We start from the raw sequence: 214,077 nt of genomic DNA on the forward strand, positions 1-214,077 counted from the left end.
GGACAATTGCCGATGCGATCGCACATTACACCCAAAAAGAACCCCAAGGTGAATATACCCTGTTAGTTGCCGGCACACCACCAAGTCAACCCCAACTCACAGAAACAGAACTTAAAGCCGAATTATTACAGATTATGAAACAAGGCGTATCGCGATCGCAAGCCAGCCGACAATTAGCTAAAGATACAGCAGTATCCCGTCGTCAACTATATCAACTAGCCTTGGCAATAGACATCACTTCTGAATCGGAAACAACCATTTAATAAGGGACTTCCAAATAAAAAAATGTACAAAAATTTCTTGTGGTGCGGTCATCCTCGGACTGAGCTTGTCGAAGTCTTGCCCGCTAATCAATAAAGGACGGGTAGGACTTGTACTAAGCTTGTCGATAGCGTAGCGTGGCGTTAGCCATAGTATGCCCATCCCACAAGATTGGATAATTTATTTTCTGGTGTTTCCTAAAGATAAAACCAGAGAAAAGGACATATACAAATTAGTCTTCTTTGGACTAAATGGCTTTGCTAAGTTTGAGGCTAATATTACAATGTAAATTATTGATAAATTGAGGATAGACTGAGAATGACCCAGGTGGTTTTAGGAGAAAACGAAGGAATAGATTCAGCCCTCCGTCGGTTTAAACGCCAAGTCTCCAAAGCTGGTATATTAGCCGACGTAAAGTATCATAAGCACTTTGAAACTCCCCAAGAAAAACGCAAACGTAAGGCAGTCTCAGCTAGGCGTAAACGTCGTTTTTAAATAATTATTCAGGCTTGGTACTGGTGTGATATTAGGTAACAACAGAATGTTGACCAATTACCCATTACCAGCCTAAATCTAGATAACTACCCACCTGGATTAATATCAAAAGTCCGGCTATTACAACGATTCATAGCCTTTTCTACACCTTGTTTAAAGCTGAGTTCTACACACTCAACCACAAACTCCAGCACCAGAGACATCAATTTATTTTCCGCAGCCGAAAACCGCCCCAACACATGAGAGACAGTCTCAGAATTATCATCATCAGCTGCACCCTTGGGTTTACCAATACCAATTCGTAACCGGGGAAAATTTTGGCTACTTAAATGTGAAATAGTACTTTTCATCCCGTTGTGTCCACCAGCAGAACCAGACAAACGCAGACGAGTTTTTCCCAAAGGTAAATCCATATCATCATAAATTATTAGAACCGACTCAGGCGGTAATTTATACCAACTTGTTACCGCTTGAATAGACTGTCCTGAGCGATTCATATAAGTTAGAGGTTTCAGCAGACGAACTTTACCACCACCAGGTGCAATACCTTCGCCAAAATTTCCCTGAAACTTGCGATTTTCCGCCAGTGGAATTTGCCAAGCACGCGCTAAAGCATCCACAGCCGCAAAGCCAATATTATGGCGAGTTTGGTCATATTTAGGCTCTGGATTCCCCAAACCAACAATTAGCTGGGGAATTACCAAAGCAGGTTGCTTCTCAACTTCTGTCATTTTTGCTATGCAGTATTTTCCTAGCTGCTGGGAGAGGAACCAGCATTTTCTGGCTGTGGTGCAGCAGCTTCAATGTGTTTAGTTTCCAATTCAGCAGTTGTTTTCACAACTTGTTCCAACTGTTCAGCTTCCCGTTTGAACTCGTTTTGAAATTCATTAGAAGCTTCTTGGAAACTACGAATAGTTTTACCCACACTCCGACCGATTTCTGGTAGCTTCTTGGGGCCAAAGATTAACAGCGCCACTACCATAATTAGAGCCATTTCTGGTAGACCAATACCAAATATATTCATTTCAACCTGCCACAAAACCTGACATTACATCTGTAGTTTAATCAATAGTTAGGATTAATTGAGCAGTCATCCAAATTTTGGATTTTGGATTTTAGATTTTGGATTGATTCCACGGATTTATACGGGGGCTTGTACCATCAAGGAATTATTGGTCATATTTAAACAAATAACCAGCGAAGAAATATAAGACACCCGGACAAGCCGGGTGGACGCTAACTTGTTATCCAAGTCTGAGGGCTGTATAGCAGTTAACCGCCTAAACTCCGCCAATCAACAAGTACATCCTGAATCAACAGTGACTTATTGTAAACTTGCAGGATAATTAGCAGAAATACGAAAAATAAACCCATAAAAACAGCCATTAAAGGTGTCGTACCCCAACCTGGAGCCACCTTACCATACTCAGCATTTAAGGGTCTGAGGATATCTCCCAACCTAGTCCGTTGTGCCATAGTTCACCTAAGATCAGTTGCCAAAGCTTTATTAATTTTCTTATTGCTGCCCATTGTAGAGTGCTGCAATATTACAGCAGAATTTTCACCTTACAACTGGGGCTATTCTGACTATGACGATAATACCACTATGAGGGTAGGGTAGTTTGTCTGAGTTGGGTGAATACTTTAATGGTATTTGCGTTAATTTTTGTAATATTCTATAACATAGTTCTCATAATATATGCCTAACCTTATGGACTTAGAACCTGGTTTAGTTATTGGTATTTCTGTCGGTGTAGCACTACTCGTAATTACTGGTATGGCAATTTACACCTCATTTGGGCCTCCTAGCACTCAGTTAGATGATCCTTTTGATGACCACGAAGATTAGAAAAGTGATTGATTTGACTTTATGGTGGGCAATGCCCACCCTCATGGTTAAAATTTTACTTGTCTGATAGCGTAGCGTGGCGCAAGCCATATCAGGATTTACAGGATTTAAGGATTTACAGGATGTTGGTTGAAAATATGATTTTTTGAATCCTGATTCAGACAGTAACTCACACTATGTTTTTGGTTTAATTGCAAAAGTAGCAATTTTCCACGGTGCAATTTTATCAACTTCTTGATTTATCGGGTTTTCTAATAAATCAACAGCTTCATCTAATATGAAAAGATCACTTTCTAGAGATAAATTCCCTGTTTTCCCGTGACATTCATAAAAGCGCATGATGAATTTGTGCGGATTATCTTCACTGGGTTTCAAAGCTATTAAAATTAAATTCTCATCTGATAAATTCAGAAAACTTTGGTTTTGAGAAAAGTTAAATGCAGATTCTTGATTTTCAGGATTGACTAAAACTTGTAATGGGATATTCAACTCATAACCACGTTTGACAGTATCTGCTTCTTCCCAACTTTCAAGATGAGGGTATAAAGTGTAAGTAAATTCATGTGTTCCTCTATCAGCTTGAGAGTCTGGCCAGTTAGAACTTCTCAGAAGTGTGAGACGGAGTTGATTGCCTTTAGCATCGTATCCATATTTACAATCATTCAATAAACTTACACCGTATTTATCTGTAGATGAATTTGTGGTTAAATCTGCCCAACGTAAAGCGGGGACTTCCCATTTTGCTTGTTCTGCGGGGGTTTGGGGATTTGTAGAACGACGAATTGCACCGCAGGGGATTTCATAAGTAGCAAAATCGGCTTCGAGGTTGAGAGGAAAAGCTGTTTTAACTAATACGTGATTTTCTTGCCAATTTACAGTATTAGAAATTTTCAGCAGTGGTGAAGCGACTTGAAGAATGTAATCTTGACAAAATTCCGATTTTCCGAGTTGACGAACTACACGCAGACGTTGTTGTATTTCTCCATTTTCTAACCATTGAATTGAATTGAGTTGGGTTGGGGGTAAAGGATGTTCGCTATAATTGGGGTCAATGTTCCAAGCGTCCCAATATTGGCCACCGTCTTGAAAGCCTTGGAGTTGATTTCCCGCACCGCTGAGAAATTCACGGTTTTGGATTTTGTTAAATACACTTGCTAAATCTCCTGTTTCCGGGTTTACCTCAACGCGCAGATATTGATTTTCTAATATCCATTCGGGGTTATGGAGAGTTGGAGAGGTGGGAGGATGAGAAATTGGAGAAAGCCAATAGATGTTATAACCTACAGATGGGACAGTAGCGAGAAATAATAAAGAGTTTTCACTTTGTTGGGACGGAAGTTGGTTTCCAGCAACATCATATATTTGCCATGTTTGGTCAGTTGCTGTGGTAGGTAAAGTTATGGTGACGACTTCGGAACGCTGCCAGTTGAGAGAGTTAAAAATTATGATGGGTATGCTATTGGGTTGTGGTGGTTGTGATAAATTGATGTGAGATGCGATCGCTCTCAAAGATTGCTCTAATATCTTTTTTCCCACCTGTTCCACCTGTTTCCATTCCGGTAAAGCATCCTCATAAACCTGAGTAATGGAAGAACCGGGTAAAATATCGTGAAACTGATTAAATAAAACTTGCTTCCAAGCAGTTTCTATTTCTGCTTGCGGATATGTCACCCCACAGGCAACATTTGCTAAAGTTGCAAATAACTCAGCTTCATATAAAAGATTTTCAGATTTACGATTCCAGCGCTTTTGGTCTGCGTGGGTAGTATAACATCCGCGATGAAATTCCAAATAAAGCTCATCTTCCCAAATCGGTAAATTTTGACTTTGGGATTTTATTAATTGCAGATAATTTTCCGCAGTTGTAAATTCTAATTTCGGAAAAACAGGAGAATCTTGCCAACGTCTGGCTATTTCCAACATATCACGAGTTGGACCACCACCATGATCACCGACACCAGGAAGCCAAAGAGAATCATGTAAACCCGTTTGAGTTTCCCATTCACAGACGTAGTTAGCCATCTTAACAGGGTCAACAGTTTCGCCTATCGGTGCAGACATAAAACTAAATATTTGACTACCATCAAGCGATCGCCACCAGAAAGCGCCATAATCAAACTTAGTAGTATCATTCCAGCGTAACTTCTGAGTCACAAAAAACTCAATTCCCGCATTTGCGAAAAACTGAGGTAAAGTTGCACAGAAACCAAAAGTATCAGGAACCCAAACCACAGGAGAAACCTTCCCGAACTTTTCCTGAAAATAACGCTGTCCATATAACAACTGACGGACAATAGACTCACCAGAAATCAAATTCAATTCCGATTCCACCCAAAAACCACCCAAAACTTCCCATTTTCCCGCTTTAACCTGAATTTGAATCTTCGCAAACAAATCAGGACGATGTTCCTCAACCCAAGCATACAAAGCCGGAGTCGAATGACAAAAAACCAACTCAGGAAAATCAGCTTGTAAACTTAACACCGACTCAAAAGTACTTACCGCAGCATTCCAAGTTTCCGAAACAGGCCATAACCATGCTAGATCCAAATGAGCATGACCCAACAGATAAATTTTAGATTTTAGATTTTGGATTTTGGATTGAATTATCTTTTGACGAAGATTAAAAACAACATCTTCCTTCTTCCCTTCTTTCTCTTCCTTCGCGCCCTTCGCGCCTTCGCGGTTCAATACCTCTTCAACCGTTTCAACCAAAACAGATAACCTTTCCGGTGCGTACCTTTCCAAAAACAGATGAACAACAGCCAACTCATCAGCCACAAAACCCGGATCTAGCCTATCATAATCAATAGACTCGTAAACGAAGAGCGATCGCACCAAAGCCCCATCACAATGTCCCGGACTCACCAACCGCACAGCAATAAAAAACTCATCCTCAGCTTTTACCCCTTGACTTAAAAGCACTCTAGGTGAACAATCAAACAAATCACCCGCCAATACCAACTTACCATTAACATAAATCTCCGCCGCATCAGCCCACCAAACCAAAGCCAACCGCAAAGACAAACCCGCTAAATCATAACCCTGTAAATCTTGGGGAACAACCAACTTTTGCGCCAACCACAGCACCTGCTTCCCCCCTGTCCAAGCAACATGGGCTTTATCATTTAGTTGTACAGGTTCCCAAACAGACAAATCTGAATTCATAACCTCGTCAATTCCCCAGTCAACCTGCTGATAAAACCAACAGGACTGGATATTAACTTGACAGCAAGCGCGTAACTTCTCAATCGCTTCTGATATAGATTTAGTATCGAATGGATAAACAGGAAGAGTCATATTTCGCTAAGATGATGGCACTGACTGACGATAACTAACAGTTTTGTGGGAGTCTCAAAACTTAATCACACTCACACTAACAAATCTCTACCATGTCCTCTGGTTCCTCAGGTCGTTATCAAAGTAAACTATTTAACTTTTTCAACCAGCAATCTCAGCGGTTGACACAGCAGTGGGAAAACTCCTTCCGACATTTGCAAGTTGCTACCAAATGGAGTGTCGAAGCCCTACTTTACCCACTTTATCAACTGTTTCAGCCAGATGAACTAGCAGGAAAAAGGCTACAACCACAAACTCCTCCACCTGTTGATGCACCCATTCAGCACGTACTAGAGTTAGTTCAAAATCTACCATCTGCCGCAGCTTCTGATACACAAAATTTACAAAAAGTCAACCCATTGAAGTTATTGGGTGATAGCCTGCGGGAAGCAGCCACCCGTTTAGGATGGTGGAAAACTGTTAAAAATCCGTCTGAATCTAATATTACTAAATCTCTATCACCAGAAAACACACTCCAGAAGCATATACCGAAAGTGCTAGGAATTGCGGTACATTTGGAAAATCGTAATTTGGTACTAGTTACCAACGATAATAAAATTCTCGATGTTTTGACAATTCAACAACAGACAAAAATAGCAGATAAAATTAATAGCGAAATTGCCGAATATAATTATTCTTTAATATTAGCTGACGTTAAAAAAGAACAGGAACTATTACCAGAAATTGACCGCTTATTAACAAAGTTAACTGGTCAAAATAACTCAGATACAAGGAATTTTCCTGAAAACAATATTGTAGTAAATCTTCCATACTATCCTGGTAAAATTCTAGCATTACTAGATAACGTTATTGCTAACTTGGAGATTTCATCTTTATTACCAGTAAAACAACGTAGTCAGGAAATTATTCAAGGTGCTAAAAATCAACTTGACATATTTATCTATGGTAGAGAACAGCTAGAAGCCAGAGAAAAAAATTCATTTAACGCTAATAATTTAGAAAATCAAACTCCAAATATTCCAGCCTTAATTGAAGCTGCAATAAATTACTTTTTTGGTGGTAGAAATATTCACCAACTTGAGAATCAATCAAATTCAGAAAAACCACCAATTAAACCTTCAAAACAGATTAACCAAAATCAACAATTGCCGAAATCTGATTTAATCACAGATACTTGGTTGAGTTATGGTGATTTGTTTGGTGATGTAGAAATAAAAGCTGATGATGTAAATTCTGATTTAACTGCTAGTTCATTTACAGAAGATACTCAGCTAGACCTTTCACAAAAATCAAAAAAAGGTGTATTTAGAAATAAAAAATCATCAAAAGTAGGTGCTAATCCCCAAGTTGAGACTGAGAAAAAAAATCAACGTCAAATTCAACCAGATTGGATAGAAACCACCGCCACATTTTTAGGATATGAAATCCATCCCTTAGAACAAATTTTAGCATGGTTAGATCATGTCATGCTTTGGCTAGAAATGATATTTATGAATATGATTTATTTCTTTAAAGGGTTGTTACAGGTGAGATGAAAATGTCTGAAATGGCTAACGCCACGCTACGCGAACAGGATTCACAGGATTTAAGGATTTACAGCGGATTTCATTTAAAGGAGATACAAACTTGAATAATGAAACTCTTGTGGTGCGGGCATCTTGCCCGCTAGGTATGTACGGATTTCGCTGTAAGATGATAATTCTTATTTGATATTTTGATTTTTTGTCTGAATCAGGATTTACAGGATTTAAGGATTAACAGGATTAAAGATGAGGATTCTTATTTGATGTTTTGATTTTTGAAAAACGGTTAATATCTCGACCTTATGAGGATAACAAAATTCAAAGCGAAAACTTCAATAAAAACTCTGCGTCACTTTGCGTTTACCTCAGCGAACCTCTGCGTTTAAAAGTAAAGTTTCCAACAGTTTTTAGTATATATCCTCTTACCTTCTTCTCAAGCGACACAAATTCCATATTGGGGTAGCAAATCGTGAATAATATAGAACTGATGTGCTTGTAAAGCGTCGTGGAATAATTTCCAATTGCTGACTAGGAAACTAGGATGATAAGGAAAAATCTCATTATCTTTGTCAACGGGGCTTTCAGTTCCCAAAGCGAGGTATTTCCAGGAACTTTTACCCTTGGGGATATAGTTGATATTAGCTGCACCAAAACTAAATTTACCTTGTGCGATCGCATCTAACCATTTTTGATGGCGAACATGACCTTTAATATCCTGAATATTCTCAAACATGAAAGCAATTAAACTTTTATCAGCTTCTGGTAAACCTGGGACAATCGCATCAGGATCACCTTTTAAATAACGCTGCATAGCCTTACACATATGATCAGCCGCTTCCAGAAAATCTTCAGGATTGTTACGCCTAATTTTTTCACCCCTACCGTTGATATAACCCCAACGTAAAAACGGCTTATCAGGATGACTCAAAACCGCACCATGTCCTAAAGGTAAAGCCTCACTGACGAAATAATTCTTTAACCTATCCATCAAATTACGGTCTGGTTGGTCATTTTCATCAAGTAATTTTTTCGCTTCATTGACTCGATGATTAACACCAGCAAAACCTTGATGCGCCCAGGTATCAACATAAACGTGCATAGTAATACCTAGACGATGTAAACCATAAGCTGTATCACGGCGTTGGATACATTCCCGCACCATTTGTTGCGCGACATCACTATTAGGACGACAAATCAACTTTTCAATAAACTTCCCTTCAGGATCTTCACCTGCTGGTTTCCCGCCATTTCCTGGTAAAAAATGAAAAGGAATCCAAACATGATGAATTGCTAACGCCTTAAAATTGCGATAATCTAGCATTTTGTGGGCAGAACTGATGCGGGTAAACATCGCACCATTATCGAATCGAATTAAACCGCTATTGATAGCATCATCTACATATTGGGCGCAGTAAGCGACAATACCAGCATCTTCGTGGTCAAAACCCGCTAGTCGCGCTACTACGTAGGTGACACCATGATGAAAGTCTATTTGCATCTTGAGTCAGTTACGAGGGAATTTACGTATAGACTATAACAATTTGGACGCTGTTGCGTAATTTTTTACCTGATAGCGGTTCTCAAACTGCGACATCTGTTTGCTAAACTCTAGTAATCACAGTTCAGTAATTGTTCATGACTGAGGCAGAACTACTACAAGCGATCGAAAAAGCGGCAAGAGATGGTGTAACAGAACTTGACCTCAGTGGTTATTTCCTCAGCAATCTGCCAGGAGAAATAGGACAACTCACTAACCTGCAACACCTCAACCTTGGTGACAATCAACTCAGCAGTTTGCCACAGGAAATAGGACAACTCACCAATCTTCAATCCCTCGACTTTTTCAAAAATCAACTCGGCAGTTTGCCACAGGAAATAGGACAACTCACCAATCTCCAAACTCTCAACCTTTGGAACAATCAACTCACCAGTTTGCCACAGGAAATAGGACAACTCACCAATCTCCAAACTCTCGACCTTTGGAACAATCAACTCACCAGTCTGCCACCGAAAATAGGACAACTCACTAATCTCCAAACTCTCGACCTTAGAAGCAATCAACTCAACAGTCTGCCATCGGAAATAGGACAATTCACCAATCTCCAATCCTTCGATCTTAGTTTCAATCAACTCAGCAGTCTGCCATCGGAAATAGGACAACTCACCAACCTCCAAACTCTCTACCTTAGTGACAATAAACTCAGCAGTCTGCCACCGGAAATAGGACAACTTACTAAATTGAAGCAGCTTGAACTTCAAGGCAACAAAATAATCACACTTCCACTAGAAATAACAAAACAAGGATTACAAGCAATTCTTAACTTTTATCAGCAACAGCTCAAACAAACAGTTGATCTTTTCTATGAAGCAAAATTCTTGATTGTCGGTGAAGGAGGTGCAGGCAAAACCTCTTTAGCAAAGAAAATTGAAGATGAAAACTACAAACTTCAATCAAATGAAAAATCAACTGAAGGTATTGATGTAATTCAGTGGAAATTCAAACTAGATAATGGTAAAGAATTTCGCGTTAATATCTGGGACTTTGGTGGACAAGAAATATACCACCAAACCCACCAATTTTTTCTGACATCACGTTCTCTCTATGCCTTAGTTGCAGATGATCGCAAAGAAAATACAGATTTTTATTATTGGCTGAAAGTTGTCGAACTATTGAGTGAAAGTAGCCCAGTTATCATTATTAAAAACGAAAAACAAGAACGTCAATGTGAAGTCAATGAACGCCAATTGCGAGGAGAATTCCTAAATCTTAAAGAAGTTTTACCAACCAACTTAGCCACTAATCGCGGTTTAACAGAAATTAAAACTGCTATTCAGCAATATATAAATAAACTTCCTCATGTTGGTACACCTCTACCAAAAATCTGGGTGAAGATCCGTTCTGATCTAGAAAACGACTCCCGCAACTATATTAATTTTGTAGAATATTCCAACTTTTGCGAATACAATGGTTTAACTAAACGTGAGGATATGCTGCTGCTAAGTAGCTACTTGCACGACCTTGGTGTTGGCTTGCATTTCCAAGATGATCCTATACTTAAACACTATGTCATCCTCAAACCAGAATGGGGAACTACAGCAGTTTACAAAGTGCTAGATAATAAAAACGTTATTAAAAATTTAGGATGTTTTACCCAAGAGAACCTTGCAGAAATTTGGAAAGATGTCGAATATACCGACATGAGAGATGAACTGCTACAATTAATGATGCGGTTTAAACTTTGTTACCCAATTCCTAATTGTGTTGGTCAATATATTGCACCTCAATTACTCGATATTAACCAACCTGAATACGACTGGGATAAATCCCATAATTTAATTTTACGATACAAATACGAATTCATGCCCAAAGGTATTATCAGTCGCTTCATTGTGGAAACACACCCTTGGATTGAAGAACAAAAAATTGTTTGGAGAAGTGGCGTTATTCTCAACCAATATCAAACTCGTGCTGAAGTGATTGAAAATTACAATCAAAAAGAAATTAAAATCCGTGTAGCCGGAAATCGTAAGAAAGAACTGCTAACTGTTATCACACATGAACTCGATAAAATTCATCGTTCTTTTAAGCGTTTGAAATATGATACTCTTGTTCCTTGTAATTGTGAAAAATGTATAGAAAGTGAGAATCCTTATACTTATCCTCTCAACGAATTGCATGAATTTTTAACAACTTGTGATTATGATATCCAATGCAGAATAAGTCGTAAAATGGTTGATGTTCGTAGGTTAATTGATGATGTGAATCTGCCACCCCAAGAATTATATCAGGAACGGCAAACCCCAGTTACACCATTACAAAATGAACTTGACAACCAGAAAAAAGAATCATTTAATGTAATTAATATTCATAATCACGTAACAACAAAGAGTAATTCCATGTCAGAATCTTCTAAATATAATCTAACAGGTGCAAACGTAGGTGCTATTAACGATGGACAAAGTGGTGGTAGTAGCAACGTTTATCAAACCAACTACACACCTGAACAAAAACAGAATTTAGCAGAAGCAGCAGCAGAAATCCAACAACTGTTTCACCAATTATCTAAAAACAATCAAACATCGACAAATGAAGGAATTACCAACGCCATTTATCAAGAAATTAAGCGCAACCCAACACTAAAATCCAGATTAATCTCTGCACTTAAAGCTGGTGGATTAGAAGCATTAAAAGCGATATTTAATCATCCTGTTTTTAGTATTCCAGCAGAAACCATCAAAGGATTTTTAGAAGCAGAATAAATTACTTTACTTATTTCTAAAACAAACTTTCAAATACTTTTTTATAGCAATTCTTCGTTGGGTGAATTACATTTCGGAACCTCTCCCCCAACCCCCTCTCTGTTTACGGAGAGGGGGCTACTGTTTTCCCCTCCTCGCTTGCGGGGAGGGGTTAGGGGTGGGGTTTTATGTAATGTATGCAGTATCATGAGTGAAGCGATCGCTCCGCCCGCCGTAGGCATCGCAATACTTCCTTTTACCACAACATCCGATTTAGAAAATGCCGTAACAACTTTATCCCCGTTGGTTCTTGATAATTTGTAGGTAACAAAGCCCGTATCGCCTTTTCCAAAGCTTCTGAAGCAGAATCTATTTCCTGACGCTTCGGCCTTTTAGTTGGGGGAAAATATAAAGGTTCACCCACACGAATCGTTAACTCTTTTCTCAAAAACAAATCATGAGTACCAATTAATGCAATTGGAATGATTGGTAATCCAGCCCGCAAAGCATAAATTACCGTCCCGCGTTTGAAAGGATGCAAATGACCCTCAGCAGTTCCCAATCTCCCTTCAGGAAAGAGAATCAACCCATCTCCACGATTAAAAATTGCCGCAACAATCCGATCTATGCGGCGTAACGTCTGGATATCTCCACCGGGGTTGACATTTTCTTTAATGGCTGTAGCTAATTCCTTCACCTCCTCCTGTCCAGCTTTGGCAGCAGCCATGACAGCGAGTTCTTCACCCCAAATTCGCTCTAAGGGAATTACACCACCTGCAAAACCTAAAATAAAGCGTTTCCAGCATTTGTTGTAGAGAGTGCGGGCATCACCGAGAATGTAATAGTGGGGTTGGGTGGGAATTTCTGCGAGTAATACTAAAGGGTCAATGTGGTGAAGATGGTTAGCAGCTAAGATGGCTGGTGTGCGGGGGATATTTTCGATGTTTTCGACGCGGATAGAAAATAGAGCATGAATGAGCGATCGCACTACCCAACGTCTGATATTAGCATTAACTCGTGGTTCCGTATATTCCTGACTAATAGCAGATAACTGATTGAGAGTAGTTTCTATAGTATGACGAATAGTGCGATCGCTCGCCGCAGCCACACCTTCCCTTACCCGCTTGATAGTTGCATCAGTCAAAGGCGGTAGGGTTTCTGATTCTGGCAGATGATTTGATATCAATTCCCCATCAGCTTGGACTTCAGGAGAAGATTCGCTCGAAGAACTATTCATGAACCAATCATAATGCTTGATGTCTGCTCTAAAACACTCCCCTGTGAGAAGTCTACATATTATATTTCTCTTTTGTCGTAAGCATTCAACTATCAACGTTCAGTAGTCAGCTTTTTAACAGTTACAAAAAAGATCACTATTTGCCCATCTACCGATTTATCAAACATCCCAACTCCCGACTCCTAAATTTTTACCTTTTGTCATATCCAAGACATAACAATATTTAAGCCAATCTGTCACAAAAAACCAAAAATTCTGTAATTCCTCCCACAGTTAGAAGCTATTTTCCCTACAATGTACGTTGATAGGCTAATAGCTTGCTGGGAAAGAACGTAAAAAATTAACCCTATGATTTACCACAGCGTAGGCACATTTAAAGGTGTTGGGGGACTTGACCTGTATTACCAAAGCTGGAATCCAGGGGATAAGGTACGGGCAATATTAGTACTGGTACATGGACTCGGAGGACACAGCGGACTTTACAAAAATGTAATTGAGCATTTGCTACCCCAGCAATATGCCATCTATGGCTTAGATTTACGTGGACATGGGCGCTCACCAGGTCAAAGAGGTTACATAAATACTTGGGCTGAGTTTCGTGATGACGTGCGAGCCTTCTTACAAATGATTCAGCAGCAGCAGCCAGGATGCCCAATTTTCCTATTTGGTCACAGCATGGGCGGAATGATAGTTTTAGACTACACTCTGCACTATCCCCAAGATACATCTGCATTGCAAGGCGTGATTGCCTTTGCACCAAGCATTGGAGAAGTCGGAGTATCACCTATTCGCATACTGTTAGGAAAAATGCTCTCCCAGGTGTGGCCGCGTTTTTCATTAAATACGGGACTGGACACAACTGCTGGTTCACGAAATGAGAAAATTATAACTAACTACAATCAAGATCATTTGCGGCATACCCGCGCCACAGCCCGTTTCTCTACAGAATTCTTTGCTACAATTGCCTGGATTCATGCCCATGCTGCCGAATGGCAAGTACCTCTATTAATTTTGCATGGTGGTGCTGACAGAGTTGCTTTACCTGGAGGCAGTGAACTTTTCTACCAGCGAGTCACTTACCCAGATAAACTACGCATAGAGTATCCAGAAGCCTATCACGATTTACATTGTGACATTAATTATCGTCAAGTCTTAACTGATTTAAGTAATTGGATGGAACAGCATTTACCCTCTGAAATAGGGCGATTAGAGCCGGTAATGAGTAATGATTGAAAATACGTAGACTAAGTTGAAACGGGAACAACGCGATTTTGTGAGAAATCCGGGGTAAAACAGGGGGAACGGGAGTCAGAAAAACCTTTACCCTCTTTACCCAAACCAACTGACAACATTGAGAGTCTTAACCGGGCAGTATGGAAACCAGTATAATCTCGGTTAGATTCAAGACTTACTATTCTTACTTAGATAAATTATCTTCAGACAGTTTTAGGTGAATTTCACCACAAAATGCTTAATCTTCACATAATATGCCTACATCTTTGTATAAATTTCACGAAAAGCTCTAGTAATTGGAACTTCAGTAATATTACTATTAGTTAGTTGTTGAATGCTAACTTATTATTCATTTAAAAGATACAAATTAATAAATAAGTTAGCGTTAAAAACTTTGTTTACGACAAATCATAAATCATGAAAGAAGAGGTTTCTAGGCAACTTTACTTGTCATGGCATAGTTTGTCTTTTTGCATTTTTCTACTTAGGTTTTGAATTACTTCACACATATACAGGGCTAAAGTTATGGCAGATGGAAATCTCTCAATCTTCAACTCAACATTACCAATCACATCTACTGAAATAGTCACTAATTACGATACACCAACAGCTGGAACAGTATCTCTTTTACCCAGTTACATCAATGTCACCATTACCAATGGCGGCTTACTCAATGGAGTTTATGACGCTTGGTGTGTTAACAGTAGCTTCAACATTGCCAAAGGTACTTATAACAATGCTAGTGTATATTCCAGTTACGGAAACATTCCTACAGGCATACTTTATACAGGTTCACAGACAATCACTTCATTGCCTGATCCTTACCTGGATAAACTTCAGCAAATCAATTGGCTTTTAAATAACGTTACTGAAGCAGCCAACATTGTTAACAATAAATACCAATACGATGGTTTTAATTACACACAATATGATGTACAGTTAGCCATCTGGATACTTCTCGGTGAGACTAACATATTAAATAGCGGTGACTATAATACATTACAAGACTATAGTCAGGAAAACGCAAATAGGCTAGTGGATATGGCTATTGCTAATGGCACTAGCTTTGTACCAGTAGCAGGACAAGATGTGGGTGTCATCATTAAAGCATCTGGACAGCAGCCCATCTTGATGGAAGTCAAAACTGCCGGTATTGGAGATTTTGTTTGGCATGACTTAAATGCTAATGGAATTCAAGAAGCCAACGAAGAAGGAATAGATGGTGTAACAGTAACATTACTCGATACAAACGGTAATGTTCTCGGCACAACTATTACCGGAGACAACCTCTACACGGCAGAGATAGAAACAGGATACTATCAGTTTGGTCCCTTGCTGCCTAGTAGCTATCAGGTGAAATTTAGCTTACCTGCTGATTTTCATGCTGTTAGTCCCTATCTTCAAACCGGCGATACAGCCCTTGATTCCAATGCTAACCCCAACAACAACCTCACCTCTAATCTTGTCACCTTAGTTGGTGGAGAAATTAATACCACAATTGATGCAGGGTTCTACAACTTGGCATCATTAGGAGACTACGTTTTTGCTGATAATAACAACAACGGCATTCAAGATGCAGGAGACACAGCCTTAAATGGTGTCATAGTAGAACTCATCCAAAATGGTCAAGTAATTAACACAACCACAACTAATGCAGATGGTTCATACCTATTTGCTGGTTTAACACCAGGAGAATATCAAGTTAAATTCACCTCTCCTGATGGCTATATCTTCACAACGGCAAATGTGGGAGATGATGGAACTGATAGCGATGCAGATACCACAGGATTAACCCAAACCGTCATCTTAACAAGTGGAGAATTCAACGGTACATTAGATGCAGGGTTAGTTCTCCTCGCCAGCTTAGGAGATTTTGTCTGGCACGACTTCAATGCAGATGGAATCCAAGATGCCAACGAACCCGGAATTGCAGAAGCTACGGTTAAGCTGATTAATCCCAACACAGGTGCAGTGATTGCCACCACCACCACAGATATTGATGGCAAATATAGCTTTGCAGGATTAACTCCAGGGGATTACAAAGTAATGTTTGTCACCCCTGATGGGTTTAGCCAAATTAGTCCCACCAATGTGGGTGGGGATGATAGCGTTGATTCTGATGGCTTAATTTCAGATGTCACCAACCTGTCACCAGGGGAAAATGACCCCACAATTGATGCAGGGTTCTACAACTTGGCATCATTAGGAGACTACGTTTTTGCTGATAATAACAACAACGGCATTCAAGATGCAGGAGACACAGCCTTAAATGGTGTCACAGTAGAACTCATCCAAAATGATCAAGTAATTAACACAACCACAACTAATGCAGATGGTTCATACCTATTTGATGGTTTAACACCAGGAGAATATCAAGTTAAATTCACCTCTCCTGATGGCTATATCTTCACAACGGCAAATGTGGGAGATGATGGAACTGATAGCGATGCAGATGCCACAGGATTAACCCAAACCGTCATCTTAACAAGTGGAGAATTCAACGGTACATTAGATGCAGGGTTAGTTCTCCTCGCCAGCTTAGGAGATTTTGTCTGGCACGACTTCAATGCAGATGGAATCCAAGATGCCAACGAACCCGGAATTGCAGAAGCTACGGTTAAGCTGATTAATCCCAACACAGGTGCAGTGATTGCCACCACCACCACAGATATTGATGGCAAATATAGCTTTGCAGGATTAACTCCAGGGGATTACAAAGTAATGTTTGTCACCCCTGATGGGTTTAGCCAAATTAGTCCCACCAATGTGGGTGGGGATGATAGCGTTGATTCTGATGGCTTAATTTCAGATGTCATCAACCTGTCACCAGGGGAAAATGACCCCACAATTGATGCAGGGTTCTATAACTTGGCATCATTAGGAGACTACGTTTTTGCTGATAATAACAACAACGGCATTCAAGATGCAGGAGACACAGCCTTAGGTGGTGTAACCGTTACCCTGATTGGTGGGGGCGCAGATGGCATTATCAATGGTATTGGCGATACTACCGTCACCACTACTACAAATGCTAATGGCAATTACAACTTCTCTGGACTGACACCAGGGGAACAATATCAAGTTGAATTCTCTGGTTTACCTGCGGGATATCAGTTTACTCAAGCTGATGTAGGTACTGATGATGCTATAGACTCCGATGCTAATCCCAGCACTGGCAAAACTCAGATTGTCACTCTTGCTTCTGGTGAAAACAACCTCACTTTAGATGCAGGTGTTTATCAAAATGTCGGTGATCTGTCAATTACCAAAACCGACGGTTTGACAACTGTTACTCCTGGACAGCAAATAACCTATACCATTGTCGTCAATAACAATGGTCTGATAACTGCTACCAACGCCCTGGTGAGCGATATCATGCCCAGTGATCTGACCAACGTCACCTGGACAAGCGTGGCAACCGGAGGAGCTACGGATAATGAAACCAGTGGCACAGGCAATATCAATGATTATGTGACTCTGATAGGTGGTAGTAGTATCACCTATACGGTGAACGGTACAGTGGCTGCCAGTGCTGGGTCATCCGGTGCCAACACCAACGCGACAACCAGCAAATTTGACTTCAGTGGCAATAGTTGGACAGATGGAACAGATGGCAATATTCGGACTTTCACTAAGGACGGTATTTCCGTCAAAACGAGTGCGTTTGCTCGTAGCAGTGGTGGAAATTGGAGTAATGCCTTTCTGGGTAGCTATACTGGTGGCTTAGGTGTTACCGACAACATTGAAGGCGATGGTTCTGGCGGACTGCATCGTGTGGATAATGTAGGGCAGAATAACTATGTTCTGTTTGAATTCTCTGACTCAATAGTTGTTGATCGTGCCTTCCTCGATTACGTCATGAATGACAGTGATATGTCAGTTTGGATTGGTAACTTTAATAATCCATTCAATAATCACCTCACCTTAAGTGATTCTGTTCTCAACAGCTTTGGCTTCACCGAAGTCAACTTCGGTGGTAGTAGCGATCGCTGGGCAGATATCAATGCAGGTAACAATGTTGGTAATACTCTAGTGATTGCGGCTTGGACAGAGGACACGTCACCAAACGACAGATTCAAGATCCAGTATTTAGATGTTCAGAAATATGTTCCACCAACAACGGTTTCTCTGATTAACACCGCTACAGTCAATGTTCCCACTGGTTTCAACGATACCAACCCTAACAACAACAGTGCTACCGATACTAACACTGTGGTTGCAGTCTCCAACGTGAAAATTGGCGATCGCGTTTGGTACGACGCTGATGGAGATGGTGTCCAAGATACAGGCGAATCTGGCGTTGCAGGTGTAGCTATTAAGCTCTTTAACCAAGGGGGTACTCAAGTCGGGACAACGACCACCGATGCCAACGGTCTCTACCAATTCACTGTTAACGCCAATAGCACCTACAGCATTCAATTCGTTGAACCCACCGGCTTCGATGGATTCACCACTGCCAATGTCGGTAACGATGCGGCTGATAGTGATGTTGTCAATACGAACGGCACAACGGCTCAATTCTCAGTGGGAACGACCGATGACTTGACGATTGACGCAGGACTAATCAAAAATATCGGCGACTTATCAATTACCAAAACCGACGGTTTGACAACTGTTACTCCTGGACAGCAAATAATCTATACCATTGTCGTCAATAACAATGGTCTGATGACCGCTACCAACGCCCTGGTGAGCGATATCATGCCCAGTGATCTGACCAACGTCACCTGGACAAGCGTGGCAACCGGAGGAGCTACGGATAATGAAACCAGTGGCACAGGCAATATCAATGATTATGTGACTCTGATAGGTGGTAGTAGCATCACCTATACGGTTAACGGTACAGTGGCTGCCAGCGCTGGGTCATCCGGTGCCAACACCAACGCGACAACCAGCAAATTTGACTTCAGTGGCAATAGTTCGACAGATGGAACAGATGGCAATATTCGGACTTTCACTAAGGACGGTATCTCAGTCAAAACGAGTGCGTTTAGTCGAGATAGTTCTGGAAGTTGGAAAACTGCCTATCTCGGTAGCTACACTGGTGGCTTAGGTGTTACCGACAGCAGTGAAGGTAGTGGTTCTGGCGGACTGCATCGTGTGGATAATGTGGGACGGAATAACTACGTCTTGTTTGAATTCTCTGACTCAGTGGTTGTTGATCGTGCCTTCCTTGATTATGTAATTGATGACAGTGATATCTCCGTTTGGATTGGTAACTTTAATAATCCATTCAATAATCACCTCACCTTAAGTGATTCTGTTCTCAACAGCTTTGGCTTCACTGAATTCAACTTCGGTGGTAGTAGCGATCGCTGGGCAGATATCAATGCAGCTAATAATGTTGGGAATACTCTAGTTATTGCTGGTAAGACAGGAGATGCAAACGATCAATTCAAGATTGAGTATTTAGATGTTCAGAAATATGTTGCTCCCACAACTACTCTGACTAACACTGCCACAGTAACTGCACCCAGTGGTTTCACCGACACCAATCTTGCTAACAACAACGCTACTGATGCAAATACAGTGACCGCTGGCTCAACCCTTCCATCTGCTCCTGGTGTGCGTACTCCTGGATTCTGGCAAAATACAAGTTGGCAAAAGTTCTGGGATGGTGTCCAAGGCAACGAACCATCACAAAAAGAAGAAGCCAATTTCCCCAACGGCGATCTTCTGTTTGCACCTTATACCAACTCTGACCAACCAGGGAAAGTTCTTGATCCAGTAAAAGGACAGTATGATATAGGGCTACTCATCGGTGACTACAACCGCAATGGCAAGACAGACGCAGGAGAAAATACCATCTTCTATACCCGCGCTCAAGCACTCCAAATTGTTGATTCTTCAGAGCATCCCAATGGAGATAAACGGTATGATCTGGGTCGCTCTTTGGTTGCTAGTTGGTTGAATTATCTTGCAGGCAACCCCATTGACACAGCCAATCCAAACGATAAAGATGCTCGATACTATATCAACGAAGGCATCAATTGGTTGCAAGCCATAACTCCAGATGAAAATGGCGACAAGAAAGGTGATGGTGCGTTGCACCAACTTACTGGCAGCAGTGTCAGTAGCCCACGGGTTGATACTTACTGGAGTTATGGTATTTCCAGCGCCTCCAGTTTACCAAGTCCTTACAAGTCCAACACCAATGTTCTCTATCCCTTAGATGCTGGTGGTATCATTAATACCGCATTGGATAATTACAACAACGGTCTAGGTCTTGCAGATAATGTTTTCCACGGATGAAATGCATAAATCGCTATAACTACTAATTTTAGCGATAGCGTAAGGGCTGCTGCAAGCAGTTCGCTCTTCCTGCTTAATCTAATTCCTCCGTTAAACTCAGAGTTTGGCGGGGGAATCATATCGTTGAATACTTATCATTAAGGGAGCAGGGGGAAAAAGAATTTTTGGATTTCTGCACAAACAATTTATATCGCCAGTGATTAGGTGGACATGAAATCAAATACTTTGGAGAATGTAGGATATCAGACAATTTTGGATTATAGTCGGCTTTCTGAGATTTTTAAAACTAACTTTCGCATATTAAACATACTCAAAACGGTTAGGAATTTTACTTTTTATTGATGAAAAAACTGGCTCTCCCTATTCACAGAGAGGAGTTCCATATTTGGTTAAACTATGAACCGTTTGCAGCATACTAAAGAACCCAAAAAATTAGATTAATTATGAAAAATCAAAATATAGAAAATACTCCTTTAAAGTCCTATTCCAATCCTGAAAGATTCTGGCAGAGTTTTTTGCGAGATTTCACAGATCCTCTTACATTAGCTGCGATCACTCCTTTTTCTTCATCCCGTCAAACCCAGGAAATTTGCATTTCCAAGGCTCAAACTTCAGATTTGACAACCTTTATGCAAACCCATACAATAAGCCTTAATACCTTAATTTATGGGGCATTATCTCTACTTTTAAGTCATTACACCAGAGAAACAGATATTCTGTTTGGAGCAATCACCAAAAAACTTGATTTCTACATTCTACCTGTGCGAGTTTTCGTTGATGCCAATACTTCATTATTATCATGGTTGCAAGAACTAGAAGCACAATGGTCTACCTTGATCAACCCTGAATCTACTCCCCTACAACAAATTCGAGAATGGAGTGAAATTCCTCCCGAATTACCATTATTTGAAATCCTAGTGATATTTGGAAATTATGAAAAATCAGAATATCTTCAACTGGCTGATTATCCTCTAATTTTATCCATTGATACAGAGTCGGATTTATTAATAAAAATTCATTATCAGCAAAATCAATTTGCAGACAATGCCATAGTGAGAATGTTAGGACATATAGAAACTATATTAACAAATATAATTAATCTTCCCGCACAAACTCTTGCTTATATACCTTTACTTACAGAAAAGGAAAAACATCAATTATTAGTTGAATGGAATCAGACTCAGACAGATTATCGCCCAGAAAAGTGCATCCATCAACTATTTCAAGAACATGCAGAAAGAACACCTGATGCCATAGCGGTAGTGTTTGAGAATGAACAACTAACTTATCAAGAACTCAATCAACGTGCGAACCAATTAGCCAATTATCTACAAACATTAGGAGTGCAACCAGAGGTTTTAGTTGGTATTTGCACAGAGCGATCTCTAGAAATGATTGTTGGTATATTAGGTATTTTGAAAGCAGGTGGAGCTTATGTACCTTTAGATATTACCTATCCCAGAGAGCGGTTAGCTTTCATGTTATCAGATTCCCAGGTGTCAATACTATTAACACAACAGCATTTAGTTGAAAAAATACCAGAACATCAAGCGAGAATAGTTTGTTTAGATCACGATTGGGAACATATCACCAAAACACCTTCACACAAGATAGAAACAACTGTTAAACCCAATAACATAGCCTATATTATTTATACATCTGGGTCAACAGGTAAACCAAAAGGTGTTCTCATTCCCCACTCTAACGTCGTGCGTTTATTTGCAGCTACTCAATCTTGGTTTCAATTTAACCACAATGATGTTTGGAGTCTTTTTCATTCCTATGCTTTCGACTTTTCTGTTTGGGAAATTTGGGGTGCGCTTTTATATGGTGGTCGTTTGGTAATTATCCCTTATTATGTCAGTCGCTCACCAGAATTATTTTATCAATTATTAGCTCACGAAAAAATTACAGTTTTAAATCAAACACCTTCAGCTTTTCAGCAACTGATGCAAATAGAAGCATCTTTAAAAAATGAGAATAACTTGAACTTACGCTTGGTGATTTTTGGTGGAGAAGCACTGAATATTCAAAGCTTAAAACCTTGGTTTGACAGACATGGAGACAAGTCTACCCAATTAGTGAATATGTATGGGATTACGGAAACCACCGTTCATGTTACCTATCGTCCCATCAATATAGCTGATCTCAGTTCTTCATCAAAAGTAATTGGTTGTGCAATTCCCGACTTACAACTTTATATATTAAATTCTCAACTGCAACCTGTACCTATCGGTGTTGCTGGGGAAATCTATGTGGGAGGAGCAGGTTTAGCGCGTGGTTATTTAAAGCGACCAGAATTAACAACGGAAAGGTTTATTTCTCACCCATTTAATCATCAACCAGATGCTCGTCTTTATAAAACAGGGGATTTAGCACGTTATTTACCTAATGGTGATATTGAGTATCTAGGACGCATTGATAATCAAGTAAAAATTCGCGGTTTCAGAATTGAATTAGGAGAAATCGAAGCAGTATTAAATCAATATCCAAATCTGAAAGCAACTAAAGTGATTACAAGAGAGGATATTCCTGGAGATAAAAGATTAGTTGCTTATATTATTCCTAATAACAGTGAAAATTCTACAGCGGAAATATCTGATCAAATTCGTGAATATCTCAAACAAAAATTACCTAATTATATGATTCCTGCTGCTTTTGTGGTGTTAGAAACTTTTCCTTTAACTCCCAACGGCAAAATTGACCATCGCGCTTTTCCTGTTCCTGATTTTTCGGCTTCTACAAATAATTATCTTGCTCCCCGTAACCCCACAGAAGAAATTTTCGTGCAAATTTGGAGTCAGGTTCTGAAAGTAGACAATATTGGCATTAATGATAACTTCTTTGAATTAGGAGGACATTCTCTATTAGCTACGCAAGTAACATCCAGAATTAGACAAATATTAAACCAAGAAATACCCATACGTTTATTATTTGAATTTCCGACTATTTCTCAACTGTCTGCACAAATTGGTATTACCAAACCGACTGATGATAATTTATCAATACCAGCAATTGAAACTAGACAACACCAATCAAATCTGCCACTATCTTTTGCTCAACAACGTCTTTGGTTTTTAGATCAATTACAACCCAATAGCACAGCTTATAATCTATCCTACACTTTTCAGATTCAGGGTTTACTCAATATCAGTGCCTTAGAACAAAGTATTGATAAAATTATCCAGCGTCATCAAATTCTCCGTACTAATTTTGTAGTTGTAGATGGAGAACCAACTCAGGTTATTAATAATATTGACTTCCATCTACCCATCATTGATTTGCAGCGGGAAGCAGAAGTTGAGAAAGTCGTTAACCAAGAAGCAGAAAAATCTGTTGATTTAGCTCAAGATTTTCTATTTCGCATCACCTTATTACGACTGAATGCAGACAAACATCTGCTGTTAATGAATATTCACCACATTATTTTTGATGGTTGGTCTTTTGGAATCTTCTTTGATGAATTAAAAACACTTTATACAGCTTATTGTGAAGGTTTAAATTCTTCTTTATCACAACTACCTATTCAATATCCAGACTTTACATTGTGGCAGCAACAGTGGCTGAGTGGTGCTATTTTAGAATCGCAATTAAATTACTGGCAACAGCAATTAAGTGGAAATTTACCTCTATTAGAATTACCTACAGACCGTCTGCGTCCCAGACTGCAAACCTACGCAGGAGCAACACAATCTTTTATTTTATCACCTGAATTAACTACAAGTATTACATCTCTTGCTCAAAAAGAAGGTGTAACTTTGTTCATGACTTTACTAACGGTATTTAAAGTATTACTTTGCTGTTATAGCAGTCAAGAAGATGTAATTGTGGGAACTCCCATTGCAGGACGTAACCGCAGCGAAATTGAAGGTTTGATGGGATTTTTTGTGAATACTTTAGCATTGCGGACTGATTTAGGTAATAATCCCAGTTTTATAGAATTACTAAGTCGAGTCCGACGGGTATGTTTAGAAGCATATACTCATCAGGATGTCCCATTTGAACAGTTAGTTGAGGTATTGCAACCAGAACGTCATTTAAGTCATACTCCTATATTTCAGGTGATGTTTGCTTTGCAAAATGCACCAATGGGAGAATTACAATTACCAAATTTGACGGTGACAGCTTTAAAATCAGCAGTACAAACTGCAAAATTTGACCTCACTCTGTCAATGGAAGAACGGAATGGACAGCTGATAGGTGAGTGGGAATATAATACGGATTTGTTTGATGATTTGACAATGGAGCGAATGATTAGAAATTTTCAGATTTTATTATCTGGGATCTTGGCTAATCCTGAGCAAAATATTTGGCAATTGCCTTTACTTACAGCACAGGAAAAACATCAATTATTAATTGCATGGAATCAGACTGAGGTAAATTATTTTCAGGATCAGTTGATTCATCAGTTGTTTGAAGAACAAGTAGAGAAAACACCTGATGCAGTTGCAGTGGTGTTTGAGAATGAACAACTAACTTATCAAGAACTGAATCAGCGTGCAAATCAATTAGCAAATTATTTGCGAAAATTAGGAGTTGGAGCCAATAAATTAGTAGGATTGTGTTTAGAACCGTCTTTGGCAAGAATTGTCGGGTTGTTAGGAATCCTCAAAGCCGGAGGTGTTTATTTACCCTTAGATCCGGTTTATCCTCAAGAACGTCTGAGATTTATGATGGAGGATTCACAAGTTTCTATTCTTTTGACTCAGGAATTTTTAGTTGCTAATTTATCAGTAAATTCGCTGCAAGTTGTAAATTTGGATGCAGATTGGGAGAAGATTTCCACAGAATCGACAAATAATCTTCAGAGTTGCGTCACTGGGGAAAATCTGGCTTATGTTATTTATACTTCTGGTTCGACGGGTATTCCCAAAGGGGTTTTGATATCCCATCAAGCGATCGCACTTCACTCTCAGAATATCATAGAGCATTATGAGTTAAACGCAAGCGATGACCGCATTTTACAATTTGCATCCCTGAGTTTCGATGTATCCTTAGAGCAAATTTTACCAACTTTGGCAGTTGGAGCAACCCTCATCCTAGTTAATGCAAAGTTATTAACTCCCTGGGAATTTCACCAAAAATTGATTGATTACGGTTTAACGGTTGTGAATATTCCTCCCATTTACCTGAATCAATGGTTGCAATTTTTGGCAGAAACTGCTGATGCTACTCCCATAAATCAACTCAGATTAGTCATTTGCGGTGGTGAAGCACTTCCACCAGAAACCCTAAAAATCTGGTACAACAGTCCAATAGCAGGAGTACGCTTAATTAATGCTTACGGACCAACTGAAACAACCATAACAGCAATCACTTTTACAGTACCTCCAGAAATTACACCAGTAGAATCTTACAGCAGTATCCCCATTGGTCGTCCATTACCAAACCGTAAAATATATCTTCTGGATCACCACAAAAATCTCGTTCCCATTGGTGTTGCTGGAGAGTTATATATTGGTGGAGAAGGTTTAGCACTAGGTTATTTAAATCGACCAGAATTAACAGAGCAGAAATTCATTACCAATCCTTTTGAAGATTCAAAATTATATAAAACTGGGGATTTAGCTCGTTACCTACCAGATGGTAATATTCAATTCTTAGGTCGCACCGACAACCAAGTAAAAATTCGTGGTTTTCGGATTGAATTAGGAGAAATAGAAGCTCTATTAAATAAACATCGAACTATTCAGGATGCTAAAGTTATCACGAGAGAAGATATTCCTGGTGATAAAAAATTAGTTGCCTATATTATTCCTAAATCTGTAAACAAGGAAATGAGCAATGCAGATTTCATCCCCTTACAATCAGAAATCTCTGAGCAAATCCGTGAATATCTCAAACAGCAGCTACCTGATTACATGATTCCTTCTGCATTTGTGGTCTTAGAATCTTTCCCTTTGACTCCCAACGGCAAAATTGACTATCATGCTTTGCCTATTCCTGATTTTTCTACTCCTCAAAATAATTATGTCGCTCCTATAACTCCTACACAAAAAATTCTTGCTAATATCTGGAGTCAGTTACTTAAAGTAGAAACCATTGGCATTGATGATAACTTTTTCAACTTAGGTGGACATTCATTACTGGCCACAATGCTCATCTCCCGGATTAGAAAAACCTTTAACATAGAAATACCGCTACGCTTACTATTTGAATTTCCTAGCATCTCCCAACTTTCTGAACATATCTGCATTACCGAACAAATCCATGATGATTTATTATTACCAGCAATTGCACCCAGAAAGCAAAAGGAAAATATACCACTTTCATTTGCTCAACAGCGGCTTTGGTTTTTAGCACAATTAGAACCCAACAACATTGCTTATAATATGCCGTTGATATTACGACTCCAGGGTTTACTGAATATCACAGCATTAGAACAAACCATTAATGAAATCATACAACGTCATGAAATTCTCCGCACGAATTTTATTTCATTGGATGGACAACCAATTCAAGTAGTTACTGATCATATTACCTTTAATTTACCTATCATTGATTTACAACTTTTATCAGATGAAAATCGAGAAATAGAAGTTAAAAAAATAATAAGTCAAGAAGCAGAAAAACCTGTTAATTTAGTTAAAGATTCACTGTTCCGTGTTAAATTATTGCGATTGAGTCCAGAGGAATATCTGCTGCTATTTAATATTCACCATATTATTTTTGATGGCTGGTCTGATGATGTATTGCGAAGGGAAATGGCAGAAATTTACCAAGCATTCTCTAGAGGGAATTCCTCACCATTATCACCACTTACCATCCAATATAATGACTTTTCTCTGTGGCAGCGTGACTGGGTTACAGGTGAAGTTTTAGAGTCTCAACTTGTTTACTGGAAACAACAATTAGGTGGAAATTTACCTATATTAGAATTGCCTACAGACCATCCCCGTCCGCAAGTACAAACTTATCAAGGAGCAACTCATTCCCTGATTTTATCTTCAGAATTAACTGCAAGTATTAAATTACTTTCACAAACAGAGAATGTGACTTTGTTCATGACTTTACTGGCAGCGTTCAAGATATTACTTTGTCGCTATACTGGACAAAAAGATGTAATTGTGGGAACCCCTATTGCGGGACGCAACCGCAGAGAAATTGAGGACTTAATTGGGTTTTTTGTCAATACTTTGGCTTTGCGGACTGACTTGAGTGGCAATCCTAGTTTTCGAGAATTACTAAATCGTGTGCGGCAAGTTACCTTAGATGCTTATGCTCACCAAGATTTACCTTTTGAAAAGTTAGTCGAAGAACTCCAACCTCAAAGACATTTAAGCCATACTCCGATATTTCAAGTTTGGTTTAACATGATCAATTTGAATACAGATGCTCTCGAACTCAATGATTTAAAAATCGAGCCTATAACGATTATTGAGACTACTTCTAAGTTTGATTTGAATCTCTATATAGAAGAAAAAAATCATGAAATTCATCTGCAATTTGTTTATAACAATATTCTCTTCAATGCAGATACAATTGAATGGATGGGAACACATTTTCAGCGATTGTTGACAGTAATTTCTGCTTATCCAGAAAGACCTATTTCGACTTTCTCTCTTATAACTGAAAGAGAACGTTACGAATTATCTCATCTCCGTAATTCTCATCGTCCCATTAATTCATTTATTGAATTTTCAAAACCAGAAATTGAACAATCTATACCGGCACGGTTTGAAGAGCAAGTTAAAAAATATCCCGACAATATTGCTATCAAAACCAAAAATCATCAATGGACTTATCAAGAATTAAATCTCCAAGCCAATAGAATTGCTAAAATTCTTCTAGAAGAAAGTTTAAATACACAGGCTAATATTGCTCTATTATTTGACCATGATGCACCAATGATAGCGGCAATTTTGGGAGTCCTGAAAGCAGGTAAAACTTATGTTCCTCTCGACCCCAAATATCCTCAAGATAGGGTTGTCTATATTTTAGAAGATTCTCTGGCTCAAGTGGTTTTAACTAATCACAAAAATTTGCTTATTGCTCAAGAATTAATTCAAGAAAAACTACCAATTATTAATGTTGATGAAATTAATATTAGTGATTCTGCTGTAGAAATTAATCAACCAATATCACCAGATACTCTTACTTATATTCTTTATACTTCTGGTTCGACAGGAAAGCCGAAAGGAGTCATCCAAAATCACCGAAATGTTCTACATTTCATCAGAAACTATACCAATAATCTCCATATTTGCGAAAATGATAAATTAAGTTTATTTGCATCTTATAGTTTTGATGCAGCGGTGATAGATATATTTTCTGCTATCTTGAATGGTGCTACTCTCTACCCCTTTGATATCAAAGCAGAAGGTTTAGCTCATTTATCTGCATGGTTAGAGGTAGAAAAAATTACTATTTATCATTCTACTCCTACTGTTTATAGAAGCTTTATGCAGATTTTATCTGAAAAACAATCAAGAGCAAAAACACAACTTTCTCAAGTGCGTTTAGTAGTCTTGGGAGGAGAACAGGTTGTTAAAAGTGATGTGGAGTTGTATCAAAAATATTTTGATGATGAATGTATTTTTGTTAATGGTCTTGGTTCTACAGAATCTTCTTTTAATCTTCAATATTTAATTGATAAAAACACCAGAATTACTCAGCAGTATGTTCCTGTCGGTTATGCTTTTGAAGATACTGAAATTCTTTTGCTTGATGATGAGGGTAAGCAAACTGATATTTATGGAGAAATTGCGATTAGAAGTCCTCACGTTGCACTAGGTTATTGGCAGAAACCAGAATTAACAAAAGCTGTGTTTTTAGATGATCTGCATGGAAATAAGAGAATTTATCGCACGGGAGATTTAGGCAGATTAACAGCTAATGGTGCGATAGAATGTTTGGGTAGGAAGGATTTTCAAGTAAAAATTCGTGGTTTTCGGATTGAATTAGGGGAAATTGAAGCTGTCTTAAAACAACATTCCTATGTGAAGGAAACTGTTGTGGTTGCGAGAGAAGATATACCTGGGGAAAAGCGATTAGTTGCTTACATTATTCCTAGCACAAATATTGACGCATTTATTTCTCATCAATCTTCCATTATCAATGAAATAAAACATTATCTGCAAGAGCAGTTACCTGATTATATGGTTCCTGCGGCTTTTGTCATGCTTGATGTTATGCCTTTAACTCCTAATGGAAAAATTAATCGTCTTGCACTCCCTGCTCCTGATTTGACAAGGTTAGAAGCAGAAAAATATGTAACTCCATCTGATAATTTGGAACTGCAACTCACAAAGATTTGGGAGAATGTTTTAGGTGTCCGTCCTATTGGTTTAAATGATAATTTTTTCGATGTGGGGGGACATTCACTACTAGCTGTAAAACTATTTGCTCAAATTGAAAAGATATTTGGTAAAAATATTGCGCTGACTACTCTTTTTCAAACTCCGACAATTAAACAATTAGCTAATGTGCTGCGAGATGAAGGATATTCAAGTTCTTGGTCTTCGTTAGTTCCGATTCAACCTCATGGTTCTAAACGACCCTTTTTCTATATTCATACTATTTATGGAGGTTTGATATACAGCTTGAATTTGTTATCTAAGCTGGATGCAGATCAACCAGTTTATGGTTTACAAGCACAGGGTTTAGATGGTAGAAAGTCTCCTCATACTTGTATTGAGGATATGGCATCTCATTACATTAAAGAAATACAAACCGTTCAACCGCATGGGCCTTATATATTAGGTGGGTGGTGTGCTGGGGGGATGATAGCTTATGAGATAGCACAACAGCTTTATGCACAAGGAGAGACTGTTGAATTATTAACTATTTTTGATGCTTATCCTCCCAAAATGATACAGCCATCTGATCAAGTTGTGAATTCTTTATCTATAAGAAAAACAAACTCTCGTATTTATGAATCTATATTATATTTAATGGATATGATCAAGCGTAATCGCGGCTATTTTGCTAATTTGACAATTCAACAGCAAATAATTGCGATTTGGGGAAATATTAATCGACGGATTGAGGATAAAATTAAGGAAATTGTCTATCAATTTTATGTGCATAGGAATCTACCTTTACCGCATGGACTCCGCCATTTAGTAGTTAGAGATGCGATCGCACAAGCTTACAGAAATTATTGTCCCACAGTTTATCCAGGTCAAGTGATCTTTTTTAGAGCGGTTGACCAATCTCAAGAATATGCTCGTTATCTCAAAAGGTGGGAAGAATTAGCTGCTGGTGGCTTAGAAATTCATGATATCCCCGGTAATCATGATAGTATTATGGCTGAACCTCATGTTTCGGTTTTGGCTGAAAAGTTAAGAGACTATTTAAGCAGATAAGCAGTGAACTGGTAGAGTGGAAATATAAGAAAATATAAAGTCGCCAGATTTCACCGCAAAACATGGGCAGTATTTGGGAACTCGATTTTTACTCCCGTCCGATTTTGGACGAAAATCAAAAAAAAGTTTGGGAAGTCTTAGTTTGCGAAAGTCCCTCGGATGTCCGCACGAAAACAGATTCTTTATTTCGCTATGCTCAATATTGCCCTAGTACCCAGGTAAATTCGGGTTGGTTGCGGACTGCGTTACAGGAAGCTATTGAGAAAGCGGGGGAAGCACCAATCAAAATTCGCTTTTTCCGCCGCCAAATGAATAATATGATTACTAAAGCTTGTGAAGGTGTGGGTATTCCCGCTATATCTAGCCGCCGCACTTTGGTTCTTAATCAATGGCTACAGCAGCGCATGGAGGAAGTTTATCCCCAGGAACCAGGGTACCAAGGGGTCGCAAATCCGTCAGTACGTTTAGATAAACCTTTACCCCAACGTTTACCTGACGCTTTGGAAGGAAAACAGTGGACATTTGTGACTTTAGAGGCTGGGGATTTTGCAGAAATGCCAGAGTGGGAAATTGGTTTTGGTGAATCTTTCCCCCTAGAATTAGCGGAATTGTCACCAGAAGCTCGGATTCCAGGGATTTTGATTTTTTCACCGAGAGCTTTACCATTAGCTGGTTGGATGTCTGGTTTGGAAATGGCTTACTTGCACTTTGATACCAAGCAAGGAGATAGATTGATTTTAGAAACCGGTGCAACTGAAAGCTGGATTGTCGCAAATATTAAAACTCCTCAACTTCTAGCTGAGGCTCAAGGTTTTGCACAAGCGAAGGCAAAAGCCAATGGAGTTCATTTCATTGGTGTGCAGACAGATCCCCAAGCTCAATCTTTTGCTGGGTTTTGGCTGTTACAAGAGGTGAATTTGCCTTAAATGGGGACTAGGAAGCAGGGGGAGAATTATCTATAACCTCTTACCAATCACCAATCACCAATCACCTATGAAAATTACAACGGTTGCGACACGCTGATGGGATAATAAACTGCGTCTATCTGGAGTTTACAATCCAAAGTCCACAATTAATCAAGGGAAATGGCTTCTGCAAATTTGTCACAAGATACACTAGCGGAACAGCTGCTAGAACTTGCCTTAAAATCTGGCGCAGAGGCTGCGGAGGTGTATCAGTCGCGATCGCTTTCTCGTCCTGTGTTTTTTGAGGCTAACCGCCTAAAACAACTAGAAACCAGTCAGTCGGAAGGTACAGCACTGCGGCTGTGGCTCAATGGTCGTCCCGGACTAACGGTGGCTTACGGTTCTGTAGATCCACAAGTGATGGTAGAGCGATCGCTGGCTCTAAGCCAACTCAATCAACCGGAACTATTAGAATTAGTCGGTAATTCTCCTACATCCTACTCTGATGTTGGGGAAGCGGTACCCGTAGAAAAGCTGATTAAATGGGGCAAAGAAGCGATCGCCCTGATTCGTGATGTTTATCCAGATGTTCTCTGTCACAGTGACTGGGAATGTGATATCGAAAACACCAGATTAATCAATAGTAAAGGTTTAGATTGTCACTATACTGACACCACCCTTAGCTGTTATATCTCAGCAGAATGGGTGAGAGGTGATGATTTTTTGAGTGTTGCAGATGGACAAACCCAGCGGGGTGAACTCAACCCAGATAAAGTCGCTCACCAAATTTTACAGCGATTAGCTTGGTCAGAAGATGATAATGTTGCTACCCCTAGCGGTCGGGTTCCGGTTTTGTTCACTTCCAAAGCTGCGGATATGTTATGGGGAACTGTTCAAGCTGCTTTGAATGGAAAACGCATTCTAGAAAAGTCTTCCCCTTGGGGAGAAAAACTAGGTAAACCCATTGTTTCACCGAGTTTAACCCTTTATCAAGACCCAGAAGCAGGGCCTTACAGTTGTCCTTTTGATGATGAAGGTCAGCCAACACAGTCTTTGATATTTATCGAAAACGGTATTTTACAAAATTTTTATAGCGATCGCACAACTGGACGACAATTAAATATTGGTAGTACCGGCAATGGTTTTCGTCCTGGTTTGGGTAGCTATCCCACCCCCGGTTTATTTAACTTCCTCATTCAACCAGGTACAGCATCCCTACAACAATTGATTCAAGACATGGATGAGGGTTTAATAGTTGACCAAATACTGGGAGGAGGAGACGGCATTTCTGGTGATTTTTCTATCAATATTGATTTGGGATATTGGGTGAAAAAAGGCCAGGTAATTGGCCGCGTTAAAGATACGATGGTCGCTGGTAATGTCTACACAGCCCTCAAACAACTAGTTAAACTCGGTGGAGATGCTGATTGGAATGGTGCTTGCTATACGCCTTCGTTAATAGTAGAAGGACTTTCAATCACTGGGAGAAATAGTTAAAATAAGTCGGAATCCAGAATTGTGTTCACTATTTCAAGCGATCGCAAAAAGTCAGAAGTCAGAAGGAACAAGGAACAAGGAACAAGAATATTTTTCTCTTCTGTTCCCTGCTATATCAAACATTCTGTATCCTGAATCCTTATCAAGGGACTTCCAAATAAAAATAATCCCCAATTTGTAGGGTGGTTTAGCGCAGCGTAACCCACCATTATCCTCATCTTAATCCTGAAAATTCTTAAATCCTGAAAATCCTAATTCTGACAATTAATCATGTTAAAATTTTGATAAATATAAGTGCAAATATGGTTTAGCAATCCTCAACCTCTACCAACTAAATGATATCTGACCACTGCTGTAAATTAAATTGAAGAGTTACCACCATGACCTCAATTGAAACTACTACAAATCAACTACCCACAAACTCACTGTACGAACAAGATTTTAATATCTGGATAGAAACTACTATCAAAATTTTACGCGATCGCCAATTTAATCAATTAGATATTGATAACTTGATTGAAGAAATAGCAACGATGGGTAGGAGTGAAAAACGGGAATTAATCAATCGTCTCAGAGTATTGATAGAACATCTATTAAAACTAATATATTGGGAACAAGTAAGAGCAGAAAATCAACGCGGTTGGTTAGATACAATTGTAGAACAACGGCGACAAATTCAGGAATTATTAAAAGATAGTCCGAGCTTAAAACCTTTATTATCAGAAATATTCACAGAATGTTATACAAATGCCAGGAAGGATGTTTTGATAAAAACAAATTTTCCTAGTAATAAAATTCCTACTGACTTATCATTTACCCTTGAGCAAACCTTAGACATTAATTATCTACCTTAGAGGATAATATTAGAGGCAGAGCCTCTATAATGGCATTCCCCGTCGGAGACTGGGAACGAGATCATGATCCTGCAAATCCTGATTCAGTCAAATCGGTGGAAGTTTAACTTATAGCGATCGCACCTATGTTGTGCGTGAAGCCGATGAACAACTATTTTAACTTTTAAATATAGGTGAACATTGTTTTATTTTAAATTCCCGTCAAATGGGTAAATTGATAGCATTATTATAGCGGTATGCATTTGAATGAAATACATCATAGCCCCCTCATCGCTTGCGGGGAGGGGGTTGGGGGTGGGGTTCTTGTATCTCACTCAACCGAGAACCGCTATAAAATACTTGCAAATATCATTTAGGATTGCTATATCAATTCAATATTAAAAATTAAAATTTATGATTTTGCTTCAGATGCTGACTCAACGCTTTCGCCTTTTGTGGCAGCCGAGAAGAGGTTTAGCGATCGCAGAAGCTTGTATTATTGGTATTGTCGCTGCTTTATCTGCTGTATTACTCAAACAGGGTTCAGGATGGTTAGGAACATGGCGAGTCCATAGTACTCAGGTGTTACCAGCTTGGCTGACCTTACCAATCATAGGTATGGTTTTCGGGTTTTTGGCTGGTTGGTTAGTGCAAAGGTTAGCACCAGAAGCAGCTGGTAGTGGTATTCCTCAAGTCAAGGCTACTCTGGCAAATATACCCATGAAGCTATCCTGGCGGGTAGCATTGATTAAATTACTCAGCACAATCATTTCCTTGGGTTCGGGTATCACTTTAGGAAGACAAGGCCCCACTGTTCAAATTGGTGCGGGTTTAGCTGCGGGAATGAGTCGTTGGGTTCCCACCTCCCCAGAACATCGGCGACAAATGATTGCAGCAGGGGCGGGGGCTGGGTTAGCGGCGGCTTTTAACGCACCCATTGCCGGGGTATTATTTATTATTGAAGAGTTACTACAAGATTTATCAGGACTAACTTTAGGAACTGCGATTATCGCCTCTTTTATCGGTGGGGTAATTTCCCGATTATTAGGCGGTGGAAGTCTGCAACTTAACCTGCAATTGATGGAGTATTCTAGCAGTTTCTCTTTGCTAGAAATTCCGGTTTTCTTAATTTTGGGTGTTTTGGCAGGGTTGCTAGGGGCGTTATTTAATCAGGGATTAGTTTTTAGTGTTAAAGTCTACCGAAGATTACATATAAGTTTACCGCTACGAGTAGCTTTGGCTGGCTTTGTTTCTGGTTTAATCGTGGCTTTACTACCTGAGTCTTACCGAGATAATACTGGGTTAAGGGAGTATATGATTACGAGTGAAGCTAATCTTCCCTTTGCTGCGATCGCATTTATTGCTCAATTTATTTTAACCTTAATTGCTTTTGGTTCCGGCGCACCAGGGGGTTTATTTGCGCCCAGTCTCATTTTAGGTTCTTGTTTAGGACATTTAGTTGGGGTATGTGAGTTTCATCTTTGGGGGTTAGGTTCTCTGACTACCTATGCTTTAGCAGGTATGGGGGGATTTTTTAGTGCTGTTTCCAAAGTCCCCATGACAGCAATTGTAATTGTGTTTGAGATGACGACGGATTTTAATTTGGTTTTACCGTTAATGATTGTCTCGGTCACATCTTATTTAGTAGCAGATAAAGTAGTACCTGGTTCGCTATATGACAAACTTTTACTATTAAATGGCATCACTATTCAAAAAGATGCGCCCATAGAAGGAATATTAACTCAATTAACAGCCAAAAACGTGATGCAACAACGAGTGGAAACTCTAGAGACAGATATGGCTGTAGAAGAAGTTATCCAGGCGTTTTCCCGTTCTCATCATCGGGGTTTTCCGGTAGTAGAAAATTCTAAATTAGTAGGAATTGTTACTCAATCAGACTTGCAGAATCGCTATTTATCTAACGGTATTTCTTTAAGAGAAATCATGACACCCCAACCGGTCACAGTCACACCCACGCAAACACTGGGTGATGTACTTTATTTACTAGACCGCTATCAAATCAGTCGTTTACCAGTCGTAGAACGACAAAAACTGATTGGGATTATTACCCGTGCAGATATTATTCGGGCGGAAGCAGACCATATTAATTGCGAAAATGGAGTTAGTGGACCCCAACCAGAACCTTCTTATGTAGTATACCAAACGCGATCGCCTAGCATTGGTAGAGGGAGATTATTAGTAACCCTGGCTAACCCAGACACAGCAGAGACTCTATTACAAATGGCAGCAACTATTGCCCGCGATCGCCATTATGAATTAGAGTGTTTACAAATCATCCTCGTCTCCCGTCACAGTTCCCCGTCTGAAACACAAGTCAGCACCACAAAAAGTCGTCGCTTACTCAGACAAGCAGAAGCTTTAGCCAAAAAATGGCACATTCCCATACATACTCAAATTCGAGTCGCCCATGATGTCGCCCAAGCCGTTTTAGAGACAATTAAGGAACGACATATCGACCTGATTTTTATGGGTTGGAAAGGTAATACTTCTACTCCCGGTCGTATTTTTGGTACTGTTGTTGATACTGTAATTCGCCAAGCTACCTGTGATGTTGTCTTGGTAAAATTAGGCAACATTTCTGATTCTTCTCATTTCAATCGTTGGCTAGTTCCAATGGCTGGAGGCCCAAATGCACGGGCTGCAATTAAATTATTACCTGCTTTAGTAACATTAGGAAATGATGCTGAAATTCGCCTTACTCAAGTATTTAAACCATCAGAATTAAAGCCAGATATGATAGTTTTAGAAGAATCAACTCGCCAGCTAATGCGTCACCGCAATTTACACAGTACTGTTATTGCTTCACCAATACAAGCAGATTCCGTGGCCGAAGGGGTAATTGATTTAGTGAAAACGGAAGGTTACGATGTTGTAGTTTTGGGCGCTTCTCGTGAGGGATTATTACAACAAGCAATTCAAGGAAATATTCCTGAAACTATTGCTTCTGGTGTAGAAAGCACAGTGATTTTGGTGAGAGGGGCAAATAATTCGTAATTCGTAATACCGCTACGCGGAAGCAAGCTACGTAATTCGTAATTATTATCCAGTTCCCAATTCCCAGTGACGTATTGCAATACGCCCTTACTGTGTATTGGGGTTGTGATTAATAAATTTTCTGTAAAAGTTTTTTACTACCGAAAAGGACAATCATTAACAAACCAAACTGAATTTGCCAAGGTGCTAGAATAAGACTCAAAATCAAACTCACAGCTGTAAATACACCGGCTATGTAAGCAATTTCATCGTTTTGGTTTAAAAAATAGCCAGTTACTAAACCAGTAAAGATTGGAATTAGAAAAAACAAAGGCATTTTACTAAAATCCTGAAATGACAACAGACAGAATGGTTGATCTTCATAGATTCAACCTAGTACTTGGGAATAATTTCTGATTATACACTTAAGTATGCTTTATTTACAATAGTTTACAAAAACTGGGAATCTGAATTTTGATCAAATTATATAATCATCCAGTAGATTATTAACAGTTTTTCCTATTTTCTGTTCCCCGTACCCTGTTCCCTCTTTAAAAGTAATATTTTCCACTTAAACACCCAAATGTTGAACATTCCGCAACTACTAGCAACTGAACTAGAACTTAACCCCAATCAGGTGCAAAATGCACTGGAACTTTTAGCCGAGGGTGCGACAATTCCTTTTATTGCGCGTTACCGCAAAGAACGCACGAATGAGATGAATGAAGTGCAATTGCGGGATTTATCTGATAGGTATACATACTTAATAGAATTGGAAGAAAGGAAAAAAGTAATTTTAAATGCGATCGCAGAACAAGGTAAACTCAGCGATGAACTCAAAGCCAAAATCACTTCCTGTTTACAAAAAACAGAGCTTGAGGATTTATACTTACCATATAAACCAAAACGCCGCACTCGTGCCACTATCGCTAGAGAAAAAGGACTCGAAACCCTTGCCGCATTTATAAAATCCCTAAATGTAAAAAATTGTGTAGCAGCCCCATTAGAAGAAGAAGCTGCGAAATATATTTCTGAAACCCTGGGAGTGAAAACCGCAGGAGAAGCATTGAAAGGTGCTGCTGATATTCTCGCCGAAGAAGTTGCCGAAAAAGCCGAATTACGGTCATATGTGCGTGATTTTCTCTTAGAAACTGGGGTGTTTATCTCTCGGATTAAAGACGATCATCCCGAAGGTACAACTAAATTTGAAATGTACCGTAACTATCAAATCAAAGTCAAAAATATTGCCCCCCATAATATGTTGGCCTTGTGTCGGGGAGAAGCAGAGAAAATATTAAACTTTGAAATTGCTTTTGACGAAGATTTCGTACTTTCTTATTTAGAATCACAAGAAATTAAAGCCAAAGTTCGTGCAATCAGAGACTTTTATCAAACAATGTTAAAAGATGCATTTAACCGATTGATGAAAACCTCTCTGATTGGCGAAGTAATTTCTGAAAAGAAAACCTACTCTGATATTGAATCCATCAAAACCTTTGAATCAAATTTACGGGAATTGCTACTATCTGCACCAGCAGGGATGAAACCAACCTTAGCAATAGATCCTGGTTTTAGAACAGGATGTAAAGTTGCAGTACTCGAACAAACCGGCAAATTCTTAGAATATCAAGCAGTGTTTCCTCACCAAGCGGCCGAACAACGTAAAAAAGCCGCACAAACCATCAAAACCTTAATTGAAAAATATAAAATCGAATTAATCGCCATTGGAAACGGAACAGCTTCCCGTGAAACCGATGAATTTGTTTCCGAAGTTTTAGAAATCTGCGAACGCAAACCAGTTAAAGTCATGGTAAACGAATCTGGTGCATCTATATATTCTGCCAGCAAAGTCGCACTAGAAGAATTCCCTGATTTAGATATTACCGTGCGTGGTGCAATTAGTATAGGACGGAGATTACAAGATCCCTTAGCCGAATTAGTCAAAATCGATCCCAAATCAATTGGTGTCGGACAATATCAACACGACGTTGACCAAAAATTGCTGAAAAAGAAATTAGATGAAACCGTAGAAAGCTGCGTTAACTATGTTGGAGTTGACTTAAATACCGCTTCCAAAGAACTTCTCACCTTTGTTTCTGGAATTACACCAGCAGTAGCTAACAATATTATCGCCTATCGCAACCAAAATGGAGCCTTTAAAAATCGTCGTCAACTATTAAAAGTAGCCAAACTAGGGCCAAAAGCCTATGAACAAGCAGCCGGTTTTTTAAGAATTCGTAGTGGCGAAAACCCCTTAGATAGCACCGCAGTACATCCAGAAAGTTACTCACTTATAGAATCCATAGCTAAAGATTTAGGCGTATCATTAAATCAAGTCACAGAAATAGCTGAAAAACTCAAAAAAACCAACATCAAAAAATACGTCACCGAAACCATTGGTGAACCAACACTGCGCGACATCCTCAGCGAATTAGAAAAACCAGGAAGAGATCCTCGTGCAGAATTCAAATATGCCACATTCAAAGCCGGAATTAAAGAAATTAGAGATTTACAAGTAGGAATGGAACTAGAAGGAATAATTACCAACGTTGCTAACTTCGGTGCTTTTGTAGATATCGGTGTACATCAAGATGGATTAGTGCATATTTCCCAACTTGCTGATAGATTTGTAGATGATCCTCAAAAAATAGTCAAAGTCGGACAAGTTGTCAAAGTCCAAATCTTAGAAGTCAACGAAAAACTAAAACGCATTGGCTTATCAATGAAAGCAGTCAAACAATAAAACCTCACGCAAAGGCGCAAAGACGCAAAGAAAGTTTTTCTTTATTCTCTCTGCGTCTCTGCGTCTCTGCGTGCAAAAAAAATCATATCTTCACCTAACAACACCAAAATTGATATGACTACTTATCAAGTGAGATTAATCAACGAAAAACTAGGATTAGATTGCACAATTCAAGTACCCGAAGATCAATATATAATTGATATAGCAGAAGAAAAAGGTATTCGTATACCATCTGGCTGTAAACAAGGAGAATGTTCAGCTTGTGTAGCTAAACTCATTAGCGGTGAAATTGATCAAAGTGAGCAAAAATTTCTCCGTCCCCAGGAAATCCAAGCTGGTTATGTCATTACCTGTGTAACATATCCCTTATCTGATTGCGTATTAGAAACACACCAAGAACAAACCTTATATAAATCCTCCCTCTACTACAAACCAGAATAATTGAAAAACTCTCCGCGTACCTCCGCGTTAAAAAAATCCTCCTTTCGGTATAGCCTAATTCTATCTAAAACCAGATGTAAAAACTTGAATTTTACGCCAAAATAGGATTAAATGACCATAAAAGAGGTGAAAATAATGTGGGGAATATTCATAACCACACTCGCTACAGCGTTAAGTTTGTTAATTGTCGATATCATTTTCCCCGGAGTGGATATTGCTAATTTTCCCGCAGCTTTAATTGCAGGTTTAGTGATTGGTTTGATTAATAGTTCAGTGAAACCAATTATCACAACACTATCTTTACCATTGACATTCTTAACTTTAGGTGGATTTTCCTTAGTCGTAAACGGAATCTGCTTTTGGTTAGCATCAGTTTTAGTTCCTGGGTTTAGAGTTCAAGGACTAATCGCTTTTATTCTCGCGCCAGTAGTCCTATCTTTGGCTAATACATTTCTCAGTAAATATTTTGCGGAAAGGAATGTGGAATTACAAAGCAAAACTACTGAATCTTAATCTAGAAATAAGCTGGAGATAAATCTCTCGATAGAGTTTATTGTTAGATTTTGTCTCCTCAATAAATGTAAGTAAAGTTAAAAAATAGCAGAAATCCCATGAAATTAACTCGTTTGCTTCTTGGTTTATTCTTACCTCCAGTAGGTGTCTTCATGACAGTTGGTGTTGGTCCAACTTTGATAATTAACATTTTACTAACTCTTCTCGGTTGGCTTCCTGGTAGTATTCATGCACTTTGGGTAATCACCAAGCATGATGAAAGACTTAATAGAGAGGAAAGAACTTTATGACTAGACTTCTCCAGAAGTTAAATATGCATTTTCTATAACTTTTGTAGAGACATTCCATGGAACGTCTCTACTTTTCAGCAAACCCTACCCTAAAATTACGTACAGCCTGATGGTATCCGTAGGAAATATTACGAATTATTCAAGCCTATTTTTTCAAATACCATGAAATGCTGCTGAGGTAATAAATTTTTGGTTTCCTTCCAAACTAAACCCACAGTTTGCATTTCTTTTTTGACTTGTTTTTGAGTCATTTTGTGTAGACGTTTAATCATAATCAAGGGATTTTCACCCCGGTATTCTACTAAAACTACTCTACCACTTGGTTTTAATGCTTGTACAATTCCTTGCATCACTTCTTGAGGATATGCTAATTCATGATATGCATCTACCATGATTGCTAAATTTATGCTTTCAGGAGGTAAATTAGGATTAGTTAAAGTTGCTAAAATTGGTTCAATATTATTAATTTTTTTCTGTTGTTTAAAATCATCAATAATCTCTAACATTTCTGGTTGAATATCTACCGCTAAAACTTTACCTTGTGGTAATAACGGGGCTATTAAAAAACTTAAATAACCTGTACCAGCACCAATATCTGCAACTACATCATCAGGTTTTAAATTGAGAAGATTGACAATTTTACTCGGCTGTTCTTCTACTTCCCGGTTAGGTCTTTCTAACCAACCTGCACCTGTATATCCCATAACTTGAGCAATTTCTCGCCCCATGTAGTATTTACCGATACCATCATGGCTGTGATTATGGCGTTGTTCGTAAACTGTAGATGCTGCTGTCGGGAGGTTGGAGAAAGTGAGTAAGATTCCCCAACTCAGAAAAATGATGATGATTAAATTATAAAAGGTTCTAAAGAGCGATCGCACCATTCTCCCTCAATCCGTTCCGTCACTAGTGGTGTAACAACAAACTTAGCAGGAAACCCTGCCTTTACATCCACCCGCACGCAGGAATAAGGTTTTCTCCTCTCGGAACCGTGACCACTCCTTCCCACATAAAGCAACGAATCTGCAACTTTACGAGTCGAAACACCAGCAGCATCACTAAAAGTTTCCATCAATTCATTCCCCTCCTGACGTTGACGACGGGGACGACGGCCACTCCCACCACAAACAATATAGTTAATGTGAGAATCAGCATATCCTGTATTCCCAGTCCGCAGATGTTCCAAACAGTGCGCGTGACCGTTGAAAATCGCATCTACAACAGGTCTACCTTGAGTTATATTACCCAAAGTTGCCGCTACTTGTTCAAACACTCCGCGCAAACGATGACGTACAGCTAAAGTTTGTCCTTGATGCCACTTAGTTGCTTCTGTAACATAAGGTGGATGATGAAAAAATATTACCCGTCCCCGCACATCTGAACTATGCCAAGATTCAATCAACCGACTTCGCAACCAATCAAGTTGTTCAAAATCCACATCAGCACTCGTGTGAGGTTCTAATTGCTTCTCAATATCAATTTTGACCTCGTTAAGTTGGTCTACCTTCGCAACCAAATCAGCCAGTTGTTCAGCTTCTACAGCATTTTCAGAATTAAGTTTGTCGCACTCAGCCAAAATTTGCAACTCTTCTCGTTCTAATTCTTGACGACGTTGTAGCAACTCCCGACGGAAAACATCTCCCGCTTCATTTCCCGGTAAAGGTGCTGGTGTATTAAAAGTATTAGAATCGAGAGCAAAAAAATCAATTCCGCCATAACGAAACGTATAATACCGATTAGGTAAACGGGTAAAATTTCCCGGTTGGTAACGCAAACAACGTCCTGTATCAGTTTTTGCCGTATAATATTCATCCAAATGACGTTTTAAATCAGTTGGAGAAATTCCTGCCAAATAATCAATAAATGCTCTTGTATAAGCATCACCTTGATTTGAACCATGCCAACCAACCTCAATATCTTTGTAACGCAACATCCTACGCAGAGGTAAGGTAGAACCAGTTACTAATCTATATAACAAAGGCACGTCATAGTAATCATGATTACCCAAAACTGGCAAAATGGGTAATTTAAATACCATTTGGTCATAAGCAATACTTTTTGGATTTTCACCACCTACAATAAATTCGCGGTAAGGTTCAATAAAATTGGCCGGATAATATTCACGAGAACCTACCAAATAAACTACATCCCCAGTATGTAAAACAAAACGACAATCATCGTGATGACTCAGCAGCATTTCCATAACTTGGCGTTGTGGATGTTGTCCATAATCGGATTTCGTGCCACTATCACCAATTACCATAAACGAAAAATCTGGACTTTCCTCCCTGCCATCATCTAGAATCATGGAGGTTTGGTCAATTCCCCGTTCTTTAATACTAGGATGCATCCATCGCACCCTTTGCTTCATCTTTTGAATTTTGACAGGAACCGATGGCTCAAAAATCAATTTCATAGCTGAAATTAGCTAACATCTAAGCTGATTCTAACGAGTTAATCAATTTTTGATAATCACACATCCTATGTGATGTCGCTTAGTAGCGTAACACAAACTAGGATCTAATACTAATTCTACCTATGTCTTAGGGATGATATTCAAGTATTTAAATACTTTTCTTAATAAATATATCCAGTTTCCTGTCATCCGTTTGGTACAATCCCCACATATATAGAAACTACGAAAAAGTTTTTCAGCTTTATCTACTGGGAATAAGTAAGTATTCTCGAAATCTTGTAGCCGTAACTCCTGTAACAAAAAGTTATGGGCAATACTATTTAGTATCATTTGAGATGACATTACCCAAAAACAACTTTGGCAAATTTTGCATAGTTGTCAAATATTGACATAACTACCTAAATTATTGTCCCTTCCTAATTACAAAACATGAACGAATTCATTATTAATCTATTTCTATCTCCTCAAAGTCAGAAAATTTATGAACAAATTATTATACCTTACCAAAAATGGATAGTACTTGTTTCTTTACTAATGGTAATGGATATATTATTCCTAATTGGTTTCCAAGAAAGTTGGTTGAAATATTTAGAAATTCCCTTAGGTTTATCAATATCAATTATATTCGGTGTATTAGCATCTCGGCTATTTGATCAAATATTTAATTTTTATTTGCTAGAATTAGCTACCAAGCAAAAACTAAATGGTGAATTATTAGTAGTAATTAATATTATAGCCAAGGGATTAATCTGTATTATCATATTCTGCGTTTTTGCTCAAACTCATCAAATCAACCTTTTAGGTTTATTAACTAGTTTAGGAATCGGTGGATTAGCCTTTGCTTTTGCAGCCAAACAAGCTTTACAGCAATTATTAGGTGGAGTGGTTATTTATATTGACAGACCTTTTGTAGTTGATGATTATATCGGCTTACCCGATGGTACATTTGGTAAAGTAGAATCAATCGGTTTACGTTCTACTAAAATTCGCAATTCCGGCAAAGGAACTTTAACCATAGTTCCCAATGATTCCCTCATCCAATTAAGTATTGAAAACTTCACAGGAGGAAGAAAAGTTGTTTCCTTAATTTATTTGAAATTCACTCAAAAAATCAACGAAAATGAAAAAGCTTTGATCCGTCAAGTTATCTTAGAAAGTACCAAAGATTTATTTGGTATTGATTCTCGTAATACCGAAGTAAATTTTAAAGATATCTTAAAAGAGGGTAAATCTTATACTACTCAGGCACAAATTAGCTTTTTCATTCTCGGTGCTGGTGAAATAGGTATGGATATGCGTCATCAATTACTAGATATCGCTAAACAAAATATTACCATGCAACTTCAAGGATTTGGTATTGATTTTGAAGTTGCACATGAACCCGTTAATATTGATGCACCAATCACAATTTAAACAAGTAAAATGCAGATTGTATGATCACATCACATTTAATATCTCTTGTAGGGTGCGTCAGAAGTTATATATCTGTTAATAATAACCAGTTTATAGGTCTGACGCACCTTACTAAACTAATATGCCAGTTGAGTAAGTCCTGTGATGCATCAATTACAATATAAATTAGAAAAATGCAGATTTTAGTTGATATCCAAAATTGGTTTCCATTTGACGCAGAAGTAAGAAAATCACTTATGTCATTGGTTATCAGTTTGGGAGTTTTTTGTTTCTTTTTTCTCCTATCTTTGCTGATTGGTAAATATACTCCTAAGCTTTTAACAATAATTATTCATAAATTTTCACCCCTATCAATCTCCAAGATTTATGAAAGCTTAATTGATCCTCTAGAAAATCTCATAAAAATCACAGGAACCTTAATTCTTGTTTCTGTATCTTTGAATTTACTGCAACAATATACAGGATTTTATCAATTCCTAAAATTTTTCCTAGATTTATCACTAATTAGCAGTTTTGCAGCTTTATCATCTCGATTATTTCGTCAGCTATTGCGCGTTTACGGAATTGATTTAATTCGCAAAGTAGGTTTGGAAGTTGATGAATTACTCCTCGTTGTAGAAACAATTATCAATGTCATAATTGGATTTATAGCAGCTTTAGCATTTGCTCAAAGTCAGAATGTTAATTTAATTGGTCTAATTGCTGGTTTAGGTATTGGGGGTATAGCAGTTGCATTTGCGGCTCAAAGTACCCTAGAACAGATTTTCGGTACAATGGTTTTATATCTAGATCGTCCTTTTGTACCTGGGGAATATATTCGCGTCAATTTAAGTTCTCAAGGCACATTATTTGCTCGTGTAGAATCTATTGGTTTGCGTTCAACCAAACTCAGAACTGCTGCTAAAAGTACCTTGGTAATTGTTCCTAATTCAGTAATGGCAAAAGTTGATATTGAGAATATCACTAGAGGTAAAAAGTTAATGGTTTTGCTTTATCTTGATTTTCCGCGCATACTAGAAAAACCTGAAGAAGCATTATTAGAAAAAGTGATTAAAGAAAGTACAAATACTCTATTTGGAATTGACCCCAACAGTACCAAAATTAATTTATTTCCCCAAGATAATCAACCAGGAGTGCGTGCAAGAGTCAGTTTCTTTATTTTAGGTTCACATGAAAATTCCATCGACTTCCGCAAGCGGTTACTAGAATTAGCAAATGAAGCTATCTCTAAAAAACTGCTTACTTACGGTATAGAATTTACCATGCAAGAACCGACGCTGTATGTCGAGTCTCCTATGACAATTTAACGGGAGCATCCCAAATGTGTAAGTTTAGTGTCATGCTGAACAGAGCGCAGCGTAGTGTTCGCGGAGCGTGCCGGAGGCTCTAGCATCTCGCGAGATTCTGTGCTTCACTCCGTTTCGCATGGCTAACGCCACGCTGCGCTATCAAAATGACAATTTTCGATGTTTTTGTAAAATTGGGATGCTCCCCAATTTAACTTTATAAATACCTTAGTTTACCAACTGAATTACACCCCATTGTCCATTTGTTAACCAATTAGGGTCAACTATAGCTAATTCTTCCATAACGTCTGATTTCAGACCTGCTGCTACTTCTGACTTGAGAGTACGTAAAGCTACCATTGGTGCAGGTAAATAAGAAACTATATCGGCAAAATTTGTAGTAAAATCCCAATTTAAATCTCCCAACAAGCGTCGATAATTAGCATCACCTTTGACAATCATTAAATTCGACTTCCCTAACTCATCTTTGAGTGATTTTGGTATTTCCCAAAAAGCTAACGGTGAAGTCCAAAAATAATCTTCAGTTAAAACCAATCTACCTGAAGCCAGATTTTCTGTTAATCTCTGTCCCAAAGATTGAACTTGAATATTGCTACTTTGTATCAAAAAATTTTTAGTATAATGCACATCCTTAATCATTGCATCAGATACAAAAGTTGGATGCGGTTTTAAATGCAGATAAACCTGACTTGCAAAACCACTACCTAATAAAAAATCAACCAAACATAAATCACAAATCAACTCAAATCCAGCATTATCAACAACCAAATCAATGCAGTTATCTTCCGATTTTGTTAATAACTTAGTAATAGCAAATGTATCATCTACTAAGATATTACTTAATTGAGTCTGAATATTGAAACGACTCCTATCATCTTCAAAAGCTGACCATAAACTTAAGTCAACACGATTTCCCCACAATGCAAAATACAACAAAGCAATGAGAGAAGATTTACTAGGTTTATCTTCTTTCTGTGATGCATTCAACCATTCTTGCGTTTGAGTACACAAAGAAATAATAGAATCAATTGATGTTTCTAAACCTTGAATTTTTTGTAACCCAAATGGGTCAACACTTTGCCATTCTCCTGGTTGAAAGTAATTAGTTATATTGAGAATAAGACGATAAAAATAAGTTTCTGCAACAAACCAAGGTATATCTACCCAACGCAGACCTTTATATGGTTCTATATATTTATTCCAATCGTTAAAATCTACACTAGAATCATCTATTAAAGGTTGTAAATAGCCGCTTGGTAGTTCTGCTGCTAGTTTTTCCAAGCCTTGATTGATTTCCGTGGGGAATTGATTTTCTATAATCACACGACGAGCAATATCCGGCATCCGTTGAGTAACTGTATACTCAGTAAAAGATCCAGCATCTGCACCTACGAGTGACGCTGGTAGTGGTAAATTAGGTATTTGAGGTTTATTCACTAAAAACTACTATCTCGCATTAATTTTTAGTTATTCTAACCTGATTTTATTACTTATGTAAGTTGCTAGTTAGAGAAATTGTCTGATAGCGTAGCGTGGCGTTAGCCATATCATGATTTCCAGGATTAAGATCAGGATTTTATCACCTATTACCAGTCTAAACTACATAACTAACAACGTGGAATCATCATTCCTCAATGCTTTGGTTAAAATTAACTTGTTCATACAAATCACTAAAATCAATTTGAAAATCTATTGTTTGCAATTTTAAAATATCCGATTCAGATTCATATTCATATTCTGTGAATATCCATTTACAATCATCTGTTTTTACATACTGCATAACATGATGTTGATATTGATTGATTAAAATATATTCTTGAAATTCAGGAATTGACCGATAATAAAGAAACTTATCACTTTGGTCATAATTACTAGTTGATTTCGATGAAACTTCCGCAATTAATAACGGATTCATCACTGTAGTTGTATTTGCTCCCGTGTAAATAGGTTCTCCTTGAATTACCATCACATCCGGGTAAGTATATTGACGATAACGCGGTATCCACAACCGCACATCACCAATATAAACATCATAATTTTTCTTTTTTAAGCCGTATTTTAAAGCAGCCGCGAAATTAAGAGCAATTTTATTATGATTTGTTGTTCCTCCAGTCATGGGTACAATTTCTCCGTCGCGGTATTCACTTTTATATTCTGCTTTCTCTTCTAGTTCTAGATATTCTTCTGGGGTGTAGTACCGGGTTTGTGTTTGCATAATATCAACAGGGAGTTAATTATTGTGATATTGGTGATATTCTATCATATTAAAATGTTATGATTATGTAAATTCATTTTTGTTAGTGCTTTGAATTTGTATAGCTAGAGGTTATAAATATGATAGGATTTTAAAAATGTCGAAAAAACGTAAGTTATTAGAAAAAATCATTTCTGGTTCTAAGAATATTCAATTTAATGAATTGGTGGCTTTAGTTGAAGCATTTGGATTTTCTTTATCACGGGTTAACGGCAGCCACCACATTTTTAATCATCCAAATCTTACTGAACTTGTGAACCTACAGAATCGGAATGGCAAAGCTGTTCCCTATCAAGTTCGTCAATTTTTGAGTTTGATTGAAGAATATGGACTATCTTTGGAGGATTAAGTAAGTATGAAACATTATCATATCAACATCTTCTATAGTCAAGAAGATGATGGTTACATAGCTGATATTCCTGATTTAAAATACTGTTCTGCATTTGGTTTAACAGAAGAAGAAGCATTAAGTGAAGTTTTAAAAGCAAAAACAGCATGGTTAGAAACTGCAACATTAGAAGGTAAACCAATTCCTGAAGCTAAATATCGACCTGCAATTTACCAAATAGCTTAAATATCTGTATAAATATAACTATGAAGCGAAAGAAAAAATTACTTGTAAACCGATACGAAATAGCTACAAATGAAGAATTGAAAAAAGTGGCTTCCAAATATGAGGCCGAGGTATATCCAAAAATTAGGATAGCTGATGTTGTAGAAATTGAGAATAGTGGGATAAGTAATGAAGAGTACAAATACGCACTGCAAGCTCATTTTGATTTTGTTATTACCACTGTAAAAGATTTTGATCCAAAGTTTGTAATAGAATTTGATGAAGAAGCACATGAACAAGATAGAGAGTATATCAGAAGAGATAAACTCAAAAATTCAATATGTAAGAAGTTTGAAATTCCGCTATTTAGAATAAATGCTGATTTTCTTAAAGAAATTGGTAATTTTCCAAAAATTAATAGACGTTCAATTTTTGCAGGAAATTTTGACTCTTTAGCTGGCTGGCTTGTTGAAACCTGGTTTTTAGAAAAAGCCTTTTATGAAGGCCAAGAAAAAGGTTTAATTCCAGATGATGAACCGTTCTGTTGGTTTTCATTCATCGGTCAAGACCCTTTTGCACAATCGGCACTTTACATACATAAAATCTATAAAGAAAAGCTTTGTACAACCTACCTTCCAATCAAAATTAAAGGACATAGCATTGATGAAGTCGCTTGGGCAACATTAGCCATATTACCACTTAATAATGGACGATATATTGTTGGGTTTGCTGAATGTAAGTCAGTTAATTTTTCTGCTATTTCTGCATATGAGTTATGTGAAGAATTAGCACTCTTAAATATTGCTAATGAACTTTTTAAATATCAGAGTGGTAAACTTATAGGTTTAACAAAGCAAGAAATAGAAAAAAATATGAGATTCCGAAGTTTCTTCAATAAAGAAATAAAAAATAGAAATTTCAGGACTTACTCAAAATTTCTCTGCAACCCCCTTTCCTTCGTATCTTCGTGGTTCATTTTTCTGATACACTGCGTAAGTCCTAATTTCAGCAAACCTATCTCTTAAATCTACCTCTTCAAAAACTTCAGCCGCATCTTCACCACAAAACTATTCACTTCCGGTATTCTCAACCAAGCAGCAACAACCGCAAACACCCCAATTCCTACCAAACCAGAAATAGACAACTCAACCAATAAAATAACTAAACCCTTATTTCCCAAAACCTGCTGACAAGCAACCAAAGTCCCATAACTTGCAACCCCAGCGACAAAGCCCCCCGCAGTTAAACCCAGAATTGGTAAACTCCATTCCCGCAAAGGTAAACCGTTTAATTTACGATTTAGCAACCACAACAACATTAATATTGAACTACAATTTACCCCAACTGTAGCTAATACCAAACCAGGAGCGCCAAAAGGCTTAACCAAAACAAAATCTAAACCAGCATTGAGTAAAATATTAAAAATGCTAATTTTAAAAGGTGTTTGTCCATCACCTAAAGCATAAAATACTCTGACTAAAACATCACGCGCTAAATAGACAAACATCCCAATTCCATAGGCAACTAATAGAGAAGATACTAACTGTGTAGCTTCTTGTTTAAATGCTCCTCGTTGATAAATTACCTGCACAATTGGCTCAGATAAAGCTATCATTAAAGCACCCAAAGGTAGCATCGTCACAGCAGTTAATAAAAGTCCTTGACGAATGCGTAATTTTAAATCTGGCCAGTTTTCTGGTTCTGCTAATTTTGCAAATATGGGTAATAATGGCAGTAAAATAATATTAGAAATAATACCCAAGGGAGTTTGTACTAATAAATTGGCATAGTTAAAACCTGCTGCTGCACCTTTAATGGGACTGGCAAAATATAAATCTGTGGCAACATTAATCGGCATCATTCCTGAAGAAATTGTTGCCGGAGTCATGATTTTAATTACTTCTTGAACTGCGGGAGATTTAAAATCAAATCTCAGTTTTAATGTTCCTAAACCTAACCGCCACTGCACAATTAATTGTACTACCCATTGGAGAATCGCACCTGCTAAGGTTCCCCAAGCTAAGACCATGCCACCGATTAAAGCGAATTCTGGCTTGATGATATCTTTGCCATATTGCAAAGTTAAAATACCAATGCCTGCAATTACGGTAATACTAGACAATAAAGGACTTATGGAAAGTAACCAATATTGATTTGCGGCGTTGAGAGTACCAAACCCAATCCCTATTAAACCAGAAAATAAGGCCATGGGAGCCATTATTTGCAGTTGACGAATTGCGATCGCTCTCGTGGTAGGCTCTAACCCATACCCAACTATATCAATGATTGGTTCTGCCAAGAAAATCTGAGCAACTGTCACCACCAACAGCAACCCACCAACTATGGTTGTGACTGTTTCTACTAAAGGTGCGGCTTCTTCTCGTTTGCGCTTGGCTAAAACGCTAACAATGGCACTATGAAGGGGACCATTGACACCACCTAGTAAAATTAACAGAAAGCCGGGGATAATGTAGGCATAACTGTAAGCAGTCGCAGCAGCACCAACACCAAAAGCAGCCGCTATGGCTTGTTGTCTTACTAAACCAAAGATTTTACTAATTAACGTCGCTGCGGCAACAATACCAGCAATGCCAGCGAAAGAACGAGATGGTTTTTGTTCTGATTGTGTCACTAATAATACCCGAAAACTCTTGCAGAGCGAATATCTGAGAATATTTAACCTAAAATCCTAACATCTGTCAGGTAACTTTTGAAAAATTGTGCTTTGATGAAATCAGAGTTACAAAAGATAAATTTGATTATTGTTTTCCGAGAGTGACAGAACAGGGTTAACTTGCCTATTGCTTTTATGCTAAAGTATACATCTACATAAGTTTGTGATTCACTCTTCTTAAAATCTAGGAGATTGCCAGACTGTGTACTGCACTAAATTAAATAGTTTATGAGCATAACCTATACAACTCCAGAGTTAAGAAAAATTGCCCAGTATCACAAGTTACTTTTATGGTCTATCCTAGTTGCCATACTTGCCAACTTAATTAGATTGACTATTAACAATACTTCCATAGTTTTGCCTATATACTTTGCAGCAGTAGGTTTCCAGATATTTGCATTGTACAATTTGGGAAAATCTCTCAAGTTGTCAATTGTCTTAATGATTTTCCTTTTTGTTTGCTTATTTATACCGCTTTTATCTTTGATAATATTACTTTTCATACATAGTCAAGCTGTCACAGCTTTGAAAGCTGCTGGAATTAAAGTAGGATTTATGGGTGCTGACCCTGAATCTATCTAATTAGTTAGATGCCTAAAACAAGAAGTTACCTTCTAAACCTTTCCCTAAAAGCAAGAGATTTTAAGCATATCTTAAATTATAAAAAAAAGTTTGTTGCCACACATAGTTGTATAACACCACTACCTACACCCCAAACTATCGCGTGTCGAAACACCTGTTACAGGATTAACACCATCTGCCCGTTCACACAACAATGACACTTGATAACGGTCAATCAAAGCATCTGTAAAATCAGCACCAGTAATATCTGCATCATAAAAACGGCTACGGGTTAAAGTTGCTTCTGTGAAGATGGCGTTTTTTAGATTAGCACCATCTAAGGTCACTCTATCAACTAAAGCACCTGTTAAATTTGCATCTGCTAAATTTGCTTTTAACAAAACACCTTTAGTTAAAATTGCGTTGCTTAAATTTGCCCCTTGAAAATTTGCCCCTCGCATTTCTGCTGCTACAAAAGTCCCACCTACTAAATCAGTGTAAGAAAAGTCACGATTTTCTAAAGAGGCATTGTTATAGTTAATTGTGTTGACTTGAGCAAAAGCTGGTTTAGGATTGATAATTACCCAGAAAAAAGCCAACATTAAAATCAATATTAAAGTTAAAAATCTCAACAAAATCTTTTTCATAAACTTAATTAATTATCAATTTTTATTAATCAATGGTCAATAGTCAGTTGTTTTTTTCACTAATGACCAATGACCAATGACTAATTACTATTTCCAATCTTTCCCAATCCGAATGGTGAGATCAGATTCTAAATCTCCATTTGCAGAAACCTCGATTTGACCCAAGCCTAAAACTTCTTGTAGGTCAACTCCTGGTTGTGGATTTCCTTTCTGGACAATTATCTGTGTTTGGCGTTGGGTATCAGGCCAATCAGGAACTGTGTAAATATTTGTAAAACCTTTTGATTTGAGATAGGTAATAACTTTTTCAGTTAATTGAGGTTGATTGGAAGCATTTTGAATAGCAATTTTGAGGCGAGAAACTGGACGAGAATCAGTTTTTAGACCAGGTACATTCACCCCAACATAATCATTCAATAAGCTTTGTTGTCCAGTCATATTCAACCAATAACTATTGGGGTCTTTGCTGAATTTGCTGAACGTACCAGGTAACATAGCCATTTGGAAATTATCCCGTTCTACATTCACGGAAAAATTCGCCAATGCCATCATTTCTTCCATTTTTAGGTTGGTGTCAAAATACTTCCGCATTATGCGAGTTAGTTGGGGCAATCTGGGTAAAACTGTGGGACTATTGAGGCGTTGCAGCAAAGCTGTGATCAGTGCTTGTTGCCGCTGTACTCTTGGTATATCCCCGACATTTGAGTCACGGAAACGAGCAAACTGTTCTGCTTGTTCACCATTGAGACTTTGCCAACCACTGCCTAAATTCACTGATAAACCACCAGATTTATCTTGATAATTCATCGGTTGGGGTACAAATACATCTACCCCACCCAGCTGTTCAACTAATTGCCGCAAGCCACTGGTAGAGATGCGAATATAGCGATCTATGGGGGCATTGCTTAAAGTCCGACTTACTACCCTTGCGGCTAGTACTGGCCCACCTTTGGCATTAGCTTCTGATACTTTAGTTAATCCCTGTTCTGGGATTGAGATCATCGTTCCTCTCGGAATCGAAAGTACCCGAATAGATTTATCGCTGGGATTGAGTCGAATCAGCAACATGGTATCGCTGCTACCAGCAAAACTTTCTGGTGAACCATCAACAGTACCCTTAACTGGTTCAATTCCCATCACTAAAATATTCATGGGTTTTGATAGTTGGTACTGGGAAAGTTTTCTCCATAAATCCCCAGGTACTTTTACCTGATCTTTATTCGTAGTAGATCCAAAATCATCATCTTTGGCTTGATCTAAATTACTCCACAGAGGAGTCCACAGTGCCAGAGTTGATACTAGTAACCCAGATAAAATGATGCCAACAACAAAAGTGAGTATCCACAATAGCCAGCGTGGCATTGTCAACCCTAAGCGATCATAGAGTTCATGGGGGATAGCGCCCACTGAATCGACGACGTTAAGGGGATTAACTGGCTGTTTTGGTCTGACTTCTTGCCCTGCGCTGCCGGGTATTGGGTCAGGTATCTGAGGTTCAGTTCTTTGAAATTGTTGCGGTCTTACCTCTTGACCTGAAGCTGGTACTTGCTGAGGTATGACTTGATTGTCTGACCATTGAACTTGTTTAATCACAATTCTCTCCCCACTCAACCACTCCCTAAAGGTATGTTAATGCAAGTTGCAAATCTTGCCAGAGTAGAAGCTCACTGTACACTTGTATTGTTCTGCAATAGGTGTATATGACCCTATGAATAATTCACTGATTCCTGTAATTCTTGCTGGCGGTAAAGGTGAGCGTTTTTGGCCTCTCAGTCGCCAAGACAGACCCAAGCAATTTTTAAGTCTCGATGGTAGTTCTAGAAGCCTACTGCAAGCAACTGCTGATAGATTGCTAACACTCGCAGGTGGTTGGAATAACCTGTGGGTGATAACTTCTAGTCAAATAGCTGAAGGAGTACGACAACAATTACCCGATCTGCCTAAGCAAAATTTGCTGATCGAATTAGAAGGAAGAGACACCGCCGCCGCAGTTGCTTGGACAAGTTTGGAAATTAAAAAGCGTTACGGTGAAGACGCTGTAATTGGCTTTTTCCCGGCAGACCACTGGATTGCTGATCAAGAGGTGTTTGCACACACCTTAAATGCTGCGACCCAACTGGCGACTAGCACAGCAGCGATTGTCACTTTGGGGATCAAGCCTACTTTCCCGTCAACTGGTTACGGCTACATTGAACAAGGTGAAAAGATTGATAGCTTTAATGATTTGCCAGCTTATCACGTCAACCGCTTTACTGAAAAGCCCAACCGGGAAACGGCGGAGACTTTTTTATCTACGGGACGGTTTAGCTGGAATAGCGGTATGTTCGTGTTTCGGGCTGGTGTGGTTCTAGAAGAACTGCGTACCCATGCTCCAGAAATTCTCGAACCCTTAGAACAAAAAGGGCCTGATATTTATCCCCTGTTGCCTAAAAAAAGTATAGATTATGCGCTGATGGAAAAAACAAGTCTAGCATATGTTTTACCGGTGGACTTTGGTTGGGATGATTTAGGGGACTGGAATGCGATCGCTCGCTTACATCAAAAAGCAGATAATCCTAATGTGGAATTAGCTACCCATATTGGGCTAGATACCCAAGGGGCTGTTGTTTATGCCTCCAATCCAGATGATGTAGTTGTGACTATTGGGCTAGAGGATGTGGTGATTGTGCGCGATCGCAATGTTACCCTGATAGTTAAGAAGGAACGCACTCAAGATATCAAGCAGATTCTCAAAACCCTACAAAGCGATCCCCGATTTACTGACTTACTATGATGTAAAAGTTAAAACCCTTGGTAGAGGCTCAAAAGTTTTGTTTTCAATTATAACTAGACTGTCCATTGTATTCTGTGGCATTTAAGTTAATCAATGATTTTGAGCCTTTATTCAAGGGGATCATCATTAAATTTATGTTTTGTTTAACAAAAAAATATATATACAGCAGAATTCAGGAGTCAGCCCTATGGCTAAACGCCACGCTACGCTATCGACTTGTCTTCGACACACTACGTGAACGCTCAGGGCAAGGAGTCAGGAGTCAGAATTCAGTAATATCAATACTCTCTCTCCCTCATCATCACCAATCACCAATCACCAATCCCTAGAAAATGTTTTTAACCCAAACTGTACCCCGACAACGAGAAATTATTGAAGTAGTCCTCCGCAACGGCTGGGACTATATGCGAAGTTTGCTGACTGGTGGCAAAACCGATGAACCCCAACTACCTACACCTGCGGTATTAAAAAATATTTTGGTGGATTTGGGGCCAGTTTATGTCAAACTCGGTCAGCTGCTTTCCACCCGTCCAGATTTACTCAGCGCTGCCTACATTGAAGAACTGTCAACTCTACAAGATGAAGTACCTCCAGTTCCTTGGTCTGAAGTAGAACTAGTAATCCGTAAACAGCTAAAACGTCCACTAGAAGAGACTTTCCGCACAGTTAATCATGTCCCTGTAGCTGCGGGATCAATTGCCCAAACCCATCGCGCTACTTTAGCAGATGGTAAAGAAGTAGCTCTGAAAGTGCAAAGACCGGGGATCGATATCACCATTGCCCAAGATATTGCCTTAATTCAAGGTATCGCGGATTTGGTAGCTCGGACTGATTTTGGGCAAAATTACGATATCAAATCTATTGCGGAAGAATTTACTAAAGCCCTAGAAGCCGAGTTAGATTTTAAACGAGAAGCAGGTTTTACAGATCAACTGCGGCGTAATTTATCTGCAAGTCGTTGGTATGATCCCACACAAATAGTAGTTGCAGAAATTAACTGGCATTTAACTACAGAAAAGTTACTGGTGATGGAATGGCTAGATGGAGTTCCCATACTATCGGCTGATTTAAGTATCATTCACAACCCTCAAAACCTAATTCCCGCACGGAAAGCGATCACTACTTTACTGTTTCGGGTATTTTTTCAACAAATATATATTGATGGTTTCTTTCATGCTGATCCCCATCCAGGCAACTTGTTTTATCTCATAGATGGGCGTGTTGCACTCTTAGACTGTGGCATGGTGGGCAGACTTGATCCCCGCACTCAGCAAATTTTAACAGAAATGTTGTTAGCGATCGTCGATTTAGATGCTCAGAGGTGCGCTCAGTTAACTTTGCAACTATCAGATTCTGCTCAACCAGTAATTTTAGCGAAGTTAGAAAATGACTATGACCGAATGTTGCGGAAGTATTACAATGCCAGCTTGACTGATATAAATTTCAGTCGGGTAATTTATGAAATTTTACAAATTGCCCGCAATAATAAAATTCGCTTACCCAGCAATATGGGTTTGTATGCCAAAACCTTAGCTAATTTAGAAGGGGTAGCGCGAACCTTCAACCCAGAGGTGAACTTATTTGATGAAATCAAGCCATTAATTACAGACTTGTTTAGTCGTCAGTTATTAGGAGAGAGTCCAGTGCGATCGCTCTTACGCACCGCTTTAGACATCAAAAGTCTCTCCCTGCAATCTCCCAGACAAATTGAACTCTTATTAGATCGTGTCACATCAGAAACCCTACAGTGGAACTTATCACTACAAGGGCTAGACGGTGTACGTCGGACAATGGACGACGCAGCTAACCGTCTTTCTTTTAGCATTTTAGTCGGTTCCCTGATTATGGGTGCAGCCATGATCTCCAGCCGAGCTACAACATCTCAGCTATCTTACGTCAGTAGCGTCCTATTTGCTGCTGCCAGTCTATTAGGATTGTGGTTAATTATCAGTATTTTACGCTCAGGGCGTTTAAGGTAACTAAATTCACTCAGCTAAGGTGGGCAGTACCCGATGGCAAATGTTAACTTATATATATAATTTTCACAACGAGCTTATATAAGCTCAGATTACTTAGATAATTATACTTAAATCATTACTTTAGACTTTATGTATAAAATACTACATTAATCTTGTTGAGAAATAAATATTCATGTTAAATCAAAAAGGTATGTTCTAGATGGAGGAAAATATCCTTTTACCTGGTGATCCCCTACCATTCAATTCCCGATTTTATATTGAACGTCCTCCAATTGAAAAAGATGCTTATACAGAGTTGACCAAACCAGGAGGATTACTACGCATTAGAGCATCTTACAACATGGGCAAAAGTTCCTTGATGTTACGGTTAATTCACCAAGCCATGAATCAAGGATACATAATAGTGAATATAGATTTTCAACAGGCAGATAGCCTGATTTTTACTAGTCTTAACAAATTTTTACGCTGGTTTTGCATGAATGTTGCTCGTCAGTTGTCCCTAACACCAAATCTAAACGATTATTGGGATGAGGACATCGGCAGTAAAGTTAGTGCTTCAATTTATTTTGAGAGCTATTTATTAAAACAAATTCAGAGTCCATTAGTTTTAGTTCTGAATGAAGTCAATTATATTTTTGAACATCTGCACATTGCTAAGGATTTTTTGCCTTTGTTAAGAAGTTGGCATGAAAAAGCTAAACAAACTAAAATTTGGCAAAAATTGCGTCTGGTAGTAATTCACACTACAGAAGTTTATATTCCTTTAAATGTCAACCAATCTCCATTTAATGTGGGGTTATGCTTAAAAATACCAGAATTTAATGCAGAGCAAGTAACAGAATTCGCTAGACGACATGACCTGAATTGGTTTGATACTAGTGCTGTAAAACAATTAATGGATCTTATTGGTGGACATCCTTATTTAATTCATCTAGCTTTATATCATATCCAGCAACAAAAAATTTCTTTTCCAGAACTACTAGCAACAGCTATCAGCTACAACGGCATTTATAGCAATCATTTAAGATATTTATTGACTATATTACAAAGTAATCAAGAACTATCCGTAGCTTTTGATAAAATCATAAATTCCCAAAAACCTACCCATATATCTGCAAATTTAATTTATAGATTAGATAGTTTGGGACTTATTAAAAAATTAGGAAGTGATAATTTTCAACCTGCTTGTGAAATGTATCGTTTATTTTTCCAAAAAGAAAACTTAATAGCAGAAAATAATACTTCTATTCGTTTAGAACAACTAGAAGAAGAAAATGAAAAACTAAAATTTTTATTGAATATTGATACACTGACTCAAATTGCTAACCGGAGGTATTTTGATAATCGCTTCCAATTAGAATGGGAAAGGATGAAACATACCCAAGAACCCATAGCCTTGATATTAGCAGATATAGATAAATTTAAACTTTTTAATGATACTTATGGACATCAAGCTGGAGATGATTGTTTAAGTCAAGTTGCTCAAGCAATTAATTCAGTAATCAAACGACCAGATGATTTAGTTGCTCGTTATGGTGGTGAAGAATTTGTTGTAATTTTACCACAAACTGACTCTAAAGGAGCGATAATAATTGCAGAAGAAATTAGAGAAAAAGTCAAATTATGGGAAATTAAAATTCCTAACTTCACTCAATGTAGTCAAGAAATAAATATAGCAAAAGTAACAATTAGTTTAGGAATTGCCTGTATTATCCCGCAAGCCTCTCTTGGTTTAAAGGAATTATTTGAAGCAGCTGATCAAGCACTATATCAAGCCAAGCAAGTGGGGCGCGATCGCACTATTTTGAGTTCACAATTTTGTTATTGCGACTTAGGTTATAAATGATACTTCTATATTAATTTTAATAATTAGGTGAGGAATTATTTACAGTATAATCAAGAATTAGTAAAAAACGATTCCCCTAGAGCGAAACTTACTGAACACCATCTGTGCAATCCTTAGTAGGAGGCAGAAACTAAAAAGTAGAAGGCACAAGGTAAAAGGAAATAATTTTTTATGTCAATTATCATAGCAGAAAATCTAAGTAAATACTACCCAGTAGCTATTAAAGAGCCTGGTATTCGCGGAACCCTTACCCACTTTTTTCAGCGGACTTATCGTTCAATTAAAGCCGTTCAAGATGTTTCTTTTGAAATCGCTCCCGGTGAAGTAGTTGGTTTTTTAGGCCCCAACGGTGCGGGTAAAACTACCACCTTGAAAATGCTCACAGGCTTAATTCATCCTTCTAGCGGTACAGTCAGAGTTGCCGGACATATACCTTTTCGTCGCCAAGAAGCATTTCTGCAAAAAATCACCCTAGTAATGGGGCAAAAACAACAATTAATTTGGGACTTACCAGCATTAGATTCCTTAAGAATTAACGCCGCAGTTTATAACATTTCTGATAGAGAATTTCAGCATCGAGTTGGTGAATTAACAGAAATGCTTTCTTTAGAAGGTAAGCTGAACCAACCAGTCCGCAAGCTATCACTCGGTGAACGCATGAAAGCCGAACTGTTAGCAGCACTTTTACACCGTCCCCAAGTTTTATTTTTAGATGAACCAACTTTAGGACTAGATGTAAATGCTCAAGTGAGTGTCCGCGACTTTTTAAGAAATTACAATCAGCTGTATCAAGCAACAGTATTATTGACAAGTCATTACATGGCAGATATCACAGCTTTATGTCAACGGGTGCTATTAATTCACCAAGGAAAGCTGATGTATGATGGCAGCTTAGATGAACTTTTAGAAAACTTTGCACCTTACCGAGAAATTTATGTTGAATTAGCCCAACCTCTACCAGCCGAAAAACTTATGTCTTATGGAGATATCCAACTTTTAGAAGGAAGAGCAGTGCGTTTTATAGTCCAGAGAGCCGCACTTACCAGCACCGTATCACAAATTTTAGCTGATTTGGAAGTCATTGATTTAACAGTAACAGAACCACCTGTAGAAGAAGTAATTGGACGAGTTTTTCAGAATGGTTTCGTTTGAAAACAGAACTTATACACAAGTTATGGAAAAACTCATAAGAGGATGTTTGAAAAGTGGTTGCTGATGTATTAAAAACTTTAGATCCTCCTAAATCCTCCTTAGCGGGACTTGTTAAGGGGGGTTAGGGAGGATCATTGAGTGTCTAAAATCACCACCCAAAACTTTTCAAACACCCTCCAAGAGAGAATACAGAGAGATAAAGTTTTTCATCACCAGCCTGTAGGTCTCCCCGCCCTTGATCGTATTGCATCCAACCGAGAACCGCTATAAAAGTTTGAGAGTTTTTTTGCGTAAGTCCTCAAAAAATTAAACATTAGGGAAATTGAATTTTTGTAATGAATATAAAACGAATGATTAGAAAAGCTCTGACTTTGCTTTCAGTCTACTATGCTTATATGCTTGAGTATCGCTCAGAGCTAGTATTGTGGATTTTGTCTGGTTCTTTACCAATTATTCTCATGGGTGTATGGATAAAAGCGGCTCAAGGAGGGCAGTTTAATCTCACATCTATAGATTTTGCACGTTACTTTTTCGCCGTTTTTCTAGTCAGACAAATGACCGTTGTTTGGGTAATTTTTGATTTTGAAAAAGAGGTGGTAGAAGGTAAACTTTCTCCACGATTATTACAACCAATAGATCCAGGCTTTCATCATCTTGCGGGTCATGTTGCTGAAAGATTTGCCAGAATGCCTTTTGTATTTCTCTTAATAGGATTATTTTTTTTATTATATCCTCAGGCTTTTTGGTTGCCGACTTTACCTAATTTATTACTGTTTACTTTAGCTGCGGTACTGGCTTTTGCTTTAAGATTTCTCATTCAGTACACTTTTGCTATGTTCTCTTTTTGGACAGAAAGAGCCACAGCTTTAGAAAGTTTTTGGTTTTTGTTTTTTCTATTTTTGTCAGGTATGATTGCACCTTTAGAAGTTTTTCCTGAAGCTGTGCGAAACGTAGTGATGTTTACACCTTTTCCCTATTTAATTCATTTTCCTGCAAGTATTCTCGTAGGTTTACCTGTTGACTTAACAAGAGGATTTTTGTCAATTTTGGGTTGGTTGCTAGTATTTATGGGTGCAAATCGCTTATTATGGCGTGCAGGATTAAAGAGATATTCAGGAATGGGAGCATAAATAATTCATAATTAAGAGTTTTCAGATTAAATCATTTCATTTAGTGATGTCTGAATACTTTGAACTATTTCTTGTAATTCCTCTAGACTATTTATAGTGAGAACCCCTTTCTGAATAGTCCTTAATAGTTCTAAATTAGAAATTTGTGATATTTCTGGCATTAGTTCTAAACCTTCAGCACCGAATTTAACATCTAAAGCCAACTCAATCCCTGACAGCCTTTCTTTGAGCCGTCCTTCTTCTATACCTTTGTGCAGAATTTCCTGATAGAAGAATGATTTTTCTAACACCGTTATCCTCCACCTCAATAATTTATCTAAATCTCACCTGGATAAGTTTTATTTTTTCCAATAAGAAAGAAAATATTTACAGTTAGTATACCTCTTTAAATGGTATAAATTTTCCTACAAAATTCCCTACTCCTTGAAAAAGTTGGGAATTCCACCATTTCGATTTTCACAAATCAAATAGGATACATACAGCGGTTTAATTTATCCGCATAAATTCCCGCAATTCATCGAGAGTATTTATAGTCATAATGCCTCTTTGAATAGTTTTTAATTGTTCTAAATCGGCAACTTGGGAGATTATAGGCATTAGTTGTAAACCTTTAGTACCAAATTTTACTTCTAAACTTAGTTCAATTGCTGACAATATACCCCGTTTTTCACCTCTTTGTTCACCCAGTTTTTCACCTTCTTTCAAAATCTGCTGATACCAAGGAGACTCTCGTAATATTGCCATATCCCACCTCATTATTTGCTGTACTAAGGCGCTATCTAATACGAAGGTAGCAAAAAAAGCCATGACTGTTTCTAATTGGCTCAAATGCTCATCTGCGCGGAGCATTTGTAATGCTTGTCTGACTGTCGATTCTTCTCCACCACCTTTGAGAATTGGTACAAAGGGAAGTAGTGAAGGAATGGGTAATGGGTTGACTCAAAGCCACTTCAACATCAACTTCCCAAAGATTTATTACCCGGTAGTCTTGACACGCTTGAAAACCAGCAAATTCTGATTCGTAGCGGGTAGGAATTTCTATTTCGCTTTCTTTGAGAATGTTAATTATACTAAACACGGGTTAAACGTGTCATTCTGATAGCGCAGCGTGGCGTTAGCCATACGAAGTGAAGAATCTCCGAGATACTTCTCTACGAGACGCTTCGCGAACACTTCACTACGTTACGCTCAGTATGACATAAGTCCAGATTTCACCCGTTTGCAGTATAATACCGGGTAAGTGGGAAGATTATATTTTTCCTCTGTTAGTGCCGCATAAGCCCGCATTCGCTTAGGCATTTATGACTTATATCGTAATTGTAACTTGTTGAGTACGAGAAATTCACCGTATTGGGGACTGGTGGCTTTAACTAAGACATCGCTTTCCCGGCTTATCCATTGGAATTCTGAATTGAGGATTTCTCCTGTGGTAATATCGGCGATTTGTGTCACCCATTTTACCCAATTTTTGGGTGCGAGGCTGATTAGTTTTTTGGTGCTGATATCTGCTTTTTTGACCATAAGGGGGATAAGATTTATTTCATGCAGAGGAGGACACTTGTGTGGGCGGGTTTCCCGACTTGTGCAAAGTGTCCGTCACGCAGAGAACGCGGAGGAGGAGAGATATTATAAGTTACTTGGTATTGTTTGAAATTTCTCAACTGAACCTAATGAGTAATCTTCTAATTTAAAATCAGCAAATGGTTTTTTCTCTAATCTGTTTCTTAAGGCTTCATCTAAAATTACTCCTTCGGCTTGTTTTTTAACGCCAATGATGATAATACTACGTTGGTAAGCTGTTGAATCTTGATTTGCTTGACAATCTTTTCTTTGAAATTGTCCCAAGTTTAATAAGCGATAACCTTTAACGCTAGGTGTGTTACTAAATAACTTTTTTCCTAACAGTTGGATTTGTTTAGCACGTTCTAAAGCCCGACTTTGTTCAACTGTGACATCACCTTCACAGGAAGCTGTCCCTACGGAAATAATTTCACTAGGATTTTCCATTATTTTTTGTATGCCTTCTTGTTCTAAATTCATTTTTAGAAGTTCAAGGCTAATAACTTGATCATTATATTTAATTTGAAAATTGCTGCCTAATAGCCATTTATATTCAACCGATAGAACTGCAATATTAAATTCAGCGATTCTGCCTTGACTATCTTTTCCTTCTTCGTAGGGAAAATAATCTACTTTGCCTTTTTTTTCTGGGGCTTGTCCATAATTAGCTGTTAGAACCAATTTGGATGAACGTGTTGCTAAAGCTACTATGCCAAGTAAGCCTAATGATAATAGCATGGCTAATAATAGTGCTAACAAAGGCAATTTTTCTGGCTGATTTGGTTGGGAAATTACATTTTTATGAGGAGTAGTTTTGGGTAGTTGGGCGGTTTTTAGACCACCTACGACATTAACCGTTGCAATATTACTTCCTGTGAGTTGATTTTCGTGTTCTACTAAACGCTGCAAAATTTCTTGAGCATTTCTAGGACGTTTATCTACTTCTGGGGACATTAACCAATCAATAAAATTTAATAATAGAGGTGAAATGTGAGTGGCATGATTTCGCCATTGCAAATTATTCAGGTGAGGATCATAAAAATCTAAAGGGTGAGATCCAGTCAGTAAAAATACAAATGTGCGTCCTAATGCAAAAAAATCTGATTGTGGTATGGCTTGACCATTCATTTGTTCTGGAGGGCTATAACCAGATGATGTAATTGCTGTGATTCCCCCACCATTTGTCAAATAGGTTTTGGTAAGTTCCCTGGCTGTACCAAAGTCAATTAATACTAATTGTCCATCAGGACGAATCATGATATTGGCTGGTTTAATATCTCGATGTAGATATTGTTTGTTATGTACTAAATCTAAGATTTCAGCTAATTGTTTTAACCAGGCTATTGCTTGTGCTTCAGAAATGGGGCGATTTTGTTGTTGCTTTAGCCATTGTTCTAAGTTAAGGTTATCAATTTTTTCCATAACCAGACAATGCAATATTAAACCTAATCTGGTTTGATATTGAAAGTATCCTTCTGCTTGAGGTATTCCCGGATGATTTAATTGTTCTAATACGGTTACTTCTTGTTGAAATAGTGATATTGCTTTGGGATCATTAGCTAATTCTTCTTTGAGGATTTTGAGGATTTTTGGTGTGTCTTGCTGGTATGCTTCATAGACTTTGCTAAACCCAGTTTTATCACTTATTAAGCGCATGACTCGATACCGTCCTAATATTTCTAATTGGGAACCACAGGTTTGACAAAAGCGGTTTTCGTCATTGTCAGGGTGGTTGGGTTGAGGACAAACTGGGTTGATACAAAGGCTCATAATTTGCTGAGGTTGGCTTTAAGAGGGGGAGGTTTAAAACGCAGAGGTTAACGCGGAGTTTTAGTTTTGTTGGGCTAAAAAGGTGGCTATGGTTTGGTTAAATTCTTTTGGGTTGGTTAAAAATGGCCAATGATTGCCAGGAACTTTTTTTAGGGTGAGGTTTTTGAGGTTGCTTTGATAAGGTTGAATTTGCCAATTTTGGCGGTTTACACCTTTTTCTGGTTGTATAAAGAGGGCAGGAGTATCTACTGGGTTGATAAAACCTGGTACTTCCATGACTGCTGCAAAAATTCCGTCACGGGCAGCGATTGTAAATTTGCTACCCCAAGTTCCATCAGGTTTTTGTTCTATTCCAGCTTGGAAGATTTGCTGTTGTATGGAATTCCAGTTTTGATATTGACTGAGTTGTTTGATTTTTTGTTCGGCTTCTTCATAACTGGCGAAGGGTCCCATGCTTTTCAGGAATGGTAAAACGCTGTACAAGAGAGGAAAAGTTAATTTGAGGAAACTGGGCATTTTCCAAATGAAAATTGGATCTATGAGGGTGATACTCCGTAGGCGTTCTGGGTTTTGTCTAGCCCAAATAGCGGCTAATTTACCTGTCCAGGAGTGACTGACGATATGAGCAGCAGACCATCCCAGTTTATCCATTAATGTTTCCAAATCAGCGATCGCACTTTCAAAACTATAATCCTTCTCTGGCTTGCTACTCTCACCATGACCACGCATATCTGGTGCAATTATATGGTAATCAGCCGCTAAATAATCTCCTAAGCTAGACCACACCAAGGCATTATCAGCCATACCATGTAATAACAGTAATGGTTTTTCACCTTGGTTCCATTCCAGGTAAGACAGTTGAATATCGGTCTTTGACAAAGTTTGACGTACAGGTATCATTTGATAATTCGTAATTGGTCATTGGGTTATTAACCTCCCCATCTCTCCAGTCCCTCAATCTTCAAAAGATTGTACTCATTAACACGAAATAATGAGGCTGATGAATGTCAAGATCAAGAAACAGAACTCCCCTCTAGGGTATTAAAATTACTATGCCAGAAATACACCAATCAATTGCCCAGCATTACCACGAGCGAACTAAATACGACCCGGAGACGCTTGCTTCTAAAGGTCAGACCTTAGACTGGTCTAAGCAGCCAGTACCGTTTAAAGAATACAAAATTGGCTCAGATTTTGACCTTAAACCCTATTTGCAAGAAGAACCAGAGACTTTTGCCCATAACCCAGATGCTAAATGGTGGCGGCGACTTTCGCAACTGCTATTTCACAGCTACGGACTAACGGCAAAAATGCCTTCTATGGGTAGTGCGGTATATTTGCGCTCTGCTCCTAGTGCTGGGGGATTATATCCAGCAGAAGTATATTTGGTGTCTCGTGGTACACCTTTGCTACCACCTGGACTATACAACTATCAATGCCGGACTCATTCTTTGATGCAATATTGGGAAAATGATGTTTGGCAATCATTACAAACAGCTTGTTTATGGCATCCCACTTTAGAACATACTCAACTAGCTATTATCACGACTGCGGTTTTTTATCGTTCAGCTTGGCGTTATGAAGATAGGGCTTATCGTCGGATTTTTCTGGATACAGGACATCTTTTAAGCAATATTGAATTGGCTTGTGGAATTACTGATTATCGTCCTCATTTAATCGGCGGTTTTGTAGATGAAGCTGTTAATGATCTACTTTATATTGATCCTCAACAAGAAGGTGCAACTGCTGTCATTGCGTTGGCAGATTTGTTAGATGTCCAACAAAATTTACCTTTGGGAAAAACGGCTTTACCTTCAAGTACCGAAATCAATTATCCGGCAATTCCTGATGGTGAACTGTTGAAATATTTTCATCTCAGTACCCAAATTCAATCTAGTACAACTGGCAAGATGAATTTACCAACGGTACAAGCTGAAAGATCATTAGAGGACAAATATAATTTTCCTTTTTGTGAGAAAGTTTCTACTGTCACCACACCAATTAACTGGGGGGAAAATCTTTCGGAATTAGAAAATACTATCTATAAGCGGCGTTCTACTCGTGCTTATAGTGGAGATAATTTAAATTTTGATGAACTCAAAGCTTTACTCGATTTTACCTACCAGGCGCAAAATTATCTTGATCAAGGTTTAGATACTTCTCCTGATTACTTTGATTTAAATTTAATTGAAACATTTATTGCGGTTTCAGGAGTAACAGGATTAGATTCTGGCTGTTATTATTATGCACCCAAAGCACAGGAATTAAGACAAATTCGCTTTAAAAATTTTCGGCGTGAGTTACATTTTCTTTGTTTAGGGCAGGAATTAGGACGAGATGCGGCTGCGGTGTTATTTCATACTGCGGATTTGAAATCAGCGATCGCTCAATATGGCGATCGTGTTTACCGTTATTTACATATGGATGCCGGGCATTTGGGACAAAAGCTCAATTTAGCGGCAATTCGCCTCAATCTAGGTGTCAGCGGTATTGGTGGCTTTTTTGATGAACAAGTCAATGATGTTTTAGGTATTCCTAGTGATGAAGCTGTTTTATATATCACGACTCTGGGAAAACCAAGATAAAAAACCCCTCCAGGTGCGGATACTTTCTGCGCTTGGAGTACAAGTGAATATTTTTTATTCTTTAACCTCTGGAGGTAAATCTAAACTATAAATTTTTTGACCTTCCAAATTATGCAAACTAACAGTTAAAACTTCAGTTTTACCATCAATTTTCACAGTTCCAAAAAATTGCAAACCTGCACTTGGTGCTTGATTGAGTTTAATATCTGGAGATGCTGTTTGAAACTTCACTTCTGGACCAAAGGTGTTATCTAATTGGTTTGGGCCAAAGTTCCCTGCATTGAGAGGTCCAGCCACAAATTCCCAGAAGGGTTTAAAGTCAGTAAATTGAGCTTTATTCGGATCATAATAGTGGGCTGCGGCATAATGCACATCAGCAGTTAACCAAATAATATTTTGGATATTGTTGTTTTTTATGAAACTTAATAAATCGGCTAATTCTAACTCTCTTCCTAATGCTTTTCCATTTCCATTTGCAGCATTTTCAAAGTCAGTTTTACCATCACGAATTATCAACCCAATAGGCATATCACTGGCAATTACTTTCCAAGTTGCTTTTGAGTTCTTTAATTGATTCTTTAACCAGCGTATTTGAGGACTACCCAAAAATGCTGTTTCTGTACTTGCTACTGTTTGGTTATTAGGAGAATTTTTACCTCTATAACTACGTTTATCTAGCATGAAAATATCTAGTAATTGCCCATAATTAAAAGAGCGATAAATGCGTTTTGGATCTTGAGGATTAAATCGGATAGGAGTATATTCTAAAAATGCTTGTTTTGCCCTTGATGCTAATAAAGAAACATCCTTAACTTTGTATCTCTCATCATCTAATATTTGCCCAGGATACCAGTTATTTCTCACTTCGTGATCGTCCCATTGCACAAGTTGCGGAACTTGAGCATTAAAGCGACGCACATTTTCATCTAAGAGATTATAAATATAGTTACCGCGAAATTCCTTTAATGTTTCGGCAACTTTTGATTTTTCTTCAGTAGTGATATTTTTCCAAATGCTACCGTCATCCAAGCTTACTTCCGATTTAATCGGATTATCAGCGTAAATATAATCACCTGAATGGATAAAAAAGTCAGGGTTGAGTTTCCGAATAGATTCGTAAATTTTCATTCCACCCCACTCGGAATTAATTCCCCAGCCTTGACCTGCTGTATCTCCAGACCAAGCAAAAAATATATCTTTTCCTCTTCCTTGGGGAGCAGTTTTCAAATGTCCAATTACTGGGGCGCTGTAAATATTAGTATCTTTTAAATCTTGAAAAGTAACGCGGTAAAATATATCTTGTCCTGGTGGCAGATTCCCCAAATAAGTCCGGGTGGTAAAGTCAGTATTAGCCGCAGCTACTTGTCCCAATATCCGACGACTATTGCGAAAGTTCTCATCGGTAGCATATTCTATAATCATTCGTGCAGGGCAATCGCTTCTACTCCAAATGACAGCACTATTGCCGTTAATATCCCCACTAGCAATACCATAAGGTATGGTTGGACGGTTTTTATCTAATGTGATGAATGCAGGTGTCTGTGCTAAACCTGATTTTGACCCCAGGTTTGTAGCGACAATGCTACCGCTAGTCATTGCGGCTTGTAATAAAAATTGCCGACGTTTCAGTTTTTGCGACATATTTAAGTTCATAGATTTACTGGCTATACCAAATTGATATGAAGCTGCATAGAAAAGAGCTTCTAGATAGCTATATTCTCATAAGTAATATAGTATGTTCTCGCAGTTTCCCTTAAGAATTTTTTTCACTCTGTCCTCAATTCCGTACTTTCCCTACCGCCTTGTTTTCCCCCAAGAAAATTTTGGGGTGGTGTAGTGTAAGCGATTCCTACGGCGTACCCCTTCGGGGAAGCTACGTACGTGAAGCGTCTCGTTTACGTAGTGTCTCCGACAGAAGAAGAAAGCGCAGCGTTCGCTTACATGAGAATCAGTTTCATACATAATAGTTTATGCGTTCCTAAAATTTAATCGAAATGGCAGACTCCCATCACCTAAATCTGTAAGAGGTTGTCTCAGTAGCTCTTGAAAATCTAGATTTAAACCCAAAGAAAAATTTCCATCGCCATGATACTGGAGTTGAAAATAATTATTTTCATTCTCAAAATTATCCCGTCGAATGACTGTGATTACTCTTGCTGCTGTAGACAGAAATACCCAATACCGATATTGATCTGAATTGACATGATTAATAATAAAAGAACCCCATGATTCTAGCCATTCTTGGTAATTGGGCATCGAAATTGAATGTGCGAAAATACGACTCTCGTTAGTATATGAAGAGTTTACAACAAGTGCATTATCACGAACAAACGCTGATATATAGTTAATATTCTCAAAAGAAGGGTCGTATAAAATAAAATTGGTATCTTCCTGCCAAGTTATTTCTCCTTTACAAATGCGAAGCCCAAAAATAGTTCCCCCAACATACTGGTCAATAAGGTTATTATGGATACCGTATGACTGTACAACAGCAATGAGTATTGGCAGCATTCTGTCTGGGTCCAAATTACCCCTAGCTAGGAGAAATTGTATTTCCTGTGTTAAAGCGGCATGATATGAAGTGAGGCTTCCAATTTGTAAGTAATTAGACTGGTGATTACTTAGCCCATTCTTTGAATTCCAGTAAATAATTTGTGGCTCAGTATTTGAAGGAGCATAAGCTAATAACAATTCAACAGGTCGTCTAGAATCAAATGGGCCAAGGCTTGCATTTACTCTATTGAATAAATTTGTAATTGTTTCTGTATCACAAAAATTTTCTTTCAAAAATTCAACAATTTCTTGTGCGAACTGGACATCACCTGCAAAAGCTATAGCTGCGTTAGATGTTATAGGTATTATCTTTAATAAAGATTCTTCGACGTAATTACCTTTAACTTTGTCGTGCAGTTGACCAAAGCTTGATGTATTAGTAGTTGGTTCCACTAATTTTGTACACGCTGTGTCCCCTAATAGGTAAATAGATTCGCCGTATTTCCAGCCAATACAGTATGTCATGCTCAACTTTTAAAACACTTTATTTGTTTATTATACAAAAATATAAATGTTATATTTTTTACCCTTTAATACTGTCTTTTTGCTAACCGCCCTATCTGGTTACCCAACTTCCCTGTTTTGGTGAAAGTGAAGCTAACCGGGAGCATCCCAATTTTGCAAAGAGAGGGGGAGAAGGCAAGATTATTCGCGTCTACAAGTAAAACAAAGTTACTATTATAAGCAGAGATTATGAAAAAGCCCAAAAGCCTGATTCTGTCGTGGGGTGAATGATAAGTTGAAGAAAAATGTCTTCCTTTCTTGTGTCCGCCAGTACGATACGCAAGCTTTCTGTCTGTGTAGACAACAACCACCACGTCCACAACATAGAAAGAACAGAGACAAACTAAATTTTTGGGTCTGTTATCTGAGGGGTCACGATTCCAGTGGTGAACCTGTAAATTATATGCACTGGGTTTAATAGTGTCAGTAGGTTTTTCACCAGGACGTAAGAAGAAAGAAATATTCTTTATCCTGACTCCTGACTCCTGAATTCTTAGAAAATTTCTACTCCACTCTTTGCAATTTTGCTACTCTGGGGTCAATAATTTTCTGTCCTAAACTAGCAAATTTAATCGCTACAGTCACTTTATTTCCTTCCCCAAAAATGTGGGTTATTTCCCCAAGTCCAAAGGATTTGTGTAACACTTTTTCTCCTACCTGCCAGCTTTCGATGGTTTCTTGCTGACCAGTTTTTGCAGGTGCAGTTTTAGTAAAAGAGCGACTAACTTTGTTTCTAGTAGTTAATAATTCTTCTGGTAATTCATCTAGAAATTGCGATCGCATTGCGCGTTCTCTATAAGCATACAAACGGCGTTCTCTAGCGTGGGATAAAAACAAACGTTCTTGAGCGCGAGTAATCCCCACGTAACACAAACGGCGTTCTTCTTCTAAGGCTGAAGGATCATCTAATGAACGATTTCCAGGAAATAATCCCTGTTCTAACCCTACTAAAAATACTATCGGAAATTCTAACCCTTTAGAAGCGTGTAATGTCATTAAAGAAACTGCTGTTTGTCCTTCTTTTGAGTTATCTACATCTGGATTTGGACTCAGTGCAGCATTTTGCAAAAATGCTTGTAAGGAAATATCCTCACCTTCATTTTCCTCTTGAAATTGCAAAATGGCGTTATACAACTCATTAACGTTGCTAATTCTATTATCAGCTTCATCTGTACCTTGATTTTGCAAATCTTCAATATAACCAGAGTCTTCTAAAATTCCTTGCAAAATTTCTGAACCAGGAACTTTTGTAATTTGTTCTTGACCTTTTTTAATCATCGCTGCAAAATTATTCACAGCTTTTGCCGAACGTCCAGCTAAGGTATGAACTGATGTTTCATCACTTAATATTTCCCACAAAGTTGTACTTAATTGCTGGGAAGCATTCACTAAAGCGTCAATAGTAGCTTTACCAATTCCACGACGAGGTGTGTTAATAACTCTTAATAAACTGACTGTATCGGCTGGGTTACTAATTGCTCTTAAATAAGCGAGAGCATCTTTAATTTCTTTACGGTCATAAAACTTCATTCCTCCTACAACTGTATAAGGAATTTGATATTTAAATAACAATTCTTCAAAAGGTCGAGATTGAGCATTAGTCCGATAAAGAATGGCAAAATCACCCCAGTTTAATTCCGGGTTTTGATGTTCTAAGGTGCGAATTTGATTGATCACAAAAGCAGCTTCTGCTATTTCATCATCAGCTTGATGACAATAAATTTTTTCACCTGGATCTCGTGTAGCTTTGAGAATTTTATCAATGCGTTGGGTGTTATTTTCAATCAGTTCATTAGCAGCTTGGAGAATATTTTCACAAGAGCGATAGTTTTCTTCTAATTTCACCATTGAGCGAGTATCATCATCAGGTAAACCATCACCAAAGTTTTCCTGAAATTCTAACAAAATGGTGAAATCTGCCATTCTAAAGCTGTAAATTGACTGGTCAGCATCACCGACTACAAAGACAGAGCGATTTTCCCAGTTCCATTCATGTTTACGCTCTTCACCATTTGTCACCAAAAGCTGAATTAAATCATACTGGGTGCGGTTTGTATCTTGATATTCATCAACGAGAACATGACAAAATTTGCGATGCCAATAAGCTAATACTTGCTCATTTTGCTGAAATAATCTAGTGGGAACGAGGATTAAATCATCAAAATCAAGGGCGTTATTTTGTGATAATCTATCTTGATAGCGATTGTAAACATCAGCTATTACACGTCCGCGATAATTAGGTTGTTCACGCTCAAATTCTTGGGGTGAAAATCCTTGATTTTTGGCGTTGCTAATAGCGTAACGGACTGATTTAGGTTCAAACTTTTTGTTATCTAGATTTAAATCTTTAGTAACTATTTCTTTGATTAAACTCTGCACGTCAGATTCATCAAAAATGGAAAAGTTTTTATTCCAAGTTCGTCTTTTTTCATCTTGATATTTTTCAATATCCCAGCGGAGAATCCGAGAAAATAAACTGTGAAAAGTGCCACACCACATATCTTTGATGATGGTGCGGTAAACTTTTGATTTTAACTGGGTTTGTTCATATTCTGGTAATAAATCAAACTTTTTACCGTGCTGATTAATTGCCAAATTTTCGGCAAATATCCTTTGAATTCTATCCTTCATCTCCCGTGCAGCTTTATTAGTGAATGTCACTGCAAGGATATTTTCAGGATTGACACGGTGTTTAAGAATCAAGTTTGCAATCCGGTAGGTAAGCGCACGGGTTTTACCGGAACCAGCACCAGCAACGACTAGCAACGGGCCGCAGTAATGTTCTACGGCTTGACGTTGGCTAGGGTTAAGGTGGCTAAGGAAATCAATGTTTGTCGTCATGGATATGGAAGGAAGATGCGGTAACATCTATAAATTGTAGCTATTGGTCAGGGTACAATATCCTGAGGAAAGGTGGGTAAAGAAATATCATCTGTTTACTGCTAAACCCCTACACTCATGCTACAAACTACCTCTGGTTTAGATACCGCAAGAGTGTCAATGTTGCACTGTCAATGGTAAACTTACCTTAAAAGTAGAGCCAATACCAAGCTGACTACTGACAATAATCTCTCCTCCCATCATCTGGCAAAAATGACGGCTAATGGCTAATCCCAAGCCAGTACCACCATATTTCTTGGTAGTTGAAGCATCACCTTGTGTAAAGGGTTTAAATAACTGCTGTTGCTGACTGGGTGACATTCCAATACCTGTATCAATCACAGTAAAAGTAATCACACCTAAAGGAGCTTCTTTTAATACGTTTGTATTCTCATTCTTGACAACTAGCGTTACTTTACCGTTTGTGGTAAATTTAGCTGCATTGCTGAGTATATTTAATAATACCTGTCGCATTCTAGTTTGGTCTGCATACATTGTTCCCAATGGAACATCACAATCTAAAACTAATATATTGCCATTTTTTTCAATTGCTGGTTTAACAGTGAGAACTACATTATTAATCAAATTTATAATTTCAAATGTCTCTGGGTAGAGAGTCATTTTCCCAGCTTCAATTTTTGACAAATCGAGAATGTCGTTAATCAGTTCTAGTAAATGTCTACCAGCAGAATTGATAGTTTCTAAATCAGCAATAAAATCTGGGGAGACACCGACATCGATCGCATCATCTTGTAATAGTTGACTTAAACCAATTACTGCATTTAACGGTGTGCGTAACTCGTGGCTAACATTTGCCAAAAATTGGCTTTTAGCTTTACTGGCTGCCTCCGCTAATTCTTTAGCTTGTTGTAGCTGTTTCGTTCGCTCAGATACTCGCTCAATTAAGCGATTTAAAGATTTAGCAAGTAAGCCGATTTCATCATCGGTGGTGACAGGAGCGCGTAAATCAAAATTAGATTTTCTGGCTACCTGTTCAGCTACTTGAGTTACAGTAATGACTGGTTCTGCGATCGCTCGACTAGTACGCCATGCCATAATAGCAGCGATCGCTACAGATAGGAGCATACTGGCTATGACAATAAATCTCTCGACAAATCTAGCTTGCTCTACATCTCCCCGTCTTTCCCGCTCTTGTGATTGAGCAGTTTGTAAAATCTTCGTTAATTGATCCGATAAACTATTCAAATTATTGACTGTTTGACTATCCATAACAGCCAGCAACTTCTCTCGCGCTATGTCTAATTGTTGTGGCTGTACGCTTTGAAGATCAAGTTGCTGTAAAATATCCTCTATTTGCCGAATATAGTCTTCTAAGTTAGTTGAATAATTTAATAATAAAGTCTGTAAAGTAGTTCTGTTTGCAGCTAATATCTGAGGATTACTATCTATATATAGAGAGATGTTTTTTTCTATCTTCTGTGCTTGAGCAACAGACTCAATAAATTCACCTTTTTTATTGTTGAGCTTTCGTGCATCTCCCAACACAGCCACTAAGTTAGAACTATGTAATTGTGCCTCAATTACTGCATCTTTATAATTGTTTAATAATTGTTCTTGTTGATAAGCCTGGTTAAATTGCCTGACCTCTCTTCCCCGGTAATAGTTAGCCAGCACCAATCCAGTCAGGGAACCAAAAAAGCCAATTGCAATAGCCAAAAAGTAACCATAACCAATTTTCTGATGGATGCGCCAAGAACTGGCCTTAAGCTTCCCACGGGAGGGAAATTCTATAGTTGGGAGTTCTTCTATTTTTGGCTCTTCAGTTGACACTTTTTTGATTTGTAAATTTTTGCCAACAAGGGTTGGTTTTTCATCTGGCATCCCTACAATTTTTTTACCCTCTCACCAATATTACCAACCCAGTCTAGCTTTTATAATCAGTGGGAATATGATTAACATTAACATTATCCTCTTTGATAATAGGAATAAATCATTTTTCACAAAATAATAGTTTAGACTTATACCAAGACTGAATTATTCATGCTTATTCTCTCATCAGGATGAATGCATATCATAAAATGTCTTTAATGTCTAGTCTATCTGAACAGACAAAACAATTGTTACATATTAATATCAATCTGAATAAGTTAATTGACGAATGCGGCTGAAGATAGCTTTAATATCAGATAAAATCAGCGTTTAAACTTGTATGCATCAGAGGTAGACTAATTTTTGCATGATTTGTACTTCGATGAGTACGATGATGAGTAACTGACATGGCATGGGATCATCACAACCTGAGAATTACAGTTAATTTACAAGACAGAACTCAGAAAGTTGATTTTAATATATCCTGTCACCTTTTGACTTCTATCTCCCTACTGACTTTCTACCTTGTAGTTGATGCAGTATCTGTAACAGGAAAATTATGGTTATAGGACACTAAAAATCCTTTGTAACCTAAAACCAATCTTGCTGATCCAGGAGTCCATTGCCTACTCAGCATCCTTGTGGTTGAAATTGTGCGGATTAAGAAAACTCGACTATCAAAATTATAGGAGTGAAAATGCAAGAACCAGAATATACAACAGAAACCAAGTCAAAAGAGACAACAATCCCAGATATCAACAACCAAACAGGAAGCATTACCAAACTCCAGCCTCCTGTACAGTCTCAAGAGCAATGGATGAAATATGGGCAACAAATTTCTGGCTTTTTAGGCACATTGCCTGACTATCTAGGCAACTTCTTTAATCAATACAAGCAGCCTATAGTTAGCCTAGGGTTAGTGATTACAACAATTGTTGCAGTTAAGGTACTATTGGCTGTACTAGATTCTCTCAATGATATTCCTTTGGTAGCACCTACCTTTGAGTTAATTGGGATTGGTTACTCTGCCTGGTTTGTTTATCGTTATTTGCTCAAAGCCTCTACTCGGCAAGAGTTAACTGGTGAAATTACCACCCTCAAGTCGCAAGTTATTGGCAAAGACACTTCAGAATCTTAAGGAGTCAGGAGTCAGGAGTCAGGAGTCAGGAGTCAGCCCTTCGGCTTGTCTTCGACACACTACGTGAACGCTCAGGGCAAGGAGTTCAGGAGTAGGGGCGTGCAATATGCCCTTACTTACGCCACGCTATCAGGAGAAAGAGTTAATTTTTCTCCCCCTGCACCCTGCACCCCGCCCCCTGCTTTCTGCTACTCTTCTCCTCAAAGCACTCGTAAGATACTAGGAATACTGTCTATTGCTTCTAGGGTTTGAATTTCGGCTAAAGCTTGTCTAAAGTCTCCTTCTCGGACATCGTGGGTGACAACCACAATCTCTGCGAGTTTTTCCTGAAAGCCTGTTTGTACTACTGACTCTAAGCTCACGCCATATTTACCAAAGCAAGTACCCAATTTACCAATTACACCTGGTTGGTCTTTTGTCAAGAAACGCGCATAAAATCGGGTTACTAGTTCGGAAATTGGGGAAATTTGACAGTAATCTTGATGTCTACAAGCTAATAAGGGATTGGGTTTGGGCGTATTAGTTTTGAGAGTGGCGACAAGATTCAAGATATCAGAACAGACAGCACTAGCGGTAGCACCCGCACCCGCACCAGGCCCAAAAAACATGACCTGGCCAATGGGTTCTCCTTCGACAAGAATGGCGTTATAAACACCGTTAATATTAGCTAAAGGATGAGTTTGCGGAACTAGGGTAGGGTGAACTCTGACTGATAGTTGAGAGTTATCACTAGTTTGAACTTTGGCTATAGCTAATAATTTAATCACAAATCCTAATTTGGCAGCGTAGGCAATATCTGTCTTTGTAACTTGACGAATGCCTTCACAATAGACATCTGGTAAGTTGATTCTGCCACCAAAGCCTAATGAAGCCAAGATCGCAATTTTATCTGCTGCATCTAAGCCATCGACATCAGCAGTTGGGTCAGCTTCAGCATAGCCTAGTTGTTGGGCATCAGCTAAGACATCATTGAAATCGCTACCTTCTGTTTGCATCCTTGTCAGGATGTAGTTAGTTGTACCGTTCACAATGCCAGTGACGGCATGAATTCGGTTGACACTTAAAGACTGTTTGAGGGGTTGAATGACAGGGATACCACCGCCAACAGTGGCTTCTAACATCACATATACCCCTGATTCGTTGGCAGCATTGAATATTTCTGCTCCAAATCGGGAGATTGCGGCTTTATTTGCGGTGACTACGTGTTTACCATTTTTAATAGCGGTAAGGATGAGTGTTCTGGCTGGTTCTAATCCTCCCATCACTTCAACAATTATATCTATCTCTGGATCATTGACGATCGCTTCTAAATCGGTTGTCACTAACCCTGTAGATAATTCTACTTGACGGGGTTTGGAGAGCGATCGCACTCCCACCCGATATATTTCTAGCTCTTTTAACAGTGGATGACGGCCAACGCTATCTTGTAACAGTTGTACAGTACCTGTTCCCACTGTACCTAATCCAAGTATTCCTAGTTTCACACCCACAGATTTTGCACCCAATTCATTTTTAAGTGCCTCGGCTTAGAGTGCAGAGTGCTGAGTAGTAACAAGTATGGAATACTTTACCTCCCAGAACTGAGAACTCTTTCCTCAGCTATTTATATAAAACAATTGTAGGCAGAGCTTATGCCCTACCTACTGATTATCCTTTGTCTAATGACCAATGATCAATGACCAATGACCAAATTAGTATGTTTCTACGTGCCAGCGATGTGCTTTTTTGAGATCCTTCTGGTAACTACTCCAAGTCACACCTTCCTTAGCAGCAGCAGCAGTCAAAGCTGCATCAATACCATCTTCCATACCGCGTAAACCGCAAATGTAAGTGTGGGTTTTTTCCTTTTTAATCAATTGCCACAGTTCATCAGCGTGTTCTGCCACACGATCTTGGATGTACATTCTGCCACCTTCGGGGTTTTTCTGTTCCCGGCTGATAGCATAGGTGAGGCGGAAGTTATCTGGATACTTTTGTTGCATTTCTTCCAGTTCTTCCTTGTAAAGAACGTTAGGAGTTGTGGGTACTCCGAACAACAACCAAGAGAATCCCTTAAATTGGTATTCTGGATTAGCTGCTCTTTCATTATCCTTAAACATCCGCCACAGATAAGCCCGCATAGGAGCGATACCTGTTCCTGTTGCTAACATAATTACATTAGCTTCAGGATCTTCAGGTAACAACATTTCTTTACCTACAGGCCCTGTGATTTTTACATCATCACCTGGTTTTAGCTGAGTCAGATAAGTAGAGCAAACACCGTAGATTGTTTCGCCACTTTCAGGGTGTTTGTACTCTAATTGGCGAACACATAGTGAGATTGTCTTATCATCTACATCATCGCCATGACGAGTTGAAGCAATCGAGTACAGTCTGAGCTTTTCAGGCTTACCGTTTTTGTCAACACCTGGAGGAATAATACCAATACTTTGACCTTCGATATACTTCAAGTTGCCAGTAGAAAGGTCAAACTTTAAGTGCTGAACAATACCGATACCGCCTTCTTTAACTAACGGTTCATTCGAGATACACTTACCAATAAACGGAGCGTTAGGACGGTAAGTGTTTACAGGAACATCAGCGTGTTTGGCTTTCCCTTGAGTCATGGTGTTGCCTTTTTTATCCTTAGCAGGTGATTTAGCGAAGCCTTTGACTTCACTATTAGCATTCACAGGTGTGGCTTTACCATTTTCCTCACTGTCAGCATTCACTGGTGTGACTAACTTGCTTACTTCACTGTTAGCGCTCACTGGTGTGACTAACTCGCTTACTTCGCTGTTAGTAGTTTCCACAGCAGTTTTACCATTGACTGGTTCTAGAACTGTTATAGGGTGAATACTAACAATTTTGCCGCCTAGCCGAGTGATCCGTCGCATTTCTTGATTCATGCGGTTGTAAGGCACTCTGATGAACACACTGCCACTTTTACGAATTGGGTAGTCCGTTTGATCAGTTTCTTCGCTCTGACGCAAACCAACCACTTCGTAAACGAAGACGCGGCTACCTGATTCTATATTGGCAGCACCCTCAACAGCACCTTGATTGTACATTCTTTCTACCACTCCGATATTTACTTAACCGTTTATCAAAAAAAACATTCCCATCCTATGCCAGCTTTAGTTTACCGGATTTTCGTTGCACAAAACTGGCCGTCTGGGAAAACGGCATCATTTAATGATGCCTTGCTAAGTACACTCGGCCAAGACATATAGGTATGGTAAAAAACACACCTGTTCACCTTCTAAAGTAGAGGATAAGTCTTGGACAGAATGTTAATAGTGAATCAATTTAATCTTTTTTTTCGTGAACTATCTTTTCTAGATAAATATCCACTCAACCAGCTTTATCTGCTTTTAGCCCTGATCTATTAGGAAGTTAGTTCACCGCAATAATAGATTTTACACCTGATTAATATAACAGGTTTTACCACAAAATTATGTCCCGTTAGACTCAGGGCTATGTCCAAAGTGTTACATATATTTATCTTCCTACAAAATTGTCTTTCTACACGCTTGATGTAATATTTACAGTATTATTACTTATTGACAAAAGCTGCATAATCTTAATGAGTTAAAAATAGAACCCAAAAAAATTATTCATTCTGAATTGGTACACCAATAGATTATTTTTAACAGCAAATCTTGTTACAGAATGCATCTTTCTGTTAAAATCTAATATATCACTAGGATTAAATACTTACCAGCCAAGAGTCAGGATAGTTCCAATAAGTAACAAATATAACTTTGTTGCCAACTAGCCTAATATACTAATTTCGTGCTGGATAGCAAGAACACAGGACATTATCATTGAGGTAAATACCTGGCTTCAAAAATCTGCTGTGTGAAAAAAAATATTGATTGACATTTAGTATTTAGAGGAGATTTATGACTAAGCCGGAACGCGTGGTACTGATTGGAGTAGCTGGAGACTCTGGATGCGGTAAATCTACGTTTTTGCGTCGATTGATAGATTTGTTTGGTGAAGACCTGATGACAGTCATCTGTTTGGATGATTATCATTGCCTAGACCGCAAACAACGCAAAGAAACAGGGATAACGGCACTTGACCCCAGGGCTAACAATTTTGACCTCATGTATGAGCAAATTAAAGCGCTAAAAGAAGGTCAAGCAATTGATAAGCCGATTTACAACCACGAAACCGGCCTACTAGATCCAGCAGAACGGATTGAGCCAAACCACATTATAGTAGTTGAGGGGCTGCATCCTTTATATGATGAACGAGTCAGAGCCTTAATTGATTTCAGTGTTTACTTTGACATCAGCGATGAAGTTAAAATTGCCTGGAAAATTCAGCGAGATATGGCGGAACGAGGACATCGTTATGAAGATGTCTTAGCACAAATCAACTCTCGTAAACCCGACTTTGAAAAGTTTATCGAACCACAAAGAGAATTTGCCGATGTGGTTCTGCAAGTATTACCCACAAACTTAATCAAAAACGACACAGAGCGCAAAGTTTTAAGGGTACGTATGCTGCAACGGGAAGGTAAAGAAGGCTTTGAGCCAACCTACCTCTTTGATGAAGGTTCAACCATTCAATGGACTCCCTGCGGACGTAAGCTCACCTGTTCTTACCCTGGAATGCAACTATACTACGGTTCCGATGTTTACTACGGTCGTTACGTCACCGTGCTAGAAGTAGACGGTCAATTTGACAACTTGGAAGAAGTAATTTACATCGAAACTCATTTGAGTAATACATCTACCACGTATCAAGGTGAGATGACACACTTGTTACTTCAACACCGTGAGTATCCAGGCTCCAACAACGGTACTGGTTTATTCCAAGTGCTGACAGGGTTGAAAATGCGGGCTGCTTATGAGCGATTGACAGCTAAAGAAGCAAAGTTAGCAGTTCAAGTCTAAAGCAAGCAATGTTTGTGAACACAAAAGGGGGACATCTATGGGTGTACCCCTTTTTTTTGTATATGTAAAATCAATCTCATGTTTGGCAGCTTTCTACTAACCCATTTTTTTTGTAAATGTGTAAATCTTGTTATGATTTCATAAATTAGTATGAGTAACTGAACTAAATACTCTTTTTTTAGTCAGTGATCAAAATTCTTCAAGGAGGAATTTCCATTGTCTCGTCGCTATTTATTTACCTCTGAGTCCGTTACTGAAGGTCATCCAGATAAAATCTGTGATCAAATTTCAGATACCATTCTCGATGCTCTACTGACACAAGACCCGACTAGCCGGGTCGCGGCTGAAGTAGTAGTTAATACTGGATTAGTGCTAATTACTGGTGAAATTACTACCAAAGCCAATGTGAATTTTGTCAATTTGGCACGGAAGAAAATTGCTGAAATTGGCTATACTGATTCAATTAACGGCTTTTCTGCTGATAGCGCAAGTGTCTTAGTAGCTTTGGATGAACAATCACCTGATATTGCTCAAGGTGTAAATACTGCCCAAGAAACTCGCGCTGAGGATAGTGAAGAACTATTTGATCAAATTGGTGCTGGTGATCAAGGTATCATGTTCGGTTTTGCTTGCAACGAAACACCAGAACTGATGCCTTTGCCTATTAGTTTAGCTCACCGCATTGCCCGAAGACTGGCAGCAGTAAGGAAAACAGGTGATTTAGCTTACCTGCGTCCTGATGGAAAAACCCAAGTCACCGTCGTCTATGAAGATGGCAAACCAGTAGGTATCGACACAATTTTAATTTCCACCCAGCATACACCTAATATTGGGGATATTACTGATGATGCTGCGGTGCAAGCTAAGATTAAAGAAGACTTGTGGGATGCAGTGGTAGTACCTGTTTTTGGCGATATTGAGATTAAGCCAAATCAGGATACACGCTTTTTAGTTAATCCTACTGGTAAGTTTGTTATTGGTGGACCTCAAGGCGACTCTGGTCTAACTGGACGGAAAATTATTGTCGATACCTATGGTGGTTATTCACGACATGGTGGTGGTGCTTTTTCTGGTAAAGACCCCACGAAAGTAGACCGTTCTGCTGCTTATGCTGCTCGTTATGCGGCAAAAAATATTGTGGCAGCTGGGTTAGCGGAAAAATGTGAAGTCCAGTTAAGTTATGCCATTGGTGTAGCCCGACCGGTCAGCATTTTTGTGGATACCTTTGGAACTGGTAAAGTGGATGACGAAATTTTACTGGAATTAGTCAAAGACAACTTTGAACTGCGTCCAGCAGGAATTATCCACACTTTCAATTTACGCAACCTACCAAGTGAACGAGGCGGACGTTTTTATCAGGACATCGCGGCTTACGGTCACTTGGGACGTAGTGATTTAGATTTACCTTGGGAACGTACCGACAAGGTAGATGTGTTGAAAAAAGCTGCTAATAAGTCTCTTTCAGAAGTTGTTGCTCAGGCATTAAGTTAAAATCGGGTGATTTGAGATTACAACTAAAACCAAAAAACCTCTGCTTTTGTAACTATCAAGCAGAGGTTTTATATGTGATTATTGCTTTTTTAAGTACTAGTCACCCCTAAAATATCAAGGAGTTCAACCTAAACTTAATCCCAATCAGGTATTTCTGCGTCTTCACCACCAATACCGATACCAGTGTTATATATTTCCGCATCAGTAATAGTTAAGTCATTCATTGATGCTTGATACACGTTGGAATCGTTAATAGTCGCACTGGTGAGGTTTGCACCATTGAGATTGGCTTGCTTCAAATTCACGTTCGTGACAAAAGCTGATGTTAAATTAGCACCTGCCAAGTTTGCTCCAGTTAGGTCAGCACCTTCAAGGTTAGCATCTTTCAGGTTAGCTCCTTGGAGATTTGCTCCTCGTAAGTCTGCACCAATTAAATGAGTACCACTGAGGTTAACTCCTGATAGCTGACAATTTCTACATTCCCCAGTTGACAATAGCTTTTGTAGGTCTTGTGTATTCCCAGCTTGAACTGAGTTAGCTAAAAATAGGGGAGTGACTAAGGCTATAACTGCTAATAGCTGACGTTTCATAAAATTTCCCCCTTAATAATGGAGTAGCGTCCGTTCTTTCCCTCACGACTCCATTATCTCACTAAATGGCTAGAATATGTTGATTTACCTCACAAGCTAGATGTGATGTTTTAGCAATTGGCTAGTCAGGCTATAACTATTACTAGCGTTAGGTTTGAACTATGTCTGGGTACTGAAATTAGGTAAATTAATTCTGTTAAATTTAGTGTTAAATATTTTTAAGTTGCATCATACAGCATAGTTTGGCTTGAGTAGTAAATGAGTATTTTATCCTAGTAAAAAGCTTATAGATTTAAGAGATGGGACTGTTTTTTTGGAGGAGAAATTCTTGCATATACTTTGTAACTAATTCTGGCTGTTCTTGCTGAACCCAATGACCAGAATTAGGAATATATTTGATTTGTAAATTCCTGACATATTCTTGAGTGCCATAGGTGAGTTCTTTACCCAGTGCAGTGTCGTGTTCTCCCCAAATCATCAAGGTGGGAACTTCGAGAATACTCCAATTTTTGTTGAGGAGGCGCTGTTGAAAAATATTGCGATAATAGTTCAACATAGCTGTGAGTGCGCCACGTTTAGCGGCAGCATCTTTGTATGCTTCAATATCTGCTGTGGTGAAGGCGTTTTTATTGAAGGCTGTACCTTGAATGGCTTTGGCTATGGCTTCATAGTCTGAGGCTTGGAGGAGTAGTTCGGGAATAAAAGGGAATTGAAATAGGAAAATGTAGTAGCTGCGTAACAGTTGCTGGGGAGTGGTTAAGCCTTGAGAAAATTTGGCGGGATGGGGGAGGTTGAGTATAATTAGTTTTTCTACCATATCTGGGTGAGCATAGGCAAAATTCCAAGCGATCGCACCACCCCAATCATGACCAACTAAAACACAACTTTCGTATCCTAATCCCCGCACTACTCCCTCAACATCTTTAACAAATTCATCCATAACATAAGCCGATTGTGCTTGGGGTTTATCGCTATCGTTATAGCCACGTAAATCAACAGCAACAACCTTAAAATTTTGAGAAAATTCAGGAATTTGATGTCGCCAAGAATACCAAAATTCAGGAAAACCATGCAGCATTAACATTAAAGGGCCTTCCCCTTCGGTGACATAGTGCAGTTTAATATCGTTGGTAGTTATATAAGCGTGTATCCAAGAATCTTCGATAATAGACATAGAATTAAATTTGGTTAAAATTATTGAAATTGTTACCAAAAGCGATCATACAAAGTATTCTTCAGGAACACATCTACTAAAAGTCAGGGTGTAAATGAGTCAAGTAGAAATACGGGGTGTCTGGTTAAGCACAACTGATAGTCAGGTTTTCAAATCCAGACAAAGCATTGCTGAAGCGATGGAATTCCTAGCTGAAACGGGATTTAATGTCGTGTTTCCCGTTGTTTGGCATAAAGGTGTCACCCTGTATCCTAGTCCTACAATGTGGAAAATGTTTGGTATAGAAATTGACTCAAATTTTCTAGGTCGTGATCCTTTAATGGAAGTAGTGGAAGAAGCACGACGAGTGGGTTTAAAAGTCATACCCTGGTTTGAATATGGTTTTGCCAGTTCTTACAATTCAAATGGTGGGATGTTATTAAAGCAAAAACCTGAATGGGGAGCCTATGATTACCAAGGTAATTTATTGCAAAAGAATGGGTTTGAATGGTTGAATGCTTTTGATTTTCAAGTGCAAGAATTTTTGTTAAATCTAGTTTTAGAAGTCGTAAAAAATTATGACGTTGATGGTATCCAAGGAGATGATCGTTTCCCAGCTTTACCATCTGAAGGAGGTTATGATCAAGGAACTGTAAACCGCTACCGCCAACAATTTCAAAAAAATCCACCACGGAACCACAAGGATAAACATTGGTTACAGTGGCGGGCAAATATTTTAACTGATGTTTTGGCACTGCTTTATCAGGAAGTGAAAGCGATAAATCCTGATTTATTAGTGTCAATGGCTCCTAATATTTATGATTGGGGATTGCAGGAATATTTGCAAGATTCACCAACTTGGTTAAAGCGAGGAATTGTTGATATTATTCATCCTCAAATTTATCGTCGTGATTTTCTCAGTTATAAATGTATTATTGACAGGTTAGTAAATGAGCAGTTTACAGATGCAATGTTACCAAAACTCGCGCCAGGAATTTTAATCAAATTAGGAAAATATTGCATTAGTCCAGATTACTTTTTACAGGTGATTGAATATCATCGTCAATTGGGAATTAATGGGGAAGTATGCTTTTTTTATGAAGGTTTGCGAGAAAATAATAATCAGTTAGCGAAAGTATTAAAAAAGGGACCCTATGCTCAGTCGGCTTCGTTTCCCAAATTGGCAGATTTACAGAGTTTTGGTATGATTCATAGCAGGTCTACTTCTATTTTGCAGAGATTAGAAAAACGGTTGAGAAAATTTTTTAAGGTATAAAATCAGTGGTGAAATTCCAAATAGAACAGATTATTGAAATTCTCCAACAGGATTTACCGACATTGTTTGAGAAAGATATTTCTTATGATATTTATACACAGGATATCTTTTTTCGTGACCCGGTAAATAAATTTAAGGGTAAATTGAATTATCGGATTATTTTTTGGACTTTGCGGTTTCACGCTCAGTTATTTTTTACAGAAATTGCTTTTGATTTACATGATGTGTCTGAATCGGAGTCGAACACTATTTTAGCTAAGTGGACTGTGCGGGGTGTGTTACGTGTTCCTTGGCAAGCGCGGTTATTTTTTAATGGTTATTCGACTTATAAGTTGAATAATAAGGGTTTGATTTATGAGCATATTGATACTTGGGATAGGAAACCGGGGGAGATTTTAAAGCAGTTTTGGCAGCAGGGTGTATAGTGATGAAAATGCAAGAGCGTAAATCGCTCTTATTCCCCTGTTTTCTCTGTGGTTCGGTAAAAAAGCGATATCGGAAACTACCAAAGTGCGATCGCATAGTTTTATGATCATCAATTATGTGACCTTGATATTACTATGATATATTTTTTACAACACAGAGGAATTTCTCCCTGTTCCTCCGCATTTAAATTTAACTTCTCTGCCAAATTTTAATTGTCTTATCCAAACTCCCACTGACCAACATTTCTCCAGAAGCTGTGAAAGTCAAAGCTGTAACTGTATTAGCGTGACCAATAAACGTACCTAATAATTCACCCGTTTCTAAATGCCACAATTTGATAGTTTTATCAGCGCTACCACTAGCTATAATTTGTTCATTGGGACTGAGGGCTACAGCATACACACCATCTCTATGACTTTTGAGAGTGTGAATTAATTTCCCAGTCTCCAAATTCCAAACCTTGATAGTTTTATCGCGACTACCACTCACCAAAAATTTAGCATCAGCACTAATTGCTAAAGAACTCACAATGTGAGAATGACCCATCAGAATATGTAGAGGTTGTGTATCCTCAACATTTTTATTACTACCTGTAGAAGATGTATGCCAAATTTTAATTTTACGGTAACTACCTGTAATCAAAATTTGCCCATCTTGACTTAACACCATTGAATGAGCAGCTGTATCATCTAAAGATAGAGATTTTTTAACCTGGCGATGACACAAATCCCAAAATAAGATTCTTCTGTCATCGCCACCAGTTGCTATCATATTGCCATCAGGAGTAAAAGCAACACAACGCACACTCCCATTATGTTTATGCAAAATATCAATTAAATCTAGTGCGCCGGTATGCCAAATTTTAATTGTAGAATCTGCACCTACACTAATTAAAGTTTGTCCATCTGCACTAAAAGTCAAGGAATTTACTTCACCTACTAACCCCGATATTACCCAAGGATATTCTGACAAAGTTTCTATTAATTCACCCTTGGTTAGATCCCATAATTTCGTTTCTCCCCGACTACCACTAGCTAATATGGGTACAGTTTTACCATACTGATATCCAGAACTTTCTATTGGCACAGTTTTAACAGTATAAGCTAGGCAGTTAATACCTCTAGTGTGTCCTTTCAAAGTCTGCCAAAATTCCCACTCACCAATAATACTCTTTTGCGGATGGTCTGATGGTAAAGTTTGAATAGTCTCTGATATTATGATCTCATCTGCTATAGGCAGATCATTTTTTTTACCATTGAGCGATTCTAAATACCAATTTAATCCTCCTGCATATAATAAATTGCTAGGAGTTATAGACAGTTTTGGTTCAGTAAATTTTAGTTGATGTGCTGGTAAAAAACCAGCCATGACTGTTTGCTTTTCGTAGCCTAATTTAGTCGTTGCTGGATACAACAAACACAGAAAAATTAAAACTTGGTAATTTTTTACATCTTCTTGAGTGACTGACCAGCGAATTTTATCTTTTTTAATTCCGTTGAAACTTTCTCCATCTGCTACGTGAACTTGAATACTAATTTTGGGGTTATTAGTTAACCAATAAGTAAATTTACTTTCACCACGTAAATTTCCTTCATCATCTAAGACCATATTTTTTAAAGTGTCTTGTGGCACTTTTTTAACCAATTTACCTAACCTTTCTGTCATCAATTGATCGACAATTTGTTCTCGAACCAGATAATCCTCTGCTTGCAGTTGAAAATATTTAGGAAAGGGAATTATCCAGTCTGGTGGTTCAGGATATTCTGGTGGTATTGGTGGCGGATTTTTAGCGAGAATTTCTGCTTGTTGGCGCGAACATTCTACTATTTTTGCCAATGGCTCACCGCAAAATGCTACAATTTCACTATGACAACCTTTTACTTGACCTTCTAGAAGAGAAAGATCAGCAGTTTTAGGTTTTTTCACACGTTGTAAAAAGTCAGTTTGTTGAGCTTTGAGTAAGCTAATCCAATCCATCTGCATGATAGCGGCACAGTATTGCATACTTAAGGTAAATTATACTAAGGCAATTAGTTGGTTTTATAACTTTTACTTAAATAAAAATCCAGTAATTATCACGGTTTTATAGAACACAAATATAAGTTTGTGTTAATGGTAAAGAGACATCTGAATATTCATCAGATATTTCTAAAATTTTCCTAGGGATATTTAGATGGTTTCCATAGATTCTAACTAACTTGGAAAACAAGTTACTGTTTCTAGAGAAACAGTTATGGCAACAAGAGAGGTGTATGTCAGTAAATTCAAATTTTTGATTAGAGAACTCCACAAAAAGAAATGCCCAATGTCATTCTGTTCACGAAGTGTGGCGTATGACTCCTACGTCGTCACGCAAGCTATAGCTATACGAAACGAAGTGTAGTGAAGAATCCTCCGAGATGCTTTGCTACACTCAGCATGACAAAACAGGATCATTTATTTTGTGGCTTACTCTTAGATAATTTTAAAAATTATGCAAAGCAATATATATTAATTATTTGTGTAACTAACGCATCTATCTAGAAAAATATTTATGTTAAACACGTCTTACATTAGGGGTCTTAAACCCTTTCAGTTACCAAAAAGTCCTTCATTCCGTGAAATCCTTAAATCTGTTAAATCAGTGATAAAAAAGGGCAGGTATTAAACCCACCCTCAATATAAATTGTAGTTGTAATTACGAATCAATTACCAATTACTGGCGCACTCAAAGAGACGGTTTCTACTGCTTTTCCAGCCGTCAAAGTGGGTACAGAATCACGCAATCTTGCTGTCAATTGTACAGTTGTAGCGTCGTACATTTGTGTTAGCAACTTGGGATAAAAACCAATCCCGATAATTGGTATCAACAAACAAGCGATGATGAATACTTCACGGGGTTCGGCATCGATCAACGCTTGGTGAGAAACTAATTCTTCGTTTTCTTGACCATAGAAAATTTCTCGCAACATTGATAACAGATAAATTGGCGTTAAAATTACACCAACTGCCATCAAGAAAATAACGATAACTTTGAATGTCGGGTTATAAGCATCGCTAGTAGCAAAACCAACAAATATCATTAATTCTGCTACAAAGCCACTCATTCCTGGCAATGCTAAAGATGCCATTGAACAAGTTGTAAACATGGCAAAAATCTTCCGCATTCTTTTACCAACACCACCCATTTCATCTAGCATTAGGGTGTGTGTGCGGTCGTAAGTTGCACCGACTAAGAAGAACAAACTTGCCCCAATTAATCCGTGGGAAACCATTTGTAAAACTGCCCCACTTAAACCTAAATCGGTGAAGGAGGCAATACCAATGAGAACAAATCCCATGTGGGAAATTGAAGAATAGGCGATTTTCCGCTTGAGGTTACGCTGGGCAAAGGATGTTAAGGCAGCGTAGATGATATTTACTACCCCCAAAACCACTAACACTGGTGCAACGTAAGCGTGGGCATCGGGGAGCATTTGGGCATTCATGCGAATTAAGGCATAACCACCCATTTTTAGCAAAATACCTGCTAGTAACATATGCACGGGCGCTGTAGCTTCACCGTGGGCATCTGGTAGCCAGGTATGGAGGGGTATGATAGGCAACTTGACAGCGTAGGCAATCAGGAAGCCAGCGTAGAGTAAAAGTTGTAAATTGAGGCCGTAGTCTTTGAGGGCGAGCGATCGCATATCGAAAGTCACTGTATCGCCATAAAATCCCATTGTCAAGGAAGACAGCAGAATAAATAGCGACCCGCCAGCAGTGTATAAAATAAACTTGGTCGCTGCATATTGGCGCTTTTTACCTCCCCAAATCGACAGCAGGAAGTATATCGGCACAAGTTCCAATTCCCACACCAGGAAAAATAGCAGCATATCCTGGACAGCGAATACAGCAATTTGACCGCCATACATGGCCAGAATCAAGAAGAAAAATAATTTCGGCTTGAAGGTGACAGGCCAAGCTGCTAAAACTGCCAAGGTGGTAATGAATCCAGTCAACAGAATTAGGGGCATAGACAAGCCATCTGCCCCTACTGACCAGTTCAAACCTAGCTGTGGAACCCAGGGGTAACTCTCCACCAGTTGCAAATCGGGATTGGAGAAATCGTACCCAGTACAAAAAGCGTAAACAATCAGTGCGAAATCTATCAGCCCGACAATCAGGGAATACCAGCGCACTGTTTTGCCGTCTTTATCTGGGATGATAGGAAGTAGTAGTGACGCGGCTATTGGGAACAAAATAATCGTCGTCAGCCACGGAAAATTAGCTATATTCATCACAATCAGTCTGCAATTAAAATCTTGTTTGGCAAAAAGTCACTAGTTATTAACTAACAGCTTTTTGGCAATTTTCTCTTCATTGTTAGGTTGATTTAATTAAATTGGCAATCCCCAATTTTTCTGCGGAAGAGTCTTTTTTGACATATGAGGGTGCAGAATGTAGGTTAGAATACTCCCTGTCCAGTCAAAAATTTACCCAAAAAAAGCCGCTAAACTGGCATTTACGCACTGGATCAGTTCATGTTACACCTGCCAACATCGTCTGACAACTCTGACTAAATGCGATCGCCAAATTAAAATCGCCTAATATTTTTTAGCTTCTTGACTCAGGGAACGAGTGTAAACCTTGGCAGTAAATTGGTCAAGGGTCATCGTACCTAATAGATTTTGAGTATTTTTTAACTGAAATTGAGATGACAAAACTTGTTGAATTTTTTGTTGTTCCCTTTCTACTTCCGCTTCTGTTTTTAAACGTGACCATAAAGGATTAGCACTGTCTAACCAAATGAGCCGAGAATATTTCGTTGGTTCTTCCCTCAGCACTTTTTCTAACGCAGCAGCTAGTTCTGACGGCTTTTGAGAAAGAAACATGACAGGATACTGGGTGGGAATATAATAAGCCACACGCATGACATGACCCCAAGCTTTAGAATTCATAGCAATTAATGTCGGCTGATTTGCGTCTTGGGCAATTAATTCGGCAACTGGACGAAAAACTGAACGATGTCGCAAACTCAAGTCACCAACGCTAATAGTTAAATACACCAACAACACACCAGCAGCTACCAAGGTACGCCATTGTTTAGCAACTGCTTTTTCTACCCACAAAGCTATTAATAATAAACAGCCTGGGACAATAATGATCATTGTCCGTCCAAACCCAAAACCCAAAGTAAACTTTTTAGTGGCGATATCTACTAACAAAGCTAGTAATAACGGTAAAATTCCTAATATTAAAACTGTACCTAAGTTTTTCTGTTCACCTTTTCGCCAGAGATGAATACTCAAGGCTAAAAATAGCAAGATTACCAAACCACCAGCTAAAGTGACGATCATAGGATCTAAACTAATTGCCCAGTCTCCGATAAGTACGTTAGTACCCAAAGTGTTAGTAAAATCCTGTAAGTGTCTTAACAAGGGAGGTAATGTTGACTTGGCGTTACCAAAACGATCTAAATCAGCATTACGTAGTTGCTTGATTGTACCCCACAACACCCAAGGCATGGTTAATAAAACTCCAGCACCTAAGCGCAAACCATGCTGTAACCAATGTCTTCTATCTAAATAGAGTACCAATATTCCTAAAACTATTAGCCAATAGGCATATAAATAAAAAGTCATCAAACCAACCGCACTGGAGATAATTAAAAGTCCATTCCAGAATATCTGACTACGACGACTTTGGGGATTTTGAGAATTTTGTTGTTCAATAAGATGCAGTAGTGACCATGCACTTAAAACTACCCACAATACCAGAGGGGCATACATCCTGAAATTGAGAGAATGAAATAAGTAAAAAGGACTAATTCCTAACAGTGCAGCTAAAAATAATCCACCACGATGTCCTAAAATAAACTTTCCTAAACCATAAGCACCACCCATAGCGGCAATGCTAATTAATGTGTTTAAACTCCGCATTGCTGCTTCACTATTGCCAAAAAGACGCAGCCAAAAATGCTGACTTAAAAAGAATATTGGTGGATGAGGTTCTCCTCCTAATAGACTTTTAATTAAATCCCTGATAGTTAGGAAAAAGTCACGAACACTGGACTCAACAGGTAAACGCAATAAGGATGTATATTCTGCTAATACTACTGGTGCATCTCCAGGCATTTTGTAGGCACTGTTTTTACTGGTAGAAAGCAATAATGATAAAACCTCGTCATACCAAAATTCTCTAGTTCCTAGATTGATAATTCGCAGCAAAACTGCCAAAGCAATAACAATCAGAGATATCTTTTCTACAGATAAAAGATTTTTTAGGTGATTAACTGGTGAGTCTGTTTTCATTTTTTAAATTTACTTATTTTTTATAAATCAGGCTTTTTGTTTATTTTCAATAATCGTTGCTTCTTCTATTCTGTATCTTTTATTTTGGATGATTTTTTTGAGTTGAATAGTTAAATTTTTCTGGTTTGTAGACAATTCTAATTTATCAGGTATTCGTGGGGAAGAAAAACATTTATCATAAACAGGACATATATAAATAAATTTTTCATAGCTTTGTTCATGCAATGCCAAACCTAATTTACTCACATCATCCGGTTGTTTAGTCAGAAAAAAGGTTTTTTGCTTGAAGATGGTTTCAAAACTTTGACCAACATACTGGTTAGCAACAGCTACAATTTTATTACTATCTTTCCGTAAAAAATCAAGTACAGCCAGATTTTCTATTTTGCCTTTCTGGTAACAATTTATAGTACCTTGAATTGTATTGAGGTGAAATCCAAGTATAAATAAAGTTACAAAAATACCGCTGCTAATGTATCTCATCCCAAGTTTTTTAATCTTCCATGTTCTATCCAAACAAGATATGGCGATGAAATTAAGTAATGGGATGAGGATTAATAAAAATCTCGATCCCCATTGCTTACCCCCGTCACTAGGAATGAGTACAGGTACTAGACAAAGGAATAAAATTGATATTAATAATATTTGTCTAATTGCTGGAGTAAAATTGATATTTTTCCTAAATAAAGAAATCACCAAAACTGGAATTGCAAAATATATAATGGGGAAATATTCGAGCAAATCGTTTTTAAGTTCATTAAAAAATTTCACCGATTTTAATAATCTTGCTTGCAGTGAAAAATTTTCTACTACTTGGAAAGCATGAGCGCCTAATGGATGGTTATAAATAAGCTTATTTAAGGCAAAGAAACACAATACAGTTAATATTAGACTAGCAAGAAATATTATTTGTTTACTTTTGATAATAGTTATTAAATCGAGTATATATAGCGATCCTAAATAAGATGTAAACACCCCTTTCTTATCTGCCTCTGCGTTCTCTGCGTCTCTGCGGTTCGTTTTCAAAATTCCGTTCATAAATCCAATAGAATTGCCATATGATATAATAACTAACACAATTACAATAGCCACTAATGCCAGAAATTCGGGTCTAAACCAGACGGATAAACCAATTAATATGCCACTGAAGACTGAATTTTTTGTAGAAAAATCTTTTGCTCCTTTAGTTAACATAATCTGCAACCCATTGAAAGCTAAACATACTGCAAGTGTATGTTCCCAATACATGGCGCTATACATAGTTAATGGAGAAGCGAAGATTAGTGTGAGTAATCCTATGGCTGTTATTAGTTGATTTAGTTTATAAAATTGGCAAATTCGATAAAAACTAAACCAGACTATCCATGTGGAAATTAGAGGAATTATATAAAAACCTCTAAAACCTAAAAGGGCATAAAATGGTGCAGTGACGAGGGGAAATGTAAAGGGAAATGTTATATAGTAAAGATTAGAAATTTTATAGCTAAATGGCGCTTCAAAAGGATATAGTCCATTATTCCAGATTTCATGTACCCATTGTGGTGCAGGCAGGTCTAAATTAAAGTGCAGCTTACCAGAACTAATTTGTTTAGCTAATAATGCTTTGAGTCCACCATCACCGCTATAGTAAATTTCATCTGGGATTTGAGATAGTAAGTATAAGGAAAAAATCACACCAGATAAGATTATTAATAATGGTGCGTTTACTTTTAATTTATACATACGCTAATAAAAGGATGATTATTGTCAATATCAAGCAAATTTAATTATTTTCAGTTTTGGCTACAAACATCTAAATTTATACAAAAAACCAATGAGGCAGATAAATTGCTGCTGATATGTCAAGATAGTAACGTTAGTGTATTATGATTAAGACTTAAAATAGTCAATTTTGTACAAGACTTAGCATAATCAAAAGGTTAGTGTCTAATATAACATTACAAGTTGAATTTTTGAATTTATTGCGAAAATGAAATAAGTAGTTTACGTTTGATAAACTGTGCCTACTATAACTATTGATGAAATTCTTAATTTAGCTTTAGCGGGGTATAATATATCACCTTCTGATGGTGTTGTATTATTGAAACAAAATGACCCAGAAGCGATCGCAGCTATTCGAGCTACTGCTGACCAACTTCGTCGCACTCAAGCTGGTGATACAGTCACTTACGTAATTAATCGCAACATTAATTTTACCAACATCTGTGAACAGCATTGCAGTTTTTGTGCTTTCCGGCGGGATGATGGTGATACTGATGCTTACTGGTTAAGTTGGGCGCAGATTCTGGAAAAATCTACAGATGCGGTGCGTCGGGGAGCAACGGAAATTTGTATGCAAGGGGGATTACACCCACAAGCACAAATTAATGGGAAATCTTTGCCTTATTACCTCAAACTAGTAGAAACCATCAAGCAGGAGTTTCCCCAGCTACATCTACACGCATTTTCTCCCCAAGAAGTCCAGTTTATTGCCAGATTAGACGGAATTACTTATGCAGAGGTGATTACAGCTTTACGTGATGCTGGCGTTGGTTCCATGCCAGGAACAGCCGCTGAGGTGTTGGATGATGAGGTACGCAGGGTACTATGTCCAGAAAAAATTAATACGGCTACGTGGCTAGAAATCGTTAGTACGGCGCACAAATTAGGTGTACCTACCACTAGCACCATGTTATCTGGGCATATTGAAACCCCAGAACAACAAATTGGACATTTAGAAAAATTGCGATCGCTCCAACAAAATGCGATCGAGCAAGAATACCCAGCCAGAATTACAGAATTTATTGTCTTACCATTTGTGGGACAAGAAGCCCCTAAATCCTTACGTCGTCGTGTAGGACGAGATCAACCAGTTTTAAAGGATGCACTATTACTAACTGCTGTAGCGAGAATTTATTTAGGAAATTGCATCCCTAACCATCAACCGAGTTGGGTAAAATTAGGGCTAGATGGAGCGATAGAAGCATTAACTTGGGGTTGCAATGATATCGGTGGCACATTGATGGAAGAACATATCACCACCATGGCCGGGGCTATAGGTGGCACTTGTATGGAAGTTGAAACCTTACAAAAAGCGATCGCTTCCCTAAAAAAACCTTACCAAGAACGGAATACTTTATATCAGAAAAGTGGTAACAGGTAATGGGTAATTGGTAATTGGTAATTGGTAATTGGTAAAACTCTTCCCCTGCTCCCTGCTCCCTGCCTCTTTCCTCTTACCCTATCCCCAGGATACCAATCCGAGATAGGATGGACGTTAATTTACGTATTGTTTTAATTAATGCATATGAAGCGTTATTGGTCGCGTCTACTTGCCCTAGTTTTGGTTCTAAGCATCGGCTTAATGGGCTGTTCAGGTACTCCTGATGGTTTGACTGGGGATTATCGTCAAGACACCTTGTCAGTAGTCAATACAATGAGACAAGCTCTAGATTTATCACAAGATTCCCCAAATAAAGCAGAAATTCAAGCAGCCGCACGTCAAAAAATTAATGACTTTTCGGCTCGCTACCAACGAGCTAATTCTTATGTTTCAGGTCTTAGCTCATTTACAACTATGCGAACAGCCCTCAACGCTTTAGCTGGACACTACAGTTCTTACCCAAATCGTCCCGTCCCTGAAAAGCTCAAAACTCGTCTAGAGAAGGAGTTAAACCTCGTAGAAATAGCGCTAAAGCGTGGTAGTTAACGATCACCTATCTTATTGTCAAGAGCTAAAAATTCAAAGTTCCAAATTTTGACTTTGCATTTTTGACTCTTGGCTACTCCATAAGAAATTTATTTAAACATAGGTTTAAAACTGTATTTTTATCAATAATTTTGGCAACAAAAATAAGAATTTATACGTCTATAAAAATTAGCTTTTATCCTGATTACTCAAATATAAAATTTGAGAAATATTGCTCTTAATTCATTATTTAGAGTCGCTAATTGTTTCGTCAATTTACTGTTGTATATGTCTGAACGTCCCTTGAAATTTACAAAACTAATATTATTTTGTCGAAGTCTGTTCACTGTCCTTTTTAGCAGTAGTTTATTAATTCCCAGCATGGGGATTCAACCAGCAGGGGCGCAAATAAGTCAATATTGTCAGTTATCTGCCAAAGCAATCCAAGAAAAAGAAAACCTCAGGCTGTCAGCACTTAGAGGCAAGAAAGATCACCAAAGCCGCTATCAAAAACTTGTTAAACAACACGCACAAGAATTACAAAATTGCCGCACACGTAATTGGCCTCAAACTCAAGCTATTTGGTTACGTTTGTATCCCTGTGACACTCAGCCGGGAGCAATTGATCAGATTATGGATCGGATTGTCAGCCGTGGCTATAACCAAGTTTATTTAGAAGCATTTTATGACGGACAGGTGTTATTACCAGCAGCAGCTAATCCGACAGTTTGGCCGGCGGTAATTCGGACTGTTGGTGCAGAAAGGATTGATTTGCTAGATGCAGCGATTAAAAAAGGGCAAGAACGTGGTTTGAAGGTTTACGCTTGGATGTTTACCATGAATTTTGGCTACACTTACAGCCAGATTCCTAGTAGACAAGAAGCGATCGCTCGCAATGGTAAAGGCCAAAACAGTATAGATGTTGTAGATAACCGTTCTCAAATATTTATTGACCCCTACAACACCCAAGCAAAAACCGATTACTACCGCATGGTGCAAGAAATCGTGCGTCGTCGGCCAGATGGCCTTTTATTTGACTATGTACGCTATCCCCGACAAGCAGGAAGCGATTCCATTGCTACTAAAGTTTCCGATTTATGGTTATTTACTCCAGCAATCCAAGAAGCTTTATTTCGTCGCGCTAAAAATGCGAAAGGATTGGAATTAATTCGTCGCTTTTTAAGTAGGGGATACATCACCGCAGGAGATATAGGTCAAGTCGATAAACTTTATCCTCAAGAAGGTGAACCGCTTTGGGAAGGACGCAATCTTCCATCAGCGCAAAAGTCTTTATTAACGGCAACCGAAAGACAAAAAATTCTGCAATTAGAATTGTGGCAATTGAGTGTAGCCCATGCTATGCAAGGAATAATAGATTTTGTAGCTTTAGCTAGTTACCCAGCGCAGCAGCAAGGTATTCCTGCTGGGGCAGTGTTTTTCTCCGATGGTAATCAAGCTGTAGGACAAGGTTATGATTCCCGTTTACAACCTTGGGATCGTTTTCCTAGTTCTTTGGAATGGCATCCTATGGCTTATGCAACCTGTGGAAATAATAATGCTAGTTGTATTGCGGCACAAGTACAACGGGTTTTAAGTGCAGCACAACCAGGTACAAATGTGATTCCAGCATTAGCTGGTAAATGGGGAGAATCAATTAGTAATCGTCCATCCTTAGAAGCACAAATGCAAGCACTACGCCAATTTTCGCCTCAACTGAAGGGAGTGAGTCATTTTGCTTATTCTTGGCAATATCCTGAACATGATGGCGATCGCAAATTCTGCCGCAACCAGTAGATACTCCTACTTATCGTTCTATATTTGACTAGAAAATGGCAATAATTGATCAGCGCGAATCTTATGCTCTGGCAGCAGGAGAACCTTTACGACTAGAAATTTCATGGGGATTCTTGAGTCGAGAGATCGTGATTTATCTTGATAATCAGGAAATTGGCAGAATCAAGAGATCGAAAATTACCAAACCCCATGAATTTATCCTCAATGATGACTCTGTATTAACTATTCAACAGATTCCTAGCTTTAAGATTTTAGGAATGGGATTTCAACCATACTTACGTCTCAGCTTAGATGGACAAGATTTACCTGGGTTAATATCTAGCCCTGAACAAAATTTATCAAATGCTTATGGTTGGATAATTCTAGTTGCTCTGATGAAGTTTCTTCAAAGCATTTTATCATTAGGTGAAGGTTTAATCATCCCAAAAACGCTGCAATTACGGGATATATTGGAGTGGCAACAGGGCTTTGGTGGTTCGCTAACTATTGCGTTAATTTTGCTTTTAATTTTTGCTTTATCCAAACAATTTACAAAACAGATGTTAATAGCAGCTCTAGTCGTTATTCTCGGCGACTTTCTACTAGAACTTACCTGCGTGCTAGTTTGTCAGACCACTGTTAAGTTTGGCTTTATGGCATCGGCACAAGGACTAGCCTCTGTATCTCTCTACCAATCGCTGAAAACATTAGGTCACTCTCAATCATCATAATCTCATTTTTAGCAATATTTTGAACACAATAGTGCAAATTCTGCCGCAATCAATAAACTACCAATCACCCAATTGCGTACCCAAAAAATAACGCACATGATCAACAAATGTTGGTCCCGATTGTCGATTTCCATGTCCTAAACCCGGAACTACATAACAATCACCATCAGGGAAACATCGAGCGCAAGCTTGAGCATTTTTAACATTCACAATTGGGTCATTAGCACCTACTAAAAATCTCACCCGTCGAGGTGATTTAACTTGCTAAATATAAGTCATCGGGTTGCAGATTTGAGCATATTTATCAGGGTATTTCAAATCTTTCGCTAATTTGAGCATCTGCACCATCGGTTTTAATTGTGGTTGCACTTTTGCCAAAATATTTTCTGCTAATGTTCCCAAACCAGAAGCAGCTAAATCTGGCAAAATCGAATAACCCCAACTATTAGCAAAAGTTTGGAGATTCGCATGGCCAATTGTACCTAATAACCTTTCCCCAATCCCATGAGCAGTAAAAGCATAGGAACTAAATAAAACTCCCATACTCACCCCAAACAAACCCAAACGCCTATTAAGTCCATATCTTTCACAGCAAAATTGATGGATTTTGGTAATATCTACGGCTGTCTGTTGAAATATTTTCGATAAAAGTTCTGTATTAAATGGAATCCCTCTGTCAACTAAAGGCTTAATTTCGTTTTCCACCACAGCCGTAAATGTTCGCACCAAACTACGTTCACCCGCAAAAGGTGTATCAAATAAAGCCACGGCTATGCCCATCTGTGTCAGCGTTGGGACAATAAAATTATTCCAGCTATATGGCGCACACATCCCCTGTAAGCCAATTATTAAAGGTGTGTCCTGTACAGGTCGATGGCTAGGAAGAAAAACAGCCACGGGAAAACCACTTAATCTGTTATCAATATCCGCTACACCACTGTAAGAGTGTGGTTCATGGAACCAATAGCGATCGCCATTCACACCCTCAACATTAATCGCATCAGCACCGTAGATAGGCATATTTAGCTATTTAATCACGGAATTCCTGTATTTTATACATATACCCAATCAACAGAAGTTTCTGTTTCCAACTGCTGTAAGCAAACTTTGTGAGAAAATTACTCTACTCTTACATACATAATTAATATAGTAACTAATGCAATGGCCTGACCACTTCCCCGAAGGTTGCCCACCAGAAACTGCTCAACCAGTCTTTGGTAATGTTTACCGCCTTGTTGATAACAATCCCTCTACTTATGAGGATTTTCGGTCATGGCGTGAGCAAAATATTAATCAGCCCTGTCCCGAAGGTATCACAGAATGTCAAGCCTGCGGTCTTTCCATTTTTACTTCAGAACAAGGTATCAGGACTGCTCTGAATAGAGTTCCCAGACTTCGTAAGAAAAAAATTGCTGCTGCTAATTTAACTGCTGATTTCGGGGTAATTCTTAACACACCGGCAAGAAACACAGGTACAAATCATCATACTTGGTGGATTCCATCTAATCAACAACCTTGGAAAAAGTTTGAAATTATCAGTGACGCTTCTCCTGAGATAAAATGAGGTATGGTTATGAATTTATTACCACAATCCCCACCTCTAGTAAACCTGGAAATCATTGAAGTTTACGAATATTATGATGTTCCATGCCTGTTTAGCTGTCGCAATACTTCAGGACAGATTTTTTTGGCAGTTTGGATAGATGAAACACCAGAGTTTAAAACTTGGCTTTATGTTCCAATGTCACAACGGAGGGTGGAAAATCTTCGCTCTGGGAATATTGACTTACGTGATGCTTTTGTGAATTCGGAAGACAATTTTGTTTATAAAGCTATCATTCCTTGTGATGCTACTCCTGATAGGATTGAAACTATCTTGTCCAAAAATCTAATTGATGATTGGCTACCATTGCCTGGGGAATTTCTTAATTTTGGCGCTGAACCACTTCCCATTTTTGAAACTAAAGAAGCATCTCGAACTGCAACACAAATTCAACGAGAAGTCCTAAACATAGCATTTCAATTTCCTACCCAAAATGCAACTGAGGCTCCAGTTGCTCGTTTAGGAAGACTGTTAGAGTCATTACAGCACTTGGTTGATGCTGTTGGTCAGGCTATAGATGGTATACCAACTATTACTGGAAAAATCTCTCAATTCATAACCAAAAAAACAGAATTAACTGTACTTGGAACTTTCCCAGGTTCTTTTGGAATAGAACTTGCAGCTTCAGATCAAAGCAATACAGATGATAATTCATTAGCTGGAAAAGCTATGAATCAATTCCTAGAATTAGTAAACCTTAGTAGCGATGCTAAAAATAATGCTCAGGAATTACGTAAGCTACTTTTCAGTTTAAACAGTCGAGCCTCATCTCGATATTGTAACTTTCTAGAGGATTTACTGAAATCAGAAACAAATTTTCGTCTGAACTGGGGTTCACCAAATCAAGAACGAGGAGGGTATGGTGAATTATCAATTTCATCTATAAAAGAAGCAATAGCGGTAATTCAACAGACAGAACAAGAGATAGTAAAAGAGTATGAAATTAGAGGAGAATTGATTGGTATCAATAAGCGTAGTAAAAGTTATGAAATTTTGAATTTACAGACAAATAAAAAAGTTTCAGGTCGTATTATTGATGAAGCTATACCTAGTGCCGAAACAGCGACTATAAGTGAAGTTTATATTGCAACAATCAGAGAAGTTAAGGAAATATCACCTATTATTCCAGAAGGAAAGATGAAGTACAAACTTTTATATCTACGACCTGTAGACGTTGATTAGTAAACAACTAGTACAGCATGGCGTAAATACACATACCGTTTTTAAGCTTTGTAATCAATCAAACTTTTGTGTATTTTAATTGTCTGCTTATTTCTACCATTCTATACTAGCATATTTTATGCCTATCCAAGATAGAAGCATCCCTATTAAATTAACAAACCTCTTTCCTGTTTCTTAGCACGTTTATGTTTATACATCAGTTCATCAGCCAAAGTAATTAAATGATTTAGAGGAACTGGTTCATTAGGGTTATAATCCACCACCCCTATACTCATTGACAAAACAAACGGCTTATCACCGGACTGATTATACTTATCAATAGAAGATTGTAGTCGCTGGATCATTACCTCAACATTGAGGTCGTGACTTTGGAGAAGTAGCACAAATTCATCACCCCCTAATCTGCCCAAAGTATCGGAGCTACGAAAAGTTTGGTTGATTAAATTTGCAGATGCCAATATAGCAAAATCACCAAATTCGTGTCCCAATTGATCATTGATTTGTTTAAGTCCATCTAAATCAATGAACATTAAACAAGTAGGAATTTGAGTTCGTTGGGCTAATTTTAACTGTTGTTCCCCTAATACAAAAAATCCTCTCCGATTGTATAGTCCTGTCAACTCATCAGTTAGAGATAGATGCAGCACTTCAGCTTGAGCAGCTTTTCGTTCTTCAATTTCTTGCTCTAGAGCAATAGTCCGGTCTTTTACTCGCTGTTCTAATTGTGAATAGACTTCTACATTCTCAATCGCTATGGATGTAATATCCGCCAATGCCTGCAACACCTTGACTTCTTCTAAAGTAGGCTGATGGAAAGTTGCCCAATAAGTCCCAATAGCTCCTATTGGTTCTTGAGTGCGGATTGGAACCATAACCATACTTTTGACAAATGTAGGTTGATAGGCAACATAAGGAACACGCTCATCAACACTTACATCTTCAATAATTGCAGGTTGATGGTTCAACATTGCCCAACCACCAATACAAATATTCATAGGAAATCGCTGACCTTTCCAAAGTGGTGCGATCGCATCCTCATCAGCATAGTAACAAAAACCATTGTCTCGAAGTACAAAACTGGCTCCATCTGATGCCGTTAATTCTCGTGCAGCTACCCGCACAATTTCCATAATCCTATCTAAAGTACGGGCAAGAGAAAGGTCTTGAACTACTAATAATAAACGTTCCATTGCCTGTAAGTATTGCCTAGTCGCATTACTTTCTGTATCAAACAGTATTGGACTAGACAATGGTGAAAAAACATTGCTTGTTGTCATGTACACCTCTATAATTTTTCTTGACAAAAAACACCACATATAAACTATGGGTTTTAGTCTCTTGTAGGGTGTGGTTCGGCAAGCTCACCAACCACGTCAGACTCGATAATTTGGCACAAATAACAGATTTTCTCAATCTGACGCACCTTGTTAATATGTTGTCCCCAAAGCCTGTAATAACCAATTATCTTTGATTCATATCATGTCCAATTTCTATAGTGCATAAGTCCTAGACACATTAACAAACAGCTTTTATTGCTACTAGCTCACCTCATACCCATTAGGCTAGTTTAAAGTAAATTTTTTAAAATGGTATAAAAAATGTGTAATCTTTCATGTATCATTTATGTAGTTTTTTGTTGCTATCATAAAATTCACCTCAAAGATACGATTAATTAATACCCTCTAGCGCTATTACATATTTACTTGCGCATATATCATATGGTTACGCGATTGTATTACTTTGTTTCCATCCAGTTATCACCTGCACGCACATCAACCACCAAAGGCACACTTAAAGAAACAGCATTTTCCATCAACGATTTAATTTGTGGTTGCAATTCTTCCCACTCTTGTGGAGGAACTTCAAACACTAATTCATCGTGAACTTGTAACAACAAACGTGCTTGATATTGTTTTAAAACTTTATGTAATTGCGCCATTGCAATTTTGATAATATCAGCACTAGAACCTTGAATTGGTGCATTAGCAGCAGAGCGCAATAACCCCGCATCATAAGCGCCTAAATTCTTTAATTTACTCAAATCAATATCTTCTATATTCCTATTTTTCAACTCACGTAAACTATTACTAGTAAAATCAAAATAACGCCGTCTCCCCAAAATTGTTTCTACATAACCTTGAGAAATAGCTTGTTTTTTAACTTCCTCTAAATATGCAAACACCTTAGGATATCTTTCATTAAATCGCTTAATAAACTCATTGGCAACATTCTTATCTACACCTGTTGAACGTGCAAATTTTAGAGAACCCATTCCATAAATTACACCAAAATTAATTGTTTTAGCAAAACGCCGTTCTTCTGATGTTATTTCTTCTTTTTCAAAAACTAATTTTGCAGTCACAGTGTGAATATCTTCATTTTGTTGATATGCTTTTACTAAAATTTCTTCTTGACTCAAATGAGCCAAAATTCTTAACTCAATTTGTGAATAATCAGCAGCTACAATTAACCAACCTGATTCAGGTAAAAACGCCTTGCGAATTTGACGACTAAAAGCAGTACGAATCGGAATATTTTGCAAATTTGGATTAGAAGAAGATAACCTACCGGTTGAAGTTGCAGCTTGGTTAAAATCTGTATGTAAGCGTTGACTTTTTGGATGTACTAATACTGGTAAAGCATCCACATAGGTAGATTTTAATTTCGATAAAGTCCGATATTCCTGAATCGCATCTACAAAACCAGTTTCATCAACTTCTTGAAGTTTTTCTAAAGTCGCTGCGTCTGTAGAATAACCAGTTTGAATTTTGCGGGAATATTTGGTACTTAATCCCAACTTCTCAAATAAAATATGGCTCATTTGTTTGGGAGAACCTAAATTAAATTTTTCCCCTGCAATTTCAGTTGCTGTTATTTCTAACTTCGCTAATTCTGTTTCCAACTGCTGAGAAAGTTCTTTTAGATAATCTGAATTAATTCTTACTCCTGTATATTCCATTTCTGCTAAAACTTCTTCTAGCGGTTGTTCTACTTCTTGCAATAGTTTATCTAAAGCCGGAGTTTTTTCTAATTCTTCTCGCAATTTTGGTACTAAACCAAATGTTGCATAAACATCCATTCCGCAATAATCAGCAACAGCAGGAATATCTATATCAGCGATGGTTTTACCTTTGGGAACTAAATCTGAATAACTTGTTGCGGTTAATCCTAAATATCGTTGTGATAAGTCAGTTAAATTATGGCTACTATCTGGATTGATCAAATAACTAGCCAGCATGGTATCAAACACCACTCCTGCTAAATTAATTCCCTGACACCGCAGAATTAAACGGTCAAATTTAGCATTTTGTAAAGATTTAGGATAATCAGCACTTTCCAAAATTGGACGTAATGCGTTTAATACCAAATCTTGATTTAAATTATTACCAATTTTATGATTTAAAGGAATATAAGCTACTGCATCAGGTTCTTTTCCCCAACAACAACCAATTCCTACTAAATCTGCATCTCTTGGTTCTAATGCGGTGGTTTCTGTGTCCCAAGCAACGGGTATTTCGGGATTAGTGAATGTTTTTAATAGGTTGACTAATTCAATTAATTTAGCTTCTGTATTAATGATATTTGGTTGAATTGGCGAAGCAGATTGTTTTTTAGCCTCTGCTGTTTCCGCAGCACTGAAGAAAGACAAATCATCATCTTCATTATTAATTGCTTCAGATGTCTTTTTTTCTACAACTTTTCCCCCAAATTTAAGTTGCAGTTCGTTGATTTTATCTAAAAAATTATTAAATTCTAATTTTTCTAAAATAGGGGTAATGATGCTGCTATCAAATCCTGTTAATTTACAATCTTCTAAGTCAACTTCTATGGGGACATCAACAACTATTTGTGCTAAAAATCGTGATTTTTCTGCATTCTCTTTCCCCGCAATTAATTTTTGTTTAATTGTACCTTGAAATTGTTCTAATGCAGCATAAACATTATCCAGAGAGTTATAGGTATTTAGCAGTTTTACTGCTGTTTTTTCGCCAATTCCTTTGACCCCAGGAATATTATCTGATGGATCACCACAAAGTGCTTTGTAATCAACAATTTGTGTAGGTAATATTCCTAATTTTTCTTTAACTTGTTCTGCTCTAAATTCAGTGATGCTATTTGCAGAACGTTTTAATGCATCTGGACTAAAATTTAAAACAGTAATGCCTTTGTCAGCATCAATCAGTTGAAATAAATCCTTATCACCCGAAAGAATTTGCACCCGATATCCAACCGCAGCAGCTTTTTGTGCTAAGGTTCCCAAAACGTCATCTGCTTCATAACCGGGGGCAGTTAAAACTGGTAAATTTAAGCTATTTAGCAATTCTTTTAGGTTTGCTAAGTCAGGAATAAAGTCTTCTGGTGTTTCTGCACGTCCGGCTTTATAAGTTTCGTCAGCTTCATGACGGAAAGTTGGTAAACTTAAGTCAAAAGCTACGGCCATTGCTTGTGGCTGTTGTGTTGTCATTACTTCCAGCAAACATTTAAGAAAGCCAAAACAAATGCTGGTAGGAATTCCCGCTTTTGTGCGTAGTCCTCCATTTTTACCTTTAGCAAAAGCGAAGTAGGAACGATAAGCTAGTGAATGTCCATCTACGAGGATGATGGTGGGACTGGTTGTAGTTGGGGAATCTGAAATCAACTGATTAACCGAATGTTGGGACATACCTATTTTAACTAGTGCGATCGCCTGTTAATCTCTAACTGGAAGTTCAATGCTGGGGAATTTATGCATAAAGCATCTACTACTGATTTATCATCAACTAGCAATCTAGCTCAAGTTGGAAAAGATATTAAACTACTGGTATTAGATATAGATGGTACGATCGCAGGTCACGATAACCAGGTGAGTGAAACTGTCAAGGATGCGATCGCAAAAGTACAAGCAAAAGGTATTCATGTAGCCATAGCCACTGGTAGGATGTACTGTTCAGCTTTGCGGTTTCATCAAGACATTAAATCTACTTTACCGCTTGTAGCCTATCAAGGAGCTTGGATTCAAGACCCAAAAAACCAAAAAATTCATCGTCATTTAGCTGTTCCTAGAGAAATTACCCAGCAATTACTAGACTACTTTGAACAGCCGCAATTACGCACACTTCTTTCTGTCCATTTTTATATCAATGACCAACTCTATGTGCGGGAAATCACTACAGAAACTGAACTTTATGCGGAACGTTGTGGAGTCAATCCTATTCCTGTAGGTGATTTGCGTCAAGTTTTGAATGATGAACCTACCAAAGTTTTAGCTTTGTGTGACGACGCAAATTTAATTCAAGAACTTTTGGGTAATTTACGTCTTCAATACACACCCGCAGAACTCTATATGACAACATCTGTGGCTACTTTCTTAGAAGCAGCTAATCCATTTGTGAATAAAGGAACTGCTGTCCGTTACCTCGCAGAAGAACTGCTGGGACTAGAAAGAGACAATGTGATGACTATTGGGGATAATTTTAATGATGTAGAAATGCTGGAATATGCAGGTATTGGTGTGGCTATGGGTAGCGCTCCAGATCCAGTGCAAGCGATCGCTAATTGGGTAGCACCAAGCGTAGAAAATCATGGGAGTGCGATCGCTATAGAAAAGTTTTTGCTTTCCTAGCAAAATTCGCTCAATTACTACTCATAGACATCAGAAAGGACACCGACGACTGGCCGTGTTTCGTCTCGGTGTCCTTGCTGGTTCGCTCCTCACACACCTGATAATATAGCTGAGGAGATGCATTGCGTCAATAGCTGTAACTAAAATTTATTAGGTAGAAAAGGCAAAATCATAACTCTAGAGGTGCAAAAACCCTCAATTTTGTTTCTAACACAGACCTTAAAACCAACTGAGTAGCTATCAACAATCCCAGTCTAGCTTGGGCTAACTCCAAGGAATTAATTTTCACATCACCCCAAATCCGACAATTACACCAGAAGCTCTCAAAAGCTTGGCTCAATTTCAGTGCGGCTTTTTCCCAGTTAACAGAACTTTGAGAATCAGGAAATACCAAATCGTCTACTACTTTTACCAAGTTATGAATCAGACGAACCTCATCTGGTTGATGAAGACATAGTTTTTGATCAGAATTTAACCAGGGTATAGCCTGTGCAGACAAGACACACCCAACATCAACCCGATTATCTACAAGTTGAATCAATCCCTCTCGGTGAGCTAATCGTAATAACGAACAACACCGTGCATGAGCATATTGAATTGGAAAGAATAGTTTACTTATATTTTCCAGAAGGGAGGAGGCAGAAGAAGCAGAGGGGCAGGGTGCGGGGTGCAGGGGAGAGGTATTTTCACCCTTGCTCCCTGCTTCCTGCTCCCTTTCCTCTTCCCAGTCCCCAGTCGTCAGACTATGTAACCAAGCAGCTAAAGTAGGATAAGTTAGTTCTATATGAATTAAACCAGGGGGGACTATTTTAACGCTAAAAATTTTACTGCAATTTGCCGATAAATAACCAGCAAGTTGCTGGGCAATAAACATCGCTTTTAAATTATCAGATAGAGAAAGTTTTATAGCTACGCTAGAAATATATAAAAATTTTTCACTATCTCCACCTTGATATAGAGGAAATTTTCCCTTTCCTATGCCTAGAATTTCCTCATCCTTAGTATAAACACTTAGAAATTTCACTAAATGGATATATACTAAATGTTTAATTGAGGTATACTTCTTAAAAAGTAGCCAATGATGCACGTAGTTGTTTGGGGAACTTTTTCGATTATCACCATTTTATCCTGTTCCATCCACCTTTAGATAGAAGTTTAGTCTAGGTAAAGAAAAATGAGAATAGGATAAAATTTGATGAATAATTGATGAATGATTAGTAAACTTTACTACCCTCATTGTACAGTAAGAAGTATAACAAAAGAGTAGAGAGTAAATTGACTTTCTACACTTTGGATAGCTGACGCTGTTAGGCGTTAAGCCTACCCTGTTAACACAAAGACACTCCTTGCACCTTTTTATTTAGTCTTTGTCTTCAGCCGAACGCTCTTTGTTACCTATGCAATCTCAATCCTCCTTTTCCGAGGCATCACGGCCTTTCTTAACTTGGCAACGAATTCTTGATTGGGCTCAAGAACACTACCGCTGCCGCACTTTCAGCAAAGATGAGCGCATTCCAGCCAGACCCGGATTGCTATATTTAGTCCAGAGAGGTGCGATCCGAATGGTAGGAACCGCCCAAGTTAGTGCCACTGCCAGTCAGCTAACATCACGACGCATCAATAGAACTCCAGAAGAAGCTTTTTTGGGTTTTGTGGGAGCAGGGCAACCTTTTGAAATTGTTGCTCAGTCACCATTCACACTCCAGTCTTACGCCCACGTTGACCAAACTGCGGTGCTATGGATGTACTGGCATGATTTAGATAACTGGCCTCATTTCCGTCGTGAAGTTATGGATGCCTTTAGGTATCAACACCAGCGTAAGCTTTTGTGGCTAAGTGCCTTGGGACAAAGGCGCACAATTGACCGGCTTCTAGGATTTCTCACCTTGTTAATTGAGGAATATGGAGAACCGGCGATGAGTGAAACCGATCCCGATGTCATTCGCGGTTATTGCCTACCTTTCCCACTCACCCATGCTCAAATTGGCAGCGCTATTGGTTCAACGCGCGTCACTGTCACCCGCTTAATGGGTAAATTGCGTCAACGCGGACTAATCCTCACCCAAGGGGATAATTTGATTTGCCTACCAGCAGAGTCGATTAACAGAACCAACTAAGGCGCACTTAGAAGCCACTTTGGAAGCGTGTAAGTTTGGTATTTGCCATTGTTGAAGCCATCAACAGCAGGAGTCAGCGGATTTTAACAAACCCAGCTTGGGTAATTAGTTCCTGTCCCTGCTCTGTTAGCAGTAAGTTAGCATAAGCAACACCTGCTTGCTCCTCAGTTTGACCAATCTGTTTGACCACCACAAACAGATTTCGGGTAATCGGGTATTTTCCTGATTGAAAAGCCTTGATGTTCAATTGGTTCCGTTTATCAGGACACTCATTAGGGATAACAAATGGTTCTTGATAGGGAGCAATATATTGCCCTGGCATTCGCCCCAAAGGCAAGGGTTTAATGGAACATTGAGGAACAACCTCTGGGGCAGAAGCGTAATAGATGCCACCAGGACTATCAGCCACCTTTTTTAGGGCTTGGGTGGTCGTAGAGATAAACTCTACTTGGGGACTGAAAGCTTGACCACCCAAAATGTCTTGGACAAAAAGTTCAACTGTACCACCATCACTGATACGACGAGAATACGGCTTGATTGACAAATTGGGACCACCGACCTGGTTCCAATTATTGATCTTGCCTGTGTAGATAGATTTAAGTTGGTCTATAGTCAATCCTGGGATATTCAGATTAGGGTTTACGGCTACAGCTAACCCATCAATAGCTACAGGAATTTGACTGAGTTTGAACCCACGCTGCTGGGCGCGATTTAATTCTTGGTCTAAAATCGGTCGTGAGGACTGAGCAAAAGTTAGTTGACCATTAATTAATGACTGTATCCCTGTACCAGAGCCAGGAGTCGCATTACTGGGTTGTACATAACGTAGCCGGAACTCTGGTCTTGCTGCTTGAAGTGCTGGATCTATTGCCAGTCGAATTGGGGCCCAAGAAGTACTACCACCGTAATTGAATAATCCTGTAGGAACATTTTGGACATTAGCAAATGTTGTACCTTGAGAGTTTTTTGATGTATTCTGGGGTTGATTTTGATTACTAGAGCTAGAATTGCTTGACTGAGAGCTAATAATTTGCTCTAGGTTAACATTTGACTTTCCGGTAAACCACCAAAAACCGACACCTATGAGCGATATTGTTGTTAACAGAGATATGGCGAGAATAAGCGTTTCATTTTTTTGAGTCATACAAAGTCAGATTTATTGAAAGTATTAATTTATTTTTCAAACATTCTCATAAAACTTTGTTCAGATTGGTAAATCCAATCTGAATTATCTGAATTCTATCTAGAACATAGGTTTTAATTTTTACCCCAAGTATTTGTGAATACAAATTCCTGTTGGGGTTTGCGTTGTCGCGGAGCAAATTCACGCTGTTGGTATTGTTCAGGTAGAGCTTGGGGATCGCCTGGATAACCAATTGCGATCGCACTTACTGCCTCATATCCCTCTGGAATGCTATATAAATCACGCGCTTTAGATGCATCAAATCCTGCCATCTGGTGAACAAACAAGCCTAAAGAGGTTGCTTGAATAACAAGACTGCAAACTGCTCCTCCTAGATCATAAAAAGCATGACGGTTCGGTTGTCCATTCTTCTCAAAATTAAGTTTGGCTACCGAGATCATGAGAACAGGAGCATTCTTTGCCCATACTTGATTTGGTTCTACTAGACAACTCAGCAGCTTGCTAAATTCTTCTGGATTTTCCTGAGTGGCAACAATAAAATGCCAAGGTTGCTCATTATAGGAAGAAGCCGACCAGCGAGCCGCTTCTAACAAACTATGAAGTGTTTCTGCTTCTATCTGTTTGTCTGCAAAGGCTAAGGGACTCCAGCGTTGTTGCAGCAACTGATGAATTGGATATTGGGGATTAGCTAGTTTTTCCATGATTTTTTCTCTTGAATTCCCAGTAACTTATGTGTCAAAGTATCAAGCCCCAACACATAACTTAATTACAAATTATGAATTACAAATTACGAATAATTTTTAATTGTCTCGTATCGGCTCAAAATCATACCCAGTGCGGGAACGATTACCGGGAACAATTTTCACGAGTTGAACTGGGGCATTGCGATCGCCTGATTGCAAAAAGCGAATTGCGCCAGAAGCACCTGTAGCAGAGAAATCTGACGAAAGTAAAGCTTGTTGAATTCCAGACCGGGTAGGATTAATTTCTAGCGCCGCAATAAAGGCTTTTGTGGCATCATATGCTAGGGCAGTACGCCAACTCACATCACCACCCCATAACTGCCGGGACTTTTGGGGAAAATCTGACTTAGAATCACCATCAATATGCCAGGGAACAGCCACTATCATTCCTGTTGCTTGTTCTCTACCAATTTCTAAAGTTTTCACAGTATAAACATCATCACCTCCCAGAACACTCAGACGTTTCTGATTCACCTGAACTACTTGCAGTGCTTTGTCTAAAGTGTCGGTATTAGTAGCTAACATTAATACTTCTACCCCTTCCTGAATTGCCTGTTCTACACTTTTGGCTGCACTAAAATTTGCCTGAGATAAATCAACCTCCCTGAATATTTGTCCACCTTCCAATGCTAGAGAGGAAACAAATTCAGATTTTAAAGATTGGCTATAGTTACTTTGGGAATTAAAGAAAACGACTGCCTTTTTTTTCTGTAATTTTTTTACCATGTAATTCGCTAGGTTTCTAGCAGCCATGAAATCACTGGGAACAGTGCGAAAAACATAGCGACTAAAGTTAGAAATTTTCACTGAAGTACTAGTAGGAGAAATGGCGACAAGTTCTCCAGAATTATAAACAGTACCTGCGGCTAAAGTTGTATCGCTGGTATTGGGGCCAATTACACCTAATACTTCAGAATTTTTGACTAAAGTGGCTGCAATTTGTTTGGATATTTCTGGATTATCTTCATCGTTGGCGATTCCTATTTTTAAAGGTACGCCTTTAATTCCTCCAGCAGTATTAATTTCACTTTGGGCTTGAGCCATGCCCCGTAAAATCTCTAATGCTGCATTGGGGTTATTACCAATCGGTAAAGATGTAACTATAGTATAGTTTTTGCCGTTGCCAATGCGGGCATTATTCTGATATATCAGTGCTTCTGGGTCATTACGATTGTTTTTGAGCGAGGCTGTGAAATCTGCAATTGCTTTTTCATAGTTTTTATTAGCTATTGCTTGTATCCCATCTTTTTTGGCTGGAAAAATATTGCCAATAGTTAAACTTTTTTCTCCAAAGCTAATTCGTTCATTAATTGGTTGGTTGTTATTTGTTTGATTAGGAGTATTGGCATTTTCAAATTTAACTCCAGCTTTATTCACAAAAAACCAAATACCACCACCCAGTATGCCAATTGTTAACAGCAGAGATATAACTAAAACTTTGGTTTCATTTTTTTGGGACATAAACGATGTTTTTAAAGTATTGAAGATAATAATTTATAAATTAGTCGAAATATGGCTGTCATAGCAATGCTTACTAAGGCAGCAGCAACCGCTAAAATAACTACTTGTTGAAGGACAATACCTCCCCGTAAATAAGGGAAGAAAAATATAATTGCAAAACTGATTCCCGCAATAATTAACAAGTCATATTTTTCTAGCCAGCGTTTAGTTTGGCTAAAAATGAGGATACCCAAAACCACAAAAGAAATTGCTAAAGTGATGATTGGATTTTTGACTAAACTCAAAAGTGCGATCGCTATTAATGCCCCTTCAAAACCGCTAAAAGCCGCTCCAGCTAACAATTCCCAGATAGCAAAGGCTGGTTGAACTGGTACTGGTTTTTGTGGTGGTTGTGGTATTAATGGGGGTGGTTGTATTTGTGGTGGTGCTGTTGGGGGAACCGAGGGAGGAGAAAGGGCTTCTAGCACTTCCTGGGCTGACTGAAAGCGTTGACTAGCAGCAGGTAGCAGCATTTTGTCTAAAATATCAGCAAGTCTGGGGTTGACTTTGATTTGAGAACGCCATTTCCATTGGTTGCTGTAGGCATCAAAAAGTTTATTTGCTTCTTGACCAGTCATTAAAGTGATGAGGGTAACAGCTAAAGCATATAAATCTGTAGATGGAAATACTTGACTTCCTGACATTTGTTCTGGTGGTGCAAACCCCATAGAATAAATTCCTGTGGAACCAGCAGCACCAGAAGGAGCATTAGCGACTAACTTAACTGCACCAAAATCTAGTAAAAATAGTGTGCCATCTCGACGACGCATGATATTAGAGGGTTTAATGTCTCTGTGGATAATGCCTCTATCGTGGATAAATGTCAGCACTGGGAGAATTTCTCTGAGTATTTCTAGTACTTGGACTTGGGAAAAATTGCCATTTTGGGCTAATTCTTCTTCTAAGTTTTGCCCATCAATATATTCTTGGACTAAATAAAAAAACTGGTCTTGAGTTCCTGGTTGTAAACCCTGAATTACTACAGGAAAGAAAGCAAATAAATCAGGAATTTGTTTATGTTCATTACCTATTTGGGCTAAAACTTCTGCTTCTCTTTCAAATAAATTTTGTGCTAATTGTAGTTGATCTGATGTTAAATTACCTGCCGGTTGGAATTGTTTAACTACACATAAGCGCATTCCTGGAATCCGGCGATCACTTGCTAAAAAGGCGGCTCCAAAGCCTCCTCTGCCTAGTAGACTAGTAGGAACATAGCGACCATCTAACAACAGTGGCATACCACAGCTAGTACAATATTTCTGCTGTGTTGTTTTTAGGGTTGTCAGATTATCTAAATCGGCAAAATAGTTTTTTGGGCGCGGGCAGCGTGGACGAGTGCAGTAAACTTCCATGTTAGTTTTTATTCATTGGCCATTAGTCATTAGTCATTAGTCATTAGCTACAGCAATGGACAGGGTGATTAGGATATCAATAAATGATCAAACTCATGCTAAAACAGGATTTTGATCCTGAATTCTGAATTCTGACTCCTGCTATATTTACTTTTGACTACTGACTATTGACTTTTGACAAAATGTTTATTCTGCGTCGGATGAGTTGGGTGTTAGTGTATCTAATGTAGCTACCGCTAAATCCTTGTGTGATAATTTTAACGTATCTCCATCCCATCCAGGAGTAGCAAATTGGGGTAAGATTTCCTGACTAAAGGCTTCTGCGGCTTTAGAACGATAGCGATTGGGATTAACAATCAACCACAAAGTGCGTTTAACGATAACTCCTTCAATAGGAACACGATGCAGCACACCCATTTGTAATTCTTTAGCGATCGCAGCAGTAGAGACAAAAGCTGCCCCCAATCCAGATTGCACAGCGTTTTTAATAGCTTCAATGGAATTTAGTTCCATTTCAAATTTAAAACGTCTGGTATCAATTTCACAGCGTGCTAATACCTGATCAATGACTTTGCGGATAGTGGATTGGGAGTCTAGAGCAATGAATTGTAGTTTATATAGGTCTTCTCTTTGAATGGTTTCGAGTTTAGCAAAGGGATGGGATGTAGGTAAAATCAGCGCCAGTTCATCTTCAGCGTAAGGAACGATTTCCAAAGATTCTGCCAGTTCTCCGGGAATCTCGCCACCGATGATCGCTAAATCAACTTGTCCATTAGCCACACTCCAAGCCGTGCGACGGGTAGAGTGGACGTGTAATTGTACAGCCACATCTGGATATTTTTGTCGAAACATTCCAATCATGCGCGGTAAAAGATAAGTGCCGGTAGTTTGAGAAGCTCCAACAATTAAAGTACCGCCTTGAAGATTTTGTAAATCCTCAATAGCACGACAAGTTTCTTGACACAGACTGAGGATTTTTTCACCGTAGCTCAGGAGTAGATGCCCGGCTTCGGTTAATTGGGCGCGTCGTCCTCCCCGATCAAATAAGGGGACATCCAGTTGGCGTTCCAGGTTTTGTACTTGCAAACTGACTGCTGGTTGGGAGACGTAAAGACTGTCAGCGGCGCGTTTGAAGCTCCCTTCTGCGGCGATCGCTTTGAGAATGCGTAACTGATCTAAAGTGAAAGGAAGGTCAGACATAAGGCTCAACCCACAAACTTTGAAAGGAGCGGATTTGGCAATAAATCAAATTTTACAGCTATAAGCTGGGTATAATTTATTGCAACTTCGAGGTAGAGGCTTTACTCAAACAAGACATTACCACAACATCTTGAATAAAGTTCTCTTTTAAACACTAGGTGGTATTAGTTGTATTGCACTTTCAACTTCGAGGCTTGACACCAAGAAGACGTTACCACAACATCTTGACTAAAGTCTCCTTGTGCATACTTTGTGGTATTGGTGGTACTGAATTTAGTTTTCTTTAAGATTACTTCACTTGTGTCTATGATGCCGAATCCTTGGTTCACCTCCAGTTATTTTGTCATGCTGGGGCTACAATTAGCATTTGCGATCGCTCACAGCGGAGGCGCAGCCCTTCGTCCTTGGGCAGAAAAATACATCGGACCAAGACTTTATCGCATTTTATTTGCATTAGTTAGCTTACCCTTAGCAGGAATATTAATTGTTTACTTTTTTAACCACCGTTATGATGGCTTGCAACTGTGGCAAGTGCAAGGCATACCGGGAGTAAAAGCAGTAGTTTGGGTGCTATCAGCGATTTCGTTTTTATTTTTATACCCTGCCACCTTCAATTTACTAGAAATTGCGGCTATTCAAAAGCCAGAAGTTCGTCTCTACGAGACAGGAATTATGCGGATTACTCGCCATCCGCAAATGGTAGGACAAGTGATTTGGTGCGTTGCTCATACCCTCTGGTTAGGGACTACTTTTACCCTAGTCACATCACTGGGTTTAGTGCTACATCACCTCTTTGGGGTTTGGCATGGAGATCGTCGTTTGCGCGATCGCTATGGAGAAGCTTTTGAAGTAGTTAAACAGCGAACTTCAATTATTCCCTTTCAAGCAATTTTTGATGGTCGTCAATCTCTCAAATGGGAAGAATTTCTGCGTCCTGCTTACTTGGGAGTTGCCATTTTTGTCGCTTTGCTTTGGTGGTCACACCCCTTGTTAGTCGTAGCAACTAGTAGGATAGCGTGGTAGTTTTTAGTGATCCCCAAGATCACAATAAATACTAATCTCATAAAAATTCCCGGTTATCAATTACCACCAAATCAATGTAGGATAAATTCAAATAGCTTTCAGTGGGATTTTCCTCCGTTAGTTTGAGATTTTATATTTGGTAGTTGCTGGTCAAGTTACTTTCCTGGGGAGGAAACGGCAATCAGGAGTTAAACATCAACAAAAGCCAGCGCGACATTCACGGTGGCTTTTTTGTCAGCACAACCATAAAAGCGCTGAATTATTACATAGCTATACTGTAATTATAAGCGCTAATATTCCTAAAGACTGACTTGCCAATCTCTGCTAATGCTAGTTACTTTGATATAAAAACCCTATAAATCAAGAGGCGTCATGGTGTTGTCGGTCAGTGAGCGGACATTTACTCAAGAAGTTTTAGAATCTCCAATTCCTGTGTTAGTTAATTTTGAGGCTCCTTGGTGTGGCTTGTGTCGCATCATCCACCCTTTGTTGCTACAATTTCAAGCTCAATGCGGCGACGAAATTAAACTTGTGGGAGTTAACGCCGACCAGAATTTCAAGCTATCTACCACCTATAGACTTAAGTCACTACCAACTTTACTGTTGATTGAAAAAGGTATAGTCCGACAGCGCCTAGAAGGTTTTCGCAGTAGAGAAGATTTACGTCTGGCCTTAGAAGAAATAAAACTCAACTACATTACTAACCCTAAAACCTACAGTATCCCCAAAACAGCAGACCTAGAATGCCACACAGTTTGATGAGGGACAGGGGCCAGGGAACAGGGGCAGGGGCAGAAAATATATAATTCCTGATCTTCACCAATATCTCCATATCCGATACCCAATCCCCAGTAAAAAGTCCCCAAATCTAAAACCATGCTTAACACCCCACCAAGAGCTTCATAGGTGGGGTATTTTATCCTGTAGGGTGTGTGTCACAATTATTAACAGTTCCGACCTGGACAGTTGCCTGCAAAGGAAGCTTCCGCAGCACTATCCTAACTTAGTCAAGAATTATAAAAGTAGGCGTCAGTGATGGAAGTAATCTATCAGTATGCCTGGCTGATTCCAGTGTTACCTCTTTTAGGAGCAATGCTGGTCGGTCTAGGGTTAATCTCGTTAAATCAGGTGACAAATCGCCTGCGGCAGCTTAACGCTGTGGTAATCATCTCCCTGATGGGAGCAGCTATGGGGCTGTCGCTGGCCTTGCTGTGGAGTCAATTTCAAGGACATGAGCCTTATCTCCGTACCTTTGAGTGGGCAGCAGCAGGTAGTTTTCACCTGACAATGGGCTACACTATTGACCACCTGACAGCCTTAATGCTGGTGATTGTGACAACAGTAGCCTTCTTAGTCATGATTTACACTGATGGCTACATGGCGCATGACCCAGGTTACGTGCGGTTTTATGCCTATCTCAGCTTGTTTGGTTCCTCAATGTTGGGTCTGGTGGTCAGCCCCAACCTGGTACAAGTTTATATTTTCTGGGAATTGGTAGGGATGTGTTCCTACCTCCTAGTCGGCTTTTGGTACGATCGCAAGGCAGCAGCAGATGCTTGTCAAAAGGCATTTGTCACGAACCGGGTAGGTGACTTCGGTCTATTACTTGGCATTTTAGGGCTGTTCTGGGCGACAGGAAGCTTTGATTTCATGATTATGGGCGATCGCTTATCTGAACTAGTAGAAACCGGTTCTGTGAGCAATTTCCTCGCCATCGTGTTAGCAATTCTCGTCTTCCTCGGCCCAGTTGCTAAATCTGCTCAATTTCCCCTCCACGTCTGGCTACCAGATGCGATGGAAGGCCCCACCCCCATTTCTGCTCTCATCCACGCGGCAACAATGGTGGCAGCGGGTGTGTTCCTGATTGCCCGGATGTACCCAGTATTTGAAAACGTTCCCGCAGCTATGAACGTGATTGCCTTTACTGGGGCATTTACCGCATTTTTGGGTGCGACTATCGCTATTACCCAAAACGACATCAAAAAGGGACTGGCTTATTCCACCATTTCCCAACTCGGTTACATGGTAATGGCGATGGGAGTAGGCGCTTACTCTGCTGGATTATTTCACCTGATGACCCACGCCTATTTCAAGGCGATGCTATTCTTGGGTTCAGGTTCGGTAATTCACGGCATGGAAGGCGTTGTTGGTCATGATGCCGTTTTAGCGCAGGATATGCGTTTAATGGGCGGACTACGGAAGTATATGCCCGCAACTAGTATCACTTTCTTAATTGGTTGCTTGGCAATTTCCGGGATTCCTCCCTTTGCTGGTTTTTGGTCAAAAGATGAAATTCTGGGTGCGGCTTTTGCTGCTAACCCCCTGTTGTGGTTGATTGGTTGGCTAACTGCCGGGATTACCGCTTTTTATATGTTCAGAATGTATTTCTCGACATTTGAAGGGCAATTCCGGGGTAATGACGAAAAAATCAAAACCCAACTCAAAAATGCTGCGGCTGCGGCTGCTGAAAAATTAGGTGTAGCAGAATTAGCGCCTAACTTTGGCCCAGGGGCAATGAAAAAAGGAGAATTGGCTGCACATGACTCCCATGACTCCCACGGACACCACAGCACCTCTCCCCATGAGTCCCCTTGGACAATGACTTTACCGTTGTTGGTGTTGGCAATTCCTTCGATGTTGATTGGTTTGGTGGGTACTCCCTACGCCAATTATTTTGAGCAGTTCATCTATTCTCCTAACGAAAGTTTGGCTGAAGTGATGGAAAAAGCGGCTGAATTTGACCCCCATGAATTTTATGTGATGGCGGGTAGTTCAATTGCTATTTCTGTAGTGGGAATTACTTTGGCGGTGCTGATGTATTTAGCCCGGAAAATTGACCCTGCTGCGATCGCATCTAAAATCAAGCCTCTTTACGAACTATCCTTGAACAAGTGGTACTTTGATGACATTTATCATCGTGTCTTTGTCCTCGGTTTACGTCGTGTTGCTAGACAAGTGATGGAAGTTGACTTCCGCGTTGTTGATGGTGCTGTTAACCTTACAGGCTTCTTTACTCTTGTCAGTGGAGAAGGGTTGAAATACCTAGAAAATGGTCGGGTTCAATTCTATGCCTTGATTGTATTTGGGGCTGTTTTGGGCTTGGTAATTGTTTTTGGTGTTACCTGATTTTTATAGGGGTGGGCGTTTGTCCGCCCCTAGATTATTTTTTTGCACGCAGAGGCGCGGAGTCGCAGAGAGGATAAGTCGGTTGGCGTTAAAAATTATCGTTGGGATAAGGCAGGGAGCAGGGAGCAGGGGGCAGGGAGCAAGGGGAAAAAGGGTTTTAGCTTTGTTTACTTTTCTTTACACAGTTTGGTTTTATTCTGCACACTTACTTACTTCGGGTTTGCGGAAGGCTATTTGGGAAATTTAAATTAATCTAAGCAGTTTTACTAAATTTTTTCTTCAGGTGCGACAGCTTACCATCTTTATAAACAGTATCTAATTTATATATTTTCTCCAGTTCAGCGTGAAATTCTGGTGAGGGACTATATAAAAATATGTCACTAAACCCATCAGGAATCTCAGGCACAGCAGGTTTTGAATTTAATACTAGTTGTATTTTCACTTTTTCATTTAGTAGATGACTTAGCGACATCAAGTTACCAATATTTAGGGAATAGGTACTGCTGATTAAAAGTGGATTTGCTGATTGATTGATAATACGAGCTATTTCTGAATGAGTATTTCTACCTTTAGTCCACCATCCATCTGCCTGAGAACTAACTGCACAGGATAGAATACCAATAGAAATTAAAACAACTAATACTGATTTCCAAAATTTGCGAACTATGTCTTTAGAAGTAATTATTTGAGTTGCCAACAAATAAGCAACGGATAATTGAATACCTATATAAGAGGGAATTACGTATCTAGGACGAATGCTTAACTTACCGCCAATTATCACATCAGGTAAGATGAGAGCTAAGGCAAATACACCACTCAAAATCAAAACAAATAACCATACTTGCGGTAAGGTTCGACGACAAATAAATATGAATGAATATATGGTTAAAATTAAAAATAGAGGAACTAAAAATCTGCCCAATCGTAAAATTGGTATATCTAAATCTGGCATAAATTGTTCATATATCCAAAAGTCACCAAACAAATAGCTGATATTTTTAATACAGGTAGAAACTAAAACTGATAAAGATTGTCTTATTTGTGCAGTAGCTGTCGAACTTTCAATTACAGTTAGGTTATTAATAATATTTAAAATCCAAGGTATAAAAGAGATGAAACCAATAATAGCTGCGACTAGATAGGCTCTAAATTGTTTGGTAAGCCTAAATTTTTCTATGAATAATAGATAAATACCGTGGGAAATTACTACCAGTCCAGAAAATAAAAATGTATACAATCCTAATGCTACTGTTAAGGCATAAAATCCCCAATTCTTTTTACTACCAATCTTGATCGCTCGCAAGAAAGCTGCACTACTTAATAATGTGGTTAAAATCCATAAAGCAAACTGTCGTGCTTCTTGGGCATATAAAACATGAAAGGGTGACACTGTCATCAAGGCAACGCTTATCCATGCAGTTATCGGTGATTTAAATAATTCTAAACATAACCAATAAATGCAAGGTAAAGACAATAAACTAATGAGAATTGATAGGCTCCTAGCGCTGGTAATTGAATTACCAAAAATTTGCACCCATAATCTTAGCATCCCGTAATAAAGTGGCGGATGTTGAGAATCATCTACAGCTAAAGAGTTGATTGTATCTGTTAATCCAGTTTCAGAATTTGGGCGCTGAAATTTTTTTAATGTTTCAATAGGTAGGACTTTTCCATTAAATACTTCATTGATTAATTCTGATTTAGTATATCCAGAAATTCTTAGTGATGTGTATGCTTCATCATGCCAGTAAACTTTTTTATCAATATTAACACAGCGAAAAAATATGGCTAGTATTAATAATGTAATCATTAAAGCTCCTAGCCAATTAGGAGGAAGAATTCTAGAGATTTTGTTCATGCTTTCTAGAATTAAATATGGGTTTTTAAGGTGAATTTATTAGCGGTTGTTGTTAACTGCAAATGGTTAAATATGCTGGGAATAAATGCCTAATAAGTATTCTTACATAAGTAACAGTATTTAAATATAAAGTTACGATAAACTAAATGAAAATACTGGAGCAAAAAACTTTGCCAATACTTCACATTAGAACTGCACAATTGCTAAGAGGATAAAAAAGATGTATAAAAAAGTATGGTGTATCCGATAGGAGAAGACTGTTCCAATTAAAAGTAAATTTTTACACTTACATTTAAGTATCAAAGTTTTAATTTATGAATACCAACTCGTCAAACTCTCTGTTAGCAGTTCCCACTGGCGTATTAAAGATTTCTGAATATCCACCCGTTGATGTGACTGTAGATCATCCAATTTTTCTATCTCTAGTTATTCCTACGTATAAAGAGCGTGACAATATCGAAAATGTAGTCAATATTTTAAGTCACTTACTGGATGAGGCTATCCCTGGTAATTATGAACTGATTGTAGTGGATGATGATAGCCCAGACCGGACTTGGGAAGTAGCACAATCACTGATACCAGATTACCCCCAATTGCGGGTGATGCGACGAGAAGAGGAACGGGGACTGTCTTCGGCAGTAATTCGTGGGTGGCAAGCAGCTACAGGGCGTGTTTTAGGTGTGATTGATGGGGATTTACAGCATCCACCAGAGGTGTTGACGCAACTTTTAGGGAAGATAGAAGATGGGGCAGATTTGGCTTTAGCCAGTCGTCACGTAGATGGTGGTGGTGTTAGTAGTTGGAGTGTGATTAGGCGCTTTTTGTCTCGTGGGGCGCAAGTGTTGGGATTGATTATATTACCAGGGGTGCTGGGAAGGGTGTCTGATCCGATGAGTGGTTATTTTATGGTTAGGCGGAGTGCGATCGCTAATGCCACTCTTAATCCTGTAGGTTATAAAATTCTTTTAGAGGTGATCGGCCGGGGAAAAGTGGGTGAAATTGCTGAAGCTGGTTATGTCTTCCGCGAACGGACAGAAGGCGAAAGCAAGGTAACATGGAAGCAATATTTAGAGTATATCCATCACCTAGTCCGATTACGGGTATCTACTGGACGCATAGGCAAAATTAGGAGAAAAGTTAATTTCCCTCTAGGTCGATTTCTCCGCTTTGGTGCAGTGGGACTAAGTGGGGTATTTGTAGATATGGTGATGCTTTACTTATTAAGTGATCCAACAACCCTCGCCTTACCCTTAACACGCAGTAAAATTATTGCTGGTGAAATTGCTATTTTCAATAATTTCTTGTGGAATGATGCTTGGACATTTGCGGATGTCTCCATGCTCCAAAAAGGTTGGAAGCCAAGATTGAAGCGGTTTTTGAAGTTTAATGTGATTTGCTTGGCAGGATTAGTTTTGAACGTGATGGTGTTGAATATAGTGTTTAATTTCCTCATTCCTAATCGCTATATTGCTAACTTGATAGCGATCGCAGTTGCCACAATCTGGAATTTCTGGGTTAACCTCAAATTAAGCTGGCGGGTAACTGAAGTAAAATAGTTATACTAACCAAATTTTCTAGTTTGCATATAACGGTAAATAGCAGCAATATTACGGGCATCATCAATCCCTCTATGATGTGTGCCTTGTAATTCCATGTCTAAATGTTTAAGAGCTTGCGCCATACCAAACTTATGAGATACACCCAAATATTCAGAAAATTCATTTTTGATGTTTCTATGTTCAGAACCGAAAGGATAGGAAATATTATGAAATTTGCAATCTTGGAGAAATTGCGTTTTGTCGTAATTACCCCAAGAGCAGAATATATTATTAGGAAATGAATCAATCCATTCTTTAAACCGGGGAATTACCTCTATAAATAGAGGTGCTGACTCAACTTGTTGCTGAGTAATACTTGTTAATTCCGTACAGAAAGCTGTAAGTTGGGGATGTCGAACAGGTTGGATAAATTGTTGAAACTCAGAATCAATCTCCCAAGTTGTTCTATTCAGCATTACCGCACCAATTTCGATAATCTCCATTTCGTGACGCGGTATAGTCCGTTGATTACAGCAAGTAGCTTCAAGATCGACTATCAGAAAATAATTATTACTCATAAGTTATGAAAAGGGTTTGAGCCAACCTAGTAAAATAGCTGTGTCGAGAATAATAGCGGCAAAGGTAAACCATAATATACTTTCCCCTGCGAATATCAAGAAAGGCAAAATCGCGCCAGTATAATTCCAGCCCACTTCTATTTGAGTTAATCCTCGCACCAAACCAAAAGCCCAAATCCCACCAGTTTTCAAGTGAGGATTCGTATCAATGCGGATGATATAGCGGTAGGTGACACCAAATAGAAATCCAGAAAACCCTGCGATAACTCCGTTCACCAAAGGTATCGCACCACTAGCTAATACCTCTAAATTCAATTCCTGAGTAACAGGTATCGCAAGATACTCAGTTAGCACAAACCCATTGAAAAGACTGGTGATCAGGAAAGCTGAACCCAGAGATATACTGCCTATGATTCCCGCTTTTACCGATTCTAACCGTTCTGCCATTAGTTCCATAATTTTGCCAAATCTGCTATCAAGTCCATTAACGAATCAACTGCCTTTTCCCGGTATGATAAATATTAGAGCCGTTTTGTAATTATTTGAAAAGTGGAACTATGATTTTGACACTGGGTTGGGTATCACTTTTGGTTGTGTTCACTTGGTCGATTTCAATGGTAGTTTGGGGACGCAACGGACTATAGAGGAATCGTGGAAAGTCCATTTTTGAGTATTTTGGCTTTGGTTGCCGTAGTGCTGTTAGTGTCAGTTACAGGCGGTGTCGTTTATTTGACATTAGCAGATTGGCGCGATCGCCGTCGTCGAGAAGACGAAACCCGCGAACTTAGACGCAGCACTGTCAAGCGGCGATGATTCTATTTCAGCACATGTAGTGCTTTTTTCTGCGGTAATAAATCTTGTTGTAGGGATACGATCTGATCGTGTCCCTACGCTATTTATATGTATATACTCAACATATACCCATATTTATTGTTACCTTAGAGAAGACTGAGCAATAATTTCTTAGAGGTTGTTTTAAAAGTAATGGGCTGTGACTTTAGGCACGTATTGACTTTATAAGGAGGGCAAACAGGAATCAAAGTCCCCCTTTTGAATGGGGATTTAGGGGTATATAAAAGTATTTGATACATCACTAAGAACTTTTAAAACGTCTTCTTATTGGTAAAAACCCTTAAATTTATCTGTAGGGTCAATCTAAAATTGTTTGTCGATATAGAAATTCCTGTGGGGGATAGAAAAATATTTGATCATGAAACTGACACCACGAAAGTCCAAAAAAAAATATCAGTTAGATATGACGTTTTCTCAGAATCTGGGTGAAAAACAAAAAGCTCTGTCTAGAGTCATTGCCCACATTCGTGAGTCTTTAGATATAAACACTATCTTCAAAATTACAGTTACAGAAATTCGTCAGTTGCTTAACACAGATAGGGTTGGGGTATTTCGCTTTTATCCTGATTTGGAATGGGAAGGCGAATTTATCTATGAAGATGTAGGAACAGAATCAGTTTCCATCTTAGCCACTAAACTGCATGACCACTGCTTTGCACAGGAGTTTATCCAACTTTATCGGGAAGGGAGAATTAAGGCAATATCGGATATTTATCAAGATGTTGCTAGTGATTGCCATGTGAAAATGTTAGAAAAATTCCAAGTCCGTGCCAATATAGCTGTCCCCCTGATGAAATGTCAGGATTTATGGGGTTTGCTGTGTATTCATCAGTGTAGTGGACCTCGGCAATGGGAAGCATCGGAAATTGAATTTGTGAAATTAATTGCCGAACATCTGGGAGTTGCCTTACAGCAAGCAGATTACATAGAACAAATGAAACTACAATCTGCACAACTTGCACAAGCTAAAGCCAGAGAAAAAGCAGCAGAATGGCAAAAAACCATAGCTAGAACTATCGAAAAAATTCGCCAGTCTCTAGACTTAGAAAACATTTTCCGCACCACTACCGAAGAACTCAGAAAGTTACTGAATAGCGATCGCGTCGCTATCTATCGCTTCAATCCCGATTGGAGTGGTGAATTCGTATTTGAGGCTGTCACCGAGGGTTGGGTTACTCTCATGGAAGAACAGTTAAAACAACCAGAATTAGCAGAAAATATCAGTGAATGCCTATTAAAAGATTTAATTGAACCTTCTACTGATACATACCTACAAAATACAGGAGGTGGTCAGTTTGCTAAAGGTGAAGTATATCGTGTTTGTAATGATATTTATAATGCCGGATTTAGCGACTGTTACATCAAAGTTTTAGAAAGCTATCAAGCGAAGGCTTATGTAATTATTGCTATCCTTTATAATCATAAAATTTGGGGCTTATTAGCAGTTTATCAAAACACAGAAACCCGTGATTGGCAAGAAGATGAAGTCTACTTACTCACCCAAGTTAGTTCACAATTTGGTGTAGCTTTGCAGCAAGCAGAATTGTTGAAACAGACACAACGTCAAAAAGAAGAAATTGCTCAAACTCTGAAAGAATTGCAGGAAACTCAAAGCCAGTTAATTCAAAGTGAAAAAATGGCTGCTTTAGGACAGTTAGTAGCTGGAGTAGCTCATGAAATTAACAACCCAATTAGTTTTATTTATGGTAATATACCTTATGTTAATAATTATGCTCAAGATTTACTAAAATTCATACATCTTTACCAAGAAAGCTATCCTCAACAAACAGCAGAAATTCAACAGCAAGTAGCGTCTCTAGATTTAGATTTTATTGCCGATGATTTGCCAAAAATGCTCAATTCCATGATGAGTGGGGCTAACCGTATTCGTGAACTGGTTCTTTCATTAAGGATTTTTTCTCGCCTTGATCAAGCAGAAAAGAAGCCTATTAATTTACATGAAGGCATCGACAGTACACTTTCAATTCTTCAAAATCGACTACTGCAAACAGAGACAAATTTTCCAGCCATTCAAGTCATTAAGGAGTATGGTAATTTACCTCCAATATTCTGCTATGCAGCCCAGATAAATCAGGTATTTTTGAATATTATCAATAACGCAATTTGGGCATTAGAAAAATCAATAGCAGATGGAAAATTAACTGACCAGCCTAAAATTTGGATTCGGACAGAACTTACAGAAAAAAAATCTGTTTTGATTTGCATTGCTGATAATGGTTGTGGTGTTGACAAAGGCATGGAATCACGTATTTTTGAACCTTTCTTTACCACTAAAGAACCAGGAAAAGGTACTGGGTTAGGTTTATCTGTGAGCTATCAAATTATTGTAGAAAAACATGGTGGTCAAATTAAGTGTGTGTCTGAACCTGGTAAGAGTTGTGAGTTTTTGATTGAAATTCCCCTAAAAATTTCAAGTTAATAATTGATGCAACATTGAGAATTTTAGACAATTTAGTTTGATATTCTCATTACAGACAATATACACAAATAACTCGATATAACTGCATATATACTAATTTTGACATCAAAGAGGAGTTGTCATTTAGCTAAACCCTTGGGCATACTGGTGAGATAGATATTTATTAATTGTGATAAGTAGGTAGGCAGAATAAAACCAAACTGTGTAAAGAAAAGTAAACAAGGCTAAAACTCTTTTTCTCCCTGCTCCCTGCCTTATCCCAACGACAATTTTTAACGCTAACCTACTTAGTGCCGTCTGTGAGGTAATTTAGAAATGAAACGATATATGCCTTTGATACTCATTGGCTTTCTACTGTTTGTAGCAGGAGGAGATCAGGTGTTACCTGGTGCTTTAGGAAAAGCCAGTACTCAGACTCGTACAGCCATGAACAACTTTGCTCTTAACCTGTTTCCCTCTTGGCGACCAAAGACAAAACCCTACGAACGGACAGAGAAAGAAATACAGAAATTAGAAGAAAAAAAATAGCGCTTTGAGTTTTGATTAGAAAAGAAACACAGAAGAAAATCTCCGCAAACTTTTGCGTTACTTCTGTGTTCCTCTGCGTTTAAAAAAACTCTAAACCAATAGTGTTTGCAGCAATGGTTTATCACTATCTAACTTACCAGTCCGCAACCATTCACCCATGTCAGCGGGTGCTTTTGCTTGGGTAATGCGTTCCCGTAAATAGACACCTTCCAGAATTTCTTTTTGCAATAGTTCCTGGGCAATCTCTTCTAGTAAGTCGCGGTTATATTGAAGAATACTTAGGGCAATATGATGGGCATTATCCAAGATTTGCTTAACTTCTCGGTCAATTTCTTCTGTCATTTGGGGACTAATTGAACGTCGAGGATTGCCATAACCTTCAATAAATTGCTGTTGAACTTTTTCAAAGGCAACTAGACCGAGTTTATCGCTCATTCCATAAATTGTGATCACTCGCTCTGCTAAATCAGTGGCTTTTTGAATATCGTCAGCAGCACCAGTAGAGACTTTACCAAAGACAATTTCTTCGGAAGAACGTCCACCTAATAATGTGGCAATGCGTCCGCGAATTTCGTCTTCTATCATTAAGAAACGGTCTTCTTCTGGCATTTGAATTGTATAACCTAAAGCACCGACACCACGAGGAACAACAGAAATTTTTTCAACTTTACCAGCACCGGGCATTAATGCACCAACTATAGCGTGTCCAACTTCATGATAAGCGACGGTTTTTTTCTCGATTTCATTCAAGACACGAGAACGTTTTTCTAAACCTGCAACTAAACGTTCAATGGCTTCGTTGAAATCTGCCATGAGTACTGCTTGACGATTATTTCTCGCTGCTAATAATGCGGCTTCATTAACTAAGTTGGCTAAATCTGCACCAGCAAAGCCAGGTGTGCGAGTGGCAATAATTCCTAAATCCACATCTTCGGCAAGTTTGACATTTCTAGCGTGAACTTTGAGAATTGCTTCGCGACCAATTTTATCAGGTCTATCGACGACAACTTGACGGTCAAAACGACCGGGACGACGTAAAGCGGGGTCAAGAACTTCGGGACGGTTGGTAGCAGCGATGATAATTACACCGGTGTTAGCGTCAAAACCATCCATTTCGGTGAGTAATTGGTTGAGGGTTTGTTCTCGTTCATCGTTACCACCGACGAAACCACCGGAACCACCGCGAGATTTACCTAAAGCGTCTAATTCATCAATGAAGACGATACAGGGTGCTTGTTGTTTGGCTTGTTCAAATAAGTCGCGGACTCGCGCAGCACCGACACCAACGAATAATTCGATAAATTCGGAACCGGAGATGCTGAAGAAGGGAACACTGGCTTCACCTGCGATCGCTTTTGCTAGTAATGTTTTACCAGTACCAGGTGGTCCAACTAACAGCACACCTTTGGGAATTTTTGCCCCTAAGTTGGTGTATTTGGTCGCATTTTTGAGAAAATCAACGATTTCTTCTAGTTCAGCTTTAGCTTCATCTACACCTGCTACATCCAGGAATTTTACCCCAGTACTACCTTCAGAATAAATGCGGGCTTTGCTTTTACCTACTGTCAACGCTGCGGGTCCACCAGCTTGACGATTCATTAAAAAAGCCCAAATCCCAAAGAAAATTAATGGGGGAACCACCCAACTCAATACTGTGCCAATCCAGGCGTTTTCGGCTGGTGGTGGTGCGGCAAATTCGACCTTATTCTCGCGGAGAATTTTCGGTAAATCTAAATCAATGGCTACAGGTGTGGTTGTGAATACCTTTTCAGCGATTTTACCTTCAGGGGTTGGGGTTTTGATAGAATATTCGATGCGATCGCTCCCCACAACCGCTTTATCTACCTTACCAGCTTCTACTTGAGCAATAAAATCACTATAAGGAACTTGCTGCAATCGAGTCCCAAACAAACTCGGAACTATCAAATTCAGCAACAACAACAGAGTCAATAAAATTAAAAAGCTACCACCAACCTGCCGGATTTTCGGCGTTTTTATCTGGTTATTATTATTAGTTTCAACAGGCATAATATCACCTCAATGAAATTCGTTTATTAGTCATTAGTTTATTAGCCTTTCCATTTCCCACTATTCCCTCTTCCCTTTTTTCAACTTAATAACAAAGCAAATAATCCACATAAAGCAATACCATCAAATACACCAGCACCACCAATACTCAACACACCCGAACTCATAGCTTGAATGTCTTTTAGATGCAACAAATCAGCACCAATGAGCGTACCCAGAACACCACCAGCAAAAGCTACAGGTGCAGCATGAGGTGAGGCTATTAGCATGGCAGACACAGCCGCACTCAAAGGAGCAAGCAATGGATTCATTTGAATGCCAATTCCCGGTACTACCTGGGCTGCAAAATAGCTGACAACAGTTACAATGGCAGTAACTAGCAGAATTGCCAAAGCATTTCCCTGATAAAATTGGTATAATGCCAACGCTACAGGTATTAATCCACCACCCACATTCAGAGCTACCACAGTAGAACGTTGTATTTTCCTTAATGGAATGCCCCAAAATTCCCTTAACCACAGTGCAGCAAATTCATCCGCTACTTGAAAGGGAGCTTCTAAGCGATAAAGGGGAATATTGATTGTACTAGTAACAATTACTAGCAGCAATAATAAAAAGGCAATATTAGGAGAAAAACCCAACTTGGCTACTGCAATTTCTACCACATCTATTGCTACAGCAAACCAGATAAATGGCAGCAACAGCAACAAAGCGATAAATAACAGTAATGAAACTGGTAGATAAATCATAGGTGTGAGAAAATAGAATTAATTGGAAGTTACAGCATCCAATCCAGCCTTTTGGCAATTTACCAGCAACTAGAGAATGTGATTATTCCCATATTTTCGAGAATTTAATTTTGTTGTGTATGTTTACAGCTACAAAATCAAGACAAGTAAATTTTTGTATCTGATACCTATTGTAGAAACTGAATCGTGCAGTTTAAATTCGTGTATACCCCACCAAAAAAATGTGTATTGCCGTACTTGGATGAAAAATCAACTAGGTTTCTTGCTAAAGCTACTTCTACTCTCAACTGTAATATCATTTTTGATTAAGTATGTCGGTCCGATGTTTTTGATTCCAGACACATCAACAAACGTACTAATTCTAATTTTATTGCCTACTGTAATTATGATAACTGTCCTACTTTGGAGAATTCCAGCACAAAAGCAAAATTAACTGCAATTTTCTAGGGGGAAACCCTTAAAATCAGATAACCTAGCTACATAGCTAGAAAATTTTATCAAAGTAAGTTTTGGGAGTTAGTGTGTGAAACTTGGTCAATGGATTGGTTTAATTGCCTTAGTAATATCGTTATATATATTGTGGCAACTACGAGAAGTACTATTACTGATATTTGCTGCTGTTGTTTTAGCAACTGCCTTAAATAGGTTAGCTCAACGTTTGGAAAGCTTAGGGATGAAACGTGTCCTTGCTGTTGTTCTGTCAGTAGCTCTCTTTTTCGCTGGTGTAATTGGCTTTTTCTGGCTGATTGTGCCACCCTTTGCCCAGCAATTTCAAGAACTCACTTTACGAGTTCCCCAAGGGTTTGAGCGTATTAATGATTGGATTGACGAACAGAGAACTCACATTCCTGACCAATTAGCACCTTTTATCCCCGATCTTAACGGATTAATTTCCGAAGCACAGCCCTTATTTAATCGAGTATTGGGAAACTCTTTTGCCTTTGTTTCTGGCTCTTTGGTAATTGTCCTGAATATTCTCTTAGTGCTAGTTTTAACAGGGATGTTTTTAGCAGATCCTAATGCTTATCGTAAAGTATTTATACGGCTGTTTCCCTCATTTTATCGGCGACGAGTAGAGGGAATTTTAGCTAAGTGTGAAACTTCATTGGAAGGATGGGTGACAGGGGCTTTTATTGCTATCTTTGTGGTGGGATTGATGAGCTTGGTGGGCTTATCAGTTTTGGGTGTAAAGGCAGCTTTAGCACTAGCAGTTTTAGCAGGATTTATGAATTTAATTCCCAATTTGGGACCAACTATGAGCGTTGTTCCAGCAATGGCGATCGCTCTTTTGGATTCTCCTTGGAAACCTGTTGCTGTCTTAATTCTCTACTTTTTTATTCAACAAGCTGAGAGTAATTTTATCACCCCTGTAGTCATGGCACATCAGGTATCTTTATTGCCAGCAGTAACCTTAATTTCTCAGTTATTTTTTGTGACTTTCTTTGGCTTTTTAGGATTGTTATTAGCACTGCCTTTAACTGTTGTCGCTAAAATTTGGATACAAGAAGTATTAGTTAAAGATGTTTTGGATGAATGGCGGCATAATCATCAACTAGATAATGAATTAGTGATGGTTTATGAATCTGCTGATATCAACGACATTCAGGAAGTGGAAGTTATGGGGAAGGATGAAGAGTAATTAGACATAGGAGTGAAAAAGATTGTAGAGACGTTATATGGAACGTTTCTACAAAGGTTCTGGATAACGCATATTTACAGCAGATTTCGCTGTTGGGATGTACATACCCAGCGGGCAAGATGCCCGCACCACAAGAGTTTCATTATTCAAGTTTGTATCTCATTTAAATGAAATCCGCTGTAAATTCGGTCGATGTCTATTGTAAATAGCGATATTGAGAGCGATCGCTCCGACGGAACACTCCAGGAATTGCTCTTTTGGTAAACCTTGTTAAAATCTAATCATGGGTTGTACCATCTGGCATAATTGCACCTGTGAGCTTTGCTTTTTCTAGATTTGCTCCACTAATATTTGCATCTTTTAGATTTGCTTTTTCTAGCTTGGCATGACTTAGGTTTGCTCCCCGCAAGTCTGTTAAAGTTAGGTTAACTCCATCTAGGTTCAAACCGTGGAAAGATGCCCCACAGAGGTTTGCTTTACTCAAATTAGCACCACTGAAATTACCGCTGAGATTGACACCAACCAAGTTTACTCCACTAAGAGTAGCACCACTGAAATTTGTTCCACTAAATTCTGCGTTTGTCAAATTTGCTCCAGATAATTCAGCAGCCGTAAGATTAGTACCTTTTAACACTGTTTGCATTAAATTTGTATTAGTCAGTTTTGCACCAGTTAAGTTAGCACAAAATAGATTCGCTTCACTTAAGTTTGAGAAACTTATATTTGACTGAATGAGTTTTGCACTGTGCAAATTTACCTTAGTTAAATTAGTACTACTCAAATTAGCCTGACTTAAATCTGTAGCTTGCAGATTAGTTAATTCCATATTTGAATATGATAAATCAGCCCCAGTTAAATTAACATAACTTAAGTCAGTACCAGATAAGTCAGCCTTTGCTAATGACGCACCTGGGGCAATTAAATATGCACCTTTTTCAGGAACAAAATCTTTAGGAAAGATGGTTTGTGGATTGTAAATTGCTTGCTGAAGATTTGCACCTTCAAGATTTGCATCCTCCAGATTGGCTTCCAAAAGATTGGCATTAATCAAATCAGCGTTATTCAAATTTGAGCCAATTAGCTTGGCTTTTCTCAAGTTTGCCTTAGTCAAATTAGCTCCACTTAAGTTAGCTCCGCTGATGTTAATCTGATAAAGAAGCGCTCCACTTAGGTTCGCTTTTCTTAGTGTGAGATTTTCTAGGCTTACTGACGTGATTTTTATTTTCTCAAGATTGGCATTATCAAAATTAGCTTCATTCAAAGTAATGTTAGATAAGCTACCATTACTAATATCTACACCCTGAAAATTTGCACCATTTAATTTTCCATAAGTTATGATAACACCCTTGAGATTAGCATTTCTGAAATTGGCTTGAGTGAAATTGACTTTACTTATACTTTTCCCACTCAAATTAACACCAGCTAAATTAATACCTGTAAAATCTCTTTCTCCAGCTTCATACCTGCGCCAAAACTCTTTACCATCAACAGGTATATCCTGTAAATCTTCTTCTGCTGCATAAATCCTATTAACTAACCACATTATTCTCTCAATTTGAAATTCTAAATCTCTGAATTTTCTGCTATCTTGCGTTTCTTCCTCAATTACATCAATTTCTTCTTCTTGCTCACTTTCAGTAATATCACTAATTTCATTAATAGCCTCTTCTTTTATCAATACACCTTGATTCTCTCGACGTTCTACTCTTTCAAAAAACTCCTTCACTATTTCTGCATCATCTAGAATTTTAATCTCAGTTGAAGTTTCACTATTATTCAAACCTTCACTCAGATCAAAAGATTGATTTAAACACTGTTGCAACTCAGCTACTTGAGTAGTTAAAAGTGCAACCTCTTGTTGTATAGTTTCAAATTTCTCTAATTCTGGTCTATTATTAAATTCCTGCTTCAGTTCATCAAAATACTGTTTTAGCCAAGCAATATTTTTTCGTCTGAGATTTTGCTCTGCTTCAACTTGAGAAATTCGATCTGCTAAAGATGCTAAATTGAGTTCTGAATCAGACGTATTCATTAATTTTCACTAACTATCATTGTGTGTCTATATTTATAGTTTTCCCAATATCAAAGCTAGACTAACGAAAGAAGGATATAAATAAATTTTCCCTAACCACACCCTCTCCAGCAATTTGAAAGGAGGTGGCAACAGATGGGTTCTATTGTTAGAATTACAGACACCATTAAAAGCTTAAGTGATTTACAAACTTGTTGTAACTTACATCAAGCATGAAGATAAAAAAAATTTTTCTTTTACGCAGTCACCGCACCTACACCATCCCTAACCAGATGACCATCTTCCATGTAAACAATGCGATCTGCTATATCTAAAATGCGATTATCGTGGGTAACGAGCAAAATTGTACAACCATGCTCTTTTGCTAATTTCTGCATTAATTCTACCACATCCCGCCCAGATTGCTTATCCAGTGCGGCTGTCGGTTCATCTGCTAAGACTATTTTAGGTTGACTTACTAATGCTCGTGCGATCGCAACTCGTTGTTTTTGTCCACCGGATAAACTATCTGGGTAGTAATCAATTCGATTTCCTAATCCTACCTCTTCTAGCATTGCTTTTGAACGATTGAGCATTTCTTGAGTTGATATTTTTGGTTGTAATTCTAAACCCATTCGCACGTTTTGCAGTGCTGTTAAGCTACCATGTAAGTTATGAGCTTGGAAGATATAGCCGTTATTTCGTCGCGCTTGGGTGAGTTGTTTGGGATTAGCTTTGCATAATTCCTCACCTAATATTCGCAAGCTTCCTGATTGAGCAGAACGTAACCCACCGGCTAAGGTTAATAATGTGGTTTTTCCTGAACCTGATGGGCCTGTCATGATGACAATTTCACTTGTGTTAATGGTAAGGTTGATATTAAATAATACTTGTTTTTTCAGTTGTCCAGTCCCAAAGTAATGGTCGAGGTTTTGAATTGAAATTACTGGTTTTAGAGAATTAATAGTTTGCATAATCGAGGTTTTAAAGAGGTTTTTCACGCAGAGACGCAGAGGCACAGAGAGTGATTTTGAAGTGTTTAAAACATATCGGCTGGATCGGCTGATTGTAGTTTACCAGTGGCTATTGTGCCGGAGATTGTACACATGATGATTGTCAATAGAAAAACTATTAACGCTCTTGTTAAGGTCATGTATATCGGTAAGTTTGTGGCATTTCTAGTCAGTTGATAAAGTCCTAAAGGTACTATGAATCCAGGAATGAAACCTAATGCTGCTAAAATAATGGCTTCTTCAAAAATTACACCTAATAGGTATGAGTTCTGATATCCCATTGCTTTAAATGTGGCGTATTCTTTGAGATGAGCATTTACATCTGTAGAAAGAACTTGATAAACAATAATGACCCCAACAATAAATCCCATAGATACGCCTACTGTAAATATAAAGCCGATGGGACTTTCTTTTTTCCAATAATCTTCTTCAAATTTAATAAATTCTTGCTTAGTAAAAACTCTCACATCTTCATTTTTTAGTTGTGATTTTAATGCTTGTGCAACCTGTTGTGGATCATAGCCTGGTTGAATGGAAATTAAGCCGAGATTGATACTTCCTACCTGTCGTTTGGGAAAGATGCGGAGAAAGTTTTCTTCGCTAGAAATTAGCGTTCCATCAGCACCAAAGGATGCTCCTAATTTAAATAATCCACTAATATTAATTGTCCTTTTTTCTATTTCTGTGCTGACAATTTTACCTGCATCAATTTGGCTAAATACCTGCTCATAATCACCTCTAGCTCCCCGGTCAAAAAGGAAGTGATCTGGTAATTTAAGTTTATCTAATTGGGCGTTGATTTCTGGTATATCTAATACAGCTTGTTCAGGATTAAACCCGATTGCTTGCACTGATGTCTTACGGCGTGTTTGGGGATTTTTCCAGGTTACTAAACCGATATACATGGCTTCGGCTGATTTAACACCGGGTACATCAGCAGCTTGAAACAGTCGTCTTCGGGAAAAAGTGGACATATTTTGCATATTTCGGCTTTGCGGACTGATTAAAACGATGTCTGCAAGCACAGCGCGGTTTAAGGTGGTGTTGCTGTCATACAAGGCGTTCTGAAAGCCAAGCTGCATGAAGATGAGAACATCAGCAAAAGCAATACCGGATAAAGCAACTAATAGTCTACTTTTGTGGTGGTTGAGTTGTAACCATCCTAAAGGTGTGCGTCTTCGCAGTTCTTGAATTAATCCTATCATAGTGAAATTACTGCCTTAACTTGCAAATTAGTAAATTTTGCTGCTTTTTGGCTAGATGTTTTATCTAGCTGTACATGAACTTCTACAACTCTCGAATCAATATTTTCACTGGGGTCACTATTGATCACATTTTGCCGTTGTACTTTCCAGCCTACCCAATCTACGGTTCCCTGTAATTCACCCGGTAGGGAGTTGCTAGTTATTTTTACCTTTTGTTGAGGAGTAATTTTACTTACGTCATTTTGGTAAACTTCCACAACTGCATACATCTGCTTAGTTTGTCCAATTTCGACAATTCCGTCGTTGGATACTACTTCACCAGAACGTGTATAAATATCAAAAATTACACCACTTTGGGGTGATTTCACATAAGCTTGGTCTAAATTTGCCTTGGCTTGCTTGGCTGCGGCTATAGTACGGTTAACTTCGGCTTTTGCTGCTGCTACGTCTACCGGACGCACTTCGGCTATTTGGTTTAAGGTGGCTGTGGCTGAACTAACTTGTTTGCTACCTGTGGCGTTAATCCGTGCTAGAGCAGTTTTGGCTTCCCTAATTTGCTCGCGTCCTGTGCTATCAATGCGGTTGAGGTTGGCTCTAGCTTCACTCAATTGCTGGGTAATGGTATCTACACTGAGGCTTTTAGTATCAAATAAAGACTGGGAAATTGCCCCATCTTGGTAAAGTTGTTGATAGCGTTGCAGTTCTACTTGAGCATTTTTGAGTTCAGCTTGGAGTCTATTAATTGTTGCTTGTTGTGCTGTTGTCTCACCTTGCCATTGAGCTTCTAATCTAGCAACGGCTTGTCTTTGTCCGGTTTCATCTCCTAGCTTTTGTGCCTCTATTCGGTCAATTTCAGCTTTTTGGGCGTTTATTTCGCCTAATTTCGCGCCGGATTGCACTTTTTCTAAGTTTACTTGGGCAACTTTTACAGATGCTTGGGCTTCTTGAAAAGCGGCTTCGAGACGGGGACGATTATCCAAAATGGCTATGATTTGCCCAGCTTTCACGTTATCCCCTTCTTTAACCAAAAGTGTCTCTACTCGGCTATTTTGACTAGAAGCAGGTGCGGAAAGTTTAATTATTTTTCCCTTGGGTTCGAGTCTCCCTAAGGCTGTCACAGTCTTAATTTGCGGTATGCTGACTTGGGAAACTTGAGTTTTATCGGCAGCTTTAGACTGATTTTGTAAAAGTCTATACCCTTGTATGCCACTAATGCCGATAATTATCGCTGTTCCCAGCATCATTATTGGTCGAGAACTAGGTTTAAATGCTACATCACGTACCATAAGTTTCTCTCTTAAAATTTAGGATGGTAAGTAAACTAATTAGTTTAGTGACACTACTAAACTAAACTGTACATTACAATAATGTCAATAGTCACCGGAAAAATTAATCTGGGTAGCTTATATGCGAAAAAAGAACAAAGCTGTGGAAGAAAGTCTTGTAGAGCGATCGCCTTCACAAGGAGTACAAAACCAAAGACAATCACTATTAGCAGATAAAGTTGATGCTATTCTGGCTGGTGCTATGCAGGAATTTTTGGCGCATGGTTATGCTGCGACAACAATGGATAAGGTGACAGCCGCCGCAGGTGTATCGAAAACAACTGTATACAGCTATTTTCAGGATAAGGAAGGATTATTCACTGCATTGATTGAAGGATTAGCGCAGAAAAAATATTTGGCTGTTTTTAACCCTGAACCCGGATTTCTGGAAGGTGAACCTGAGATTGTGCTGCGTCGCTTGGCAAAAAATATTTTAGATAATACTAATTGTTCACAGGAATTACTGGGTCTTGTGAGGCTGATTATTGCCGAATCTGGGAGGTTTCCCTCTCTAGCACAAGTATTCGTCCGCAATGTAGATAAACCTGCTTTGGAGGTGATTAGCAAATATTTTAAAGCCCATCCAGAACTACAATTACCTGATCCAGAGGTAGCTGCACGGATTTTTAAGGGTACATTAATCCATTTCACAATTATTCAGAATATGCTCCATAGTCAAGAGATTTTGCCAATGGAGAGCGATCGCTTGATTGATAATTTAGTTAATTTAATCACTAGTAATAAAAAAGATATACATGGTGACAAGTATTCCGGCACAAGGCATAAATCACCCAGACGCAAGCGCACACCAGGGGGTAAATTTCAGGCTGATTATGGTTCTGAGACTAAAAAGTTGCGGTCTATCAGGCTTACAGATACTGCTTGGGCAAAGTTAGACGAATTAGCCGCAGCAAATAATTTGACCCGCAGCGAGATGATTGAAATCTTTGCGCGTCAAGGATTTGGAGATAATCAGGAGTCGAGAGAGTGATTTTTGTATATACATGGATAGAGTTACAGCAGGGTTGGTTAGCAGCCGTGAAGGATTCAAGTATTTGTGATGAAATTGCTGATCTGGTAGAGTGCGTTAAACTCTGTTAACGCACAACTTATATCATGTTTATAAATTGCTAACCGCTTCCGCAATTTTCCTAGAAACAAAAGGTAAAATTTCCCGGCTTTTGGCTTGTGCTTTCCCTTCTGTAAATACCACTAATAGATAAGGATGCTGATCTGGTAATTCAATATAAGCTGCATCATGGCGCACAGAACTTGTCCAACCAGCTTTTGACCAAATTTGACTATTTTCCGGTAATCCATCGCCTATAAAGCCTGTAACTTGGTCTTCTTCGACATCTTGGGGTAACTCATCAGCCTTAATACTGCGTTTGAGTAAAGACATCATGGATTGCGATCGCACACTCGACACAGCTACCCCACCCACGATACTATGCAATAACCTCGCCGCAGCATTGGCAGTCAGCATATTCCTATTTTCAAACATCTCCCCATAAAACGCCCTTTCCCGTCCATAGGGACCATCTCCCCAAGTTTTTTGACAGACATTAATCGTCCCCATTTCCTCCCACCCCAAAGACTGGTAATAGCGATTAATAATATTGCGTTGATATTTCCACGTTTCAAAAGGTCCAGCGGGTAACTCTGCTCCAGAAGTAGTCCCGCTGAGAATATCGACAATTAAACTAGTAGCATCATTGCTAGAATCAACAATCATATCCCGCAAAGCTCGCTCCAATTCCTTGGAAGTCTGAGTCATTCCCTTTCCTAGCCATTCATGAACCGCTACTAAATAAAACAACTTCACCACACTAGCAGGATAAATGCGTTCTACACCACGATAACTAAATCCTCGCACCGGATGATTCCAAAAAGCGTCAGGAGTTAAAGCACCACCTGTATTTACAAGTACAGGAGGATCATACACAACCCAAGTTAAAGCAATTTGGTTTCGAGCTAAACTTGCAAAATTAGACCAAGTTGCCTCTAAAATTTCATTACCGAGATTTTCTAGTTGTTCGTCTTTATTAAAAAAAACCATTTGTAAATAATGTCCTTATGCTATCAGGAGTCTAGTTTCTCGCTCAATCCTATCATTACCTGTATAATTACTAAGATAGTAACTATAATTAGACTGAATCAGGATTAACAGGATTTAAAGATTAACAGGATATTTATCTGAATGAAGATTTAGGAATTAAACAGAATGGTGATTGTATGCTCCTGTAAATCCTTAAATCCTGAACATCCTAATTCAGACAAAATGAAGATATAGGAATTAAACAGAATGGTTATAGCGGTATACATTTGAATGAAATACATCATAGCCCCCTCATCGCTTGCGGGGAGGGGGTTGGGGGTGGGGTTCTTGTATCTCACTCAACCGAGAACCGCTATATTGTATGATCCTGTAAATCCTTAAATCCTGGGTATCCTGATTCAGACAAAATGAAGATTTAGAAATTAAACAAAATGATTATTGCATTATCCTGAAAATCCTTAAATCCTGAAAATCCTGATTCAGACAATATTATTTTTTATCTAAACCAGATTTACCTATGTCTTTAAACTTACTAATTCCCCATTCCCCAACAGAAGAATATTACTGTAACATTGACCTAAATCTATATGATTCTCCTGAATGCACCCGCTTGGCAACCCAAGCCGCAACAGGAAGACATTTACGAGTAACGTTAAATCATCAAGATACAGCAGTTGCAGTTTGTTTGTGTGAAGATGACTATCCCGGATGGTTATCTGTTCAAGATTTGCAGTTTCTCAAACCAACAGAAGCAGTATATCAACCCCAATTCATCTCAGCAGCAGAAATTCAACAACGCATACCAGCAGTTATCGCTTTTATTCAAGCGGCAAAAGAAGAAGATAATTATTACCTTTGGGGTGGAACAGTTGCACCCAATTATGACTGTTCTGGTTTAATGCAAGCAGCATTTAAATCTGTAGGTGTTTGGCTACCGAGAGATGCTTATCAGCAAGAAAATTTTACTCAACCAATTGATTTTACTGAATTACAACCAGGGGATTTAATATTTTTTGGAACTCCCCAAAAAGCAACTCATGTAGGTTTGTATTTGGGTGATAGTTGCTATATTCATAGTTCAGGAAAAGAACAAGGACGCAATGGCATTGGTATTGATCAACTTTCGGAACAAGGAGATCAAGTTAGTCAGTCTTATTATAAACAATTGCGCGGTGCTGGTAGAGTTGTCAAGTGCTACAAACCGCAGAATTAGCGCTGTTCCAGGTTCTTTGTAGCAACTTTCTTCTTAACTGGCTTTTGAGTTTCATTTTGGGACAATATAAAGGTATCTAGCGACTCCTTTGGTTGGACTATTTGGAGACGCAAAAACTGTTCCCATACACCATTGCTGAATAAGTCTACAGCAGTTTGAGGATTTTGATGAGCAATATTAATAATCACTCTACGCCATCCCTGAACCAATAAATCAATAAATATTTCTTCACCAGAAAATTTATTTAACAACGCAAATGCAGTTTGTAAACCAGCGGGTAAAATTTTTGCCCTTAGTCTCTGAATTACCACATTTAACCAAATCGGTACAAGTTCCAACCAGTTATTTGCTTCTATTTCTGTAATTCCCATATCTTCCATACCCAGCGCACCCCAAATGCAGAGGGCTTCTATAGCTAATTCAACCTCACGATTTTGTAAAGCATTTTTCCATAGTTGTTGAACATGATTTTGACAGCGATAATCAAAAAATTGATATGCTCCCTGAACAACTTCAGGAATTGTGACTTTATAAACTGACTCCCCTGTTGGTAAGTAGCCACCACGATAAAAAAGCTGATTATAACAACCGCAAAGATGAATTTGTTGATCAACTATGACTTCTTTTACATGGGAATTTCCTAACCAAAAAATCTGTACACCTGGTAAACTTTCAAGAGTTTTTATTGATTGTAATTTGTCTTTAAGTTCCGGTGGTATTGATCTTTCTTCATTTTCTTTTTGTCGTGCAATTCCATAACCAATTAAAATCCCAACTCCATTATTAACTAATTTTTGTAGCAGAGTTATAAATTTATCATCGACAACAGCCTGACTTATCCAAGGATAATAAAGCAGAATTTGATGTTTTGCTGAATTTAAAACTTCTAAAAAAGCTGGAGCAATTTCTCCGTCTCGTAACTGCACTGCCATAGCTTCACCCTGTGAGGTTTCTAGCGTCTGTTGGCGAATCTTTTCTAGTCTAGATTCTATTTCATCATTTTTATGCTTAAAAATTGCCTCACGCGCATAATTGATGGTTGCATCTGACAATTCACACAATGCTGGTAAGGATATTTTACCTTGATTTAGTAGTGACTCCAGCCAATTTGATTCCCTTTCTAAAATTTGCTTTCCTCTTCTAAGTTGAACGCTCAATTTATCTTCTATTGCATCAAAAATCACAAACAGAGATATAGTCTTCCAAAAAATTTGTGTTGGTGGTATCACTTTAAAAGCAGTGACTATTTTACTCTCTTCTGGGACATGAAACGCTAAATTTGAATCTTGAAGAATTTCTTGTATTTTCTCAAGTGGTAAAGAAGAGATATTGTTTATTTTATTTTCAATATTTACAAAAGTTGCTAAATCAGGTAGTTTTATGGTGACATCACTTAAAGATTCTGATTGAAAGGTAATATTTCCACCTAAAAAGTCAGTAACAGCATAAATCTGTACAGCATATGGTGGTTGAGGAACAGTTCCTTTTTCATAAAATAAACGCCCTTCTGTAGTAACTGTAATTGGTGATGTTACTGCTAAAGTTTGTAATGACTGAAGAGTAGAAATTGTACTTTTTACAAATACAGCATCAAGCCCAAGTACAGAGGCTAATTCATCTGATGTTGGTGCAGGATCAAACTCAATACCAGCGCGGATAATAAATTCTTCAAGTACATTAAATTGACGTGGTTCTTTGATAGTTAATTCTACAGTATTTTGACGCAGACTATAGCATAATTGACGCGCAGCTAAAACTGATAAACTAGAACTTTGCGCTTCAATTTTTTCTACTAGATTTTTAAGATTGTCATCAATAGGTTTAGCAGAAGAGGCAAGAAACATCAACTAAATAAGATTAGATAATTTAATTTGTACAAATAATTGTAACCCATAAAGTAAACTACTTTTATGCTTTCAACAAGCCTTGGCGACGATGAGCATACCAAGCGAATCCAGCACCAGTTACAAACATTAGTAGACTATAAATTGCCCCAGGAATGGCCATTGTGGGAGTATTCAGCAGCGTAGGCGTAGAAGCGATCGCGATCGCCAGAGTCCCGTTTTGGATTCCTACTTCTATTGTAATTGCCGTAGTGCGTTTTTCTCCTAATTGGGTGAAGGTAGCGATCGCAAAACCTAAAGCCATTGTTACGATATTCAAAACCAGAGTTGCCCAGCCCACATCTATTACATAAGAAATAAAGTTATTCCGTTCTCGCAGCAGCACTCCAGTAATTACCACCCCCAAGAAAAATAAAGACACCCACTTCACAGGTTTATCTGCCTTGTCTGAGAGTCCAGGTGCATACCGATTCGCTATCATCCCAATTGCTATAGGTAAAAGTGTAATCACCGCAATCTGCAAAATAGTACTTAAAAAAGGTAACTGTAGCGTTGTTCCTTCCCCCAAAAATGTCTGCATTGAAAAATTTATGACCAAAGGAATCGTAAAAACCGTAATTAAACTACTAATAGCTGTTAGCGTCACAGAAAGAGCAACATCACCCCCACCTAAAAACGTAATCATATTAGAAGTAGCTCCACCGGGACAGGCTGCTAAAATCATCACACCTACCGCTAATTGTGGATCAAGGGGAAACACCGAGGCAATTCCAAAGCCCACAATCGGCAACACCAACAACTGCGCCACCAAGCCAATCACCACCGCTTTAGGATAGATTACAACTCGTTTGAAGTCCTCTAGAGTCAAGCTTAACCCCATGCCTAGCATGATAATAAATAGAGCTAGGGGCAGAAAAACATCTGTTAGAAAATTTGCTTCCATCCTTAACCTGCCTTGGTAATAATAAAATTACCTCTGAATTCTACCGTGTTATAGCGTTTCCTCATCATATGAGCTACATCATAGCCCCCTCATCGCTTGCGGGGAGGGGGTTGGGGGTGGGGTTTTTGCACCTCACTAAACTGATAACCGCTGTATCGTTAAAATTCCAGTTATTGATTGTAATATTACTTGCTCTTGTGAATTACAGCAGATTGCAGATCAATGAGGCTTCGCCGTGAGCGTCAGCCGATAGCTTGCGTGGCGTAGCCATACGGTACAGAATCAAAATTGAAACCTAGACACCAAAACAGTACAGAGCGATGAGTAACGAGTAATGAGTAAGAAGGAGAGTCAATCAATTGGTACTCAAAACTCTTCTGACTCCTGAATTCTGCTGTATATTCGTCCAAAATTTTTCAAATATCCTCTAACTGAAGAGACGAGAAACATCAATAAAACCTCCATGACGACTGACAATATTTGCCACTTCCGAATACATACCACCAACTGTCCCTGATTTACTGGTAAATAAATCGTGACAACCAACAATTACCAATAATTCTTGAGCGCGGGAAAATGCCACATTCACCCGTTCTGGTTTTTTAGCAAATCCCACATCTCCTTGATGATTATTACGCACCATACTCACAATTACAACTGGTCTTTCCATTCCTTGAAATCTGTCAACTGTACCTGTTCTAATTTGCAGTGAAGGGAAAAGTTCAGATTGTAGCCGTTCATCAATTTTTCTAAGTTGAGAACCATAAAATGTAATTACGGCTATTTCTTTTTTGGGTTCACCATTAGCAACTTTAGAACTCCACGCATTTTCAAATTGATGACAGATATTTTCTATGACATCAATTTCTCGGATATTAAAAAACGAAGTTCCCAAACGTTCTTCTTGAAATTCCTGTTCTCTAGGCATTTTCACCCAAATCAAATGATGTTCTGGTTTAATTATTTCCCCTGCTAGATGATGAGCGCGTTTGCTGTCAGGTTCTAAAATCCCACATTCTAATTTACCATCATAAAATTGATTAATTGCTCCCATGATATTCGGGTGCATTCGATATTGGGTATTTAGCATTTGTTTGATGCTATTATCAGCAGTTTCAAACTGACTTTTAAATAATGATTCTTCTAAAAATTGTAATTCTTCTCTAGTATTGCCAATTTTTTGGGCAACTTCTTCAACAGTGCTAGTATCAAGCATGGGTGGTAATTGTCGATGATCTCCAACCATGACTAATTTTTTACCCTTCAAAGCGGGAATTAATAACTCTGGGGGAGTACATTTACTAACTTCATCAATAATGACAACATCAAAAGATTGAAATTCTTCAGAAAAATTATAATTTGCAGCTTGAACACAGGTGATACCAACGACGTTAGCATTATCTAAATAAATTCGTCTCAAATCGTTACTATCGCGTTCTGATGGTTGACGTAGTTTATTAATCCAATCTTGGACAAAATTTTGATATCTTTGCAGATAATTTTCTTCATTTTGCAATTGTTGTTGCCAAATATCAAACTTGTCTTTGATTAAGTTTAAAAATTCTAGATTGAATAAATCACTTTCGGTATTTTTAACCTTAAATTTATCAGGTATTTCTTGCCATGTTATTTGCCACCAATTTCGCTCTATAATTAAAGAATCTGGTATCTGTAATTGCAATTGCTGTTCTAGTTCATTTAGCTTGATTTGTGATTTATCAAGTTTCTTTTGAGCCGTTTTTGTTTCTTTTTTGAGCTTGATTAATTCCTCATGTAATGAATCTTGAATCATCTCTAAAATAGCAATTGGTTCTAATGATGAAATCAAGGGTTCAAGTTTAATTATGTTACTTTCCCAAATTTTGACTTGCTTGGAAAATTCTTGATGCTGTTCCCAAATGTTTGATTGTTTAGCGAGATATTTTTCGGTTAGATTACGCAATTTAGCAGGTATATTGGGATTTCTGTTAAGTTCTTCCAACATATTTACAACTCTTGCAAGTTGTAAATTAGCATCTTGACTAGCTTTTTCTACTTGAGATTGAGTCGCAAATATTTGTTCTTGGGTAATACCATTATTTGGCAGTTCATTTAATTGGTTTTGTTGTTTTTGTAAAATATTAAGTTGTTGTTCAGCTTCAGTTTTAACTTTTGCAACACATTGACGAGAATTTGCCAGAATTATATCCAGTAGTTCTTGTGTAATTTGGGTAAGAGTAGAATGGATATTATCTAATTCATAAGCTGCGCCATATGTTCTTTGCAGTTTAGTTAAAAAAGATTGGGTATTTTCAACCAACGATTTACGCTGTTTAGAGGTAAGGAGTTGATAATCATTTAATTCTTGATATGTTACCTGCCATTGAGTGCGATCGCTTTTTGATAAAACTAGAGGAATTTGACTAAAATTTTCCTGTAAGAAATAACTAAAACTATGCTGTTTACCTCGTCTATCAGTGAAGTTACCTTGAATTTCATACGATATTGCTTTTGTTAATAGCTTCCAATCAGGTAAGCCAATTTTATAATTTTTGGGGACAATTGGTAATTTTAAATTATTAGCAAACATTAATAAACCTAGTGGTAAATCTACCATATTATCTGTTAATGGTAAGTCTGATTGCTGACAATTTTTCACAACTTGATACAGATTGTTATAAGCTGTAGATTTCCATTCTATAACTGCTTCGATAATATAATCAATTTCTCGCTTGCGATTTTCCCATAGTTGAATTGTTGGCTGTAGACTTTTATCCTTATTTAGAAATTGCTGATACTCTGTTTGTAATTGATGCAAATATGTAGAATCTTTTTTGAAAGCCTCTACTAATGTGGTTAATTCTGACATGGCTACAATCACATCATGAGCATAACTAAATATTTTTTTTAATTCATCAATTTCAGTTGCTACTGTTTCACGTAACCAAGCTGCTAACCCAAATGCTCCACGCGCAGGACGAACAAAGCCAAGTTCATCTACATACTTAATAGCTTGACGAACATTTTCCCGGAAACTTTCTACTTGAGTATGATCTTTTGTATATGGTTGCAGACAGGGTAAAAAATCTTTAACTTCTGCTGAATCCCAGTTTATTGGTAAGGTTTTTAGTAGATTTTTTAATCCAATTTTTAGGGATTCAATTGTATTTTGATTTGCTAAGATTTCATTGTAAGCTATTTCTTGAATTTGACAGATTTCCTTTAGATTCTCTTTTTCTACTTTTGATTCGTTTTGTTTTTGATTAAATTCTTCCTCAGATTGAAGATAAGCTGTAAAACGTGGTGATGATGCTAATAATTGAGTAAATATTTTGATGTTTTCCTGACGTTGAGCGAGATTATTTTCACAGTCAGTAGCGGTATGTTCTAGCCATCTGCCAATTACTTGATCTTCTAAAAATGGCTGTCCTTCTTCTCCAACTTTTTCGGCTCTTCCCTTGCGTACAGCCCGAATTACAGGGTTATGAACTAACCTGCTTAAAGCATTATCAACTGCTAAATTAGCCTGAGAAGTAATTAATGTGCGTCCACCCCGCAGGGCTACTTGATAGCAAATTTCAGCAATTACGGTAGTTTTACCTGTACCTGGTGGTCCTTGAATTAAAACTAAATCATCTGCGGCTAGTACCTTTTCTACAGATGCTTTCTGACCTGGATTTGCAGCAGACAACAATAAATCTTGTGCTTTAAGTTTGACAGTTTTTTTAATGGATCTGGCTTGAGAAGCATCAAATAAGAAGTTACCTAAATAGGGATTTTGGGTGCGTCCTTGTCTTAATTGTTCTAAGGCTTTTTCTTTGCGTTCAATTTGTTTTATATCACCGGCAGCATCAAAAAATAAATATCCAGTTCCAGGGAGTTGATAATTACCTGCTGCTATATATTCAACCAAGTCGCGTTCTAATCTAATGTGAATAATATTATATTTTTGGTCAATTTTTTCAATGGTTCCTAATTGACGACTACTGCGACGATTTCTTTCGCTAGGAACGGTGTCAGAAAATTTGATGTCTTGGTTTTTCGCCTGTTTCACTCGTTCCCAAAAATTTTCTACATCTAAATAATTTTCTTCGGAACCGTCAAGAGTGGCTGAGTTGAGATTCATCTCAAACGCGATTTGTTTTTTATTATTACTGTATTGATAATTAATAAAAACTACACAAAATTGCCGTGCTTTAGCGATGCGTTCTTCAACTTTTAGAAATGCTTTCCATGCTTGTAGTTGTTCTTCTGTGGGTACATGATGACCACAAACTGGCATGGTTGCTATTTGTGCTAATACCTTTGGTGGAATAGCGGAGGGATGATGATGATTAGGAACTAATTGTAAGCGTAAAGGTAAAGCATAACCATCACCTTGTCCTCGTGAAGGTTGTAGTAAATAAGCTGAGAGAATCTTTAAACCGCTAGCTCCATTTTTTTGGACTGCTGCTCTAAATCCTAAGGTTTTTCTAAGCTCTTTAAGTCTTTTTGGTAATTCAAATTCACTTTCATCTGTAGCTATTGTTAAGTCCCAAATTTCTTCTCCTGGGTCTTTTCCAGAACCCTGACGACGAATATAAAATAAGCAAGGTTTTTTACCAACGCATTCAAATATTAATTCATGGGCGCGTTCTCGTCGTTCTCGAAATTCGGGGTATAATTCAACTGTTGATTGACCTTCAAAGTTGCGAATTAAACTATCAATTGTTGAATTGAGTAAGGTGTATCCCCAGGTTTCTGATTTTTGATTGTTTGGTAAAGTTGGCATGAATGCTCCTGGATTTTTTTTTCACGCAGAGGAGCCAGTGTGTTGGGCGGCTCTGCCGACTTAAAGCAACTGGCGTAGCGCAGAGGCGCAGAGAGGAGTTTGTTTTTTTTGAGGTTAAAGATGAAATTGGTGATAGGTTTGACTGGCGGCTCGATGTAATAATGAGTGTCTCCAAACTAGGGATTTCATATCTTCTGCGTAACCACCACCAATAACGCAAGCGACGGGATAACCAGCGCTGACACAGGTACTTAAAACTTGCATTTCTCGCCGAAAAATGCCTGTGTCTGTTAGGGCTAGTTTACCTAGTTTATCTTCTATGTGGGTATCAACTCCAGCATCATAAAATACTAAATCTGGTTTTATTTGTGATAATAGATCGGGGAGATAATTCGCTAAGGTTTGCAAATAAGCGTCATCTTCCATTCCTAATGGTAGGGGAATATCTAAATCACTTTTTTGTTTTGTCCCAGGGAAGTTGTCTTCACAGTGCATGGAAAAGGTAAAAACGCTGTTGTCATTTTGAAAAATAAAGGCTGTTCCATCTCCTTGATGTACATCTAAATCGACAATTAAAATGTTTTTAGCAAGCCCTAATTTTTGGATAACGCGGGAAGCAACTGCTAAGTCGTTGAAAATACAAAAACCAGATCCATAGTCAGGAAAAGCATGATGGGTTCCACCAGCAGTATTACAAGCTAAACCATGATTTATTGCTAATTGAGCCGTTAGTATTGTCCCACCTAAAGCCACACAGGTACGATTTACCAAAGCTGGACTCCAAGGTAAACCAATGCGTCGTTGTGCTTTTGATTCTAAAGTTCCCTTACAGTAAGCTTGTACATAATTGGGGGTGTGAACTAATTCAATTAATTCTGTTTGTGGACGTTCAGGAATGTGAAACTGTTCTGGATGTGCTACTCTGTCAGCTAACAGCAATTCATGCAGTTGCCGGAATTTAGACATCGGGAAACGATGCCCTGGGGGTAAAGGAGCAATATAATCTAGATGGTAAACAATTGGTAAATCCATTACTAAGGTGAGTTACACCGATATATTTTTAGGTAAACAATTTAGTCAAGATAAGTGAAAAATATCAGTCTGAGGGCAGATTGTTATTAATATAAAAATAATTTATTTATCTTAAAAATTACAAAAATAGCTTTTTATGTAAGTCTTTTACCGAGGAATAATGTACCATATCTTTTTTTCAATAGTCTACTACTATACAGTAATTTAAAGGAAATTGCCTAGTTTCAGGCTTTTGGAATCGCATATTAGTTTGGTGCGTCAGATAGAGACAATCTGTTGTGTGCTAAATTATCGGGTCTGACGTGGTTGGTGAGCTTGCCGAACCACACCCTACAAAAGATAAAATTCATAATCCATATTTGATAGATTTTGTCAATGAGTAAGTCCTATAAATATAAATTACTTTGCTGAAACAGTATATTCGTAGATTGTCTGGAAAGTAACAAGGTAAAATTTGGCCACCATAATTATACTATTGCTGTTATCTTAATTTTAAGTTCTCAATTCTCAATCAATTATGATCGAATGGATTATACCCCTTGGATTTATTCTAGCTGGATTACTTGCTGGATTAATTGGTGAAAAAGTTTTTTTCAAAAGACTGAAAATGTTTGTTGCTAATAGACAAATTCCTGGCAGTGAAATTATATTTCAATCACTGCACAGAATGACGTTTATATGGTTTGTAATTGCAGGCTTTTCTTGGGCTATTCTCAGTTCTCCCCTCAAGCCAGATATTGCTAATGTTCTGCAAAAAATACTCACCATAATTTTGCTGTATTCAGTGACTTTAGTCTTAGCTAGATTAACATCTGGTTTTGTGAGTTTATCAGTTCGCAGAGCGGAAGGAGTTCCTACCTCTTTACTGTCTAATCTCGCTAAAATTGCGGTTTTAATTTTAGGGACATTAATCCTTTTGCAAACCGTAGGTATTCAAATTACGCCGATAATTACGACGTTAGGAATTGGAGGTTTGGCGGTAGGTTTAGCACTTCAAGATACTTTGGCAAATTTATTTTCTGGTTTTTATTTACTTATTTCTCAGCAAGTAAGAACTGGAGATTATGTGAAGTTAGATGATGGCAATCAAGGTTATGTTACTGATATTACATGGCGAAATACAACGATTAAGGAAATTTCAAATAATGTGATTATTGTCCCTAATTCTAAGTTAGCTTCGGCCATTTTTACGAATTATCATCTTCCCGCTAAAGAAATTACTTTAACCATTAATGTGGGTGTTAGTTACGATAGCGATTTGGAATTAGTCGAAAGGGTGACGGTAGAAGTTGCTAAAGAAGTGATGCAAGAAATTGCACCGGAATTACTTCAAAATGAACCGTATATGAGATTTCATACGTTTAATGATTTTAGTATTGATTTTACTCTTTATATGCGTGTAAGTGAATTTTTTGACCAGAGAATTGGTAAACATCTGTTTGTAAAGAAGTTGCACAAACGCTATCAGCTAGAAGGCATTCAAATTCCCTTTCCTATCAGAGATGTTTATATGCATCAAAGCTAAACAGTTTTCTTGTTGTCGTTATTTTTATTCCCTGATTGGTTGAATAGTGTATTTTGAGGCAAAGTCTGCTACTTCCCCAGCACTGACCATCGCTCTATATAATAAAGCACAGACTTCTGCTCTGGTGGCTACTTTTTTCCCATTCAGCAATTTTCTATTCGGATAATTGACAACTACACCATTTTGTGTAATTGCGGCTATTAAATTACGATGTTCGCTTTGGATGCTAGAGGCATCGCTATAAATGGATAAGATATTTTTTGTAGAACCGGTGAATTGATAATTTAATCCCTTGGCTAAGGTTATCAAAATATCTAGGCGGGTAAGCTTTTGTGTGGGGTTGAAGTTTTTGCTGCCAAGGGTGGTGAAAAAGCCCATTTCATAGGTTTCGCGGATGGCATTTTCAGCCCAATATCCTTTGGGTATATCTCTAAATGCGATCGCATTTCTGACTTTACTTTTAATAAAGATTTTTTGCAATAGGGCTGCTAATTGGGCGCGTGTCACTGGTGCGTTAGGGCGAAATGTACCATCAGGGAAACCGTCGATAATTTCCATTGCGGCTAATTCGGCGATATAATCTTTAGCCCAGTAGTCTTTGGAAATATCAGAGAATGATACTTTAATATTCTTCGCTACACCTACTTGGCGGTATTTACTCAACAATTGGCTGAGTTGATATGTGGAGTTGTTGCTGAGTTGAGTTAACTGTACCAAACTACCAGGAACAGCGGTTAAGGCTTTGGCTAAGTTAGAATCAACGATGTTAATGGATTTACCTGCTAAAGCAAATTCACCTTCGGTAAACGATACAGGATAAACGCTGGTTGTGGCAACTTTGGCAAATCCTGCGGCTTGGTACTGGGTAATATTGATATTTTCTGAACTTTTGAGGAAAGTAGCTTTTTGGTTACTAACTTGGGTGAAGTAATCGTAGGTGGTGGTATTTGTGTCAACAATGCTATCTTCATTGTCATCAACGCCATAAAAGACACGAACTACTTGATATTCTTTTGGGTTGGCAGATAAAATCAAATTTATTGCCGTGTGACCGGGTAAACACGCAAATTGTGTGTAGCCAATAAAGCGGTTTGTGTTATCATACAATCTCACGACGATGCGATCGCCCAATTTAAACCCATTTATAAACTTGGCCTTTTGTTTGATTTTATATTTATAGTCACCTAAAAATCTTTCTTTGTAATATTTATTGCCATGCTTACCCTGAATAGAAACGCGGGCAATTACTTCGGAAATTGTCCCACCGGGTTGCCAAATAGCCAAAGTAAAACCTGATTTTTCCCTTTTGACAGAAGTAGTAGTAGTTACAGTTTCCCCTGGAATATTTGTTGTACTATCTGTATCTACTTCCTCACTAATAGTTTTTTGTGTTAAAAGCTGCTGATTATAATTACTAAACTCTGATGGGACTGTAGCAGATAAATTTGATGCTGCCAAAGTAGAATGTGTTGGCGACAACGCTATTATAGAGACTGCGGCAATAGCTACTTTCCTAAAATGAGTTAATTTACTTAGAATCATGGTATTTGTCTCACACCGTATCAATTCACCTAGAATGTTAAGTAGGCAATCAGCTTACTTAACTGATTAATTTTTTGATCTAGGTGAAACTTACAGGTGATAGTGTACGCCATATATAGCTTTTTCCATAATGTTTTGTCGAGAATGCTAGGAGTATTACCATAAAGAAATAATACTTTAGGAATCTTTACTAATGACGATATCAATCCAGCAGTCACCAACATTAGAAAAACAGCTTTGGACTTGGCGAGATTACAAAATTCAATATACTGTGATGGGTAGCGGTCAGCCTTTGGTACTAATTCACGGTTTTGGTGCTTCTATTGGTCACTGGCGCAAAAATATCCCTGTTTTAGCTGATGCTGGTTATCGGGTGTTTGCTGTGGATTTGTTGGGGTTTGGTGGTTCTGATAAAGCGGCTATCGAATATAGCATGGAAGTGTGGGTAGAACTATTAAAAGATTTCTGGACTGCACATATCCAAGAACCTGCTGTATTTATTGGCAATTCCATTGGCGCACTTTTGAGTTTAATTGTTCTGGCAGAATATCCTGAAATTGCCTCTGGGGGTGTGTTAATCAACTCTGCTGGTGGATTAAGTCACCGTCCCCACGAATTGAACCCTGTTCTCAGAATTGTCATGGGGACTTTTAATAAGTTAGTCGCTAACCAAATGACTGGTAAATTCGTCTTTAACCGCATTCGCCAAAAATCGCAAATTCGCCGGACATTGTATCAAGTATATAGCGATCGCAATGCAGTCACAGATGAACTAGTCGATTTACTTTATACACCATCCTGTGATCCAGGCGCACAACAAGTTTTCGCTTCCATCCTCACAGCAGCACCTGGGCCTACGCCCGATGAATTATTGCTTAAGGTAAAATTGCCTTTACTAGTAATTTGGGGTGCTGATGATCCTTGGACACCCATTACTGGGGCTAAGATTTACGAAGAGGCGCGAGAAAATGGCAAAGATATTAAAATTGTACCTATTCCTGGTGCCGGTCATTGTCCCCATGATGAAATTCCAGATGTTGTCAATGCTCAAATTGTCGATTGGTTAGCGCAAAAGGGATAATTTCGCACTCACACCCAGAAAAAGGGTAAAAAACAGCTAAAAAGTCTGGGATTGGTAATTGGTAATTGGTATTTAGTAATTAGAGTCAAGGATTACCGATTACCTAATTCCTACTCAGCTAGGACAGGGTACTTTCTTTCAATTGCATCTTGACAAAATCCACATTATGTGTATTGTATGATGGAGTTTGATGTAAATCATGATGCCGATTTTTCTAAAGTTGGGTATCAAGTAATTCGAGAATTAGGACGTAACCCACAAGGAGGACGCATTACTTATTTAGCCAATAATCTGAAATCTCAACAAAAAGTAGTTATTAAAGAATTCTGTTTTGCGAATATGACTGCTGATTGGTCTGGAGTGAAAGCTTATGAACAAGAAATTGAACTTTTGCAACAATTGAATCATCCCTGCATCCCTCATTATATAGATTCTTTTGCAAAACCAGGATTTTTTTACCTAGTACAAGAATATAAAAATGCTCCATCATTAGGATTAAAACGCTGCTTTCACCCTGAAGAAATCAAGCAAATTGCTTTGTCTATTTTAGAAATTTTAGTTTATTTACAACAGCAATGTCCTGGTATAATTCATCGAGATATCAAACCAGAAAATATTTTAGTAGATCAGCAATTAAATGTTTATCTAGTTGATTTTGGTTTAGCACGTTTACAAGATGGAAAAACAGAGTTAAGTACTTTGGTTGCAGGTAGTCCTGGCTTTATGCCACCAGAAGAACAACTTGGTTATGTGTTAACCCAAGCCTCAGATTTATATAGTTTAGGTGCAACATTAATTTGCTTACTCACTAATACTAGTGCTGCGGATATCGGGAAATTAATTGATGATAAATATCGCATTAATTTTCAGAAATTAGTTCCCCATATTAGTCTGCGTTTTGGATTATGGTTAAAGAAAATGGTAGAACCTAATTCCAAGCGTCGTTATCCTAATGCTGCGGATGCTTTAGAAGCACTCAAACCAATTCAGGTGCTGGCTTCTGGTAAAAAATTAGATAATTTATTTGCCGCAATTCATCAGAGAAAAAATATAATTATATTAGGGTTAGCCGCTATGGGTATTTTAGCTATAATGGGAACAAATTTAATGGTTTCTCAACCTGGTGGTGCTGCTAATTCTATGAAAATAGACAATTTTCCTAAGAATAATTAATTGGGTAATTGGTGATTGGTGATTGGTGATTGGTACAGGGGAAGAAACTTGCAAATAAAAAAATATTTCTAAATTTCTTGTGGTGCAGGCATCTTGCCTGCTAATAATAAAAGGACGGGCAGGATGCCCATCCCACAAGATTGGATAATCTTTTTTGTGGAGTTCTCTTAAGCTATAGTCACATCAGGGGATAAATAAACATCTTGAATAGCATGAAACAGCTTTACTCCTTCCGCAAACGGACGCTGAAAAGTCTTCCTTCCAGAAATTAAACCTGTACCTCCAGCACGTTTATTAATTACAGCAGTTCGTACAGCTTCCGCAAAATCATTTTTACCAGAAGCACCACCAGAATTAATTAATCCTACTCGTCCAGCGTAGCAATTTAATACTTGATAACGAGTTAAATCTATAGGGTTATCTGTTGTTAATTCTGTGTAAACTCGCTCATCAGTTTTACCATAACTGTTACCAGTTGCTTTCGCAATTGCCCCATAACCATTATTGCATTCTGGTAATTTTTGTTTAATGATATCAGCTTCAAGACTTACACCCAGATGATTTGCTTGTCCAGTTAAATCAGCAGCTAGGTGATAATCTTGATCTTGTTTAAAATTGTTATTTCTCAGATAACACCAAAGTACTGTTGCCATACCCAATTCATGGGCATTTTTAAAAGCATGACTGATTTCCTGAATTTGGCGACTAGATTCTTCTGAACCAAAATAAATTGTTGCCCCTACTGCTGTTGCACCCAAATGCCAAGCTTGCCAAACATCAGCAAACATAATTTGGTTAGATTGATTGGGATAAGTCAACAATTCATTGTGATTTATTTTCGCAATAAAAGGAATTTTGTGGGCATATTTACGGGCAACATTGCCTAATACACCCACGGTGGTAGCGACAGCATTACAACCTGCTTCTATTGCTAACTTGATAATATTTTCTGGGTCAAAATAAATAGGATTAGGTGCAAATGAAGCCCCGGCAGAGTGTTCAATTCCTTGGTCTACAGGGAGAATAGAGAGATAGCCTGTATTGGCCAATCTTCCTGTAGAATAGATTTGTTGCAGATTTTTCAAGACACGCGGAGTGCGATCGCTATTTAGCCAAACTCTATCTATAAAATCCGCACCAGGCAAATGTAGCAAATCTGAGGAAACCTTGGCTTTATACGTCAGTAGTTCTTCAGCTTCCTTCCCCAGCAATGACTCAATGGAATTAGCTTCTAAGAGAGTTGTAGTCATGGGATTTGGGTAATTCTTTATGGGTAGTCAAAGTCTATTTTTTAACCTGTACAGCAGAAAAATTTATTCCTTAGACACTAATACTATTTGGTATATTGAATTATAATTTTGCCTACTATCCATAGACATATATCCTTCTTCCTTTGCATCTTTGCAGTGACCTGCGGGAAGCCTCTCTGCATCTATATTTAATCCATATTCTTTTAATAGGAAAAAAGCAGCAATTTTCTAGAAGTTTTACCCAAACCATTCAAGAAAATACCCCCAGGGGTATATTTTGATGTTTTACTTTCTAGTCAAATGCTTGTAAAACGTAAGAATTCAGGAGTCAGGAGTCAGGAGAAAGAAGGAAGAAGAATATTCTTCTCTTCCGTTACCTGTTCCCTGCTATATCAAACATTCTGTGTCCTGAATCCTTACTGTAAAACAGACAGATATTATGGTATTGTCACCTGCTACAACTCGTTATAAAATACCAAAAGAAGTGCAAGAGAAAATACGCAAGCCAGAGTAATTTTTAGTCTAGAAATTCCGGTTACACGTATTAGTGAAGCTAGTCCTGAGTGAGAAGTATTTAGTGTATATTGCACCTATTCAGTCAGGGAATTTGCAGGTGCATTAGTCTGGAGGTAATGTTTTACTAGTTAAGAGTCAGCATTCTGGGGAAAGAGAACCAGAAACGCTGTTATCAATCTGGAAAAACTAACTTAAATATTATTTACAGCTTGGAGATTAAGTATGCTGGGTGCGATCGCAGGTGATATTATTGGCTCAATCTATGAGTTTAACAATATCAAAACTAAGGACTTTCCCCTTTTCGATGATAGATGTCATTTCACCGATGATACAGTATTAACCCTGGCAGTGGCAGAAGTTATTCTCAACGCAGACGAATTCCCTGACAAAACTAAGTATATTGATAAATTCCAATATATTCAGCAATTCAAATCTTATTACGGCGAATATCCCCATGCGAATTACGGTAATCACTTTATGAAATGGGCAGATTCCGGTAGTACCGAACCGTACAACAGTTGGGGTAATGGTTCAGCTATGCGCGTTAGTCCAATAGCATCTGCATTTGATAACCTAGATATTGTCTTAGAAGAAGCAAAACATTGTGCAGAAGTTACTCATGACCACCCTGAAGGTATTAAAGGCGCACAAGCAACAGCCGCATCTATCTTTTTAGCCCGTACTGGCCATGATAAAACGATCATCAAATCCTATATCCAAAATACTTTTGGTTATAACTTAGAGCAAACCTTAGACGAAATTAGACCTAATTATGAATATGATATGTCCTGTCAAGGTTCTGTTCCTCAAGCAATTATTGCTTTTTTAGAATCAACTGATTTTGAAGATGCAATTCGTAACGCTATTTCTATTGGTGGAGACAGTGGCACTATTGCTTGTATTACAGGTAGTATTGCCGAACCATTTTATAGTGGTGTTCCAGAAGATATTGCAGAATGGATTTTCACTAAATTAGATGATCATCTCTGGACTATTACTGATAAGTTTATGTCTCAATATTACGCATAGGTTATACTGATAAGTACGGATTTAAAAATTTGTAAATTCTCCGTGCTACTCTAAAATTAGATTATCCTCAAATTTAGCGCTATGTCTATCTCCCAAGATTTTGAACTCCCACAAGATGTAATTTTTCCGACTGGAGACTTATATAGTGATGAACCACCATTAGATTTTGAACTCCCAAGAGATGTAATTTTTCCGACTAAGGACTTAGAAAGTAATGAACCACCATTAGAAAGTGATTCACATTTACGCCAGATAATTCTGCTTTTACAATGTTTAGAATTGTGGTGGGGAAACCGCAATGATTTTTACGCTTCTGGTAATTTAACTGTTTATTACAGTTCCCGTCAGCCTAAATCAGAAGACTTTCGTAGCCCAGATTTTTTTGTAGTCAAAAATGCAGAACGCCATCCTCGTAAAAGTTGGGTTGTTTGGCAAGAAGATGGTAAATATCCTAATATAATTATTGAATTGATTTCAGATGCAAGCGTATCAATTGATAAAGGGTTAAAAAAACAAATTTATCAAGATATTTTTCGCACTCCCGAATATTTTTGGTTTGACCCCAATAATTTAGAATTTGCTGGCTTTATTTTAGTTGGTGGTACTTATCAACCTCTAGAATCTAACAATCAAGGTTGGTTATGGAGTCAGCAGTTAAGTTTATATTTAGGTATTCATGAAAATAAATTGCGCTATTTTACAAATGAAGGATTAATCATCCTCACTCCTGAAGAATTTGCTGAACAAGAAAAACAAAAATCGGAACGTTTAGCAGCAAAACTGCGAGAATTAGGTATTGATCCAGATACAATTTAGAAATAAGTAGGTTTTTCTGATATACTAAAAACGTATTAAAAGTGTCATTCTGAACGAAGTGAAGAATCTCCGAGATACTTCGCTGCACTACGTTCCGCTCAGTATGACACAGATATTTTATCGTAAGTGATTAGGCAGACATGATATTATATATGATTCTGACTCCTGAATTCTTACGTTTGGATGTCCCTAAAAATAAATATGCAATATAATGATATATCCATCACCATTGCCACGATAAATTTTGATGATTTGGTGAATTTTTATATTCAGCTACTAGAACAAGAACCAAAAAACCTCATTCCCAATGTTTATGCTGAGTTTCAAATCTCAAACTCCAGCTTAGGTATTTTTAAACCCAAAAAAGATAATGAAGTAGAATTTGCCGTAAATACTAAAAGTCCGCTCAGTTTGTGTTTAGAAGTGAGTAATTTAAAAAATGCTATAACTCACCTACAATCTTTAGGCTATCCCCCTCCAGGAGACATTTCCAGCGCTTCCCACGGTCAAGAAGTTTATGCCTACGACCCAGACGGCAACCGCTTAATTTTACATCAATCTCATCATCGGTAACTGAGAAAAAATTATCAGTTCCCAGTTCCCCATTCCCCAAGTCCCCAATGTCAATAACTCAAAACTACAAATTAAATCTGATTCAATGGTATCCCGGTCACATTGCCAAAGCTGAAAAAAATCTCAAAGAACAGCTAAAACGGGTAGATGTGATTTTAGAAGTGAGAGATGCTCGTATTCCCTTAGCTACAAACCATCCGCAAATGAATGAATGGGTGGGGGATAAGTCACGAATATTGGTGATTAACCGATTAGATATGATATTGCCACAAGTGCGATCGCACTGGACAGACTGGTTTAAAAACCAAGAACAAATCCCCTACTTTACCAACGCTCAACACGGTCAAGGTATCACAGCTATCACCAAAGCCGCACAAGCAGCAGGAATAGCACTTAATCAACGCAGAAAAGATCGAGGAATGTTACCCCGCGCAGTCCGTGCTGTCGTCATAGGTTTTCCTAACGTTGGTAAATCAGCATTAATTAACCGTCTCTTAGGAAAGCGAGTAGTTGCTAGTGAAGCGCGTCCTGGAGTCACTCGTCAACTGCGTTGGGTACGAATTTCCGATCAATTACAACTACTAGATGCTCCCGGTGTCATTCCCTCCAGAATGGAAAATCAAGACGCAGCAGTCAAATTAGCCATTTGTGATGATATTGGTGAAGCCTCTTACGATAATCAACTCATAGCCGCAGCATTTGTAGATATCGTCAACCAACTTCAAGAAACCCACCCTCATTTATTACCAGCACACCCCTTACTTTCACGCTACGAAGTTGACTCCATTATCCATACAGGTGAAGAATATTTGCAAGTCTTAGCAGAACATCGCTACAAAGGAGATGTAGAACGTGCAGCAAGAACTCTCATCACCGATTTTCGCAAAGGACTTTTAGGCAGTATACCTTTAGAAGTGCCACCTCAATAATGACAATAGATTATAAGTAGGGCTTGCTGAAAAAGTCTTTCCGTTAGAGCTAGGAGTCAGGAGTCAGGAGTCAGGAGGAAGAATTAGAAGTAGATCAGAATATTCTCAAATCTGGGTAAATGAACGGTTTTTGATGATTTCATCGCTTATTTCTTGAACCTTCTCCTACTTTTTCAGCCTGAAACTGTTGATATATCTAGGTTTTTGGTTTATTCAGCAAGCCCTAAGTAAATGAGATACAAACTGAAAATCAAGATATGGCATACCTCACGCTGTGCTATCAAATATCAAGTAACTTTCACTCCTAACTCCTTCTTCTTCTTCTTTCTAACTCCTGACTCCTGACTCCTGACTCCTGACTCCTGAATTCTGTTTTAACTTCTAACTTTTAAGCTATTTGCTCGCATTTTCAAAATTAGCATTGTTCCTGATGTAAATAATATTCCTAGTAAAATGTTTTTCCAACTTAGGCTTTTATCAGTTTCATTTATCAAAATAACTTCCAATATCACAGAAGGTAATAAAATGCCACTAGGAACCAATATCTGAGATAAAATCACCCTATTTTTGGCAAAAAGACTCAGTAAAGCTAAAACTGCACCCAACGGAATAAAAGTCAGAGCGTAATAAAATACTTTTTGATGGAAGGGAATCAATTCTAATAAATTGAAAGAGTAAGAACGTTGTCTATTGTCTATATAGACTTGAATGGTTCCTCTAGAATATGTCATGAGAATTTGGTGAAATTCCTTGTCTGTAAAAACATTGGGAACCATCAATTGTAAATCCGTGCCATTTTCTCCAGTAATTGGTGTTCTCAACCTTAATTCTAGAGAATCTTTCTGTTGTGAAAGTGTCAAATTACGCCGCAAAGAATTATTAGAAATGGAAATTATCCGCCCTGGTCCCGTCTGTTGAATATTGTCAGTTGCAAGAGTAGTACTCAGAGTAAATTCAGATTTTTGACTGATTTTTTGACTGATATTTTTTACAGGCTTGGCTGTTTGTAACCACTGACTAGAACTCAAAAAAACGCCTTTACCTTCTCGTATATTTGTAGGCTTTCCTTTCCATAATAGTTCTGGTGAATTTCCTTGTTTTTCTTGACCACAACATTTACCATCTAATTGATAACTAGCTAAAAGAGAATCACCGATGCTTGGAAAATAATTAGCATCATTTAAGCCTCTTCCTACTTCATAATTTGATATTGCTCTATCAGTAATATAAACTTCTGAAATATATCCTTGCCAAGGTCTATCTCCTGTCCTTTCATTACCAAGTATCAACGGATAATTTGAATCCCAATTACTTAAATTTGTTGTACTTTGCCAGATAGATGAAATCAGTAAAATGAAAAATACATAAGCTACAATTAAGCCTGTGATTCGTTGATTTAATTGTCTCAAACTACCAGTTTGAATTTGCGAAAATCTTTTACTTAGACTTTGATAATTCCAGAGATAAAAAACTGCAAAACCCAAACATCCTCCAATCGTATTATTGACAATATCTGCTGGAGTTGGAGTTCTCGAAGAAATAAATATTTGCAAAACTTCAACCGTTGAAGATAAACCAGTACTCAGCAAGAAAACAATGATAACTTTTAATGCTGGTTTGATTTTCAATTGATATAGTAAATTAGCACAACAAAAACCCAAAGGCATAAATAATAAAACATTATTTACCTGATCTTGAAAAGAACTGGCATTGTTAAAACTAGCAAAAAATTCAGATGTAGAAAAACTCTGAGGTAATGAAAAATTAAAGGGATAAAGTGTAGCTACAGATACTACCAAAATGCTAAATACTACAAGTAGTAAATTTACTAGATATAATTTTACACAAAAATGTTTTTGATTTTTATCTTGAGTCATAATCATACCTTTGCCAATTTTTTAAAAGCCCTACAGAATAGAATTATCAGACTATACAAACTAAGTCCACTTTCGTGGGCTGAAATCTTGAAAGTCTGAGGGTGTAGCCCTGGTTTGTATAGCCCCATTCTTATAGAGTGAAGGTATTTTGGTGAAAGTATTGTCATAAGTAACACATTTTAATTGACTGATTGCAAATATAAGCTGTTGTGCAGCGTTTTTCAGGTAGATGAAGTGGTCATCGTAAGAATTCAGGAGTCAGGAGAAAGAAGGAAGAAGGAAGAAGAATTTTTTTCTCTTCTGTTAAGAGTTCCCTGCTATATCAAACATTCTGTATCCTGAATTCTTACATATTATCCAATGTCAGCATATTTAAATTAAACTACATTCAAAAAATCTATTTTTGTAGTTTTAATTACAAAAAAATCTGGCTATGAACTGGTAAAAGATGCTTGAAGTTTTATTTAACTATAATTAATTGTCACAACTTTTTTATATTATTGATTTATGTAATAACATGGTCAACCAACTAACAATAGTTACTCCATTTTTATCAACTAAGGCAGAAGACAAAGGACTGTCTTGCTGGAGAAAAACTGCTTCCTCCTACGTCTACAGAGAGGAAAGGTTGTAGCTGGCTGAGAGTAGGGTAATGCCCACGCTATAAAATTATTACTTTTGTAATATTGTATTATTTAATACGACTACACTTGTCGCAATGCCGTTAACAGTGTCATAAAGAGAAGGTAATGTTATAACTTACACCAATCAGCCTGGTTTATCCCTAAAACTGGTGTAGCAACTAGATGTCTGATATCTGATGTGTAAAAGTTCTGAAAAAAAGTTAGCTTTGATACTTGTGTTCCTAACTGCCCGTATAAATGTATTACACCCATGACAGAACTCATACTACTCTTAACAGAGGGTAATACTGAGACTTCGGTTTCAGTGAATCAAGATGTATTTATTATCGGTCGTTTGCCAGAATGCGACTTGTTTTTACCTTTTGGGGGAGTTTCCCGCACACACGCCCGCATAGCCAAAACTAGTGATGATACGTGGGTTATCGAGGATATGGGTAGTAAAAATGGGACACAAGTAAATCTAACACCTGTTACCTCAGTCCAAGAGTTGAGTGACGGAGATGTTATTTGGTTGGGTAATGTCAGATTGGCAGTAATGTTTTCAGTAACTGAGTCACATTTACCCGCTCAATATGTGCCAATTACAGAACCTAATGGTCAGCAAATAACTATTTTTCGGAATGTTGAAGAACTCCAACAGCAATGGATAAAAGCTAGTGATATTCATGGCATTAACAATAATAAAGATAAAGTTATTGCCCGTCTGAAAGATTTGGTAGATATAGCTAAAAACCTCTGTGCAGCAGCATCTATTGAAGAGATTTTTTTTCAAGTTCAAGAGGTAGTTTTTCGTTATATAGACGGTATAGAACGCTTGGCATTATTAATTGATGTTGATGGTTCTGGTTATTTAGATTTAATAAATTCGGCAACTAAGGATATTTCTCAACAGCCAACTTTACCATCTAATGGCAATTGGATTAGTCGCAGTATTTGCCAAAGAGTATTTACCGATAAAGTGGCTATTCAAAGTGCTGATACTCAAACTGATGAACGCTTTTCTGGTGAATCTAGTATTTTATTTAAAGGTATTATGAGTGTCATGGCAGTACCTTTATGGGATGAAAATAAGGTGGTTGGTGTTCTCTATGCCGACGGTAAACTTTATTCTTCCCGCTGGGAACAAGAAGGTGAGGAAGAACTGAGCTTTTTTTCAGCTTTAGCAAATATTGTTGCTTCTAGTGTTCAACGTTGGTTATTGGTAGATAAACTCAGAACTGAAGAGGTGATTCGTCACCGTCTAGAACGGTATCATTCTCCAGCAGTGGTAAAGCAGTTGATCTCAGTTAGAGGCATGAAGAATGGAAGGTTGGCTCCTGCTGAAAGTGAAATCAGTATTTTGTTTGCTGATTTGGTGGGATTTACTGCTATTTCTGAACGGCTTACACCCACAGAGATTGCTGAATTATTAAACAATTTATTTGAGGAAATGCTACAAGAAGTATTTACTTATGGTGGTACTTTAGATAAGTATATTGGGGATTGCATTATGGCATTTTTCGGCGCTCCAGAACCACAACCAGATCATGCCGACCTTGCTGTTGCAGCGGCTAAGGGAATGCTGAATCGTCTGCAAAATCTTAATGCTAATAATTTTTGGCACGAACCTCTACAATTACGCATTGCTATTAATAGTGGTAAAGCTGTTGTGGGTGATGTTGGTAGTTCTCAAAGGGTAGACTATACCGCATTAGGAACAACAATTAATATAGCAGCTAGAATGGAACCAATCTGTCCTACTGGTGAATGTGTTATTAGTGAAGTTACTTATAATATGCTTTCACAATGCTCGGAGTTTCAGGAAATGGGAGATTATCGGTTTAAAGGTATTAATCGTTTCATTAAGGTTTATCAAACAAAAATGAATTAAATTAATTCGTAATTCCTATACATCGCCAGGCTATAGACCCGAATTTCTCACCAAAATTCTCAAACCCTTATAAAATCCGGATTCTGGAGTTTCACACTGCATCAAAAATCAACCCCGTAAAAAATGCCTGAAACCGATTCTTTATCCGGGTTATACAAATTGCGATTACATTGTTTGTGAGAAATACGGGTAGAGACCTGGGGAATTACATAATAGGGTTAAAATTTTGATATAGCTTTGGTGATTAATCTGTGTAACACTAGGAAGCTACCTCAAGCTATTTTTAAACGGGAGGTCAGGTCATGGCTATAGCCACCATTAATCCCGCTACCGGGGAAACTCTCAAAACCTTTGAGCCGCTGAGTGATGGAGAAATTACGGCTAAACTAGATTTGGCACAGCAGGCTTTTGAAAAGTATCGAAAGACGAGTTTTACAGAGCGATCGCACTGGTTGCAACAAGCAGCAATAATTTTAGAACGAGAAAAAGCAGATTTTGGCAAATTAATGACCCTGGAAATGGGTAAACCATTGAAAGCTGCGATCGCAGAAGTGGAAAAATGCGCCTTTGTCTGTCGCTATTATGCCGAAAATGCACCTGGTTTTATGGCTGATGTCACAGTCAAAACCGATGCTAGTCATAGTTTTATCCGCTATCAACCATTAGGGATAATTTTGGCTGTCATGCCTTGGAACTTCCCTTTTTGGCAAGTTTTCCGTTTTGCTGCACCAGCACTAATGGCAGGCAATGTTGGCTTACTCAAACACGCTTCCAATGTCCCCCAGTGTGCCTTGGCAATAGCAGATATTCTCCATCGTGCAGGTTTTCCCGCAGGTGCATTTCAAACTCTGTTAATCGGTGCTGCTCAAGTTGCCGATTTAATGGCTGATGACCGCGTGAAAGCTGCTACCTTGACGGGAAGTGAACCAGCAGGTGCATCTCTAGCTGCGGCCTGTGGCAAACAAATCAAAAAAACCGTCTTGGAATTGGGGGGAAGCGATCCCTTTATCGTTTTAGAAAGTGCAGATTTAGAAGCAGCAGTTACCACCGCAGTCACAGCCCGAATGTTAAATAGTGGGCAATCTTGTATTGCAGCTAAACGCTTTATTGTCGCTGAAGCAGTAGCTGATAAATTTGAAAAACTACTGTTAGAAAAATTTCAGGCGCTCAAAGTTGGCGATCCCATGCTACCAGATACCGATTTAGGCCCATTGGCAACTGTCGATATTCTGGAGGATTTAGACAAACAAGTCAAAACTGCTGTGAAAAGCGGTGGAAAAGTCCTCATCGGTGGAAATCCCATACCAGATTCTCCTGGCAACTTTTATCCGCCAACTATTATCATAGATATCCCAGTAGATACAGCAATTGCTCAAGAAGAATTTTTTGGCCCAGTAGCGTTGTTATTCCGGGTTCCTGATATCGACGCTGCCATTAAATTAGCTAATGATAGTCCCTTTGGTTTAGGTGCAAGTGCCTGGACAAACAACCAACAAGAGAGCGATCGCTTGATTCAAGAAATTGAAGCAGGTGCAGTATTTATTAACAGCATGGTCAAATCTGACCCCCGCTTACCCTTTGGCGGCATTAAGCGTTCTGGATACGGACGAGAATTGAGCATTCAAGGCATACACGAATTTGTGAATATCAAGACTGTTTGGGTTAAATGATTGGAGATAGTAGGGGCGAAGCATTCGGAAAATAGCCTTGGACAAAAATGGATAATTTATCGCCTGAATGCTTCGCCCGTACAGGAGTCAGGAGTCAGGAGTCAGAAGGAAAGGGACAATTATCTATAACTGTTTTCCTAATAACCAATGACTAATGACTTATTTATTATTTTTGAGGAAATCAAATGAATACGGCAGAATTATTAGTACAGTGCTTAGAAAATGAAGGAGTGCAATATGTTTTTGGACTTCCAGGTGAAGAAAATCTCCATGTTTTAGAAGCCTTAAAAAATTCATCCATTAAATTTATTACAACTCGTCATGAACAGGGTGCAGCATTCATGGCGGATGTTTATGGACGTTTAACAGGAAAAGCAGGTGTTTGTCTTTCCACTCTGGGGCCTGGAGCAACTAATTTAATGACCGGTGTCGCAGACGCTAACCTAGATGGTGCGCCTTTAGTGGCAATTACAGGACAGGTGGGAACAGATAGAATGCATATCGAATCCCATCAATATTTAGATTTAGTGGCAATGTTTGCACCAGTCACCAAGTGGAACAAGCAGATTGTCAGGCCAAGTATTACACCAGAAGTCGTGAGAAAGGCATTCAAGCGATCGCAAACCGAAAAACCTGGTGCAGTTCACATCGACTTACCAGAAAATATTGCCGCTATGCCCGTCGAAGGCAAACCTTTGAATAAGGATAATAGCGAAAAAACCTATGCTTCTTTTGCCAGTATTCGTGCCGCTGCCGCCGCAATTTCTCAAGCCGTTAACCCCATCATCTTAGTAGGCAATGGAGCAATTCGCGCCCAATCTAGTGATGCCGTCACGCAATTTGCCACTCAGATGAATATTCCCGTTGTCAATACTTTTATGGGCAAAGGCGTAATTCCCTACACCCATCCATTAGCATTGTGGTCAGTGGGATTACAACAACGAGATTTTATTACCTGCGGCTTTGATAATACAGATTTAGTCATCGCAATTGGCTACGATTTAATCGAATTTTCTCCCAAAAAATGGAATCCTGAAGGCAAGATTCCCATTATACATATAGCTGCAACTTCCGCAGAAATTGATAGTAGTTATATTCCCAAAGTAGAAATTGTCGGTGATATTTCTGATTCCCTCAATGAAATCTTAAAATTAGCAGACAGACAAGGTAAACCTAACCCCTACGCTATTAGCTTACGTTCTAATATTCGCGCTGATTACGAAGAATATGCCAATGATGACGGCTTTCCGATGAAACCGCAAAAACTAATTTATGATTTGCGACAAGTAATGGGGCCAGATGATATTGTTATTTCCGATGTCGGCGCACATAAAATGTGGATTGCGAGACATTATCATTGCCATAGTCCTAATACTTGCATTATTTCTAATGGATTTGCCGCAATGGGAATCGCAATTCCTGGAGCTTTAGCCGCAAAACTTGTAAATCCTCACCGCAAAGTTGTCGCTGCAACTGGTGATGGTGGATTTATGATGAATTGCCAAGAATTAGAAACAGCTTTGCGTGTAGGTACACCCTTTGTCACTTTAATTTTTAATGATGGTGGCTATGGTTTAATTGAGTGGAAACAGGAAAATCAATTTGGTAAAGGTAACTCGGCTTTTGTGCATTTTGGCAATCCTGATTTTGTTAAATTCGCAGAAAGTATGGGATTAAAAGGCTATCGAGTTGAATCTGCAACTGATTTAATTCCTGTGCTTAAAGAAGCTCTAATTCAAGATGTACCTGCTGTGATCGATTGTCGCGTGGATTATCGAGAGAACCGTCGCTTCACTCAAAAAGCTGATGACTTACATTGTGATATTTAGTGATGTCATACAGCCGAGTCGAGGCCGGAGAAACCCCGCACCTACAGGGTTGGCAATTAAAAACAGAAATGTAGAAGCAATTCATGAATTGCCCCTACGGTAAATCAAGGCTTTCACCACCTTTTTTGGTTAGAGTCCTATTAAACGTCCCATCCTCAACAGGGGTGGGATTTTTTCTAGGGGATTTCACTACAAAAAAATAATTTAAAATAGCGGGCTATTTTCCTGAAATTTCTGTAAAATCAAAATCTAAATCACAAAAATCGTAATTATTCAAATAATGTGTCTTGAATTTGCAGGAAATCGCTTGAACCATTGAGTAAAATTTGAATTACTTATGTTGCGTTGTCTCCGTTTGTTCCCTATATTGCTGAGTGTTTTAGTGATAGGTTGTTCTCCAGCAACCACAGCTAAACCTCCCACCGTGACACCAAGTTCCCAAATCCAAACATCAATACCTAAAGGTCAAAATTTGCCAATTTCTGCTGAAGCGATTCTTCCCAAGGGGACAAAAATTAAGTTAGAAGTAGCACAAACACCGGAACAGCAGATGATGGGGTTGATGTATCGACCAGCTTTACCAGATGACCGGGGGATGTTGTTTGTTTTTCCTTCAGCACAACCAGTCAAATTCTGGATGATGAATGTACCTGTATCGTTGGATATGGTCTTTCTCCATAATGGGGTAATCAAGTATATTCAAACTGCTGCACCTCCTTGTAATAGTCAGCCTTGTCCCACCTATGGGCCTAATGTACCAATAGACCAAGTAATTGAACTTAGGGCGGGACGAGCTACCGAATTAGGTTTACAGGTAAACGATCAAGTCAAAATTAAATTCTTAAAGTCTGGTGCTTCTGAGTAATTAGTTATCTATTATCCTCATAATCTGTTTACTTTATGAAAAATCCATCAAGTTTTGATGAAGATTTTTTGTAAAAAAACTATTCCGTAGAATAGTAACAATAATAGTTAAGAGGTTAATATTTCGCTGTAGTGCTAATAACATCAACCTTGCCTAGTTCCTGACTAAAAATCCCGGCTTCAGAGTTTAGTTGGAAAAATCCTCCCTTTGACATAAGTGTAAATAGTCATCAATAGAGGAGTATAGGGCATGGAATCTTTTTTACTCGATGTGCAATTACATTAAGCACAACGAAGTAAACAGGATGAAGCAAATATGACTAAGAGTTAGCGCTACTTTCAGATTTAGGCAAACAAGCCAGACGAAAGTTACTTTTTTGCAAAAACTCTCAGAGCAATTAATCTAATTTGCTCCTAGAGGAATAATAAACAAGCTGTGCTGAATTATTTATCAAGTCACAGCATAGTGACACATAAAATACTGGCTTTAGATCACTAAGAAAAGAGGGAACGATATATGATAATACACTCTACCCAAGGAGGTGAGATAAAAATGGCACCATCAAGATATTCTCGTTTGATTAATTTTCTCCAAGAAGATTTGGCGATTTCCGCTGCTTCTCTTGCTGTAGCGCTGCGTCACCGTGAGCAAGACCCAGGTTCTTTAACTATGATTCTTTGGCAATATGGGTTGATTACTCTAGAGCAATTAGAACAAATTTATGATTGGTTGGAAACGGCATAAGTAAGGAATTCAAAATTTAAAAATCCATTGCTAGTAATACCCAAAAAGAAGAATGATGGCGACAGATGGATCTACAGAATTCATATATAGAAAGGAATTCCAATCCAAAATCGTTCGACTGAGCGCTCACGACGAAGTCTAAAATCTAAAATCTAAAATGGTATGACTGTATGCAAATTAAATGTGGAACGGTTGAGCTACTTCAGGAGAATTGAGGTATGTCAAATCGACTCTGCCTTGTGCAAAGTTTGATAGATGGAAAAATTTACTTTGAGCGTTTTTACTTATTAACATCCAAAATAAAAGGGCGAGTTAATCAAACAACTCGCCCTTTTGTTGTTTAGAAGTAGGGGCGAAGCATTCGGAAAATAGCCTTTGCCAAAAACTGATAATTGATCGCCCGAATGCTGATGCTTCCAGCACGCTACGCGAACGCCCGTACAGGATTTAGGAGTCAGAAGTCAGAAAAATATTCCCTATTCCCTATTCCCTTCTCTATGACTAATGACTAAAAACTTTTGCTGCTGCGGCTACACCTGCGCCAGAATTGAAGTTTTCATGGCCGAGTTCTAAGAGAACTACTTCTAGTGAGGCTATACAGCTGAGGATATCGCGATCGCTCACAAAACCCAAGTGACCAATTCGGAAAATCTTATTACTCAGATGATCTTGACCACCAGCTAAAGCAATATCAAACCGCTTTTTCATCAATGACCGAATTTTATCCGCTTCCATTCCTGGGGTTGCTACGGCTGTAATTGCGGGACTCGCACATTCATCCGCTGCAAACAATGGTAGATTTAAGGCTTTCATTGCTGCACGAGTAGCATTTTTCTGCCGTTCGTGACGAGTAAAGATTGATTCCAACCCTTCTTTTTTCATCATCCCCAAAGTGGTGTGTAGTGCCACCATTAAGTTAACTGGGGGAGTAAAAGGAGTTGTATTTTTAGCAGTAGCTTTGCGATATTTACCTAAATCTAAATAATATTTTGGCAATTTCGCAGTTTTGTAAGCTTCCCAAGCTTTGGGACTGACAGAAACAAATCCTAAACCGGGGGGTATCATGTAGCCTTTTTGGGAACCGGAAGCGACTACATCCAAACCTAAAGCATCAACAGGTACATTGTAAGCACCTAAGCTGGTGACAGCATCAACGATTATTAAAGCTTGACCATGTTCTTTAACATGGCTGTTGATAGCTACCAAATCATTAATTACACCTGTTGAAGTTTCGCTGTGGGTAATAATGACAGCTTTGATTTCTTTGTTGGTGTCGGCTTGCAACTTTTGTGCAAACTTATCTGGGTCTAAGGGTTGTCCCCATTCTGCGGTGATAGCTTCGACATTTAGCCCAAAAGCTTGGCCAACTTCTACCCAACGTTCGCCAAATTTACCATTAGAACCAACTAAAATGCGATCGCCTGGTGAAAGGAAATTAATCATTCCCGCTTCCACCGCACCAGTACCGCTGACATTCAGCATTAGCACATCACTTTCAGTTTGATGTAGCCATTTGAGGTTTTCTGTCACCTCACCCATCATGTTGCTGAATTCACTGGTACGGTGTCCAATGGGATGCTTGGCTAATGCCAATAAAGCCGCTTCTGGAACCGGGGTGGGGCCAGGAATCATCAACATCAACTTGTCGTCCATTATGTCTATCCTAAAAATCAAATAAAAGTCAAAATTGTGTGAGAATGGTTACATCTGATGGCAAATTATTAGATATTCATCTACTCACATCTTGCTTCCAGCGATAATAAATCAAGGCTACACAGGCAAGACGCTACACGTCTTACTGAAGAAGCAAAGGCCATCTGAGCGGGTTTGAAACCAAACCAGCCATCAATTTATGGTAGCTGAGAGAGTGACATATTCAGTAGGTATTAATCGGGAGTGATGACTTTTCCGCCATGATGATTAAGTGACCAACGGTGGTCAACAGTAACGGCAGAAGCTTGACAATTTTCTTCCAGTCGCTTTTGTTGTGACGCAGCTTTCCGCAGGGTAACAATTAGCTGACTGACCTGATGCCGTAAATCTGAGTTCTGACTTACTGCATTCATGGTTTGCTTTTCTAAAAGTTGAAGTATAAGTTCGTAATGGATAGGTGCAGGTAAAGGAAGTTGCTCCATGAAGTTAATTTAAGATTTTAGATTTTGTCTAATTCAGAGTTGATCTCTGGTAAATAAATTGTTACACAGGAAACAAATTTTAGTCATTAGTCATTAAGTCATTGGTCATTGGTCATTGGAAATATTTTATTTTTCTTCCTTCTTCCTTCTTCCTTCTGACTCCTGACTCCTGCCTCCTATTTACCGAAAAGATTAGTAATCGCTAATTTGGGGTCTGGTTGTTTTACCAAAGATTCACCAATGAGTACGGCTGATGCGCCGGCTGTTTCTACTACACTTAAATCCTCTGGGTGATGAAGTCCTGATTCGCTGACTACGAGAATATTTTTTTCTTGCAATTGACTACCTCTTTCTTTCAGTAGTTGACAGGTAGTTTGTAAGTCAACAGAAAAATCTTCTAGATTGCGATTATTGATACCGACTAAAGAAACACCATCTAAAGCTAAAACTCGGTCAAGTTCTTCTAAACTATGAACTTCTATCAAAGGTGCCATTTTTAACTTGTTAGCAATTTTGACAAAGTATTGTAAATCTTGATCGCTGAGAATTGCTGCAATTAATAAAACTGCATCTGCTCCATTAATTCGCGCTAAATACATTTGATAAGGATAAATGATAAATTCCTTACATAGTAATGGCAAATCTACGGCAGCACGAACCAAGCATAAGTTCTCAAAACTACCTTGAAAAAACTTAGTATCTGTGAGGACAGAAAGACAACTAGCACCACCTGCTTGATAAGATTTGGCTATTTCTACGGGGTCAAAATCTGCACGTAAAACACCCTTACTAGGAGAAGCTTTTTTAACTTCAGCAATCAGTGCAGGTTTGGTTTTACCTTGACGGAGTGCGGCGATAAAATCACGGGTTGGGGGCGCAGAAAGGATTTTTTTATGCAATTCTGCCAACGGCTGCTTTTCCCGCATTTGCTCAACTTCTATTTCTTTCTGCCAAACAATTTCCTCTAAAATGTTATTTGGTGTTGAATTTGGCATAGCTATCTGATAGCGCAATATAGAAATATCAATAGCCTGACTAGGTGAACGACGACGGATTTGCATTTTTGGGAACAGGGAACAGGGAACAGGGAACAGGGAACAGGGAACAGGGAACAGGGAACAGGAGACTGGGGACTAGGGACTGAGAGGTTTTTACCAATCACCAATCACCAATCACCAATCACCCATTACCTAACTTGCGATCGCTCTTTTATAAGCTTCATCCAGTACTTCTGATAGTGTAGGATGGGCGTGGACTAAGTAGGCGAGGTTCTGCACAGTTTGCCGGTTAGCAACTGCGGCTGAGGCTTCGTGAATTAAATCTGATGCGTGTAATCCGAAAATATGCACACCTAAGACTTCACCTGTATCTTTACGGTAAATCACTTTAGCAATACCATCAGCTTCGTTTTCTGCCAAAGCTTTAGAATTACCTTTGTAATAACTCTTACTGGTAGCAATTTCAAATCCTTCCGCTAAACCCAATTCTTGGGCTGCTGTTTCTGTTAAACCCACATAACTAACTTCTGGGTGGGTAAAAGCGGCTGCGGGAATGCTGCGATAGTCTACTTTTTTATCTCTACCAAGGATATTTTCCACAGCAATGATACCTTGACCAGAAGCCGCGTGTGCCAGCATCATCTTCCCATTTGCGTCACCAATAGCCCAGAGGTGGGGGACAACTTCACCTGCTGATAGTACTGCCATACTGTCGTTAACAGGGATAAAATTTCGTTTATCCAGTTCCACACCCACAGCATCTAAACCGAGATTTTTGGTTGCGGGAATGCGTCCTGTAGCTACTAAACAAGCATCTACTTCTAAAACTTCTACATCTTCTTTAGTTTGGAAGTTTGCTAACTCAATCACCACTGGAGAACCAGGGATAATCTTTTTCGCATATATTCCTACTTTGGTTTCAATATCGCGGGGAGCGATTAAAACCCGTTCTGCCAGTTTAGCAATATCACGGTCAAATCCTGGCATTAATACATCTAGGGCTTCAATCATGGTGACTTCACAGCCCAAAGCGGTGTAAATATCAGAAAATTCTAAACCGATGTAACCACTACCAATAATTGCTATCCACTTGGGTAAAGATTCTAATTTTACGCCTTGGTCACTGGTAAAAACTGTTTTACCGTCTACTTCAATTCCGGGGGGAACGAAAGGAACGGAACCGGGGCAGAGAATGATATCTTGGGCTGTAATTGTTTTTTCACCGCTATCTGTAGTGACGGTGACTTTTTGCGTGCCGGCGATTTTTCCCCAACCGCGAATGATATCTACTCCTAAGCGTTTGAGACTGTTGGTTAAATCGCCTTGAATTTTAGAAACAAGATTATCGGCATGATTAGCGATCGCTTGCCGATCAAATTCTACATTACCAATTTGAATTCCCAAAGATTTCAGGTGGTGAGCGTTGCGTAACTCCCGCACCCTTCCCGAAGCTGCCAGCAGCGCCTTAGAGGGAATACAGCCCCGGTTGACACAGGTTCCCCCCATATCTGCTGCTTCGATAATCGCCGTTTTCAGACCGTAGTTAACAGCGTGTAGGGCTGCGCCATGTCCACCTACACCCGCGCCGATAATCACTAAATCGTAATCAAATTCAGAACTCACGTTAGTCTCCCCGTTTTTTTAGCCTACTTGTTTTAACTGTATATCCCCTCTGTGACAACATTTCAGCCGATGCGTTAGTGTTCAGAATGGAGATGACTGGGTAAAATTATAGTTATATTTTGATAATGGGTTTTTCATCACACTGTGCAATTTTAGCGGATTTTACGATAATTTTGAATTTCGTTACCACTCATGAGTTGAATATCTATGATCAAGGTAATATTTATGAAGCAGTAGATAGGCTAAAATTTAGTCAACGCCGATTACGTAGCATTAGGGTAAAACATGAACTTATGTCATACTGAGCGTAACGTAGTGCAACGAAGTATCTCGGAGATTCTTCACTTCGTTCAGAATGACACTTTTAACCCGTTTTTAGTATAGAAAAATATATTGCCAACCGCAAACAGGCAGACTCTAATTTTGCTGAAGATTTTGAATCTGGATATGTCAGTTTTAAACAAGGTATTATTTTAGCGGAAGCAAGAATCGCATCTGGAATCAAACCAGCCGAATTAGCACAAAAGTTAAATTTAGATAAATCTACAATAGCTATGTCTGAATCAGTGCAGTATATAACTAATACCCAGGGAGATAGAGTTGGTGTATTGTTAAATCTGGAAACTTACCAACAGCTAACCAACCTATCAGCAGATACTGAATTATTGATTGGGTTGAGTCTCGATGAGTTGCAAGCTTTGACAGAAACTTCTTTGTCTCCCAGAAGTCAGATTCAGTTAGATAAGTTATTAATAAAAAATTCTGAAAATCAATTAACAAATGAGGAATCTGAAACTTTAGGCAAATTACTGGCACAGGTTGACCAATTGAATATTATTAAAACTAGGGCAAGATATACTTTAAACCAACTTCAAGAAAAACAAAGTATTGGTTAAAGTTGTTGGTGAAATCGGAAATTGTCCTTGATTAATGTGAACAGTTGATGAGAATTATTGCTAAATCAATTTTCACGACTAAAGGAAGAAAAAAAATAATTAATTTCTTGTTTTTTACTTCCCGTTAGGGCGTGTTACAGTTTACAAGTCTCGATGCGAGAGAAGAGTACTTTATAGAATCCGTCCCCTTCCGTCGCAATTTTCTCCCACTTGAAAGGGTAAGTGTCTGATATCGGTAGGGTACATAGGGTAAGTGTCCCTTGGGTACTTTTATTGTATTTATTGTATAAACTACATCTCCAATCCACTTTCCTTCTGCTTTCCATCCCACCTTCTCTGCCAATTTTTTCCAGGCTTCCTCGTAATAATTGCCGTCAGCTATGCCACCAACGTTCAAGTAAATTTCTTTTTGGATGCTGAAGCCAAATTGACCATTGCTATATTTTACCCATAGTTTGTCAATTGTGCGAAGATCAGTACAAGGGAAGTTTAATAGTTCTTCGTCTCTAATCCAGTCACCTTTCTCACGGACTACAGCCTTTAACATCACTAGATATGTTTCATAGTCTGCATCTTTCCAGTTACCTGCTTTGAGTAAGTCACGCAGTTTAGTATAGTCTATGCCTTTTTCTGAACTGAGGTCATCTGTTTGAGTAGGTGGCTGAATACCAAGATGTAAGTTGAGAAGCTCTAAAGCCTCAATTGGTGCAGTTTTTAGCACAATTCTGGGCTGAGGACTAAGAGATAAAAGGTCATCTTCACTGCTAGGAGTTTTCTTTTCCTCTGAGGTCTCTGAGGTATTATTTTGAAACGAAATTAACCTATCATGAATTGTTTCTACATCCTCATTTCTGAGTTGTAAAAGTTGCTGAAAGTGTTTTAACTCATTTTGTGTAAATTGGCTAAGAGTTGCTTCATACTCCAAAGCCTCTTGTAAAGCTTCTTCGTACTCTTTCAGATTAGCTTGATATATACGATAAGGCTCTAAAACTTCATCCTGTATTTGGTTAGCTTCATCATCTGATAAACCCAATTTATTTTGATGAATTTTTAAACTTCTACCACCAATACTGGAAATTTTACCATCACGTAAATATTTTTCTACTTCCTTGCGATATTTCAATTTTGGATCGCCAATAGGTGCTTTTGCTACCTTAATTTTGAATCCTTCCTCAACAGCATAAATTTTTGGACTCATTGCTGGTGCTGCTTCTTGCACTTTTTTGCGTGCAAATTCATGCAATTCGTCAACAGAAATCACGCCATCATTATCAGTGTCAGCCGCCCCAGTTTCAATACCATTAACAATGTAACGAGTATAAACTGATAATTCTTCTTCTGTTTGTTCAAAAGAATATTGGCTAGAAGAGGAAGAAGTCAAAACTGCCCTACCTTTTCCTCCTAATTGCTGATTAATATCTACACTACTATCATCTTTTGCTTTCATCCCTTCGGCAAAAGCACCACTAAAGCAAGCATCCAGAATAATTACCTGTCGCTGAGAACGACTATTTTCCATGAATTCATGTATTAAACTGGCAGCAGTAGCGCTAGTTTTGACTAAATTGCCATTGTCGTATTTGCGAGTTTGGCTATTAGTTAGATATAACTTACCACTATCATCGGTAATCCCATGACCGGAGAAATAAAGCAATAATAAATCATCTTTTTTACGGTTATCAAAAAGCTTTTCAATAGCATTTTCCATATCCTGCCTTTGGGGATTTGGCATGACTATAATTTCACTTTCAGCAAAACCGCCCATTTCTGGATGCTGTAAAACTCGCTGCATTGCTTCCACATCTTTTACAGCCCCAGCCAGTTGATTTAAGCCTGGTTGATATTCACTTACCCCTATCAGCAGTGCAATTCTCGCCATTGTCCAGCCTTATTTATTGTTAATAAAATCTTGTGCTTTTTGCCAAGCAAACTCAAATTCTTCTTTACTGCTGGCTTCGACGTTGATTTCTCGGCCATCTGGGGCTTTAACATTGAGTTTAATCGGTTTGTTACCCAAGCGTTCTTTTAAAAATCCAAACAATTTCAAAAAGTTGGCAGGGTTCACTTGAGCCGTTAGCAGTCCAGGTAAAAAACCTCCACCAGTTTTGTTTCCTTCTGGTGGGTTGGGGTCAATAACGCGGTGAACTTCTTCTACCTCATCTAGCTTTTGCATTTGATTCAGTAGCTTCTGCACTTCCTGATTCTTGTCTTCGCTGTTTAAGTCTGAATCAGTGAAGGCAATGGTAATTTTTAAATTGGATGTCTCCGACATACTACCAGGCTGTTATTTCAAATTTGCTCATTATTATACCAATATCAGCCTGATAAATTGCGTTAATAAGGTAATTTTTGCCACTTTTTAGAGCGAAGTATGAATTCTTCCCTTACAGGAGATATAATAGATGATCTGTTAATTCATAATTAAGAAAATTTGATTCTTATACATTCTCAATAAATAAGACTTTCTCCCCAGCAATATCTAACATCGAAAACAGTCGCTACCATTTTCTAAACCGAATCATATTGCTACATAATATAATGAGGATAGAAATTCTATCTTTAGGATTGTCAAGAATGTATCAAACAGATCCGCCACTTTCCCCTAAAGAAACATTACCAACAATGTATGATCTTCCTAGCGAAGACCCGGAGGAACCAGGCTTGCCAGATCAATTTCATTTATTGCAACCACAATTATTAGCAGAAACATTCCGTCCACCAAATTATCCCACTCAAGAGATATTTACAGGCAGTGATCTGAATCTTTACTATGATTTGCGTCATCCTTCATGGTATAAACGCCCAGATTGGTTTGGAGTTTTAGGTATACCATATCTGTATGAAAATAGAGATTTAAGATTAAGTTATGTAGTCTGGCAAGAAGGAGTAAATCCTCATATTGTAGTTGAATTACTCTCACCTGGAACAGAAAAAGAAGACTTAGGACAATCATTAAGGGATGTTGAAAAACCTCCTTGTAAATGGGAAGTTTATGAACAAATTTTAAGAATACCCTATTACGCCATCTTTGACCGTTATAAATCTGAATTTAGAATGTTTCAGTTAAATGGCGCTCGTTATGCTGAAGTAAATTTATCAGATGATCGGTTTTGGATTCCAGAAATAGAATTAGGTTTAGGAGTGTGGCAAGGCACTTATAAAAATGTAGAAATGCCTTGGTTACGTTGGTATGATCAGGATGGTAATTGGATATTAACCAGTACAGAAAGATTAATTGCCCAACTGCGATCGCTTGGTGTTGAACCTGATTTAGATTAGATGTAATCTCTTATTCTCTAAGAGGGTGTTTGAAAAGTTTCGGGTGGTGATTTTAGACACTCAATGATCCCCCCTAACCCCCCTTAACAAGGGGGTAACTAGAGTCAAAGTCCTCCTTTTTAAGGAGGATTTAGGAGGATCTAAAGTTTTTAATACATCAGCGACCACTTTTCAAACATCGTCTAATTCCCAGTCTATGACTGGGAATGAATGCTATCTTGATGAAACTTTCCCATCTTCATGCACTTCTAAAAGCGGATACTTATGAACAGGTTGCAACCGCTGGCGAATTGTTCCAATGATGATATACAAAATTGGCACAATAAACAAACTTAAAAAAGTCGCAATAAACATACCTCCAAACACAGCAGTACCTAGAGATTGACGACTTGCTGCACCTGCACCTGTGGCAGTTACCAAAGGAAAAATACCCAAAAGAGTCGAAAATGCAGTCATCAAAATTGGACGTAAACGCCCTTGTGCTGCTTCTACTGCGGCTTTAGTAATTGATAAACCCTGTTGTTCTCGTAATTGATTGGCAAATTCTACAATTAGAATCGCATTTTTACTTGCTAAACCAATTAACATCACTAACCCTACTTGGCAAAATACATCATTACTTAAACCCCGTAGTGATTGCGATGCTAAAGCTCCCATAATAGCTAGAGGAACTGCAAGCAGAATAATTAAAGGATCTACATAGTTTTCATACTGGGCAGCTAACACTAAAAAGACGAAAAGTAAGCCCAAACCAAAAATGATTGGTGCTTGTCCACCAGATTCTTTTTCCTCGGCGACAATACCCGACCATTCATATCCCATACTCGTGGGTAAAATCTCTTTTGCTAGTTGTTCCATAGCCTTAGTTGCTTGTCCAGAACTAAAACCAGGAGCAGGAGAACCGTTAATTTCAATTGAGCGTAATAAGTTGTAGTGGTTGATGGTTTGCGCTCCTGTTGTAGAAGTCAATTTGACTAAACTACTCAGAGGAATCATCTGATCATTATCAGAACGCACATATAATGAGTTGATGTCATTGGGATTCGAGCGAAACTGAGCATCTGCTTGGATATATACCCGATATGTGCGAGACAGAAAATTAAAGTCGTTGACATATCTGGAACCCAAGTAACTTTGTAGGGTTGTGAAGATATCGTCAATGGAAACTTGCAGAGATTTAGCTTTATTTCGGTCTACTTCAATTAAAATTTGGGGTGTATTGGCTTTAAAGGTGCTAAATACAGCTTGTAATCCTGGAGTCTGATTACCGCGCATCATAAACTGACCAACGGTTTCCAGCATAGAATTTAAGCTGTTAGTGCCGGATATGTCTTGTAACTGAAACTGAAAACCGCTAAAACTACCTAAACCACGAATTGCGGGGGGATTAACTGGAAAAACGCTGGCTTCGGTAATTCCTGAGAATGTTTGTGCTAATTGACCAATTAGGGCTTGTACTGTTTGATTTGGTTTGGTGCGTTCGTCCCAGGATTTGAGAGTAGAGAAAATTACGCCGCTGTTAGCAGTATTCCCGCTAAAACTAAAGCCACCAATGGCAAAAGTACCTGTAATTTCTGGCAATTTCAGGATTTCGGCTTCTACCTTACTCATGACGTTGCTGGTGTATTCCAGTGAAGAACCTTCTGGCCCTTGAATGATGGTGATGAAATAACCTTGGTCTTCGTCGGGTAGAAATGATGATGGTACGGTCATGTAAAGCCAAGCCGTAAGAACCAATGAACCGATAAATGCGATCGCAACAATCGCTTTTATTTTGGTCAAAAATCTCACAGATCGCTCATATCCCCGCTGCATGGCATCTAAAAACCAGTTGATTCGACCAAATACCCAGCCGAAAATGCCTTTAGGTTGGGGTCGAGGACGCAACAGCAACGCCGCGAGAGAAGGTGTCAGAGTCAAAGCTAAAAAGGTAGAAATGACAATGGAAAAGGCAATTGTCAGGGCAAATTGTTGATAAATTTGTCCAGTTGAACCTGGGAAGAATGCTACCGGGACAAACACCGCCATCAGTACCAAAGAGGTAGCAATTACTGCTCCAGTCAATTCATGCATAGCTGCGGATGCGGCTTTTCGGGGTGATACTCCCTTTTCTTGAATTAAGCGGGAGATATCTTCAACTACGATAATCGCGTCATCAACTACCATCCCCGTTGCTAGGGTTAAACCGAACATGGTTAAGGTGTTGATAGAAAAGTCAAAGGCTTTAACGAAGGCAAAAGTGCCAATTAAAGCCAGGGGAATAGTGATGACAGGAATTAAAGTAATGCGCCAATCTTGTAAGAAAATAAAGATGACAAGAATAACGAGTGCGATCGCTTCTAATAGCGTCTTCACTACTTCCGCTAAGGACTCTTCAACAATCGTAGTGGTGTCAAATGCCACTTGATACTTCATCCCCGGTGGAAAGCTTTGAGACAATCGCACCATTTCCTTTTTCACTAACTTAGCAACGTCCAAGACATTACTTCCCGGTGTCGGAAAAATCCCTATCCCTACACCTTCATTAGCCTTAAATCTCAGAAATGAGCTATAGTTTTGAGCGCCAAGTTCTGCTCTACCTACATCTTTCAACTTGATCAAACTACCATCAGCCGTAGTTTTAATCACTAAATTGTCAAACTCCTCCGGTTCTGTCAGTCTACTAACTGCCCTCAAGTCAATTTGATACATCTGACCATCTGGTGCCGGCTGCTGTCCAATTTGCCCCGCACCCACCTGTAAATTCTGTTCATTGACGGCATCAACAACATCTTGAGTAGTTAAGTTGCGACTAGCAAGTTTATTAGGATCAAGCCACAGACGCATTGCATAGCGGCGTTCACCAAAAATTCGCGCCTCACTTACACCTTTGATGCGTTTTAGGGCATCTGCTAGATATAAATCAGCGTAATTACTTAAAAAGACAGTATCAAATTCTTGATTATCACTATACAAACCCATCGCCAACAGGATATTGTTCGACTGCTTACTGACAGTGACTCCTGTTTGCTTTACAGACTCTGGTAACTGCGGTTCAGCCAAAGAAACGCGGTTTTGTACCTCAACGGCGGCAATATCTTTATCCCGCGAAGCATCAAATGTGACAGTAATAGTGCTGCTGCCATCGTTACTACTACTCGAAGTCATGTATTTAATGCCTTCGACACCATTAATCTGACGCTCTAAAACAGTTGTAACCGTGCTTTCCACAATTTCTGCACTAGCACCAACATAATTAGAATTGACAATAATCTGCGTCGGACTAATCTCTGGATACTGTGCTGTGGGCAAAGTCGGAATACTGATTGCCCCTAACAGCAAAATGATAATAGCGCAGACACTGGTAAAAACAGGTCGCTTAATAAAGAAATCAACCATAATTAATTGGTAATTCGTAATTCGTAATTCGTAATTCGTAATTCGTAATTCGTAATTCGTAATGGGTAATTGGAATAATTCTTTCCCCCTGCTCCCTGCTCCCTGAGCGTTCACGTAGTGTGTCGAAGACAAGTCGAAGGGCAATCAATCACTCAGGCATTATCGGTAGTCCATCTCTGAGGTTTTGGATTCCGGAGACGATTAGTTTTTCATCTACTTTCAGTCCTTCAATTATTTGGTAATCATTACCTTTGATATTGCCTAGCTTCACTCGCTTTTGCTTGGCTATTAATTGAGAAACACCTTCAGGGGATTTTTCTGTTTGGGCTACAAACACAAAGTTTTCTCCGGCTATCCGAGATACGGCTGTTGTGGGAATCAAAACTCCAGAACGTTGATCCCAAATCACTCTGGCTCGAATTAATTGATCTGCCCGTAGTTGACCTTCGGAATTGTTATAAAGTGCTTTAACTAGTATTGATTGAGAATTATTACTGATACTTGGAGAGATAAAAAATACTTCAGTCGTAGCCAGGGTTTGACCTTGGGCGCTAATTAATTCTACTGGTAATCCCCGACGTAATTGGGAACCTCGTTCTAGGGGAATAGGGATTTTAACTTCTAAAGGTCGATTTTGAGTGATGGTAGCTAATGGAGTGGAAGTACTGACAAAATCACCTACTTTAATCGGGACATCGCCGACAGTACCATTAAAGGGAGCAGTAATTTTGTAATACTGAAGTTCTACTTGTTGTTGTCTGACATTAGCATCAGCTTGCTCTAAGGATTTTTCTGCCTGAGATATGGTAGCTTGCTGGGCTTGGATTCGAGAATCTATCGCCCCTAGTTGGGCTTTTGCTGTAGCCAGTCTGTTCGCATATTGATCTTTAGTTTGACGAGATACCGCTCCTTGTGCAGCTAATTCAGAGTAGCGATCATAATCCTGCTGATTTAAGCGCACATCAGCAACATTAGCTAGGCGTTCTGCTTGCAGAGATTTGAAGGTAGCGCGAGCATTTTCTAGTTGTGCCTGAGAAGCTTGACCAGCAGCAGACAAACTATTCACTGCGGCTTGTTGCTGTCTGGCATCTATTTGCATAATGGCTGTACCAGCTACGACAGGATCTCCTGATCTTACAAATATTTGGGCAACTTGACCTTGAATTCTGGGTTGGAGATTGACTGAGCGTCTAGATTCTAGACTGGCAATATATTCTGTAGCATCCTCAACTGTGCCTGTTTGTACTGTCGATAGTTTGACTTTTACTGCTGGGGGTTGAGCATTAGCTGCGGCTGGATTTTGGTTATTAGGAGTTAGCAACTTCCAAGCGATCGCACTTCCACCTCCAATTACTAGGACTAGAGCTAACAATAAGCGCAGCCACCGTCTTGATTGTGGCGGTGGCTCAAATGATGGTTGGGGAATATCTTCAAAATCAGTTTGAGGCTCAGGAGATGTCATGGCTGATAGAAAGTTGAAGGAGGGAATATTTAAAACTCTATCTGGAACTGTATTATATTGATTTTGAAATTCCTCATTTAGCATGAGGTTCTAGCAAAAATTATGTGTTAGCTCATCTCAATATACAAGGTTTATAATTTTTTACAATCTACCGGAAGGTTAATTATATAGTTAATTATCTTCATAGCAGTTAACATCAGGTTTATACTCACATTTGTTAATCTACTACTTACTTATTCGGGTTAGTCTTACTTCCTAAGAGTATTCAGTTTCTTAAACATAGAATATTATTTATGATGGGGTTCACTAGAAATAACTAATCCAGTCAGTAATGACTCAAAACCGCTGTATATTAGACCTCTTGCTCAAAAATTAGCCCATTAACAGCCTAATTTAATGAGATTATTTTTGTTTAGTGTGCTTATAAGGTAATTTTAATCAGTTTTAGTTATGTAGATATTTGACTTTTCACGTTTGCAGGCGCAATAGCCCTGATAAGAATTGGGCTGATGATTGAGAACCGCTACATAGCCGTCTTATTTATTTGGTGTCAAGTTGACAAAAGATCCGAGAAAAGATGATGCCAATCATATTGTTTGCTAGTAGTAATTGGGAACTATAGAATTAAGGTCAATTTCAGATCCTGGATAGGCAAGCAAAACGACTATGACTAGTGATCTCATCACTGTAAATAAAAGTACATATGACTCTCTGCAAAAAGAACTAGTAGAACTACGTCAAGCAGTGGAAAGTTTGACTCATACTCAGTTCTCAACTCCTGTCAAGTATAACCATGAACAAATGAACTTATTCATGGAATATACACCAGCTGCGATCGCTATATTTGATTGTCAGATGAATTATGTATTAGCAAGTCGTCGCTGGCGAGAAGACTATGGCTTAGGCGATAAAGAAATCATCGGTCACAGTCACTATGAAATTTTCCCAGATGTTCCCCAACATTGGCGAGAAATTCACCAACGCTGTTTAGCAGGTGCATTTGAACAATGTGAAGAAGATAGTTTTTCCCGTGTTGATGGCACAATTGAATGGGTGAAATGGGAAATACATCCTTGGTATCAAGATGCCAATAAGATTGGTGGAATTATTATATTCACAGAAGTAATTACCACTCGCAAACAAGCAGAAATAGCCTTAGCAAATAGCGAAAGACGTTTAAGAGATATTGCCACTAATCTCCCTGGTGCAATTTTCCAATTCACCAACCGTAATGGTGTTTGGATAGTAGACTTTATCAGTGACTTTATCTGGGAACTGGCAGGAATTAGAGCTAATGAAATGATGCAAAATTTAAATAGCTTTATCACTCTTATTCATCCAGAAGATTTTAATAATTATGTTGTCTCTGTGTTTGAAGCCACTGAAAATTCTACCCCTTGGCACTACGAAGGCAGGCTAATAAAACCTAATGGAGAAATTCGTTGGTGGCAAGGAGATTCAACACCAACTAAAAATGAACAAGGGGAAATTATTTTTTGTGGTGTACTTCTAGATATTACTGCTAGTCACCAGGCAGAAGAAGCATTAAAAAAACTAAATGAAGAATTAGAAGCTAAAGTAGAAGAACGTACAGCAGCTTTGCGTCAGAGTGAAGCTCGGTTACAGCGATTGGCAGATAATGTACCAGGAATGATGCATGAATTTCGTTTATCACCCGATGGCGAAATGTCTTTTCCCTATGTGTCTTCAGGATGTCGAGAACTTTTAGGATTAGAACCAGAACAGATTCAGAAAGATGAATCACTGATATTTAGTTCTGCTCATCCTGATGATATTAATAACATCAGAGCAATAATGCTTCAATCTGCTCAAACCCTAGAAAACTATCAGACTGAGTGGCGCATCACAACCCCTTCTAATCATAAAAAATGGGTAAAGGCAATAGCTAAACCAGAACGTCAAACTGATAATGGAATCCTCTGGTATGGCTGTCTATTTGACATCACCGAACTCAAACAAGCAGAGGAAAAATTACAAGAACAGAAAAAATTTCTCCACAGTATTTATGAAGGTATTTCACAAGTAATATTTGTAGTTGATGTTTTAGATAATGGTGATTATTGCTTTGCAGGTTGGAATTCTACAGGAGAAAAATTATCAGGAATAAGTCCAGCAGAGATTGCTGGTAAAAAGCCAGAATATCTACATGGAGAAGTAGAAGGTGCAGCAGTACGTCAACGCTACAAAACTTGTGTCGAATCTGGTACAAGCATCAGCTATGAAGAATTTCTCATGATTAAAAATGAGGAGACCTGGTGGATGACTACACTCAATCCTTTGAAAGACAGCGATGGTAGAATTTATAGACTAGTGGGGACAACCCTGAATATTACAGAACGCAAGCAAGCCGAAGAAGCACTCCAAGCAAGTCAGCATTTTATTCAACGTATTACTGATTCTTCTCCCAATCTTCTCTATATTTTCGACTTAGAAGAACAACGCAATGTTTACACCAATCAAGCAATTAGTGATTTCCTAGGTTATTCCAATCAAGAAATTGTACAGATTGACGCAAATTTAATCTCTTCAATTACCCATCCAGAAGATAGGGAAAAAGTTATAGAACATTGGCAAAGGTTTATCAATGCTGAAGATGGAGAAATACTAGAAATTGAATATCGGATGAAACAAGTAAATGGTGAATGGTGCTGGTTATATAGTCGAGATACCATTTTCCATCGCCAAAGCAATGGTCAAGTTAAACAAATTTTAGGAGTAGCTACAAATATTACAGAACGAAAAAAAGCAGAAATAATGTTACAACAGCAGACCCAAAATCTAGAAAAAACTCTACTGGATCTCAAAAAAACACAAATCAAACTCATTCATAGTGAAAAAATGTCCTCACTTGGAAATATGGTTGCTGGTATTGCTCATGAAATAAACAACCCAGTTAACTTTATTCATGGCAATATTTCACCAGCTAGTGAATATGTTCAAGACTTATTAAGTTTAGTAGAATTATACCAAAAATACTTCCCTGAAGTACCAGAAGAGATTGAAGAAAAGATCGAAAATATAGAATTAGAATTTATCAAAGCAGATGTGATCAAACTCCTCAATTCCATGAGTGTAGGTACTGAGCGCATTCGAGAAATTGTTCTGGCATTGCGGAATTTCTCTCGTTTAGATGAGTCAGAAATTAAGGCAGTAAATATTCATGAAGGCATTGATAGTACTTTAATGATTCTGCAAAATCGCCTAAAATCCAAACCCAATTATTCGGAAATTGACGTAATTAAAAATTACGGCGATTTGCCATTAATTCAATGTTATCCAGGTCAACTCAATCAGGTATTTATGAACATTTTGAGTAATGCTATTGATGCTTTAGAAAATGCAGACCTAGTTAATAAAAAAAGAGAAATTAATATTATTACTGAACAAATTAATAATTACCGATTAGCTATCAGGATATTTGATAATGGTCTAGGAATTCCTGCGGAAATTATTCATAAATTATTTGACCCATTTTTTACGACAAAAGAGGTGGGTAAAGGTACAGGTTTGGGACTTTCTATTAGTTACCAAATTATAGTAGATAGACATCAAGGTAATTTATCTTGTTATTCTACCCTTGGAAAAGGAACAGAATTTGTGATTGAAATTCCTATGACTCAAACACCAGTACACAAATAAGAGATTTTTTGGAGAAATTTCTCATAATTGTTTATATAATTAATAATACACATACAGCAGATTGCAGATTAATGAGGTTATGGCTCCGCCACGCAAGCTATCAGGAATCAAACCGGATTGCTATATTTGGGTGACAACTGCCTAATGTGGCAAAATATTAACCATAAAACGCTAAATTTGTCAATTTATTCTGATTAGCTGCAAATATCAGCATTATTTTGCTAAACTACAACCTGCGTAAGATATTACTGATTAATCGTATTTACAAAACCGGACTTGTACGAGCTTCGGTCTCAATAGCAAAGGTTTAAAGATGTTTACTTCATCAGAAACTCCTATAATTGCGGCAGTTGTGCTAGTCGCTTTCGGCATTTTGGGTTGGGGCTTTTATCGTGCCAGACCCTTTGGTAAGCTGGGAATCTTAGCCTGGTTACAGTCGGTAGTATTGATGGCTCCTTGGCTGCTGTTCTTTGGCTGCTTTGCCGCTGGCATTTACATCAATATAGCGGGTATATTGTTGTTGCTGGTAGCTTCAACTGGGGTGTATATTTTCTTGGGTAGACAGTTACGCGATGCTGGTCAAGATGCCATTCTCAAGCAACGAGCAACAGAAAGACTCGCGGCTGAAACCTCAGAAGCAGCAAATTCCACAAAAAATGGCAACAATTCAGCAGTAGTTGGAGAGCTGAAACCAGAAGAAATGACAATACCAGAAGAAGATTTGCATACCATTAAAGGTATTTTTGGTATTGACACATTTTTTGCCACTGAAACCATCCCTTATCAAGAAGGAGCAATTTTCAAAGGTAATTTACGGGGAGAACCAGAGGAAGTTCACAACCGGTTGACTCAAAGTTTGCAGGGACGTTTAGGTGATAAATATCGCCTGTTTTTGGTTGAGAACACAGACGGTAAACCTGTGATTATTGTTTTGCCTAGTCGCAATGATCCACGTCCAATGCAGTTACCCCAAAAGGTATTTGCAGTGATTTTGTTAGTGGCAACTATTGCCACCAGTTTAGAGGCATCAGGTTTATTACTGAATTTCGATTTATTCTCCAGCCCATCACGTTTTCCTGAAGCTTTGCCTATCAGCTTGGGCATATGTACAATTTTGATAGCCCATGAAATTGGTCATTGGTTATTAGCAAAACGTCACCAAGTCCGTCTGAGTTTACCGTTTTTTCTACCCGCTGTACAAATTGGCTCTTTTGGGGCTATTACCCGGTTTGAGTCTCTTTTACCTAATCGTAAGGCATTATTTGATATTGCTTTGGCAGGGCCAGCTTTTGGCGGGATTGTTTCTTTGTTGATGTTGGTGACAGGCTTGTTGCTTTCCCACCCAGGTAGTTTATTTCAGTTGCCAAATCAGTTTTTCCAAGGCTCGATTTTGGTGGGTAGCTTGGCGCGGGTTGTGCTGGGTGCGGCTGTAAAAGCGCCTTTAGTAAATGTCCATCCTCTAGTGATCATTGGTTGGTTGGGGTTGGTGATTACGGCTTTAAACTTAATGCCTGCTGGACAATTAGATGGGGGGCGCATTGTGCAGGCAATTTATGGACGCAAAACCGCAGGAAGGGCTACCTTTGCGACTTTAGCTTTGCTGGCATTGGTGTCTCTGGGTAATGCTCTAGCGATGTATTGGGCGATCGTCATTTTCTTTTTACAAAGGGAACCAGAACGCCCAAGTTTGAATGAAGTCACTGAACCGGATGATGCTAGAGCCGCTTTAGGTCTTTTAGCTCTATTCTTGATGATTAGCACTCTTTTACCTTTAACTCCCTCTTTAGCTGGACGTTTGGGAATAGGGTAAGGAGGAAGTAGGCAGGGAGCAGGGAGCAGGGGGCAGGGAGCAGGGGGAGAAATATCAATTACCTATTCATTACCCATTACCCAGTCCCCAATCCCTAGGGTTTCCAGCCTGTTAGTAAGTTAGGATAACCTGCGGGTTTGGGGAAGATTTGCCGGAAACCTGCTTGACGTTCTGGGGCTTTTTCTTGGCTGAGGTTCCAGAGGGTTTCATAGAAGAAGAAGGAAACTCCGGCAAAATTGCGATCGCGCACTTTCTCTACTTGTGTTTTAATCTGTTGCATGGGAATTGATCTATTTTTCAACCCACTCAATATGCCAATGCTGACAGGAATATGGCTTTTCGCAGCTTTCACTTCTGGGTATTCTAATTCGCTGATAAACACATTTAAATCATTGCGATATATCTGCAAAACTAAGTCTTCAACTAATCCCATTCTTTCCCATTTCTGCCAGTCTGCTAAAAAGTATTCATAAGAAAAGCGTTGGGGATTAGGCGCAACGGAAACTAAACAATTCTTTTTATTAGCTTTAATTGCTGTAAATACCCGCTTCATAAAATCGGTGATTTTGTTAGCTCTCCATCTGACCCATTCTGGATCTTTGGGGTTTTTAGAGGGCGCTTTCCCACCATGTTCTTTTTTGTATAATCCTACAGTGTAGGCATCATATCCCAATTCTGATGGTAAACCGAAATGGTCATCAAATTGAATACCGTCAATATCATAATTTTTGACGATTTCTACAATTAAGTCTTGAATAAAACTTTGGACATCTGGACGAAAAGGACTGAGCCAAACGCGCTCATGTGTACCTTCTTTAACAATTTTAGTACCGTCACTGCGACTAGTGAGCCATTGGGGACGATTTTTAGCTAACAAAGAATCAGCAGGAGCCATAAAGCCAAATTCAAACCAGGGAATAACGGTTAAACCTCGTTTATGTCCCTCGCTGACAATTTCTTTGAGCATATCCCGCTTTTGTAATCCCGGTGTGGGATCAACGGATTTACCGATTACTCTAGCTGCAACTTTGCTAGGATAAAGTGTATAACCCCAATTCCAAACAGCGGGATAAACTGTATTGAAGTTAAGATCATTTAAGCGTTGTAGAGATTTCTGCAAGCGATCGCTCTCAAACAAAACATCACTATCAATATTGGTTAACCATACTCCCCTTAATTCTGATGTTGCCCGTTGGGGAATAGCAGTTTGAGCATTCAAGGGTAAAGATAGCATCACCACAGCTACCATACTCAGCACAACTATAGCCGCAAACAACCCTGATTTTATCCGTTGTCGCACATTCCACCTGAGAAAATTTTCACTCATTGCCTACAAGCACACTAAAAAGCTCTAGTTACAGACTGGCATAACTGCTAAGAAGTTGCCTTATAGGGTAAAAAGTGCTAAGTCCTGTAAGTTTATCTCATGACTTACACTTATAGTTTAATTTGAGCAAAAACATATCTTCAGTATTAGTAATTACGTCCGCTTCTTTACTTGACCCAGTAATTGTTGTCAAACCGATTACCATAAGCCACCGAATGCCCCTTCCTCAACGAAGTAGGGAGGGGGTGAAAGGTGGGTTAAAATCTCCACGTTCTTGTTGGCGAAGCCTCTCGCAGAGAAGCATCGTTTTACTCCCGCAAAAAAGTAAGAGAACAGTGGAGATTTTAACAATTTCTGTGTTATAATTACGCTATTAATTTGAGCGTAAAAATGCTGGTATTTGAAGCAAAACTGTCAGGGACGAACGAGCAGTACGGGAAGCTAGATGAAGCTATCCGCACTGCTCGTTTTGTTCGTAATAGTTGTGTTCGATACTGGATGGATAACAAGGACATTGGCAAATACGAGTTGAGCGCATACTGCGCTGTGCTTGCTGCTAATCCTGATTTCCCCTATGCGGCGAAGCTGAACTCGATGGCTCGGCAAGCTAGTGCCGAAAGAGCATGGTCTGCAATCGCTCGTTTTTTTGATAACTGCAAGAAAAATAAGCCTGGGAAAAAAGGATTTCCAAAGTTTAAGAAAGAACAGACTCACGGTTCTGTAGAATACAAAACCTCTGGATGGCGACTTTCTGAAGACCGCAGGTATATCACTTTTTCAGATGGTTTTAGAGCGGGAACTTTCAAACTTTGGGGAACTCGTGACCTACATTTTTACCAACTCAAACAGTTTAAAAGAGTCCGAGTCGTGCGTCGTGCAGATGGTTATTATTGCCAATTTTGCATTGACCATGAACGAGTTGAGAAGCGAGAACCAACAGGTAAAACCATTGGTATTGATGTGGGATTGAACCACTTTTACACTGATAGTAATGGGGAAACAGTTGCTAATCCTAGACATCTTCGTAAAAGCGAAAAGTCTTTGAGACGTTTGCAGCGTCGGATGTCTAAGACTAAAAAAGGTTCTCAAAATAGAATTAAGTTTAAAAACAAACTTGCACGTAAACACCTCAAAGTAAGTCGCCAGCGTAAAGACTTTGCTGTCAAGACGGCAAGGTGCGTGGTGAGGTCTAACGACCTTGTGGCGTATGAAGATTTGATGGTGCGAAACATGGTTAAGAATCATCGCTTGGCTAAGTCGATTAGTGACGCTTCCTGGTCGCTGTTTCGTGAATGGGTTGAGTATTTTGGTAAAGTTTTTGGTGTGGTGACAGTTGCAGTGCCGTCTCACTTCACTAGCCAAAATTGCTCCAATTGTGGTGAGGTTGTCAAAAAGACTCTTAGCACTAGAACCCATGTTTGTCTTCGTTGTGGACATATCCAAGACCGGGATTGGAATGCAGCGCGGAACATTTTACAAAAAGGTCTAAGTACGGTGGGTCACACCGGAACTCACGCCTCTGGAGACATCGACCTCTGCTTGGGTGGGGAAACTCCTCCAAGTAAGTCGGGTCGTGGAAAGAGGAAACCCAAAGAGCAATCTTTGGAATCTCCACCTTCTCTGCGAGACGCTACGCGAACAACTAAGTAAGGTGGAGAGGATGTCAATAAGCCGTTTCACTTCTAGACAGTAAAAAAATTTGCCGAATTTTTCCGGATATGCAAAAAAATTTACGTTTATTGTTACACGTAAATATGTAAGCATGATGAATATCAAACTCGACAAACACACTCCAGACAATCTGGCATCTTTATTTGTCCTTCTCATGGAAGAAGGCATGACACCAAATCAAATTATGGTGGGTATTGTTCGTCTAGCGACGGATAGCAAAGAATTAGAAGGAACTATTGTATCGGCTGATTGTATACGTTTCTTGTTGGCAACAATGCCAATAGATACAAGCGCTCCAGGAGTTACAGAATTTATATCATCCCTAGCAAGAGAAGGTGTGACTACCTTAATGTTGTTAGATGCCTTGGGTTTTGCTTGCTATGTCCGTGGTTTATTTGATGCAGCAAACATTATCCGTTTAACTTATCAGCGATTACAAGCGGATAGAATCATATCCCAAATGCTGCGCGATTAAGAAATGATGAATATCAAGTGTTTTTCAGTTTTTTTTGCAAAATCAAACAACGCCAAGCAAAAAAATGGTCATTAATACCATTCAGTTCTTTACTCAAAAAATCGAGGTATCCATTGGATGAACTGCTTAAATATTTATATATTTCCTGTGGGATTTTTAGCCAGTTGTGGTGAAGCGACGACAAAGCGTTATCAATGAACTGCTGCAACATTAGGGGTGTTGTACAGTGCTTCATCAACAACTGGCGACTGAGTGTAAGTTCTGAGGGTAGACGGCAATCTTTCCCTCGGAACGATTCTTAACTGTCTCGTTCTCTTTGTTGATATTTCCATTAAAACGGTAACAGAAAAATTTTGTCTGCCAAATTGCCAAAACCTCGGATGATTGGCTAACACTAGATTTGATTGCATAGATGGGGCGTTGAGGAGCGCCCCAATTTCTTTACAGGAGGTGGGAAGAGGCAAGAGAGTAGGGGAAGTGTTTTCTCAATTACCAATTACCAAATTAATTAAGCCGAATTTTTGACAATAATATGTTTTTTAGCATCAAAACTAATAAAACCTTGTTTTTGTAATTGACTGAGTAGTCTTGTAATTGTGACTCTGGTGGTGCAGCAAGCACTGGCAATCTCTTCATGAGTGAAGCGAAAAGTGAGGCGAGTTCCTTCTGGTACTGGTTCCCCAAGTTGCTCTTTGAAAAGTTCTAATAAATGCTGTAATCGGTCTTGTACTCGTCCTCTGCCAGCAATGAATAAAAAAGATTCTGTTTGTTGTAATCGCTGTTGAATCTTGGGTAGTAGGATATGACTTAGGTTGGGTAAAACGTTGATTTCTAATATATGGATTGATACTAATTCCACATCTTTCAGGGCTATAGCTTGGTAAATGGATAGAGATGTCATACTAGAGCCAAAAACCATTCCTGCGGTTGCTAACCCCGTCAGCACTTCTTTACCTGTTTCACAAAATGTATTGAGCTTTACTAAACCCTGACGCACATACCAAATTAATTGTGAGTAGAGGGGAATAGTGTCTCCTTGAGAATATTTATGTACAGGACGATTGTCAATTAAGTCACTGTGATGATCAGGAGTTGTTGATTGTTCTTGCTGATGCTCATAAATTTTACGTATTAACCAGTAACAAGTAGTAAGTGTTCCATGCTTATTGGGGATAGCTTTTACTGTGACAGAAGCATTAAAAGAATCACCATCTCGTGGATTGAAAGGTAATAATAATTTTCGGACTTGTGGAGATTTGGTTATCTGGATCAGTTCATTATAAAAGTACGGATGTTGTTCCCGATTGATGAAAGTAATTATTGGTTTACCAACCAGAAAATTTGAAGAAATGTTGAGTAACTGCGCTGCGGTTGTGTTGGCTTGTTTGATGATACCTTTTGGATTAGTGACTAAATAGGCATCTGGTGCAAATTCAAACAAATCTTGGTAGTGTTGGCGTTCTGTTTCCAATAAGTTGCGTGTTTCGATGAGTTCTTCATTTTGTTGGTAAAGTTCCTCAACTGCTAGTTGCACCATTTTTGAGGTGCTGTACAGGTCTTTAAACGCTTCTGGTAGTAGATCGGAGGGAATAAAAGGCAATACACTAGCAGTCTGGTACAAGTCTGCTAAACGTTTGTTTAATACTTCTGCTCGTTGGACAAATTTTTGTATATTCACCTGATCTTACATTCCTACTTGGTGCTGACAGAGGTTTAATCAAATACTCTAAGTAGCTAAAGTGGTCACATTTGGGGAAATTGATTCAGTACGTGAATCTAAGTTAGATATAAAATCTCTTTCCTAGAATGGGGAAGCTACAGACATAAAAGTGAAAATTAAATATGCGTTATACGGAACTTTGATAAAGAAGTTTCATAGGTAAGGATTCTTTTCTAATGAAACTTAAGTTAATTTTAATAAAAAATTACCCGTGTAATGCTTATAACAAATATAAATTTATCATAAGTAAACTGAAGAAATAATGCCAAAAGTAAAAATAGTATATAAAAATTAATTCCGTAGCTTGCTTCCGTGCAGTGGTATGAGGAATAGACATCGACGGAATTTAAATATGCATGAGCCAGAACCCTTAGACATAGGAGTGAAAAAGATTCTCAGCTTATTTTAGGAATTGAAGTTATACTAAAAACGGGTTAAAAGTGTCATTCTGATAGCGCAGCGTGGCGTTAGCCATACGAAGTGTATCCCTTACGGGAGCCGTAGGCTCTAGAATCTTCGAGATACTTCTCTACGAGACGCTCCGCGAACGCTGCACTACGTTACACTCAGTATGACATAAGTTCAGATTTCACCCTTTTGCAGTATATATCTGCGTAACAATACTTAAAATTCTCCTTGGCAGATTTGTTCATAGTGTTGACCGGCAATTTCCCAAGTGAATTCGGTTTCTACTAGTTGTCTAGCGTTAACAGAAAGTTGAAATCGGAGTTCTGGCTGTTCAAAAAGTTGAGAAATAGCAGCTATGTATTCTGCGGGTCGATTGGCGCGTAATGCCCGTAGTGGGGTTGTTTGAGCATCTACAGCTAGTCCTTCTAAACCGCGATCGCTCCCAACTATCGGTATACCCGCAGCCATCGCTTCTAGAGTTTTATTTTTTATACCAAATCCTGTCCGCATTGGAACAACACAAATTGTCGATTTATGCAAATATTCTGCCATTGAAGGTACACGTCCAACCACATTAATTCCTGGTTTTTCTTTGAGTGCTAAAACTTCTGGTACAGGACGAGAACCGACAATATCAAATGTTGTATCTGGATATTTTTTTTGAATTTCTGGTAATACTTCATTGCTGAAAAAACAGACAGAATCAATATTAGCTAAATTATCCATTGCCCCGATAAAAATTATTCGATGTCCTCCCGGATCTGAGGGACGATTAGGAAAGGTAACTAAGTCTACACCATTAGGAATAACAGCTATTCCAGCGTTAGAGTTGAACTGTTGTAGTTGTTGTTTATCTTCTTCTGTGGTGACTACAATATTCGAGAATTTTGCACAATAACTTTTCTCATAGTGGCGCAATAAAGGCAGATTGATTTTATCTCTAAATTGATTTTCAGATGTACCAGTCGCCAATTGATTTAAACAAGTTCCATAAACTGAACTATGAACATTAACAAGGGTTTTTATATACTTTTGAAAATGGGGACGAATATAAATTTCATTGACGCTATGTTCACAGGTAATTACATCACATTTACCAGCTTCAATAAAGTTATCAACCCACTGCTGCATCTCAACTGAGTAGCGGTTAAGGACACTTGGAGGTGTTCCTTTTAGTAAAAATGTCCCCAATCTCTGGATTTTTTCTACTAATCCTGCTGTTTTTCCCCCGTCTGGAGGACGTTCAAAAACGACTAAGCTATCTACGCAATTTCGTAAATCTGCTATTTCTGAATCTGTCACATCAGACTCACGCTGAGTTACTAAAGTAATATGATGACGTTGACTGAGGTACTTCAGTAAATTAAAGGTTCTTACCTGCGTCCCCCCCCGTGTTGGTGGATAGGGAAAGGTTGAAGATAGCATAAGGATTTTCATAAACGTGACGTGAAGTTTAGTATTTTACTGAGTAAAGCAATAACATAATATACTACAATAGCTTTGAATTGATGCTTGATGTCATTTTGCCTGGACAAAGGATTTGTAACATGGAATCTTTCTGTATTTACATTTTTGCTAATGATGTTATGTATGATTAATCATTTCTGCAAACATCCTGAATAAAACCCCAAGTTATCAAGTCTCCTAATAATTTGACAAAAGCCAATTGTTACAAAAACTATTAATGAATAAAGTCAAAAAATCTATTTTTAAAATTCATGGCTAAAATTACTGTTTGTATCCCTACTTTTAATCGCGTGCAACTCTTACCTTACGCAATTGAAAGTGTTCTCAATCAATCTGAGCAAGATTTTGAGTTAATTATTTGTGATGACGGTTCTAGTGATGACACACCAGAATTAATGTCAAAATATACAGATAACCGTATTAAATATATTCGTCATCCGCAAAATATCGGCAAAAGTAATAATATGCGTTCTGGCTTTGATGCAGCCAGTGGTAAATATTTTATTAAATTTGATGATGACGATCGATTAACACCTGATTTTTTATCACAGACTGCGGCAATATTAGAACAAGATTCTAGTATTGATTTTGTGGGTACAGACCATTGGATAATTGATATTAATAACATTCGAGATGAGGAAGCAACTCAAGAAAATTCTCACCGTTGGGGTAGGAAGAATTTACCAGCAGGTATGGTAGATAATTTATTAGAAGTTGTGTTTGTGCGTCAAAGTTTTCAAATTGGAGCAACTTTATTTCGCCGTCAAACTTTGCAAGAACTAGGTTTTATGATGCCTAATTGGCAAAATTGCGAAGATAATGATTTATTTGTGCGGTTAGCTGTAGCTGGGAAAAAGGGTTATTATTTACCAGAATTATTAATGGAATATCGAGTTCATGCAGAACAGCAGGGTATTAATCGGGCGATTCCTTATTTGTATGATAAAATCCGGTATTTAGAAAGTTATAAGTTTGAGTTTGAGAAGTTAGAGAAGATTAGGAAAATTCGTCTAGCAGAATCGCAGTTGTTTTTAGGTTTGCGTTTGATTGAAAAGGGTGAAACTCAAAAGGGAAGAGAGTTAGTTTTGGCTGGTAAGTCTTGTTCTACTGCTAAGGCTTGGACTGGTTTAAGTTTATCTTTTTTACCTGTTGGGTTAAGGGGGTGGGGATTTAATTTTGTGCGCCAAGTGCGGGGGTAATGTTTTGCACAAAGGCGCAGAGGAGCAAAGTAAGAAAGTAAATAATGCAATTAAATCAACTACTTCTTCGACCAAATATTAACTATTTCCAGCATTTCTTTGAGACTTATGGCTCTCTGCTTCTTCTTACCATGTGGAATTTTAACCCTGTCTACTACATCATTTAATGATTGAAACTGCTCCTGATTACGCTCTTTTTCTACTAGTTCTGCTATTTGATAAGCTTTTTTTGAACTTACACCAGCACTGATTAATTTATCAGCGATTTTAATTTTATCAAGTGTTTTAAACACTTCTAAATGTTCAATTTTATCAGTTATCTGCTTTTTAAGTTCTTTATTTTCATTTTCTAACCTCGCATTAGTCGTTGCTTCTTCTAATAGTTGTTTAGTAATTTTACCAAAGTGAGCTTCAAAATTTGTCAGGAATTTTTCTAAATCCTTTAATGTAAAGTCTACTTTTCCTGAATCTTCAGATTTTTGTTTTCTAAATACTTCAACTTGTTTTGTTAAAGTCTCCTCATTTTCAGACTCAATAATAAATACTCCAATCATCTCTCCTTTACGCGGATCTATTTCTCTAGCTCTAGCAGCAGCATAATACTCGAAGTCTCCATCTACTACTTCATAAGATTGTATATCCGTTCTACGAATCACAATCGGATTAATAACTCCTTCTGATTCTAAAATTAATGCAGCGGCCTTTTCTAGTTCATCATCTGCAAAAGTTGAACGAGGTTTTGTACAACTAATTTTTTTGATGGCAACAAGTGATGTAGATAGTTTCATTAAGCTAATCCTATTTTTTGTAAAACTTCTAGAGCTAATAACTCAAATTCTTGTGCGGCAGTAGAATCTGGTTTGAAATCAAGTACGGAAACAGGATCTACTACCTCCATATCACCTATCATCAGAATTCTTTCAGCACATTTGGCAAGATCATCTCTATCATAAATTACTGTATTCATGACTTCAAAGCCATATCTATTTGGAATAGCTTCTAATCGTTTAGGCAATGTATGTTTTACAAATTGATTATTAGTGGATATTTTACAAGCTAAGACACCTAAAATTTCAAGTGGTGGTTTTCTCATTTGTTTTCGGAAACTATTGATTTTTTTAATAAACCCATCAACATTTATTAATCCTTGATTAGCGAAAGGTTTAAGATCAGATGGAATAATAAGATAGTCAGCAGTAATTAAAGCAATCCTAGCATAAAGATTTAACGACGGTGGAGTATCAATTAGAACTATATCATATTCTTTTTTAATGCTATCTAACTTTTCAGAAAGCATCATTTTACTGTCTTCTTGTTGTATTAACTCATTCTCATAGTTCATCAAACTAATATGAGAAGGAACAACACTAATTTCTGGATTAGTAAATTGGGACTTTCTAGAAACTTCTTCTATGGGATAGAAATCTGCTGATTGCAGAATATGACGAATGTTAGAATCTTTGATATCATCAAACTGTTCATCATCAAATTTTACTAAACCCGTTGCAAAGGTGGTATTAGCCTGACTATCTAAATCAATTACTAAAACTTTTTTGCCTTTTTTACGAAGTGCAGCCGCTAGATTAACTACTGTAGTTGTTTTACCAACACCGCCTTTGTTGTGGTAAATTGCAATTGTCTTCATCGAATGCTCCTTGTTAGTTTCTGAATTTGATATTTGAATTTCTAACTCTTGTTTAAATTGCCTATTTTTCAAGCTTTCCCTACCAATTAATTCTCTAATTTCCTCTATCTTTGTTTCAGCTTCATTACCAGAACATTGAAAAACTAACTGAATATCATCTAGTGATTTTTGATAAATTCTGATTTCCTTGCCATTAGTTAATAACCCATAAAGCACATTCAAACTAGTTAAATAATGCCTGAGTCTTAAAACATGATGATTTAAATTTTGCTTTGGACTTTTTGCCTCCATTACTACACTTAAAGGTGAATTAGCATCTAAAACAAAGGGGACTACTTGGATTGCAAACGCTAAAAAGTCTAAACGGATACTACCAAAAGAAACTTCTTGATGCCAAGTATCAGGGGTATACCCTAACTGTGGTAGCAAATATTGAACTATGAGTTTGCTTTCGACTTCGCTTTCGTTACGACACAGTTCAGGATGAAAAAGCAAGTTTTTGTTTACCTCTCAGCAACAGTAATCATTCTTGAAAATCCGCTACGTGCTTAATTATGCCATAACATGAACTTTTGTAGTTATAAAGATTACTTAAAGCTTTGTATATAAAAATTCCCCAGTCTAGCATTTATACGTAAAGTTGATATAGACTTAAGCAGAATAATCGAATAGACTAGTCCTATAATAATACGCAAAGCCCTTATATCTAAATTGATATCAAACCTGTGTATATAGATTTTAAGTGAATTATTGGGTGATTTCCATTGCTTGGTGATATATAATTTAACTGCTTTCAGCGAGAGAATATCGCTAACAGAACTTTTTCACATCTTCCGAAAGACTAAATTAGCGAAAGTAGAAATCTATCAGATAATATATACGCTACCTCAATGGGAAAGCGTCAGCAGAGGAATTAACCAATGGGATATGTAATTGCAACTGCAAATATGAAAGGTGGTGTGGGTAAAACTACGCTTACGGTCAATATCGCTACTTGTTTAGCCAAAAATCACGGAAAAAAGGTACTTGTTTTAGATTTAGATAGTCAAATTAGCGCCACACTCAGTGTTATGTCACCTGTAGAGTTTGCTAAACGTCGCAAACAAAGAAAAACTTTTCGGTATTTAATAGATGAAATTATTAACCCTGATCCTAATGCTAAATTGACGATTCATGATATTGTTTATCCGCAAGTTTGTAATCTCCCAGGCTTGGATATATTACCTGGTGATATTGATTTATATGATGAATTTGTTGTTTCGGAAATGCTACATAATCAGTCTGTAGCTTTGGGTGAAAATGACTTTGAAACTATTTGGAATCGCTTTGAAAGAGTTTTAATTAGAGATATTCTCAAACCAGTGCGTGATGAATATGATTTTATTCTCTTAGATTGCGCCCCTGGTTATAATCTCATGACTCGTAGTGCTTTAGCTACAAGTGACTTTTATATTCTCCCAGCTAAACCAGAACCGTTGTCTGTGGTGGGAATTCAACTGTTAGAAAGACGTATTGCCCAATTAAAAGATAGTCATGAACATGAAGCAAAAATAGATATCAAAATGTTGGGAATTGTCTTTAGTATGTACAGTTCTAATTTATTGAATGGTAGATATTATAAACAGGTAATGCACCGGGTTGTCGAAGATTTTGGTGTTGATAAAATCTGTAAAGCACAAATTCCAGTGGATGTAAATGTGGCTAAGGCTGTTGATAGTTTTATGCCTGTTTCTTTGCTGAGTCCAAATACTGCTGGTTCTAAGGCTTTTATGCAATTGACTCAGGAATTGTTGCAGAAGTTGTAAGGTTAAAATTATAGAGGCGTTTGATCAAACGTCTCTATTAAGGTTGAAGATAGGAATCATGTCACGTCCGGTAAAATGTTTGTCATTCTGATAGCGCAGCGTGTCATTAGCCATACGAAGTATTCTCCTAGCGTGCCTTAGCCTCTAGAATCTCGGAGATACTTCACTGCACTACGTTCCGCCCAGTATGACACATATATTTTATCGTATACCAAAAACGGTTTAAAAGTGTCATTCTGAACGAAGTGAAGAATCTCGGAGATACTTCGCTGCACTACGTTCCGCTCAGTATGACACATATATTTTATCGTAAGTGATTAGGCGGATATGATATCTGGAGGCATTTTTAGAATTATTGGAACGAACCACAGAGACACAGAGAAATGAGGGTTTATAAATACTTTGCGTTGGTCTTGATTTTGTAAGGGTTTAGCACTGCTAAACCCCTACATTATATGATATTAAAATTCCCCAGCTAAAGCGGGAACACAACGTTCACACAATAGGGGATGTTCCGCAGATTCGCCAACATGGGTAGAATAGTTCCAACAGCGATCGCATTTTTGACCATCTGCATTTACTATTGCTATAGTCCAGTCTTCTGTCTGTGCGGTATATTTCAATCCTTGGAGTCCCTTAGCAGAGTCTAAAATTTCCACTTGGGAAGTCAGCAATAAATACCGTAGTTCATCAATACCGTTACCGCTAACAGGGTTAAAGGCTTTGATAGCATCGTTTAACTGTTTGTGAGGGATATGAATCAAAGCTTTCGCTTCTAGGGAAGAACCGATTAATTTTTCTATCCGCGCTTGTTCTAAAACCTTATTAACATCGTTGCGGAGTGTACGCAAAGTGTCCCAAAATTCGGCTAAATCTTCATTTTCCCATTCCTCATTTACCTGCACCCAACCAGCCTCAAACACTGACTTATAGGCTGTTTTGTAGGGGATAAATTGCCAGATATCCTCAGCAGTATGACATAAAACGGGTGCGATCGCTCTCGCTAAATTCTCTAAAGCAATCTGCAACACCGTTTGACAACTGCGACGACGGAAAGCATCAGCAGAACTGATATACAATCTATCCTTGGCAACATCTAAATAGAAATTCGACAAATCCACAACACAGAAATTCTGCACCGTTTGGAAAAAGCGGAAAAACTGGAAACTATCAAAAGCCTCCGTCACCTCATTAAATACCTCACGAATGCGGTGCAGCATATACTTATCCAAATCCGGTAAATCTGCAAAAGCTACAGCATCCTTTTGAGGATCAAAATCATGCAAACTACCCAACAAAAACCGTGCCGTATTGCGAATCTTATTCCGTACATCAGCTAATTGCTTGATGATGTTATTACCCAGACGCACATCACCGGAATAATCTACCGAAGAAACCCACAATCGCAACACATCAGCACCATAAGCCGGTTGTTGTTTTTGGTTAGCACCACCTTGAATCATCAATTGAGGATCAACCACATTCCCCACCGACTTACTCATTTTTCGTCCATTTTCATCCAAAACGAAACCATGAGTGAGAACAGTTTTGTAAGGTGCAATGCCATTAACCGCCACACTAGTTAACAAACTAGACTGAAACCAGCCCCGGTGTTGATCAGAACCTTCCAAATACATATCAGCAGGATAGCATAACTCCGGTCTTTGCTTCGCCACCGCTGCCCAAGAAGAACCAGAATCAAACCAGACATCCATCGTATCAGTACCTCTGCGGTAAGTCTTGCCATTATTGCGGTATTGTTCCGGTAACAACTCCTCAACCGACAACTCCCACCAAGCATCAGAACCTTTCTCAGCAATGATAGCTTGAATATGATTAATAGTTTCCGCATTCAGCAAAACTTCACCAGTTGCTTCATCATAAAACACCGGAATAGGAACACCCCAAGAACGCTGACGAGAGATACACCAATCTGATCTTTCCGCTATCATAGGGGTGATGCGGTTTTCACCTTGAGCGGGAATCCAACGCACAGATGCGATCGCTTTTAAAGCATCTTCCCTAAAACCAGCCACAGAAGCAAACCATTGTTCAGTAGCGCGGAAAATCGTTGGTTTCTTCGTTCTCCAATCATAAGGATACTTGTGAGGATAAGCTTCCTCCTTCAACAGAGAACCCGCTTCATTCAAAGCATCAATAATCGCTTGATTCCCATCACCCAAAACATTCAAGCCAGCAAACTTACCTGCTTCATCAGTGAAATTACCACTATCATCAACAGGAGCAAGAATCGGCAACCCGTAACGCTGACCAACAATGTAATCCTCTTGACCATGACCAGGCGCAGTATGTACCAACCCAGTCCCCGACTCAGTAGTGATATAATCACCACCAACCACCACCGGACTTTCACGGTCAAAAAGAGGATGACGGTAAGTAGTATGTTCCAAATCCTTACCAGAGAAACGCACCTTCACCGTCAACTCAGCATCCAAAACCGCAGCCAACCTATCCACCAACTCAGCCGCAACAATCAGATATCTGCATCCTCTCTGTGCCTCCGCGCCTTTGCGTGAGACCTCCACCACCGCATATTCCAACGCACCATTCACAGCCACAGCCAAATTACCGGGAATAGTCCAGGGAGTAGTAGTCCACACAGCCACACCTAATTCAGGCAAGAAGCCATCCAAACTAGCTTTTAACCCTTCTGCAACCTTCTGCACCGGGAAAGCAGCGTAAATACTCCGAGAAACGTGACCTTCAGGATATTCTAACTCAGCTTCAGCCAAAGCCGTTTTAGAACTAGGACTCCAATGCACCGGCTTTAAACCGCGATAGATATAACCTTTGAGGAACATTTCCCCAAAAACGCCAATTTGCGCCGCTTCGTATTCAGGCTTTAAAGTCAAATAAGGATTTTCCCAATCACCCCAAATCCCATAGCGTTTAAAGCTTTCTCGTTGTTCATCAACCGTCTTCAGTGCAAACTCTTTCGCTTTTTGACGCAATTGCAAAGGAGTGAGATTTTGCCGTTCTGCCTGTTTCATATTTTGCAGAACCTTCAACTCAATCGGCAAGCCGTGACAATCCCAGCCAGGAACGTAGCGAATCTTACGACCTTGTAATAGATGGTAACGGTTAATAATATCTTTGAGAATCTTATTTAAGGCATGACCAATATGCAACTGGCCGTTAGCATAGGGAGGCCCATCGTGCAGTATAAATAATTCGCCGGGGTTTTCTTCAGAGAGGCGAGAATAAATGTTGTTTTCTTCCCAGAATTTTTGGATTTCAGGTTCCCGCTTGATTGCGTTTGCCCGCATATCGAAGTTAGTCTTGGGTAGGTTGACGGTATCTTTGTATTGTCCGGGTTCAGTCACAGTTTCAAGCCTAAGATATGTTTGCAGTTATTTGATCAATTATAAGTCGTAGATTGGGTTGAGAAAACCCAACAACGCTTATTGGTATTTTGGAGTTAATCTTTTGTTTTTGCAGGTTTACAATATATAAAGTTACCCACAATAGACTTATGACACTAACCCTCAGCTTACCACCAGAATTAGAACAGTATTTAATACAGGAAGCACAACAGCAAGGACTTTCTGTGGAAACTTATACATTACAATTGCTACAAAAATCTATTTTCCAATTAGAGAAAAATTCATCTCTTGCAGAAACACCCACAGAAATTGTAATTGAAGGTATTCATCAGGGAATAAAAGAAGCATTAAGTGGACAAACTATACCCCTTTCACAAATGTGGGAAGGAATAGATGCAGAATAATAATGAACCACTACTCATTGAAATTGCTCTTACCCCTCGTTTTCAAAGAGATTTGCGAGAACTGGCTAAACGCTATCGTTCAATTCGTAGTGATATTCAACCTTTAATTGATAAACTACTAGCAGGTGAAATTCCTGGAGATAGAATTGCGGGAATTAAATATCAAGTTTTCAAAGTTCGTATTAAAAATAGTAACATTCAAAAAGGAAAAAGTGGAGGATATAGGGTGATTTATTATCTAAAAAATGCTCAAGGAATTATACTCACTACAATTTATTCTAAATCTGATCTGACAGATGTGAGTAATGAAATAATTGAACAAGCAATAGCTCAATATGAAGAAGAAAAGACAATTCCAGATCAATAAAAATACATATTAAGCCGCTATCCAGCGTGCAAAAAAAATAAGTGTGAATATTATTGTTTGTCTCAAGCGGGACAAGCTGCAACATTTCACATAGATCATATTATTCCAGTTGTGGCTGGTGGTGCAACTAATTGGTATCCTGTGATTAATGTTGGGTTTCACTTCGTTCTACCCAACCTACGAGACTGCAACATTTTACACAGATCATAGTGAGTAAAGATGAATATTTTTTGTTAATTAAATATTACTTATTTTCTGGACACATACTCATTAATTCTTCTGGTAATCCCACGCAATTAGTAATAGGATTTCCCTCTAAATTCAAAACAATTAACTCAGATAAACTGGATAAAGGTGTGATATCTGTTATTTGGTTGAATATTAAATCCAACCCACTTAACTTAAATAAACCGGATAAAGGTGTGATGTCTGTTATTTGGTTGTACCCTAAATACAACAATTCTAAATTAGATAAACCGGATAAAGCTTTGATATCTTTTATCTGGTTATCCGCTAAATACAACAATTCTAAATTAGATAAACCGGATAAAGCTTTGATATCTTTTATCTGGTTTGACATTAAACTCAAGACAATTAACTTAGATCAACGTGACAAAGGTTTGGCATCTGTTATCTGGTTATCCGCTAAATACAACAATTCTAACTTAGATAAACCGGATAAAGGTTTGATATCTTTTATTTTGTTTGCTACTAAATTCAAATCAGTTAAATTAGATAAACTTGATAAATATTTTATATCTTTGAATTGATTTGACCTTAAATTTAATTTTTTTAAATTAGATAAACCCGATAATGGGTTGATATCTTTTATTTGGTTATACCCCAAACTCAATTGTTTTAAGTTAGATAAACCGGATAATGGGTTGATATCTTTTATTTGGTTTCCCGATAAACTCAATTGTTTTAAGTTAGATAAACCGGATAATGGGTTGATATCTTTTATTTGGTTTCCCGATAAACTCAATTCTTTTAAGTTAGATAAACCGGATAATGATTTGATATCTGTTATTTTGTTCCCCACTACATTAGTCTGTGGCAAAGAACAACAAAAAAATTTTTCCTCGTTATAACCTAAACTCAAATCAGTTAAATTAAATAACCCTGACAAAGGACTAATATCTGTGATTTGGTTTGACATTAAATTCAAATAAGTTAAGTTAGATAACCTTGATAAAGGCTTAATATCTGTGATTTGGTTTCCCTCTAACTTCAAATAAGTTAAATTGGATAACTCTGCTAAAAGTTTGATATCTTTGATTTTGTGATAAACTAGACTTAGAGAAGTTAAATTTTTTAGTTTCTCAATTCCTGCTAACGATTTAATTTCTTCATCATCAGAATTAAAAAACCCCTTAAAAAAATCATCATTCTCTATCTTTAACTCTGTAATTTTCGCTAATTTATCTACTGTTAAAGGTGTTTTTTTACTAATTCCTAATTGTTTTCTAATTGCATTTTCTAAAACTGGATCTACAAATTTCACCTCAGTTTGCTGTTGCTGTGCCAGAATAGGATTAATGGGATTTGCTTTAATCATATTAGTATGACCTAAAATTAAACTCATACTAACCACAGCAAGCAATAAATTTTTTCTCATAGTTTTAACTCCTAATTTCACTCTAAATAATACTTGCAACATTAGCTGTATCTATATCAAGCGGTAAAATCTCGCTGCTATTGGCAAGAATTTTAAATTGCTGCAAAAGATTTTTAGCATCTTTGTACAGCAATCCACTTTTAATTTCGTAGTAGGTAAGAACCGAAAAAGTTAGATAACTGTGAAATTGTTGATATTCACGGAATTTTTTGACAACTTGTATTTCACCTCGCAGAAAATATGAGAGGATATTAGTATCTAGTAAAGCTTTTTTCACAGATCAATTTGCCTTTGCAAGTCTAGTAATCTTTGTTCTTCAGTCTCATGTTCGAGGTTTTGTAAAAGTAGAGTTTCTTCAGAATTGGCAATACCAGCAAATTGCATAAAATCTATATTTGTTGGATGCAGTAGTTGTTGACGCTGTGCTAATTGCTGGAAAATCAGTTGAGCAATTTCATTCTGTTCATCTTCAGGTAGTTGTGAGACGACAGCATAAGCTTGTTGTAAGAGATTAGTCATAAATTTTTCGTCGTCATTATCAAAAATTTTGGTAAATTGATAAAACTAAATTCATTTTATCACAAACATTTTATCTTTCATAAGAAAACTTGATTCTTTGTTGACTGTAAATATATTTAAATAAAATTGTGTTTTATACTACCGAACTACCTGTTAATGAACGAAGAAAAAATACCTTTGGAGATTCTGTTAAAGTTAAATTTCCACCTCAGCAGTAAGTTACAAATTTTCTTTTTTTAATGCTAATTTTCGTGGAGATTTACCCCAAGTCTTTATCAAGGGGTAAAATTTCGCTGCTATTGGCAAGAATTTCAACTGGATAAAACGATGTAAGCAAACTTCACTCTTTTACGTAGACCATTGATATTTTTTATACTTGACGCGGCATCTTCAAAAACTACACATTCTTTAGCGAAAAGTCCTAACTGCTAGACTGCGAATAGAAATTAATCTGGTTTGGGTTTACTCAGGATATGAATCAAGTTAAAAGTGGGTAGTCTAAACACAGCACCAAATCAAGCCATCCTTTTATGAATCATAACAATTTGTAAATATGATGAAATTTTCCAAATCTGAACTTTTAAATATTCCTGCTTGGAAAAGTGGAGTCCTCTGTTGTAATCATTCAGCAGTCGTTATCCATCAAACCAAGCTATAGAGATATTCTTTAGCTGTTTTTTATCTCCAATACCATAAAAATGCAGCATTGTACAGTTATGAAACCAGAAGAATTTAACAGAATTCTCGGCTACTTCGTTGAAGAATCACAAGAATACCTCAATACAATCTACAAAGGTTTATCCAATTTACAAAATACAATTGATGATCGAGATGAATTAGAAGTAATGTTCCGGGCTACTTTTTGCCTCAAAGGTGCAGCTGGAATGCTAGGATTTACTAGCATGATGAAAATTCTATCTCGTTTAGAAGATTGTCTAAAATTACTGCGTTATCCGATTATTGCCGACGAACCTCTACAATTAATATTTTTAAATATTTACCATGCCCTCAAAAGGTTAATTTTAGAGATTAAAACTTATGAAGGTTTAACAGCAGCGAAAGTAGCTGATATTACTTTTAATATTGATGCTATTTTTACAGTCCTCAATTCCCATTTATTTTTTTTGATTGATAAATCTAATTATAAAACTAAAGTTACCAATTTAGATACCTGCCAAACATGGGGTTATGAAATACCATTAAAACTAATTTTATTAGATACAAAAACGTTTCTATGTAGAACCTTTGCTGATTATTTTGAAGGTTTACCCAATATAGAAATAGTCAATGGCACTTTTGAAGATTTGCCTTTTTTTGATTGCATCGTTACGGCAGCCAGTGCTTTACCTTCTGCTAATAGTATTGAACGTGCAATTCTGAGATTTTTTGGAGAAGATGTCGAAAAACTCTTACAAAAACGCATTCAAGAAGAGTATTTGGGGGATCAACCTATAGGTACATCTTTAATTGTGGAAACTAATCATCCTTTACACCCATTTATTGCTCATACTCCTACTTTGAGAATGCAGGTGTCTATGGCTGGTAATGATCATGTTTATCAAGGTTTGTGGGCAACTTTGTTAGCCATTCGCCAACATAATAGATTGTACTGTAATTGTTTACAAAAACAAATTACTACAGTTGCCCTTCCTGGTTTGGGTACTAGTCCTGGTAGTGTTCCTGTTGATGAAGTGGCTAGACAAATGTCTATGGCATATCAAAATTTTCTTTTCAGTCTTCCACCGTTCCAGAATTCCTGCCAGAGAGAATTTCAGAGTTTGCTGACAATTACTTAAAATTTGCAAAAGTAAAATTTTCTTAACTTCCGCAATGACCACCAAGACAATTCCAAAATACTGGTTTAATCTTTAAATATAAAGGTATTACTAGTTGACATTTATTAAACGCAATGCCAGCTACTGCCGAAGCTATTTTATAATATTTTGTTCCTCCTATGGCTCCCAAACACACAAAAATTCAATTTCCTCTTTGGCAGTATTTGAATCAGCCCTTATTCAATCATGAGACTAAAGTAATATGGAGTCCACACCGCTTCGCTTTACTTTGGAGAATTGAACTTTTAGAACGTTGCTTGACAAAACATTCTGATGCCAAGGGACCACAACAGCATTAAGTAACAGATGATTGGTGATAACTGATTTTAAGCCTCGTTTATGGAACGGGGCTTTTTGCTATCAAGTAGATTATTGGCTTTTATAAGCGCCAAAGCCTGACTTTGCAGGGTATATTTAAATGAAACTCTGCTAGGATGGGCTTCTTAGCAGTTCAAAGTCAAAATTCTGGGAACAATTTTAGATAAAAACTGTTAGTCTATAAATCTCCTGCGTGGGTGGAGTTAATCGCAAATCTCAACCCTGCTTGACTTGTATTGGAGGTGCTTATGTCTTTTGTTCCTTTGCATATTCATAGTGATTACAGTTTGTTGGATGGGGCCAGTCAGCTACCAGAGTTGGTGGATCAAGCGATCGCACTGGGGATGAAAGCGATCGCACTCACAGATCATGGTGTCATGTATGGTGCCGTAGAATTAATTAAAATCTGCCGCAATAAAAACGTTAAGCCAATTATTGGCAACGAAATGTATATTATTAATGGTGATATTGAAAAACAAGAACGCCGTCCTAAATATCATCAAGTCGTTTTAGCTAAAAATACAAAAGGCTATAAAAACTTAGTTAAATTAACCACAATTTCTCACCTTCAAGGTGTGCAAGGTAAAGGTATTTTTTCCCGTCCTTGTATTAACAAAGATTTACTCAAACAATATCATGAAGGCTTAATAGTCACCAGCGCTTGTTTAGGTGGAGAAATTCCCCAAGCAATTCTTAGTAATCGACCAGATGCAGCCCGGAAAGTTGCTAAATGGTATAAAGAAGTTTTTGGTGAAGATTTTTATTTAGAAATTCAAGACCACGGTTCCCAAGAAGACAGAATTGTTAATGTCGAAATTGTCAAAATTGCACGGGAATTAGGAATTAAATTTATTGCTACCAATGATTCCCATTACATTTCTTGTTTTGACGTAGAAGCCCATGATGCCTTGCTATGTATTCAAACAGGACAGCTAATTAGTGAAGATAAAAGAATGCGATATAGCGGCACCGAATACCTTAAATCTGCCGCAGAAATGCAAATGCTATTTCGTGACCATTTACCCGATGATGTGATTGCCGAATCTATAGCTACAACGGAAGAAGTAGCGGATAAAGTCGAGCCTTACCATATCATGGATGATCCGAAAATTCCTACTCCTCCTATTCCTTCAGGTCACACTCCTGACACTTATGCCGAAGAAATTGCTTGGCAAGGACTTTTAGAAAGATTAAATCGTAAATCACGCAACGAAGTAGATCAGGTTTATAAAGAAAGATTGGAATATGAATTAAAAATGTTGCAAAAAATGGGTTTTTCTACCTATTTTTTAGTAGTGTGGGATTACATCAAATTTGCACGAGATAATAATATTCCCGTGGGTCCAGGTCGGGGTTCAGCGGCTGGTTCTTTGGTTGCTTATGCAATGAGAATTACTAATATTGACCCTGTGCATCATGGTTTATTATTTGAAAGATTTCTGAATCCTGAACGGAAGTCAATGCCTGATATTGACACAGATTTTTGCATTGAACAACGGGATAAAGTGATTGAATATGTAACTGATAAATATGGTGCTGATAGAGTTGCCCAAATTATTACCTTTAACCGTTTAACATCTAAAGCAGTTTTAAAAGATGTCGCTAGAGTGTTAAATGTTCCCTACGGTGACGCTGATAAAATGGCGAAAATGATTCCGGTGGTGCGGGGAAAACCAACTAAACTCAAGGTCATGGTTTCTGATGAAACACCAGCACAAGAGTTTAAAGATAAATATGATAATGACCCCAATGTTCGTCATTGGCTCGATATGGCCATGCGAATTGAAGGTACTAATAAAACTTTTGGTGTCCATGCTGCTGGTGTGGTTATTTCCGCAGAACCTCTTGATGAAATTGTCCCCTTACAACGTAATAATGATGGTTCTGTAATTACCCAGTATTTCATGGAAGATTTGGAATCTTTGGGTTTATTGAAAATGGATTTCTTGGGTTTACGGAACCTGACGCTAATTCAAAAAACCATTGATTTAATTGAAGAAACTAAGGGTTATAAAATTGATCCAGATGAAATTACAGGTCAAGAAAGAAAAGCACAAAAGATATTAGCCAAAGGTGAACATAGCACTTTACCTAAAGATGTCAGCCAAGCTTATGAACTATTAGAATCTGGTGAATTAGAAGGAATATTTCAATTAGAATCTTCAGGAATGAAGCAAATAGTTAGGGATTTGAAACCTTCTAACATTGAAGATATCTCTTCTATTTTAGCACTTTATCGACCAGGCCCATTAGATGCGGGCTTAATTCCAAAGTTTATTAATCGTAAACATGGAAGAGAACAGATTGAATATGAAACAGGCATTTTAGAACCAATCTTAAATGAAACCTATGGAATTATGGTCTATCAAGAGCAAATTATGAAAATTGCTCAGGATATGGCTGGTTATTCTTTAGGACAAGCTGACTTGCTGCGTCGGGCTATGGGTAAAAAGAAAGTTTCTGAAATGGAGAAACAAAAGCAAAATTTTATTGATGGTTCCGCAAAAAATGGTGTAAAACCCCAAGTTGCTGAACATCTATTTGGGGATATGTTGAAGTTTGCCGAATATTGTTTAAGTTATGATACAAAAATTTTAACTGCGGAATATGGTTTTATTCCTATTGGGGAGATTGTAGAAAAGAGAATTGAGTGTAGTATTTTTAGTGTTGATATAAATGGGAATGTTTACACTCAACCTATTGCCCAATGGCATGATAGAGGAATGCAAGAAGTATATGAATATTGTTTAGAAGATGGTTCCAAAATTCGAGCAACTAAAAACCATAAATTTATGACAACTGCGGGGAAAATGTTGCCAATTGATGAGATTTTTGAACGGGATTTGGACTTGTTAAAGGTGGAGGGTTTACCGGAGTAATAACCATTAATTAAGAGGGTGGGGAGACCCCGCCCCTACATGAAAAACTGTACATCATAACAGCAGGAGGTGCTGTAATTCTTCATTTAACTATAAAGGTTACTCCATAACAATCTAGATTTATTCTTCTGTAATTTTAACTCCAAAGTACCACTCTCCAGTGCGTGATAATGCCAAATGGCACAATACAGAAGCATGGAAAAGTGGATACGAAAACTCTCATTTCTCCCCAAGAACTCTCTTCTTTATTGGCAGAAAATTCCTCACAAATTGTAATTGTAGATACGCGAAGTCCAGAAGAATATGCTATCTCGCATATTCCTGGTGCAATCAATATTCGTGCATTTTTTACTTATCTTTTAGATGACTCTTCAGCAGCAGGATTAAAGAAATTACAAGAATATTTTGCTGAAATTATGAGCAAAGTTGGAATATCTGGAACAGAACGGTTAATTGTGTATGAAGATGCTTTAAATAAAGGCTATGGTCAATGTTGTCGAGCGGCTTTTTTACTCAATTATTTGGGTTGCGGTGCGGTATCTATTCTGCACGGGGGATATCAAGGATGGCTTGCTGCTGAATTACCAACTACCAATGAAGTCACTAAAACTGAAAGCAGCATATTTAGATTGCATCCCAACGCGGATATCATGGTGACAAAAGATGAAATGTTACAAGCAATTGATAATCCTGCCATTATCAAATTAGATGTGCGCGATCGCATAGAATGGCAAGGATTGAGTTCTTCTCCCTACAGTCAAGATTTCTGTCCCCGCAAAGGGAGAATCCCTAACTCTATATGGCTAGAATGGCATCTGCTGATGAATTCTGAAGCTCAAATTCCCATGTTTCGCTCACCAGCAGAAATTCTCAAAATCTGTCAGTCTGTGAGTATCACCTCAGATTCTATTGTTTATATTTACTGCTTTAAAGGATCTAGGGCTGCTAATACAGTGATTGCGCTGCAACAGGTAGGAATTCAAGCCAAAAATTATTTTGGTTCTTGGAATGAATGGTCCCGTGATTTCTCATTACCCATTGATAGTCAAATTCTCCAAGTACAAAATCCCACGACCTAGTAGCAAATCAAACTCAGCGAACCTTTGCGCTTCCTCAGCGTTCCTCTGCGTTTAAAGAAGCTTTCAAAAAATACAGCACCGTAGCGATAGCGTTCGCGTAAGCGCGTCCCCTTGGGACTCAGCGCTGCTGCAAGCAGTTCGCACTGACCAAACCTCAGAAATACTAAGATAGTATGGACTTATTTAGTATTGCCCCATGCTTAAAATCTTTCAAAATTTGCGTATCTGGACAATTACCAGCTTACTCTGCTTCAGCCTTAGCTGGTCACTTCCTGCACAAGCTGATACAAAAATCGATCCCCAACTAGAACAGCAAGTATTACAAATTATTCGCAAAAATCCAGAAGTAATTATCGAGACTGTTCAAGCATACCAGCAAGAACAGCAGCAAAAAGTACAGCAAGTCAGACAAGAATTTTTACAGAATTTCCGAACCAATACTAAAGCTGTAATTGGTGATTCTCCTACCACAGGTTCGACTCAATTAAATACTGTGCTGTTAGAATTTTCTGATTTTGAATGTCCATATTGTGCCGAAGCACATAAAAAGCTCAAAGACTTGTTAGTAAAATATCCAAATCAATTTACCTTAGTTTATAAACATTTTCCATTAGTTCAAATTCATGACCAAGCATTACCATCTGCAAAAGCATCTTGGGCAGCATATCAACAAGGTAAATTTTGGGAATATCATGATGCCCTATTTACTAATCAAAAACAACTAGGTGAAACCTTATATTTAGATATTGCTAAAAATCTCAAATTAGATTTGGCGAAATTTAACACCGACCGTAATTTAGCCGATAAAGCAATTAAACAAGACTTACAGATGGCTTATAAACTGGGGCTTTCTGGCACACCTTCTTTGATAATCAATAGCAAGAATGTTTCCGGTCCAATTCAGCTATCAGAAGTTGAAAGTATTTTACAGGGTGGAAAATAGGAAAAAAGTAGAGACGTTTCATGGAACGTCTCTAAGAGGATGTTTAAAAAGTATCAGAATTGATTTAGATCCCCCTAAATCCCCCTTGTTAAGGGGGACTTTGAGAAATTTAGCCCCCCTTACAAAGGGGGGTTGGGGGGATCTACAAGTGTTAGATATCAGACGACAAAGTTTTCAAACATCCTCTACTAAGATTTTTGGGAACCGCATATTTAAATCTCGATGTCTATTTACTAACTACAGGAATTTGTCAAAATAAAATTTTGAGGTAATGAATGAATATTTTTAAACTTTGGATATTGCTCCCTATTACTTTAGTGATTAACTTTTCATATCAATTACTACAATCTAAACAACCTATAAAACCATTGAAAACAGATACCGTAGAAAATGATAATTCAACTTTGTTAGCAAAAGCAAGTTACCTGTCAGCTTTAGAACAAAAAGTAATTGATGAAACTAACAAAGTACGGACAAATCCTCGGTCATACTTACCAATTTTAGAAAATTATCGCCGTCGTTTTGAAGGTAAGAAAGTTAAAGTTTCTGATAATACTTATTTAATCACTCAAGAAGGGGTAAAACCTGTTGATGAAGCGATCTCATTTCTCAAGTCAGTTCGTCCTGTAGGTGCATTAAGCGCATCTAAGGGAATGTCTTTAGGTGCTAGAGATCATATCAAAGATCAAAGTCCAAAAGGTGCGCTAGGTCATGATGGTAGCGATGGTAGCAGTCCCTTTACACGCATTGATCGCTATGGGAAATGGCAAATCACAGCAGCAGAAAACATCAGCTATGGTGTAGACAACGCCCAAGAAATCGTAATGCAGTTAATTATTGATGATGGTGTCCCATCACGGGGTCATCGTACCAATATTTTTAACCCTGCGTTTAAGGTGGCTGGTGTGGCTTTTGGTACTCACAAATCCTATAGAAATATGTGTGTGATTACCTACGCTGGGGGTTATCGAGAAAAATAGT

The 214,077-nt window shown here is 38.3% G+C and carries 155 protein-coding genes and 3 pseudogenes; 81 read left to right on the top strand and 77 right to left on the bottom strand.

Annotation, left to right across the window (positions count from 1 at the left end):
- Both ACSQ6I_RS04035 and rpsU read left to right on the top strand, forming a co-directional pair.
- Window positions 1–263 (top strand): annotated as a pseudogene (locus ACSQ6I_RS04035) (16S rRNA (cytidine(1402)-2'-O)-methyltransferase); the annotation flags it as partial.
- 316 nt (window positions 264–579) lie between these two features.
- On the top strand, window positions 580–756 hold the full coding sequence (gene rpsU / locus ACSQ6I_RS04040) for a 30S ribosomal protein S21 (protein ID WP_015214505.1): 177 nt from the start codon (window positions 580–582) through the stop codon (window positions 754–756).
- An 86-nt stretch (window positions 757–842) separates the two neighbouring features.
- On the opposite strand, the gene pth is transcribed toward rpsU, so the two are convergent.
- The 3 genes from pth to psbH form a co-directional block, all read right to left on the bottom strand.
- Complete coding sequence (gene pth / locus ACSQ6I_RS04045) at window positions 843–1,487, bottom strand: aminoacyl-tRNA hydrolase (protein ID WP_438889047.1); 645 nt, start codon at window positions 1,485–1,487, stop codon at window positions 843–845.
- Window positions 1,488–1,507: 20 nt separating this feature from the next.
- Window positions 1,508–1,780: a TatA/E family twin arginine-targeting protein translocase gene (locus ACSQ6I_RS04050; protein WP_438889048.1), complete on the bottom strand. Its 273-nt coding sequence runs from the start codon at window positions 1,778–1,780 to the stop codon at window positions 1,508–1,510.
- Between the two features lie 248 nt (window positions 1,781–2,028).
- Window positions 2,029–2,232, bottom strand: coding sequence for a photosystem II reaction center phosphoprotein PsbH (gene psbH, locus ACSQ6I_RS04055; protein ID WP_015214502.1), 204 nt, complete (start codon window positions 2,230–2,232; stop codon window positions 2,029–2,031).
- A gap of 235 nt (window positions 2,233–2,467) precedes the next feature.
- Between psbH and psbN the strand changes: the two genes are divergently transcribed.
- Entirely contained in the window at window positions 2,468–2,605 is a 138-nt protein-coding gene (gene psbN, locus ACSQ6I_RS04060) for a photosystem II reaction center protein PsbN (protein WP_042464920.1), read from the top strand.
- A 174-nt stretch (window positions 2,606–2,779) separates the two neighbouring features.
- On the opposite strand, the gene ACSQ6I_RS04065 is transcribed toward psbN, so the two are convergent.
- Window positions 2,780–5,905 (bottom strand): alpha-mannosidase, encoded by a 3,126-nt coding sequence (locus ACSQ6I_RS04065; protein ID WP_438889050.1) that lies wholly within the window; start codon window positions 5,903–5,905, stop codon window positions 2,780–2,782.
- Window positions 5,906–5,997: 92 nt separating this feature from the next.
- Here ACSQ6I_RS04065 and ACSQ6I_RS04070 point away from each other — a divergent pair, with 92 nt between their 5' ends.
- Window positions 5,998–7,440, top strand: a complete 1,443-nt coding sequence (locus ACSQ6I_RS04070; RefSeq protein WP_438889051.1) for a hypothetical protein — start codon at window positions 5,998–6,000, stop codon at window positions 7,438–7,440.
- A 421-nt stretch (window positions 7,441–7,861) separates the two neighbouring features.
- Here the strand turns inward: ACSQ6I_RS04070 and ACSQ6I_RS04075 are convergent, their stop codons facing one another.
- A complete protein-coding gene (locus tag ACSQ6I_RS04075; RefSeq protein ID WP_438889053.1) occupies window positions 7,862–8,926 on the bottom strand; it encodes a DUF6765 family protein in 1,065 nt (354 codons plus the stop codon).
- 137 nt (window positions 8,927–9,063) lie between these two features.
- Here ACSQ6I_RS04075 and ACSQ6I_RS04080 point away from each other — a divergent pair, with 137 nt between their 5' ends.
- A complete protein-coding gene (locus ACSQ6I_RS04080) occupies window positions 9,064–11,688 on the top strand; it encodes a leucine-rich repeat domain-containing protein (RefSeq protein WP_438889054.1) in 2,625 nt (874 codons plus the stop codon).
- A 235-nt stretch (window positions 11,689–11,923) separates the two neighbouring features.
- On the opposite strand, the gene ACSQ6I_RS04085 is transcribed toward ACSQ6I_RS04080, so the two are convergent.
- Window positions 11,924–12,904 (bottom strand): lysophospholipid acyltransferase family protein, encoded by a 981-nt coding sequence (locus ACSQ6I_RS04085; protein WP_438889056.1) that lies wholly within the window; start codon window positions 12,902–12,904, stop codon window positions 11,924–11,926.
- 348 nt (window positions 12,905–13,252) lie between these two features.
- On the opposite strand from ACSQ6I_RS04085, the gene ACSQ6I_RS04090 reads away from it, so the two are divergent.
- From ACSQ6I_RS04090 to ACSQ6I_RS04120, 7 genes are all read left to right on the top strand, one after another.
- Entirely contained in the window at window positions 13,253–14,137 is an 885-nt protein-coding gene (locus tag ACSQ6I_RS04090) for an alpha/beta hydrolase (RefSeq protein ID WP_438889057.1), read from the top strand.
- Between the two features lie 525 nt (window positions 14,138–14,662).
- Window positions 14,663–20,389 carry an SdrD B-like domain-containing protein gene (locus ACSQ6I_RS04095; RefSeq protein WP_438889058.1) on the top strand — a complete coding sequence of 1,909 codons (5,727 nt, stop codon included), beginning with the start codon at window positions 14,663–14,665 and terminating at the stop codon, window positions 20,387–20,389.
- A 443-nt stretch (window positions 20,390–20,832) separates the two neighbouring features.
- Window positions 20,833–30,696: an amino acid adenylation domain-containing protein gene (locus ACSQ6I_RS04100; protein ID WP_438889059.1), complete on the top strand. Its 9,864-nt coding sequence runs from the start codon at window positions 20,833–20,835 to the stop codon at window positions 30,694–30,696.
- Between the two features lie 62 nt (window positions 30,697–30,758).
- Window positions 30,759–31,622 carry a Tab2/Atab2 family RNA-binding protein gene (locus ACSQ6I_RS04105; protein WP_438889060.1) on the top strand — a complete coding sequence of 288 codons (864 nt, stop codon included), beginning with the start codon at window positions 30,759–30,761 and terminating at the stop codon, window positions 31,620–31,622.
- Window positions 31,623–31,781: 159 nt separating this feature from the next.
- Window positions 31,782–33,098: a TldD/PmbA family protein gene (locus ACSQ6I_RS04110; protein ID WP_438889061.1), complete on the top strand. Its 1,317-nt coding sequence runs from the start codon at window positions 31,782–31,784 to the stop codon at window positions 33,096–33,098.
- A 380-nt stretch (window positions 33,099–33,478) separates the two neighbouring features.
- Entirely contained in the window at window positions 33,479–33,952 is a 474-nt protein-coding gene (locus ACSQ6I_RS04115; RefSeq protein WP_438889062.1) for a DUF29 domain-containing protein, read from the top strand.
- A gap of 393 nt (window positions 33,953–34,345) precedes the next feature.
- Window positions 34,346–36,946 carry a chloride channel protein gene (locus tag ACSQ6I_RS04120; protein WP_438889063.1) on the top strand — a complete coding sequence of 867 codons (2,601 nt, stop codon included), beginning with the start codon at window positions 34,346–34,348 and terminating at the stop codon, window positions 36,944–36,946.
- 109 nt (window positions 36,947–37,055) lie between these two features.
- Here the strand turns inward: ACSQ6I_RS04120 and ACSQ6I_RS04125 are convergent, their stop codons facing one another.
- On the bottom strand, window positions 37,056–37,262 hold the full coding sequence (locus ACSQ6I_RS04125) for a hypothetical protein (protein ID WP_438889064.1): 207 nt from the start codon (window positions 37,260–37,262) through the stop codon (window positions 37,056–37,058).
- Between the two features lie 246 nt (window positions 37,263–37,508).
- On the opposite strand from ACSQ6I_RS04125, the gene ACSQ6I_RS04130 reads away from it, so the two are divergent.
- From ACSQ6I_RS04130 to ACSQ6I_RS04145, 4 genes are all read left to right on the top strand, one after another.
- On the top strand, window positions 37,509–39,668 hold the full coding sequence (locus ACSQ6I_RS04130; RefSeq protein WP_438889065.1) for a Tex family protein: 2,160 nt from the start codon (window positions 37,509–37,511) through the stop codon (window positions 39,666–39,668).
- A gap of 114 nt (window positions 39,669–39,782) precedes the next feature.
- Complete coding sequence (locus tag ACSQ6I_RS04135; RefSeq protein ID WP_438889066.1) at window positions 39,783–40,109, top strand: 2Fe-2S iron-sulfur cluster-binding protein; 327 nt, start codon at window positions 39,783–39,785, stop codon at window positions 40,107–40,109.
- A gap of 135 nt (window positions 40,110–40,244) precedes the next feature.
- The gene (locus ACSQ6I_RS04140; protein ID WP_438889218.1) at window positions 40,245–40,622 is read left to right on the top strand and encodes a phage holin family protein; all 378 of its coding nucleotides are present in this window, start codon (window positions 40,245–40,247) and stop codon (window positions 40,620–40,622) included.
- 98 nt (window positions 40,623–40,720) lie between these two features.
- Entirely contained in the window at window positions 40,721–40,912 is a 192-nt protein-coding gene (locus ACSQ6I_RS04145; protein ID WP_438889067.1) for a YqaE/Pmp3 family membrane protein, read from the top strand.
- A gap of 128 nt (window positions 40,913–41,040) precedes the next feature.
- Here the strand turns inward: ACSQ6I_RS04145 and ACSQ6I_RS04150 are convergent, their stop codons facing one another.
- On the bottom strand, window positions 41,041–41,796 hold the full coding sequence (locus ACSQ6I_RS04150; protein ID WP_438889068.1) for a class I SAM-dependent methyltransferase: 756 nt from the start codon (window positions 41,794–41,796) through the stop codon (window positions 41,041–41,043).
- Window positions 41,760–43,328 (bottom strand): metallophosphoesterase family protein, encoded by a 1,569-nt coding sequence (locus tag ACSQ6I_RS04155; RefSeq protein WP_438889069.1) that lies wholly within the window; start codon window positions 43,326–43,328, stop codon window positions 41,760–41,762. The genes ACSQ6I_RS04150 and ACSQ6I_RS04155 overlap by 37 nt, the downstream gene beginning before the upstream one ends.
- A gap of 429 nt (window positions 43,329–43,757) precedes the next feature.
- Here ACSQ6I_RS04155 and ACSQ6I_RS04160 point away from each other — a divergent pair, with 429 nt between their 5' ends.
- Window positions 43,758–44,741 (top strand): mechanosensitive ion channel family protein, encoded by a 984-nt coding sequence (locus tag ACSQ6I_RS04160; protein ID WP_438889071.1) that lies wholly within the window; start codon window positions 43,758–43,760, stop codon window positions 44,739–44,741.
- A 236-nt stretch (window positions 44,742–44,977) separates the two neighbouring features.
- The gene (locus ACSQ6I_RS04165) at window positions 44,978–46,048 is read left to right on the top strand and encodes a mechanosensitive ion channel family protein (protein WP_438889072.1); all 1,071 of its coding nucleotides are present in this window, start codon (window positions 44,978–44,980) and stop codon (window positions 46,046–46,048) included.
- Between the two features lie 207 nt (window positions 46,049–46,255).
- On the opposite strand, the gene ACSQ6I_RS04170 is transcribed toward ACSQ6I_RS04165, so the two are convergent.
- Together ACSQ6I_RS04170 and ACSQ6I_RS04175 are read right to left on the bottom strand one after the other, a co-directional pair.
- Window positions 46,256–47,485: a damage-control phosphatase ARMT1 family protein gene (locus tag ACSQ6I_RS04170; RefSeq protein ID WP_438889073.1), complete on the bottom strand. Its 1,230-nt coding sequence runs from the start codon at window positions 47,483–47,485 to the stop codon at window positions 46,256–46,258.
- Window positions 47,486–47,672: 187 nt separating this feature from the next.
- Complete coding sequence (locus ACSQ6I_RS04175; protein WP_438889074.1) at window positions 47,673–48,263, bottom strand: Uma2 family endonuclease; 591 nt, start codon at window positions 48,261–48,263, stop codon at window positions 47,673–47,675.
- 136 nt (window positions 48,264–48,399) lie between these two features.
- Here ACSQ6I_RS04175 and ACSQ6I_RS04180 point away from each other — a divergent pair, with 136 nt between their 5' ends.
- From ACSQ6I_RS04180 to ACSQ6I_RS04190, 3 genes are read left to right on the top strand one after another with little or no spacing between them, the layout of a single operon-like run.
- Entirely contained in the window at window positions 48,400–48,651 is a 252-nt protein-coding gene (locus ACSQ6I_RS04180) for a type II toxin-antitoxin system HicA family toxin (RefSeq protein WP_438889075.1), read from the top strand.
- A 6-nt stretch (window positions 48,652–48,657) separates the two neighbouring features.
- Entirely contained in the window at window positions 48,658–48,876 is a 219-nt protein-coding gene (locus ACSQ6I_RS04185) for a type II toxin-antitoxin system HicB family antitoxin (protein WP_438889076.1), read from the top strand.
- A 20-nt stretch (window positions 48,877–48,896) separates the two neighbouring features.
- A complete protein-coding gene (locus ACSQ6I_RS04190; protein ID WP_438889077.1) occupies window positions 48,897–49,880 on the top strand; it encodes a DUF2726 domain-containing protein in 984 nt (327 codons plus the stop codon).
- Window positions 49,881–49,882: 2 nt separating this feature from the next.
- On the opposite strand, the gene murJ is transcribed toward ACSQ6I_RS04190, so the two are convergent.
- On the bottom strand, window positions 49,883–51,487 hold the full coding sequence (gene murJ, locus ACSQ6I_RS04195; protein ID WP_438889079.1) for a murein biosynthesis integral membrane protein MurJ: 1,605 nt from the start codon (window positions 51,485–51,487) through the stop codon (window positions 49,883–49,885).
- A 270-nt stretch (window positions 51,488–51,757) separates the two neighbouring features.
- Here murJ and ACSQ6I_RS04200 point away from each other — a divergent pair, with 270 nt between their 5' ends.
- Window positions 51,758–52,111, top strand: coding sequence for a hypothetical protein (locus tag ACSQ6I_RS04200; RefSeq protein WP_438889080.1), 354 nt, complete (start codon window positions 51,758–51,760; stop codon window positions 52,109–52,111).
- A 119-nt stretch (window positions 52,112–52,230) separates the two neighbouring features.
- Here the strand turns inward: ACSQ6I_RS04200 and ACSQ6I_RS04205 are convergent, their stop codons facing one another.
- Both ACSQ6I_RS04205 and ACSQ6I_RS04210 read right to left on the bottom strand, forming a co-directional pair.
- Window positions 52,231–52,737, bottom strand: a complete 507-nt coding sequence (locus ACSQ6I_RS04205; RefSeq protein WP_438889081.1) for a pentapeptide repeat-containing protein — start codon at window positions 52,735–52,737, stop codon at window positions 52,231–52,233.
- A gap of 87 nt (window positions 52,738–52,824) precedes the next feature.
- A complete protein-coding gene (locus tag ACSQ6I_RS04210; RefSeq protein WP_438889083.1) occupies window positions 52,825–54,330 on the bottom strand; it encodes an LCP family protein in 1,506 nt (501 codons plus the stop codon).
- A 115-nt stretch (window positions 54,331–54,445) separates the two neighbouring features.
- Here ACSQ6I_RS04210 and ACSQ6I_RS04215 point away from each other — a divergent pair, with 115 nt between their 5' ends.
- The 5 genes from ACSQ6I_RS04215 to ACSQ6I_RS04235 all read left to right on the top strand — a co-directional run bounded on the left by ACSQ6I_RS04215 (window position 54,446) and on the right by ACSQ6I_RS04235 (window position 61,617).
- Window positions 54,446–55,510, top strand: coding sequence for a mannose-1-phosphate guanylyltransferase (locus ACSQ6I_RS04215; protein ID WP_438889084.1), 1,065 nt, complete (start codon window positions 54,446–54,448; stop codon window positions 55,508–55,510).
- Between the two features lie 332 nt (window positions 55,511–55,842).
- Window positions 55,843–57,489, top strand: coding sequence for an ABC1 kinase family protein (locus ACSQ6I_RS04220; RefSeq protein ID WP_438889085.1), 1,647 nt, complete (start codon window positions 55,843–55,845; stop codon window positions 57,487–57,489).
- A gap of 199 nt (window positions 57,490–57,688) precedes the next feature.
- Window positions 57,689–59,335, top strand: coding sequence for an AAA-like domain-containing protein (locus ACSQ6I_RS04225; protein ID WP_438889087.1), 1,647 nt, complete (start codon window positions 57,689–57,691; stop codon window positions 59,333–59,335).
- Window positions 59,336–59,506: 171 nt separating this feature from the next.
- The gene (locus tag ACSQ6I_RS04230) at window positions 59,507–60,487 is read left to right on the top strand and encodes an ABC transporter ATP-binding protein (RefSeq protein WP_438889088.1); all 981 of its coding nucleotides are present in this window, start codon (window positions 59,507–59,509) and stop codon (window positions 60,485–60,487) included.
- A gap of 341 nt (window positions 60,488–60,828) precedes the next feature.
- Window positions 60,829–61,617: an ABC transporter permease gene (locus ACSQ6I_RS04235; protein WP_438889219.1), complete on the top strand. Its 789-nt coding sequence runs from the start codon at window positions 60,829–60,831 to the stop codon at window positions 61,615–61,617.
- Window positions 61,618–61,643: 26 nt separating this feature from the next.
- Here the strand turns inward: ACSQ6I_RS04235 and ACSQ6I_RS04240 are convergent, their stop codons facing one another.
- The 5 genes and pseudogenes from ACSQ6I_RS04240 to ACSQ6I_RS04260 form a co-directional block, all read right to left on the bottom strand.
- Window positions 61,644–61,907, bottom strand: a complete 264-nt coding sequence (locus tag ACSQ6I_RS04240; protein ID WP_438889089.1) for a hypothetical protein — start codon at window positions 61,905–61,907, stop codon at window positions 61,644–61,646.
- A gap of 196 nt (window positions 61,908–62,103) precedes the next feature.
- Window positions 62,104–62,683: pseudogene (locus ACSQ6I_RS04245) on the bottom strand (transposase); the annotation flags it as partial.
- Between the two features lie 161 nt (window positions 62,684–62,844).
- Window positions 62,845–63,138, bottom strand: a pseudogene (locus ACSQ6I_RS04250) (transposase); the annotation flags it as partial.
- Window positions 63,139–63,243: 105 nt separating this feature from the next.
- Window positions 63,244–64,947 carry a protein kinase domain-containing protein gene (locus ACSQ6I_RS04255; protein WP_438889090.1) on the bottom strand — a complete coding sequence of 568 codons (1,704 nt, stop codon included), beginning with the start codon at window positions 64,945–64,947 and terminating at the stop codon, window positions 63,244–63,246.
- Window positions 64,948–65,007: 60 nt separating this feature from the next.
- Window positions 65,008–65,847 (bottom strand): alpha/beta fold hydrolase, encoded by an 840-nt coding sequence (locus ACSQ6I_RS04260; protein WP_438889091.1) that lies wholly within the window; start codon window positions 65,845–65,847, stop codon window positions 65,008–65,010.
- A gap of 152 nt (window positions 65,848–65,999) precedes the next feature.
- Here ACSQ6I_RS04260 and ACSQ6I_RS04265 point away from each other — a divergent pair, with 152 nt between their 5' ends.
- Window positions 66,000–67,532, top strand: a complete 1,533-nt coding sequence (locus ACSQ6I_RS04265) for a SagB/ThcOx family dehydrogenase (RefSeq protein WP_438889092.1) — start codon at window positions 66,000–66,002, stop codon at window positions 67,530–67,532.
- A 54-nt stretch (window positions 67,533–67,586) separates the two neighbouring features.
- Here the strand turns inward: ACSQ6I_RS04265 and ACSQ6I_RS04270 are convergent, their stop codons facing one another.
- From ACSQ6I_RS04270 to ACSQ6I_RS04290, 5 genes are all read right to left on the bottom strand, one after another.
- Window positions 67,587–69,185, bottom strand: a complete 1,599-nt coding sequence (locus ACSQ6I_RS04270; RefSeq protein WP_438889093.1) for an alkaline phosphatase D family protein — start codon at window positions 69,183–69,185, stop codon at window positions 67,587–67,589.
- Between the two features lie 315 nt (window positions 69,186–69,500).
- Complete coding sequence (locus tag ACSQ6I_RS04275; protein WP_438889094.1) at window positions 69,501–70,478, bottom strand: hypothetical protein; 978 nt, start codon at window positions 70,476–70,478, stop codon at window positions 69,501–69,503.
- Window positions 70,479–70,615: 137 nt separating this feature from the next.
- Complete coding sequence (locus ACSQ6I_RS04280; RefSeq protein WP_438889220.1) at window positions 70,616–71,080, bottom strand: HNH endonuclease; 465 nt, start codon at window positions 71,078–71,080, stop codon at window positions 70,616–70,618.
- Between the two features lie 13 nt (window positions 71,081–71,093).
- Window positions 71,094–73,430, bottom strand: coding sequence for a DNA helicase PcrA (gene pcrA, locus ACSQ6I_RS04285; protein WP_438889096.1), 2,337 nt, complete (start codon window positions 73,428–73,430; stop codon window positions 71,094–71,096).
- Window positions 73,431–73,586: 156 nt separating this feature from the next.
- Window positions 73,587–75,311: an ATP-binding protein gene (locus ACSQ6I_RS04290; RefSeq protein ID WP_438889097.1), complete on the bottom strand. Its 1,725-nt coding sequence runs from the start codon at window positions 75,309–75,311 to the stop codon at window positions 73,587–73,589.
- A 395-nt stretch (window positions 75,312–75,706) separates the two neighbouring features.
- Here ACSQ6I_RS04290 and ACSQ6I_RS04295 point away from each other — a divergent pair, with 395 nt between their 5' ends.
- Window positions 75,707–75,868 carry a hypothetical protein gene (locus tag ACSQ6I_RS04295; protein ID WP_438889099.1) on the top strand — a complete coding sequence of 54 codons (162 nt, stop codon included), beginning with the start codon at window positions 75,707–75,709 and terminating at the stop codon, window positions 75,866–75,868.
- A gap of 128 nt (window positions 75,869–75,996) precedes the next feature.
- Window positions 75,997–76,437 (top strand): CAAD domain-containing protein, encoded by a 441-nt coding sequence (locus ACSQ6I_RS04300; RefSeq protein ID WP_438889101.1) that lies wholly within the window; start codon window positions 75,997–75,999, stop codon window positions 76,435–76,437.
- Window positions 76,438–76,637: 200 nt separating this feature from the next.
- Here ACSQ6I_RS04300 and ACSQ6I_RS04305 read toward each other — a convergent pair whose 3' ends face one another.
- On the bottom strand, window positions 76,638–77,927 hold the full coding sequence (locus ACSQ6I_RS04305; RefSeq protein WP_438889102.1) for a homoserine dehydrogenase: 1,290 nt from the start codon (window positions 77,925–77,927) through the stop codon (window positions 76,638–76,640).
- Window positions 77,928–78,128: 201 nt separating this feature from the next.
- The gene (gene petH / locus ACSQ6I_RS04310) at window positions 78,129–79,487 is read right to left on the bottom strand and encodes a ferredoxin--NADP reductase (protein WP_438889103.1); all 1,359 of its coding nucleotides are present in this window, start codon (window positions 79,485–79,487) and stop codon (window positions 78,129–78,131) included.
- Between the two features lie 834 nt (window positions 79,488–80,321).
- Between petH and ACSQ6I_RS04315 the strand changes: the two genes are divergently transcribed.
- Together ACSQ6I_RS04315 and metK are read left to right on the top strand one after the other, a co-directional pair.
- The gene (locus tag ACSQ6I_RS04315; RefSeq protein ID WP_438889104.1) at window positions 80,322–81,323 is read left to right on the top strand and encodes a phosphoribulokinase; all 1,002 of its coding nucleotides are present in this window, start codon (window positions 80,322–80,324) and stop codon (window positions 81,321–81,323) included.
- A 216-nt stretch (window positions 81,324–81,539) separates the two neighbouring features.
- The gene (gene metK / locus ACSQ6I_RS04320; RefSeq protein ID WP_438889105.1) at window positions 81,540–82,814 is read left to right on the top strand and encodes a methionine adenosyltransferase; all 1,275 of its coding nucleotides are present in this window, start codon (window positions 81,540–81,542) and stop codon (window positions 82,812–82,814) included.
- A gap of 134 nt (window positions 82,815–82,948) precedes the next feature.
- On the opposite strand, the gene ACSQ6I_RS04325 is transcribed toward metK, so the two are convergent.
- Together ACSQ6I_RS04325 and ACSQ6I_RS04330 are read right to left on the bottom strand one after the other, a co-directional pair.
- Window positions 82,949–83,404 carry a pentapeptide repeat-containing protein gene (locus ACSQ6I_RS04325; RefSeq protein ID WP_438889107.1) on the bottom strand — a complete coding sequence of 152 codons (456 nt, stop codon included), beginning with the start codon at window positions 83,402–83,404 and terminating at the stop codon, window positions 82,949–82,951.
- Between the two features lie 292 nt (window positions 83,405–83,696).
- Window positions 83,697–84,578 (bottom strand): alpha/beta fold hydrolase, encoded by an 882-nt coding sequence (locus tag ACSQ6I_RS04330; protein ID WP_438889108.1) that lies wholly within the window; start codon window positions 84,576–84,578, stop codon window positions 83,697–83,699.
- Between the two features lie 94 nt (window positions 84,579–84,672).
- On the opposite strand from ACSQ6I_RS04330, the gene ACSQ6I_RS04335 reads away from it, so the two are divergent.
- Both ACSQ6I_RS04335 and ACSQ6I_RS04340 read left to right on the top strand, forming a co-directional pair.
- Window positions 84,673–85,833 (top strand): glycoside hydrolase family 10 protein, encoded by a 1,161-nt coding sequence (locus tag ACSQ6I_RS04335; protein WP_438889109.1) that lies wholly within the window; start codon window positions 84,673–84,675, stop codon window positions 85,831–85,833.
- An 8-nt stretch (window positions 85,834–85,841) separates the two neighbouring features.
- Window positions 85,842–86,258 (top strand): DUF2358 domain-containing protein, encoded by a 417-nt coding sequence (locus ACSQ6I_RS04340; RefSeq protein ID WP_438889221.1) that lies wholly within the window; start codon window positions 85,842–85,844, stop codon window positions 86,256–86,258.
- Between the two features lie 190 nt (window positions 86,259–86,448).
- Here the strand turns inward: ACSQ6I_RS04340 and ACSQ6I_RS04345 are convergent, their stop codons facing one another.
- The 4 genes from ACSQ6I_RS04345 to ACSQ6I_RS04360 form a co-directional block, all read right to left on the bottom strand.
- Window positions 86,449–88,242 carry a WD40 repeat domain-containing protein gene (locus ACSQ6I_RS04345; RefSeq protein WP_438889222.1) on the bottom strand — a complete coding sequence of 598 codons (1,794 nt, stop codon included), beginning with the start codon at window positions 88,240–88,242 and terminating at the stop codon, window positions 86,449–86,451.
- A gap of 701 nt (window positions 88,243–88,943) precedes the next feature.
- Window positions 88,944–90,518: a photosynthetic/respiratory NAD(P)H-quinone oxidoreductase subunit D1 gene (ndhD1, locus tag ACSQ6I_RS04350; protein ID WP_438889110.1), complete on the bottom strand. Its 1,575-nt coding sequence runs from the start codon at window positions 90,516–90,518 to the stop codon at window positions 88,944–88,946.
- 306 nt (window positions 90,519–90,824) lie between these two features.
- Complete coding sequence (locus tag ACSQ6I_RS04355; protein WP_438889111.1) at window positions 90,825–92,531, bottom strand: glycosyltransferase family 39 protein; 1,707 nt, start codon at window positions 92,529–92,531, stop codon at window positions 90,825–90,827.
- Between the two features lie 27 nt (window positions 92,532–92,558).
- Window positions 92,559–94,253, bottom strand: coding sequence for an LA_3751/LA_3752 family putative glycosyltransferase (locus ACSQ6I_RS04360; RefSeq protein ID WP_438889112.1), 1,695 nt, complete (start codon window positions 94,251–94,253; stop codon window positions 92,559–92,561).
- Between the two features lie 277 nt (window positions 94,254–94,530).
- Here ACSQ6I_RS04360 and cofH point away from each other — a divergent pair, with 277 nt between their 5' ends.
- The 4 genes from cofH (at window position 94,531) to ACSQ6I_RS04380 (ending at window position 98,702) form a co-directional block, all read left to right on the top strand.
- Window positions 94,531–95,673 carry a 7,8-didemethyl-8-hydroxy-5-deazariboflavin synthase subunit CofH gene (cofH, locus tag ACSQ6I_RS04365; protein ID WP_438889113.1) on the top strand — a complete coding sequence of 381 codons (1,143 nt, stop codon included), beginning with the start codon at window positions 94,531–94,533 and terminating at the stop codon, window positions 95,671–95,673.
- A gap of 144 nt (window positions 95,674–95,817) precedes the next feature.
- Window positions 95,818–96,219, top strand: a complete 402-nt coding sequence (gene psb27, locus ACSQ6I_RS04370) for a photosystem II protein Psb27 (protein ID WP_438889114.1) — start codon at window positions 95,818–95,820, stop codon at window positions 96,217–96,219.
- Window positions 96,220–96,486: 267 nt separating this feature from the next.
- The gene (locus ACSQ6I_RS04375; protein WP_438889115.1) at window positions 96,487–97,992 is read left to right on the top strand and encodes a family 10 glycosylhydrolase; all 1,506 of its coding nucleotides are present in this window, start codon (window positions 96,487–96,489) and stop codon (window positions 97,990–97,992) included.
- Window positions 97,993–98,027: 35 nt separating this feature from the next.
- Complete coding sequence (locus ACSQ6I_RS04380) at window positions 98,028–98,702, top strand: hypothetical protein (RefSeq protein ID WP_438889116.1); 675 nt, start codon at window positions 98,028–98,030, stop codon at window positions 98,700–98,702.
- A 57-nt stretch (window positions 98,703–98,759) separates the two neighbouring features.
- Here ACSQ6I_RS04380 and ACSQ6I_RS04385 read toward each other — a convergent pair whose 3' ends face one another.
- Together ACSQ6I_RS04385 and ACSQ6I_RS04390 are read right to left on the bottom strand one after the other, a co-directional pair.
- Window positions 98,760–98,945 carry an alpha/beta fold hydrolase gene (locus ACSQ6I_RS04385; RefSeq protein ID WP_438889117.1) on the bottom strand — a complete coding sequence of 62 codons (186 nt, stop codon included), beginning with the start codon at window positions 98,943–98,945 and terminating at the stop codon, window positions 98,760–98,762.
- Window positions 98,946–98,966: 21 nt separating this feature from the next.
- Window positions 98,967–99,722, bottom strand: a complete 756-nt coding sequence (locus ACSQ6I_RS04390; protein WP_438889118.1) for an alpha/beta hydrolase — start codon at window positions 99,720–99,722, stop codon at window positions 98,967–98,969.
- 136 nt (window positions 99,723–99,858) lie between these two features.
- Between ACSQ6I_RS04390 and ACSQ6I_RS04395 the strand changes: the two genes are divergently transcribed.
- Complete coding sequence (locus tag ACSQ6I_RS04395; RefSeq protein ID WP_438889119.1) at window positions 99,859–100,266, top strand: hypothetical protein; 408 nt, start codon at window positions 99,859–99,861, stop codon at window positions 100,264–100,266.
- A gap of 9 nt (window positions 100,267–100,275) precedes the next feature.
- Entirely contained in the window at window positions 100,276–101,487 is a 1,212-nt protein-coding gene (locus ACSQ6I_RS04400) for a DUF6575 domain-containing protein (protein ID WP_438889120.1), read from the top strand.
- Between the two features lie 146 nt (window positions 101,488–101,633).
- On the opposite strand, the gene ACSQ6I_RS04405 is transcribed toward ACSQ6I_RS04400, so the two are convergent.
- Window positions 101,634–102,764 (bottom strand): sensor domain-containing diguanylate cyclase, encoded by a 1,131-nt coding sequence (locus tag ACSQ6I_RS04405; protein ID WP_438889121.1) that lies wholly within the window; start codon window positions 102,762–102,764, stop codon window positions 101,634–101,636.
- Between the two features lie 458 nt (window positions 102,765–103,222).
- On the bottom strand, window positions 103,223–106,150 hold the full coding sequence (gene polA, locus ACSQ6I_RS04410) for a DNA polymerase I (RefSeq protein WP_438889122.1): 2,928 nt from the start codon (window positions 106,148–106,150) through the stop codon (window positions 103,223–103,225).
- 63 nt (window positions 106,151–106,213) lie between these two features.
- Between polA and ACSQ6I_RS04415 the strand changes: the two genes are divergently transcribed.
- Entirely contained in the window at window positions 106,214–107,089 is an 876-nt protein-coding gene (locus ACSQ6I_RS04415; RefSeq protein ID WP_438889123.1) for a Cof-type HAD-IIB family hydrolase, read from the top strand.
- A 169-nt stretch (window positions 107,090–107,258) separates the two neighbouring features.
- Here the strand turns inward: ACSQ6I_RS04415 and ACSQ6I_RS04420 are convergent, their stop codons facing one another.
- The gene (locus ACSQ6I_RS04420) at window positions 107,259–108,176 is read right to left on the bottom strand and encodes a DALR anticodon-binding domain-containing protein (protein WP_438889124.1); all 918 of its coding nucleotides are present in this window, start codon (window positions 108,174–108,176) and stop codon (window positions 107,259–107,261) included.
- A gap of 310 nt (window positions 108,177–108,486) precedes the next feature.
- Here ACSQ6I_RS04420 and ACSQ6I_RS04425 point away from each other — a divergent pair, with 310 nt between their 5' ends.
- Window positions 108,487–109,206, top strand: coding sequence for a Crp/Fnr family transcriptional regulator (locus tag ACSQ6I_RS04425; protein WP_013189801.1), 720 nt, complete (start codon window positions 108,487–108,489; stop codon window positions 109,204–109,206).
- 73 nt (window positions 109,207–109,279) lie between these two features.
- On the opposite strand, the gene ACSQ6I_RS04430 is transcribed toward ACSQ6I_RS04425, so the two are convergent.
- The 5 genes from ACSQ6I_RS04430 to ACSQ6I_RS04450 all read right to left on the bottom strand — a co-directional run bounded on the left by ACSQ6I_RS04430 (window position 109,280) and on the right by ACSQ6I_RS04450 (window position 115,145).
- A complete protein-coding gene (locus tag ACSQ6I_RS04430; RefSeq protein ID WP_438889125.1) occupies window positions 109,280–110,350 on the bottom strand; it encodes a PstS family phosphate ABC transporter substrate-binding protein in 1,071 nt (356 codons plus the stop codon).
- A gap of 113 nt (window positions 110,351–110,463) precedes the next feature.
- A complete protein-coding gene (locus ACSQ6I_RS04435; RefSeq protein WP_438889126.1) occupies window positions 110,464–111,051 on the bottom strand; it encodes a nitroreductase family protein in 588 nt (195 codons plus the stop codon).
- A gap of 99 nt (window positions 111,052–111,150) precedes the next feature.
- The gene (locus tag ACSQ6I_RS04440; protein ID WP_438889127.1) at window positions 111,151–112,554 is read right to left on the bottom strand and encodes an ABC transporter substrate-binding protein; all 1,404 of its coding nucleotides are present in this window, start codon (window positions 112,552–112,554) and stop codon (window positions 111,151–111,153) included.
- Between the two features lie 11 nt (window positions 112,555–112,565).
- Complete coding sequence (locus ACSQ6I_RS04445; RefSeq protein WP_438889128.1) at window positions 112,566–113,945, bottom strand: protein kinase domain-containing protein; 1,380 nt, start codon at window positions 113,943–113,945, stop codon at window positions 112,566–112,568.
- A gap of 186 nt (window positions 113,946–114,131) precedes the next feature.
- Window positions 114,132–115,145 (bottom strand): LysR family transcriptional regulator, encoded by a 1,014-nt coding sequence (locus ACSQ6I_RS04450; protein ID WP_438889129.1) that lies wholly within the window; start codon window positions 115,143–115,145, stop codon window positions 114,132–114,134.
- Between the two features lie 306 nt (window positions 115,146–115,451).
- Between ACSQ6I_RS04450 and ACSQ6I_RS04455 the strand changes: the two genes are divergently transcribed.
- The 3 genes from ACSQ6I_RS04455 (at window position 115,452) to ACSQ6I_RS04465 (ending at window position 119,294) form a co-directional block, all read left to right on the top strand.
- A complete protein-coding gene (locus ACSQ6I_RS04455) occupies window positions 115,452–116,168 on the top strand; it encodes an NnrU family protein (RefSeq protein ID WP_438889130.1) in 717 nt (238 codons plus the stop codon).
- A gap of 372 nt (window positions 116,169–116,540) precedes the next feature.
- Window positions 116,541–116,927 (top strand): thioredoxin family protein, encoded by a 387-nt coding sequence (locus ACSQ6I_RS04460; protein ID WP_438889131.1) that lies wholly within the window; start codon window positions 116,541–116,543, stop codon window positions 116,925–116,927.
- A gap of 276 nt (window positions 116,928–117,203) precedes the next feature.
- Entirely contained in the window at window positions 117,204–119,294 is a 2,091-nt protein-coding gene (locus ACSQ6I_RS04465; protein ID WP_438889132.1) for an NAD(P)H-quinone oxidoreductase subunit 5, read from the top strand.
- Between the two features lie 253 nt (window positions 119,295–119,547).
- Here ACSQ6I_RS04465 and ACSQ6I_RS04470 read toward each other — a convergent pair whose 3' ends face one another.
- Window positions 119,548–121,152: a glycosyltransferase family 39 protein gene (locus tag ACSQ6I_RS04470; RefSeq protein WP_438889134.1), complete on the bottom strand. Its 1,605-nt coding sequence runs from the start codon at window positions 121,150–121,152 to the stop codon at window positions 119,548–119,550.
- 314 nt (window positions 121,153–121,466) lie between these two features.
- Here ACSQ6I_RS04470 and ACSQ6I_RS04475 point away from each other — a divergent pair, with 314 nt between their 5' ends.
- Entirely contained in the window at window positions 121,467–122,708 is a 1,242-nt protein-coding gene (locus ACSQ6I_RS04475) for a glycosyltransferase (protein WP_438889135.1), read from the top strand.
- 5 nt (window positions 122,709–122,713) lie between these two features.
- On the opposite strand, the gene ACSQ6I_RS04480 is transcribed toward ACSQ6I_RS04475, so the two are convergent.
- A complete protein-coding gene (locus ACSQ6I_RS04480; protein ID WP_438889136.1) occupies window positions 122,714–123,268 on the bottom strand; it encodes an exonuclease domain-containing protein in 555 nt (184 codons plus the stop codon).
- 3 nt (window positions 123,269–123,271) lie between these two features.
- Window positions 123,272–123,724 carry a hypothetical protein gene (locus ACSQ6I_RS04485; protein WP_438889137.1) on the bottom strand — a complete coding sequence of 151 codons (453 nt, stop codon included), beginning with the start codon at window positions 123,722–123,724 and terminating at the stop codon, window positions 123,272–123,274.
- A gap of 101 nt (window positions 123,725–123,825) precedes the next feature.
- Here ACSQ6I_RS04485 and petN point away from each other — a divergent pair, with 101 nt between their 5' ends.
- From petN to ACSQ6I_RS04505, 4 genes are all read left to right on the top strand, one after another.
- The gene (gene petN / locus ACSQ6I_RS04490; RefSeq protein ID WP_013189847.1) at window positions 123,826–123,912 is read left to right on the top strand and encodes a cytochrome b6-f complex subunit PetN; all 87 of its coding nucleotides are present in this window, start codon (window positions 123,826–123,828) and stop codon (window positions 123,910–123,912) included.
- Window positions 123,913–123,919: 7 nt separating this feature from the next.
- Complete coding sequence (locus tag ACSQ6I_RS04495; protein ID WP_323309816.1) at window positions 123,920–124,081, top strand: hypothetical protein; 162 nt, start codon at window positions 123,920–123,922, stop codon at window positions 124,079–124,081.
- 397 nt (window positions 124,082–124,478) lie between these two features.
- Window positions 124,479–126,560 (top strand): GAF domain-containing sensor histidine kinase, encoded by a 2,082-nt coding sequence (locus tag ACSQ6I_RS04500; RefSeq protein ID WP_438889138.1) that lies wholly within the window; start codon window positions 124,479–124,481, stop codon window positions 126,558–126,560.
- A gap of 315 nt (window positions 126,561–126,875) precedes the next feature.
- Window positions 126,876–127,088, top strand: coding sequence for a hypothetical protein (locus ACSQ6I_RS04505; RefSeq protein WP_438889139.1), 213 nt, complete (start codon window positions 126,876–126,878; stop codon window positions 127,086–127,088).
- 90 nt (window positions 127,089–127,178) lie between these two features.
- Here the strand turns inward: ACSQ6I_RS04505 and ftsH are convergent, their stop codons facing one another.
- Window positions 127,179–129,116: an ATP-dependent zinc metalloprotease FtsH gene (ftsH, locus tag ACSQ6I_RS04510; RefSeq protein WP_438889140.1), complete on the bottom strand. Its 1,938-nt coding sequence runs from the start codon at window positions 129,114–129,116 to the stop codon at window positions 127,179–127,181.
- Window positions 129,117–129,196: 80 nt separating this feature from the next.
- Window positions 129,197–129,865: a DUF1614 domain-containing protein gene (locus ACSQ6I_RS04515; protein ID WP_438889141.1), complete on the bottom strand. Its 669-nt coding sequence runs from the start codon at window positions 129,863–129,865 to the stop codon at window positions 129,197–129,199.
- A 523-nt stretch (window positions 129,866–130,388) separates the two neighbouring features.
- Here ACSQ6I_RS04515 and ACSQ6I_RS04520 point away from each other — a divergent pair.
- Window positions 130,389–131,504 carry an AI-2E family transporter gene (locus ACSQ6I_RS04520; protein ID WP_438889142.1) on the top strand — a complete coding sequence of 372 codons (1,116 nt, stop codon included), beginning with the start codon at window positions 130,389–130,391 and terminating at the stop codon, window positions 131,502–131,504.
- Window positions 131,505–131,781: 277 nt separating this feature from the next.
- Here ACSQ6I_RS04520 and ACSQ6I_RS04525 read toward each other — a convergent pair whose 3' ends face one another.
- The 4 genes from ACSQ6I_RS04525 to ACSQ6I_RS04540 all read right to left on the bottom strand — a co-directional run bounded on the left by ACSQ6I_RS04525 (window position 131,782) and on the right by ACSQ6I_RS04540 (window position 137,019).
- Complete coding sequence (locus ACSQ6I_RS04525; protein WP_438889143.1) at window positions 131,782–133,536, bottom strand: pentapeptide repeat-containing protein; 1,755 nt, start codon at window positions 133,534–133,536, stop codon at window positions 131,782–131,784.
- A 236-nt stretch (window positions 133,537–133,772) separates the two neighbouring features.
- Entirely contained in the window at window positions 133,773–134,489 is a 717-nt protein-coding gene (locus ACSQ6I_RS04530) for a DevA family ABC transporter ATP-binding protein (RefSeq protein ID WP_438889144.1), read from the bottom strand.
- Window positions 134,490–134,554: 65 nt separating this feature from the next.
- Entirely contained in the window at window positions 134,555–135,733 is a 1,179-nt protein-coding gene (devC, locus tag ACSQ6I_RS04535) for an ABC transporter permease DevC (protein WP_438889145.1), read from the bottom strand.
- Complete coding sequence (locus tag ACSQ6I_RS04540; RefSeq protein WP_438889146.1) at window positions 135,730–137,019, bottom strand: ABC exporter membrane fusion protein; 1,290 nt, start codon at window positions 137,017–137,019, stop codon at window positions 135,730–135,732. Before ACSQ6I_RS04540 ends, devC begins: the two co-directional genes overlap by 4 nt.
- Window positions 137,020–137,140: 121 nt before the next feature.
- Between ACSQ6I_RS04540 and ACSQ6I_RS04545 the strand changes: the two genes are divergently transcribed.
- Window positions 137,141–138,049, top strand: coding sequence for a TetR/AcrR family transcriptional regulator (locus tag ACSQ6I_RS04545; RefSeq protein WP_438889147.1), 909 nt, complete (start codon window positions 137,141–137,143; stop codon window positions 138,047–138,049).
- A gap of 129 nt (window positions 138,050–138,178) precedes the next feature.
- Here ACSQ6I_RS04545 and ACSQ6I_RS04550 read toward each other — a convergent pair whose 3' ends face one another.
- The gene (locus tag ACSQ6I_RS04550) at window positions 138,179–139,117 is read right to left on the bottom strand and encodes a serine hydrolase (RefSeq protein ID WP_438889148.1); all 939 of its coding nucleotides are present in this window, start codon (window positions 139,115–139,117) and stop codon (window positions 138,179–138,181) included.
- Window positions 139,118–139,634: 517 nt separating this feature from the next.
- Between ACSQ6I_RS04550 and ACSQ6I_RS04555 the strand changes: the two genes are divergently transcribed.
- On the top strand, window positions 139,635–140,330 hold the full coding sequence (locus ACSQ6I_RS04555; protein WP_438889149.1) for a C40 family peptidase: 696 nt from the start codon (window positions 139,635–139,637) through the stop codon (window positions 140,328–140,330).
- Here the strand turns inward: ACSQ6I_RS04555 and ACSQ6I_RS04560 are convergent.
- The 4 genes from ACSQ6I_RS04560 to ACSQ6I_RS04575 all read right to left on the bottom strand — a co-directional run bounded on the left by ACSQ6I_RS04560 (window position 140,327) and on the right by ACSQ6I_RS04575 (window position 148,899).
- On the bottom strand, window positions 140,327–142,174 hold the full coding sequence (locus tag ACSQ6I_RS04560) for a hypothetical protein (RefSeq protein WP_438889151.1): 1,848 nt from the start codon (window positions 142,172–142,174) through the stop codon (window positions 140,327–140,329). The two genes, ACSQ6I_RS04555 and ACSQ6I_RS04560, sit on opposite strands and share 4 nt — an antisense overlap.
- 64 nt (window positions 142,175–142,238) lie before the next feature.
- Window positions 142,239–143,117, bottom strand: a complete 879-nt coding sequence (locus ACSQ6I_RS04565) for a bile acid:sodium symporter family protein (RefSeq protein ID WP_438889152.1) — start codon at window positions 143,115–143,117, stop codon at window positions 142,239–142,241.
- A gap of 427 nt (window positions 143,118–143,544) precedes the next feature.
- On the bottom strand, window positions 143,545–147,867 hold the full coding sequence (locus ACSQ6I_RS04570) for an AAA domain-containing protein (protein ID WP_438889153.1): 4,323 nt from the start codon (window positions 147,865–147,867) through the stop codon (window positions 143,545–143,547).
- A 114-nt stretch (window positions 147,868–147,981) separates the two neighbouring features.
- The gene (locus ACSQ6I_RS04575; RefSeq protein ID WP_438889154.1) at window positions 147,982–148,899 is read right to left on the bottom strand and encodes a histone deacetylase family protein; all 918 of its coding nucleotides are present in this window, start codon (window positions 148,897–148,899) and stop codon (window positions 147,982–147,984) included.
- A 517-nt stretch (window positions 148,900–149,416) separates the two neighbouring features.
- Between ACSQ6I_RS04575 and ACSQ6I_RS04580 the strand changes: the two genes are divergently transcribed.
- Entirely contained in the window at window positions 149,417–150,424 is a 1,008-nt protein-coding gene (locus ACSQ6I_RS04580; protein WP_438889155.1) for a mechanosensitive ion channel family protein, read from the top strand.
- 24 nt (window positions 150,425–150,448) lie between these two features.
- On the opposite strand, the gene ACSQ6I_RS04585 is transcribed toward ACSQ6I_RS04580, so the two are convergent.
- Window positions 150,449–151,966, bottom strand: coding sequence for an S-layer homology domain-containing protein (locus ACSQ6I_RS04585; RefSeq protein WP_438889156.1), 1,518 nt, complete (start codon window positions 151,964–151,966; stop codon window positions 150,449–150,451).
- A gap of 193 nt (window positions 151,967–152,159) precedes the next feature.
- Here ACSQ6I_RS04585 and ACSQ6I_RS04590 point away from each other — a divergent pair, with 193 nt between their 5' ends.
- Together ACSQ6I_RS04590 and ACSQ6I_RS04595 are read left to right on the top strand one after the other, a co-directional pair.
- Window positions 152,160–153,047, top strand: a complete 888-nt coding sequence (locus ACSQ6I_RS04590; protein WP_438889157.1) for an alpha/beta fold hydrolase — start codon at window positions 152,160–152,162, stop codon at window positions 153,045–153,047.
- Window positions 153,048–153,224: 177 nt separating this feature from the next.
- Window positions 153,225–154,220 carry a serine/threonine protein kinase gene (locus ACSQ6I_RS04595; RefSeq protein WP_438889158.1) on the top strand — a complete coding sequence of 332 codons (996 nt, stop codon included), beginning with the start codon at window positions 153,225–153,227 and terminating at the stop codon, window positions 154,218–154,220.
- A 167-nt stretch (window positions 154,221–154,387) separates the two neighbouring features.
- Here ACSQ6I_RS04595 and ACSQ6I_RS04600 read toward each other — a convergent pair whose 3' ends face one another.
- Window positions 154,388–155,470 (bottom strand): class I fructose-bisphosphate aldolase, encoded by a 1,083-nt coding sequence (locus tag ACSQ6I_RS04600; protein WP_438889160.1) that lies wholly within the window; start codon window positions 155,468–155,470, stop codon window positions 154,388–154,390.
- Between the two features lie 738 nt (window positions 155,471–156,208).
- On the opposite strand from ACSQ6I_RS04600, the gene ACSQ6I_RS04605 reads away from it, so the two are divergent.
- From ACSQ6I_RS04605 to ylqF, 4 genes are all read left to right on the top strand, one after another.
- A complete protein-coding gene (locus ACSQ6I_RS04605) occupies window positions 156,209–157,015 on the top strand; it encodes an ADP-ribosylglycohydrolase family protein (protein ID WP_438889162.1) in 807 nt (268 codons plus the stop codon).
- A gap of 81 nt (window positions 157,016–157,096) precedes the next feature.
- Window positions 157,097–157,831 (top strand): Uma2 family endonuclease, encoded by a 735-nt coding sequence (locus ACSQ6I_RS04610; RefSeq protein WP_438889164.1) that lies wholly within the window; start codon window positions 157,097–157,099, stop codon window positions 157,829–157,831.
- A gap of 201 nt (window positions 157,832–158,032) precedes the next feature.
- On the top strand, window positions 158,033–158,404 hold the full coding sequence (locus tag ACSQ6I_RS04615; RefSeq protein WP_438889166.1) for a VOC family protein: 372 nt from the start codon (window positions 158,033–158,035) through the stop codon (window positions 158,402–158,404).
- Window positions 158,405–158,451: 47 nt separating this feature from the next.
- A complete protein-coding gene (ylqF, locus tag ACSQ6I_RS04620; protein ID WP_438889169.1) occupies window positions 158,452–159,333 on the top strand; it encodes a ribosome biogenesis GTPase YlqF in 882 nt (293 codons plus the stop codon).
- A 374-nt stretch (window positions 159,334–159,707) separates the two neighbouring features.
- Here the strand turns inward: ylqF and ACSQ6I_RS04625 are convergent, their stop codons facing one another.
- The gene (locus ACSQ6I_RS04625; RefSeq protein ID WP_438889172.1) at window positions 159,708–161,210 is read right to left on the bottom strand and encodes a VanZ family protein; all 1,503 of its coding nucleotides are present in this window, start codon (window positions 161,208–161,210) and stop codon (window positions 159,708–159,710) included.
- 894 nt (window positions 161,211–162,104) lie between these two features.
- On the opposite strand from ACSQ6I_RS04625, the gene ACSQ6I_RS04630 reads away from it, so the two are divergent.
- From ACSQ6I_RS04630 to ACSQ6I_RS04650, 5 genes are all read left to right on the top strand, one after another.
- Entirely contained in the window at window positions 162,105–163,724 is a 1,620-nt protein-coding gene (locus ACSQ6I_RS04630) for an adenylate/guanylate cyclase domain-containing protein (protein ID WP_438889175.1), read from the top strand.
- A 302-nt stretch (window positions 163,725–164,026) separates the two neighbouring features.
- A complete protein-coding gene (locus ACSQ6I_RS04635) occupies window positions 164,027–165,394 on the top strand; it encodes an NAD-dependent succinate-semialdehyde dehydrogenase (RefSeq protein WP_438889177.1) in 1,368 nt (455 codons plus the stop codon).
- A gap of 185 nt (window positions 165,395–165,579) precedes the next feature.
- On the top strand, window positions 165,580–167,223 hold the full coding sequence (locus ACSQ6I_RS04640; RefSeq protein ID WP_438889179.1) for an acetolactate synthase large subunit: 1,644 nt from the start codon (window positions 165,580–165,582) through the stop codon (window positions 167,221–167,223).
- Between the two features lie 337 nt (window positions 167,224–167,560).
- A complete protein-coding gene (locus tag ACSQ6I_RS04645; protein ID WP_438889182.1) occupies window positions 167,561–168,088 on the top strand; it encodes a DUF192 domain-containing protein in 528 nt (175 codons plus the stop codon).
- A gap of 516 nt (window positions 168,089–168,604) precedes the next feature.
- A complete protein-coding gene (locus tag ACSQ6I_RS04650) occupies window positions 168,605–168,832 on the top strand; it encodes a DUF2949 domain-containing protein (RefSeq protein WP_042465138.1) in 228 nt (75 codons plus the stop codon).
- Between the two features lie 501 nt (window positions 168,833–169,333).
- On the opposite strand, the gene ACSQ6I_RS04655 is transcribed toward ACSQ6I_RS04650, so the two are convergent.
- From ACSQ6I_RS04655 to lpdA, 4 genes are all read right to left on the bottom strand, one after another.
- Window positions 169,334–170,485, bottom strand: a complete 1,152-nt coding sequence (locus ACSQ6I_RS04655; RefSeq protein WP_438889184.1) for a pyridoxal-phosphate-dependent aminotransferase family protein — start codon at window positions 170,483–170,485, stop codon at window positions 169,334–169,336.
- 233 nt (window positions 170,486–170,718) lie between these two features.
- Window positions 170,719–170,967, bottom strand: a complete 249-nt coding sequence (locus ACSQ6I_RS04660; protein WP_438889186.1) for a DUF5340 domain-containing protein — start codon at window positions 170,965–170,967, stop codon at window positions 170,719–170,721.
- Between the two features lie 176 nt (window positions 170,968–171,143).
- Window positions 171,144–172,028, bottom strand: coding sequence for an indole-3-glycerol phosphate synthase TrpC (gene trpC, locus ACSQ6I_RS04665; protein ID WP_438889188.1), 885 nt, complete (start codon window positions 172,026–172,028; stop codon window positions 171,144–171,146).
- Window positions 172,029–172,157: 129 nt separating this feature from the next.
- Window positions 172,158–173,588, bottom strand: a complete 1,431-nt coding sequence (gene lpdA / locus ACSQ6I_RS04670; RefSeq protein ID WP_438889190.1) for a dihydrolipoyl dehydrogenase — start codon at window positions 173,586–173,588, stop codon at window positions 172,158–172,160.
- A 554-nt stretch (window positions 173,589–174,142) separates the two neighbouring features.
- On the opposite strand from lpdA, the gene ACSQ6I_RS04675 reads away from it, so the two are divergent.
- Window positions 174,143–174,484 (top strand): hypothetical protein, encoded by a 342-nt coding sequence (locus tag ACSQ6I_RS04675; protein WP_438889192.1) that lies wholly within the window; start codon window positions 174,143–174,145, stop codon window positions 174,482–174,484.
- Window positions 174,485–174,608: 124 nt separating this feature from the next.
- Here ACSQ6I_RS04675 and ACSQ6I_RS04680 read toward each other — a convergent pair whose 3' ends face one another.
- Window positions 174,609–176,363, bottom strand: a complete 1,755-nt coding sequence (locus tag ACSQ6I_RS04680) for a caspase, EACC1-associated type (RefSeq protein WP_438889194.1) — start codon at window positions 176,361–176,363, stop codon at window positions 174,609–174,611.
- Between the two features lie 9 nt (window positions 176,364–176,372).
- Window positions 176,373–176,756 (bottom strand): hypothetical protein, encoded by a 384-nt coding sequence (locus ACSQ6I_RS04685; protein ID WP_438889195.1) that lies wholly within the window; start codon window positions 176,754–176,756, stop codon window positions 176,373–176,375.
- 302 nt (window positions 176,757–177,058) lie between these two features.
- Here ACSQ6I_RS04685 and ACSQ6I_RS04690 point away from each other — a divergent pair, with 302 nt between their 5' ends.
- On the top strand, window positions 177,059–177,763 hold the full coding sequence (locus ACSQ6I_RS04690) for a Uma2 family endonuclease (protein WP_438889196.1): 705 nt from the start codon (window positions 177,059–177,061) through the stop codon (window positions 177,761–177,763).
- Between the two features lie 213 nt (window positions 177,764–177,976).
- Here the strand turns inward: ACSQ6I_RS04690 and ACSQ6I_RS04695 are convergent, their stop codons facing one another.
- Together ACSQ6I_RS04695 and ACSQ6I_RS04700 are read right to left on the bottom strand one after the other, a co-directional pair.
- Window positions 177,977–181,144, bottom strand: coding sequence for an efflux RND transporter permease subunit (locus ACSQ6I_RS04695; protein WP_438889223.1), 3,168 nt, complete (start codon window positions 181,142–181,144; stop codon window positions 177,977–177,979).
- 145 nt (window positions 181,145–181,289) lie between these two features.
- Window positions 181,290–182,603, bottom strand: a complete 1,314-nt coding sequence (locus ACSQ6I_RS04700; protein ID WP_438889224.1) for an efflux RND transporter periplasmic adaptor subunit — start codon at window positions 182,601–182,603, stop codon at window positions 181,290–181,292.
- 666 nt (window positions 182,604–183,269) lie between these two features.
- Between ACSQ6I_RS04700 and ACSQ6I_RS04705 the strand changes: the two genes are divergently transcribed.
- The gene (locus ACSQ6I_RS04705) at window positions 183,270–186,263 is read left to right on the top strand and encodes a PAS domain S-box protein (RefSeq protein ID WP_438889197.1); all 2,994 of its coding nucleotides are present in this window, start codon (window positions 183,270–183,272) and stop codon (window positions 186,261–186,263) included.
- A gap of 313 nt (window positions 186,264–186,576) precedes the next feature.
- A complete protein-coding gene (locus tag ACSQ6I_RS04710; protein ID WP_438889198.1) occupies window positions 186,577–188,073 on the top strand; it encodes a site-2 protease family protein in 1,497 nt (498 codons plus the stop codon).
- 94 nt (window positions 188,074–188,167) lie between these two features.
- Here the strand turns inward: ACSQ6I_RS04710 and ACSQ6I_RS04715 are convergent, their stop codons facing one another.
- Window positions 188,168–189,400 carry a glycoside hydrolase family 10 protein gene (locus ACSQ6I_RS04715; protein WP_438889199.1) on the bottom strand — a complete coding sequence of 411 codons (1,233 nt, stop codon included), beginning with the start codon at window positions 189,398–189,400 and terminating at the stop codon, window positions 188,168–188,170.
- A 390-nt stretch (window positions 189,401–189,790) separates the two neighbouring features.
- Here ACSQ6I_RS04715 and ACSQ6I_RS04720 point away from each other — a divergent pair, with 390 nt between their 5' ends.
- Both ACSQ6I_RS04720 and ACSQ6I_RS04725 read left to right on the top strand, forming a co-directional pair.
- Entirely contained in the window at window positions 189,791–191,050 is a 1,260-nt protein-coding gene (locus tag ACSQ6I_RS04720) for an RNA-guided endonuclease InsQ/TnpB family protein (protein ID WP_438889200.1), read from the top strand.
- A 115-nt stretch (window positions 191,051–191,165) separates the two neighbouring features.
- Complete coding sequence (locus ACSQ6I_RS04725; protein WP_015215626.1) at window positions 191,166–191,546, top strand: hypothetical protein; 381 nt, start codon at window positions 191,166–191,168, stop codon at window positions 191,544–191,546.
- A 508-nt stretch (window positions 191,547–192,054) separates the two neighbouring features.
- Here the strand turns inward: ACSQ6I_RS04725 and ACSQ6I_RS04730 are convergent.
- Window positions 192,055–193,224, bottom strand: a complete 1,170-nt coding sequence (locus tag ACSQ6I_RS04730) for a helix-turn-helix domain-containing protein (protein WP_438889201.1) — start codon at window positions 193,222–193,224, stop codon at window positions 192,055–192,057.
- A 666-nt stretch (window positions 193,225–193,890) separates the two neighbouring features.
- The gene (locus tag ACSQ6I_RS04735) at window positions 193,891–195,111 is read right to left on the bottom strand and encodes a glycosyltransferase family 4 protein (RefSeq protein ID WP_438889202.1); all 1,221 of its coding nucleotides are present in this window, start codon (window positions 195,109–195,111) and stop codon (window positions 193,891–193,893) included.
- Between the two features lie 281 nt (window positions 195,112–195,392).
- Between ACSQ6I_RS04735 and ACSQ6I_RS04740 the strand changes: the two genes are divergently transcribed.
- The gene (locus tag ACSQ6I_RS04740; RefSeq protein WP_438889203.1) at window positions 195,393–196,340 is read left to right on the top strand and encodes a glycosyltransferase family 2 protein; all 948 of its coding nucleotides are present in this window, start codon (window positions 195,393–195,395) and stop codon (window positions 196,338–196,340) included.
- A 59-nt stretch (window positions 196,341–196,399) separates the two neighbouring features.
- On the opposite strand, the gene ACSQ6I_RS04745 is transcribed toward ACSQ6I_RS04740, so the two are convergent.
- Window positions 196,400–197,128 carry a ParB N-terminal domain-containing protein gene (locus tag ACSQ6I_RS04745; protein WP_438889204.1) on the bottom strand — a complete coding sequence of 243 codons (729 nt, stop codon included), beginning with the start codon at window positions 197,126–197,128 and terminating at the stop codon, window positions 196,400–196,402.
- On the bottom strand, window positions 197,128–198,480 hold the full coding sequence (locus ACSQ6I_RS04750; protein WP_438889205.1) for an AAA family ATPase: 1,353 nt from the start codon (window positions 198,478–198,480) through the stop codon (window positions 197,128–197,130). Before ACSQ6I_RS04750 ends, ACSQ6I_RS04745 begins: the two co-directional genes overlap by 1 nt.
- 425 nt (window positions 198,481–198,905) lie before the next feature.
- On the opposite strand from ACSQ6I_RS04750, the gene ACSQ6I_RS04755 reads away from it, so the two are divergent.
- Window positions 198,906–199,790, top strand: a complete 885-nt coding sequence (locus ACSQ6I_RS04755; RefSeq protein ID WP_438889206.1) for a ParA family protein — start codon at window positions 198,906–198,908, stop codon at window positions 199,788–199,790.
- Between the two features lie 461 nt (window positions 199,791–200,251).
- On the opposite strand, the gene ileS is transcribed toward ACSQ6I_RS04755, so the two are convergent.
- Window positions 200,252–203,134 (bottom strand): isoleucine--tRNA ligase, encoded by a 2,883-nt coding sequence (gene ileS / locus ACSQ6I_RS04760; protein ID WP_438889207.1) that lies wholly within the window; start codon window positions 203,132–203,134, stop codon window positions 200,252–200,254.
- Between the two features lie 149 nt (window positions 203,135–203,283).
- On the opposite strand from ileS, the gene ACSQ6I_RS04765 reads away from it, so the two are divergent.
- The 3 genes from ACSQ6I_RS04765 to ACSQ6I_RS04775 are packed head-to-tail and all read left to right on the top strand — an operon-like array spanning window position 203,284 to window position 204,115.
- Window positions 203,284–203,538, top strand: a complete 255-nt coding sequence (locus ACSQ6I_RS04765) for a hypothetical protein (RefSeq protein ID WP_438889208.1) — start codon at window positions 203,284–203,286, stop codon at window positions 203,536–203,538.
- Window positions 203,528–203,905, top strand: a complete 378-nt coding sequence (locus ACSQ6I_RS04770) for a type II toxin-antitoxin system RelE family toxin (protein WP_438889209.1) — start codon at window positions 203,528–203,530, stop codon at window positions 203,903–203,905. The genes ACSQ6I_RS04765 and ACSQ6I_RS04770 overlap by 11 nt, the downstream gene beginning before the upstream one ends.
- Window positions 203,906–203,911: 6 nt before the next feature.
- Complete coding sequence (locus tag ACSQ6I_RS04775; RefSeq protein ID WP_438889225.1) at window positions 203,912–204,115, top strand: HNH endonuclease; 204 nt, start codon at window positions 203,912–203,914, stop codon at window positions 204,113–204,115.
- 34 nt (window positions 204,116–204,149) lie between these two features.
- On the opposite strand, the gene ACSQ6I_RS04780 is transcribed toward ACSQ6I_RS04775, so the two are convergent.
- Genes ACSQ6I_RS04780 through ACSQ6I_RS04795 form a run of 4 tightly spaced genes read right to left on the bottom strand, consistent with a single transcriptional unit; the run spans window position 204,150 to window position 206,042 of the window.
- Window positions 204,150–204,485: a leucine-rich repeat domain-containing protein gene (locus ACSQ6I_RS04780; RefSeq protein ID WP_438889210.1), complete on the bottom strand. Its 336-nt coding sequence runs from the start codon at window positions 204,483–204,485 to the stop codon at window positions 204,150–204,152.
- Between the two features lie 24 nt (window positions 204,486–204,509).
- The gene (locus ACSQ6I_RS04785) at window positions 204,510–205,523 is read right to left on the bottom strand and encodes a leucine-rich repeat domain-containing protein (protein ID WP_438889211.1); all 1,014 of its coding nucleotides are present in this window, start codon (window positions 205,521–205,523) and stop codon (window positions 204,510–204,512) included.
- A gap of 22 nt (window positions 205,524–205,545) precedes the next feature.
- Window positions 205,546–205,800 carry a PIN domain-containing protein gene (locus tag ACSQ6I_RS04790; protein ID WP_438889212.1) on the bottom strand — a complete coding sequence of 85 codons (255 nt, stop codon included), beginning with the start codon at window positions 205,798–205,800 and terminating at the stop codon, window positions 205,546–205,548.
- The gene (locus ACSQ6I_RS04795; RefSeq protein ID WP_438889213.1) at window positions 205,797–206,042 is read right to left on the bottom strand and encodes a hypothetical protein; all 246 of its coding nucleotides are present in this window, start codon (window positions 206,040–206,042) and stop codon (window positions 205,797–205,799) included. Before ACSQ6I_RS04795 ends, ACSQ6I_RS04790 begins: the two co-directional genes overlap by 4 nt.
- Window positions 206,043–206,758: 716 nt before the next feature.
- Between ACSQ6I_RS04795 and ACSQ6I_RS04800 the strand changes: the two genes are divergently transcribed.
- The 5 genes from ACSQ6I_RS04800 (at window position 206,759) to ACSQ6I_RS04820 (ending at window position 214,076) form a co-directional block, all read left to right on the top strand.
- Window positions 206,759–207,838 (top strand): Hpt domain-containing protein, encoded by a 1,080-nt coding sequence (locus tag ACSQ6I_RS04800; RefSeq protein WP_438889214.1) that lies wholly within the window; start codon window positions 206,759–206,761, stop codon window positions 207,836–207,838.
- A gap of 605 nt (window positions 207,839–208,443) precedes the next feature.
- Window positions 208,444–211,074 (top strand): DNA polymerase III subunit alpha, encoded by a 2,631-nt coding sequence (locus ACSQ6I_RS04805; protein WP_438889215.1) that lies wholly within the window; start codon window positions 208,444–208,446, stop codon window positions 211,072–211,074.
- A gap of 203 nt (window positions 211,075–211,277) precedes the next feature.
- Window positions 211,278–212,153: a sulfurtransferase gene (locus ACSQ6I_RS04810; RefSeq protein WP_438889227.1), complete on the top strand. Its 876-nt coding sequence runs from the start codon at window positions 211,278–211,280 to the stop codon at window positions 212,151–212,153.
- A 196-nt stretch (window positions 212,154–212,349) separates the two neighbouring features.
- Window positions 212,350–213,096 (top strand): DsbA family protein, encoded by a 747-nt coding sequence (locus ACSQ6I_RS04815; RefSeq protein ID WP_438889216.1) that lies wholly within the window; start codon window positions 212,350–212,352, stop codon window positions 213,094–213,096.
- A 275-nt stretch (window positions 213,097–213,371) separates the two neighbouring features.
- Complete coding sequence (locus ACSQ6I_RS04820) at window positions 213,372–214,076, top strand: CAP domain-containing protein (protein WP_438889217.1); 705 nt, start codon at window positions 213,372–213,374, stop codon at window positions 214,074–214,076.
- Window position 214,077: the final 1 nt, after the last annotated feature.

Source organism: Anabaena sp. WFMT, from assembly GCF_051781005.1.
GTDB lineage: Bacteria > Cyanobacteriota > Cyanobacteriia > Cyanobacteriales > Nostocaceae > Anabaena.

Excerpts from the sequence above, each read along its gene's own strand:
- rpsU (WP_015214505.1), top strand. The coding sequence starts at position 580 with ATGACCCAGGTGGTTTTAGGAGAAAACGAAGGAATAGATTCAGCCCTC.
- pth (WP_438889047.1), bottom strand. The coding sequence starts at position 1,487 with ATGACAGAAGTTGAGAAGCAACCTGCTTTGGTAATTCCCCAGCTAATT.
- ACSQ6I_RS04050 (WP_438889048.1), bottom strand. The coding sequence starts at position 1,780 with ATGAATATATTTGGTATTGGTCTACCAGAAATGGCTCTAATTATGGTA.
- psbH (WP_015214502.1), bottom strand. The coding sequence starts at position 2,232 with ATGGCACAACGGACTAGGTTGGGAGATATCCTCAGACCCTTAAATGCT.
- psbN (WP_042464920.1), top strand. The coding sequence starts at position 2,468 with ATGGACTTAGAACCTGGTTTAGTTATTGGTATTTCTGTCGGTGTAGCA.
- ACSQ6I_RS04065 (WP_438889050.1), bottom strand. The coding sequence starts at position 5,905 with ATGACTCTTCCTGTTTATCCATTCGATACTAAATCTATATCAGAAGCG.
- ACSQ6I_RS04070 (WP_438889051.1), top strand. The coding sequence starts at position 5,998 with ATGTCCTCTGGTTCCTCAGGTCGTTATCAAAGTAAACTATTTAACTTT.
- ACSQ6I_RS04075 (WP_438889053.1), bottom strand. The coding sequence starts at position 8,926 with ATGCAAATAGACTTTCATCATGGTGTCACCTACGTAGTAGCGCGACTA.
- ACSQ6I_RS04080 (WP_438889054.1), top strand. The coding sequence starts at position 9,064 with ATGACTGAGGCAGAACTACTACAAGCGATCGAAAAAGCGGCAAGAGAT.
- ACSQ6I_RS04085 (WP_438889056.1), bottom strand. The coding sequence starts at position 12,904 with ATGAATAGTTCTTCGAGCGAATCTTCTCCTGAAGTCCAAGCTGATGGG.
- ACSQ6I_RS04090 (WP_438889057.1), top strand. The coding sequence starts at position 13,253 with ATGATTTACCACAGCGTAGGCACATTTAAAGGTGTTGGGGGACTTGAC.
- ACSQ6I_RS04095 (WP_438889058.1), top strand. The coding sequence starts at position 14,663 with ATGGCAGATGGAAATCTCTCAATCTTCAACTCAACATTACCAATCACA.
- ACSQ6I_RS04100 (WP_438889059.1), top strand. The coding sequence starts at position 20,833 with ATGAAAAATCAAAATATAGAAAATACTCCTTTAAAGTCCTATTCCAAT.
- ACSQ6I_RS04105 (WP_438889060.1), top strand. The coding sequence starts at position 30,759 with ATGGGCAGTATTTGGGAACTCGATTTTTACTCCCGTCCGATTTTGGAC.
- ACSQ6I_RS04110 (WP_438889061.1), top strand. The coding sequence starts at position 31,782 with ATGGCTTCTGCAAATTTGTCACAAGATACACTAGCGGAACAGCTGCTA.
- ACSQ6I_RS04115 (WP_438889062.1), top strand. The coding sequence starts at position 33,479 with ATGACCTCAATTGAAACTACTACAAATCAACTACCCACAAACTCACTG.
- ACSQ6I_RS04120 (WP_438889063.1), top strand. The coding sequence starts at position 34,346 with ATGATTTTGCTTCAGATGCTGACTCAACGCTTTCGCCTTTTGTGGCAG.
- ACSQ6I_RS04125 (WP_438889064.1), bottom strand. The coding sequence starts at position 37,262 with ATGCCTTTGTTTTTTCTAATTCCAATCTTTACTGGTTTAGTAACTGGC.
- ACSQ6I_RS04130 (WP_438889065.1), top strand. The coding sequence starts at position 37,509 with ATGTTGAACATTCCGCAACTACTAGCAACTGAACTAGAACTTAACCCC.
- ACSQ6I_RS04135 (WP_438889066.1), top strand. The coding sequence starts at position 39,783 with ATGACTACTTATCAAGTGAGATTAATCAACGAAAAACTAGGATTAGAT.
- ACSQ6I_RS04140 (WP_438889218.1), top strand. The coding sequence starts at position 40,245 with ATGTGGGGAATATTCATAACCACACTCGCTACAGCGTTAAGTTTGTTA.
- ACSQ6I_RS04145 (WP_438889067.1), top strand. The coding sequence starts at position 40,721 with ATGAAATTAACTCGTTTGCTTCTTGGTTTATTCTTACCTCCAGTAGGT.
- ACSQ6I_RS04150 (WP_438889068.1), bottom strand. The coding sequence starts at position 41,796 with ATGGTGCGATCGCTCTTTAGAACCTTTTATAATTTAATCATCATCATT.
- ACSQ6I_RS04155 (WP_438889069.1), bottom strand. The coding sequence starts at position 43,328 with ATGAAATTGATTTTTGAGCCATCGGTTCCTGTCAAAATTCAAAAGATG.
- ACSQ6I_RS04160 (WP_438889071.1), top strand. The coding sequence starts at position 43,758 with ATGAACGAATTCATTATTAATCTATTTCTATCTCCTCAAAGTCAGAAA.
- ACSQ6I_RS04165 (WP_438889072.1), top strand. The coding sequence starts at position 44,978 with ATGTCATTGGTTATCAGTTTGGGAGTTTTTTGTTTCTTTTTTCTCCTA.
- ACSQ6I_RS04175 (WP_438889074.1), bottom strand. The coding sequence starts at position 48,263 with ATGCAAACACAAACCCGGTACTACACCCCAGAAGAATATCTAGAACTA.
- ACSQ6I_RS04180 (WP_438889075.1), top strand. The coding sequence starts at position 48,400 with ATGTCGAAAAAACGTAAGTTATTAGAAAAAATCATTTCTGGTTCTAAG.
- ACSQ6I_RS04185 (WP_438889076.1), top strand. The coding sequence starts at position 48,658 with ATGAAACATTATCATATCAACATCTTCTATAGTCAAGAAGATGATGGT.
- ACSQ6I_RS04190 (WP_438889077.1), top strand. The coding sequence starts at position 48,897 with ATGAAGCGAAAGAAAAAATTACTTGTAAACCGATACGAAATAGCTACA.
- ACSQ6I_RS04200 (WP_438889080.1), top strand. The coding sequence starts at position 51,758 with ATGAGCATAACCTATACAACTCCAGAGTTAAGAAAAATTGCCCAGTAT.
- ACSQ6I_RS04205 (WP_438889081.1), bottom strand. The coding sequence starts at position 52,737 with ATGAAAAAGATTTTGTTGAGATTTTTAACTTTAATATTGATTTTAATG.
- ACSQ6I_RS04215 (WP_438889084.1), top strand. The coding sequence starts at position 54,446 with ATGAATAATTCACTGATTCCTGTAATTCTTGCTGGCGGTAAAGGTGAG.
- ACSQ6I_RS04220 (WP_438889085.1), top strand. The coding sequence starts at position 55,843 with ATGTTTTTAACCCAAACTGTACCCCGACAACGAGAAATTATTGAAGTA.
- ACSQ6I_RS04225 (WP_438889087.1), top strand. The coding sequence starts at position 57,689 with ATGGAGGAAAATATCCTTTTACCTGGTGATCCCCTACCATTCAATTCC.
- ACSQ6I_RS04230 (WP_438889088.1), top strand. The coding sequence starts at position 59,507 with ATGTCAATTATCATAGCAGAAAATCTAAGTAAATACTACCCAGTAGCT.
- ACSQ6I_RS04255 (WP_438889090.1), bottom strand. The coding sequence starts at position 64,947 with ATGAGCCTTTGTATCAACCCAGTTTGTCCTCAACCCAACCACCCTGAC.
- ACSQ6I_RS04260 (WP_438889091.1), bottom strand. The coding sequence starts at position 65,847 with ATGATACCTGTACGTCAAACTTTGTCAAAGACCGATATTCAACTGTCT.
- ACSQ6I_RS04265 (WP_438889092.1), top strand. The coding sequence starts at position 66,000 with ATGCCAGAAATACACCAATCAATTGCCCAGCATTACCACGAGCGAACT.
- ACSQ6I_RS04270 (WP_438889093.1), bottom strand. The coding sequence starts at position 69,185 with ATGAACTTAAATATGTCGCAAAAACTGAAACGTCGGCAATTTTTATTA.
- pcrA (WP_438889096.1), bottom strand. The coding sequence starts at position 73,430 with ATGACGACAAACATTGATTTCCTTAGCCACCTTAACCCTAGCCAACGT.
- ACSQ6I_RS04290 (WP_438889097.1), bottom strand. The coding sequence starts at position 75,311 with ATGCCAGATGAAAAACCAACCCTTGTTGGCAAAAATTTACAAATCAAA.
- ACSQ6I_RS04295 (WP_438889099.1), top strand. The coding sequence starts at position 75,707 with ATGGCATGGGATCATCACAACCTGAGAATTACAGTTAATTTACAAGAC.
- ACSQ6I_RS04300 (WP_438889101.1), top strand. The coding sequence starts at position 75,997 with ATGCAAGAACCAGAATATACAACAGAAACCAAGTCAAAAGAGACAACA.
- petH (WP_438889103.1), bottom strand. The coding sequence starts at position 79,487 with ATGTACAATCAAGGTGCTGTTGAGGGTGCTGCCAATATAGAATCAGGT.
- ACSQ6I_RS04315 (WP_438889104.1), top strand. The coding sequence starts at position 80,322 with ATGACTAAGCCGGAACGCGTGGTACTGATTGGAGTAGCTGGAGACTCT.
- ACSQ6I_RS04325 (WP_438889107.1), bottom strand. The coding sequence starts at position 83,404 with ATGAAACGTCAGCTATTAGCAGTTATAGCCTTAGTCACTCCCCTATTT.
- ACSQ6I_RS04330 (WP_438889108.1), bottom strand. The coding sequence starts at position 84,578 with ATGTCTATTATCGAAGATTCTTGGATACACGCTTATATAACTACCAAC.
- ACSQ6I_RS04335 (WP_438889109.1), top strand. The coding sequence starts at position 84,673 with ATGAGTCAAGTAGAAATACGGGGTGTCTGGTTAAGCACAACTGATAGT.
- ACSQ6I_RS04345 (WP_438889222.1), bottom strand. The coding sequence starts at position 88,242 with ATGCAGATGGATTGGATTAGCTTACTCAAAGCTCAACAAACTGACTTT.
- ndhD1 (WP_438889110.1), bottom strand. The coding sequence starts at position 90,518 with ATGAATATAGCTAATTTTCCGTGGCTGACGACGATTATTTTGTTCCCA.
- ACSQ6I_RS04355 (WP_438889111.1), bottom strand. The coding sequence starts at position 92,531 with ATGAAAACAGACTCACCAGTTAATCACCTAAAAAATCTTTTATCTGTA.
- ACSQ6I_RS04360 (WP_438889112.1), bottom strand. The coding sequence starts at position 94,253 with ATGTATAAATTAAAAGTAAACGCACCATTATTAATAATCTTATCTGGT.
- psb27 (WP_438889114.1), top strand. The coding sequence starts at position 95,818 with ATGAAGCGTTATTGGTCGCGTCTACTTGCCCTAGTTTTGGTTCTAAGC.
- ACSQ6I_RS04375 (WP_438889115.1), top strand. The coding sequence starts at position 96,487 with ATGTCTGAACGTCCCTTGAAATTTACAAAACTAATATTATTTTGTCGA.
- ACSQ6I_RS04380 (WP_438889116.1), top strand. The coding sequence starts at position 98,028 with ATGGCAATAATTGATCAGCGCGAATCTTATGCTCTGGCAGCAGGAGAA.
- ACSQ6I_RS04390 (WP_438889118.1), bottom strand. The coding sequence starts at position 99,722 with ATGCCTATCTACGGTGCTGATGCGATTAATGTTGAGGGTGTGAATGGC.
- ACSQ6I_RS04395 (WP_438889119.1), top strand. The coding sequence starts at position 99,859 with ATGCAATGGCCTGACCACTTCCCCGAAGGTTGCCCACCAGAAACTGCT.
- ACSQ6I_RS04400 (WP_438889120.1), top strand. The coding sequence starts at position 100,276 with ATGAATTTATTACCACAATCCCCACCTCTAGTAAACCTGGAAATCATT.
- ACSQ6I_RS04405 (WP_438889121.1), bottom strand. The coding sequence starts at position 102,764 with ATGACAACAAGCAATGTTTTTTCACCATTGTCTAGTCCAATACTGTTT.
- polA (WP_438889122.1), bottom strand. The coding sequence starts at position 106,150 with ATGTCCCAACATTCGGTTAATCAGTTGATTTCAGATTCCCCAACTACA.
- ACSQ6I_RS04415 (WP_438889123.1), top strand. The coding sequence starts at position 106,214 with ATGCATAAAGCATCTACTACTGATTTATCATCAACTAGCAATCTAGCT.
- ACSQ6I_RS04425 (WP_013189801.1), top strand. The coding sequence starts at position 108,487 with ATGCAATCTCAATCCTCCTTTTCCGAGGCATCACGGCCTTTCTTAACT.
- ACSQ6I_RS04430 (WP_438889125.1), bottom strand. The coding sequence starts at position 110,350 with ATGACTCAAAAAAATGAAACGCTTATTCTCGCCATATCTCTGTTAACA.
- ACSQ6I_RS04435 (WP_438889126.1), bottom strand. The coding sequence starts at position 111,051 with ATGGAAAAACTAGCTAATCCCCAATATCCAATTCATCAGTTGCTGCAA.
- ACSQ6I_RS04440 (WP_438889127.1), bottom strand. The coding sequence starts at position 112,554 with ATGTCCCAAAAAAATGAAACCAAAGTTTTAGTTATATCTCTGCTGTTA.
- ACSQ6I_RS04445 (WP_438889128.1), bottom strand. The coding sequence starts at position 113,945 with ATGGAAGTTTACTGCACTCGTCCACGCTGCCCGCGCCCAAAAAACTAT.
- ACSQ6I_RS04450 (WP_438889129.1), bottom strand. The coding sequence starts at position 115,145 with ATGTCTGACCTTCCTTTCACTTTAGATCAGTTACGCATTCTCAAAGCG.
- ACSQ6I_RS04455 (WP_438889130.1), top strand. The coding sequence starts at position 115,452 with ATGATGCCGAATCCTTGGTTCACCTCCAGTTATTTTGTCATGCTGGGG.
- ACSQ6I_RS04460 (WP_438889131.1), top strand. The coding sequence starts at position 116,541 with ATGGTGTTGTCGGTCAGTGAGCGGACATTTACTCAAGAAGTTTTAGAA.
- ACSQ6I_RS04465 (WP_438889132.1), top strand. The coding sequence starts at position 117,204 with ATGGAAGTAATCTATCAGTATGCCTGGCTGATTCCAGTGTTACCTCTT.
- ACSQ6I_RS04470 (WP_438889134.1), bottom strand. The coding sequence starts at position 121,152 with ATGAACAAAATCTCTAGAATTCTTCCTCCTAATTGGCTAGGAGCTTTA.
- ACSQ6I_RS04475 (WP_438889135.1), top strand. The coding sequence starts at position 121,467 with ATGAATACCAACTCGTCAAACTCTCTGTTAGCAGTTCCCACTGGCGTA.
- ACSQ6I_RS04480 (WP_438889136.1), bottom strand. The coding sequence starts at position 123,268 with ATGAGTAATAATTATTTTCTGATAGTCGATCTTGAAGCTACTTGCTGT.
- ACSQ6I_RS04485 (WP_438889137.1), bottom strand. The coding sequence starts at position 123,724 with ATGGAACTAATGGCAGAACGGTTAGAATCGGTAAAAGCGGGAATCATA.
- petN (WP_013189847.1), top strand. The coding sequence starts at position 123,826 with ATGATTTTGACACTGGGTTGGGTATCACTTTTGGTTGTGTTCACTTGG.
- ACSQ6I_RS04500 (WP_438889138.1), top strand. The coding sequence starts at position 124,479 with ATGAAACTGACACCACGAAAGTCCAAAAAAAAATATCAGTTAGATATG.
- ACSQ6I_RS04505 (WP_438889139.1), top strand. The coding sequence starts at position 126,876 with ATGAAACGATATATGCCTTTGATACTCATTGGCTTTCTACTGTTTGTA.
- ftsH (WP_438889140.1), bottom strand. The coding sequence starts at position 129,116 with ATGCCTGTTGAAACTAATAATAATAACCAGATAAAAACGCCGAAAATC.
- ACSQ6I_RS04515 (WP_438889141.1), bottom strand. The coding sequence starts at position 129,865 with ATGATTTATCTACCAGTTTCATTACTGTTATTTATCGCTTTGTTGCTG.
- ACSQ6I_RS04525 (WP_438889143.1), bottom strand. The coding sequence starts at position 133,536 with ATGAATACGTCTGATTCAGAACTCAATTTAGCATCTTTAGCAGATCGA.
- ACSQ6I_RS04530 (WP_438889144.1), bottom strand. The coding sequence starts at position 134,489 with ATGCAAACTATTAATTCTCTAAAACCAGTAATTTCAATTCAAAACCTC.
- devC (WP_438889145.1), bottom strand. The coding sequence starts at position 135,733 with ATGATAGGATTAATTCAAGAACTGCGAAGACGCACACCTTTAGGATGG.
- ACSQ6I_RS04540 (WP_438889146.1), bottom strand. The coding sequence starts at position 137,019 with ATGGTACGTGATGTAGCATTTAAACCTAGTTCTCGACCAATAATGATG.
- ACSQ6I_RS04545 (WP_438889147.1), top strand. The coding sequence starts at position 137,141 with ATGCGAAAAAAGAACAAAGCTGTGGAAGAAAGTCTTGTAGAGCGATCG.
- ACSQ6I_RS04550 (WP_438889148.1), bottom strand. The coding sequence starts at position 139,117 with ATGGTTTTTTTTAATAAAGACGAACAACTAGAAAATCTCGGTAATGAA.
- ACSQ6I_RS04555 (WP_438889149.1), top strand. The coding sequence starts at position 139,635 with ATGTCTTTAAACTTACTAATTCCCCATTCCCCAACAGAAGAATATTAC.
- ACSQ6I_RS04560 (WP_438889151.1), bottom strand. The coding sequence starts at position 142,174 with ATGTTTCTTGCCTCTTCTGCTAAACCTATTGATGACAATCTTAAAAAT.
- ACSQ6I_RS04565 (WP_438889152.1), bottom strand. The coding sequence starts at position 143,117 with ATGGAAGCAAATTTTCTAACAGATGTTTTTCTGCCCCTAGCTCTATTT.
- ACSQ6I_RS04570 (WP_438889153.1), bottom strand. The coding sequence starts at position 147,867 with ATGCCAACTTTACCAAACAATCAAAAATCAGAAACCTGGGGATACACC.
- ACSQ6I_RS04575 (WP_438889154.1), bottom strand. The coding sequence starts at position 148,899 with ATGGATTTACCAATTGTTTACCATCTAGATTATATTGCTCCTTTACCC.
- ACSQ6I_RS04580 (WP_438889155.1), top strand. The coding sequence starts at position 149,417 with ATGATCGAATGGATTATACCCCTTGGATTTATTCTAGCTGGATTACTT.
- ACSQ6I_RS04585 (WP_438889156.1), bottom strand. The coding sequence starts at position 151,966 with ATGATTCTAAGTAAATTAACTCATTTTAGGAAAGTAGCTATTGCCGCA.
- ACSQ6I_RS04590 (WP_438889157.1), top strand. The coding sequence starts at position 152,160 with ATGACGATATCAATCCAGCAGTCACCAACATTAGAAAAACAGCTTTGG.
- ACSQ6I_RS04595 (WP_438889158.1), top strand. The coding sequence starts at position 153,225 with ATGATGGAGTTTGATGTAAATCATGATGCCGATTTTTCTAAAGTTGGG.
- ACSQ6I_RS04600 (WP_438889160.1), bottom strand. The coding sequence starts at position 155,470 with ATGACTACAACTCTCTTAGAAGCTAATTCCATTGAGTCATTGCTGGGG.
- ACSQ6I_RS04605 (WP_438889162.1), top strand. The coding sequence starts at position 156,209 with ATGCTGGGTGCGATCGCAGGTGATATTATTGGCTCAATCTATGAGTTT.
- ACSQ6I_RS04610 (WP_438889164.1), top strand. The coding sequence starts at position 157,097 with ATGTCTATCTCCCAAGATTTTGAACTCCCACAAGATGTAATTTTTCCG.
- ACSQ6I_RS04615 (WP_438889166.1), top strand. The coding sequence starts at position 158,033 with ATGCAATATAATGATATATCCATCACCATTGCCACGATAAATTTTGAT.
- ylqF (WP_438889169.1), top strand. The coding sequence starts at position 158,452 with ATGTCAATAACTCAAAACTACAAATTAAATCTGATTCAATGGTATCCC.
- ACSQ6I_RS04625 (WP_438889172.1), bottom strand. The coding sequence starts at position 161,210 with ATGACTCAAGATAAAAATCAAAAACATTTTTGTGTAAAATTATATCTA.
- ACSQ6I_RS04630 (WP_438889175.1), top strand. The coding sequence starts at position 162,105 with ATGACAGAACTCATACTACTCTTAACAGAGGGTAATACTGAGACTTCG.
- ACSQ6I_RS04635 (WP_438889177.1), top strand. The coding sequence starts at position 164,027 with ATGGCTATAGCCACCATTAATCCCGCTACCGGGGAAACTCTCAAAACC.
- ACSQ6I_RS04640 (WP_438889179.1), top strand. The coding sequence starts at position 165,580 with ATGAATACGGCAGAATTATTAGTACAGTGCTTAGAAAATGAAGGAGTG.
- ACSQ6I_RS04645 (WP_438889182.1), top strand. The coding sequence starts at position 167,561 with ATGTTGCGTTGTCTCCGTTTGTTCCCTATATTGCTGAGTGTTTTAGTG.
- ACSQ6I_RS04650 (WP_042465138.1), top strand. The coding sequence starts at position 168,605 with ATGATAATACACTCTACCCAAGGAGGTGAGATAAAAATGGCACCATCA.
- ACSQ6I_RS04655 (WP_438889184.1), bottom strand. The coding sequence starts at position 170,485 with ATGGACGACAAGTTGATGTTGATGATTCCTGGCCCCACCCCGGTTCCA.
- ACSQ6I_RS04660 (WP_438889186.1), bottom strand. The coding sequence starts at position 170,967 with ATGGAGCAACTTCCTTTACCTGCACCTATCCATTACGAACTTATACTT.
- trpC (WP_438889188.1), bottom strand. The coding sequence starts at position 172,028 with ATGCAAATCCGTCGTCGTTCACCTAGTCAGGCTATTGATATTTCTATA.
- ACSQ6I_RS04675 (WP_438889192.1), top strand. The coding sequence starts at position 174,143 with ATGTCTGAATCAGTGCAGTATATAACTAATACCCAGGGAGATAGAGTT.
- ACSQ6I_RS04680 (WP_438889194.1), bottom strand. The coding sequence starts at position 176,363 with ATGGCGAGAATTGCACTGCTGATAGGGGTAAGTGAATATCAACCAGGC.
- ACSQ6I_RS04685 (WP_438889195.1), bottom strand. The coding sequence starts at position 176,756 with ATGTCGGAGACATCCAATTTAAAAATTACCATTGCCTTCACTGATTCA.
- ACSQ6I_RS04690 (WP_438889196.1), top strand. The coding sequence starts at position 177,059 with ATGTATCAAACAGATCCGCCACTTTCCCCTAAAGAAACATTACCAACA.
- ACSQ6I_RS04700 (WP_438889224.1), bottom strand. The coding sequence starts at position 182,603 with ATGACATCTCCTGAGCCTCAAACTGATTTTGAAGATATTCCCCAACCA.
- ACSQ6I_RS04705 (WP_438889197.1), top strand. The coding sequence starts at position 183,270 with ATGACTAGTGATCTCATCACTGTAAATAAAAGTACATATGACTCTCTG.
- ACSQ6I_RS04710 (WP_438889198.1), top strand. The coding sequence starts at position 186,577 with ATGTTTACTTCATCAGAAACTCCTATAATTGCGGCAGTTGTGCTAGTC.
- ACSQ6I_RS04715 (WP_438889199.1), bottom strand. The coding sequence starts at position 189,400 with ATGAGTGAAAATTTTCTCAGGTGGAATGTGCGACAACGGATAAAATCA.
- ACSQ6I_RS04720 (WP_438889200.1), top strand. The coding sequence starts at position 189,791 with ATGCTGGTATTTGAAGCAAAACTGTCAGGGACGAACGAGCAGTACGGG.
- ACSQ6I_RS04725 (WP_015215626.1), top strand. The coding sequence starts at position 191,166 with ATGAATATCAAACTCGACAAACACACTCCAGACAATCTGGCATCTTTA.
- ACSQ6I_RS04735 (WP_438889202.1), bottom strand. The coding sequence starts at position 195,111 with ATGAAAATCCTTATGCTATCTTCAACCTTTCCCTATCCACCAACACGG.
- ACSQ6I_RS04740 (WP_438889203.1), top strand. The coding sequence starts at position 195,393 with ATGGCTAAAATTACTGTTTGTATCCCTACTTTTAATCGCGTGCAACTC.
- ACSQ6I_RS04745 (WP_438889204.1), bottom strand. The coding sequence starts at position 197,128 with ATGAAACTATCTACATCACTTGTTGCCATCAAAAAAATTAGTTGTACA.
- ACSQ6I_RS04755 (WP_438889206.1), top strand. The coding sequence starts at position 198,906 with ATGGGATATGTAATTGCAACTGCAAATATGAAAGGTGGTGTGGGTAAA.
- ACSQ6I_RS04765 (WP_438889208.1), top strand. The coding sequence starts at position 203,284 with ATGACACTAACCCTCAGCTTACCACCAGAATTAGAACAGTATTTAATA.
- ACSQ6I_RS04770 (WP_438889209.1), top strand. The coding sequence starts at position 203,528 with ATGCAGAATAATAATGAACCACTACTCATTGAAATTGCTCTTACCCCT.
- ACSQ6I_RS04780 (WP_438889210.1), bottom strand. The coding sequence starts at position 204,485 with ATGTCAAACCAGATAAAAGATATCAAAGCTTTATCCGGTTTATCTAAT.
- ACSQ6I_RS04785 (WP_438889211.1), bottom strand. The coding sequence starts at position 205,523 with ATGAGAAAAAATTTATTGCTTGCTGTGGTTAGTATGAGTTTAATTTTA.
- ACSQ6I_RS04795 (WP_438889213.1), bottom strand. The coding sequence starts at position 206,042 with ATGACTAATCTCTTACAACAAGCTTATGCTGTCGTCTCACAACTACCT.
- ACSQ6I_RS04800 (WP_438889214.1), top strand. The coding sequence starts at position 206,759 with ATGAAACCAGAAGAATTTAACAGAATTCTCGGCTACTTCGTTGAAGAA.
- ACSQ6I_RS04805 (WP_438889215.1), top strand. The coding sequence starts at position 208,444 with ATGTCTTTTGTTCCTTTGCATATTCATAGTGATTACAGTTTGTTGGAT.
- ACSQ6I_RS04815 (WP_438889216.1), top strand. The coding sequence starts at position 212,350 with ATGCTTAAAATCTTTCAAAATTTGCGTATCTGGACAATTACCAGCTTA.
- ACSQ6I_RS04820 (WP_438889217.1), top strand. The coding sequence starts at position 213,372 with ATGAATATTTTTAAACTTTGGATATTGCTCCCTATTACTTTAGTGATT.